The sequence below is a fragment of the Pseudomonas viciae genome, assembly GCF_004786035.1.
Classification (GTDB): domain Bacteria; phylum Pseudomonadota; class Gammaproteobacteria; order Pseudomonadales; family Pseudomonadaceae; genus Aquipseudomonas; species Aquipseudomonas viciae.
The window spans coordinates 1,289,329-1,513,018 of sequence record NZ_CP035088.1; the positions used below are offsets into that span (position 1 = coordinate 1,289,329).

General features: G+C 60.6%; 226 protein-coding genes and 2 tRNA genes (2 of these 228 running past the window's edge). 143 read left to right on the plus strand and 85 right to left on the minus strand.

Annotation, left to right across the window (positions count from 1 at the left end; all coding sequences use genetic code 11):
• From rseP to ispD, 16 genes are all read left to right on the plus strand, one after another.
• Positions 1-678: the 3' portion of an RIP metalloprotease RseP gene (gene rseP, locus EPZ47_RS05795; RefSeq protein WP_135843922.1), read on the plus strand. Its footprint begins 675 nt before the window's first position; only the last 678 of its 1,353 coding nucleotides appear in the window; its start codon lies beyond the left edge, outside the window; its stop codon occupies positions 676-678.
• A 74-nt stretch (positions 679-752) separates the two neighbouring features.
• On the plus strand, positions 753-3,128 hold the full coding sequence (gene bamA, locus EPZ47_RS05800; protein ID WP_135843923.1) for an outer membrane protein assembly factor BamA: 2,376 nt from the start codon (positions 753-755) through the stop codon (positions 3,126-3,128).
• Positions 3,129-3,173: 45 nt separating this feature from the next.
• Positions 3,174-3,677: an OmpH/Skp family outer membrane protein gene (locus EPZ47_RS05805; RefSeq protein ID WP_003184901.1), complete on the plus strand. Its 504-nt coding sequence runs from the start codon at positions 3,174-3,176 to the stop codon at positions 3,675-3,677.
• A 3-nt stretch (positions 3,678-3,680) separates the two neighbouring features.
• On the plus strand, positions 3,681-4,736 hold the full coding sequence (gene lpxD / locus EPZ47_RS05810) for a UDP-3-O-(3-hydroxymyristoyl)glucosamine N-acyltransferase (RefSeq protein ID WP_135843924.1): 1,056 nt from the start codon (positions 3,681-3,683) through the stop codon (positions 4,734-4,736).
• Positions 4,737-4,841: 105 nt separating this feature from the next.
• The gene (gene fabZ / locus EPZ47_RS05815; RefSeq protein WP_135843925.1) at positions 4,842-5,282 is read left to right on the plus strand and encodes a 3-hydroxyacyl-ACP dehydratase FabZ; all 441 of its coding nucleotides are present in this window, start codon (positions 4,842-4,844) and stop codon (positions 5,280-5,282) included.
• The gene (gene lpxA / locus EPZ47_RS05820) at positions 5,279-6,055 is read left to right on the plus strand and encodes an acyl-ACP--UDP-N-acetylglucosamine O-acyltransferase (protein ID WP_135843926.1); all 777 of its coding nucleotides are present in this window, start codon (positions 5,279-5,281) and stop codon (positions 6,053-6,055) included. The genes fabZ and lpxA overlap by 4 nt, the downstream gene beginning before the upstream one ends.
• 2 nt (positions 6,056-6,057) lie before the next feature.
• Complete coding sequence (gene lpxB, locus EPZ47_RS05825; protein WP_135843927.1) at positions 6,058-7,188, plus strand: lipid-A-disaccharide synthase; 1,131 nt, start codon at positions 6,058-6,060, stop codon at positions 7,186-7,188.
• Positions 7,185-7,826 (plus strand): ribonuclease HII, encoded by a 642-nt coding sequence (gene rnhB / locus EPZ47_RS05830; protein WP_135843928.1) that lies wholly within the window; start codon positions 7,185-7,187, stop codon positions 7,824-7,826. Before lpxB ends, rnhB begins: the two co-directional genes overlap by 4 nt.
• Before the next feature lie 77 nt (positions 7,827-7,903).
• Positions 7,904-11,425, plus strand: coding sequence for a DNA polymerase III subunit alpha (gene dnaE, locus EPZ47_RS05835; protein WP_135843929.1), 3,522 nt, complete (start codon positions 7,904-7,906; stop codon positions 11,423-11,425).
• Between the two features lie 149 nt (positions 11,426-11,574).
• Positions 11,575-12,522, plus strand: coding sequence for an acetyl-CoA carboxylase carboxyltransferase subunit alpha (locus tag EPZ47_RS05840; protein ID WP_135843930.1), 948 nt, complete (start codon positions 11,575-11,577; stop codon positions 12,520-12,522).
• A gap of 149 nt (positions 12,523-12,671) precedes the next feature.
• Complete coding sequence (gene tilS, locus EPZ47_RS05845) at positions 12,672-13,997, plus strand: tRNA lysidine(34) synthetase TilS (protein WP_135843931.1); 1,326 nt, start codon at positions 12,672-12,674, stop codon at positions 13,995-13,997.
• A gap of 274 nt (positions 13,998-14,271) precedes the next feature.
• A complete protein-coding gene (locus EPZ47_RS05850) occupies positions 14,272-15,903 on the plus strand; it encodes a CTP synthase (protein WP_135843932.1) in 1,632 nt (543 codons plus the stop codon).
• A 4-nt stretch (positions 15,904-15,907) separates the two neighbouring features.
• On the plus strand, positions 15,908-16,753 hold the full coding sequence (gene kdsA, locus EPZ47_RS05855) for a 3-deoxy-8-phosphooctulonate synthase (RefSeq protein WP_047227577.1): 846 nt from the start codon (positions 15,908-15,910) through the stop codon (positions 16,751-16,753).
• A gap of 155 nt (positions 16,754-16,908) precedes the next feature.
• Positions 16,909-18,198, plus strand: coding sequence for a phosphopyruvate hydratase (gene eno / locus EPZ47_RS05860; protein ID WP_028237207.1), 1,290 nt, complete (start codon positions 16,909-16,911; stop codon positions 18,196-18,198).
• A gap of 171 nt (positions 18,199-18,369) precedes the next feature.
• On the plus strand, positions 18,370-18,648 hold the full coding sequence (gene ftsB / locus EPZ47_RS05865) for a cell division protein FtsB (protein ID WP_025212129.1): 279 nt from the start codon (positions 18,370-18,372) through the stop codon (positions 18,646-18,648).
• Entirely contained in the window at positions 18,645-19,352 is a 708-nt protein-coding gene (gene ispD, locus EPZ47_RS05870; protein ID WP_135843933.1) for a 2-C-methyl-D-erythritol 4-phosphate cytidylyltransferase, read from the plus strand. The genes ftsB and ispD overlap by 4 nt, the downstream gene beginning before the upstream one ends.
• A gap of 172 nt (positions 19,353-19,524) precedes the next feature.
• Here the strand turns inward: ispD and EPZ47_RS05875 are convergent, their stop codons facing one another.
• On the minus strand, positions 19,525-20,421 hold the full coding sequence (locus EPZ47_RS05875) for a LysR substrate-binding domain-containing protein (protein WP_109756627.1): 897 nt from the start codon (positions 20,419-20,421) through the stop codon (positions 19,525-19,527).
• Positions 20,422-20,528: 107 nt separating this feature from the next.
• Between EPZ47_RS05875 and EPZ47_RS05880 the strand changes: the two genes are divergently transcribed.
• The 8 genes from EPZ47_RS05880 to rpoS all read left to right on the plus strand — a co-directional run bounded on the left by EPZ47_RS05880 (position 20,529) and on the right by rpoS (position 27,670).
• Positions 20,529-21,641, plus strand: a complete 1,113-nt coding sequence (locus EPZ47_RS05880; RefSeq protein WP_135843934.1) for an S-(hydroxymethyl)glutathione dehydrogenase/class III alcohol dehydrogenase — start codon at positions 20,529-20,531, stop codon at positions 21,639-21,641.
• Positions 21,642-21,649: 8 nt separating this feature from the next.
• Positions 21,650-22,495 carry an S-formylglutathione hydrolase gene (gene fghA / locus EPZ47_RS05885; RefSeq protein ID WP_135843935.1) on the plus strand — a complete coding sequence of 282 codons (846 nt, stop codon included), beginning with the start codon at positions 21,650-21,652 and terminating at the stop codon, positions 22,493-22,495.
• 43 nt (positions 22,496-22,538) lie between these two features.
• Complete coding sequence (gene ispF / locus EPZ47_RS05890) at positions 22,539-23,012, plus strand: 2-C-methyl-D-erythritol 2,4-cyclodiphosphate synthase (RefSeq protein WP_003184863.1); 474 nt, start codon at positions 22,539-22,541, stop codon at positions 23,010-23,012.
• Positions 23,009-24,067, plus strand: a complete 1,059-nt coding sequence (gene truD, locus EPZ47_RS05895) for a tRNA pseudouridine(13) synthase TruD (protein ID WP_135843936.1) — start codon at positions 23,009-23,011, stop codon at positions 24,065-24,067. Before ispF ends, truD begins: the two co-directional genes overlap by 4 nt.
• Complete coding sequence (gene surE, locus EPZ47_RS05900; RefSeq protein WP_135843937.1) at positions 24,055-24,804, plus strand: 5'/3'-nucleotidase SurE; 750 nt, start codon at positions 24,055-24,057, stop codon at positions 24,802-24,804. Before truD ends, surE begins: the two co-directional genes overlap by 13 nt.
• Before the next feature lie 41 nt (positions 24,805-24,845).
• Complete coding sequence (locus tag EPZ47_RS05905) at positions 24,846-25,481, plus strand: protein-L-isoaspartate(D-aspartate) O-methyltransferase (RefSeq protein WP_170862085.1); 636 nt, start codon at positions 24,846-24,848, stop codon at positions 25,479-25,481.
• 226 nt (positions 25,482-25,707) lie between these two features.
• Positions 25,708-26,556, plus strand: a complete 849-nt coding sequence (locus tag EPZ47_RS05910; protein WP_135843938.1) for a peptidoglycan DD-metalloendopeptidase family protein — start codon at positions 25,708-25,710, stop codon at positions 26,554-26,556.
• Between the two features lie 106 nt (positions 26,557-26,662).
• Positions 26,663-27,670 carry an RNA polymerase sigma factor RpoS gene (gene rpoS / locus EPZ47_RS05915; RefSeq protein WP_003198289.1) on the plus strand — a complete coding sequence of 336 codons (1,008 nt, stop codon included), beginning with the start codon at positions 26,663-26,665 and terminating at the stop codon, positions 27,668-27,670.
• Positions 27,671-28,163: 493 nt separating this feature from the next.
• On the opposite strand, the gene fdxA is transcribed toward rpoS, so the two are convergent.
• The 5 genes from fdxA to EPZ47_RS05935 form a co-directional block, all read right to left on the minus strand.
• Complete coding sequence (gene fdxA, locus EPZ47_RS05920) at positions 28,164-28,487, minus strand: ferredoxin FdxA (RefSeq protein ID WP_014336809.1); 324 nt, start codon at positions 28,485-28,487, stop codon at positions 28,164-28,166.
• A gap of 141 nt (positions 28,488-28,628) precedes the next feature.
• Positions 28,629-31,196, minus strand: coding sequence for a DNA mismatch repair protein MutS (gene mutS / locus EPZ47_RS05925; RefSeq protein WP_167310214.1), 2,568 nt, complete (start codon positions 31,194-31,196; stop codon positions 28,629-28,631).
• 266 nt (positions 31,197-31,462) lie between these two features.
• Entirely contained in the window at positions 31,463-31,630 is a 168-nt protein-coding gene (locus tag EPZ47_RS30180) for a hypothetical protein (protein WP_178084238.1), read from the minus strand.
• Positions 31,627-32,352 carry a zeta toxin family protein gene (locus EPZ47_RS05930; RefSeq protein WP_135847954.1) on the minus strand — a complete coding sequence of 242 codons (726 nt, stop codon included), beginning with the start codon at positions 32,350-32,352 and terminating at the stop codon, positions 31,627-31,629. Before EPZ47_RS05930 ends, EPZ47_RS30180 begins: the two co-directional genes overlap by 4 nt.
• Before the next feature lie 322 nt (positions 32,353-32,674).
• Positions 32,675-33,031, minus strand: coding sequence for a DUF6124 family protein (locus tag EPZ47_RS05935; RefSeq protein ID WP_135843939.1), 357 nt, complete (start codon positions 33,029-33,031; stop codon positions 32,675-32,677).
• Positions 33,032-33,784: 753 nt separating this feature from the next.
• On the opposite strand from EPZ47_RS05935, the gene EPZ47_RS05945 reads away from it, so the two are divergent.
• From EPZ47_RS05945 to recX, 44 genes are all read left to right on the plus strand, one after another.
• Positions 33,785-34,519 carry a LexA family transcriptional regulator gene (locus EPZ47_RS05945; RefSeq protein WP_135847955.1) on the plus strand — a complete coding sequence of 245 codons (735 nt, stop codon included), beginning with the start codon at positions 33,785-33,787 and terminating at the stop codon, positions 34,517-34,519.
• Positions 34,520-34,979: 460 nt separating this feature from the next.
• Positions 34,980-35,408 (plus strand): DUF2147 domain-containing protein, encoded by a 429-nt coding sequence (locus tag EPZ47_RS05950; RefSeq protein ID WP_135843941.1) that lies wholly within the window; start codon positions 34,980-34,982, stop codon positions 35,406-35,408.
• Between the two features lie 128 nt (positions 35,409-35,536).
• Positions 35,537-35,695, plus strand: a complete 159-nt coding sequence (locus tag EPZ47_RS05955) for a Com family DNA-binding transcriptional regulator (RefSeq protein WP_135843942.1) — start codon at positions 35,537-35,539, stop codon at positions 35,693-35,695.
• A gap of 38 nt (positions 35,696-35,733) precedes the next feature.
• On the plus strand, positions 35,734-36,315 hold the full coding sequence (locus EPZ47_RS05960) for a DUF642 domain-containing protein (RefSeq protein ID WP_135843943.1): 582 nt from the start codon (positions 35,734-35,736) through the stop codon (positions 36,313-36,315).
• A 68-nt stretch (positions 36,316-36,383) separates the two neighbouring features.
• Positions 36,384-36,734, plus strand: a complete 351-nt coding sequence (locus tag EPZ47_RS05965) for a phage holin family protein (RefSeq protein WP_135843944.1) — start codon at positions 36,384-36,386, stop codon at positions 36,732-36,734.
• A 36-nt stretch (positions 36,735-36,770) separates the two neighbouring features.
• The gene (locus tag EPZ47_RS05970) at positions 36,771-37,283 is read left to right on the plus strand and encodes a hypothetical protein (protein ID WP_135843945.1); all 513 of its coding nucleotides are present in this window, start codon (positions 36,771-36,773) and stop codon (positions 37,281-37,283) included.
• 3 nt (positions 37,284-37,286) lie between these two features.
• Entirely contained in the window at positions 37,287-37,898 is a 612-nt protein-coding gene (locus tag EPZ47_RS05975) for a phage baseplate assembly protein V (protein ID WP_135843946.1), read from the plus strand.
• Positions 37,899-37,909: 11 nt separating this feature from the next.
• Positions 37,910-38,242, plus strand: coding sequence for a phage baseplate protein (locus EPZ47_RS05980; RefSeq protein ID WP_134923008.1), 333 nt, complete (start codon positions 37,910-37,912; stop codon positions 38,240-38,242).
• Positions 38,239-39,234, plus strand: a complete 996-nt coding sequence (locus EPZ47_RS05985) for a baseplate J/gp47 family protein (protein ID WP_135843947.1) — start codon at positions 38,239-38,241, stop codon at positions 39,232-39,234. Before EPZ47_RS05980 ends, EPZ47_RS05985 begins: the two co-directional genes overlap by 4 nt.
• Positions 39,231-39,875, plus strand: a complete 645-nt coding sequence (locus EPZ47_RS05990; RefSeq protein WP_135843948.1) for a phage tail protein I — start codon at positions 39,231-39,233, stop codon at positions 39,873-39,875. Before EPZ47_RS05985 ends, EPZ47_RS05990 begins: the two co-directional genes overlap by 4 nt.
• Positions 39,872-40,402 carry a hypothetical protein gene (locus EPZ47_RS05995; RefSeq protein WP_135843949.1) on the plus strand — a complete coding sequence of 177 codons (531 nt, stop codon included), beginning with the start codon at positions 39,872-39,874 and terminating at the stop codon, positions 40,400-40,402. Before EPZ47_RS05990 ends, EPZ47_RS05995 begins: the two co-directional genes overlap by 4 nt.
• A 25-nt stretch (positions 40,403-40,427) precedes the next feature.
• Complete coding sequence (locus EPZ47_RS06000) at positions 40,428-41,048, plus strand: hypothetical protein (protein WP_135843950.1); 621 nt, start codon at positions 40,428-40,430, stop codon at positions 41,046-41,048.
• A 9-nt stretch (positions 41,049-41,057) separates the two neighbouring features.
• Positions 41,058-41,315, plus strand: coding sequence for a tail fiber assembly protein (locus tag EPZ47_RS06005; protein ID WP_135843951.1), 258 nt, complete (start codon positions 41,058-41,060; stop codon positions 41,313-41,315).
• A gap of 85 nt (positions 41,316-41,400) precedes the next feature.
• The gene (locus tag EPZ47_RS06010) at positions 41,401-41,628 is read left to right on the plus strand and encodes a hypothetical protein (RefSeq protein ID WP_135843952.1); all 228 of its coding nucleotides are present in this window, start codon (positions 41,401-41,403) and stop codon (positions 41,626-41,628) included.
• Between the two features lie 2 nt (positions 41,629-41,630).
• Positions 41,631-42,797 carry a phage tail sheath protein gene (locus tag EPZ47_RS06015; protein ID WP_135843953.1) on the plus strand — a complete coding sequence of 389 codons (1,167 nt, stop codon included), beginning with the start codon at positions 41,631-41,633 and terminating at the stop codon, positions 42,795-42,797.
• Positions 42,797-43,303 carry a phage major tail tube protein gene (locus EPZ47_RS06020; protein ID WP_135843954.1) on the plus strand — a complete coding sequence of 169 codons (507 nt, stop codon included), beginning with the start codon at positions 42,797-42,799 and terminating at the stop codon, positions 43,301-43,303. Before EPZ47_RS06015 ends, EPZ47_RS06020 begins: the two co-directional genes overlap by 1 nt.
• Positions 43,304-43,463: 160 nt before the next feature.
• Positions 43,464-44,030, plus strand: a complete 567-nt coding sequence (locus tag EPZ47_RS06025; protein ID WP_135843955.1) for a phage tail assembly protein — start codon at positions 43,464-43,466, stop codon at positions 44,028-44,030.
• 128 nt (positions 44,031-44,158) lie between these two features.
• Positions 44,159-46,213 (plus strand): phage tail tape measure protein, encoded by a 2,055-nt coding sequence (locus EPZ47_RS06030; protein ID WP_135843956.1) that lies wholly within the window; start codon positions 44,159-44,161, stop codon positions 46,211-46,213.
• Positions 46,213-46,596 (plus strand): phage tail protein, encoded by a 384-nt coding sequence (locus EPZ47_RS06035; protein WP_135843957.1) that lies wholly within the window; start codon positions 46,213-46,215, stop codon positions 46,594-46,596. The genes EPZ47_RS06030 and EPZ47_RS06035 overlap by 1 nt, the downstream gene beginning before the upstream one ends.
• Positions 46,589-46,801 carry a tail protein X gene (locus EPZ47_RS06040; RefSeq protein ID WP_135843958.1) on the plus strand — a complete coding sequence of 71 codons (213 nt, stop codon included), beginning with the start codon at positions 46,589-46,591 and terminating at the stop codon, positions 46,799-46,801. Before EPZ47_RS06035 ends, EPZ47_RS06040 begins: the two co-directional genes overlap by 8 nt.
• Positions 46,802-46,810: 9 nt before the next feature.
• A complete protein-coding gene (locus EPZ47_RS06045; protein ID WP_135843959.1) occupies positions 46,811-47,827 on the plus strand; it encodes a contractile injection system protein, VgrG/Pvc8 family in 1,017 nt (338 codons plus the stop codon).
• A 159-nt stretch (positions 47,828-47,986) separates the two neighbouring features.
• Complete coding sequence (locus tag EPZ47_RS06050; RefSeq protein ID WP_135843960.1) at positions 47,987-48,553, plus strand: phage tail terminator protein; 567 nt, start codon at positions 47,987-47,989, stop codon at positions 48,551-48,553.
• A complete protein-coding gene (locus EPZ47_RS06055) occupies positions 48,550-48,732 on the plus strand; it encodes a DUF2635 domain-containing protein (RefSeq protein WP_039594435.1) in 183 nt (60 codons plus the stop codon). The genes EPZ47_RS06050 and EPZ47_RS06055 overlap by 4 nt, the downstream gene beginning before the upstream one ends.
• On the plus strand, positions 48,732-50,228 hold the full coding sequence (locus EPZ47_RS06060; RefSeq protein WP_135843961.1) for a phage tail sheath subtilisin-like domain-containing protein: 1,497 nt from the start codon (positions 48,732-48,734) through the stop codon (positions 50,226-50,228). The genes EPZ47_RS06055 and EPZ47_RS06060 overlap by 1 nt, the downstream gene beginning before the upstream one ends.
• Before the next feature lie 65 nt (positions 50,229-50,293).
• Positions 50,294-50,641, plus strand: a complete 348-nt coding sequence (locus EPZ47_RS06065; RefSeq protein WP_024618254.1) for a phage tail tube protein — start codon at positions 50,294-50,296, stop codon at positions 50,639-50,641.
• Positions 50,638-50,934 carry a phage tail assembly protein gene (locus EPZ47_RS06070; protein ID WP_003198316.1) on the plus strand — a complete coding sequence of 99 codons (297 nt, stop codon included), beginning with the start codon at positions 50,638-50,640 and terminating at the stop codon, positions 50,932-50,934. The genes EPZ47_RS06065 and EPZ47_RS06070 overlap by 4 nt, the downstream gene beginning before the upstream one ends.
• Before the next feature lie 130 nt (positions 50,935-51,064).
• On the plus strand, positions 51,065-52,639 hold the full coding sequence (locus EPZ47_RS06075; RefSeq protein WP_135843962.1) for a phage tail tape measure protein: 1,575 nt from the start codon (positions 51,065-51,067) through the stop codon (positions 52,637-52,639).
• A complete protein-coding gene (locus EPZ47_RS06080) occupies positions 52,626-53,864 on the plus strand; it encodes a DNA circularization protein (RefSeq protein ID WP_135843963.1) in 1,239 nt (412 codons plus the stop codon). The genes EPZ47_RS06075 and EPZ47_RS06080 overlap by 14 nt, the downstream gene beginning before the upstream one ends.
• 3 nt (positions 53,865-53,867) lie before the next feature.
• Positions 53,868-54,908, plus strand: a complete 1,041-nt coding sequence (locus tag EPZ47_RS06085) for a phage baseplate assembly protein (protein WP_135843964.1) — start codon at positions 53,868-53,870, stop codon at positions 54,906-54,908.
• A gap of 117 nt (positions 54,909-55,025) precedes the next feature.
• The gene (locus EPZ47_RS06090) at positions 55,026-55,535 is read left to right on the plus strand and encodes a phage baseplate assembly protein V (RefSeq protein ID WP_135843965.1); all 510 of its coding nucleotides are present in this window, start codon (positions 55,026-55,028) and stop codon (positions 55,533-55,535) included.
• On the plus strand, positions 55,535-55,933 hold the full coding sequence (locus EPZ47_RS06095) for a phage GP46 family protein (protein WP_135843966.1): 399 nt from the start codon (positions 55,535-55,537) through the stop codon (positions 55,931-55,933). The genes EPZ47_RS06090 and EPZ47_RS06095 overlap by 1 nt, the downstream gene beginning before the upstream one ends.
• Complete coding sequence (locus EPZ47_RS06100; RefSeq protein WP_135843967.1) at positions 55,923-56,963, plus strand: baseplate J/gp47 family protein; 1,041 nt, start codon at positions 55,923-55,925, stop codon at positions 56,961-56,963. Before EPZ47_RS06095 ends, EPZ47_RS06100 begins: the two co-directional genes overlap by 11 nt.
• Entirely contained in the window at positions 56,951-57,550 is a 600-nt protein-coding gene (locus EPZ47_RS06105; RefSeq protein WP_135843968.1) for a YmfQ family protein, read from the plus strand. The genes EPZ47_RS06100 and EPZ47_RS06105 overlap by 13 nt, the downstream gene beginning before the upstream one ends.
• 11 nt (positions 57,551-57,561) lie before the next feature.
• Complete coding sequence (locus EPZ47_RS06110) at positions 57,562-58,725, plus strand: phage tail protein (protein ID WP_135843969.1); 1,164 nt, start codon at positions 57,562-57,564, stop codon at positions 58,723-58,725.
• Positions 58,722-59,231, plus strand: coding sequence for a phage tail protein (locus EPZ47_RS06115; protein ID WP_135843970.1), 510 nt, complete (start codon positions 58,722-58,724; stop codon positions 59,229-59,231). Before EPZ47_RS06110 ends, EPZ47_RS06115 begins: the two co-directional genes overlap by 4 nt.
• A gap of 33 nt (positions 59,232-59,264) precedes the next feature.
• Positions 59,265-60,365, plus strand: coding sequence for a phage tail protein (locus EPZ47_RS06120; RefSeq protein ID WP_135843971.1), 1,101 nt, complete (start codon positions 59,265-59,267; stop codon positions 60,363-60,365).
• A 7-nt stretch (positions 60,366-60,372) separates the two neighbouring features.
• On the plus strand, positions 60,373-60,933 hold the full coding sequence (locus tag EPZ47_RS06125; protein ID WP_135843972.1) for a tail fiber assembly protein: 561 nt from the start codon (positions 60,373-60,375) through the stop codon (positions 60,931-60,933).
• Positions 60,934-61,050: 117 nt separating this feature from the next.
• A complete protein-coding gene (locus EPZ47_RS06130) occupies positions 61,051-61,962 on the plus strand; it encodes a gp53-like domain-containing protein (protein ID WP_135843973.1) in 912 nt (303 codons plus the stop codon).
• A gap of 13 nt (positions 61,963-61,975) precedes the next feature.
• The gene (locus EPZ47_RS06135) at positions 61,976-62,410 is read left to right on the plus strand and encodes a phage tail assembly chaperone (RefSeq protein WP_135843974.1); all 435 of its coding nucleotides are present in this window, start codon (positions 61,976-61,978) and stop codon (positions 62,408-62,410) included.
• Between the two features lie 22 nt (positions 62,411-62,432).
• Positions 62,433-62,996 (plus strand): glycoside hydrolase family 19 protein, encoded by a 564-nt coding sequence (locus EPZ47_RS06140; protein ID WP_135847956.1) that lies wholly within the window; start codon positions 62,433-62,435, stop codon positions 62,994-62,996.
• Complete coding sequence (locus EPZ47_RS06145; protein ID WP_135843975.1) at positions 62,978-63,514, plus strand: lysis system i-spanin subunit Rz; 537 nt, start codon at positions 62,978-62,980, stop codon at positions 63,512-63,514. Before EPZ47_RS06140 ends, EPZ47_RS06145 begins: the two co-directional genes overlap by 19 nt.
• 70 nt (positions 63,515-63,584) lie before the next feature.
• Positions 63,585-64,085: a CinA family protein gene (locus EPZ47_RS06150; RefSeq protein WP_135843976.1), complete on the plus strand. Its 501-nt coding sequence runs from the start codon at positions 63,585-63,587 to the stop codon at positions 64,083-64,085.
• An 83-nt stretch (positions 64,086-64,168) separates the two neighbouring features.
• The gene (gene recA / locus EPZ47_RS06155; RefSeq protein WP_079303629.1) at positions 64,169-65,221 is read left to right on the plus strand and encodes a recombinase RecA; all 1,053 of its coding nucleotides are present in this window, start codon (positions 64,169-64,171) and stop codon (positions 65,219-65,221) included.
• Positions 65,222-65,229: 8 nt separating this feature from the next.
• Entirely contained in the window at positions 65,230-65,697 is a 468-nt protein-coding gene (gene recX, locus EPZ47_RS06160) for a recombination regulator RecX (protein ID WP_135843977.1), read from the plus strand.
• A 46-nt stretch (positions 65,698-65,743) separates the two neighbouring features.
• On the opposite strand, the gene EPZ47_RS06165 is transcribed toward recX, so the two are convergent.
• On the minus strand, positions 65,744-66,862 hold the full coding sequence (locus EPZ47_RS06165) for an LOG family protein (protein WP_135843978.1): 1,119 nt from the start codon (positions 66,860-66,862) through the stop codon (positions 65,744-65,746).
• A gap of 441 nt (positions 66,863-67,303) precedes the next feature.
• Between EPZ47_RS06165 and EPZ47_RS06170 the strand changes: the two genes are divergently transcribed.
• Positions 67,304-67,498: a hypothetical protein gene (locus tag EPZ47_RS06170; RefSeq protein WP_135843979.1), complete on the plus strand. Its 195-nt coding sequence runs from the start codon at positions 67,304-67,306 to the stop codon at positions 67,496-67,498.
• On the opposite strand, the gene EPZ47_RS06175 is transcribed toward EPZ47_RS06170, so the two are convergent.
• Positions 67,499-67,921 (minus strand): PA3611 family quorum-sensing-regulated virulence factor, encoded by a 423-nt coding sequence (locus EPZ47_RS06175; protein ID WP_135843980.1) that lies wholly within the window; start codon positions 67,919-67,921, stop codon positions 67,499-67,501.
• 184 nt (positions 67,922-68,105) lie between these two features.
• Here EPZ47_RS06175 and EPZ47_RS06180 point away from each other — a divergent pair, with 184 nt between their 5' ends.
• From EPZ47_RS06180 to EPZ47_RS06190, 3 genes are all read left to right on the plus strand, one after another.
• A complete protein-coding gene (locus tag EPZ47_RS06180; RefSeq protein WP_135843981.1) occupies positions 68,106-68,852 on the plus strand; it encodes a tRNA-uridine aminocarboxypropyltransferase in 747 nt (248 codons plus the stop codon).
• 212 nt (positions 68,853-69,064) lie between these two features.
• Positions 69,065-69,718, plus strand: a complete 654-nt coding sequence (gene erdR / locus EPZ47_RS06185; protein ID WP_135843982.1) for a response regulator transcription factor ErdR — start codon at positions 69,065-69,067, stop codon at positions 69,716-69,718.
• A gap of 72 nt (positions 69,719-69,790) precedes the next feature.
• Positions 69,791-70,153, plus strand: a complete 363-nt coding sequence (locus EPZ47_RS06190; RefSeq protein ID WP_135843983.1) for a diacylglycerol kinase — start codon at positions 69,791-69,793, stop codon at positions 70,151-70,153.
• Positions 70,154-70,157: 4 nt separating this feature from the next.
• On the opposite strand, the gene EPZ47_RS06195 is transcribed toward EPZ47_RS06190, so the two are convergent.
• Entirely contained in the window at positions 70,158-71,084 is a 927-nt protein-coding gene (locus EPZ47_RS06195) for a LysR family transcriptional regulator (protein ID WP_053214485.1), read from the minus strand.
• Between the two features lie 122 nt (positions 71,085-71,206).
• On the opposite strand from EPZ47_RS06195, the gene fpr reads away from it, so the two are divergent.
• Positions 71,207-71,986 (plus strand): ferredoxin-NADP reductase, encoded by a 780-nt coding sequence (gene fpr, locus EPZ47_RS06200; protein WP_003184787.1) that lies wholly within the window; start codon positions 71,207-71,209, stop codon positions 71,984-71,986.
• 123 nt (positions 71,987-72,109) lie between these two features.
• Here the strand turns inward: fpr and tsaA are convergent, their stop codons facing one another.
• From tsaA to rimO, 5 genes are all read right to left on the minus strand, one after another.
• Positions 72,110-72,808: a tRNA (N6-threonylcarbamoyladenosine(37)-N6)-methyltransferase TrmO gene (gene tsaA, locus EPZ47_RS06205; RefSeq protein ID WP_135843984.1), complete on the minus strand. Its 699-nt coding sequence runs from the start codon at positions 72,806-72,808 to the stop codon at positions 72,110-72,112.
• A 9-nt stretch (positions 72,809-72,817) separates the two neighbouring features.
• Positions 72,818-73,279 (minus strand): YehS family protein, encoded by a 462-nt coding sequence (locus EPZ47_RS06210; RefSeq protein WP_135843985.1) that lies wholly within the window; start codon positions 73,277-73,279, stop codon positions 72,818-72,820.
• 57 nt (positions 73,280-73,336) lie between these two features.
• Positions 73,337-74,047 (minus strand): rRNA pseudouridine synthase, encoded by a 711-nt coding sequence (locus EPZ47_RS06215; RefSeq protein WP_135843986.1) that lies wholly within the window; start codon positions 74,045-74,047, stop codon positions 73,337-73,339.
• Positions 74,048-74,129: 82 nt separating this feature from the next.
• Complete coding sequence (locus tag EPZ47_RS06220) at positions 74,130-74,603, minus strand: GNAT family N-acetyltransferase (RefSeq protein WP_135843987.1); 474 nt, start codon at positions 74,601-74,603, stop codon at positions 74,130-74,132.
• Between the two features lie 140 nt (positions 74,604-74,743).
• A complete protein-coding gene (gene rimO, locus EPZ47_RS06225) occupies positions 74,744-76,084 on the minus strand; it encodes a 30S ribosomal protein S12 methylthiotransferase RimO (RefSeq protein ID WP_135843988.1) in 1,341 nt (446 codons plus the stop codon).
• 333 nt (positions 76,085-76,417) lie between these two features.
• Here rimO and EPZ47_RS06235 point away from each other — a divergent pair, with 333 nt between their 5' ends.
• Complete coding sequence (locus tag EPZ47_RS06235; RefSeq protein WP_406550157.1) at positions 76,418-78,259, plus strand: potassium transporter Kup; 1,842 nt, start codon at positions 76,418-76,420, stop codon at positions 78,257-78,259.
• 197 nt (positions 78,260-78,456) lie between these two features.
• On the opposite strand, the gene EPZ47_RS06240 is transcribed toward EPZ47_RS06235, so the two are convergent.
• From EPZ47_RS06240 to EPZ47_RS06255, 4 genes are all read right to left on the minus strand, one after another.
• Positions 78,457-79,746: a virulence factor family protein gene (locus EPZ47_RS06240; RefSeq protein ID WP_135843991.1), complete on the minus strand. Its 1,290-nt coding sequence runs from the start codon at positions 79,744-79,746 to the stop codon at positions 78,457-78,459.
• Entirely contained in the window at positions 79,746-82,388 is a 2,643-nt protein-coding gene (mprF, locus tag EPZ47_RS06245) for a bifunctional lysylphosphatidylglycerol flippase/synthetase MprF (protein ID WP_135843992.1), read from the minus strand. The genes EPZ47_RS06240 and mprF overlap by 1 nt, the downstream gene beginning before the upstream one ends.
• 152 nt (positions 82,389-82,540) lie before the next feature.
• Positions 82,541-82,617 (minus strand) — tRNA-Met (locus EPZ47_RS06250).
• Positions 82,618-82,825: 208 nt separating this feature from the next.
• Positions 82,826-82,902, minus strand: a tRNA-Met gene (locus EPZ47_RS06255).
• 283 nt (positions 82,903-83,185) lie between these two features.
• Between EPZ47_RS06255 and dinB the strand changes: the two genes are divergently transcribed.
• Positions 83,186-84,247 (plus strand): DNA polymerase IV, encoded by a 1,062-nt coding sequence (gene dinB / locus EPZ47_RS06260; protein ID WP_135843993.1) that lies wholly within the window; start codon positions 83,186-83,188, stop codon positions 84,245-84,247.
• Between the two features lie 152 nt (positions 84,248-84,399).
• Here dinB and EPZ47_RS06265 read toward each other — a convergent pair whose 3' ends face one another.
• From EPZ47_RS06265 to EPZ47_RS06280, 4 genes are all read right to left on the minus strand, one after another.
• On the minus strand, positions 84,400-85,353 hold the full coding sequence (locus tag EPZ47_RS06265) for a hypothetical protein (RefSeq protein WP_135843994.1): 954 nt from the start codon (positions 85,351-85,353) through the stop codon (positions 84,400-84,402).
• Between the two features lie 17 nt (positions 85,354-85,370).
• Positions 85,371-87,086 carry a proline--tRNA ligase gene (locus EPZ47_RS06270; RefSeq protein ID WP_135843995.1) on the minus strand — a complete coding sequence of 572 codons (1,716 nt, stop codon included), beginning with the start codon at positions 87,084-87,086 and terminating at the stop codon, positions 85,371-85,373.
• Between the two features lie 129 nt (positions 87,087-87,215).
• The gene (locus EPZ47_RS06275) at positions 87,216-88,775 is read right to left on the minus strand and encodes an AmpG family muropeptide MFS transporter (RefSeq protein ID WP_135843996.1); all 1,560 of its coding nucleotides are present in this window, start codon (positions 88,773-88,775) and stop codon (positions 87,216-87,218) included.
• A 44-nt stretch (positions 88,776-88,819) separates the two neighbouring features.
• Positions 88,820-89,173 carry an MGMT family protein gene (locus EPZ47_RS06280; RefSeq protein ID WP_135843997.1) on the minus strand — a complete coding sequence of 118 codons (354 nt, stop codon included), beginning with the start codon at positions 89,171-89,173 and terminating at the stop codon, positions 88,820-88,822.
• Positions 89,174-89,328: 155 nt separating this feature from the next.
• On the opposite strand from EPZ47_RS06280, the gene EPZ47_RS06285 reads away from it, so the two are divergent.
• Positions 89,329-90,336, plus strand: coding sequence for a DUF481 domain-containing protein (locus EPZ47_RS06285; RefSeq protein WP_135843998.1), 1,008 nt, complete (start codon positions 89,329-89,331; stop codon positions 90,334-90,336).
• Between the two features lie 196 nt (positions 90,337-90,532).
• Here the strand turns inward: EPZ47_RS06285 and EPZ47_RS06290 are convergent, their stop codons facing one another.
• On the minus strand, positions 90,533-90,742 hold the full coding sequence (locus EPZ47_RS06290) for a cold-shock protein (RefSeq protein WP_002554837.1): 210 nt from the start codon (positions 90,740-90,742) through the stop codon (positions 90,533-90,535).
• Positions 90,743-91,096: 354 nt separating this feature from the next.
• Between EPZ47_RS06290 and dcd the strand changes: the two genes are divergently transcribed.
• Together dcd and EPZ47_RS06300 are read left to right on the plus strand one after the other, a co-directional pair.
• On the plus strand, positions 91,097-91,663 hold the full coding sequence (gene dcd / locus EPZ47_RS06295) for a dCTP deaminase (protein ID WP_135843999.1): 567 nt from the start codon (positions 91,097-91,099) through the stop codon (positions 91,661-91,663).
• A 100-nt stretch (positions 91,664-91,763) separates the two neighbouring features.
• On the plus strand, positions 91,764-91,970 hold the full coding sequence (locus EPZ47_RS06300; RefSeq protein WP_135844000.1) for a hypothetical protein: 207 nt from the start codon (positions 91,764-91,766) through the stop codon (positions 91,968-91,970).
• 63 nt (positions 91,971-92,033) lie between these two features.
• Here EPZ47_RS06300 and EPZ47_RS06305 read toward each other — a convergent pair whose 3' ends face one another.
• From EPZ47_RS06305 to EPZ47_RS06330, 6 genes are all read right to left on the minus strand, one after another.
• Entirely contained in the window at positions 92,034-92,798 is a 765-nt protein-coding gene (locus EPZ47_RS06305) for an ABC transporter ATP-binding protein (RefSeq protein ID WP_135844001.1), read from the minus strand.
• Positions 92,799-92,811: 13 nt separating this feature from the next.
• Entirely contained in the window at positions 92,812-93,930 is a 1,119-nt protein-coding gene (locus tag EPZ47_RS06310; protein WP_135844002.1) for a succinylglutamate desuccinylase/aspartoacylase family protein, read from the minus strand.
• Positions 93,931-93,957: 27 nt separating this feature from the next.
• Complete coding sequence (locus EPZ47_RS06315) at positions 93,958-94,668, minus strand: ABC transporter permease (protein WP_135844003.1); 711 nt, start codon at positions 94,666-94,668, stop codon at positions 93,958-93,960.
• On the minus strand, positions 94,665-95,393 hold the full coding sequence (locus EPZ47_RS06320) for an ABC transporter permease (protein WP_135844004.1): 729 nt from the start codon (positions 95,391-95,393) through the stop codon (positions 94,665-94,667). Before EPZ47_RS06320 ends, EPZ47_RS06315 begins: the two co-directional genes overlap by 4 nt.
• Before the next feature lie 57 nt (positions 95,394-95,450).
• Positions 95,451-96,233: a transporter substrate-binding domain-containing protein gene (locus EPZ47_RS06325; protein WP_135844005.1), complete on the minus strand. Its 783-nt coding sequence runs from the start codon at positions 96,231-96,233 to the stop codon at positions 95,451-95,453.
• A gap of 364 nt (positions 96,234-96,597) precedes the next feature.
• Positions 96,598-99,048: a penicillin acylase family protein gene (locus tag EPZ47_RS06330; RefSeq protein ID WP_135844006.1), complete on the minus strand. Its 2,451-nt coding sequence runs from the start codon at positions 99,046-99,048 to the stop codon at positions 96,598-96,600.
• A gap of 212 nt (positions 99,049-99,260) precedes the next feature.
• Here EPZ47_RS06330 and EPZ47_RS06335 point away from each other — a divergent pair, with 212 nt between their 5' ends.
• Positions 99,261-99,818 carry a cysteine hydrolase family protein gene (locus EPZ47_RS06335; RefSeq protein WP_135844007.1) on the plus strand — a complete coding sequence of 186 codons (558 nt, stop codon included), beginning with the start codon at positions 99,261-99,263 and terminating at the stop codon, positions 99,816-99,818.
• A gap of 174 nt (positions 99,819-99,992) precedes the next feature.
• Here the strand turns inward: EPZ47_RS06335 and EPZ47_RS06340 are convergent, their stop codons facing one another.
• The 4 genes from EPZ47_RS06340 to EPZ47_RS06355 form a co-directional block, all read right to left on the minus strand.
• Positions 99,993-100,196 (minus strand): SEC-C metal-binding domain-containing protein, encoded by a 204-nt coding sequence (locus tag EPZ47_RS06340; RefSeq protein WP_034154967.1) that lies wholly within the window; start codon positions 100,194-100,196, stop codon positions 99,993-99,995.
• A 5-nt stretch (positions 100,197-100,201) separates the two neighbouring features.
• Positions 100,202-100,687, minus strand: a complete 486-nt coding sequence (locus EPZ47_RS06345; RefSeq protein ID WP_135844008.1) for an LEA/WHy family protein — start codon at positions 100,685-100,687, stop codon at positions 100,202-100,204.
• A 67-nt stretch (positions 100,688-100,754) separates the two neighbouring features.
• On the minus strand, positions 100,755-101,231 hold the full coding sequence (locus EPZ47_RS06350; RefSeq protein ID WP_135844009.1) for a YchJ family protein: 477 nt from the start codon (positions 101,229-101,231) through the stop codon (positions 100,755-100,757).
• A gap of 14 nt (positions 101,232-101,245) precedes the next feature.
• The gene (locus EPZ47_RS06355) at positions 101,246-101,743 is read right to left on the minus strand and encodes a DUF6231 family protein (RefSeq protein WP_135844010.1); all 498 of its coding nucleotides are present in this window, start codon (positions 101,741-101,743) and stop codon (positions 101,246-101,248) included.
• 192 nt (positions 101,744-101,935) lie between these two features.
• Between EPZ47_RS06355 and EPZ47_RS06360 the strand changes: the two genes are divergently transcribed.
• The 4 genes from EPZ47_RS06360 to EPZ47_RS06375 all read left to right on the plus strand — a co-directional run bounded on the left by EPZ47_RS06360 (position 101,936) and on the right by EPZ47_RS06375 (position 104,615).
• Entirely contained in the window at positions 101,936-102,631 is a 696-nt protein-coding gene (locus EPZ47_RS06360; RefSeq protein ID WP_135844011.1) for a PA1041 family peptidoglycan-binding anchor lipoprotein, read from the plus strand.
• 90 nt (positions 102,632-102,721) lie between these two features.
• On the plus strand, positions 102,722-103,447 hold the full coding sequence (locus tag EPZ47_RS06365) for a PA1041 family peptidoglycan-binding anchor lipoprotein (RefSeq protein WP_135844012.1): 726 nt from the start codon (positions 102,722-102,724) through the stop codon (positions 103,445-103,447).
• A 144-nt stretch (positions 103,448-103,591) separates the two neighbouring features.
• The gene (locus tag EPZ47_RS06370; protein WP_135844013.1) at positions 103,592-103,864 is read left to right on the plus strand and encodes a DUF1145 domain-containing protein; all 273 of its coding nucleotides are present in this window, start codon (positions 103,592-103,594) and stop codon (positions 103,862-103,864) included.
• A complete protein-coding gene (locus tag EPZ47_RS06375) occupies positions 103,857-104,615 on the plus strand; it encodes a collagen-like protein (RefSeq protein ID WP_135844014.1) in 759 nt (252 codons plus the stop codon). Before EPZ47_RS06370 ends, EPZ47_RS06375 begins: the two co-directional genes overlap by 8 nt.
• A gap of 134 nt (positions 104,616-104,749) precedes the next feature.
• Here EPZ47_RS06375 and EPZ47_RS06380 read toward each other — a convergent pair whose 3' ends face one another.
• Positions 104,750-105,214 carry a CopD family protein gene (locus tag EPZ47_RS06380; RefSeq protein ID WP_135844015.1) on the minus strand — a complete coding sequence of 155 codons (465 nt, stop codon included), beginning with the start codon at positions 105,212-105,214 and terminating at the stop codon, positions 104,750-104,752.
• A 99-nt stretch (positions 105,215-105,313) separates the two neighbouring features.
• Here EPZ47_RS06380 and dinG point away from each other — a divergent pair, with 99 nt between their 5' ends.
• From dinG to pdxH, 4 genes are all read left to right on the plus strand, one after another.
• The gene (dinG, locus tag EPZ47_RS06385; RefSeq protein ID WP_135844016.1) at positions 105,314-107,458 is read left to right on the plus strand and encodes an ATP-dependent DNA helicase DinG; all 2,145 of its coding nucleotides are present in this window, start codon (positions 105,314-105,316) and stop codon (positions 107,456-107,458) included.
• 157 nt (positions 107,459-107,615) lie between these two features.
• The gene (locus tag EPZ47_RS06390; RefSeq protein ID WP_135844017.1) at positions 107,616-108,761 is read left to right on the plus strand and encodes a serine hydrolase domain-containing protein; all 1,146 of its coding nucleotides are present in this window, start codon (positions 107,616-107,618) and stop codon (positions 108,759-108,761) included.
• A 119-nt stretch (positions 108,762-108,880) separates the two neighbouring features.
• The gene (locus tag EPZ47_RS06395) at positions 108,881-109,990 is read left to right on the plus strand and encodes an OmpA family protein (RefSeq protein WP_135844018.1); all 1,110 of its coding nucleotides are present in this window, start codon (positions 108,881-108,883) and stop codon (positions 109,988-109,990) included.
• Between the two features lie 24 nt (positions 109,991-110,014).
• Complete coding sequence (gene pdxH / locus EPZ47_RS06400) at positions 110,015-110,662, plus strand: pyridoxamine 5'-phosphate oxidase (protein WP_135844019.1); 648 nt, start codon at positions 110,015-110,017, stop codon at positions 110,660-110,662.
• Here pdxH and EPZ47_RS06405 read toward each other — a convergent pair.
• A complete protein-coding gene (locus EPZ47_RS06405; RefSeq protein WP_135844020.1) occupies positions 110,610-110,894 on the minus strand; it encodes a hypothetical protein in 285 nt (94 codons plus the stop codon). The two genes, pdxH and EPZ47_RS06405, sit on opposite strands and share 53 nt — an antisense overlap.
• A 169-nt stretch (positions 110,895-111,063) precedes the next feature.
• Between EPZ47_RS06405 and EPZ47_RS06410 the strand changes: the two genes are divergently transcribed.
• Together EPZ47_RS06410 and EPZ47_RS06415 are read left to right on the plus strand one after the other, a co-directional pair.
• Positions 111,064-111,528 carry an outer membrane lipoprotein gene (locus tag EPZ47_RS06410; protein ID WP_024776354.1) on the plus strand — a complete coding sequence of 155 codons (465 nt, stop codon included), beginning with the start codon at positions 111,064-111,066 and terminating at the stop codon, positions 111,526-111,528.
• 742 nt (positions 111,529-112,270) lie between these two features.
• On the plus strand, positions 112,271-113,572 hold the full coding sequence (locus EPZ47_RS06415) for an IS4 family transposase (RefSeq protein WP_135847938.1): 1,302 nt from the start codon (positions 112,271-112,273) through the stop codon (positions 113,570-113,572).
• 79 nt (positions 113,573-113,651) lie between these two features.
• Here EPZ47_RS06415 and nhaA read toward each other — a convergent pair whose 3' ends face one another.
• Positions 113,652-114,839, minus strand: a complete 1,188-nt coding sequence (nhaA, locus tag EPZ47_RS06420; RefSeq protein WP_135844021.1) for a Na+/H+ antiporter NhaA — start codon at positions 114,837-114,839, stop codon at positions 113,652-113,654.
• Positions 114,840-115,108: 269 nt separating this feature from the next.
• Here nhaA and EPZ47_RS06425 point away from each other — a divergent pair, with 269 nt between their 5' ends.
• Positions 115,109-116,203, plus strand: coding sequence for a PLP-dependent cysteine synthase family protein (locus EPZ47_RS06425; RefSeq protein ID WP_135844022.1), 1,095 nt, complete (start codon positions 115,109-115,111; stop codon positions 116,201-116,203).
• 115 nt (positions 116,204-116,318) lie between these two features.
• Here the strand turns inward: EPZ47_RS06425 and EPZ47_RS06430 are convergent, their stop codons facing one another.
• The 3 genes from EPZ47_RS06430 to EPZ47_RS06440 form a co-directional block, all read right to left on the minus strand.
• A complete protein-coding gene (locus EPZ47_RS06430; protein WP_135844023.1) occupies positions 116,319-117,932 on the minus strand; it encodes an NAD(P)/FAD-dependent oxidoreductase in 1,614 nt (537 codons plus the stop codon).
• Between the two features lie 73 nt (positions 117,933-118,005).
• The gene (locus EPZ47_RS06435) at positions 118,006-118,680 is read right to left on the minus strand and encodes a COG3650 family protein (RefSeq protein WP_135847957.1); all 675 of its coding nucleotides are present in this window, start codon (positions 118,678-118,680) and stop codon (positions 118,006-118,008) included.
• A gap of 61 nt (positions 118,681-118,741) precedes the next feature.
• Positions 118,742-119,341: a short chain dehydrogenase gene (locus EPZ47_RS06440; protein WP_135844024.1), complete on the minus strand. Its 600-nt coding sequence runs from the start codon at positions 119,339-119,341 to the stop codon at positions 118,742-118,744.
• Positions 119,342-119,445: 104 nt separating this feature from the next.
• Here EPZ47_RS06440 and EPZ47_RS06445 point away from each other — a divergent pair, with 104 nt between their 5' ends.
• Complete coding sequence (locus EPZ47_RS06445; RefSeq protein ID WP_135844025.1) at positions 119,446-120,360, plus strand: LysR family transcriptional regulator; 915 nt, start codon at positions 119,446-119,448, stop codon at positions 120,358-120,360.
• Positions 120,361-120,396: 36 nt separating this feature from the next.
• On the opposite strand, the gene EPZ47_RS06450 is transcribed toward EPZ47_RS06445, so the two are convergent.
• From EPZ47_RS06450 to EPZ47_RS06490, 9 genes are all read right to left on the minus strand, one after another.
• Complete coding sequence (locus tag EPZ47_RS06450; protein ID WP_135844026.1) at positions 120,397-120,873, minus strand: DoxX family protein; 477 nt, start codon at positions 120,871-120,873, stop codon at positions 120,397-120,399.
• A complete protein-coding gene (locus EPZ47_RS06455; protein WP_135844027.1) occupies positions 120,870-121,640 on the minus strand; it encodes an HvfC/BufC N-terminal domain-containing protein in 771 nt (256 codons plus the stop codon). Before EPZ47_RS06455 ends, EPZ47_RS06450 begins: the two co-directional genes overlap by 4 nt.
• A complete protein-coding gene (bufB, locus tag EPZ47_RS06460; RefSeq protein WP_135844028.1) occupies positions 121,637-122,506 on the minus strand; it encodes an MNIO family bufferin maturase in 870 nt (289 codons plus the stop codon). Before bufB ends, EPZ47_RS06455 begins: the two co-directional genes overlap by 4 nt.
• A gap of 25 nt (positions 122,507-122,531) precedes the next feature.
• Complete coding sequence (locus EPZ47_RS06465; protein WP_135844029.1) at positions 122,532-122,837, minus strand: BufA1 family periplasmic bufferin-type metallophore; 306 nt, start codon at positions 122,835-122,837, stop codon at positions 122,532-122,534.
• Between the two features lie 237 nt (positions 122,838-123,074).
• Positions 123,075-123,776 carry an ABC transporter ATP-binding protein gene (locus tag EPZ47_RS06470; RefSeq protein ID WP_014336889.1) on the minus strand — a complete coding sequence of 234 codons (702 nt, stop codon included), beginning with the start codon at positions 123,774-123,776 and terminating at the stop codon, positions 123,075-123,077.
• A complete protein-coding gene (gene livG / locus EPZ47_RS06475; RefSeq protein WP_135844030.1) occupies positions 123,777-124,544 on the minus strand; it encodes a high-affinity branched-chain amino acid ABC transporter ATP-binding protein LivG in 768 nt (255 codons plus the stop codon). It lies immediately after the preceding gene.
• The gene (locus EPZ47_RS06480; protein ID WP_135844031.1) at positions 124,541-125,797 is read right to left on the minus strand and encodes a high-affinity branched-chain amino acid ABC transporter permease LivM; all 1,257 of its coding nucleotides are present in this window, start codon (positions 125,795-125,797) and stop codon (positions 124,541-124,543) included. Before EPZ47_RS06480 ends, livG begins: the two co-directional genes overlap by 4 nt.
• On the minus strand, positions 125,794-126,717 hold the full coding sequence (gene livH / locus EPZ47_RS06485; protein WP_135844032.1) for a high-affinity branched-chain amino acid ABC transporter permease LivH: 924 nt from the start codon (positions 126,715-126,717) through the stop codon (positions 125,794-125,796). Before livH ends, EPZ47_RS06480 begins: the two co-directional genes overlap by 4 nt.
• 230 nt (positions 126,718-126,947) lie before the next feature.
• A complete protein-coding gene (locus EPZ47_RS06490) occupies positions 126,948-128,075 on the minus strand; it encodes a branched-chain amino acid ABC transporter substrate-binding protein (RefSeq protein WP_135844033.1) in 1,128 nt (375 codons plus the stop codon).
• Positions 128,076-128,414: 339 nt separating this feature from the next.
• Here EPZ47_RS06490 and EPZ47_RS06500 point away from each other — a divergent pair, with 339 nt between their 5' ends.
• A complete protein-coding gene (locus EPZ47_RS06500) occupies positions 128,415-128,720 on the plus strand; it encodes a DUF2288 domain-containing protein (protein WP_135844035.1) in 306 nt (101 codons plus the stop codon).
• 279 nt (positions 128,721-128,999) lie between these two features.
• Here EPZ47_RS06500 and EPZ47_RS06505 read toward each other — a convergent pair whose 3' ends face one another.
• Positions 129,000-131,177 (minus strand): hypothetical protein, encoded by a 2,178-nt coding sequence (locus EPZ47_RS06505; protein ID WP_135844036.1) that lies wholly within the window; start codon positions 131,175-131,177, stop codon positions 129,000-129,002.
• 361 nt (positions 131,178-131,538) lie between these two features.
• Between EPZ47_RS06505 and EPZ47_RS06510 the strand changes: the two genes are divergently transcribed.
• A complete protein-coding gene (locus tag EPZ47_RS06510; RefSeq protein ID WP_135844037.1) occupies positions 131,539-132,888 on the plus strand; it encodes a spinster family MFS transporter in 1,350 nt (449 codons plus the stop codon).
• A 189-nt stretch (positions 132,889-133,077) separates the two neighbouring features.
• On the opposite strand, the gene EPZ47_RS06515 is transcribed toward EPZ47_RS06510, so the two are convergent.
• Together EPZ47_RS06515 and pobA are read right to left on the minus strand one after the other, a co-directional pair.
• Positions 133,078-134,595, minus strand: a complete 1,518-nt coding sequence (locus tag EPZ47_RS06515; RefSeq protein ID WP_135844038.1) for an MDR family MFS transporter — start codon at positions 134,593-134,595, stop codon at positions 133,078-133,080.
• A 63-nt stretch (positions 134,596-134,658) separates the two neighbouring features.
• The gene (pobA, locus tag EPZ47_RS06520; protein WP_135847958.1) at positions 134,659-135,849 is read right to left on the minus strand and encodes a 4-hydroxybenzoate 3-monooxygenase; all 1,191 of its coding nucleotides are present in this window, start codon (positions 135,847-135,849) and stop codon (positions 134,659-134,661) included.
• Between the two features lie 164 nt (positions 135,850-136,013).
• Here pobA and EPZ47_RS06525 point away from each other — a divergent pair, with 164 nt between their 5' ends.
• Complete coding sequence (locus EPZ47_RS06525) at positions 136,014-136,907, plus strand: helix-turn-helix domain-containing protein (RefSeq protein WP_135844039.1); 894 nt, start codon at positions 136,014-136,016, stop codon at positions 136,905-136,907.
• A 7-nt stretch (positions 136,908-136,914) separates the two neighbouring features.
• On the opposite strand, the gene EPZ47_RS30185 is transcribed toward EPZ47_RS06525, so the two are convergent.
• From EPZ47_RS30185 to arcD (EPZ47_RS06550), 6 genes are all read right to left on the minus strand, one after another.
• Positions 136,915-137,091 carry a hypothetical protein gene (locus EPZ47_RS30185; RefSeq protein WP_178084239.1) on the minus strand — a complete coding sequence of 59 codons (177 nt, stop codon included), beginning with the start codon at positions 137,089-137,091 and terminating at the stop codon, positions 136,915-136,917.
• A 233-nt stretch (positions 137,092-137,324) separates the two neighbouring features.
• Positions 137,325-137,684: a DUF5064 family protein gene (locus tag EPZ47_RS06530; protein WP_135844040.1), complete on the minus strand. Its 360-nt coding sequence runs from the start codon at positions 137,682-137,684 to the stop codon at positions 137,325-137,327.
• Between the two features lie 64 nt (positions 137,685-137,748).
• Positions 137,749-138,678, minus strand: coding sequence for a carbamate kinase (arcC, locus tag EPZ47_RS06535; protein ID WP_135844041.1), 930 nt, complete (start codon positions 138,676-138,678; stop codon positions 137,749-137,751).
• 167 nt (positions 138,679-138,845) lie between these two features.
• Positions 138,846-139,856 carry an ornithine carbamoyltransferase gene (locus EPZ47_RS06540; protein WP_072409646.1) on the minus strand — a complete coding sequence of 337 codons (1,011 nt, stop codon included), beginning with the start codon at positions 139,854-139,856 and terminating at the stop codon, positions 138,846-138,848.
• A gap of 71 nt (positions 139,857-139,927) precedes the next feature.
• Positions 139,928-141,184, minus strand: a complete 1,257-nt coding sequence (gene arcA, locus EPZ47_RS06545; RefSeq protein ID WP_135844042.1) for an arginine deiminase — start codon at positions 141,182-141,184, stop codon at positions 139,928-139,930.
• Positions 141,185-141,215: 31 nt separating this feature from the next.
• Complete coding sequence (gene arcD / locus EPZ47_RS06550) at positions 141,216-142,643, minus strand: arginine-ornithine antiporter (RefSeq protein ID WP_135844043.1); 1,428 nt, start codon at positions 142,641-142,643, stop codon at positions 141,216-141,218.
• Between the two features lie 380 nt (positions 142,644-143,023).
• Here arcD (EPZ47_RS06550) and arcD (EPZ47_RS06555) point away from each other — a divergent pair, with 380 nt between their 5' ends.
• Entirely contained in the window at positions 143,024-144,451 is a 1,428-nt protein-coding gene (arcD, locus tag EPZ47_RS06555) for an arginine-ornithine antiporter (RefSeq protein WP_135844044.1), read from the plus strand.
• A 162-nt stretch (positions 144,452-144,613) separates the two neighbouring features.
• Here arcD (EPZ47_RS06555) and EPZ47_RS06560 read toward each other — a convergent pair whose 3' ends face one another.
• The 7 genes from EPZ47_RS06560 to gap all read right to left on the minus strand — a co-directional run bounded on the left by EPZ47_RS06560 (position 144,614) and on the right by gap (position 152,631).
• A complete protein-coding gene (locus EPZ47_RS06560) occupies positions 144,614-145,960 on the minus strand; it encodes a CoA transferase (RefSeq protein ID WP_135844045.1) in 1,347 nt (448 codons plus the stop codon).
• A 34-nt stretch (positions 145,961-145,994) separates the two neighbouring features.
• Entirely contained in the window at positions 145,995-146,420 is a 426-nt protein-coding gene (locus EPZ47_RS06565) for a YbaN family protein (protein WP_135844046.1), read from the minus strand.
• A 49-nt stretch (positions 146,421-146,469) separates the two neighbouring features.
• Positions 146,470-147,060 (minus strand): biliverdin-producing heme oxygenase, encoded by a 591-nt coding sequence (locus EPZ47_RS06570; RefSeq protein WP_135844047.1) that lies wholly within the window; start codon positions 147,058-147,060, stop codon positions 146,470-146,472.
• 188 nt (positions 147,061-147,248) lie between these two features.
• Complete coding sequence (locus EPZ47_RS06580; RefSeq protein ID WP_135844049.1) at positions 147,249-149,840, minus strand: TonB-dependent receptor; 2,592 nt, start codon at positions 149,838-149,840, stop codon at positions 147,249-147,251.
• Between the two features lie 119 nt (positions 149,841-149,959).
• Positions 149,960-150,922: a FecR family protein gene (locus tag EPZ47_RS06585; protein ID WP_135844050.1), complete on the minus strand. Its 963-nt coding sequence runs from the start codon at positions 150,920-150,922 to the stop codon at positions 149,960-149,962.
• 50 nt (positions 150,923-150,972) lie between these two features.
• On the minus strand, positions 150,973-151,497 hold the full coding sequence (locus tag EPZ47_RS06590) for an RNA polymerase sigma factor (protein ID WP_135844051.1): 525 nt from the start codon (positions 151,495-151,497) through the stop codon (positions 150,973-150,975).
• A gap of 132 nt (positions 151,498-151,629) precedes the next feature.
• Positions 151,630-152,631, minus strand: a complete 1,002-nt coding sequence (gene gap, locus EPZ47_RS06595) for a type I glyceraldehyde-3-phosphate dehydrogenase (RefSeq protein ID WP_135844052.1) — start codon at positions 152,629-152,631, stop codon at positions 151,630-151,632.
• A gap of 219 nt (positions 152,632-152,850) precedes the next feature.
• Here gap and edd point away from each other — a divergent pair, with 219 nt between their 5' ends.
• From edd to EPZ47_RS06655, 11 genes are all read left to right on the plus strand, one after another.
• Entirely contained in the window at positions 152,851-154,677 is a 1,827-nt protein-coding gene (gene edd / locus EPZ47_RS06600) for a phosphogluconate dehydratase (protein ID WP_135844053.1), read from the plus strand.
• Positions 154,674-155,633: a glucokinase gene (locus EPZ47_RS06605; RefSeq protein WP_135844054.1), complete on the plus strand. Its 960-nt coding sequence runs from the start codon at positions 154,674-154,676 to the stop codon at positions 155,631-155,633. Before edd ends, EPZ47_RS06605 begins: the two co-directional genes overlap by 4 nt.
• A gap of 177 nt (positions 155,634-155,810) precedes the next feature.
• Entirely contained in the window at positions 155,811-156,542 is a 732-nt protein-coding gene (locus EPZ47_RS06615; protein ID WP_135844055.1) for a response regulator, read from the plus strand.
• A complete protein-coding gene (locus EPZ47_RS06620) occupies positions 156,532-158,001 on the plus strand; it encodes an ATP-binding protein (protein WP_135844056.1) in 1,470 nt (489 codons plus the stop codon). The genes EPZ47_RS06615 and EPZ47_RS06620 overlap by 11 nt, the downstream gene beginning before the upstream one ends.
• A 245-nt stretch (positions 158,002-158,246) precedes the next feature.
• Positions 158,247-159,506 carry a D-mannose isomerase gene (locus tag EPZ47_RS06625; protein WP_135844057.1) on the plus strand — a complete coding sequence of 420 codons (1,260 nt, stop codon included), beginning with the start codon at positions 158,247-158,249 and terminating at the stop codon, positions 159,504-159,506.
• A 116-nt stretch (positions 159,507-159,622) separates the two neighbouring features.
• Positions 159,623-160,924 carry an ABC transporter substrate-binding protein gene (locus EPZ47_RS06630; protein ID WP_135844058.1) on the plus strand — a complete coding sequence of 434 codons (1,302 nt, stop codon included), beginning with the start codon at positions 159,623-159,625 and terminating at the stop codon, positions 160,922-160,924.
• Positions 160,925-161,108: 184 nt separating this feature from the next.
• Complete coding sequence (locus EPZ47_RS06635) at positions 161,109-162,017, plus strand: carbohydrate ABC transporter permease (protein ID WP_135844059.1); 909 nt, start codon at positions 161,109-161,111, stop codon at positions 162,015-162,017.
• Positions 162,010-162,855, plus strand: coding sequence for a carbohydrate ABC transporter permease (locus tag EPZ47_RS06640; protein WP_053214453.1), 846 nt, complete (start codon positions 162,010-162,012; stop codon positions 162,853-162,855). Before EPZ47_RS06635 ends, EPZ47_RS06640 begins: the two co-directional genes overlap by 8 nt.
• Positions 162,856-162,857: 2 nt before the next feature.
• Positions 162,858-164,018, plus strand: coding sequence for an ABC transporter ATP-binding protein (locus tag EPZ47_RS06645; RefSeq protein WP_135844060.1), 1,161 nt, complete (start codon positions 162,858-162,860; stop codon positions 164,016-164,018).
• Between the two features lie 129 nt (positions 164,019-164,147).
• Positions 164,148-165,494 carry a carbohydrate porin gene (locus EPZ47_RS06650; protein WP_135844061.1) on the plus strand — a complete coding sequence of 449 codons (1,347 nt, stop codon included), beginning with the start codon at positions 164,148-164,150 and terminating at the stop codon, positions 165,492-165,494.
• Positions 165,495-165,732: 238 nt separating this feature from the next.
• The gene (locus EPZ47_RS06655) at positions 165,733-166,587 is read left to right on the plus strand and encodes a D-hexose-6-phosphate mutarotase (RefSeq protein WP_135844062.1); all 855 of its coding nucleotides are present in this window, start codon (positions 165,733-165,735) and stop codon (positions 166,585-166,587) included.
• 156 nt (positions 166,588-166,743) lie between these two features.
• On the opposite strand, the gene EPZ47_RS06660 is transcribed toward EPZ47_RS06655, so the two are convergent.
• Positions 166,744-167,604 carry a MurR/RpiR family transcriptional regulator gene (locus EPZ47_RS06660; protein ID WP_171061416.1) on the minus strand — a complete coding sequence of 287 codons (861 nt, stop codon included), beginning with the start codon at positions 167,602-167,604 and terminating at the stop codon, positions 166,744-166,746.
• Positions 167,605-167,800: 196 nt separating this feature from the next.
• Here EPZ47_RS06660 and zwf point away from each other — a divergent pair, with 196 nt between their 5' ends.
• From zwf to EPZ47_RS06675, 3 genes are read left to right on the plus strand one after another with little or no spacing between them, the layout of a single operon-like run.
• Positions 167,801-169,270 (plus strand): glucose-6-phosphate dehydrogenase, encoded by a 1,470-nt coding sequence (gene zwf / locus EPZ47_RS06665; RefSeq protein ID WP_135844063.1) that lies wholly within the window; start codon positions 167,801-167,803, stop codon positions 169,268-169,270.
• Positions 169,257-169,970, plus strand: coding sequence for a 6-phosphogluconolactonase (gene pgl / locus EPZ47_RS06670; protein ID WP_135844064.1), 714 nt, complete (start codon positions 169,257-169,259; stop codon positions 169,968-169,970). The genes zwf and pgl overlap by 14 nt, the downstream gene beginning before the upstream one ends.
• Positions 169,971-169,987: 17 nt before the next feature.
• Positions 169,988-170,653, plus strand: a complete 666-nt coding sequence (locus tag EPZ47_RS06675) for a bifunctional 4-hydroxy-2-oxoglutarate aldolase/2-dehydro-3-deoxy-phosphogluconate aldolase (protein ID WP_135844065.1) — start codon at positions 169,988-169,990, stop codon at positions 170,651-170,653.
• A gap of 235 nt (positions 170,654-170,888) precedes the next feature.
• Here the strand turns inward: EPZ47_RS06675 and EPZ47_RS06680 are convergent, their stop codons facing one another.
• Both EPZ47_RS06680 and EPZ47_RS06685 read right to left on the minus strand, forming a co-directional pair.
• Entirely contained in the window at positions 170,889-172,076 is a 1,188-nt protein-coding gene (locus tag EPZ47_RS06680; RefSeq protein WP_135844066.1) for an aminotransferase class V-fold PLP-dependent enzyme, read from the minus strand.
• Between the two features lie 19 nt (positions 172,077-172,095).
• Complete coding sequence (locus EPZ47_RS06685) at positions 172,096-172,332, minus strand: DUF3820 family protein (protein WP_025212254.1); 237 nt, start codon at positions 172,330-172,332, stop codon at positions 172,096-172,098.
• 206 nt (positions 172,333-172,538) lie between these two features.
• Here EPZ47_RS06685 and EPZ47_RS06690 point away from each other — a divergent pair, with 206 nt between their 5' ends.
• The 4 genes from EPZ47_RS06690 to EPZ47_RS06705 all read left to right on the plus strand — a co-directional run bounded on the left by EPZ47_RS06690 (position 172,539) and on the right by EPZ47_RS06705 (position 176,291).
• Positions 172,539-173,006 carry a PA2169 family four-helix-bundle protein gene (locus EPZ47_RS06690; RefSeq protein ID WP_135844067.1) on the plus strand — a complete coding sequence of 156 codons (468 nt, stop codon included), beginning with the start codon at positions 172,539-172,541 and terminating at the stop codon, positions 173,004-173,006.
• A gap of 218 nt (positions 173,007-173,224) precedes the next feature.
• The gene (locus tag EPZ47_RS06695; RefSeq protein WP_135844068.1) at positions 173,225-175,225 is read left to right on the plus strand and encodes an FUSC family protein; all 2,001 of its coding nucleotides are present in this window, start codon (positions 173,225-173,227) and stop codon (positions 175,223-175,225) included.
• Positions 175,212-175,418: a DUF1656 domain-containing protein gene (locus EPZ47_RS06700; protein WP_135844069.1), complete on the plus strand. Its 207-nt coding sequence runs from the start codon at positions 175,212-175,214 to the stop codon at positions 175,416-175,418. Before EPZ47_RS06695 ends, EPZ47_RS06700 begins: the two co-directional genes overlap by 14 nt.
• Before the next feature lie 9 nt (positions 175,419-175,427).
• Positions 175,428-176,291, plus strand: a complete 864-nt coding sequence (locus tag EPZ47_RS06705; protein WP_135844070.1) for an efflux RND transporter periplasmic adaptor subunit — start codon at positions 175,428-175,430, stop codon at positions 176,289-176,291.
• Between the two features lie 102 nt (positions 176,292-176,393).
• Here the strand turns inward: EPZ47_RS06705 and EPZ47_RS06710 are convergent, their stop codons facing one another.
• Together EPZ47_RS06710 and EPZ47_RS06715 are read right to left on the minus strand one after the other, a co-directional pair.
• Positions 176,394-176,864: a MaoC family dehydratase gene (locus EPZ47_RS06710; protein ID WP_003198569.1), complete on the minus strand. Its 471-nt coding sequence runs from the start codon at positions 176,862-176,864 to the stop codon at positions 176,394-176,396.
• A gap of 41 nt (positions 176,865-176,905) precedes the next feature.
• Positions 176,906-177,850 (minus strand): alpha/beta hydrolase, encoded by a 945-nt coding sequence (locus EPZ47_RS06715; protein WP_135844071.1) that lies wholly within the window; start codon positions 177,848-177,850, stop codon positions 176,906-176,908.
• 235 nt (positions 177,851-178,085) lie between these two features.
• Between EPZ47_RS06715 and fadD2 the strand changes: the two genes are divergently transcribed.
• Positions 178,086-179,774 (plus strand): long-chain-fatty-acid--CoA ligase FadD2, encoded by a 1,689-nt coding sequence (fadD2, locus tag EPZ47_RS06720; RefSeq protein ID WP_135844072.1) that lies wholly within the window; start codon positions 178,086-178,088, stop codon positions 179,772-179,774.
• A 362-nt stretch (positions 179,775-180,136) separates the two neighbouring features.
• Positions 180,137-181,828 carry a long-chain-fatty-acid--CoA ligase FadD1 gene (gene fadD1, locus EPZ47_RS06725; protein WP_135844073.1) on the plus strand — a complete coding sequence of 564 codons (1,692 nt, stop codon included), beginning with the start codon at positions 180,137-180,139 and terminating at the stop codon, positions 181,826-181,828.
• A 99-nt stretch (positions 181,829-181,927) separates the two neighbouring features.
• Here the strand turns inward: fadD1 and EPZ47_RS06730 are convergent, their stop codons facing one another.
• Positions 181,928-182,305, minus strand: coding sequence for a hypothetical protein (locus EPZ47_RS06730; RefSeq protein ID WP_030139341.1), 378 nt, complete (start codon positions 182,303-182,305; stop codon positions 181,928-181,930).
• A 195-nt stretch (positions 182,306-182,500) separates the two neighbouring features.
• On the opposite strand from EPZ47_RS06730, the gene EPZ47_RS06735 reads away from it, so the two are divergent.
• The 3 genes from EPZ47_RS06735 to def all read left to right on the plus strand — a co-directional run bounded on the left by EPZ47_RS06735 (position 182,501) and on the right by def (position 184,353).
• A complete protein-coding gene (locus EPZ47_RS06735; RefSeq protein WP_135844074.1) occupies positions 182,501-182,692 on the plus strand; it encodes a CsbD family protein in 192 nt (63 codons plus the stop codon).
• Positions 182,693-182,866: 174 nt separating this feature from the next.
• Positions 182,867-183,817, plus strand: coding sequence for a YihY/virulence factor BrkB family protein (locus EPZ47_RS06740; RefSeq protein WP_135844075.1), 951 nt, complete (start codon positions 182,867-182,869; stop codon positions 183,815-183,817).
• Positions 183,814-184,353 (plus strand): peptide deformylase, encoded by a 540-nt coding sequence (def, locus tag EPZ47_RS06745; protein ID WP_135844076.1) that lies wholly within the window; start codon positions 183,814-183,816, stop codon positions 184,351-184,353. The genes EPZ47_RS06740 and def overlap by 4 nt, the downstream gene beginning before the upstream one ends.
• Positions 184,354-184,478: 125 nt before the next feature.
• Here the strand turns inward: def and EPZ47_RS06750 are convergent, their stop codons facing one another.
• The 3 genes from EPZ47_RS06750 to gntR all read right to left on the minus strand — a co-directional run bounded on the left by EPZ47_RS06750 (position 184,479) and on the right by gntR (position 186,938).
• Entirely contained in the window at positions 184,479-184,901 is a 423-nt protein-coding gene (locus tag EPZ47_RS06750) for a GNAT family N-acetyltransferase (RefSeq protein ID WP_135844077.1), read from the minus strand.
• 291 nt (positions 184,902-185,192) lie between these two features.
• Complete coding sequence (locus tag EPZ47_RS06755) at positions 185,193-185,747, minus strand: hypothetical protein (RefSeq protein ID WP_135844078.1); 555 nt, start codon at positions 185,745-185,747, stop codon at positions 185,193-185,195.
• Between the two features lie 159 nt (positions 185,748-185,906).
• The gene (gene gntR, locus EPZ47_RS06760) at positions 185,907-186,938 is read right to left on the minus strand and encodes an HTH-type transcriptional regulator GntR (protein WP_135844079.1); all 1,032 of its coding nucleotides are present in this window, start codon (positions 186,936-186,938) and stop codon (positions 185,907-185,909) included.
• Between the two features lie 215 nt (positions 186,939-187,153).
• Between gntR and EPZ47_RS06765 the strand changes: the two genes are divergently transcribed.
• Positions 187,154-187,687: a gluconokinase gene (locus EPZ47_RS06765; RefSeq protein WP_135844080.1), complete on the plus strand. Its 534-nt coding sequence runs from the start codon at positions 187,154-187,156 to the stop codon at positions 187,685-187,687.
• A gap of 92 nt (positions 187,688-187,779) precedes the next feature.
• Positions 187,780-189,132 (plus strand): GntP family permease, encoded by a 1,353-nt coding sequence (locus EPZ47_RS06770; protein WP_135844081.1) that lies wholly within the window; start codon positions 187,780-187,782, stop codon positions 189,130-189,132.
• Between the two features lie 119 nt (positions 189,133-189,251).
• On the opposite strand, the gene alaC is transcribed toward EPZ47_RS06770, so the two are convergent.
• The gene (alaC, locus tag EPZ47_RS06775; RefSeq protein WP_135844082.1) at positions 189,252-190,469 is read right to left on the minus strand and encodes an alanine transaminase; all 1,218 of its coding nucleotides are present in this window, start codon (positions 190,467-190,469) and stop codon (positions 189,252-189,254) included.
• Between the two features lie 209 nt (positions 190,470-190,678).
• On the opposite strand from alaC, the gene EPZ47_RS06780 reads away from it, so the two are divergent.
• Together EPZ47_RS06780 and EPZ47_RS06785 are read left to right on the plus strand one after the other, a co-directional pair.
• A complete protein-coding gene (locus EPZ47_RS06780) occupies positions 190,679-191,344 on the plus strand; it encodes a LysE family translocator (RefSeq protein ID WP_135844083.1) in 666 nt (221 codons plus the stop codon).
• Positions 191,345-191,420: 76 nt separating this feature from the next.
• Positions 191,421-191,909, plus strand: a complete 489-nt coding sequence (locus tag EPZ47_RS06785; protein ID WP_135844084.1) for a GyrI-like domain-containing protein — start codon at positions 191,421-191,423, stop codon at positions 191,907-191,909.
• 48 nt (positions 191,910-191,957) lie between these two features.
• Here EPZ47_RS06785 and EPZ47_RS06790 read toward each other — a convergent pair whose 3' ends face one another.
• On the minus strand, positions 191,958-192,563 hold the full coding sequence (locus EPZ47_RS06790; RefSeq protein ID WP_135844085.1) for a pyridoxamine 5'-phosphate oxidase family protein: 606 nt from the start codon (positions 192,561-192,563) through the stop codon (positions 191,958-191,960).
• Positions 192,564-192,600: 37 nt separating this feature from the next.
• Entirely contained in the window at positions 192,601-193,086 is a 486-nt protein-coding gene (locus tag EPZ47_RS06795) for a GNAT family N-acetyltransferase (protein ID WP_135844086.1), read from the minus strand.
• A 141-nt stretch (positions 193,087-193,227) separates the two neighbouring features.
• Here EPZ47_RS06795 and EPZ47_RS06800 point away from each other — a divergent pair, with 141 nt between their 5' ends.
• The 3 genes from EPZ47_RS06800 (at position 193,228) to EPZ47_RS06810 (ending at position 195,309) form a co-directional block, all read left to right on the plus strand.
• Complete coding sequence (locus EPZ47_RS06800; protein WP_135844087.1) at positions 193,228-193,653, plus strand: YybH family protein; 426 nt, start codon at positions 193,228-193,230, stop codon at positions 193,651-193,653.
• A gap of 67 nt (positions 193,654-193,720) precedes the next feature.
• A complete protein-coding gene (locus tag EPZ47_RS06805) occupies positions 193,721-194,074 on the plus strand; it encodes a YciI family protein (RefSeq protein ID WP_135844088.1) in 354 nt (117 codons plus the stop codon).
• Positions 194,074-195,309, plus strand: coding sequence for an RNA polymerase sigma factor (locus EPZ47_RS06810; RefSeq protein WP_135844089.1), 1,236 nt, complete (start codon positions 194,074-194,076; stop codon positions 195,307-195,309). Before EPZ47_RS06805 ends, EPZ47_RS06810 begins: the two co-directional genes overlap by 1 nt.
• A gap of 181 nt (positions 195,310-195,490) precedes the next feature.
• Here the strand turns inward: EPZ47_RS06810 and EPZ47_RS06820 are convergent, their stop codons facing one another.
• The 4 genes from EPZ47_RS06820 to EPZ47_RS06835 all read right to left on the minus strand — a co-directional run bounded on the left by EPZ47_RS06820 (position 195,491) and on the right by EPZ47_RS06835 (position 200,842).
• On the minus strand, positions 195,491-196,834 hold the full coding sequence (locus tag EPZ47_RS06820) for an imelysin family protein (protein ID WP_135844090.1): 1,344 nt from the start codon (positions 196,832-196,834) through the stop codon (positions 195,491-195,493).
• 277 nt (positions 196,835-197,111) lie between these two features.
• The gene (locus tag EPZ47_RS06825) at positions 197,112-199,163 is read right to left on the minus strand and encodes a putative bifunctional diguanylate cyclase/phosphodiesterase (protein ID WP_135844091.1); all 2,052 of its coding nucleotides are present in this window, start codon (positions 199,161-199,163) and stop codon (positions 197,112-197,114) included.
• A 304-nt stretch (positions 199,164-199,467) separates the two neighbouring features.
• The gene (locus EPZ47_RS06830; protein WP_135844092.1) at positions 199,468-200,064 is read right to left on the minus strand and encodes a superoxide dismutase; all 597 of its coding nucleotides are present in this window, start codon (positions 200,062-200,064) and stop codon (positions 199,468-199,470) included.
• A gap of 175 nt (positions 200,065-200,239) precedes the next feature.
• Complete coding sequence (locus tag EPZ47_RS06835) at positions 200,240-200,842, minus strand: LysE/ArgO family amino acid transporter (RefSeq protein ID WP_135844093.1); 603 nt, start codon at positions 200,840-200,842, stop codon at positions 200,240-200,242.
• A 97-nt stretch (positions 200,843-200,939) separates the two neighbouring features.
• On the opposite strand from EPZ47_RS06835, the gene EPZ47_RS06840 reads away from it, so the two are divergent.
• The 4 genes from EPZ47_RS06840 (at position 200,940) to EPZ47_RS06855 (ending at position 205,060) form a co-directional block, all read left to right on the plus strand.
• Positions 200,940-201,839 carry a LysR family transcriptional regulator ArgP gene (locus EPZ47_RS06840; RefSeq protein WP_135844094.1) on the plus strand — a complete coding sequence of 300 codons (900 nt, stop codon included), beginning with the start codon at positions 200,940-200,942 and terminating at the stop codon, positions 201,837-201,839.
• An 86-nt stretch (positions 201,840-201,925) separates the two neighbouring features.
• The gene (locus tag EPZ47_RS06845; RefSeq protein ID WP_135844095.1) at positions 201,926-202,918 is read left to right on the plus strand and encodes an NAD-dependent epimerase/dehydratase family protein; all 993 of its coding nucleotides are present in this window, start codon (positions 201,926-201,928) and stop codon (positions 202,916-202,918) included.
• A 107-nt stretch (positions 202,919-203,025) separates the two neighbouring features.
• Complete coding sequence (locus EPZ47_RS06850) at positions 203,026-203,934, plus strand: ATPase (RefSeq protein WP_135844096.1); 909 nt, start codon at positions 203,026-203,028, stop codon at positions 203,932-203,934.
• 283 nt (positions 203,935-204,217) lie between these two features.
• Positions 204,218-205,060 (plus strand): cache domain-containing protein, encoded by an 843-nt coding sequence (locus tag EPZ47_RS06855; protein ID WP_135844097.1) that lies wholly within the window; start codon positions 204,218-204,220, stop codon positions 205,058-205,060.
• Positions 205,061-205,212: 152 nt separating this feature from the next.
• Here EPZ47_RS06855 and rapA read toward each other — a convergent pair whose 3' ends face one another.
• Complete coding sequence (rapA, locus tag EPZ47_RS06860; RefSeq protein ID WP_135844098.1) at positions 205,213-208,059, minus strand: RNA polymerase-associated protein RapA; 2,847 nt, start codon at positions 208,057-208,059, stop codon at positions 205,213-205,215.
• Between the two features lie 248 nt (positions 208,060-208,307).
• Here rapA and EPZ47_RS06865 point away from each other — a divergent pair, with 248 nt between their 5' ends.
• From EPZ47_RS06865 to ccoM, 3 genes are all read left to right on the plus strand, one after another.
• On the plus strand, positions 208,308-208,649 hold the full coding sequence (locus EPZ47_RS06865) for an aspartate-semialdehyde dehydrogenase (RefSeq protein ID WP_135844099.1): 342 nt from the start codon (positions 208,308-208,310) through the stop codon (positions 208,647-208,649).
• 95 nt (positions 208,650-208,744) lie between these two features.
• Entirely contained in the window at positions 208,745-208,906 is a 162-nt protein-coding gene (locus EPZ47_RS30190; RefSeq protein WP_163006773.1) for a hypothetical protein, read from the plus strand.
• Positions 208,907-209,051: 145 nt separating this feature from the next.
• Positions 209,052-209,168, plus strand: a complete 117-nt coding sequence (gene ccoM / locus EPZ47_RS30655; RefSeq protein ID WP_025212288.1) for a cytochrome c oxidase subunit CcoM — start codon at positions 209,052-209,054, stop codon at positions 209,166-209,168.
• Between the two features lie 155 nt (positions 209,169-209,323).
• Here ccoM and EPZ47_RS06870 read toward each other — a convergent pair whose 3' ends face one another.
• From EPZ47_RS06870 to EPZ47_RS06875, 3 genes are all read right to left on the minus strand, one after another.
• On the minus strand, positions 209,324-210,799 hold the full coding sequence (locus tag EPZ47_RS06870; RefSeq protein ID WP_135844100.1) for an inorganic phosphate transporter: 1,476 nt from the start codon (positions 210,797-210,799) through the stop codon (positions 209,324-209,326).
• A 72-nt stretch (positions 210,800-210,871) separates the two neighbouring features.
• Entirely contained in the window at positions 210,872-211,042 is a 171-nt protein-coding gene (locus EPZ47_RS30075; protein ID WP_158296348.1) for a hypothetical protein, read from the minus strand.
• A gap of 118 nt (positions 211,043-211,160) precedes the next feature.
• A complete protein-coding gene (locus EPZ47_RS06875; protein ID WP_135844101.1) occupies positions 211,161-211,361 on the minus strand; it encodes a hypothetical protein in 201 nt (66 codons plus the stop codon).
• A 590-nt stretch (positions 211,362-211,951) separates the two neighbouring features.
• Here EPZ47_RS06875 and pcaR point away from each other — a divergent pair.
• The 11 genes from pcaR (at position 211,952) to pcaC (ending at position 222,684) form a co-directional block, all read left to right on the plus strand.
• Positions 211,952-212,794, plus strand: coding sequence for a pca regulon transcriptional regulator PcaR (pcaR, locus tag EPZ47_RS06880; RefSeq protein WP_135844102.1), 843 nt, complete (start codon positions 211,952-211,954; stop codon positions 212,792-212,794).
• Between the two features lie 154 nt (positions 212,795-212,948).
• Positions 212,949-214,295: a 4-hydroxybenzoate transporter PcaK gene (pcaK, locus tag EPZ47_RS06885; RefSeq protein WP_135844103.1), complete on the plus strand. Its 1,347-nt coding sequence runs from the start codon at positions 212,949-212,951 to the stop codon at positions 214,293-214,295.
• A gap of 203 nt (positions 214,296-214,498) precedes the next feature.
• Positions 214,499-215,359 carry a CoA transferase subunit A gene (locus EPZ47_RS06890; protein WP_135844104.1) on the plus strand — a complete coding sequence of 287 codons (861 nt, stop codon included), beginning with the start codon at positions 214,499-214,501 and terminating at the stop codon, positions 215,357-215,359.
• On the plus strand, positions 215,353-216,135 hold the full coding sequence (locus EPZ47_RS06895) for a CoA-transferase subunit beta (protein ID WP_178084297.1): 783 nt from the start codon (positions 215,353-215,355) through the stop codon (positions 216,133-216,135). Before EPZ47_RS06890 ends, EPZ47_RS06895 begins: the two co-directional genes overlap by 7 nt.
• The gene (gene pcaF, locus EPZ47_RS06900) at positions 216,132-217,337 is read left to right on the plus strand and encodes a 3-oxoadipyl-CoA thiolase (protein WP_178084298.1); all 1,206 of its coding nucleotides are present in this window, start codon (positions 216,132-216,134) and stop codon (positions 217,335-217,337) included. The genes EPZ47_RS06895 and pcaF overlap by 4 nt, the downstream gene beginning before the upstream one ends.
• Before the next feature lie 37 nt (positions 217,338-217,374).
• Positions 217,375-218,079 (plus strand): protocatechuate 3,4-dioxygenase subunit beta, encoded by a 705-nt coding sequence (gene pcaH, locus EPZ47_RS06905; RefSeq protein ID WP_135844107.1) that lies wholly within the window; start codon positions 217,375-217,377, stop codon positions 218,077-218,079.
• A 1-nt stretch (position 218,080) separates the two neighbouring features.
• Entirely contained in the window at positions 218,081-218,647 is a 567-nt protein-coding gene (gene pcaG / locus EPZ47_RS06910) for a protocatechuate 3,4-dioxygenase subunit alpha (RefSeq protein WP_135844108.1), read from the plus strand.
• A gap of 115 nt (positions 218,648-218,762) precedes the next feature.
• Positions 218,763-220,058, plus strand: a complete 1,296-nt coding sequence (locus tag EPZ47_RS06915) for an MFS family transporter (RefSeq protein ID WP_135844109.1) — start codon at positions 218,763-218,765, stop codon at positions 220,056-220,058.
• Positions 220,059-220,103: 45 nt separating this feature from the next.
• Positions 220,104-221,468: a 3-carboxy-cis,cis-muconate cycloisomerase gene (locus EPZ47_RS06920; RefSeq protein WP_135844110.1), complete on the plus strand. Its 1,365-nt coding sequence runs from the start codon at positions 220,104-220,106 to the stop codon at positions 221,466-221,468.
• 12 nt (positions 221,469-221,480) lie between these two features.
• Entirely contained in the window at positions 221,481-222,281 is an 801-nt protein-coding gene (gene pcaD / locus EPZ47_RS06925) for a 3-oxoadipate enol-lactonase (protein WP_135844111.1), read from the plus strand.
• 10 nt (positions 222,282-222,291) lie between these two features.
• Positions 222,292-222,684 (plus strand): 4-carboxymuconolactone decarboxylase, encoded by a 393-nt coding sequence (gene pcaC, locus EPZ47_RS06930; protein WP_122566795.1) that lies wholly within the window; start codon positions 222,292-222,294, stop codon positions 222,682-222,684.
• 209 nt (positions 222,685-222,893) lie between these two features.
• On the opposite strand, the gene EPZ47_RS06940 is transcribed toward pcaC, so the two are convergent.
• On the minus strand, positions 222,894-223,690 hold the 3' portion of the coding sequence (locus tag EPZ47_RS06940; protein ID WP_135844112.1) for an OprD family porin. Its footprint extends 457 nt past the window's final position; the window shows 797 of its 1,254 coding nt (coding positions 458-1,254); its start codon lies beyond the right edge, outside the window — the gene reads right to left on this strand; its stop codon occupies positions 222,894-222,896.

Below are 223,690 nucleotides of genomic sequence, written 5' to 3' on the forward strand. Positions count from 1 at the left end.
CTCGCTGAACTTGACCCGAAAGGCCCGGCCCAGGCCGCAGGTCTGAAGACGGGTGACCGGTTGCTGGCACTCGATGGCCAGCCGGTCAGCGACTGGCAGCAGGTGGTCGATTCGGTCCGCGTACGTCCTGACGCCAAGATTGTCCTGCGCGTTGAGCGCGATGGTGCGCCGATCGACGTCCCGGTAGCCCTGGCGGCCCGTGGCGAGAGAAAGGCACCGACCGGTTATCTGGGGGCAGGCGTCAAGGCTGTCGACTGGCCTCCGGAGATGATTCGAGAGGTCAGTTTCGGCCCGGTGGCAGCGATTGGCGAGGGTGCGCGACGTACTTGGACCATGAGTGTCCTGACCCTCGACTCGCTCAAGAAAATGTTGTTCGGCGAGCTCTCGGTAAAAAACTTGAGTGGACCGATAACCATTGCTAAAGTGGCGGGCGCTTCTGCCCAGTCGGGCGTTGCTGATTTCCTGAATTTCCTTGCTTATCTGAGCATTAGCCTGGGGGTTCTGAATTTGCTGCCCATTCCGGTACTGGATGGGGGGCATTTGTTGTTTTATCTGATCGAGTGGGCGCGTGGTCGTCCCTTGTCGGATCGGGTGCAAGGTTGGGGGATACAGATCGGTATCAGCTTGGTGGTCGGGGTCATGTTGCTTGCCCTGGTCAACGATTTGGGTCGTCTGTAACGCTTCGCTGAATTGCGAATCTGCCGCATTTTGCGGCAGTTTGTTTATTGCCAGTTGGAATAAGAAAGGACTTCATGAAACGTCTGCTGCTAACTGCGGTTCTCACCGTATTGATGATCGCCGAAGTTCACGCCGAGTCCTTCACTATCTCTGATATTCGCGTCAATGGCCTCCAGCGGGTCTCCGCGGGTAGCGTCTTTGGTGCCTTGCCGTTGAACGTCGGCGAGCAGGCGGATGATCGGCGCCTGGTGGAATCCACTCGTGCGCTGTTCAAAACCGGTTTCTTTCAAGATATCCAACTGGGCCGTGACGGCAATGTCCTGGTCATCACGGTAGTGGAGCGCCCGTCGGTCGCCAGTATCGAGATCGAAGGCAACAAGGCGATCTCCACTGAAGACCTGATGAAAGGCCTCAAGCAATCCGGCCTGGCCGAAGGCGAGATCTTCCAGCGCGCCACCCTCGAAGGTGTGCGTAACGAGCTGCAGCGCCAATACGTCGCCCAGGGTCGCTACTCGGCCACCGTCGACACCGAAGTGGTGCCGCAGCCGCGCAACCGTGTCGGCCTCAAGGTCAACATCAACGAAGGCACCGTGGCGGCCATCCAGCACATCAACGTGGTGGGTAACACGGTTTTCCCTGATGAAGACCTGATCGACCTCTTCGAACTCAAGACCACCAACTGGCTGTCGTTCTTCAAGAACGATGACAAGTACGCCCGTGAAAAACTCTCCGGTGACCTGGAGCGCCTGCGTTCCTACTACCTGGACCGTGGCTACATCAACATGGACATCGCTTCGACCCAGGTGTCCATCACCCCGGACAAGAAGCACGTCTACATCACCGTCAACGTCAACGAAGGCGAGAAGTACACCGTTCGTGACGTCAAGCTCAGCGGTGACCTGAAAGTACCTGAAGACCAGGTCAAGTCGCTGTTGCTGGTGCAGAAGGGCCAGGTGTTCTCGCGCAAGCTGATGACCACCACGTCCGAACTGATCACCCGTCGCCTGGGTAACGAGGGCTACACCTTCGCCAACGTCAACGGCGTGCCGCAGCCGCACGATGAAGACCATACCGTCGACATCACTTTCGCCGTCGACCCGGGCAAGCGTGCCTACGTCAACCGCATCAACTTCCGTGGCAACACCAAGTCCGAGGACGAAGTGCTGCGCCGTGAAATGCGCCAGATGGAAGGGGGCTGGGCGTCGACCTACCTGATCGACCAGTCCAAGACCCGTCTGGAGCGGCTGGGCTTCTTCAAGGAAGTCAACGTCGAGACCCCGGCCGTACCGGGCGTCGATGACCAGGTGGATGTGAACTACAGCGTCGAAGAGCAGGCCTCCGGCTCGATCACCGCCAGTGTCGGTTTCGCCCAGAGCGCCGGTCTGATCCTCGGTGGCTCCATTACCCAGAACAACTTCCTGGGTACCGGTAACAAGGTCAGCATCGGCTTGACCCGTAGCGAATACCAGACCCGCTACAACTTCGGTTACGTGGACCCCTACTGGACCGCCGACGGTGTGAGCCTGGGCTATAACGCCTTCTATCGCACCACCGACTATGACGAGCTCGACTCCGACATCTCCAGCTATGCCGTGGACAGCCTGGGTGCAGGCGTCAACGTGGGTTATCCAATCAGCGAGACTTCGCGTCTGACCTTCGGTCTCACCGCCCAGCAGGACGAGATCAGCACCGGTCGTTATACCGTTGACGAGATTTTCGACTTCGTTGACAAGGAAGGCGACAAGTACCTGAACTTCAAGGCTTCGGCCGGTTGGTCCGAGTCGACTCTGAACAAGGGTGTGCTGGCAACTCGTGGCCACTCCCAGAGCCTGGTGCTCGAGACCACCACTCCTGGCAGCGACCTGTCGTTCTTCAAGCTCGACTACCGAGGCCAGCTGTTCCAGCCGCTGTCTGACAACTACACCATGCGCCTGCACACTGAACTGGGTTATGGCGACGGTTACGGTTCGACCGATGGCCTGCCGTTCTACGAGAACTACTATGCCGGTGGTTTCAACTCGGTTCGTGGCTTCAAGGACAGTACCCTGGGCCCACGCAGCACTCCGAGTTCGGGCAACAACCCGGGTACTATTCGTGATCCGGACCAGGATCCGCTTCCATTCGGTGGCAACGTGCTCATCCAGGGCGGCGCCGAAATCCTGTTCCCGATGCCGTTCGTCAAGGATCAGCGTTCCCTGCGTACCTCGGTATTCTGGGACGTGGGTAACGTCTTCGACTCCTCGTGCAGTGACACCACCAACGCCAACGGTACTAGCTCCAATACCAAGTGCAACGACATCAGCCTGAGCAACATGGCCAGTTCCGTGGGCGTGGGTGTGACCTGGGTCACCGCGCTGGGGCCTTTGAGCTTTGCGTTGGCGATGCCGATCAAGAAACCGGATGACGCTGAAACTCAAGTGTTCCAATTCTCCCTCGGCCAGACGTTCTAAGCGTCTGACCCAAGATAACGACAATGGATTTTGTAGGAGTACATCGTGCGTAAGTTGACTCAATTGGTTCTCCTGGCGACCGTACTGGTCGCAGGTCCGGCTTTTGCCGACATGAAGATCGCCGTGCTGAACTATCAGATGGCCTTGCTGGAATCCGATGCGGCGAAGAAATACGCCGTGGATGCCGAGAAAAAATTCGGTCCGCAACTGACCAAGCTCAAGGGCCTGGAAAGCAGCGCCAAGGGTATTCAGGATCGTCTGGTAGCCGGTGGCGACAAGATGGCCCAAGGCGAGCGCGAGCGTCTGGAGCTTGAGTTCAAGCAAAAGGCCCGTGATTTCCAGTTCCAATCCAAGGAGCTGAACGAAGCCAAAGCCGTTGCCGACCGTGAAATGCTCAAGCAGCTCAAGCCGAAACTCGACAGTGCTGTGGAAGAAGTCATCAAGAAAGGTGGTTTTGACCTGGTGTTCGAGCGTGGCGCAGTGATTGATGTCAAGCCTCAGTACGACATCACGCGTCAGGTTATCGAGCGCATGAATCAGCTGAAGTAATCCATGACAGCGACTATCAAGCTCGGCCAGTTGGCCGAGTTCCTCGGCGCCACCCTGCGTGGCGACCCGCAGAGGCCAATTACTGGGCTAGCCACTTTGCAAGAGGCTGGCCCAGCTCAGTTGAGCTTTCTGGCAAATCCTCAATACCGCAAGTACCTGGCCGACAGCCGGGCTGGTGCGCTGTTGCTCAAGGCTGCTGATGCCGAAGGATTTGCCGGCGATGCGCTGATCGTGCCCGATCCGTACCTGGCGTATGCGCGGATTTCCCATCTGTTTGATCCCAAGCCCAAATCGACCCCTGGTATCCATGCCAGCGCGGTCATTGCGGCGGATGCCGTGGTTGACCCAACGGCCAGCATCGGTCCTTTTGTGGTCATCGAAAGCGCGGCCCGGATCGGCGCCGGTGTCACGCTGGGCGCCCATTGCTTCATCGGCGCGCGCAGCGAGATCGGTGACGGTGGTTGGCTGGCTCCGCGGGTCACCCTGTACCACGACGTGCGCATCGGCAAGCGGGTGGTGATTCAGTCTGGCGCGGTGCTGGGCGGTGAAGGGTTCGGTTTCGCCAACGAGAAAGGCATTTGGCAAAAGATCGCCCAGATCGGCGGCGTCACCGTTGGCGATGACGTGGAAATCGGCGTCAACACGGCGATCGACCGTGGTGCACTGGCCGATACGATCATTGGCAATGGCGTCAAGCTCGACAACCAGATCCAGATCGCCCACAACGTCCAGGTCGGTGACCACACCGCCATGGCCGCCTGCGTGGGTATTTCCGGCAGCACCAAAATCGGCAAGCACTGCATGCTTGCCGGTGGCGTTGGGTTGGTCGGCCATATCGATATCTGTGACAACGTATTCCTGACCGGGATGACCATGGTGACCCACTCGATTACCGAGCCGGGTGCCTATTCTTCCGGTACAGCGATGCAGCCGGCGGCCGAATGGCGCAAGAGTGCGGCCCGTATCCGTCAGCTCGATGACATCGCGCGACGTCTGCGACAGGTGGAAAAGCGTGTAGGGGACGTGACCCCTGACGGTATTGCTTCATCAGATGGCTGATACCATTTCCATATCAAGTGTGCACAGCCGTTAGGGCTCCTTGATTTGCTAGCGGAGTGCGCGTCACTCGTGCGCTCCCAATCTTTACATAGGCTTCCTCCCGAAATGATGGACATCAACGAGATTCGCGAATACCTGCCTCACCGTTACCCGTTCCTGCTGGTGGATCGGGTTGTGGAACTGGACGTTGAAGGCAAGCGAATTCGCGCCTACAAGAATGTCAGCATCAACGAGCCGTTCTTCAATGGTCACTTCCCCGCGCATCCAATCATGCCGGGCGTGTTGATCATCGAAGCAATGGCTCAGGCTGCCGGGATCCTTGGTTTCAAAATGCTCGACGTAAAGCCTGCCGACGGCACGCTGTATTACTTCGTCGGCTCCGACAAGCTGCGTTTCCGCCAGCCGGTCACCCCGGGCGATCAATTGATCCTCGAGGCCAAGTTCATCAGTTGCAAGCGCCAGATCTGGAAGTTCGAATGCCAGGCTTCGGTCGACGGCAAGCCGGTCTGCTCCGCTGAAATCATCTGTGCGGAACGCAAGCTATGAGTTTGATTGACCCTCGCGCAATCATCGATCCGACGGCCGTCCTGGCCGCCGATGTCGAGGTCGGCCCGTGGTCGATCATCGGCGCAGGTGTGGAAATCGGCGAGGGTACGGTGATCGGCCCCCACGTAATTCTCAAGGGACCGACCCGGATTGGCCGTCACAATCGCATCTACCAGTTTTCTTCGGTAGGCGAGGACACGCCCGATCTCAAGTACAAAGGTGAAGAAACTCGCCTGGTCATTGGCGATCACAACGTGATCCGCGAAGGCGTGACGATTCACCGTGGTACCGTTCAAGATCGCTGCGAAACGACCCTGGGCGACCACAACCTGATCATGGCTTATGCCCATATCGGTCATGACAGCGTTATCGGCAACCATTGCATCCTGGTCAACAACACCGCGCTGGCCGGCCATGTGCACGTGGATGACTGGGCGATCCTGTCGGGCTTCACCCTGGTGCATCAGTATTGCCATATCGGCGCCCATAGCTTCTCGGGCATGGGCACCGCCATTGGCAAGGATGTCCCGGCCTATGTCACCGTGTTCGGCAACCCGGCTGAAGCCCGCAGCATGAACTTCGAAGGCATGCGCCGTCGTGGCTTCAGCGAAGAGGCCATTACTGCGTTGCGACGCGCCTACAAGGTTGTGTATCGCCAGGGCCTGACGGTCGAACAGGCGCTCGCCGAGTTGGCCGAGGCTTCGGCGCAGTTCCCGGAAGTCGCAATTTTCCGCGACTCCATCCAGTCTTCGACCCGCGGCATCACTCGTTAATCATGGCTAACTTGCGTATCGCACTGGTAGCGGGAGAGGCTTCCGGTGACATTCTGGGTGCCGGTCTGATGCGGGCGCTCAAGGCGCAGCATCCTGCCGTCGAGTTCATCGGTGTCGGCGGGCCGTTGATGCAAGCCGAGGGGCTGACGTCCTATTTTCCGATGGAGCGTCTGTCGGTGATGGGGTTGGTGGAAGTGCTCGGTCGCCTGCGCGAGTTGCTGGCCCGGCGCAAGAAGCTGATCCGGACCCTGATCGATGAAAAACCGGATGTGTTCATCGGTATCGATGCACCGGATTTCACCCTCAATATCGAACTCAAATTGCGCCAGGCCGGTATCAAGACCGTGCATTACGTCAGCCCGTCGGTCTGGGCCTGGCGGCAGAAGCGGGTGCTGAAGATTCGCGAAGGCTGCGACCTGATGCTGACGCTGCTGCCGTTCGAAGCCCGGTTCTACGAAGAGAAGGGCGTGCCGGTGCGGTTTGTCGGGCATACCCTGGCCGATACGATTCCCCTGGAGGCTGATCGCGAAGCAGCGCGCCAGGCGTTGGGCCTGCCCGAAGGGCCACTGGTGGCCTTGATGCCTGGCAGCCGTGGTGGCGAAGTGAGTCGCCTGGGTGGCTTGTTTTTCGACGCCGCGCAGCGCCTGCGGTCGATTCGTCCCGGCGTGCGTTTTGTTCTGCCATGTGCCAGTGCGCAGCGTCGGGCCCAGCTTGAAGAGCTTTTGATCGGTCGCGATTTGCCGATTACGCTGCTTGACGGTCGCTCCCATGAAGCCCTGGCCGCGTGTGACGCCGTGTTGATCGCGTCCGGCACGGCTACCCTTGAGGCATTGTTGTTCAAGCGCCCGATGGTGGTCGCCTATCGCCTGGCGCCGCTGACGTTCTGGATTCTCAAGCGTATGGTCAAGAGCCCTTACATCTCCTTGCCGAACCTGTTGGCCCAGCGCTTGCTGGTGCCTGAGTTGTTGCAGGACGAGGCCACCGCCGATGCATTGGCCAATACGCTTGCGCCGTTGATTGACGGCGGCCAGGAACAGACCCGGGGCTTTGACGAAATCCACCGCACCTTGCGCCGCGATGCCTCCAACCAGGCTGCGGACGCAGTGCTGACTCTGATCGGCGCAAAACAATGAGTAACGTGAAGCTACAGATGGGCCTGGACTTCAATCTGGTCGCCGAAGTCGAAGAACTGGTGGCCGGTGTCGATGAGGTGGGTCGCGGCCCGTTGTGCGGCGCGGTGGTGACCGCGGCGGTGATTCTCGATCCGAAGCGGCCGATCCTGGGGCTCAACGATTCCAAGAAGCTCACCGAGGCCCGGCGCGAAAAGCTCTACGACGAAATCTGCGAGAAGGCCCTGAGTTGGTGCATTGCCCGGGCCGAAGTCGAAGAAATCGACGAACTGAATATTCTGCACGCCACCATGCTCGCCATGCAGCGTGCCGTGGAGGGGCTGCACATCACGCCGAAACTGGCGATGATCGATGGCAATCGCTGTCCGAAACTGTCGATGCGCGCCGAAGCGGTCATCCAGGGCGACGGCAAGGTGCCGGCCATCGCGGCGGCCTCGATCCTGGCGAAGGTCAGTCGTGACCGGGAAATGGCCGCCTTCGAATTGATTTACCCAGGCTATGGCATCGGCGGTCACAAAGGCTACCCGACCCCCGTTCATCTGGAAGCCCTGGCGCGCCTTGGGCCAACACCGATCCACCGGCGCTCGTTCGCACCGGTGCGGTTGGCTTATGAGGCGCGTGAGGGGTTGATCGAGAGCTAGCTCTCATGGCTGATGTTTTACCCAAGGCCCGGTACAATCCGGGCCTTGTTGTTTTCATGACTTAACGCAGGATCACTATGCCGGCTTCATTCGTTCATCTACGCCTGCACACTGAATACTCCCTGGTCGATGGCCTGGTGCGGATCAAGCCACTGGTCAAGACCCTGGTGGGCATGAACATGCCTGCCGTGGCGGTCACTGACCAAAACAATATGTGTTCGTTGGTCAAGTTCTACAAGGCCGCCATGGGCGCCGGGATCAAGCCGATCTGCGGTGCCGACCTGTGGCTGTCGAACAAGGACCCGGACGCGCCACTGAGTCGTATCAGCCTGTTGGCGATGAACGCCCAGGGTTATCGCAACCTTACCGAGCTGATCTCCCGCGGCTTTATCGATGGCCAGCGCAATGGCTCGATCATCATCGAGCGTGAGTGGGTGGCCGAGGCCAGCGCAGGCCTGATCATGCTGTCGGCGGCCAAGGAGGGTGAAATCGGCCTGGCCCTGCTCAGTGGCGACACCGAACAAGCCGAGGCCCTGGCCCGTGACTGGATGGCGGTGTTCCCGGACCGCTTCTACATCGAAGTGCAGCGTACCAACCGCCCCAACGATGAAGAGCACCTGCACGCCGCCGTGGCCCTGGCCGACAAGATTGGCGCGCCGCTGGTGGCGACCAACGACGTGCGCTTCATCAAGCAGGAAGACTTCGAAGCCCACGAAACCCGTGTCTGCATCGGTGAGGGCCGGGCCCTCGACGATCCACGGCGGTCGAAAAACTACAGCGACCAGCAATACCTCAAGAGCGCCGAGGAAATGGCCGAGTTGTTCAGCGACCTGCCCGAGGCGCTGGAAAACACCGTCGAGATCGCCAAGCGCTGCAACATCGAAGTGAAACTGGGCAAGCACTTCCTGCCCAACTTCCCGATCCCCGATGGCATGACCATCGACGAATACTTCCGCAAGGTGTCTTTTGACGGCCTGGAGGATCGCCTCAGCGTCCTGCTGCCCAAGGACACCACCGAAGATTACGAAGCCAAGCGCCAGGTCTACGTCGACCGGTTGAATTTCGAACTGGATATCATCATCCAGATGGGCTTTCCCGGTTACTTCCTGATCGTGATGGACTTTATCCAGTGGGCCAAGAACAACGGCGTGCCGGTAGGCCCTGGCCGTGGATCGGGCGCCGGGTCGCTGGTGGCCTACGTGCAGAAGATCACCGACCTCGACCCGTTGGAATATGACCTGCTGTTCGAACGTTTCCTCAACCCGGAACGGGTATCCATGCCCGACTTCGACGTCGACTTCTGCATGGACGGTCGCGACCGGGTGATCGACTACGTGGCCGAGAAGTACGGTCGCAACGCGGTGAGCCAGATCATCACCTTCGGTTCCATGGCCGCCAAGGCTGTGGTGCGTGACGTGGCGCGGGTGCAGGGCAAGTCCTACGGCCTGGCGGATCGTCTGTCGAAGATGATTCCGTTCGAAGTCGGCATGACCCTGGAAAAAGCCTACGAGCAAGAAGAAATCCTGCGGGACTTCATCAAGGTCGATGAAGAAGCCGCGGAAATCTGGGAAATGGCCCGCAAACTCGAAGGCGTGGTGCGTAACGTCGGCAAGCACGCCGGTGGCGTGGTCATTGCGCCGACCAAGCTGACTGACTTCTCGCCGATCTATTGCGATGAAGAGGGCGACGGCCTGGTCACCCAGTTCGACAAGGATGACGTCGAGGCGGCGGGCCTGGTGAAGTTCGACTTCCTCGGTCTGCGGACCCTGACGATCATCGACTGGGCACTGAAAACCATCAACCGTGATCGGGCCAAGGTCGGCGAAGAGCCGCTGGACATCGCCTTCATCCCGCTGGATGACAAGCCGACCTACAGCCTGCTGCAAAAAGCCGAAACCACGGCGGTGTTCCAGCTTGAATCCCGGGGCATGAAAGAGCTGATCAAAAAGCTCAAGCCCGACTGCCTGGAAGACCTGATCGCACTGGTGGCCCTGTTTCGTCCGGGCCCGCTGCAATCAGGCATGGTGGACGACTTCATCAACCGTAAGCACGGCCGCGCAGAGCTGGCGTACCCGCACTCGGACTATCAGTACGAAGGCTTGAAACCGGTGCTGGCGCCGACCTATGGCATCATCCTGTACCAGGAACAGGTGATGCAGATTGCCCAGGTGATGGCCGGCTACACCCTTGGCGGCGCGGACATGCTGCGTCGAGCCATGGGTAAGAAAAAACCCGAGGAGATGGCCAAGCAGCGCGGCGGTTTCATTGACGGTTGCGCCACCAACGGCATTGACCCTGACCTGGCCGGTAACATCTTCGACCTGGTGGAAAAATTCGCCGGCTACGGCTTCAACAAATCCCACTCCGCCGCCTATGGCCTGGTGTCGTACCAGACCGCGTGGCTGAAGGCCCATTACCCGGCGCCGTTCATGGCCGCGGTACTGTCGGCCGATATGCACAACACCGACAAGGTCGTGACCTTGATCGAAGAAGTGCGGACCATGAAGCTGCGCCTCGACGCACCGGACGTGAACGCTTCGGAGTTCAAGTTCACGGTGAACGACGAGGGCCGCATCATCTATGGCCTGGGCGCCATCAAGGGCGTGGGCGAAGGGCCGGTGGAGGCCATCACCGAAGCGCGCCAGGACGGGCCGTTCAAGGACCTGTTCGATTTCTGCGCGCGGGTCGACCTCAAGCGTATCAACAAGCGCACCCTCGACGGTTTGATCCGCAGTGGCGCGCTGGACCGTCTGGGGCCGTACTTCCAGGATGAGCCCAAGGCCTATCAGGCCAACATCGACCGCAACCGCGCGGTGTTGCTGGCGGCCATGGAAGAAGCGATCAAGGCTGCCGAGCAGACCGCCCGCACCCACGACAGCGGCCACGCCGACCTGTTTGGCGGGCTGTTCGTCGAGGAAGACGCTGATGTCTATGGCAATCATCGCAAGGCCAAGGAGCTGACCCTCAAGGAACGCCTCAAAGGTGAGAAAGACACCTTGGGCCTGTACCTGACCGGGCACCCGATCGACGAATACGAAGGCGAGATCCGCCGCTTCGCCCGCCAGCGCATCATTGATCTCAAGCCGGCGCGTGACACGCAAACCGTCGCCGGTATGATCATTGCCCTGCGGGTGATGAAAAATAAAAAGGGCGACAAGATGGGTTTCATTACCCTCGACGATCGCTCCGGGCGCATTGAGGCTTCGTTGTTTGCCGATGCGTTCCACTCGGCGCAGTCGCTGTTGCAGACCGACGCGATGGTGGTGGTGGAAGGCGAGGTCAGCAACGATGATTTTTCCGGTGGCCTGCGGCTGCGGGTCAAGCGGGTGATGAGTATGGAAGATGCCCGCACCAACCTGGCCGAGAGCCTGCGCCTGAAGTTGCAGACCCAGGACCTCAAGGGCGATCAGCTGCGTTGGCTGGGCGAGTTGTTCAAGCGCCATCGCGGCGCTTGCCCGATCACCATGGAGTACGTGCGCCCCGACGCCAAGGCCGTGCTGCAGTTCGGCGAAGGCTGGCGAATTGACCCGGCGGATGCGTTGATTCAAGCCTTGCGTGACCAGTTCGGCAAAGACAACGTCTTCCTCCAATACCGTTGACGGCCAGGGGCCACTCTTGAAACCGGAACGCCCCTGATCTCGACCCGAATTTTTAATCTCGACCTGAACGCGCCTCTCCCTTAAGGTAGGCGCGAATAGACAACCGGCCGGCCCAAGCTCTCTTGGACGTCGACCCAAGACGGACGCCTATGAACCCGAATTTTCTAGATTTCGAACAGCCGATCGCCGACCTGCAAGCCAAGATCGAAGAGTTGCGCTTGGTCGGTAATGACAATTCGCTGAATATCGGCGATGAAATCTCTCGTCTGCAGGACAAAAGCCGGACGCTGACCGAAGACATCTTCGGCAAGCTGACCAGCTGGCAGATCGCCCGCCTGGCGCGTCACCCGCGTCGTCCCTACACCCTGGACTACATCGAGCACATCTTTACCGAGTTCGATGAGTTGCACGGTGACCGCCACTTCTCCGACGACGCTGCCATCGTAGGCGGCGTTGCTCGCCTGGATGACCAGCCGGTGATGGTTATCGGCCATCAGAAAGGCCGCGAAGTGCGCGAGAAGGTGCGTCGCAACTTCGGCATGCCGCGCCCTGAAGGCTACCGCAAGGCCTGCCGTCTGATGGAAATGGCCGAGCGCTTCAAGATGCCGATCCTGACCTTCATCGACACGCCGGGCGCCTACCCGGGCATCGACGCCGAAGAGCGCAACCAGAGCGAAGCGATTGCCTGGAACCTGCGCGTCATGGCGCGCCTGAAAACCCCAATCATCGCCACCGTGATCGGTGAGGGTGGTTCCGGCGGTGCGCTGGCCATCGGCGTGTGCGATCAATTGAACATGCTGCAATATTCCACTTATGCGGTGATCTCGCCGGAAGGTTGTGCCTCGATCCTGTGGAAAACCGCCGAGAAGGCGCCGGATGCCGCTGAAGCCATGGGCATCACTGCCGAGCGCCTCAAAGGCCTGGGCATTGTCGATAAAGTGATCAGCGAGCCAGTGGGCGGCGCCCACCGCGACCCGGCTGCCGCTGCGGCGATGATTCGCGCCGAGCTGACATCGCAACTGTCGATGCTGAAGAAATTCGACAACGATGCGCTGCTGGCTCGTCGCTATGAGCGGTTGATGAGTTACGGTCTCTGATCTGACCAAGCTTCCAGCAGTTGTGGGGGCCAGTGTGGGAGCGGGCTTGCTCGCGAAAGCGGTTTAACATTCAACCCATGTGTTGACTGATTCACCGCCTTCGCGAGCAAGCCCGCTCCCACATTTGATTTGTGCCAAGGCTGATACCCATGAACACAAGCATCGACCTGCCCACCCGGCTCATCACGCAGCTATCCCCCTGGCGCAACGCCGCCACCTGGCGCATCGCCTTCTCCGGCGGCCTCGATTCCACCGTCCTGTTGCACCTGCTCGCGTCCCTCGCAAAAAACCAACCCCTGCCGCCTCTGAGCGCTATCCACGTCCATCATGGCCTGCAGGCTGTGGCCGATGCATGGCCGGACCATTGTCGCTCGGTCTGCAAGGCCCTTGGGGTGCCGCTTGAGGTGGTGAGCGTGCAAGTCCAGCCCGGCGCCAGCGTCGAGCGCGCCGCCCGGGAGGCGCGTTATGGCGCTTTCGTGGCGGTGCTCCAGGGCAATGAAGTGCTGCTCACTGGCCAGCACCGCGACGATCAGGCTGAAACCCTGTTGTTTCGTTTGTTGCGTGGGGCAGGGGTGAGGGGTTTGTCGGCGATGCCCAGGCAGCGTCCTCTGGGGGCGGGGTACTTGCTGCGCCCCTTGCTCGATGTGTCCCGGGTGGAGCTGGAAGCCTATGCGAGGCAACAGGGCTTGAGTTGGATCGAGGACCCTTCCAACGACGATCACCGGTACGCGCGCAATTTCCTGCGCCAGCGAGCTTTCCCGGTATTGACCGAGCAGTGGCCCCAGGCTGCGCAGGCCCTGGCGCGCAGCGCGGCGCACATGGGTGAAGCCCAGGGCTTGCTGGATGACCTGGCGCGGATCGATCTGGCTGGCGCCACGACCCCAGGTGCGTTTGACTGGCTTGGCTTGCCATCCCTGGAACTGGCGCCGTTGCAGGTCTTGGCGCCGGCCCGCCAGCGCAATGCATTGAGCCATTGGCTCAGCTCGCTGACGATGTTGCCTGACAGCGACCACTGGTGCGGCTGGGACGCGCTGCGGGAGGCGAGGGGCGATGCGCGACCGATCTGGCGACTGGCCGGTGGTGAGCTGCACCGGGCTGGCGGACGGATCTGGTGGTTATCCGACCACTGGTTGCGACCGGTCGCAGGCCCCGTCGAATGGCCGCTGGCGGATGAGCCCTTGAGCCTGCCGGACAATGGCCGGGTGATGCTCGGCGGCAGGATCCCGGCGGGGCCACTTTGTGTGCGCTATCGTCAGGGTGGCGAAGTAATGGAACTACCCGGTCGCGGTCACCGTGATCTCAAGCGTTTGCTCAACGAAAACGCCGTGCCGGCCTTTGTGCGCGGCCGATTGCCGCTGCTGTATCGAGGCGAGCAATTGCTGGCGGTGGCCAACCTGGCAGGCCTGGACGCTGGGGTTGATGGCAGTTGGCAATTGAACTGGCAGCCAGGAAGCCAAGATCGGGGTTTGAGCTGAAAGGGGCTTTCCGGTAGACTACGCTCCCTTCTTGATACAACTTCTGTGGATTCGCCTGAATTGCAGGAGTTGCCGATTACCAAGCAGTCTTTGCTGGGCGATTCCAAAAAATGTGTAGCGAGCAACGTACCGGTGATCTCACTTCCGGTCTGTCCCAACGCGGCGGTTTTTTTGAAAGGTGCACTGTGATTAATGCAGGTGATCGGGGGCTTCGGCCTTCCTTCGCTTTCCCCGGCGGCTCGGACCGCTTTAACGCAGACTTCTAGGGTTTTTCATGACGCGCTACATATTCGTCACGGGCGGTGTTGTTTCTTCATTGGGGAAAGGCATTGCCTCGGCTTCATTGGCGGCCATCCTGGAGGCGCGGGGACTTAAGGTCACCATGCTCAAGCTGGACCCGTACATCAACGTTGACCCGGGCACCATGAGCCCGTTCCAGCACGGTGAAGTGTTCGTCACCCACGACGGCGCCGAGACCGACCTGGACCTGGGCCACTACGAGCGGTTCATCCGCACGACCATGACCCAGAACAACAACTTCACCACTGGCCGTGTCTATGAACACGTGCTGCGCAAAGAGCGCCGTGGTGACTACCTGGGCGCGACCATCCAGGTCATCCCGCACATCACCGATGAAATCAAGCGCCGCATCATCAAGGGTGCTGGCGATGCCGACGTGGCAATGGTCGAGATCGGCGGTACTGTGGGCGACATCGAGTCCCAGCCGTTCCTTGAAGCCATCCGCCAGTTGCGTTTCGAAATCGGCGCCAAGCGCGCGATGCTGATGCACCTGACACTGGTCCCGTACATCGCCACCGCTGGCGAAACCAAGACCAAGCCAACCCAGCACTCGGTCAAGGAACTGCGCTCCATCGGCCTGCAGCCAGACGTGCTGATCTGCCGCTCCGATCATCCGATCGACATTTCTTCGCGTCGCAAGATTGCCCAGTTCACCAACGTTGAAGAGCGTGCGGTGATCGGCCTGGAAGACGCCGACACCATCTACAAGATCCCGGGCATCCTGCACTCCCAGGGCCTGGACGATTTCGTCGTCGAACGTTTCGGCCTGCAATGTGCTGGCGCCGATCTGTCCGAGTGGGAAGCGGTGGTCGATGCCAAGCTCAACCCGGAACACGAAGTCACCATCGCCATGGTCGGCAAGTACATGGAGCTGCTGGACGCCTACAAGTCGCTGATCGAGGCGATGAGTCACGCCGGCATCAGCAACCGTACCAAGGTCAACCTGCGCTACATCGATTCCGAAGACATCGAGAACCAGGGCACCGGTCTGCTCGAAGGTGCCGATGCGATCCTCGTGCCGGGCGGTTTCGGCCTGCGGGGCGTGGAAGGCAAGATCACTGCTGTGCAGTACGCTCGCGAAAACAAGGTGCCGTACCTGGGTATCTGCCTGGGCATGCAAGTGGCGGTCATCGAGTTCGCCCGTAACGTGCTGGGCTGGAAAGACGCCAACTCCACCGAGTTCGATCGCGCCAGCGGCCATCCGGTCGTGGGGCTGATCACCGAGTGGGAAGATGCCACCGGCGCCGTGGAAGTTCGCACCGAAGCCTCCGACCTGGGCGGCACCATGCGTCTTGGCGCCCAGGATTGCCTGCTCGAAGCCGGCTCCAAGGTGCACGATTGCTATGCCAAGGACGTGATCGTCGAGCGTCACCGCCATCGCTACGAAGTGAACAACAACCTGCTGCCGCAACTGATCGAGGCCGGCCTGAAAATCTCCGGTCGTTCCGGTGACGGCGCGCTGGTGGAAGTGGTCGAGGCTCCGGATCACCCGTGGTTCGTCGCCTGCCAGTTCCACCCCGAGTTCACCTCGACGCCACGGGACGGCCATCCGCTGTTCAGCGGTTTCGTGAAAGCCGCTTTGGCTCAACACCAGAAAAAGGCATAAGACGATGGCCCAGAAGATTATCCGCGTTGGCGACATCGAGATTGCCAACGACAAACCCATGGTGCTGTTCGGCGGCATGAATGTGCTGGAAAGCCGCGACATGGCGATGCAGGTCTGCGAGGAATACGTGAAGGTCACCCAGAAACTGGGTATCCCTTACGTGTTCAAGGCCAGTTTCGACAAGGCCAACCGCTCGTCCGTGACCTCTTACCGTGGCCCAGGCCTGGAAGAGGGCATGCGGATCTTCCAAGACATCAAGCAAGCCTTTGGCGTGCCGATCATCACCGACGTCCACGAGCCAGCCCAGGCTGCGGTCGTCGCCGAGGTCTGCGACATCATCCAGTTGCCGGCCTTCCTGTCGCGCCAGACCGACCTGGTGGTCGCGATGGCCAAGACTGGTGCGGTGATCAACATCAAGAAGGCCCAGTTCCTCGCGCCCCAGGAAATGAAACACATCCTGAGCAAGTGCGAAGAGGCCGGCAATGACCAGTTGATCCTCTGCGAGCGTGGTTCGAGCTTCGGCTACAACAACCTGGTAGTGGACATGCTCGGCTTCGGCATCATGAAGCAGTTCGAATACCCGGTGTTCTTCGACGTGACGCACGCCCTGCAGATGCCGGGTGGTCGTTCCGACTCCGCCGGTGGTCGTCGGGCCCAGGTGACTGACCTGGCCAAGGCTGGCATGAGCCAATCCCTGGCCGGCCTGTTCCTCGAGGCCCACCCGGACCCGGACAACGCCAAGTGCGACGGCCCTTGTGCCTTGCGCTTGAACAAGCTGGAACCTTTCCTGTCTCAGCTCAAGGCATTGGACGAACTGGTCAAGAGTTTTCCGACGATAGAAACCGCGTAACGCGATTTTCTCCGGTAAAGTACCGCTCGATAAACGCTCTGGCCTGCGGGCCGGGCGTTATTGTCGGCGAGCCTGCCCGCTGCTCTATACCCGCCGACGGTAAAAAGATTTCCTCTCGCTGCGTCGTTTTCGTCAACTTTGGAGTGTTTACAACAATGGCAAAAATCGTCGACATCAAAGGTCGTGAAGTTCTCGACTCCCGTGGCAACCCCACTGTTGAAGCGGACGTGCTTCTCGACAACGGCATCATCGGCAGCGCCTGTGCGCCGTCCGGTGCTTCCACTGGCTCGCGCGAAGCGCTCGAGCTGCGTGATGGCGACAAGAGCCGTTACCTGGGCAAGGGCGTGCTCAAAGCCGTCGCCAACATCAACGGTCCGATCCGTGACCTGTTGCTGGGCAAGGATCCTGCCGACCAGAAAGCCCTCGATCACGCGATGATCAAGCTCGACGGTACCGAAAACAAAGCCACCCTGGGCGCCAACGCGATCCTCGCCGTGTCCCTGGCCGCTGCCAAGGCCGCTGCCCAGGACCAGGACCTGCCGCTGTACGCACACATCGCCAATCTCAACGGTACCCCGGGTGTCTACTCGATGCCGGTGCCGATGATGAACATCATCAACGGTGGCGAGCACGCCGATAACAACGTCGACATCCAGGAATTCATGGTGCAGCCGGTTGGCGCCAAGACCTTCTCCGAAGGCCTGCGCATGGGCACCGAGATTTTCCATCACCTCAAAGCCGTGCTGAAGGCCCGTGGCCTGAGCACCGCCGTTGGCGACGAAGGCGGTTTCGCACCGAACCTGGCGTCTAACGAAGACGCGTTGAAAGTGATCTCCGAAGCCGTGGCCAACGCTGGCTACAAACTGGGCACCGACGTGACCCTGGCCCTGGACTGCGCCGCCAGTGAGTTCTACGAAGACGGCAAGTACAACCTGTCCGGCGAAGGCCAGGTGTTCACCGCCGAAGGTTTCGCCGACTACCTCAAGGGCTTGACCGAGCGTTACCCGATTATCTCCATCGAAGATGGCCTGGACGAGTCCGACTGGGCCGGCTGGAAAATCCTCACCGACAAGATCGGCGAGAAAACCCAGCTGGTGGGTGACGACCTGTTCGTGACCAACACCAAGATCCTGAAAGAAGGCATCGACAAGAAGATCGCCAACTCGATCCTGATCAAGTTCAACCAGATCGGCACCTTGACCGAAACCCTGGAAGCCATCCAGATGGCCAAGGCCGCTGGCTACACCGCCGTGATCTCCCATCGCTCCGGCGAAACCGAAGACTCGACCATCGCCGACCTGGCCGTGGGCACTGCGGCGGGCCAGATCAAGACCGGTTCGCTGTGCCGTTCCGACCGCGTTTCCAAGTACAACCAACTGCTGCGTATCGAAGAGCAATTGAACGGCAAGGCCAAGTACAACGGTCGCGCCGAGTTTCGCGGCTAAGCAGTAAATGGTAAAAAGACAGCGGATAGTGTCGGAAAAGTCGCAATAGCGGCGGTTTTGCCTCTAATCTGATGCCTTATCAAGCACAAGCCTGGTTTTTCCAGGCTTCGTGCTATCAGACGCTTCAAAGTTTGGCATGGCTGTCTTTTTTCACTGGATACCTGAGATTCGATGCGCAGTCCCAATTGGTTGTTTCTTGTCTTGCTCCTGTTGCTGGCTGGCCTGCAGTACCGCCTGTGGGTGGGTAATGGCAGTCTGGCGCAAGTGGCCGACCTGACTCAGCAAATAGCCGATCAGCACGCGGAAAACGAAGCGTTGCTGGAGCGTAATCGGGTGATGGACGCCGAGGTCAGTGAGTTGAAAAAGGGCATGGAGACCGTTGAAGAGCGGGCTCGCCATGAACTGGGCATGGTGAAAGAGGGCGAAACCCTCTACCAGCTGGCCCAATGAGTATCCGTTTGCCGGCCTTTTGGGCCGTGATTCCTGCCGCGGGCGTTGGTGCCCGTATGGCCGCCGACCGTCCCAAGCAATATTTGCAACTGGGTGGGCGCACCATTCTTGAACACAGCCTTGGCTGTTTCCTCGATCATCCGACCGTCAAAGGCGTGGTGGTCAGCGTTGCACACGATGATCCTTATTGGCCGACCCTGGCCTGCGCCAGCGACACTCGCATCCAGCGCGTGGACGGTGGCGAACAGCGTTCGGCTTCAGTGCTCAATGCCTTGCTGCATCTGCACGAGCAGGGCGCCGATGATCACGATTGGGTACTGGTGCACGACGCCGCGCGACCCAACCTGGCCCGGGACGATCTGGACACACTGCTCAGCGAGTTGGCGACCGATCCGGTCGGCGGCCTGCTGGCCGTCCCGGCGCGGGACACCCTCAAGCGTGCCGACAAGCAGGGTCGCGTGTTGGAAACCGTCGATCGCAGCGTGATCTGGCAAGCCTATACACCGCAGATGTTCCGCCTCGGCGCCTTGCACCGGGCCCTGGCCGACAGCCTGGTGGCCGAAGCGCTGATTACCGACGAAGCCTCCGCCATGGAATGGGCCGGGCAGGCGCCGCGGTTGATCGAAGGGCGGGCTGATAACATCAAGGTCACTCGGCCGGAAGACCTGGAGTGGTTGCGCCAGCGCTGGGCGAATCGTCGCTAATTAATCGCGTATCTGTGCGAATACCGCGTCGCGGCCTTCGCGAGCAAGCCCGCTCCCACAGTGGCCCTGCATCTGGCCACATATTTGTGATCAACATAGATCTACTGTGGGAGCGGGTTTGCTCGCGAAGGCGATCATTCCGGCGCCGAATAAACCACGGACAGAAAACGACCTAACCCCGATACTCCGGCCGCTGCGCCAACCCCTCTTTCAAATAGTCCACCAACTTGCGCACCTTCGGCGACAGATGCCGCTGCTGCGGATACAGCGCCCACACCGCCGTATTCGGCGGTTGATGAGCCTCCAGCAGCGATATCAACGCACCACTGTGCAAATGCTCCAGCACGTAATAATCCGGCAACTGACATAACCCGACGCCTTGCAGGGCCGCGTCGAGTACCGCTTGCCCACTGTTGCAGCGCCAGTTTCCTTGCACGCGCTGGGAAAATTCCCGCCCGTTCTGCTCCAGTTGCCAGATATCGGAACTGCCGATCAGGCAGTTGTGGCGGCTCAATTCCGACAAACTATGGGGCCGACCGTAGCGTTCCAGATAGGACGGTGAGGCGCACAGGTACATGCGCCGCGGTGCGAGGCGGGTGGCGACCAGGCGTGAGTCCTGCAAGCGGCCCAGGCGTATGGCCAGGTCCAACCCTTCATGAACCAGGTCCAGTGGGCGGTTGCTCAGTTCAATGTCCACCCGCAACTGTGGATAAAGCCCCATGAACCGCGTCACCAGCGGCACGATGAAGCGCTCACCATAGGCCACGGCACAGGTCATGCGCAGCATGCCCTTGGGTTCGCTGGTGAGATCGCCTACCGCCCGCAGCGCTTCCTCGCGTCCATCCTGCAGGCGCTGGCAATGCTGCAAAAAGGTTTGGCCGGCTTCGGTCAGGGTGACCCGGCGGGTGCTGCGATAGAGCAATCGCGTCTGTAGACGCTCTTCCAGTCGTACGATTTGTCGACTGATATGAGAGGACGAAACCCCGAGCCGTTCGGCAGCCGCGGTGAATTGGCTGCATTCGGCCACCGCGACGAACTCGTCGATCCCTTCCCAGCGGTTGTCGGACATAGGCGATTATCCCTGTACAGCAATAATGTTTTGCTTTTGACTGGATTATTCATCGTCCGACGGAGGATTACACTCCCGGTCTTGTTTTTATTTGCTGGAGAATCCGGATGATCAAGTCGCGCGCTGCCGTTGCCTTCGAGGCCAAGAAACCCCTGGAAATCGTTGAAGTCGACGTCGCCATGCCCAAGGCGGGCGAAGTGCTGTTGCGCGTGGTGGCTTCCGGCGTCTGCCATACCGACGCCTATACCTTGTCGGGCGCCGACCCGGAAGGGATCTTCCCGTCGATCCTCGGCCATGAAGGCGGTGCCATTGTCGAAGCCATCGGCGAAGGCGTGACGTCGGTCGCGGTGGGTGACCATGTGATTCCGCTGTACACGCCGGAATGCGGTCAGTGCAAATTCTGTAAGTCGGGCAAGACCAACCTGTGCCAGGCGATTCGCGCCACCCAAGGCAAAGGCCTGATGCCGGACGGCACTTCGCGCTTTTCCTACAAGGGCGAAACGATTTTTCACTACATGGGCACCTCGACGTTCTCCGAATACACCGTGTTGCCGGAAATCTCCGTCGCGAAGATCCCGAAAGAAGCCCCGCTGGAAAAAGTCTGCCTGTTGGGTTGTGGCGTCACCACCGGTATCGGTGCGGTGATCAACACGGCCAAGGTCAAGCCCGGTGACACCGTGGCCATCTTCGGCCTGGGCGGCATCGGCCTGTCGGCAGTGATTGGTGCGGTGAAGGCCAAGGCCTCGCGCATCATCGCCATCGACATCAACCCGGCCAAGTTCGAAATCGCCAAGCAACTGGGCGCCACCGATTGCGTCAACCCGAAAGACTTCGACCGGCCGATCCAGGAAGTCATCGTCGACATGACTGACGGCGGCGTGGACTTTTCCTTCGAGTGCATCGGCAATGTCCAGTTGATGCGTGCCGCGCTGGAGTGCTGCCACAAGGGTTGGGGCGAGTCGGTGATCATCGGCGTCGCCGGTGCCGGCCAGGAAATCTCCACTCGTCCATTCCAATTGGTAACCGGACGCGTCTGGCGCGGTTCGGCGTTTGGCGGCGTGCGCGGTCGCAGCGAATTGCCGAGCTACGTGGAGATGGCCGAGAAAGGCGAGATCCCGCTGGATACCTTCATCACCCACACCATGGGCCTGGAAGATATCAACAAGGCGTTCGACCTGATGCATGAAGGCAAGAGCATCCGCACCGTCATTCATTTCTGAGGTCGGTCATGAGCCTTGAAAATATCTCCTGCCAGAAAAGCTTCGGCGGCTGGCACAAGCGTTACCGGCACCGTTCCGAAGTGCTCGGTTGCGACATGGTGTTTGCCGTGTACCTGCCGCCGCAAGCCGAGCAGGGCGGCAAGTTGCCGGTGCTGTACTGGTTGTCCGGGTTGACTTGTACCGACGAAAATTTCATGCAGAAAGCCGGTGCCCAGCGCATGGCCGCCGAGTTGGGGCTGATTATTGTCGCCCCGGACACCAGCCCCCGTGGTGCCGACGTGCCGGGCGATCCGGACGGTGCCTGGGACTTCGGCCTGGGTGCAGGGTTTTATCTGAATGCCACGCAGGATCCATGGGCGCGGCACTATCGGATGCATGACTATGTGGTGCAGGAATTGCCGGCGCTCGTCGAGGCGCATTTCCCTGCCTCGGATAAACGCGGCATCAGTGGCCACTCCATGGGCGGTCATGGCGCGTTGGTCTGCGCCTTGCGCAACCCGGGACGTTATCGTTCGGTGTCGGCCTTTTCGCCAATCAACAATCCGATGGATTGCCCGTGGGGCCAGAAAGCCTTCTCCCGTTACCTGGGAGAAGACCGTTCGAAATGGCGGGAATGGGATGCCTGCGCACTGATTGCCGAGGCTGATGAGCAGTTGCCGCTGCTGGTGGACCAGGGCGATCGCGATGATTTCCTGGCCAACCAGCTCAAGCCTGAAGCCCTGCAGCAGGCAGCCAAGGCTGCCGGCCATCCGCTGGAATTGCGCCTGCAACCCGGCTATGACCACAGCTACTTCTTCATCGCCAGCTTCATTGGCGACCACTTGCAACATCATGCACGCGCTCTAAACGCCTAATGCAGGTAGAATCACGCCCTGACAAAAATCGGGGCGTTTTTTTATGCGTATTGGCCACGGCTACGATGTTCACCGTTTCGCTGAAGGCGACTTCATTACTCTGGGCGGCGTGCGTATCGCACACGGCTTCGGGCTGCTTGCGCATTCTGACGGTGACGTTCTGCTGCACGCCTTGAGCGATGCATTGCTCGGCGCGGCCGCCCTGGGTGATATCGGCAAACACTTCCCCGACACCGACCCGCAATTCAAGGGCGCCGACAGCCGCGTGCTGCTGCGTCATGTGGTTTCGCTGATCCACGCCAAGGGCTGGAAAGTCGGCAATGTCGATAACACCATTGTTGCCCAGGCGCCGAAAATGGCGCCGCACATCGAAGCGATGCGCCAGTTGATAGCCGAGGATCTTCAAGTTGAGTTGGACCAAGTGAACGTGAAAGCCACCACCACCGAGAAGCTGGGTTTCGTCGGTCGCGAAGAAGGCATTGCCGTCCACTCCGTCGCCTTGTTGCTGCGCCCATGACTGAATTGGAACTACTGGGCCCGCGTGCCTACGGTGAACCGCTGGGCAGTGCGGTACTCAAGGCTACCGCTGAAGATTTTCAGGTCGATGAAGTGCTCGATATTCCGTTGACCGGCGATGGCGAGCATTTGTGGATCTGGGTTGAAAAACGCGGCTTGAACACCGAAGAGGCGGCTCGGCGAATTGCCAAGGCTGCTGGCGTGCCGTTGCGCACCGTCAGCTACGCCGGCCTCAAGGACCGACAGGCCCTGACCCGCCAATGGTTCAGCGTCCAGTTGCCCGGCAAGGCCGATCCGGATTTGTCGGCGGCAGAGAACGAAACACTGAAGATCCTCAAGACCGGTCGGCATAAACGCAAACTGCAACGCGGCGCGCACTCGGCCAATGGCTTCACCCTGCGCCTGACCCAGTTCAAGGGCGACACCGCGGCTATCGATGCGCGGTTGCAACAGATTGCGCGCCAGGGCATCCCCAACTATTTCGGCGCCCAACGGTTTGGGCACGACGGTGGCAACGTCGTTGATGCCCGTGCCTGGGCGGCGCGCAAGGCCTTGCCGGAACAGCGCAATGTGCGTTCACGGCTGTTGTCCACGGCCCGCAGCTTTCTGTTCAACCGGGTGCTGGCGGCACGAGTGGCCGACGGTACCTGGCAACAAGCGCAGGTGGGTGACTTGCTGGCCTTCACCGACAGCCGCAGTTTTTTTCCGGCCGGCGAAGCTGAATGCAGCGATCCACGGCTGGCCATTCTCGATCTGCACCCGACCGGGCCGCAGTGGGGCGAAGGGCCTTCGCCTGCCGCCGGCGCGACCTTTGCGCTGGAACAGGCCATCGCCGAGGGCGAAGCCGATTTGCGCGACTGGTTGATAAACGCGGGAATGAGTCACGAACGTCGCATCCTGCGACTGCCCATTGGCGGGCTGTCGTGGCATTATCCCTCGCCTGACATTCTGCAACTGGAATTCGTCCTGCCGGCCGGATGTTTCGCCACTGTCTTGGTGCGCGAACTCGTCGATCTGGTGCCGGTGGGGCAGACGGACAGCCCATGCGTATTCTGATTTCTAACGACGACGGGGTGACTGCACCCGGTCTTGCCGCGCTTTATGCTGCGTTGGCGGATTTTGCCGAGTGCGTGGTCATCGCCCCGGACCAGGACAAAAGCGGCGCCAGCAGCTCGCTGACGCTCGACCGTCCTTTGCACCCCTGCTACCTGGATAACGGTTTCATCAGTATCAACGGGACGCCGACCGATTGCGTGCACCTGGGTATCAACGGGTTGCTGGAGCGCGCGCCGGACATGGTGGTGTCAGGCATCAACCTGGGCGCCAACCTGGGTGATGACGTGCTGTATTCCGGTACTGTCGCCGCAGCCCTGGAAGGTCGCTTCCTGGAGCAACCGTCGTTTGCCTTTTCGTTTGTTTCACGCCAGGTTGATAACTTGGCTACCGCCGCCTACTTCGCCCGTAAATTGGTCGAAGCCCATGGCGAGCTGGAGCTGCCACCGCGCACGGTGCTGAACGTGAATATCCCGAACCTTCCGCTCGATCATATCCGTGGCATCCAATTGACGCGCCTGGGCCATCGCGCCCGCGCCGCCAAGCCCATGCACGTGGTCGATCCGCGAGGCAAGGCCGGTTACTGGATCGCCGCTGCCGGAGATGCCGAGGATGGCGGGCCGGGCACTGACTTCCATGCGGTGATGCAAGGGTATGTCTCGATCACGCCGTTGCAGCTCGATCGCACCTTCAACGATGCCTTTCGAAACCTCGATGGCTGGCTGGAGGGGCTGCGCTGATGGCTCGTGAGCAAGACGATATGCTACGCCGCGGGATTGGCATGACCTCCCAACGCACCCGTGAGCGACTGATCCAGCGGCTTTACGAGGAAGGCCTGTCCAACGCCCAGGTGTTGGAAGTGATTCGCCGCACGCCGCGACATTTGTTCGTCGATGAAGCCCTGGCCCATCGCGCCTACGAAGACACGGCGCTGCCGATCGGCCACAACCAGACCATTTCCCAGCCTTATATGGTGGCCCGCATGAGCGAGTTGCTACTGGAGGCGGGGCCGCTGGACAAGGTCATGGAGATCGGCACGGGGTCGGGTTACCAGACGGCAGTATTGTCGCAACTGGTGGAGCGGGTGTTCTCCGTAGAACGAATCAAGGTGCTGCAAGACCGCGCCAAGGAGCGTCTGGTCGAACTGAACCTGCGCAACGTGGTGTTTCGCTGGGGCGATGGTTGGGAAGGCTGGCCGGCCTTGGCGCCTTATAACGGCATCATTGTGACCGCCGTGGCCACCGATGTCCCCCAGGCCTTGCTGGATCAGCTCGCTCCCGGTGGGCGACTGGTGATTCCGGTGGGCGCGGGCGAAGTCCAGCAGTTGATGCTCATCGTGCGCGAAGAACACGGTTTTTCGCGACATGTTCTCGGGGCCGTGCGGTTTGTGCCATTGCTCAACGGGCCATTGGCCTGAGCATTTATAAACAAGCGCTGAATTCCGTGGCATTGGCTGTGTCTTACAGCGGCGCTGATTCGTTAAATGCAGGTTTGTTAAACGGCGTTCAACGGCGTCGAGCAAACGTGTGCGGTGCCCCTTCACGCTTCATTAATAGAAGCGCGGTCGCGGCCAGCTATTGTTGTATGACTTCTGCCTGGACAGGCAGTTTCCAATTTTTCAGCCACCACAAAGGGAGCGGCGGGTGAGTCTCACAGTCATTGCGCAGCGTATGGGTATCACGAGCTTTCAGCGCCTGGTGACTGGCCTTGTCTTGAGTACCTTGCTGGTCGGTTGTTCCAGTACACCGTCGGGTAATGTCCGGGTGGTCGATCGCAATAACAATGCGGCGCCGCAACGTCCTACAGTAACGACCGGTCAGTATGTAGTCCGTCGCGGCGATACGTTGTTTTCCATCGCTTTTCGCTACGGCTGGGACTACAAGGCCCTCGCGGCGCGCAACAACATTCCTGCGCCCTACACGATTCATCCGGGTCAGACGATTCGCTTTGATGGTCGCAGCGGTTCAACGCCGACTGCGGTTGTCACGCAGTCGGGCTCGTCGGCTTCGTCGTCGAGTAAAACCACGGTCATTCGCCGGCCGGCGGGGGCTGCAACGTCGACAGTACCGTCCGTCGCGAGCAAACCGACCCCCGCTCCGATGCCTCCAGCGGGCCCCGCCCCGACAGGCTGGGGATGGCCTTCTAGTGGCGTTCTTATTGGAAAATTCTCTTCAAACGGTAGTTTGAATAAAGGAATTGATATCGCCGGGGATTTGGGACAGCCTGTTTTGGCCGCGTCTGATGGCACGGTTGTGTACGCCGGGAGTGGTTTGAGGGGCTACGGCGAACTCGTGATCATCAAACACAGCGATACCTACGTCAGTGCCTACGGTCACAACCGCAGGCTGTTGGTTCGGGAGGGGCAGCAGGTCAAGGTCGGACAGACAATTGCCGAAATGGGATCAACGGGAACAGACCGGGTGAAACTGCATTTTGAGATTCGCCGACAGGGTAAGCCAGTAGATCCGCTGCAATTCCTGCCACGTCGTTGATTTGATTGTCAGCCTGTTCCGTCACGTAGAGGGAACAGGCTCCAGCGTTGCCAAGGATAAAGGCGTCGCTTGAGCTTGAGGTCGAACTCACCAAAGGACTATAACAATGGCTCTCAGTAAAGAAGTGCCGGAGTTTGACATCGACGATGAGGTTCTCCTTATGGAGACCGGCATCGCTATGGATTCGATGTCGAATGATGAAGGGGCGACTCCACCTTCCGTTCGTGCCAAATCCAAACACTCCGCTTCACTTAAACAACATAAGTACATCGATTACACCCGGGCGCTCGACGCCACTCAGCTGTACCTTAACGAAATCGGTTTCTCGCCGTTGCTCTCCCCCGAGGAAGAGGTTCATTTTGCGCGTCTGTCGCAAAGTGGCGACCCGGCCGGTCGAAAACGCATGATTGAAAGTAACCTGCGCCTGGTGGTGAAAATCGCCCGACGCTACGTCAATCGTGGGCTTTCGCTGCTGGATCTGATCGAAGAGGGCAACCTGGGCTTGATTCGCGCGGTCGAGAAGTTCGACCCTGAGCGAGGCTTCCGATTCTCGACCTATGCCACTTGGTGGATCCGCCAGACCATCGAACGGGCGATCATGAATCAGACCCGGACCATCCGGTTGCCGATTCATGTGGTCAAGGAGCTGAACGTCTATCTGCGGGCCGCCCGTGAGTTGACCCAAAAACTCGACCATGAACCCTCACCCGAAGAAATCGCCAACCTGCTGGAAAAACCGGTAGGTGAGGTCAAGCGAATGCTTGGGCTCAACGAACGGGTTTCTTCAGTAGACGTCTCGCTGGGGCCGGACTCGGACAAAACCCTGCTGGACACCCTGACCGATGATCGACCCACGGACCCATGCGAGCTGCTCCAGGACGATGATTTGTCCCAGAGTATCGACCAGTGGCTTTCGGAACTTACGGACAAGCAACGGGAAGTGGTCATTCGCCGCTTCGGCTTGCGCGGTCATGAAAGCAGCACCCTTGAAGATGTAGGCCTGGAGATTGGTTTGACCCGTGAGCGGGTGAGACAGATCCAGGTTGAAGGTCTCAAGCGTCTCCGGGAGATCCTGGAGAAAAATGGCCTGTCGAGCGAGTCGCTGTTCCAGTAACTCGAACGCAGGCGCAGCAGAAAAGGCCCCGACTGGTTCGGGGCTTTTTCGTTTCTGCGGTGACTGTTTTCCAGTCCGGCTCTATTTGTAGTTTCAGCTTGTAAGCCTTTGCCTAGTGTTGCGTAAGCGATCGGTTTTCCAACGAAGGGATGGACGGCTATTAAAGTTGTCCTGTTTTTGTAGTGCATTGATTAATAAAGAATTTTTCTTTGATGAACGTAGCGTGACAGGGTAAGGCAACGCTGGCAGGCGAATTGCGCTCGTTCGGGAAGATATTAATATCAGTCCTGTGTCGACGGACAGACACACCTGTCATGGACGATGGGGAGGAAGGACATCGCAGGACGCGATTCATCAGGACGATGAAAAGGACCAAAGGGATTAGGGAAAAAATGTGGGCGGGTCAAACCGCCCCTTTTTTTTGCCTGCGATTTCTTGAGCCTGGAAAAGCAAAAAGGCCCGCAAGGGGCCTTTTCGAGGAACGCCGAGAGGATCAGCGTTCGAGGTCGGCGATCTTGCCTTCCTTGCCATCCCACTCTTCGGCGTCCGGCAGCGCGTCTTTCTTCTCGGTGATGTTCGGCCAGATGTCCGCCAATTCGGCGTTCAGCTCGATGAAGTTCTCCATGCCGGCTGGCACTTCGTCTTCCGAGAAAATGGCGTTCGCCGGGCATTCCGGTTCACACAGGGCGCAGTCGATGCACTCGTCCGGGTGAATGACCAGGAAGTTCGGGCCTTCGTAGAAGCAGTCCACCGGACAGACTTCTACGCAATCGGTGTACTTGCACTTGATGCAGTTGTCGGTGACGACGAAGGTCATTTCTAATTCTCTCCTCAGGCGGCGGCAGCGGAGCCCCTTCACGGTGGGGTCGCCAGGTTCGGGAGGATAGTCTGCGAACCAGGCTAATAGCCCGCAGCATCCCAAACCGCGCGAGATTCTAACAGCTTGAAAGCTTGTGCGTTAGATCCGTGTCTTCAATGTATAGAGTAAATCCAGTGCCCGACGTGGGGTCAGGTCGTCCAGATCAAGTTTGGCCAGTTCATCGAGCACCGGATGGGGCAGGCTGGCGAACAGGTCGCTTTGCTGCGGTGCAGCCGGTTTGCCTTTGGTTGGGCGCGGCGCTTCGTGGGGCAGGCTGGTGGTTTCCAGGCGGCTCAAGTGCTCGCGGGCCCGGCTGATCACTTCGCTGGGGACACCGGCCAGTTGCGCGACCGCCAGGCCATAGCTCTGGCTGGCCGGGCCGGGCAGCACATGGTGCAGGAACACGATGCGTTCGTTGTGCTCAGTGGCGTTGAGATGCACGTTGGCCACCAGCGGCTGGCTTTCCGGCAGCACGGTCAGTTCGAAATAATGGGTGGCGAACAGCGTGTAGGCACGCAGGTGCGCCAGCCGTTCGGCCGCCGCCCAGGCCAGGGACAGGCCGTCGAAGGTGCTGGTGCCGCGCCCGACTTCGTCCATCAACACCAGGCTGCGTTCGGTGGCGTTGTGCAGGATGTTCGCGGTTTCGCTCATTTCCACCATGAAGGTCGAACGCCCGCCGGCCAAGTCATCGCTGGAGCCGATCCGGGTGAAGATCCGGTCCACCAGGGACAATTCGCAGCTCGCCGCCGGCACGAAACTGCCGATGTGGGCCAGCAGCACGATCAATGCGGTCTGGCGCATGTAGGTGGATTTACCGCCCATGTTCGGACCGGTGATCACCAGCATGCGGGTGTTGTCGTCCAGGCTCAGGTCGTTGGCCACGAACGGCGTGGTCAGTACCTGCTCGACCACCGGGTGACGACCCTGGCTGATGCGCATGCACGGCTCGCTGACAAAGCGCGGGCAGTTGAGGTCCAGGTTCAGCGCCCGCTCGGCCAGGTTGCTCAGCACGTCCAGTTCCGCCAGGGCGCCGGCGGTGTCCTGCAATGGCGGCAGTTGGCTGATCAGGTCTTCGAGCAGCGCTTCATAGAGCATCTTTTCCCGGGCCAGGGCGCGGCTCTTGGCCGACAGCGCCTTGTCTTCGAACGCCTTGAGCTCCGGGGTGATGAAACGCTCGGCGCCCTTGAGGGTCTGGCGACGAACGTAGTCGGCCGGGGCCTGTTCGGCCTGCTTGCTCGGCAACTCGATGAAATAGCCGTGGATGCGGTTGTAGCCGACCTTGAGGTTGGCCAGGCCGGTGCGGGCTTTTTCCCGGGCTTCGAGGTCGATCAGGAACTGACCGGCGTTTTCGCTCAGCGATTGCAACTCGTCGAGTTCGGCGTCGTAGCCGGTTTTCAGCACGCCGCCGTCGCGGATCACCGCCGGCGGGTTATCGATAATGGCTTTTTCCAGCAGCGCGGCCAGTTCCGGGTAAGTGCTGGTGGTGCGCGCCAGTTGCTGCAGGTGTGGCGCTTCGAGGTCGGTCATCGCCACCTGAAGCTCGGGCAGGGCGCCGAGGGCATCGCGCAGGCGCGCCAGGTCGCGGGGACGGGCGTTGCGCAGGCCGATACGGGCCAGGATCCGCTCGATGTCACCGATTTCCTTGAGCTGTGGTTGCAGTTGCTCGAAGCGATAACGGTCCAGCAGGCAGGTGATGGAAGTCTGGCGCGCCAGCAGCACCGTCAGGTCACGCAGCGGACGGTTCAGCCAGCGGGTGAGCAGGCGGCTGCCCATGGCGGTCTGGCAGCGGTCGACCACCGATTGCAGGGTATTGTCGCGGCCGCCGGCCAGGTTGGTGTCCAGCTCCAGGTTGCGGCGGCTCGCGCCGTCCAGCACCACCGTGTCATCCAGGCGCTCGTGACGCAGGCTGCGCAAGTGGGGCAGGGCGGTGCGCTGGGTTTCCTTGGCGTAGGCCAAGAGGCAGCCGGCGGCACCGATGGCCAGGGTCAGGTTTTCGCAGCCGAAGCCCTTGAGGTCTTGGGTGGAAAACTGCTGGCAGAGACTTTTCAGCGCCGAGTCGCGCTCAAAATCCCACGGCGCCCGACGTCGCACGCCACGGCGTTTTTCTGCCGGCAGGTCTTTGGGCCAGTCATCCGGGATCAACAGTTCCACCGGATTGACCCGCTCCAGCTCTGCCAGCAGGTTTTCCCAGCCCTTGATTTCCAGCACCGAGAAGTTGCCGCTGGTGATGTCCAGCACGGCCAGGCCGAACAGGCGCTCATCGCCCAAGACTGCGGCGATCAGGTTGTCCCGGCGTTCATCCAGCAGGGCTTCATCACTGACCGTGCCCGGCGTAATGATCCGTACGACTTGGCGTTCCACTGGCCCTTTACTGGTGGCCGGGTCGCCGACTTGCTCGCAAATCACTACGGACTCACCGAGCTTGACCAGCTTCGCCAGGTAACCTTCCGCCGCGTGGTAAGGAATCCCACACATCGGAATCGCCATGCCCGCCGATTGCCCACGCGCCGTCAGGGTAATGTCCAACAACTTGGCGGCCTTCTTCGCATCCTCGTAGAAGATCTCGTAGAAGTCGCCCATGCGGTAGAACATCAGCTGATCGGGGTGCTGGTTCTTCAGGCGCCAGTATTGCTGCATCATCGGCGTATGGGAGGACAGGTCGTTCACGGCTGTATTCATGGGTGTCAGGGAAGCTCGTTGAAAGGTGTGGGGCAAAAGGAGGGGCATTGGCCCGGCTTTTCCGCGATGGGCGCAAGGTTAACATGGGCGGTCGAGGGGGACCCAGGGATGAGTGTCTTCGATTGTTTTTGATCAGACTGGATTTCTGGCCCCAGGTCTTTTCCTTTCGGCATGTGGTGAACAATCTTTTACGAGGCATGAGCCAGGCAACAAAAAAGCCCGACACGTGGTCGGGCTTTCCTTAAATCTTGATGTCAGGCTCGTTTAGCCTCGGCCTGCATCATCACCAAGTTCTGCTGCTTGGTAGCCTCTGTCAAAACCTCGCCATAAACACGCTTCTTTTGGTCCGACTTTGCATTACGGATAAAATCGGCAAAGGTGCTTTTGGCTCCTTTGGACAAGCCTAGCTTGATCGAAATCATAGGTGCCCTCCTGATGATGGCTCGAGCGTGGCTTCTAGGTCGGCCCGCGTGTGTTGCTCAGGGATATGGTAGTCAATTTTATCGACACCAGCTTTGTAAAGTCGTCCCGAATTATCGATATGCTTGAGCAATAGATCCACATGGACGTCACCTCGATACTCTAGCTTAAGGGCGTTCACTACGTCACGTGCGGCGAAGTATTGCTTGATGAAATGTTCTTTGCGGATCCTCCTACCCTCGGCCGCCTCGCGAGCGTTGACGAATTCCCAAGCAAGCACAGGCGATTGATATACATACAAAATCTGTACGAATCGCCCTTTTTTCAAGGAGCGGTCTACGTTCCGTCTTGCTACGTCTATGTTAGAAAACGTTCCATCAAGGATGAAGGACTGCTGTTGATCCAACGCAAAATCCAACATTTTATCGACCAGAATCGATACACCGCCCTGAAAAAGCCAGGAATTTGCCCCCGCGTAAGTAGGAAATTCGCTTCGCAGTTCATCAGCGTCTATGCGTAGGATGGCGGTATCTGTAAATAGATTCACCAAAGCTATTGATGCCTCGGTTTTACCCGCGCCTGGAGAGCCCGCCATGAAAACTGATACCGGCGCCTCTTCTGGCGGATAAAGCACCTTATCTGTGAGTCGCTTTGCGATTGCTTTTTTATTGGATCTAGCGAAGCGCAATGCGTCTTCACAAACGGCTTGGTCTGCTGAGGTCATTACCTGGTTGCGTGTATCGGCGTCCTCCGTCATCAATCCAACTCCTTTTCGACGATACCTATTGTTTGAACCGAGCTATGCCAGACCACGTTATGCCTAGTGCTGCCCATTTATGGAAGTCGGTAAAGCCGTAGCGAGGGGGCTTACTTCCGCTTGAGTGCGAAGCGCTCATAAAAAAGGGCTGCTGCGCAGCCCCGCGAGAGCAAGCTTTCTCGCCACAGGTTCATCGTTTTGCTCAAGTGAACAGTATGGCTACACACATGGTCGTTTTTTGTTTCTGTTTAAGTCGGGCCTGTTTTACCTCGGCCCACATCATGAATGCCTACCTCGGCTCAACTACATCCAACGCCCGATTCGCCAGCAACTGCCCCAGCTCAATCATCTGCTGGACCCCTAGCGCGATATGCCGTCGCGAGCCCTCCATATCGAACGCCAGATCACTGACCATGGCGTTGGCCGAGGCCAGGGTTTCGCTGAGGTTGGCGAGTAGGCATTCGGCGTCGATGTTAGGGGCGATGACGAAAAGGGTGTCGGGTGTGTAGCCAGTTTCTTTGTCGGCTTTGGGTTTGAGGTAATAGTCCAGGGCACGAGTGGCCGCGTCGTCGAGTTTCTTGGCGTTGGCCGATTGGCTGCGGGATGTATGGTCTTTTTCAGGGGGATTCGGAGTTGGTTTGGTCATAGTCTTGGATCCTTAAGTTGGAGCCACTACCAATCCGCTACTAAACGAGATGGGCGGCAGCTGTACGCAGGTTAGTAGACCGGGGATCCAAGAAACCGGCGCGCCCGAGGGCGCCCTGCGCACAGCTACCATTGAGCGTAGGTAAGAAATACCTGGCTGAATAGAGCAATGTTCGTCTTGGAATGCCGGGCTACTAAACCCGATCACTGATGGGCAGTGACAGGATCAAAAGTACCGATGGGATCCAAGGTGGACAAGCCGGCGGATTCTGGCGTAGTTGTAGGCAGAGGCGCAAGGCGACGTAGCCTCGTGTCGCACATTTGAAGGATGCTGGGTTGGGCCGTTTCCCACGAGGTTGTAGGGGGAATTTCCCAAGTGTCGGAAGACATGACGCTTGGTCGCAACACCGTTCATTTGAGCGTTGGATTGAGTCCGTGGCGAGGGAGCTTGCTCCCGCTTGAGCGCGAAGCGCTCACACAAGTTGGCCGCCCTACGTAGCCAGCGAGAGTGCTGAGGACAGCGTGCATCGGCGTTGAATGTGCCGCCGTCTTCGCGAGCAAGCCCGCTCCCACAGTTTTACCGAGGTGTTCACAGACATCGCATGCACCCCAAATCCCCTGTGGGAGCGAGCTTGCTCGCGATAGCGGTGGTTCAGCTTGCGTTGATGTAGGAGGGAAGCAGTTCGTCGTCGATATGCACGCTTATGCAAAACAGCATTTGTCTTCTGCAAAAAGAACAAGCATCATGCGCGTTATGCAAAAACGCAACGTTTCTACCGTATTAAGAGCATTGCTCGATCAGCACGGGATCTCCCCTACGGAGCTTCACCGTCGTACCGGCGTGCCTCAGTCCACCCTCTCCCGGATCCTCAGCGGCAAGATCGTCGATCCTTCGGATAAACACATCTCGAAGATCGCCGAATACTTCGCGGTGAGCACCGACCAGTTGCGCGGGCGCGCGGACGTTGTGCCTATTGGCAGCGCCCGCCGCGACGAGCCGCATTCCGAACTCAAGGACATAAGCCTGTGGGATGACGATACCCCCGTCGAGGAAGACGAGGTGTCGGTCCCTTTTCTGCGTGAGGTTGAATTGGCTGCTGGATCAGGAAGATTCGTCATCGAGGAAAGCGAGCGTTCTAGCCTGCGCTTCGGCAAGCGTAGCCTGCGCCATAACGGCGTGCAGTTCGACCAGGCAAAATGTGTGACGGTGCGCGGCAACAGCATGTTGCCAGTGCTGCGCGACGGGGCCACGGTCGGGGTGAACGCGGGCAAGTGCGGGATCGGCGACATCGTCGACGGCGACCTCTATGCCATCAACCACAACGGCCAACTGCGGGTGAAGCAGCTTTACCGCCTGCCCACTGGCATCCGCCTGCGCAGTTTCAATCGCGACGAGCATCCGGATGAGGACTACACCTTCCAGGAAATGCAGGATGAGCAAATCGTCATCCTCGGCCACGTCTTCTGGTGGGGCATGTACGCCCGCTAACCCCTCCGCTGTCAGATAAAACCCGCCGCCGTGCGGGTTTTTTTTCGCCTCTGAAAATCCTCTGCCCCCTGTGTTCACTGGCTGTCGATGCGTCAGTGCATCCGTTATGCATAAATTAATGCATTTACGCATTGACTGTATATGCATTGATGCATATTCTGTGTCCAAGCCGCTCGACAAAGCGGCTGGCAACAAAGCTCTTTAGTTCCACCAACAGGCAGCGATGAACCGGCCTTAACGGTTCAGAGGGTTGGCAACTGACCCGGGTGTGCAGCGTAAAGCACCAGAAACAGTTATCTGGCGGGCAGGGACCGCGGCCGGAGGAACAATTTGAATGGATCCGTACCGCGCCAGTCGCGCCGAAAGATCAAGCGCATTACTGAAAAGCCTGGGCAACCGGGCTTTTTGGAATGCCTCTGTATCAACGCCCCAAAAACCATTACCTGAAGGAAGTAGATCAATGAAAAAACTATTCAGTGTTCTGATCGCAGCCGTCCTGGCGGCCCAGGTCGCCCATGCGCTGGCTGAAACGTCCCCTGTCGGTTCGTGGCAATTTGCGTCCTACCATGTTCCGGGCGGTAGTTTTTATGCCAACCAGACGATCTGTTTCAAAGCGGACAATACCTGGTATTCGAGCTCGCAGGCTGGCTGGAAGGGCGCATGGTTCCAGAACGGGGACGATCTCCAATGGAATGGGAGTGTGCCAATGCCAGGCGCAGGGAGTGCCAATAATCTCGCCACCATTGCCATGGGTAAATTGGTGGTTGCTGGCTCAATGTCGGGTAACTACGCGGAATGGTCGGCACCCAGCGCGCTGCCGCTGTCGTGGGACAGGCACTACACCTACACCATGACTTACAAAGGCGCGACCTGCGCTGCTCCAAAGTGACGCCAACCCAGTTCCATTAAAGGCACGTCGAAAGATCAGACGTATTACTGAAAAGCCTGGGCAACCGGGCTTTTTGGAATGCCTGTGCCATGAGGCACTTCAAACCGCCGCCAATGGGAGGGCTTTCAATGCTGAAGGATTTCAGATGCGGTAGCTGCAAAAGGCTTCTGGCCCGCATGGGCGAGAACACCGAACTCCAGATCAAATGTTCCCGATGTGGAACGTTGAATCATGTGAAGGCCCTTGAGCCTCGAGTGATCGCCAGAGAGCGAGATGAGCGCTGTTGATCAACCGCGCGATCAATCAATAACTCAAGAGGTGAATCATGAGTCGTTTCAAGAAATACGTTGCCCCGCTGTTGCTATCCATTGCGCTGCTCGGTGTTGGGAGCAACGCGAGCGCCGCCAACCTTCTGGTCAACGGTAGCTTCGAACAGCCAGGCTGCAGTGGCAGTTGCATCCTCGATACCCCGGCGAAAGCCAATTTCATCACCGGTTGGACGACGTTTCTGTCCGGCGCCGAGTACTTCAATATGCCCGCTTCGATCGGGGGTTCCGTGGCTGCGGATGGCGTTGTGATTATCGACCTGGCCAATTATGTCTACGGCAACGGCGGTGGTATCCAGCAGAACTTCGCCACCGCAGTCGGCGCCAAGTATCGATTGACCTTCAGCGCGGGTAATTCGCGCTACGCCAGCCGCTCCGGCGACGGCACCATCCAGGTCAAGGTGGCGGGGCAAAGTGTCACCTTCAACACGCCGTCGGCCAAAGGTACCGCCGTGGAGTGGAGCACCGTCACGTATGACTTCACGGCCACTTCGACCCAAACGACTTTGGCGTTCTCCAATGAGCAGAACCCTTACGCCCACTTCGCCTTCATCGACAACGTCAGCGTTGAGCCACTGTAAACCAACGATTGTCCTGCGAAGCCCCGTCGACTCCAAGCATTCATCCATCACCCCCCAGGAGGCGTGACATGACAAACGAGCAACAAGCGTTGCTGGACATGCCGATCTGGCTGGTCATCGTGCTCGCCCTGGTGGGTGGGGTGTCCGGCGAGATGTGGCGTGCTGACAAGGAGGGCGCCCGTGGCTGGTCGCTGCTGCGTCGCCTGGCCCTGCGCTCCGGTGCCTGCGTGGTCTGCGGGGTTTCGGCAACCATGTTGTTGTATGCCCTCGGCATGTCGATCTGGAGTGCTTGCGCCCTGGGTTGCCTGACCGCCATGGCCGGTGCCGATGTGGCTATCGGTCTTTACGAGCGCTGGGTCGCCAAGCGGATTGGCGTTTGCGAAGTGCCACCGCGGGACGTTCCTCCCGACCAGCCATGAATCGACATCGTTGATCCATACACAAGGAGGCGATCAATGCCCGTCCTTATCGAAAAACCGTCGCAGCTGTTCGCCGCCATTGCCCAGACGCTGCGCGCCACTTACCCCACTTTGAAAATCGGCAGCCCTCAGGATTTCGATGGCACCGACGACCAGCCCTGGGTGCTGATTGCCATTGAACGTGATGCATCAGGCAACCGCGCCAACGACGGGCGTATCGCCCATGTCCTGACGGTTTCCCTGCAAGTGGTCATGGCCGTTGCGGGATGGGAGGCGTGCGATCTGGCCGGTGAGCTGAAACACCTGGTCGTGGATAACCGCTGGGGGCTGTCGGGTGATCAATGCGATCTGCCCACGGAGATCGATGGTATCGCATCCGCGTTCACCCACGAAGCTCGGGCGTACACCGCCTGGACCCTTTCATTTATCCAAACACTCTATCTCGGCCCGATGCTGCTGGAGGACCCGCTGGGCATCCCGAAATTTGCCCGTACCTGGGAAGTCTCGAACATCGACGACCCGGATCAATACACCACACTCGAGGCCTGACCCATGTTCGATGCGCTGTTACGGATGCATCTGGGGCCGATCATCGAGCGTCTGGCCGAGATGGAAACCGAGCTGGAAGACTTGCATCGACGTGCGGAGAGCTTCTGTCGCATCGGCGTCTGCCAGGAAGTCGATGCGGCCAGCAACACCTGCAAGGTCAGTCATGGCGGGCTGCTCACCCCGGCGATCCGTTTTTTCAACCCGAGCGCCGGCGCCCAGAGCGAGTCGCGGATTCCCTCCGTCGGTGAGCAGTGCCTGTTGTTGAACCATGGCGGCGGAGAGGGCGGTGGGCAGTCGGTGGCGTTGTTCGGCCTCAACGGTGGACAGTTCCCGCCCGTTTCGACCCAGGCCTCGCTGACCCGTCGCCGGTATCAGGACGGCACGGAAAACGGCTACGACCACGCCAGCCATGTCCTGCACTGGCAAAACGGTCCGGCGGCATTCACCGGTTCCCGTGAATCCCTTGAGTTGAGCATTGGCCCGTCGAGATTGGCGATGACGCCCGAGGCCATTGAATTGCAGGTCGGCGCCGTCGGCATTCGGCTCGACGCCTCCGGTGTGCACCTGAGCGGCCCGGTGGTGGATCACCAGGGACGCGTCATCAGTACCGCATAAGAGATTTCCCCATGATTGGAATCGATCGAAATTCCGGCGCCACGGTCGACGACTGGCTGCAATTTGTCCAGCGCGCCACTCGGGCGTTGACCACGCCGTTGGGCACTCGCCAGAAGCGCCCTTTGTATGGCTGCGCACTCACGCAATTGCTTGGGCAGAACCTCGGCGATGACTTGCTGATTCTCGCCCAGAGCCATGCGGCCCAAGCGTTCTACAACCAGGAAAACGGCATCGCTGATTTCGAGCCGCAGGTCATTGTCGCCAGCCGACACGGCGCCGGCTTGTTGTTGCGCTTCGCCGGCACCTGGAAAAACCGCAAGCAGACTTTCGAGGTGGTGACATGAGCATGTTAATACCCGGCCAGAACCAGTTGGCCGAACCGGCCATCGTCACCGTCGAAGCGTTCGAGGATCTGCTCGCCGAATTCAAGACCTTCGTGGTCGAGTACGTCGGCGCACGCTCTCCCGAGAGCGCGGCCAAGCTGGTGGACAGCCTGGAAAACGAAAGCGAATTGCTGACCCTGGCCCTTGAGGCGTTCTGTGTCCGGCTGCAAACCCACGAACGCAAATACAACGCTCGCATCAAGCAGATGCTGGCGTGGTGGGCCACCGGCACCAACCTCGATGCCCGTCTCGCGGACATGGGCCTTGAGCGTCAACTGCTCGACCCGGGCGATCCGGCGGCTTTCCCGCCCATCCTACCGGTCTACGAGAGCGATGATGACGCCCGCTTGCGCTACTACCTGGCGCCGCATGCCCCGGCGGCTGGCTCGCGCATGCAGTATCGGCGGGAGATCTTCACCCTGGGCGAACGGCCTGCCGTGAAGGTGGAAAACGCGGCAGCGGGCGTGGTGACGGTCACCTATACCTTCGACCCGGATGGATACGCGGCGCAGATCAAGGACGGCAACGGACGCCGCACCGCGCCGGGCGAAGTCACGGTCACGGTGCTGTCCCGAGAGGGCAATGGCACACCGTCCGAGGCGCTGCTTGACGGCGTTCGCGAGCATTTCGCCCGGCCGGATGTGCGACCGGAAACCGACCTGGTCATCGTTCAGGCCGCGCAAATCAAACCCTACAAAATCCGTGTCGTGGCGAAGATCAATGCCGGTCCGGATTCGGGTTTGACCCAAGTTGCCGCAGAGCAGCAATTACAGGCGTACGCCGAGGCCTGTCACCGCCTGGAAGGTCGGGTGGACCCGAGCTGGATCGACTACACGTTGCACAGCGCGGGCGCAGTTCAACTGCAGATTCTCGAACCGCTGGCGCCGATTGTGACGACGGCTTTCCAAGCCCCGTACTGCACGGGTGTCGAGGTCGAGGTGGATACGTTATGAGTGACGACACACTTCGCCAAAGCCTGCTGCCGGCCAACAGTTCGGCGCTGGAAAGGGCGCTTGATCTGGGTTTTGGTCGGTTGCTCGATCGCATTGACCCGCCGTTTCCCGAGTTGATGAACGCGAGCCAGACCCCGTCCGCCTTCTTGCCATATCTGGCGGCGGACCGCGGCGTCAGCGAGTGGGATGCGGGAGCCAGCGATCTGGAAAAACGTCTGACGGTTTCACTGTCCTGGCAGATCCAGCGTCAGGCCGGCACTCGCCAGGCTTTGAACCACGCTGTCGAGTCTCTGGGATTCACGCCCCACGTCACCTCCTGGTATGAACAGCAACCCCATGCCCATCCCTACACCTTTGATGTGCAAGCCATCATCGGCCAAGGTTGGGCCAGTGGTGATCACAATCGCCTGATAAAGCGAATCAATGCAGCCAAGAGCGAGCGCGATCAAGCCACCATCACCCTCGTGCATCAAACGCGCGGTGGCTTGGCAGCGGCGGCAGTTTTGCACGGGCCGCTGATCGACGGTGAGCTGTTTTTGTGCGGGGCACTGCCGGTACTTGAACTCGGTACGCGGCTTATTGGCATTGGGATTTCCCAGCGCTACACCATTAACGATTACGACCTCAAGGCGCAGCCATGACAGAAGACATTACGCGCTTGGTTCGCTTCACTTCCGCCGGCCTGGCAGAAGTGTTGCAGGCAAAGAACCAAGGCTTGAAAGGTGAGATCACTCACATCGGTGCTGGCACCGCTCGCTACGATCCCAATGGATCGGAAACGGCGCTTCGCGATGAGCGGCAGCGTGTGGCGATCGTGGATTACGAAGACCTCGATCCAGGGCAACTGAGAATGGCTGCCCTGTTCGACGGGCCTGATGAATACGAGATCGGTGAATTCGGTTTTTATCTCTCCACCGGCACGCTGCTAGCGGTGTACTCAGTGGCTGGAAAGTTGCTGACTTACAAAGCCGCTGCAGCGCGCGTGTTGCAAAAGTTCACGCTGGATATCTCACCGCTGCCAGCGCAAAGCGTCACGGTGGTGGTTGGGTCTGACGATTTGAACATCCTGTTGAGCGAGGAAATCGCCACCCTGGCGACTGCCAATATCGACAATATGGCGCGACATGTCGGCCTGATGTTTCGGGTGATGACGCTTGAAGCCAAATAAATCAATAGCACAAGGAACTTGAAACGTGAGTCTGGAAACCACTATCGCGTCGCTGGTGACAGCGGCTAATAACTTGACCACAGTGGTCAATGGAAAGATCGGCAGTATCAATACGACCATGGCCACGGCGTTGACCCAGTTCAATGAGTGGCGAAGCCTGAAGGATGTGGAAGGGGATCCGAACGCTCTTGGCACAATCCGCCGCAACGTACTGCAAGGACATGTTTACGGGACTGGCGGCGTCTATGGCGCCACGGCACAGGGTGATTTTGTCTCCACCAACCTGGGCGCCAGCGCAAACGTGTACATGCATTTCAAAGTGCCTCTTAACATCAATGTCAATTCGGAGATGTTCTGGTTCAACATAAAGGGGTACAGCTACGGCACGGCAAAGATAATCGACGAGACGTTGGTGGGGTATTGCTATCAGCCTACGCGGGTCCTGCAAAATGTCTCGACCTTCGGGAATATGACCCCCACTGTCTATGTCGATGCAAACGGCAATATTGTCATGCGGATTCTGGTTCCCAATATTTACTACACCACCGTGCGCATCGACACGATGCGGGTGGGCAATGGTCGATTGTTCAATCTGGGCGACTTGAGCACCAAATTGTCCTTGGCCGAAACCGTTGTCTTCAGTTAAGGAACGAACATGTCTGATATATCCAACGCTGATACGCTTGAAATTCCACTCGCCGTACCGTCGCGTGAAATCGAATGGGCTGCCATTCGCAACCGTCGCAACCAGCTTCTGCGGGACACGGATTTCACTCAACTGCCGGACTACCCAGCGACAGACGCACAGCGCGCTGAGGTTAAGGCCTACCGCCAAGCCCTGCGGGATATCCCCGAGCAGATCGAGGATCCATCGAACCTGGTCTGGCCCGTGCTACCGACCTTCGTCAAGTAACCCCAACCGCGACAGCGGTTTTTTTTCGCCCGCAATAAGCCCCGTGATGGGGCTTTTGTGTTTTTCGCGTCTGGAGAACCCGTAGATGCCCATTCGTAAGCAATACACCGTGCTGTTGCCATTCCCTACCGGCGGCGGCCACTGGTCGAGCACCGGCCAGGAACTCGAACTGCTGGATGTCGAGGCCAATGCCTTGCGCAGTGCCGGTCGCCTGGAGCTGACCAGCGTCCTGGCGGTACACAAACAGGCTGTCGACATGCAAGCCACCCCAACTCAACCGGCCAAAAAGGCCGCTGCCAAGAAGGCTGAATAACCATGGCTGAGGTTTTGAACTTCGAGCATAACGGCATTACCGTCAATGCCACTGAATCTCCCGAGGCCATGGGTGGTCTGGGTGATAACGTCATCGGGCTGGTCGGCACCGCGCCGAATGCCAACCTGCTGATTCCGAAAAACACCCCGTTCCGCATCAACAGCTTCACCACCCAGGCCCAGCTGGACCCGACCGGTGCCGAGGCGGGGACGCTGTTCCAGGCGGTCTACCAGATCCTCAAAGTGGTCAAGGTGCCGGTCTACGTGGTTATCGTCGAGGAAGGCGCGACACTGGCCGACACGCAGAACAATGTGATCGGCGGCATCGAGGCGCAGACCGGTCGCAAGCTCGGCCTGGCGGCGTTGAGTGGAGTCGCGGAAGACCTGACCATCATCGGCGCACCGGGCTTCACCGGCACCAAGGCGGTGGCCAGTGAGTTCGCCTCGTTCGGCAAGCGTATCAAGGCGCGTGTGGTGCTCGACGGCAAGGACGCCTCGGTCGCTGATCAAGTGAGCTACAGCCAGGAACTGGGCGGCGCCGACCTCGGTTTTGACCGTTGCCTGGTGGTGCACAACATGCCGGCGGTGTACTCCAAAGCAGCGAAGAAAAACGTCTTCCTGGCGCCTTCCAGTCTGGCCATCGCCGCGCTGGCCAAGGTCAAGCAATGGGAGAGCCCGGGCAACCAGGTGACCTACGCCGAAGATGTCTCGCGCACCGTCGAATACAACATCCTCGACACGTCCACCGAAGGCGATCTGCTCAACCGCTACGGCGTCAGCTACTACGCCCGAACCATCCTCGGCGGCTTCTCGCTGCTGGGCAACCGCTCCATCACCGGCAAGTTCATCAGCTACGTCGGCCTGGAAGATGCCATCAGCCGCAAGCTGGTGAAAGCCGGCCAGAAGGCCATGGCCAAGAACCTGACCAAGTCGTTCATGGACCAGGAGGTCAAGCGCATCAACGACTGGCTGCAAACCCTGGTCGCCGACGAAACCATCCCCGGTGGCAGCGTGTACCTGCACCCGGAATTGAACAGCGTCGAGAAGTACAAGAACGGCACCTGGTACGTGGTCATCGACTACGGCCGCTATGCGCCGAACGAACACATGATTTATCAACTCAATGCCCGCGATGAAATCATCGAGCAGTTCCTGGAGGACGTTCTCTAATGTTTACCAACCGCGTAAGACAGGCCATCGCGGCCACCCTGCAAGGCCTGCCGTTGTCGGCGACGGTGGAAGATTTCACCCCGCCGAAGATCGAATTCGAGATGGAAGAGATGCGTGGCGGCCGTTTCATTGGCGAGGAAATGGCCAAGGGCGGCAAGGTGCTGACGGCCAAGCTGACGCTGCAAGGTCTCGGCCCGGAAATCATGCTGGCACTGGGCGTGAGCGTGGGCGACGACATTCTGCTGAACGTGCGTGAAGCCGGCCAGGATCAGGATGGCAACACTTGGTTCACCTACCACACGGTCGGCGGCAAGTTGAAATCCCTCGAGGAAACCCCGCTGAAAATGACCGAGAAGCCCAAGACCAACCTTGAGCTGTCCTGCCGCACCTACAACCGCCTGGAAAACGGCGTTCCGGTGATCGACATCGATGTGCGCACCCAGAAGTTCGTGCTCAACGGTGTCGACATCCTCGGTGATGCGCGTCGTGCGGTGTTGTTGCCTTAAACCAAGGCCTGCCAGCTGAACGCAGACCTCCTGTGGGAGCGGGCTTGCTCGCGAAGAGGCCATCAGCTTCAACATCGAAGTTGCCTGACCCACCGCTTTCGCGAGCAAGCCCGCTCCCACAAGGGGCTCGCCCTCCATGATCCACCAAGGAATTCACTTCATGTCCTGGACGCCTCCTGTTCACGTCCTGCTGTCGCCGATCACCGCTGACGACGAGTCGCAGATCGAGCAGCTCCCACTCAAACCCTTGTTCTACGCCGCGCAGAAAGACGCCCTGGCCCGTGCCGGCGATGATGAAGACGAGCAGTTTTTCGAACTGGCCAAACTGGCCACCGGCCTGTCGACCAAGGAGCTGGATCAGCTCAAACGCCCGGACTACGTCAGCATTGCCCAGTACGTGCACGACATGTCCACGCGCCCGGCGTCGTACTTTTTGGATGACCCACAGGCCGACCCCGACCAGGTGCAACTGCTGCAACCGCTGAGCGTGGCGGGTCGCAGCCTGACGTCGCTGACATTGGAAATGCCGGTGCTGCGCGCGACCAAGGCGATGAAGAAACTGAAGACGGCCAAGGAACGCGCCGAGTTCATCACCGCCCATTGCACCGGCCTGATGATTCCCGATCTCGGCCTGCTGAGCGTGCCCGACTGGACGCAACTTCAGGTGCGCATCGACGATTTTTTAAACAAACCGGCGGACTACTTTCGGAGCGCGACATCGAAGTAATCCTCGATGTGGTGCCGCTCATTTACCCGGTAAGTGAGGCGGAAATTCTGGAGTGGGACGCCGGCAAGGCCTTGCGCCGTTACGACATCGCGATCACTCGCCTTGGCGTGAAACAGGAGTAGAGCGGGATGGCGGACGATAGATATTCGCTCAAATACGCAGCCTTCAATGAGAGTGGGCTGGCGTTCGGTAATACCAGCCTCACGAGTGGTGTGTCAGCACAAGGCTCGGGCACGTCCGCCAGGGATCAGCTGTCTGGCCTCAACTTGGCGCTGGAAAACGTCGGGCTCAAGCTCGGTCTGCTGACCACCGCTATTGAGTCGTTGACCGTGAAACTTTCGGCACAACGAGCAGTAGGAACCGCTGCCAAGGCTGAGTCGGCCAATGAGCCAAAGGGTAAATCAGGTGGTATCGAACCGCCGGAGCTGCTTAAACCGGCGATAGCGATGGACTCGGCCATGGCCGATTTGAAGCAGGCGGGTCAATTTTCACCTCGTCAAATCGCAGAGATGGCGGAGCCCACTCAGCGCATCGCCAGCGCTCCGCTGGTGGCGGCCGGGGGGACCAAAGCGGTTGATCTGGTGAGAATCGAAAGCTTGGCAGCCAGTGCTGGCATCGGTCGCGATCTCCCCAATGCATCGGACCGACAGTTCGAACTGTTGCGCTTTGCCAGTGATGTTGGCGTCACTGCATCGGCGTTCAGAAAACCGGCCATGGAAGTCGCCGAGATGATGGTCGGCTGGCGCACCTCCATGAAGCTCAGCGGCGCTCAAGCCTTTGACCTGGCGGATGCCATCAACCAGTTGAGCAAGATCCCCGGTGGAGCGAAACCGGGAGACATAGGCGCCGTCTTGCAGCGTGACGGTGCGGCTGCGACGACGGCGGGCCTGGCTCCTGCGCAAGCGGCAGCGTTGACGGCGGCATTGCTCAATACCGGCACGCAACAGGCTGAAGCCGGCGTGGCGCTTGATAACTTCACGACTGCCCTGGGCAAGGGGGATCAGGCCTCTGCCACCGAGCAAGCGGCCTGGAAGCAACTGGGCCTGGAACCGAACGCGGTGGCGAGCGGCTTGCGTGACAAGGACACGACGTCTGGCACGGTGATGACGGTGCTCGCGGCCTTGAACGCGCAGCCGGCCGAAAAACGCTCGGCCCTTGCCGCCACGCTATTTAGCAATGGCGATGGAGCGGTGCTGCGCATGGCGCAGAAACTGGCCGATGTGAATGAAGCCTTCGGACAAGTGAAAGACCCGGCCCAATACGCCACGTCGCAGTTGGGTGATAAGGGCTCGGTCAGGCAGGACGCGTTGGCGCTGTCGAATACCCAGCAAGGCCAGTGGAATGTCTTGGGTGCACGTGCTGATCGTCTATCGGTGGCCACGGGCAATGCCTTGGCGCCTGTGGCGGATAGCTCGCTTCAGGCGTTGGGTTCGCTGGCCGATGGCATGAGTGAATTGGCTGAGTCCTCACCTAAAGCCACCGCTGCAATTGTGCTGGTTGCCGCAGCGATCAAACCGCTGGTGAGTGCGTTGCTCAAGGCGGTCACGGATGAGCTGAGCAACCAAGCGGCCAAACGAGTGTTGGGGACAGCGAGCGTTGCGACAGTTGAAGCAGGGGCGAGCTCCAGCGGTGTCTTGCGCGGCATGAGTGCTTCGTTGCGCTCGTTTACCCGCTTTATACCTGGAGCATTCGCACTGAGTGCCGCCCCCGAGGTGGTCGAAGGCGCGATGAACGGCGATGCCCGGATGATCGGCGCTGGCCTCGGAACCGCTGGCGGCGGCTGGGCAGGGGCGTCGGCAGGCGCTACCGCCGGAGCCACTGTCGGTACTTTTTTCGGTCCCCTCGGCACCGCCATTGGCGGAGCACTTGGCGCGGTCGTTGGCGGGCTGGCCGGCAGCTGGATCGGTGGAGAGTCGGGCTCCTGGCTGGGTGACCAACTCGCCACGCCCGCCGACAAGCTCCCCCCTCCGGACCAGGCCGCCAAAGCGCTGACCAATGCCCAGACCTCCACGGCACAGAACACCATGACCGCAAACATCTACATCAACGGTCAGGACCAGGCCAGCGCCAGTCAATTGGCCAACCTGGTGGTGCAGCAGCTCTCGGGCCAATTCGGCTTAACGACCATGCCCAACACACTCGCCATGCGCAGTGATGCGGCCCTGACCGACGGAGGTACGTGATGCGTCAACAAATGGCACTGGGCAGCTTCATTTTCGGCCTGTCCAGAAACTTCGCCTATCACTCCCTGGTACGCACCTCGGACGGTGGCTGGAAGAGCATCGACATCCTCACCAGCAAACCTAAGTCCAGCCAGGTCGGCCAAGGCCTGCAAGGGCTGACGATCACGGGCAAGTCGATGTACGCGACTGCCATGGATCGTCTCGATGAATTGCGTGCATTGCAGGCGCAACGCGTTCCTGTCCCGTTGGTTGACGGCATCGGCCGCAACTGGGGGTTGTGGCAGATCAACAAGGTGTCGGAAACCCAGACGGAGATCATTGATGACGGCACCGCGATGGTGGTCGGCTGGGTGATTGAATTAACGGAGTTCGCCAATGCGTAGGGTTCGAAGCATCGCCGGTGATTCGGTGAATCTGTTGCTGTACCGCGAGCTGGAGCGTTGTGACGATGCCGCCGAAGAGGCGCTCTGGCTGCTCAATCCGGGGCTGGCCGAGTGGGGCCCGGTATTGCCGGCAGGGGTGTGGGTGATCCTGCCGGAAGTGGATCTCAAACCTGTCGCACCCACACCGGTTTCGGCCTGGGATTAAGGAGGCAACATGTCACTGGGTTTCACACCTGCGGTGGAAATTTACGGTGCGAACGCTGCACTGCTCAACGAGCGCTTGCTCAAGTGGACGCACGTCGATGCGGCGGGGATCGAGTCCGATCAACTGACGCTGACGATCAGTCTGGACGGGCTTGAAGGGTTGCCCAGCCTGGGCGGAAAAATCGGTCTGCGGGTTGGTTACCTGGAGTCGGGGCTGGTGGATAAAGGCGAGTTCGTCATTACCCGACGCACGCCGATCCTGTTTCCCTTGCAGCTTGTCCTGGTGGCCATGGCGGCGCCGTTCAGTGCGGCGGACCAGACCGGGTTCAAACAACGCCGATCCGCCAGCCACGGCCCGACGACCCTGGGTGCGCTGTTTCGGCAATTGACCTCCAGGCACGGTTTTTCTCCTCGGGTAGCGCCGGACCTGTCGCTGATAAAAATCGAGCACATCGACCAGTCCAACGAGACCGACATGGGGTTCCTGACGCGCCTGGCCCACCGTTACGACGCCGTCGCCAAGCCGGTCAACGAGTTGTATGTGCTGGCTCGGCGTGGTCAGGCGAAGTCGTTGTCGGGCAAGGTGCTGCCAGAGATAAAGCTGTCGGTGACCAGCAATAATCGCCCGGGGGATAACGCCTTTATCTCGGCCAAGCTGGAGGAAACCGCCCGGGCGAAATACCAGGGCTGCAAGACCAGTTGGTGGGATGCGGCGGGCGGCAAAGTGCGCGTCGAGGAGAGCGGTCTCGCGCCGTTCAAGACCCTGCGCCAACGTTTCCAGAGCGCAGACGACGCCCGCGCCGCCGGTGAAGGCGAGGTACGGCGGATGATGCGCGAGGCCCTCAAGGTGAAGATCGGCTGCCCAGGCAACCCGGGCTTGTCCGCTGAAGGCATCGTGCTGCTGGACCCCTCCTGGCCGGACTTCATGCGCGGTCGCTGGTCGATCGACAAAGTCACCGCCAGCGGCGACCGGGAAAAAAGCTACCGCTGCGAGATTGACGCGACCTGCCTGGATGCCAGGGCCTGACGCCACTCCCTCAAACACCGCGAACTCTGTGGGAGCGAGCTTGCTCGCGATAGCGGTGTGTCAGTCGACTTCAATTTCGAATGTCAGACCGTTATCGCGAGCAAGCTCGCTCCCACAGTTTTCCGACTGCCTGCGCCTTTCATATCACTGGAGCCCTCCATGAAGATCACGCCGATCCTCACGCAGCTGCGTGAGCAATGCCCTGCGCTCGCCAATCGCGTGGCCGCGGGCACTGACCTCGCCACCTTGCAAACCCCCTGCGCCTACGTAGTGCCGATCAACGATCTGGCCAGTGCAAACGCTGCGCAAAACGCCACCCGGCAAGCGATCCGGGACCGCTTCGAAGTGACCCTGATACTCGACTCCACCGACGCGACAACAGCGCTGGATCAGTTGCACGACCTGCGGGCCGAGCTGTGGCGGGCGCTGGTGGGGTTTAAACCCGGTGGCGATTACACCGGCATCGAATACGACGGTGGAGAGCTGGTTTCCATCAACAGCAGCCGTGTGTTGTACCGGCTGCGCTTTTTCGCCGAGTACCAGCTGGGCCGCAACCTGGCGAGCCAGCCTGCCGAAAGCTGGCACGAACGTGAGCTGGACGGCTTGTCGTCCTTTACCGGGGCCACCGTGCGGGTCGATGCCATCGACCCGGCGGACCCCAACCTGAAACGTCCCGGCCCCGATGGGCGCGTGGAACTGACCTTCTCTGGAGACGTAACCCCATGAGCAAACGCATCACCGTGCTGCCGGCCCCGGGCCGTGCCGTACCGGACCCGGAAGCGGGCGATCTGTTGCCCCTCGAAGGCCGTGAAGTGCCGGACAACGCCTGGTGGCGTCGCCGTCTGGCCGATGGCGATATCACCACCAAAACCGTGAAAGCGGCAAAACCACAGGGAGCCAAATAATGGCGATCGGATTCAGCAACATTCCCGCGGACATTCGTGTTCCGCTGTTCTACGCCGAAATGGACAACTCGGCCGCCAATAGCGCGTCGTCGGCCATGCGCCGGTTGATCGTCGCCCAGGTCAACGACAACGTCGCCCCGGCCGAAGTCGGCAAACTGGTGCTGGTGTCCAGCGTCGCGCTGGCCAAGAGCATCGGCGGGCAGGGCTCGATGCTCGCCTCGATGTATGAAACCTGGCGCAAGACTGACCCGCTGGGTGAGATCTGGTGCCTGCCGCTGCACAACACCGCAGGGGCCATCGCACAAGGCGTGCTGACCCTCACCGGCGCCGCCACTCAAAGCGGTGTGCTCAACCTGTACGTGGGCGGCGTGCGCGTTCAGGCGGCCATCGTCAATGGTGCGACGGCCGCTCAAGCCGCCACCGCGCTGGCCTTGAAAATCAACGCCGCCGCCGACCTGCCGGTGACCGCGGTGGCCGCCGAAGGCGTGGTGACCCTCAGCGCCAAGTGGACCGGCGACAGTGGTAACGACATCGGCCTGCAATTCAATCGCCTGGGCAAGAGCAACGGCGAAGACACCCCGGCAGGCCTGACCACGGCTGTCACCGCCATGACCGGTGGCGCCGGTGTGCCGGACCAGACCGCCGCCGTCGCGGCCCTGGGCGACGAACCGTTCGAGTTCATCGCCATGCCATGGTCTGATCTGGCGAGCCTCAACACCTGGCAAGCAGTCATGGACGACAGCACCGGTCGCTGGTCCTGGGCCAAGCAGTTGTTCGGCCATGTCTACAGCGCCAAGCGCGGTAGCATCGGCACCCTGGTGGCGGCCGGTCAGGCGCGTAACGACCAGCACATGACCATCCAGGCCCTGGAGTTGGGCGTACCGCAACCGTTCTGGGTCCAGGCCGCCGCACTGGCCGCCCGCACTGCGGTGTTCATCTCCGCCGACGCCAGCCGTCCGACCCAGAGCGGCAGCCTGCCGGGCCTGGATCCGGCCCCGGCCAGCGAACGTTTCACCCTGACCGAGCGTCAGTCGCTGCTCAACTACGGCATCGCCACGGCTTATTACGAAGGCGGTTATGTACGTATCCAGCGTTCCATCACCACCTATCAGAAAAACGCCTTTGGCCAGGCTGACAACTCCTACCTGGACAGCGAAACCATGCACCAGTCGGCGTTCATCGTGCGGCGTCTGCAAAGCGTGATCACCAGCAAGTACGGTCGCCACAAACTGGCCTCCGACGGCACCCGTTTTGGCGCCGGCCAACCCATCGTGACGCCGAGCACCATTCGCGGTGAGCTGATCGCCCAGTACGCCAAGCTCGAACTGGAAGGCCACGTGGAAAATGCCGAGCTGTTTGCCGAGCACTTGATCGTCGAGCGCGATAGCCAGGACCCGAGCCGGGTCAACGTGCTGTTCCCGCCGGATTACATCAACGGCCTGCGGGTGTTCGCGCTGCTCAATCAATTCCGCCTGCAATACGACGATGCCGCCTGAAGGTTGCGTCAATCGTATGAACTCAGCCCACCTCGCGTGGGCTTTTTATTGAAGGGAGAAACACCATGGGTCAACTGATTGCGGGCACCTGCTACGTCAAAGTGGACGGCGCTCAACTGACCATTAATGGCGGCTGCGAAGCGCCACTGATGTTCACCAAACGCGAAACCGTCGTACCAGGTTTCTACAAGGAAACCGACATCGCCCCGTCCTTCAAGGTGACGGCGCTGCACACCGCTGACTTCCCGCTCAAGCAACTGGTGGCCGGCACCGACATGACCGTCACCTGCGAATTCAACAACGGCAAAGTCTACGTGCTGGCCGGCGCCTATCTGGTGGAAGAGCCGGTTTCCAAAGGTGACGACGCCGCCATCGAACTGAAGTTCGAAGGCATCAAGGGGACCTGGCAATGAGCGATGTTGTGACACTGCGCGTGGCCATCGAGGCCCACGGCGAGCCTGTGAGCGAACTGACCCTGCGCCGTCCGACGGTGCAGGAAGTCCGGGCGATCAAGGCGCTGCCGTACAAGATCGACAAGAGCGAGGAGGTGAGCCTGGACATGGATGTCGCGGCCAAATACATCGCAGTCTGCGCGGGTATCCCACCGTCGTCGGTCAACCAGTTGGATCTGGCAGACCTCAACGCGCTGAGCTGGGCCGTCGCGAGTTTTTTCATGAGTGCGGCGTCGCAGCCATCGGCGACCTGATCGCCGCCGCCTATGACCTGGCCTGGTTCTGGAAGGTTGACCCCGAACAGATGATGGCCAGGCCACTGGATGTGCTCCGCGAATCCCTGGAGCACGCGCAACGGATCAATGCGATGCAGCAGGTGCAGTGATGGCAGACACACAAAAGGTAGAGAAAAAAGCGCTGCTGCTGACTGGCATCGACGAGCTGTCCCCCAAGCTCGCCAACCTTCGAGCGAAGGTCGCGAGCTTCAAGCAGAACCTCGATGCCACGGGCCTGGGCAGCCTGGATATTTCCGCGCTGCTCCCGGACGGCGGCCTGGTCAAGCCGTTCGTGGAAGGGCTCAAGTCAGCAGAGGCGTTCAAAGGTGAAGTGGGCGCGGCGAACGTGGCGGCCAGCAGCTTGGAGGCGCCTGAAGCGCCGCGTGTGGCGGCACAGAGCCTGGATGGATTGAAGACTTCCATCAGCAATGTATCGGTGCAGTTCGGCTCGGCGCTGGGGCCGGCGATCAACGCGGCAGCGGCCAGCTTGCAGCCGATGGTCACTGGTGTGGCTCAAGTGCTGCAGGACAACCCGCAACTGGTGCAGGGGCTGGCGACAGGTGTGGTGGCGTTCAATGCGATCCAGACGGCGGTCAGCGGTGCGAGTCAGGCCTTGGAAGTGGTCAACCTGGCCTTGAAGATGAACCCCATTGGCTTGATTGCCATGGGCATCGCCTTGGCGGCAGGCATGATCATCGCCCACTGGACGCCGATTTCGGCGTTCTTCGCCGGACTCTGGCAGAAGCTGGCGCCGATCGTTATGCCGATGGTCGAGTTCTTCAAGACGATGTTTGCCTTCACCCCGCTGGGGCAGGTGATCAGCAACTGGGGCCCGATCAGCAGCTTTTTTGGCGCACTCTGGAACGTGATCGTGGCGGCGGCAACCCCCATCATTGGCTTCATGCAAACATTGTTCGCCTGGTCACCCTTGGGTTTGATCATCGCCAACTGGGCGCCACTGAGCGGTCTGTTCGCGGCAATCTGGGACTTGCTCAAAGCCCTGACCGTGCCGGTGATGGACGCCTTGAAAGGCCTGTTCGACTGGACGCCGCTGGGGCTGATCATGGCCAACTGGGGCACGATCGGTGAAGTCTTCGCCGGGATCTGGGAAGGCATTCGCAATCAGGTGTCGATCATGCTGGCGGTGTTCAGCGGTTTGTTCGACTGGTCGCCCATCGAGGGTCTCATCAAACAGTGGGGACCGGTGGGTGAGTGGTTCACTCAATGGTGGGACGAGCTGCAGGGCGTGATCGCGCCGATCAAGGCGTTCTTCAACGGTGGCTTCGGCGAAATCATCACCACCTTCACCGGCAAGGTCGAAGGGCTGACCGAGGCGCAGCGAAAGACCAACGCCGAAGGCAAGGGTGAGCTGGCGCCGGCGTTTTTTGGCGGGGCCAGTGAACCGCCTGCGGGCCTGTCTTCCAACCTTGCGCCAACGCCGGGCAACCTGCCGGCGAAGACCGCATTGGCGCCGGGCGCATTGCCGCAAACCTCCAGTGCCCTGGTGCAACAAAGCGCCGCGAACAATCGCACGCAGCTCGAAGGCGGCCTGACCGTGCGCTTCGAAAATGCACCGGCCGGGTTGCGCGCCGATCCACCACAGACCAATCAGCCGGCCCTGGCGGTGAGCTCGCGTATCGGCTATCGCTCACTGTCCACAGGAGGTTCCAATGAGCTGGCGTGATCGTTTATTGCCGGCGTCGTTTCGTGGCGTCGGGTTCTGGGTCGATCAGGCGAAAACCCCGGTCGGCCACAAGGGGCAGTTGCACGAGTACCCACAGCGCGACCAGCCGTTCTTCGAAGGGCTCGGCCAGCAAGCGAAGATTCATGAGCTGACTGCATTCATTGTCGGCCCCGATTGCCTGGAGCAGCGCGACAAGTTGCTCAAGGCGTTGGAGCAGGGCAGCGGCGAACTGGTGCATCCGTGGCTGGGGCGTCTGCAGGTCAAGGTCGGTGAATGCGACATGACCCACACCCGCCAGGACGGCGGGCTGGTGACCTTCGCCCTGAAGTTCTACCCCGACCGACCACTGCAATTCCCCTCGGCCGCGATCAACAGCCAGAAACTGTTGCTGGTCTCGGCTGACAGCTTCCTCGGTTCGGCGGTGCGGCGTTTCGAGGACGCCATGACCTTGATCAAGGCCGCGCGGATCGGCATCGCTGACCTGCGCAATAGTCTCAAGGAGGTCTACGGCGTGATCGAGCAAGAGCTCAAGCCGTTGATCGAGACCTATCGGCAACTCAGCGATCTGGTCAAGGCGGTGAAAGAGCTGCCCAAGGAAGTGGTCGCCGAGTTCAAGGGGTTGCTGGGTGACATCCGGGAGTTGAAAGACTTTGCCCGTGACGGCTATCGCGGCGTGATTGCCAGCGTGTCGCAACAGGTGGAAGCGATTCGTCAGGCCGACGCTCCCAAGCTCACCACCGGCAAGGACACCACGGCGGCGGCCCAGGCCGTGGCCGATCTGGTGCAGGACACGCTACTGGTGCAGGCCGCGCAATGGATTGCGGCGATGCCGGTGGCGGCACCGGCGGTCAAGTTGGGCGCTACACCCTCGGTGGCGCAACAGGCGGTGCAACCGGTCCAGCGTCGGGACGTGCCGGTGGCCGATGATGTCCTGGCCTTGCGCGATGCCCTCAACGAGGCCATCTGGCAAGCCTCGCTCAAGGCCGATCCGGATCACTACCAGGCGCTGAACAGCCTGCGTCAGCAAATGGCCGCGCACCTGACGGCGGTAGCGTCGTCGGGCGTAAGGCTGATCAACCTGTCGTTCAAGCAAAGCTTGCCGGCGTTGGTGGTGGCGTATCAGCAGTTTGCCGATGCCACCCGGGTGACTGAAGTGACCCAGCGCAACGGTGTAGCCCATCCGGGTTTCCTGCCGCCCAACGACCTGAAAGTCTCGGGGGAGTAAGCCATGAATGAGCACGACAACGCTGTCTCGCTTACTGTCGGCGGGCTGGATTACGGCGGCTGGAAAAGCGTGGAAATCAGTGCGGACCTGGAGCGCCAGTTCCGCACATTCAAGCTCGACATCACCTGGCAATGGCCGGGGCAGACGCAATCGGTGCCGATTCGGCCGGGCGATGAGTGCCAGGTGCGCATCGGTGCCGACCTAGTGCTCAGCGGCTATGTGTTCAAGGCGCCGGTCAGCTACGACGGACGCCAGATCAGCCTCAGCATTGAAGGTGGCTCCAAAACCCAGGACCTGGTGGATTGCGCGGCGATCAATCGCCCGAGCCAATGGCGCGGGCAAACGGTGCTGAGCATTGTCCAGGCCCTGGCTTCTCAATATGGCGTGGGGGTGATCAGCGAAATTCCGGAAACCGCGCGGTTGAGTGAGCACAGCATCGTCCCGGGGGAAACGGTCTTTCAATCCATCGACCGTTTGCTGACGTTGTTCCGGGTGTTTTCCACTGACGACGCACAAGGACGTGTGCTACTGGCCAAACCCGGCAGCGGCGGGAGGGCCAGTGATGTGTTGGAGTTGGGCAAGAACATTCTTTCCGGCAACGCAGCGATGGACTACAGCCAAGTGTTTTCCGAATACCGGGTCATCGGTCAGCACAAGGGCAATGACCAGCAAAGCGGGGCGGCGGTGAGCGAAGTCTGCGGCACCTCCACTGACTTGAGCTTCAAGCGCAAGCGGGTGACGGTGATCAGCGAGAGCGCGCAACTGACTTTCGAACTGGCCCAGCAACGGGCCGATTGGGAAAGCGCGATCCGCACCGGCAAGGCCCAGACCACCACCTACCGTGTGCAAGGCTGGCGCCAGGCCAATGGCGACTTGTGGCGACACAACACACTGGTGCGGGTGATCGACCCGGTGCTGGGTTTTGATGGCGACATGCTGATCTCCAAAGTGACCTGGTCGCTGTCCGCCCAAGGCTCCATCACCACCCTGCAAGTCGCCCCCCCCCACACCTTCGACGCGAACCCGACGCCACCCAAAACCTGAGCCCAACGCCAACCCCTCGGCCACTGCACAACCCCTGTGGGAGCGAGCAAGCTCGCTCCCACGCTGTTCCGGGGTAGCCGCCAAATTGCTGTTCTGCCCGATTCCGAAGGAAACCCAATGAGCCTACTGACCCGCCTCCTGGCGCGCGGCACTGTCGTGCTCGCCAATTCGGCCACCAAGTTGCAATCGCTGCAAATGCGCCTCACCGCCGGCGAAGTGAACGACGACATGGAGCACTTCGAACCCTACGGCTTCACCAGCAATCCACTGGCCGGCGCCGAGGGCATCGCCACGTTCCTGGGCGGTGATCGCTCCCATGCCGTGGTGCTGGTGGTCGCCGACCGTCGTTTCCGCCTCAAGGCCCTGGCCCCTGGCGAAGTGGCGATCTACACCGACGAGGGCGACAAGATCCACTTCAAGCGTGGCCGCGTGATCGACATCGACACCGTGACTCTGAACATCCGCGCCAGCAACGCGGTGAACATTGACAGCCCGGTCATCAACCACACCGGCAAACTCGTTTCCCAAGGCGACCAGATCGCCGCCGGTATCAGCCAGATCAAGCACGTGCATGTCGGCGTTCAGGCCGGCAACGGGCAGACCGGCGCGCCGGCGGGAGGCCAGTGATGTTCATCAGCCAGAACCTGCACGCCGCGCTGACTCGCTCGGTGCTGATCAGCCTGTTCAGCTGGCGCCGCGCCGCTGACGACGATGCCGTCGATGACGACGAACGTTTCGGCTGGTGGGGCGACACCTTTCCTACGGTCGCCGACGACCGCATCGGCTCGCGGCTGTGGCTCCTGCGCCGGGTCAAGCTGACCCGCCAGACCCAACTCGACGCCGAGTTCTATGCCCGTGAAGCCTTGCAATGGCTGATCGACGACGGCCACTGCCGGGCCATCGAGATCATCAGTGAACGCCTCGACGCCCAGCGCCTGAACCTGCGCACGGTCCTGACCCTGGCCGACGGCGAGCGCCTGGACATCAACCCCGATAACAGTTGGCAGGTGACCTATGCCGTTTGAAACCCCTTCGCTGCCGGTGCTGATCAAGCGCGCCCAAAGCGACCTGGCCAGCGATTCGCTGCGCCAGTCCGATGCCCAAGTGTTGGCCCGCACCCTTGGCGGCGCCGCCTATGGCCTGTATGGCTACCTGGACTGGATCGCCGAGCAGATCCTGCCGGACAAGGCCGACGAATCGACTCTGGAACGCATCGCCGCCCTGCGCCTGAACCAGGCGCGTAAAGCGGCCCAGGTGGCCAGCGGCAGCGTCAGCTTCACCGCCACCGCTGGCGCGGTGCTGGATGTCGACACGCTGCTGCAATCCAGCGATGGTCGCAGCTACAAAGTGACTAACGCCCGCACCACCAGCAACGGCCTGAACAGCACCACTATTGCCGCGCTGGACGCCGGCAGCCTGGGCAACGCCGACGCAGGCCTGGTGTTGACGCCAGTTCAACCGATTCTCGGCATCGGCAGCAGCTTCACTGTGCTGGCCCCAGGACTGACCGGCGGTGTCGCCCGGGAAAGCCTCGAATCCCTGCGGGCGCGGGTGATCCGCTCCTATCGCATCATCCCCCATGGCGGCTCGGCCCAGGACTATGAAACCTGGGCCTTGGAATGTCCCGGTATCACCCGCGCCTGGTGTCGCGGCAGCTATTTGGGCCCTGGCACCGTGGGCTTGTTCGTCATGCGTGACGACGACCCGCAGCCGATTCCCAATGCCGAGCAACTGGAGGAAGTCCGCGCCTATATCGAACCGCTGCGCCCGGTGACCGCCGAGGTGCATGTGCTGGCGCCGACCCAGGTCCCCGTGACCTACCGGTTGCGCATCACCCCGGACACCAGCGCCGTGCGCGCGGCCATCGAAGCCCAGCTGCGCGACTTGCATAACCGCGAAGCCGGTCTTGGCGAAACCCTGTTGCTGACCCACATCGCCGAAGCCATCAGCAGTGCTACCGGCGAAACCGACCACAAACTCACTGCGCCGAGTGCCGATGTAGTGGCGGCCAGCAATCAACTGCTGACCTTCGGAGGCTGCGTATGGCTGGAATAAGAACCGCCGAACAGTACCAGGCCCAGCTGCGCAGCCTGCTGCCCAGCGGCCCGGCGTGGGATCCGGAGCGCGTGCCGGAACTGGACGAAGTACTTGAAGGCATCGCCCAAGAGTTAGCCCGCCTCGACGCCCGCGCCGCCGACCTGCTCCACGAAATGGACCCGGCGGGAGTGAGTGAGCTGGTGCCGGACTGGGAGCGGGTGATGAACCTGCCTGATCCGTGTCTGGGCGCCACGCCGCTGTATGACGATCGCCGGTTGGCGGTACGTCGGCGCCTGTTGGCGGTGGGCGGCCAGGCCATCACCTATTACGTGGAGATTGCCAGGAGCCAGGGTTATCCCAACGCCACCATCACCGAGCTCAAGGCACCGCGCATGGGCCGCGCCCGTTTCGGCGAGGCCCACTTCGGCACCTGGCAGGCGCAATTCATGTGGACCCTCAACACCGGCGGCCGCCTGCTGCTGGGCCGACGCTTTGGCGCGAGCTATTGGGGGGAGCGGTTTGGCGTCAATCCGGGGTCGGCTCTGGAGTGCCTGATTCATCGCAGTGCACCGGCGCATACGAAGGTTCACATCAATTATGACTAGGGAGTAGAGAGATGGATTATCCGAAGAGTGTGCCCAGCGCCGGGCTGGTGAATGGGAAGTTCGTGGATGAAAACCCATTGACCGGGACGCCGGGGTCGTTGATTCCGGCGGCTTGGGGGAACGGGGTAACCCAGGAAATTGTGAATGTCATCAAGGCGGGGGCGTTGTCCCCGGATGAAACCCAACACGATCAGTTGCTCCAAGCGATCCAATCGGTAACTGCGAAGGGCTGGAGCCAGGACCTGGCTCTACCGCTTGCCGCCTTGCCTCTGCCCACTATCGCCACAGCCGATGCACGTCTGCCAATAACGCCAGCAGCTGTATCAGCCAGTGGCGGGCGAGTTTCGATTCCGGCAGGCGCGTACATCAGCATCGGTCAGGAGGTCGTGAGTGGGCGGTTGGGCCGATCACGTACTTATGTGACTTCGGCCTGGAGCAGCGCTGATTTATTGCCCAGCTCCGGCTATTTTTTAAGAGCGCAGGTGACGGGGGATGGGCTGACGTTTTACATGCAGCGTGGAAGCCTCTACGACGTCGCCCCGGAGTCGCTGAAGGGCACTGTAAATGGGGCTTCTGGCGGTGGATTCCAATCCACACCGTTGGATATGTGCCTGGCCTGGGTGTTGACCGGGGTGCCGGGGGCCTTGCCTACAATTCGCTCAATTTACAACCGTGCGCGGTTGAGCTGGACCCAGACGGTCAATGGCACTGGCGTGGTGTATTTGCCGCTTGATCCGCATGCGCGTGCCGCGCGGCTCGTTACAGGCAACCCCACGCCGTCCTCGAACACAGTGACCTCGTTGGCCTTTGCCCAGGCCGGTTGGGTTGGGGGCAACTACAGCTACCTGTCGCCTGTTTTACAAAGTATCAGCAACCAAGCGGGGGGCTGGACCAACCCTGCGAGTCCGTACATGTGTGTGCTGTCTTCCAACAACGTCATCAGCGACGTGACGGTCTCTACGATTACGGCCTGTTTTGATCATGCCGAGTTGCGTTCGCTGTGGCAGTGCTTTCAGGCCGAGCACACATTGGGCGCCACCAATGCCGATAGTGACGAGTTGCTATTGAGCATGGGGATCAAGGGGCACCAGGCGCTAACTGATTACAGCCTGGGTATCGCCGTCAATTTTACAAACGCAGTCAATGTCCATCTGTCTTGGGAACTGATCCGATGAAAGTCATTCAAGAACTGCACCACTACGATGATGAACTGCGTCCGGCTCCGCCATCCGCTGCTCATATTTGGGAGGACGGTAGATGGGTACTCAGCGAAGGAAATTCCGCTGAGTGGCTGCGTATCGAAGGCGAACGGCTGTGCGCCAAAGTTGATGCGGCTGCAGACGGCGCTCGTCGCGCCTTGGCCGGCGATTCGTTACGGGCCTTGGAGTACCAACAAGCCGCCCGCGAGGCTCAGGCGTTCAAGGATGAGGGCTACCCGAAAAAGGCAGTCCCCCTGGCTGTTTCCGCAGGGGTCGTAAAAGGCCGAACAGCCAGGCAGGCGGCAGAGCAGATTCTCGCCAAGGCCGCCGAGTTCGATTCGAACCTGCTGGCGCTTCGCGAGCTACGTCTAAAAGCCAAGGCGCAAATTCATGCGCATCTGGCGAAGGGGAAAGCGGATTTTGCCACCAAAGCCGCTGATGACGTGCTTGCGGTCATCCGTGAGCTACGCCTCCAGGCGTAATTGCGTTCCTTATCTCATGTAGAGAAATAAAACATGGACTATCCAAAAAGCGTTCCCAGCGTCGGGTTGGTGAACGGCCGATTCGTGGATGAAAATCCGCTGGCCGGCACGCCTGGATCGCTGATTCCGGCGGTCTGGGGCAACAGCGTCACCCAGGAAATCCTTAGCGTGATTTCGGCTGCCGGCATGACACCCTCCGAAGTGGACACCGGGCAGTTGATCAAGGCCTTGCAAACCATCCTTGGGCGCAGCAGCCCGATGCGTTCGGTGATTACGCGATTAACCGCTTCAAAGGTGCTGACAACCGATGAGCTGGGGCTTGTGTTGATCGATGCAAGTGCGGGCGTGAACACTGTGACCCTGCCAGCGGCTAACGCGGCGCTTGGTGTTCGCGATGTGATTGTGCGCCGTGTGGATAACAGCGGTAACCGTCTGACGGTGCGCGCCGCCGGAACTGACAAGATCCGATTCCATACTCACCTGTCAGCCAGTGGCTATCCATTTATGGTGCTGATGGGTAGCGGTGACTGGTGGCATTTGCGCAGCGATGAGGCGGGGGGCTGGTGGCCGGTGAGTCGCTTTGATTCGACGGCGCTGGGACGCATTTCTTTCGAAAGCACGCGCCAGGTTATCCCCGGCGGATATGCGGTGCTTAACGGTAATTTGCTGGTGCGTGGCGATTGGCCGTGGCTGTGGGACTTTGCGCAATCGTCCGGTGCGCTGGTGACCGAAGCTGCCAGAGCGGGGAACGAAGGTGCGTGGACCAGCGGTGACGGTGCGACGACCTTTCGACTTCCCGATATTCGTGGCGAGTTCTTGCGCGTATTGGATGAGGCCCGAGGGGTGGATGTTGATCGTTCGGCGGGCAGCAGACAAATGGATGCCCTTGAAAGCCACAACCACTTTTTGCCCACCAGTTCGGGTAGTGCTAATCGTCCGGGGCCTGGTATTGCTGATGGTTCTTGGGACGTGACTCGCGACGTTAATGCTGCTCCTGCAACGGGGATAGTCGGTACGACGTACCCCAATCCACTTTTCTTTTCCAGTGGAGAACTTGTAGGCAATATCGGGACGTTCAGCGCTGAAACCCGCCCCAGGAACATCGCCTATCCCGCCCGAATCAAGCTGATCTGAGGCCAATATGTTTATTTACCTGTTTGACGACTCCGGTGTTCTCTCTGGCCCGGTAGAACTTTTCGTAACCCCCGGCATGGGCATTCAAATCCCAAGTAACGGCATCCAGCTTTCCTTCCAGTTACCTGCTGCTCAAGAGCACCATTCATGGGTCATGGTGAACGGCGTTCCGCGAGAGATGGTGGACTGGCGTGGTTCGGTTTATCGCAAGGACAACGGTGCTCATCTGCAATGGACCGAGTTCGGCGAGTTGCCGGAGATGTACACCGCCGAGCCTTGGCCGGGTAACTATTACGTCTGGCGTGATAACGCCTGGATCTTTGATGAAACGCTGAAACTGGCCGATCTCAAGCGCGAAGCGTTATCCAAGCGCGACAAACTGCTGCGGGACGCGGTTCAGAAAATCGCTCCCTTCCAGTACGCCGAAGACATCGGCGATGCCAGTGACCTAGAACAACTGGCGTTGATGGAGTGGAAACTCTACAGCGTCGAATTGAACCGCATTCAGCATCAAATCGGTTTCCCAAGCGACATCACCTGGCCGGTCGTGCCTGAGTCAGCTGTTTAAACCGGCTACAGGTTGGACGGCTAAAAACGCTCATTTTTCCAGGCGCTGTTGGTACGAGTCAGCGGGCGAGGCTTCCTATTGCCGTTTCCGACCGTTTGAAATTTAAAGGAGAATAACTTGGACTATCCCAAAAGTGTGCCCAGTGCGGGCCTGATGAATGGCCGGTTCGTGGATGAAGATCCACTGACAGGTACGCCGGGATCATTGATTCCCGCCAGTTGGGGTAATGGTGTCACGCAAGAGCTGCTTAGTGTTATTCAAGCTGCCGGAACAACGCCGTCGGAAGACATTCACAATCAGTTGCTCACGGCTTTGAGGGGCAGTGAATTGTTCCTGACTGCCCCGCAATTCAATAATGATAAAACCGTTGCGACTACAGAGTTTGTGGTTCGCAGCGGAATGCAGTACGCCGGGTTCAATGTTTATAGCAACAGCGCCTCGCTGACGCTCTCGGATGTAGGAGGCATCGTAAGTTTTGCAAGCAATGCGCCGGTCACCGCCAAACTGCCGGTTACTACGGGAATCCTGCATGGCGCCACACTTAAGATTGTCAACGCGGGGACAGGAGTTGTAACCGTTTCGACGGTGTCCGCTGCTGACGCGCTAAACGCGTCGAATGGAGCGCAGGGGGCCATCAGTATCGGACTGGGGGAGACGGCGGAATTCATCAAAATCAATAGTCAATGGCGTTTGATAGGCGGAACCGTGGCGTTGAAGTATTCGGCCATGTCGTCGTCATCGTTGCAGCCCAATGGTTGGAAACGAATTCCCGATACTACGAGCCCGACGGGCTACGTCATCGAGCAATGGGGGGTTGCCTCCAGCGGCACGGATGCTAACGGGGTTCTGGTGACATACCCGATGTCATTCCCTAATGCAGTGAGGAATATTGTGGTGACGGATGGGGGACCCACCTGTGCTTCATTTGGAGTGTCCACCGGTTCGCTGAGCCAGTTCAGACTTTATGGGCGGGACTATAACGGTGCCTACTCAAATTGGACTGGTATATGGCGTGCGTTCGGCTATTGATAGGGGAACAAATATGTTGATTTTTTATGCTCCGTCCACGGGGGGCTTTTATAATTCCGTTGACCACTTTAAAAACCTTCCGGAGGATGCGATTGAAATCTCCGAGGAGGTATATCGAGAGTTATTTGCAGCGCCTTTTTTAAATAAATGTATCGAGTCGGACGGGAGGGGACGACCGGTGCTTTCGGACCTACCGGTTGATAGAACTACGCTACAAGGGGCCAGCGAAAAAAAATGGCGTGATGCGCAGCTCTCTATTACGGACCGCCTGGTTATCCGGGATCGCGACGAAATGGATGACGGAGGCGCTACCACTCTGGACCAGACGCAATACACAGAACTCCAGGCTTATCGCCGTGAGCTCAGGGACTGGCCGCAGGATGAGTTCTTCCCTGCTGCTGGACATCGTCCAGTCGCGCCACTCTGGCTCGCCGAGCACCTTCAATAACCCTGTTTTCGATGGTCTGAGCATGGATGTTACTCAACAGCAACTCATCAAAATCATGCCCAACGCCCGCAGCCTAGCGGGCGTTTTTGTTTCCGCGCTTAACAGCGCCATGTCCCGCTACCGTATCGAAACGCCTAAACGCATCGCCGCTTTTCTTGCGCAGGTCGGGCACGAATCCGGACAGTTGCGCTATGTACGCGAGCTCGGCGGTGATCAATATCTCAGCAAATACGATACGGGATCGCTGGCCGCTCGCCTGGGCAATACGCCCCAGGCCGACGGTGACGGTCAGAAGTATCGTGGCCGCGGACTGATTCAAATTACTGGCCACGACAACTATCTTCGTTGCAGCCTCGGGCTGTTTGGTGATGAACGCTTGCTGGCGTTACCTGAACTGCTTGAGCAACCGCAATGGGCGGCGCAATCCGCGGCGTGGTTCTGGGAGCAGAACGGCTTGAACGAGCTGGCCGATCGCGACCAGTTCAACAGCATCACCCGGCGTATTAATGGTGGCTTGAACGGTCTGGAGGAGCGCCTGAAATTGTGGGCGCGGGCGAAGGAGGTGTTATGCCAGCCTTCGATCTGATGCCTTTTTCTATACGCAGCCTTGGTGTCGTCGTGTTGCTGGCGCTGTTGGCCGGTGGCCCGGCGGTGCTGGCGTGGCGGCTTCAGGATTGGCGTTATGGCCGACAGTTGGCGCAGATGGCCCAGTCCCAGGCTGACACCCTGAATCAAATGACCCGGGCGACAGCCTTGCAACAAAAGGCCGAGCACGACAAACGCCTGGCCCTGGAACAACAACTCTCTGCCAGCGAACAAACCCATTACCGAGCCTTGAGCGATGCCCAACGTGACCAGGATCGCCTGCGCGATCGCCTTGCTACTGCCGATGTCCGGTTGTCAGTCCTCCTCGACGCCGACGATGTCGCCGCCGGTTGTGCAGTGCCTGCCACCACCCGCGCCAGCGACGTGGATCATGGTGCCCCACGTGCCCGACTTGACCCGGCGCATGCTCAACGAATTATCGCCATCACCGACGCCGGTGATCGCGGATTGATTGCCTTGCAGGCCTGTCAGGCCTATATCAGGGCGCTGGGTCGGTAATCCGGCGAGCCTTGCAAGCCTCGACTGCTCGTGTACGGTAGGCCTCATTGCGTCGAATCAGGAGAGCTTCATGGACGACATTACCGAACTGGCTGCTGAACTGGGCAGGCGCCTGCAGGTGCTCAATACCCATGTGACCACGGCTGAGTCCTGCACCGGCGGCGGGATTGCCGAGGCAATCACTCGGATTCCCGGGAGTTCGGCCTGGTTCGAGGCCGGTTATGTGACCTATTCCAATCGCCAGAAGACTCAGCAGTTGAATGTGCCGAGCGAGTTGTTCGAGACGGTGGGGGCGGTCAGCCGCGAGGTGGTCGAGGCCATGGTGCGGGGTGCCCAGCACAAGAGCCTGGCGCGTTTTGCCGTGGCGGTCAGCGGCGTGGCGGGGCCGGACGGTGGTTCGCCGAACAAGCCGGTGGGCACCGTGTGGCTCGCCTGGGGCGTTGGCGAGACGGTCACCAGTGAGCTGCGATTCTTTTCGGGCAACCGCGATGAGGTCCGCCGACAAACGGTGAAGGCCGCGCTAGAGGGGCTGTTACAACATGCCGCTGTAGAAATCTCAAATCAGGGGTAGGCGATCTGTAATCGCTGTGGAATAATACTGGCTACTTATACAGGTGTTGGCCGTCAGGCCTTATTGATTACGTGAGGACTTTAATGGACGACAACAAGAAGAAAGCCTTGGCTGCGGCCTTGGGTCAGATCGAACGTCAATTCGGCAAGGGTGCCGTAATGCGTATGGGCGATCAGGACCGTCAGGCTATTCCTTCCATCTCCACCGGCTCCCTGGGCCTGGACATTGCGCTGGGCATCGGCGGCCTGCCAAAAGGCCGTATCGTTGAAATCTACGGTCCTGAGTCGTCCGGTAAAACCACACTGACCCTGTCCGTGATCGCCCAGGCTCAAAAAGCTGGTGCGACCTGCGCCTTCGTCGACGCCGAACACGCCCTGGACCCGGAATACGCCGGCAAACTGGGCGTCAACGTCGATGACCTGCTGGTTTCCCAGCCGGACACCGGTGAACAGGCCCTGGAAATCACCGACATGCTGGTGCGTTCCAATGCGGTTGACGTGATCATCGTCGACTCTGTGGCGGCGCTGGTGCCAAAGGCTGAAATCGAAGGTGAAATGGGCGACATGCACGTGGGCCTCCAGGCTCGCCTGATGTCCCAGGCCTTGCGCAAGATCACCGGTAACATCAAGAACGCCAACTGCCTGGTGATCTTCATCAACCAGATCCGTATGAAGATCGGCGTGATGTTCGGCAGCCCGGAAACCACCACGGGTGGTAACGCGCTGAAGTTCTACGCTTCGGTCCGTCTGGACATCCGCCGTACTGGCGCGGTGAAAGAAGGTGATGAGGTTGTCGGCAGCGAAACCCGCGTCAAGGTTGTGAAGAACAAGGTGGCTTCGCCGTTCCGTCAGGCCGAGTTCCAGATTCTCTACGGCAAGGGCATCTACCTCAATGGCGAGATGATCGACCTGGGTGTGCTGCACGGTTTCGTCGAAAAATCCGGCGCCTGGTATGCCTACAACGGCACCAAGATCGGTCAGGGCAAGGCCAACTCGGCCAAGTTCCTGGCGGACAACCCGGAAGTTGCCGCAGCCCTCGAGAAGCAATTGCGTGACAAACTGCTGAGCCCGGTGGCAGACGTCAAGGCAGTGGCCAACCGCGAGACTGCAGACGATCTGGCTGACGCTGACATCTGATCGATTCGATGACCGTCGTACTCGATACCCTCGTCGCGGTGCGACGAACCGCGATGGACCTGCTCGCCAGGCGCGAGCACGGTAGGGTCGAGCTGACGCGTAAACTGCGTCAGCGCGGTGCTCCCGATGAGTTGATCGATGCGGCTCTCGACCGTTTGACGGAAGAGGGCCTGTTATCGGAAGCCCGCTACCTTGAGAGTTTTGTCTCTTATCGCGCCCGCTCCGGTTATGGTCCGTTACGAATTCGTGAGGAGCTCGGCCAACGAGGCTTGCAACGCCCGGATATAGAACTGGCCCTGCGCGAAAGTGGTATCGATTGGCAGGAGCAATTGACGGACACCTGGCGTCGCAAGTTCTCAGGGCATTTGCCCATCGATGCACGAGAACGCGCCAAGCAAGGGCGTTTCCTGGCGTATCGAGGCTATTCCATGGAGATGATTAGCCGCTTGTTCAGCGGTCGAGGCATGGATGATTAAACAAGAACGGCCCGCTATTTCGATAGCGGGCCGTTTTTTTATGGGCTCAGGTTACCTTGATCGGCTCCCATGTAAGGGGGCGAGGTTCAGGGGTGGGCTGGGCCCAGTTTTCCGGCAGGTTGATGTAATCCACCAGTTCCCTTAAACGGCCGTGATCGCGGGCGTTGAAGGTAAATGCCAGTCGCGTCAAATGACTGAACTGGGCTTCGTCGTGTTCCTCGCCACTGTAGTCGTGCTGATGAAAACAATCGTTCAGGCACAGGTCGGCAAAGTCCACTTGCATCTGCTGCAGCGCCTGTTCGCTGAGCTTGTGATTCATGCGGACCACAAACTGATGCTTGAGCCAGCGACTGGAGTGGAAGTTGCGGTAAAACTGGTTGATCTCTTCCACGGCCTCTTCGGCGTTGTACACCAGCCGCATCAGTTTCAAGTCAGTGGGTAGGATGTAGCGGTTTTCCTCCAGTTGCTCACGGATGAAGTTCAGGGCGCCTTGCCAGAACTTGCCCCCAGGAACGTCCAGCAATACCACCGGTACCAGCGGGCTCTTACCCGTTTGCACCAGTGTCAGGACTTCCAGTGCTTCATCTAGGGTGCCAAAGCCGCCTGGACAGAGCACCAACGCGTCGGCCTCCTTGACGAAAAACAGTTTGCGGGTAAAGAAAAAGTGGAACGGCAACAGGTTCGGTGTGCCTTCGACGGTCGGGTTTGCGTGCTGCTCAAAAGGCAGGGTGATGTTGAATCCCAGGCTGTGGTCCCGACCCGCGCCTTCATGGGCGGCAGCCATGATGCCACCGCCGGCGCCCGTGATGACCATCATGTCCGAACGGGCCAGGGCCGCCCCCAGCTCTCGAGCCAGGCCATACAGGGGGTGCTCGATGGGCGTGCGAGCCGAGCCGAAAACGGTGACCTTGCGTCGCCCCTTGAATTGTTCGAGCGTGCGGAATGCATGTTCCAGTTCCCGCAGTGCCTGCAGGGTGATCTTGGCATTCCAGCGGTTGTGATCTTCCTGGGCCATGCGCAGCACGGTCAGGATCATGTCGCGGTAGATGGGGAGGTTGGGGCTGTTGGGGGATACCAGGTTGAGTTGCTCTTCGACCTTGCGGGTGAGGTCGTGGCCATGGTTCTCAAAATGACGACTGAGCAGGTCATTCGGTTTATAAGGCATTCAACTTCTCCTTCTTAACAGAACCCTGGCCCGAACGAGAGATTCGTCAGGGCCACGACACTCCGTGTGTCATTGTCGGCCCAGGCCCATGCCTGGGTGTTCGACCTGGCTTGACGCGGTCTGCAGCAAAGCGATCAAGCCATCCAACAGGTTCTGTTTATCCCTTGGATGAAAAACAATCACACGGCAAGGTGCTGGCAGGGCAGCCTCGTTCTGCCCGATGAAAAGAGGTACTTCTGAATCTAGCTGATCTTCGCAGCCTTGATCATGGCGCTCAAAAGCGACCGTTGGCAACCGCTGAAGGACCCCACCGCTCGTCAGATTGGCGACCGGGTTCGCGCCGCTCTGATTTACTGATAACAAGCGTGCCAATGTGATGCGGCGCTCAGGGCTGGGCGCCACGCGATGGATTGAAACGGATCGGGCATGGAGGCGGGAGAGATGACCAGGGTAACTCTGGAACTCGACAGTCAGTTGCACCTGATGCTGTTGGAAGCGGCTCAGGCCAATCGGGTAAGTCTTGAGGAGGAATGCTACCGCCGGCTGGAAGGCCGGGCATGGCGCTCGCGTTATTTGCAGGCGCTGGTGGCGGAACTGCGCGCCGACGATGAGCAGCGACGCGCACGCGCGGGTTGATTACTTCTTGGTCTTGGCCGGTTTCGGGCAGTCCGATTCCTGGAAGCGTTCAGTCGCGACCGGGCGGTTGGTTTTAACCTCGGTAAACTCGTAGCGCATGGTGGCACCCTTGGCCATCAGCTTGCGGAAGCCTGGGTTGGTGCATACCGTGGAACCCAACTGGAAATAAACAGCCTTGGGGTCAGCGCGCATTTTCTGGGCATGGCTGCTTTGCACGCTGAGGTGGTTGATCAGCTCGGTGCCTTCGACGGTGTAACCCTGGTCAAGAATATCTTCGCTGATCGCCCGCGGCGTGCCGACGCTGCTTTGCGTGGCCACGTTCTGCAGCATCTTGTTCAGTTCGAGTTCTTTCAGCGAAGCAGCCTGAGCGCTGAGGGACGTCGCCAGCAGAACGGCAACGGTAGGGACGATAAGGCGCAGCATGAAACTCTCCTGGTTCAGTGACTGGTGGTTCGACCGATCACATGACTGTGCGTTCAGTGGCGAGAAATTATAGGGGAGCCCGGGCGGACGGTACAGGCTTGCGCGCTCTGGTAGACTGCCGGCCTTTCTTGCCCTGCCGAGTGTTGTTCGTGTCGAGTTTTCCTGTCTGTCGGCGTTGCCCACGATGAACCATGCCCCTAACGCCGTCGCCCGCCTGCGCGACCAGCGCATCGATGAAGGTATCAAGCCGATTCAGGCCCGTGGCTGGCGCGCCCCCCGGTGCAGCGCCTGCCGGGTGATCGAGAGCCATTGCCTGTGCGCCTGGCGGCCGAGCGTCGAGACCCGTTCCGGGGTTTGCCTGATCATGACCAACAAGGAAGTGTTCAAGCCAAGCAACACCGGTTGGCTGATAGCTGACGTGGTGCGCGACAATCATGCGTTCATCTGGTCGCGCACTGAAGTCGACGAGCAACTGCTGGCGCTGCTCAATGACCCGCAATGGCAGCCCTACCTGGTATTTCCCGGTGAATATGTCGAGCCATCGCGAGTCACCCACACGGTTGATCTCGATCCTTGCAAGCGTCCGCTGTTCATTTTACTGGACGCGACCTGGACGGAGGCGCGTAAGATTTTCCGTAAAAGCCCGTATTTTGACCGCTTGCCGATCCTGAGCCTGCTGCCCGACAAGCTGTCGCGCTACCGCTTGCGCCGTTCGACCCGCAGCGAGCACCTGTGCACCGCCGAAGTAGCGGCGTTGTGCTTGGAACTGGCAGGGGACAGTGACGCCGCGTCGGCCCTGGATGCCTATTTCGACGTGTTCAGCCAGCACTACCTAGGCGCCAAACGCCAGCAGGAGGTCAATATATCGACCCCGGCCCACGCCGAATTGCAGCCCTTTATCCGTACCGCGCAAGCAGTATTGGCCCAATAGTGGCCCATACTGCACACAGGGCCGGCCGTGCTGCTTGACCACCCCGGCTTCGCTGGGCATGCTTGGCGCCGACCAGGGTGCGGCCGAAGTTTGAAACGCCGTGTTTGGCGTTGAACGTGCCCCTGTGGATATCGCTGCATGGCGGTGTCTTGAGTTGTTTGGCGAGGCGCGAATGTATCGGGCCTGCCATTAAAAACAGGATCATTTTAAAAATGGCCACATACGAAATCCTGATTGCCGATGACCACCCGCTTTTTCGCAGCGCGTTGCATCAGGCAGTGACCCTGGGCCTGGGCCCGGATGTCCGGCTGACGGAGGTGGCCAGTATCGCGGAACTGGAAGCCCGGTTGACTGAAAAGGCCGACTGGGACCTGGTGCTGCTGGACTTGAACATGCCGGGTGCCTATGGCTTTTCAGGATTGGTGCTGTTACGTGGCCAATACCCGCAGATCCCCGTGGTGATGGTGTCGGCCCAGGAAGAGGCCTCGGTGATGGTCAAGGCCCGTGAATTCGGCGCCAGCGGTTTCATCCCTAAATCCAGCTCCCTGGAAAATATCCAGCAGGCTGTGAAAGCCGTGCTCAATGGCGACGTATCCTGGCCACCCCAGGCGTTCGAGGCGGTCAGCGTATCCGCGGAAGCCAAGGCCGCCAGCGAAGGGCTGGCCAGCCTCACACCGCAGCAGTTCCGGGTGTTGACCATGGTCTGCGAAGGCTTGCTGAACAAGCAGATTGCCTATGAGCTGAGTGTGTCGGAGGCCACCATCAAGGCCCACGTGACGGCTATTTTTCGTAAACTGAACGTGCGCACCCGGACCCAGGCGGCTTTGTTGCTGCAACAACTTGAGTCAATTTCACCGCAGCCTTAGTGCGCTTGTTCACGCTTTTTTGACCGGGTTTGAATTAGCGTCTCCACTCCTTTTCGATCAGTTGCCCACTCTATGTCACCTTTTAAAGGCCAAACCGGCCTGAAACGCATCCTCAACGCCTCTGGCTATTCCTTGGACGGGTTGCGTGCAGCCTTTGTCGGCGAAGCGGCGTTCCGCCAGTTGGTCCTGCTCAACGTCGTTCTGATTCCGTTGTCGTTCTTTCTGGATGTCAGCCGTGTCGAGCAGGCGATGCTGATTGCGGTCTGCCTGCTGGCGCTGATCGTGGAGTTGCTCAACTCGGCGGTGGAGGCGGCCATCGACCGAATTTCCCTGGAACTTCATCCGTTGTCCAAAAACGCCAAGGACATGGGCAGCGCTGCCCAGTTGCTCGCCCTGACGATGATTGCGTTGGTGTGGGGCCTTATTCTGCTTTAACGCCTCAGGCAATGGCCGGCAGCACGATTTCGTCGCTGCGCTGGACCCCAGCGGTGAAGGCTCGGCACAGTTCGAGGAATTCGCGCATGGCCGATGTCTGATATTTCTGTTTGTGCCAGATGAAATAAAACTGCCGCGCCAGGTCCATGTCCGGAGTTTCCACCGCGACGAGGCTGCCGCGGCGGAAGGCATCGCGCAGGGCCAGGCGGGAGATGCAGCCAATCCCCAGGCCGGACTCCACGGCGCGCTTGATGGCTTCGGTGTGCTCGAGCTCCAGACGAATGTTCAGCGCGCTGCGATGGTGGCGCATGGCTTGGTCGAAGGTCAGGCGGGTGCCAGAACCTTGCTCACGCAGAATCCACGCTTCATGGGTCAGCTCCTCCATGGTCGCCTGGCCGCGCTTGGCCAACGGATGCTGAGGGGCGCAGAACACCACCAGTTCGTCCTCGACCCAGCTCTGCACCTCGATATCCGGATGGCTGCAGTCGCCTTCTATTAGACCCAGATCAATTTCATAGTGGGCAACCTGGTGCACGATGTTGGCAGTGTTCTGCACGTGCAGCTTCACCTGGCTTTCCGGGTGGCGCTGCATGAAACCGCCGATCAACAGGGTCGCCAGGTAATTGCCGATGGTCAACGTGGCCCCGACGGCCAGTGAGCCGAAACCGGACTTGCCATTGAGCAGGTCTTCGATCTCCTTGGCCTGGTCCAACAGCGCCACGGCCTGGGGCAGCAGCTGTTTGCCCAGGGCATTGAGGCTCAGACGTTTGCCGGCGCGGTCGAACAATTGGCAGCTGGATTGGCGCTCCAGTTCGGTGATGGAGGTGCTGGCGGCCGACTGCGACAGATTGAGCAGGCCCGCAGCACGGGACACACTCTCTTGCTGAGCGACGGCGACGAAGACTTGAAGTTGACGGAGAGTAAATCGCATATCGATATAACCGATAACCCTTATCTTAATAATCCATTTAACAGATATTGTCGCCGCCATTAGAATGCGATGCAATTGCGCAAATTAACGACGCAGGCATCATTCCCCAGGAGTCACCGTACATGAGCAACATGAACCACGAGCGTGTCCTCAGTGTTCATCACTGGAACGACACTCTGTTCAGCTTCAAGTGCACCCGCGATCCGGGCCTGCGCTTCGAGAACGGCCAGTTCGTGATGATCGGCCTGCAACAGCCCAACGGCCGCCCGCTCATGCGCGCTTACTCGATTGCCAGCCCGAACTGGGAAGAGCATCTCGAGTTCTTCAGCATCAAGGTGCCTGATGGCCCGCTGACTTCCCAGTTGCAGCACCTGAAGGAAGGCGACGAGATCATCATCAGCAAGAAGCCTACCGGCACGCTGGTGCTGGACGACCTCAAGCCTGGCAAGCATTTGTACCTGCTCAGCACCGGTACCGGCCTGGCGCCGTTCATGAGCGTCATCCAGGATCCGGAAACCTACGAGCGTTTCGAAAAAGTGATCCTGTGCCACGGCGTGCGTTACGTCAATGAAGTCGCTTACCGCGAATTCATCACCGAGCATCTGCCGCAGAACGAGTTCTTCGGCGAAGCGCTGCGTGACAAGCTGATCTACTACCCGACCGTGACCCGCGAGCCGTTCGAGAACGAAGGTCGCCTGACCGACCTGATGCGCAGCGGCAAACTGTTCCGCGACATCGGTCTGCCGCCGATCAACCCGCAGGACGACCGCGCCATGTTGTGCGGTAGCCCGAGCATGCTCGATGAGACCAGCGAAGTGCTCAACAGCTTCGGCCTGACCGTTTCGCCGCGTATGCGTGAGCCGGGTGATTACCTGATCGAGCGGGCGTTTGTAGAGAAGTAAGCCTGTTTGGATAAGGGGGGAGCGGGCTTGCTCGCGAAGAAGGCGACTCGATCCCTACAGTAACCCCACAAAAAAGCCCGCGCTGCCTTAAGAAGGCTGCGCGGGCTTTTTCGTGTCTGGCGGTTACGATTTCGCCGGAATCACTTCCAGGACCCGGATCAACCTTGGCTGCGGGTAATGCCAGCGCACGTCCAGATCCCAGAACTGCGCGCCATATTCCCGCTCGGCTGTGGGAATCTGGTACGCAGGGCGTGGGTCTTGGGCCAGGCACTGTTCGATCAGCGCCACCAAGGGCTCTTCCAGGCGCGTGGCGTGATCTTGAGCTTGTAGCAGGGCGGTATCCGCCCATTGCACGGGGATCGGCTCAGGCGCTGCACTGGCGATGGTGTTGGACGCCGAGCCGATGATGTCGGCGTAGGGCACGTAGGGCTTGATGTCGAGCACTGGCGTGCCGTCCAGCAAATCAATACCGGAGATCCACAGGCGTCCGGCTTCGACCCGTTCCAGCTTCACCACCGACTGGCCGATGCCGTTGGGACGGTGGGTGGCGCGGGTGGCGAACACCCCCATGGACTTATTGCCGCCCAGGCGCGGTGGCCGCACCTTCAAGCGTGGCTTGTCTTCCAGGGCCTGATGGAACAGGAACAGCAGCCAGACATGACTGACCTGCTCCAGCCCCTGCACCGCATCACCCTGATCGAACGGCGCCACCAGCTCCAGCACACCGCGTGCGGCCGGGGCCAGTTGCGGTTGACGGGGGATGGCGAACTTCTCCTTGAAACAGGAGCGGACGAAGCCGATGGGGGAGACGGTATGGGTCATTGGCTGGGATCAGCCGCGAACGCGCAGCGTCAGGCCCTTGAGGAAGTTGCGCAGCAACTGGTCGCCACACGGGCGGTAGTTGGTGTGGCCGAATTTGCGGAACAGCGCGCTCAGTTCCGGCTTGGACACCGGGAACTCGGCAGCCTTGAGGATGGCGTGCATGTCGTCCTCTTTCAGCTCGAAGGCCACCCGCAGCTTTTTGAGGATGATGTTATTGGTCACCGGCACTTCGATCGGCTGCGGCGGACGGCTTTCGTCCTTGCCGCGCTTGAAGATCACCAGGCCGTCGAGAAAATGCGCCATGACGTCGTCAGGGCAGAACACGAAGCCTTCTTCCTCATCTTTCTTGAGGTAGCCTGTCAGGTCCGCCAGGGAGACTTCCAGGCCGCCCAGCTTGATGATCTCGATGACTTTCTTGTCGCTGATGTCGAGCATGTAGCGCACGCTGCGCAGTACGTCGTTGTGAATCATGTGTGCAATCCTGATCAATCGGCAATGGGCGCCCCGGCTCGGCGGGGCGCCGGAAAATTAGAATTTCTCTTTGGCGGACAGGTAGCGCCACTGGCCCAACGGCACCTTGCCGATGGACACGCCGCCGATGCGGATGCGGCGAATGGCGACCACCTTGAGGCCGACCGCCTGGCAGAACAGGGCGATCACGCCCGGTTGTGGGTTTTTCATGGCAAAGCGCAAGCGGTTCTCGTTTTGCCAACTGGCCTTGACCGCTGGCAGTTCCTTGCCTTTGTAGGTCAGCCCGTGGTTCAGGCGGTTGAGGCCGTGGGCGACCATCTCGCCCTCGACTTCCACCACGTATTCCTGCTCGATCTTGGCGGCATCGGCGGTGAGCTTGCGCAAAATCTTCCAGTCCTGGGTGAACACCAGCAGCCCGCTGGCGTTGGCCTGCAGGTCGGCGCTGGCGGTCAGGCGCAGGAAGTGGCCCTTGAGTGGCCGCTTGCTGAAGCGATGTTCTTCGCTCAGGGTCTGTGGCCCCAGGGAGGCCATCGCAGTGTCCACATCGGTGCCTGCCGGCACGTTCAGCAGGATCGTCACCGGCTCTGGCGCGGTGGCCTTGGCCTCGGGGTCGAGTTCGACTTTCTGGGTGGTGACCTTGAACTGCGGTTCATCGATCACTTCGCCATCCACGGTGACCCAGCCGCCCTCGATGAACAGCTCAGCCTCCCGACGGGAACAGCCGACGAGTTCGATGAGGCGTTTGGAGAGACGAATCGGGTCAGTCATGACAGGGCCGTAACAAAAAGAGGGTGGGCATTGTACCTGCCTGGCGCCGGTTAATCGCGGGTCCATTTGCGCCGTGTGGCTTTTAGCCGCGTTGGGCCTTCAAGTCGGGTTGCTTATAGCGCATGTGCAGCAGTGGGTAAGGCTGGTTCATGCCGTCCCGTGCCGAACGCCCAACCACTTCGAACCCTTGCTTGAGGTAAAAACCCAGGGCTTGCGGGTTCTGTTCGTTGACGTCCAGTTGATCGGCGTTCAGGTGTTCCATGGCGTAGTGCAGCAGTTGTTTGCCCAGGCCCTGGCCACGGTGTTGTGGGTCGATGAACAGCATCTCGATCTTGCCGGCCGCGACACCGGCGAAACCGGTAATCCGCTGGCGAGCGTCTCGTGTGCAGATGAGCATCACCGCATCCAGGTAACGGGTGAGCACCAGGTTTTTCAGCAGTTCGATGTAACTGTCCGGCAGAAAGTCATGGGTGGCCCGCACCGAAGCCTCCCAGACCTGGGTCAGTTCCTGGTAGTCGCTGGTTTTGGGTGTGTGGATGACCGAATGCTGACGCATGCCCGCCTGTTCCTTGTGCTGGATTCCTGGGTTTCTTCATACGATAGCCGTAAAAAAGCCCCGTATCTTGTGAGGATAGCGGGGCTTTTCAAATTTTTCGGCTGTGAAAGAACCTGTGGGAGCCTGTAGAGCGCGGCAGATCAACCGATCTGTTCAGCCCACAAGTCGTACTCGTCGGCGTCGGTCACCTTGCACCAGACCTTGTCGCCCGGCTTGAGGTTACTGCCGTTGTCGATGAACACGTTGCCGTCGATTTCCGGGGCGTCGAAGAAGCAGCGGCCCACGGCGCCTTGCTCGTCCACTTCATCGACCAGCACTTCGATTTCGCGGCCGATGCGCATTTGCAGGCGGGCCGAGCTGATGGCCTGCTGGTGCGCCATGAAGCGGTCCCAACGGTCCTGCTTGACGTCGTCCGGCACCACATCCAAATCCAAGTCGTTGGCCGGTGCGCCTTCGACAGGGGAGTACTGGAAGCAGCCGACGCGATCGAGTTGGGCTTCGGTCAGCCAGTCCAGCAGGTACTGGAAGTCTTCTTCGGTTTCACCCGGGAAGCCGACGATGAAGGTCGAGCGGATGATCAGGTCCGGGCAGATTTCCCGCCAGTTCTTGATGCGAGCCAGGGTCTTGTCTTCGAACGCCGGACGCTTCATGGCCTTGAGGACTTTTGGGCTGGCGTGCTGGAACGGAATGTCCAGGTACGGCAGGATTTTGCCAGCGGCCATCAGCGGGATCAGTTCGTCGACATGCGGGTACGGGTAGACGTAATGCAGGCGGACCCAGACGCCGAGGGTGCTGAGGGCTTCGCACAGTTCGGTCATGCGGGTTTTCACCGGCGCGCCGTTCCAGAAGCCGGTGCGGTATTTCACGTCGACACCGTAGGCGCTGGTGTCCTGGGAGATCACCAGCAGTTCCTTGACGCCGGCCTTGACCAGGCGTTGGGCTTCGTCGAGCACATCGCCCACTGGACGGCTCACCAGTTTGCCGCGCATCGACGGGATGATGCAGAAGCTGCAGCTGTGGTTGCAGCCCTCGGAAATCTTCAGGTACGCGTAGTGGCGCGGGGTCAGCTTGATGCCTTGCGGCGGCACCAGGTCGATCAGCGGGTTGTGGTCCTGGCGTGGAGGTACCACGTCATGCACGGCATTGACCACCTGCTCGTACTGCTGCGGACCGGTCACGGCCAGCACGCTCGGGTGCACGTTGCGGATGTTGCCTTCTTCCACGCCCATGCAACCGGTGACGATGACCTTGCCGTTTTCCTTGATGGCCTCGCCGATCACTTCCAGGGACTCGGCCTTGGCCGAATCGATGAAACCGCAGGTGTTGACCACCACCACATCGGCGTCCTGATACGTGGACACAACGTCATAGCCTTCCATGCGCAGCTGGGTCAGGATGCGCTCGGAGTCGACCAGAGCTTTCGGGCAACCCAGGGATACGAAGCCAACCTTCGGATTGGCTGGCGCGGTAGTGGTGGACATGTCTAACCTCGGTGTAGGGGGGATCGTCTCTTGCCGAGACAGGGCGCCTGACGCGCCTCTGATCAAAAAGTGCGCAATTCTATCCATGGTCGACGCACTTGACCAGCTTTATACCGGGAAATACGACGAGTGCTGCGCTATGCTTCGCGCCTTTGCGGCCACTGAAAATTTACAGTCAAACAATAATCTGTAACAGGAAGTTAGGTGGCGCAGGTGCAAGGTTAAGCGTAGTGCTTCTTTCCAGGAAGCCGGATCAGGTAACGGGAGTGTTGGATGGAGCAGGCAGAGAGTCGGTCGTCGGGTGCCGCGCATGGTGCGGCCAAGCCAATAAGCATGCTGGTGGCGGCGGCCGGGGTGGTTTATGGAGACATTGGCACCAGTCCCTTGTACACCATCAAGGAAGTGTTTTCCGGCCAATATGGCGTGCAAGTCAACCATGACGGCGTGTTCGGAATCCTGGCGCTGATCTTCTGGTCGCTGATCTGGGTGGTCTCGATCAAATACGTGCTGTTCATCCTGCGGGCCGACAACCAGGGCGAGGGCGGCATCATGTCGCTGACGGCGCTGGCCCGGCGGGCGTCAGCCGCCTATCCCAGGTTGCGCACTGTGCTGGTGATTCTCGGGCTGATCGGTGCCTCGCTGTTTTATGGCGACAGCATGATTACCCCGGCAATTTCCGTGTTGTCAGCGGTAGAGGGGTTGGAGGTGGCCTTCGATGGTCTGGAGCACTGGGTCGTGCCCATGTCGCTGGTGATCCTGGTGGGGCTTTTTCTGATTCAGAAGCACGGAACCGACCGGATCGGCAAATTGTTCGGGCCGGTGATGGTGTTGTGGTTCGTGGTTCTTGGGGGCCTGGGCGTCCACGGCATCGTTCAACATCCAGAAGTGCTCAATGCCTTGAATCCGGCCTGGGGCGTGCGCTTTTTTATTGTCCATCCGGGGGTAGGCGTCGCCATTCTGGGCGCTGTGGTATTGGCTTTGACCGGCGCTGAAGCCTTGTATGCGGACATGGGCCACTTCGGTCGTAAACCGATTGCGCGGGCCTGGTTCGCCCTTGTGCTGCCGGGGCTGGTGCTCAATTATTTCGGCCAGGGCGCCTTGCTGTTGGAAAATCCGGAGGCCGCGCGCAATCCGTTCTATCTGTTGGCGCCGGACTGGGCCCTGATACCCCTGGTGGTGCTCTCGACCCTCGCCACCGTGATCGCCTCGCAAGCAGTGATTTCCGGCGCGTTCTCGCTGACACGGCAGGCCATCCAGCTCGGGTACATTCCGCGCATGCATATCCAGCACACCTCCAGCGCCGAGCAGGGCCAGATCTACATTGGTGCGGTGAACTGGGCGTTGATGGTGGGTGTGATCCTGTTGGTGCTCGGCTTCGAGTCGTCCGGTGCCTTGGCGTCGGCCTATGGCGTGGCGGTGACCGGAACCATGTTGATTACCAGCATTCTGGTGTCGGCGGTGGCGTTGCTGCTGTGGAAATGGCCGCCTCTGCTGACGGTGCCGCTGCTGGTAGGTTTCCTATTGGTGGATGGTCTGTTCTTCGCCGCCAACGTCCCGAAAATTGTGCAGGGCGGTGCGTTTCCGGTGTTGGCGGGAATCGTGCTGTTCGTTCTGATGACCACCTGGAAGCGTGGCAAGGAATTGCTGGTGGATCGATTGGACGAAGGCGCGTTGCCGCTGCCGATCTTCATTAGCAGTATTCGCGTGCAACCGCCCCATCGCGTACAGGGCACCGCCGTGTTCCTGACCGCGCGCCCGGACGCCGTGCCCCATGCGCTGTTGCACAACCTGCTGCACAACCAGGTGCTGCACGAGCAGGTGGTGCTGCTGACGGTGGTGTACGAAGACATTCCCCGGGTCCCGCCGCAACGGCGCTTCGAGGTCGATGCCTATGGCGAAGGGTTCTTCCGGGTGATCCTGCATTTCGGCTTTACCGACGAGCCGGACGTCCCGCAGGCGCTCAAGCTTTGCCATCTGGATGACCTGGACTTCAGCCCGATGCGCACCACCTACTTCCTCAGCCGCGAGACCGTCATCGCCTCCAAGCTCGAGGGCATGGCCCGCTGGCGCGAGTTGCTGTTCGCCTTCATGCTGAAAAATGCCAATGGCAACTTGCGCTTCTTCAATCTGCCACTGAACCGGGTGATTGAGTTGGGAACGCAGGTCGAGATGTAAAAACTGGGCAAAAGCCCCCGTTGCCTGGCGGTAGCGGGGGCTTTTTTTGTGGGTGATACATATGCTGATACCAAACCAAAAACTTTATGGGAGCGAGCAAGCCCGCTCCCATAAAGAGGTGTGTGCAAGCCGAGCGGCCACAAAAAAGCCCCGGCAGCCATAAGGCTGCAGGGGCTTCTCGTTAAGCGTGTATCAGATCACTGCTCGGCAACCTTGGTCTGCCGCTTATTGATCTCGTCCACCAGGCGCTTGGCCAGGGCCGGGTAGTTTTCGTCAAAGTGGTGGCCGCCAGGCAGTTTGATGACTTCGCCCACGGCGGTCTTGTCGGTGCAACCGCTTTCGTCGGCCTCTTCGCCACCATAGATGCACACCACTTTCTCGGCAGGCAGCTTGGCCATTTCCGGGCCAGTGGCGGCTTCAGTGCCGGCGTTGCCGAGCCAGCCTTCAACCTCGATCTCGAAGCTGCCAGTGCGGGCAAAGGCCAACAGGATGATCGCATCGACCCGCTGTTGCTCGGTGGCCGGCAAGCGGTTGTAGATCGCCGGCAGCACGTCGGCACCGAAGGAGTAGCCGGTCAGGATAAAGCGCTTGGTGCCCCAGACCTGGCGGTAGTGCTGCATCAGTTCGGTGAGGTCCGCCGCACTCTGCTCCGGGCTCTTGTGCTGCCAGTAGTAACGCAGGGTATCGATGCCGACCACCGGGTAGCCGATCTTGGCCATTTCATCGGCCACGTCACGGTCCAGGTCACGCCAGCCGCCGTCTCCGGAGAGGAACAGGGTCACGGTATCCTTTGTCTGGCTGGCGGGGACTTCTACCACCGGAATGCTCAGGCCGCCCTTGGCCTTGTCGGTGCCCACCAGGATTTTGCGCAGTTCGTTGTTCAGCACTTGCGGCAGGTTGATGTCGTAGTCGCTGATGCTGGTTTCGGCATTTTTCTGATCCCGTACGAAACCGGCGCTGGTGTCGTCAGGGTTATCGTTCCAGGCCACCAGCCAGTGACCGTGGGCCGCGCTTTTAGGTAACAGGTGGGTACAGCCGGGTTTTTCCAGGGCCAGGTCCACCGATACGGCCTTGGCCTTGTCATCCTTCTGCTCGGCCAGCCAACGCCAGGCCAGCACGGCGCCAGGGCCGATGCCGCTGACCAGCGTGGCGGGGCCCTGAAGCTGCCGCAGACCCGTCTGCAAGGCGCGGCCTTGGAGCATGCAGTCCTTGGGCAGGATCACCTGGACGATCTGCGCCGAGCCGCTGCGGCTGAGGGTCGCCAGTTGCGTGTCGCTGAGCTTTTGCTCTTCATTGACCGCCACCAGCACCTGGGCGCGGGGCTTGGTGCCAGGGATGACCCGGGTCATCGCTGTGCCATCCACGGGGGCCAGTTGTTCCAGGGTCGGTTCCGGGGCCGGGCGGTTCCAGTACCAGTAACCGCCACCGAGAATCACCGCCAGCACCAGCAGGGCGGCCATTACGTATCGCCAGGAGCGTTGAATCATCAGCGTTTCACCAATCCAGTCAGGCCGCCTGCAATCAGGGCAGCGGTATCGGCCAGCGCCACCAGCGGATCGAGTCCGGCGGGGACGGCCATGTAACGAGGTTCCCAGTCAGGCTGGAATTTGTCTTTGAAGCGGCGCAGCCCTTGGAAATTGTAGAGCTGCTCGCCACGGCGGAACACCATTGAACCCAGGCGTTGGGTCAGCGGCGCGCCGCGACGCGGTTGCAGGCCCGACAGCGGGACCATGCCGAGGCTGAAGCGGGCGTAGTCATGGTTTTTATAGTGTTGGATGAGGCCGACCATCATGAATTCCATGGTCAGCTTCGGGGCTTCGGGGTGGGCGCGCATCAGATCGAGGCTGGCCAGATCGTGGCTGTGGGTCTCCAGCAGGTTGGCGAATGCAACCGGGCGGCCTTCGAAACGAATCACCGCGATGCGAAAATGCTTGAGGTAGTCGTCGCTGAAGCGGCCCAGGGAGAAACCTTTCTCGCGCACGTTCTTGCCGGTCAGCCAGGCATCGGAAATGACCTTGAGCTCCTCCATCGGCGCCTGGCCCGGCTCGTGGATCTCCAGCGATAGGCCATCACGGGTGCCGCGGTTCCAGGTATAGCGCAAGTCCTTCATCTCTTTGCCCTTGGCTTCGAGATCGAAGCGCTTGAGATCGACCCGTGCTTCCTCGCCCAGCTTGATCGCCGTCAGGCCAATGTCCATGTAGTAGGGCAGGTTCTCGGCACGCACCTGATAGAACACCGGGCGGGCATGGTGGATGTCACACAGGTCGCGGAACTGCCAGATCATTTCGGCTCGTTGCTGGGTCGGCCCGATCGGGTCGTACAGCGCCACCAGGCTGCGGCCACGGCGGGCGTACATCAGGAACGCCTCGTCATTGGGGTGAAACAGCAGTGCCTTGTCACCGGTCAGGGCCAGGCCACCGTCGGGTTGCGAAGACGTCATGAGAATCGTCTTGGCCCGCTCCAGTTCATCAGCCGTCGGTAAATGGATCACCGGACGAGCAGTGCGCAGCAGCCAGGTCAGGGATACCACCACCAGCAGTACCGCGGCGCCCAGCAGCGAGCGCAGGCCGCGAGGAGCGTCGGCATCGAGGGTGAACTGCCACCAGAGTTGATGGCTGTAGGGAACGTCCTGGTAGGCAAACAGCAGCAACCAGGTCGACGCACCGAGCACACAGAGGCTGGCGATCAGGAACAGCGGGGAAAATGGCAGCTCGGTCAGGCGGCTCGGACGATAAAAGGAACGTCGGAACACCGCCAGCAGGGCGGCTGTCAGCGTCAGCAGGGTGGCTTCTTCCCAGTCGAAGCCTTTGAGCAGCGAGAGCAGGGCGCCCACTAGAAGCAACACGGTGGTCAGCATCCAGGCGGCTGACAGGCGACGGCGCAGGCCTTGGGCGAGCAACAGGCAGAGCACGCCCACCAGGCTGGCGCCGAGGTGCGACGCGTCCACCAGCCGATGAGGGATCAGGAAACCGATGTGCTCCAGGCGGGTATCGATTTCCGGTGTCACGCCGGAAAACAGCAGTACCACACCCGAAAGGAACACCAGCACCGCCAGGATCGGCGCTGCGAAACCCGAGGCTGCCCGCAGGGTCTGGCGGGTCTGGAACAGTCGTTGTGCCTCGTTGATCAGCAACAGCACACAGGCCACCAGCATCGGCAGCAGGACGTAGATCAAGCGATACAGCAGCAGGGCGGCGGCCAGTGGCGCGGCCCCCAGCTTGTCGGCAAACGCGGCCAGCAGGATCGCTTCGAATACCCCGACCCCGCCAGGCACATGACTGAGCACCCCGGCGGCCAGCGCCAGCAAGTACACCAGCAGGAACGCGCCGAAGGGCGGTGCTTCAGGCAGCAACAAATACAGCACTGTAGCGGCAGCCGCGACATCCAGCGCGGTGATGACCAATTGCAGGAGCGTCAGGCGTCGGCCCGGCATGCGCAGCGTGCGGCGGCCGGCCTTGACCAGAAGGGCGTCGCGATAGGGCTGCTCTGGCAGGCGTCGACGATAAATGCCGATGGCCAGCACACAGGTGAGCAGCAGCACCGCCACGGAAATCGCCCCCAGCAAGGTGGCCGGCAAGTGCAGTGCGACAGACGCGGCGGGCAAGTTACTGAGCGTTGCCAGGGCGGCCAAGGGTGGCAGCGCGCAGCCCAGGGACAGGCTGGCGAACAAGGTCATGTGGGCGACATCCGATGCCCCCAGGCCGTGGCGGGCATACAGACGGTAGCGCACCGAGCCGCCCGACAGCAGTGACAGGCCGATGGCATTGCCAATGGCAAACGCAGTGAATCCACCCAGGATCATGGTTTGCGGCGGCAGCGTCACGCCAGCATAGCGGCTGGCGGACCACTCATAACCCAGCAGGATGATAAAGCCAGCCACTGTGGCGGCGAACGCACCGAGCAGCGCCGGTCGTGGCACTTCCAGAATCGAGTCGTGCAGGGCGTAGAGATCGAGCTCGCTCAGCAGGTGACGACAGGCAATCAGAGCAATCGCGAACAGCAGCAGCGTGACGGCTAGGCCGATAGGTTGGCGGTATTGACTGATCCGGTCCAGCCAGCGCAAACGCTCGGCCTTGATCGGTTGTATCGCAGAAACTGTATCTTGCGGGTCAGACGAGTGAGCGCGCATCAATCACCTCTTGAGCTATGCGCGACAGGATGGGGGTATCCAGCCAAGTTACCAATCCCTGCGGAGGAAAATAATTACAAAATCTTTGTAATGTAGTCTTTTTCGCCACACACAAAAAAAGGCCACTCTTTCGAGTAGCCTTTCTTGATATTTGGTTGCGGGAGCCGGATTTGAACCGACGACCTTCGGGTTATGAGCCCGACGAGCTACCAGACTGCTCCATCCCGCGTCTGTGTGGCGGCATTCTACAGGCGAACGCTTGAGTGTCAACCGTTAAAAGGTCGTGGGATCAAATAAACGGCCAATCGGTGTAAATGCTCGAAATCAAAAGGAAATTGTCCTACAGCTTTCGCCTTTGTGTGTAGTGATCCCATCCAGCGTGGCAAAACAGGCGCGCACAAAAAAGGCCACTCTTTCGAGTAGCCTTTTTTGATGTTTGGTTGCGGGAGCCGGATTTGAACCGACGACCTTCGGGTTATGAGCCCGACGAGCTACCAGACTGCTCCATCCCGCGTCTGTGTGTCGGCATTCTACAGAGAATCGAACAGCTGTCAACCCAGGTCCCATAAAAACCTGTTCCGCTTCAATCGCTTAGCCTCGCTCAAAGGCATTGTGACAGCGCTGTGACGCAGGCCTGGCAAGGGCTGGCGCTCTATCGGGTGGTTCGTTGCGATTGAGGAAATGAATTTATGTAGGTTCTTTCCGGCCTCGGTGAAGGATCTTTCAAACTACTGGTGCTATATACAGGTACCGATGCGATACTGATAACCCGATTCGTCGCACACTCCGCTTCCTTTATGACGCAACGTAAAATCATCCACGTCGACTGTGACTGTTTCTATGCCGCTATCGAGATGCGCGATGACCCGCGGCTGGCTGGCAAGCCCCTGGCAGTCGGCGGCTCGGCGGATCGGCGGGGAGTGATTGCCACGTGTAACTATGAAGCGCGGGCTTACGGTGTGCGTTCGGCCATGTCATCCGGTCATGCCTTGAAGCTCTGCCCGGACCTGACCATCGTCAAGCCGCGGATGGATGCCTATCGAGAAGCTTCGAAGGAAATTCATACGATTTTCAGCGATTACACCGACCTGATCGAGCCGTTGTCCCTGGACGAGGCTTACCTGGATGTCTCCGCCAGCGCCCATTTTGGTGGCAGCGCCACTCGCATCGCCCAGGACATTCGTCGACGGGTTTCCAATCAGTTGCACATCACTGTCTCCGCTGGCGTCGCGCCGAACAAGTTCCTGGCCAAGATCGCCAGCGATTGGAAAAAGCCCAATGGCCTGTTCGTCATCACCCCGGATCAGGTCGAGGACTTCGTCTCGGCCCTGCCGGTCAGCAAGCTCCACGGCGTGGGCAAGGTCACCGCCGACAAGCTGAACAGGCTCGGTATTGTTGACTGCCAGCAGCTGCGCCAATGGGACAAGCTGGCGCTGGTGCGCGAATTCGGCAGTTTTGGCGAACGGCTCTGGAGCCTGGCCCGCGGTATTGATGAGCGTCTGGTACACAACGACAGTCGACGGCAGTCCATCAGTGTTGAAAACACCTACGACGTCGACCTGCCCGATCTGGTGAGCTGCCTCGAAAAACTTCCGGAACTGATGCAAACCCTCAGCGGGCGCATGGCGCGGATCGACGACAGCTATCGCCCGGGCAAGCCGTTCGTCAAAGTGAAATTCCATGACTTCACCCAGACCACGCTGGAGCAGGCCGGGGCAGGGCGGGACCTGGGCAGCTACCAGCTGTTATTGACCCAGGCGTTCAACCGTGGCGGCAAGCCGGTGCGGTTGTTGGGGATTGGGGTACGGCTGGAAGATTTGCGCGGTGGGTTTGAGCAGTTGGAGTTGTTTGAGCGGTGAGGCTGCCGATGAATGCCCTGCTTGGCGCGGTCCTTGTGGTAAGGGAATTTTGTGGGAGCAAAGCTTGCTCGCGATCGCATCCCTGAGACCGCCATCGCGGGCAAGCCTTGCTCCCACAGATCTCCCACACAATCCCTTGCTACAGGGGCATTTCAGTTCGCGCCCGGGTCCGCCACCAACCGCCCGCCATCCTTGGTCAGTGCTTTCATGAACTCGCTCTGCAACTCCGGATCATTGCGGGTCAGTTCGATCAGGCTCTGTTCCAGTTCGCTGGCCTCTTCTTCAAGTCCCAGCTCCGACAGGCGCTTGACCCGGTGAACCCATTGGCTCACTTCGTCGTCTTCCAGGTCGTCGTAGATCAATGCGTGGGCTTCCACCAGTTTGCTGCGCAAAGTGCTGCTGATGCTCAGGGATGAGTCGGTGTGCACTTCGTCCTGGGCGTCCGTCACGCTGATCTGCAATTTGCCAAATTGGCTGAGGTCCTGCTCGGCGAACGGGCTTTCCAGCAGGTTCAAGCGCAGCACACCGTTGCGATCGGTGCTCAATTCGAAGGTCTGCCGGGCGGCCTTGACCTGCACCGGGCGTTCGCTCCAGGGCAGGCTCGAGTGTTCGGTGCGCTTGTCGCGCTGGACTTCGTCGATGCCTGCCAGGTTCTGCTGGGCCCGGCCATGGGATGGTACGTTCATGAACGGGTTGAGCCCGGCGAAACCGTAGCTGATCCAGTCACGGGTGACGGAGTCCGGCAGGTTGCCCAGGGCAAACACATTGACCACGTTCGCGCCGACGCCGGCCACCACGGCCACCGCTCCCAGGGGGATTTCGTAGACTTCCCGCCAAGGCTGATACGGCGTGTAGCGATCGTAACGGCGCGTGACCTCGAATTCGGTGACTTCGAAGGTCTTCTGCTCATTGATTCGTACACGGCGCTGCGGCAGGTCGAGCGCCTTGGGCTCGCCCACATCAATCTGCAGGCTATGGTCGAGCAGTTTGCGCTCGACCCGCTCTTCGTGCTCGCTGCGTTGCGACAGTTGGTTGGCGCAGCCGCTGACCAGCAGGGCGCCGCACAGGGCGGCGCCACAGAGGCCTAAGGTGTTTCGCTTGAACATGACGTCTCTATCTGGTGTCAGCGGCGGATACGGGCCTGGAGGAAAGACAGCACGTCGGCGACCGGCAGCGCTTGCGGCTCGGCCTCGGTGCGGCTCTTGTATTCCAGGTTGCCTTCGGCCAGGCCGCGGTCACTGACGACGATCCGATGCGGGATGCCGATCAGTTCCATGTCTGCGAACTTGATGCCGGGGCTGGTTTTCTTGTCGCGATCGTCCAGCAGGACTTCGAAACCGGCAGCTGTCAGCTCGGCGTAGAGTTTGTCGGTGGCTTCGCGAACCAGATCGGTCTCATAGCGCAGCGGCACCAGGGCAACCTGGAATGGCGCCAGTGTGTCGCTCCAAATGATGCCTTTCTCGTCGTTGTTCTGCTCGATGGCGGCCGCCACCACGCGGGATACACCAATACCGTAGCAACCCATTTCCAGGGTGACCGGCTTGCCGTTCTCGCCCAGCACTTCGCACTTCATCGCCTTGCTGTACTTGTTACCCAGCTGGAAGATGTGCCCGACTTCGATGCCGCGCTTGATTTCCAGGGTGCCCTTGCCGTCCGGGCTCGGATCGCCGGCCACGACGTTGCGCAGGTCGGCCACGGTTGGCACCGGCAGGTCGCGTTCCCAGTTCACGCCGAAATAGTGCTTGTCATCGATGTTGGCACCGATGGCGAAGTCGCTCATCAACGCCACCGAGCGGTCGATGATGATCGGCAGCGGCAGGTTTAACGGGCCGAGGGAGCCGGCTCCGGCGCCAATGGCGTCGCGCAGTTCGGCGTCGCTGGCCATGACCAGCGGGCTGGCGACGCCAGGTTGGTTGGCGGCCTTGATTTCGTTCAGCTCATGATCGCCACGGATGATCAGGGCTATCAGCTTGCCGGCTTCTTCCGCGCGCACGATCAGGGTCTTGATGGTCCGTTCGATCGGCAGGTTGTGGCCTTCCACCAGCTGGGCGATGGTCTTGGCGTTCGGCGTATCCACCAGGCGCAGTTCTTCGCTCGGTGCCGCGCGGGAAGTTTCCCGTGGCACGGCTTCGGCTTTCTCGATGTTCGCGGCGTAGTCGGAGCCGTTGCTGAAGACGATGTCGTCTTCGCCGGACTCGGCCAGCACGTGGAATTCGTGGGAGCCGGCGCCGCCGATGGAGCCGTTGTCGGCTTCAACCGGACGGAACTTCAGGCCCAGGCGGGTGAAAATGTTGCAGTACGCCTGGTGCATGCGGTCGTAGGTGATCTGTAGCGACGCCTGGTCGGCGTGGAAGGAGTAGGAGTCCTTCATGATGAATTCGCGACCGCGCATCAAGCCGAAGCGTGGACGGATCTCGTCACGGAATTTGGTCTGGATCTGGTACAGGTTGATCGGCAGTTGCTTATAGCTGCTCAACTCGTTGCGCATCAGGTCGGTGATCACTTCTTCGTGAGTCGGCCCGGCACAGAAGTCGCGACCGTGGCGGTCTTTGATGCGCAGCAGCTCGGGGCCGTATTCTTCCCAGCGTCCCGATTCCTGCCACAGTTCGGCCGGCTGGGTGCTCGGCATCAACACTTCCAGAGAGCCTGCGGCGTCCATCTCCTGGCGAACGATGGCTTCGACCTTGCGCATGACTCGCAGGCCCATCGGCAGCCAGGTGTACAGGCCCGACGCGAGTTTGCGGATCATGCCGGCACGCAGCATCAGCTGATGGCTGATCACGACGGCGTCGGAAGGCGTTTCTTTCTGTGTGGCGAGCAAAAATTGACTGGTGCGCATGGTTGGCCGTTGTCGGTTGCTGATGACGAGAAGTGACGGAGCATTGTACGGGCGAGATGCCCTGGCGTACAGGCGCGTGGCCGGTCGCCGGGAACAGACGCCGGTTTCATCGGCGTCTTCTGAAGTTTCCTACGACTCTTCCGCAGGCCGGGTTGGCGTCGGCTCCGTGGCCGCTTCCAAGCCTTGGCGGCGGTTTTCCTGGAACCAGTGCAAGGCAATCAGGAGCAGGGTCGGAACGCCTAGCAGGGCGGTGATCAGGAAGAAGTTGTGATAGCCGAATTTCTCCACCATCACCCCGGAATAGCCGCCGATCAGGCGCGGCAGCAACAGCATGATCGAGCTGAGCAGGGCGTATTGGGTGGCGGAGAACTTCAGGTTGGTCAGGCTCGACAGATAAGCGACGAATGCCGAGGTGGCCAGGCCCGAGCTGAAGTTGTCCAGGGAGATGGTGACAATCAGCATCTGCAGGTTGGCGCCCATGTCGGTGAGCATCAGGAAGAGGATGTTGGTGCCGGCCGAGGCCACGCCGCCGATGAACAGGATCGGCAGGATGCCGAAGCGTACGATCAGCAGGCCGCCCATGCCGGCGCCGACGAGGGTCATGATCAGCCCGAAAATCTTGCTGACGCTGGCGATCTGGTCCTTGGTGAAGCCTTGGTCGATGTAGAACACGTTGGCCATGACGCCCATGACGGTATCGGACATCCGGTAGGTCGCGATCAGCCCGAGTAGCAACAGCGCTTGCCAGCGGTAGCGCAGGATGAAGTCGTTGACCGGCGTCAGCACCGGGGCCAGCCCGCGGCGGCCCATGGCCGACAGGCACAGGGCTGTGAGGATGATATAGAGGATGGCCCGCAGGAACGCGCGGTCTTCGAGCAGCAGGTCAAGCAGGCTGGCGCCCTCGAACAGCACGCTGGCGAAGTCCGTGTTGTAGAGCTGGGTGAACATCGCCGGAACGGACACCAGCAGTACGATCAACACGAAGACCGACGCCAGTTGGTGGACGAACGTGTAGCGTCCAGCCTGTAATTGAGTGCGTAGCGGCACCGGCGGTTCGCGCATGAACAGCGAGGTGAGCAGTGCCGGGACCATCAGCACGCCGAACAGCAGGTAAGTGCCTGCCCAGGCCGAGTGTTTATAGTTGAAGCCGGTGGAGCCGAAACCTTCGGCGAAGAACAGGGCGCCGGCGGTGGCCAGCAATGCGGCGATGCGGTAGCCGGACATGTAGCTGGCGGCGAGCGCAGCCTGGCGGGTGTCGTCGGCGATCTCCAGACGATAGGCGTCGACGGCGATATCTTGGGTAGCGGAGGCGAACGCCACAATCACGGCGATGGCTATCAACCATGACAGGTGTTTTTGCGGATCGCAGAACCCCATGCCGATCAGGCCCAGGATCACCAGGGCCTGGGAGAGCACCAGCCAGGAACGGCGGCGGCCGAGTTTACCCAGCAGCGGCAGGCGCCATTGGTCGAGCAGTGGCGACCAGACCCATTTAAAGGCGTACGCCAAGCCAATCAGGCTTGCGTAACCAATGGTTTCGCGGGCCACGCCGGCCTCACGCAACCAAACCGAAAGCGTGGAAAACACCAGCATGTATGGCAAGCCGGCGGCGAAGCCGAGCAGCAACAGCACGAGCGTCGAGGGACTGGCATAGGCGGCGAGGGCGGCGCGCCAGGTTTTACGGGGCATGGGCTGGAGTCTGCCTCAAAAATTGCGAAAACAAAGCGCGCACTCTAACCGCTGTGCTCTACCGGGCGCCAGCCATGGCGCTGAATATCAACACGATTATTCAGGACACTGATCCCTTCCGTGCGCAGGCGTGCGCGTTGTTCGTCCCCTGAGGCGCTGCCGGCCGGCAGGCTGATCCGACCGCCGGCGCCCAATACCCGATGCCAGGGCAGCTTCGTGTCGTTCGGCAGTTGGCTGAGGGTGCGGCCCACCCAGCGTGCGGCGCGGCCCAGGCCGGCCATTTCGGCAAGCTGTCCATAGGTGACGACCTTGCCGGCCGGTACTTGTGCCAGGGTCAGATACAGGGTGGTGCGGCGGATTTGGGCGGCGTTTTCGCTGTCCGCGGGGGTATCAGTCACGGAAGGGTTCCTCAGGGATGTCCGTCTGTAGATTAATTCCTGGCAGGCCGATTGAGAAATGAACTCATCACGAATACTCGGGTCAGTCGTTGCTAAGGTGTCATCCTGGGGGATAATGCCGCCTTTTCACCGCAAACTTGAGCCCTTTATCGCTTATGTTGTCTAGAACCTTGCTATGCCTTGCTATCACCAGCGCCTCCATGCCTTTGCTTGCCGATACCGTCTGGTTGAAAAACGGCGACAAGCTTAGCGGTAAAATCACCGTTTTCGATGGCGGCAAATTGCTGATCCAGACCGATTACGCCGGCGCGATTCCCATCGACTGGAAACAGGTCAAGACCCTTGAGAGTGATCAGCAATTGCTGGTCAAGCAGGATGCCTACACGGGTGAGAAAGCCAAGGCGCTGCAGGCGGCCGAGGACGGCAAGGTGACCCTGGCCAATGGCGATACGCCGAAGACCGTTGAGCTGGCCAGCATCCAGCAAATCCTCAAGCCCAAGCCGGTGGTCGAGGATCTGGTGTGGAAGGGCAATATCGATGCGGCCCTGGATTATCAGCGTGCGGAAAATGACACCGATGATTACGACATCGACTTCAAGACCTCCGCACGCCACGGCAGATGGCGGCACACTGCCGAAGGTGAATACAACCGTGAATTCCAGGACGACGTGGTGTCAGCCGACAACTGGAGGCTGGAGTATTCCCTCGATCGGTTCCTCACGGAAAAATGGTTCTGGCAAGGTCGTCTGAATTACAAGCGCGACAAAGTCGAAGACCTGGCGCGCCAACGTGTGGTGGGTACCGGTCCGGGCTATCAATTCTGGGATGACGAGCTGGGTGCCTTCTCGCTGGGTTCGCTGCTCAACCGTACTGACTACGAGTACCGTGATGGCGGCAAGGACAACTTCTATTCCGTCGCCATGAAGTGGGACTACAACCGCTACCTCATTGGCAAGCGCGTCGAGTTCTTCACCAACGGCGAAGTGGGCAAGCCGCTGTCCGACGTGGCGGATTACGCCTACGACGCAGAGATAGGCTTGCGCTATAAGGTTACCGATTGGGCATCGCTCAACCTCAAGGCCGAGAAAGACGTCATCGAGGGTACCGAAGACAGCGACTTGAGCAAGACCCGTTACACGGCCGGGTTTGGCGTTACCTGGTAATTCAGGGCCAACACAGACCCTAATGTGGGAGCAGGCTTGCTCGCGAAAATGGTGTGTCAGCTAACGTTAATGTTGCTGATCCGCCGCTTTCGCGAGCAAGCCCGCTCCCACAGTTTTTTTGTGCGCTGGCAAAAACTGACAGGCACAAAAAAGCCCCGCTTTTAAGGGCGGGGCTTTTTACTAAAGCAAGGACAAGTTAGATAACTTGAACTTCTTCAGCTTGCATGCCTTTCTGACCGCGGGTAGCGATGAAAGAAACCTGTTGGCCTTCTTTCAGGCTTTTGAAGCCGTCGGATTGGATAGCTTTGAAGTGAACAAACAGGTCGTCACCGGATTGTGGGGTGATGAAGCCGAAGCCTTTTTCATCGTTGAACCACTTAACGGTACCAGTTTGGCGATTAGACATGGTGTAACTCCTTGAACAAAGATAACTGCGACTCAGGAAGAACCCTGGCCGAGACTGAGTGCAAAGAGCAGGAAAAATTCTTGTAGATGGTTGGATCGAAATTCAACATATCGTGTAGAGATTCTCAGTGACACAAGCAACACAGTGACGTCACCTTAACCCTTTTTCCCGAATGTGCCAATGGTCTTTGCGAAGGTTTCTCGGTTTTGGTGACTGACGGCCAGCGGTATTGCCGTCAGGACCAGGAAATCAAGGTGGATCGGCGAGATTTACGTCCCGCGCTTTGAACCCGGCCTCGCGCCCCGGTAAGATGCTGGACGTATTTTTTCCACCTCGCTATTTCAGGAAACCGCCATGAGCATCAAATCGGACAAGTGGATTCGCCGCATGGCGCAAGAGCACGGCATGATCGAGCCCTTCGTCGAGCGCCAGGTGCGTGGCGAAGGCGCCGACCGGCTGATTTCCTTCGGCGTCTCCAGCTACGGCTACGACGTGCGCTGTGCCGATGAATTCAAGGTGTTCACCAACATCAATTCGGCCACCGTCGACCCGAAGAACTTCGACGAGAAGAGCTTCGTCGACGTCAAGAGTGACGTTTGCATCATCCCGCCGAACTCCTTCGCCCTGGCCCGCACCGTCGAGTACTTCCGTATTCCGCGCAACGTGCTGACCATCTGCCTGGGCAAAAGCACCTACGCCCGTTGCGGCATCATCGTCAACGTCACGCCGCTGGAACCGGAGTGGGAAGGCCACGTGACCCTGGAGTTCTCCAACACCACGACCCTGCCGGCGAAAATCTATGCCAACGAGGGGGTAGCGCAGATGTTGTTCCTTGAGTCCGATGAAGAATGTGAAGTGTCCTACAAGGATCGGGGTGGTAAATACCAGGGCCAGCGCGGTGTGACGCTACCGCGTACCTGATTCAGACGAACTGTTGGAATTCCTGGGCGGGCAGACACTCTATTGCGTGTACTGCCCGTTTTTGCGTCAGCGCAACGGGCCTTCGCCCAGGAGTTGCTCTATGAAGATCGATCCGCGAATCAGTGCCGAACTGGCCAAGCTTGAGCCCAATCAGATTGGCGTCATGGCCTGGTCGTTGCTGGCCCATCCTGCCGAAGCGGCGGGTGGTATCCCCGGCCAGCCTGATCCCGACACCCCCAACGAAGAGCCCACCGAACCCGGCGAGCCAACCCTGCCGGACGAGCCGCCTCCTGCGCCTGTTGCCTGAACGAATAGTGACCTGTCAGCTGTGGGAGCAAAGTTTGCTCCCACACAACCGTCGCCACAGAGTTTATTTCAGGTTGCCACTGAGAAACTGCTTGAGCCGTTCGCTCCTGGGATTGCCCAGCACGTCTTCCGGCGCGCCTTCTTCTTCCACCAGGCCCTGGTGCAGGAACAGCACCTGGTTCGAGACTTTGCGGGCGAAGCTCATTTCGTGGGTCACCATGATCATGGTCCGGCCTTCTTCGGCCAGGCCCTGGATCACTTTCAAGACTTCACCCACCAGCTCCGGGTCCAGGGCCGAGGTGGGTTCGTCGAACAGCATCACCTCGGGCTCCATCGCCAGCGCGCGGGCGATGGCCACGCGTTGTTGCTGGCCGCCGGAAAGGAACGCCGGATATTGTTCGGCGACCCGCGCCGGCAGGCCGACCTTGTCGAGATAACGGCGAGCACGGTCGTCGGCTTCCTGCTTGCTGATCCCCAACACCCGGCGCGGAGCCATGGTGATGTTCTCCAGCACGGTCATGTGGCTCCACAGGTTGAAGTGTTGGAACACCATGGCCAGGCGCGTACGGATGCGTTGCAGTTCATCATCGTCGGCCACGCGCATGCCGTGGCGGTCCTTGATCATCTGGATCGCCTGGCCGTCCAGGCTCATGGCGCCGTCATTGGGTTGCTCGAGAAAGTTGATACAGCGCAAAAAGGTACTTTTGCCCGAGCCGCTGGCGCCGATCAGGCTGATGACGTCGCCGGTCTTGGCCTTGAGCGAAACGCCTTTGAGCACCTGATGTTCGCCATAGCTTTTATGCAGGCCTTCGATGGTCAGTTTGTACATGGAACAGGCATCCTCAAGGCGAAAGTAGGTAACCGCTGCGGTAGGCTTCGGCGCCGGCGACATGGGCGATCACCATGCCGGCGGTGGCCATGCGGCGCAGCGAGCGGGCGTAGAGCAGCCCGGCGTTACGGCAATGAACGGGGGTAACGGTGTCGTTGACCGGGTCGATGATTTCCGCGATCAGTTGCCCCGCCTCCAGGTATTCGCCGGGCAGGGCGCTGTAGACCAGCAGCCCACCCACGGGCGTCGCCACGGGTTCTACACCGGCCAACGGCGTGGCCGGGTAGGGCAGGTCGGGTAGGGGCATCGGTTCGCCGTCGATGGCGCCGAAGCGGATCAGGTATTCGATCAGCGCCTGGCAATCGAGGCTCGCCAGCCCGTGGTTGACGTCGCCCTGGCCGCGCAATTCCACGGTGACCGAAAAGCTGCCCAAGGGAATCTCGAACCGCTCGCCGAAGCGTTCCTTGAGTTGCCACCAGAGCAGCGTGAAGCATTCATCGAACGACTGGCCACCCGAATCGGTCGCCAGCAAGCTGGCCTCGGCACCGATGTAGCGCGCCAGCGGTTCGACCTGCGGCCAGGCTTGCGGTGTGGTGTAGAGGTGGGCCACGGCTTCGAAGTCGCAATGCAGGTCCAGCACCATGTCGGCGTCGCAGGCCAGCCGTTGCAGGACCAGGCGCTGGGATTGCAGTTGCGTGCTGGCGGTCTGTCGGGCGAGGGCATCGCGCAGGCTGGTGCGGATCAGCAGCAGGTTGTGCTGCGGGTCGTCGGTGAGCAGCTCTTCGATTTCATTGCCGACTTCTTCGCTCAGGTCGACGAAGCGGCGATTGAAATTCTGCCCGCTCTCCATTTCGTAGCGGCCCAGGGGCACGTCCATCAGCACTTGTTCAAGACCGATGGGGTTGGCGACGGGCACCAGCACGATCTCGTGCCGCAGGTGGCCGGACGCCTCAAGCTCGGCCAGGCGCTGCTTGAGGTGCCAGGCTACCAGCATGCCAGGCAGTTCATCGGCGTGCAGGGACGACTGGATGTAGATTTTGCCAACGGCGTTTTCCGGGCCGAAGTGGAAGCTGTGGATCTTGCGTGCGGTCCCCGGCAGCGGGGCCAGCAGGTCATGACTCTGGTGGCGCATTTGCTTGTGTGTCCTGGAACAAAAGCCCTAGTGGGTCGGCCCGAGAAAGGCCAGCCAGCGGCGTTCGGCGAGGCGGAAGAGGCCCACCAGTGCAAAGGTGACGGTCAGGTAGATCAACGCGGCGATGCCGAACGACTGGAACGTCAGGAATGTGGCCGAGTTGGCGTCCCGGGCGACTTTCAGCACATCAGGAACGGTAGCGGTGAACGCCACGGTCGTCGAGTGCAGCATCAGAATCACTTCGTTGCTGTAATACGGCAGCGAGCGGCGCAGCGCCGAAGGCATGATCACGTAGGTGTAGAGCTTCCAGCCAGTCAGGCCATAGGCCTTGGCCGCTTCGACTTCGCCATGGTTCATGCTGCGAATCGCCCCGGCGAAAATTTCCGTGGTGTAGGCGCAGGTGTTCAAGGCAAAGGCCAGGATCGTGCAGTTCATCGCGTCGCGAAAGAAGCTGTCGAGCAGTGGCTGGGCACGTACCGCCGCGATGCTGTAGATGCCGGTGTAGCAGATCAGCAACTGGATGTAGAGCGGCGTGCCGCGGAATAGATAGGTGTAGAACTGCACCGGCCAGCGTATGTAGAACGTGGGCGAAACCCGGGCGATGGACAGCGGGATCGACACCACAAAGCCGATCAGCAGTGAGGCGCTGAGCAGCCACAGGGTCATCGCCAGGCCAGTGATGTTGGCGCCGTCGCTGTAAAGAAACGGCCGCCAGTATTCCTGTAGAAGTTCGATCATCGCACCGCCTCCCGGGCTCCAGCGGCGTAGCGGCGTTCAAGCCGGCGCAGAATGAAATTGGACGCGCTGGTGATCAACAGGTAGATCAACGCCGCCAGCACCAGGAAGTAAAACAGCTGATATGTGCTCTTGCCCGCGTCCTGGGCCGCCTTGACCAGGTCGGCCAAACCAATGATCGACACCAGCGCGGTGGCCTTGAGCATCACCATCCAGTTGTTGCCGATACCCGGCAGGGCGAAGCGCATCATTTGCGGAAACACCACGAAGCGGAACCGCTGGCCACGCTTGAGACCATAGGCTGTGGCGGCTTCGACCTGGCCACGGGGCACCGATAGGATCGCGCCGCGGAAGGTTTCGGTGAAGTACGCGCCATAGATAAAGCCCAGGGTGATGACCCCGGCGCCGAACGGGTTGATCTCGATGTATTCCCATTCCATGAAATCGGTAAAAGAAGTCAGCCAGGTTTGCAGGCTGTAGAAAATCAGCAGCATCAGCACCAGGTCCGGCACGCCGCGAATCAGCGTGGTGTAGAGCTGGGCAGGGATTCGCAGCAGTTTGAGGCTGGACAGCTTGGCACTGGCACCCAGCAGGCCGAGCAGGACGCTCAGCAACAACGACAGGACCGCCAGTTTGATGGTCATCCAGGTGCCTTGCATCAGCAGCGGGCCGAAGCCCTGCAGGCTGAAGGCGGAGAGCCCCAGATTTTGTAGGAGTTGTTCGAACATGAAAGAGGCCTTTGGCAGGAAAAAAGCGCCCATCCGAGTCCGGATGGGCGCAGCGCATTATTTGCCGCTGTACAGATTCAGATCGCCAAAGTGTTTTTTCTGGATTTCGGCGTAGGTGCCGTCGTCGTGTAACGCTTTGATACCTTTATCCAAAAGTGCCTTCAGCTCTTTGTTACCTTTGCTGATACCGATGGCGGTCTTGGAAGGCAGCAGTTCGCTGTCCACTGGCTTGCTGACTTCATAGCCTTCGCCTTTTGGCGATTTCAGGAAGCCCAGCTCGGCCTGCAGCATGTCTTGGATCGCTGCGTCGAGGCGCCCGGAGGTCAGGTCGGCGTAGACCTGGTCCTGGTTCTGATAGGCCTGGGTCTTGACGCCAGCCTTGTCCAGCACGGCTTTGGCGTAGGCTTCCTGGATGGTGCCTTGCTCGTAGCCGACGGTTTTGCCTTTGAGCGAGGCAACGTCTTCGCTCAGGCCTGAGCCTTTCTTGAACACATACGCCGTCGGGCCGGAGAACAGCTCGCTGGAGAAGTCGATGACTTTCTCGCGGGCCGGGGTCACGGTCATGGAGGAGATCACACCGTCGAATTTCTTGGCTTTCAGGCCCGGGATCATGCCGTCGAAATCACTTTCGACCCATTTGCATTTGACCTTCAGTTCCGCGCAGATCGCATTGCCCAGGTCGATGTCGAAACCGACCAGGCTGCCGTCGGCGGCCTTGGATTCAAACGGAGCGTAGGAGGGGTCGACACCAAAACGCAGTTCCTTGTATTCCTTGGCCGTGGCGACGCCGGCGGCCATGCACAACGCCAGTGCAGAAAGGGTCAGCAGTGCTTTTTTCATTATTCAATCCCTAAAACCAATATGAGCGCTTGTGGCGCGTAAGTATTGTTACCGGTGAAGGCGAGAACGGTATGACGGCATAAAGGTAGCAATTTCCGAACCAGAGTGCCGAACAAGTGTTTTAAAAGCTTCGGCCAGAGGCAGTGGCGCGCGTTGGTGCGCGGGTACGAGCGTACCTCAAAAGATGCACCAGGATGGAGCGGGCTGTGCTTTTGTCATTGCTCTGGCAGGAGGGGATTTATCCCCGTTGGGCTGCGTAGCAGCCCTCAAATCGGGTATCACGGTACACCTGGCGGCGAGGTTCGACCTTTAGGGGCTGCTGCGCAGCCCCCGCGGGGATCATCCCCTCGCCACAGTGGACGGCCTATTTGCCCGGCACCAGGGTCAACCGTGTCTTGCCATACGCCCGATCAAAGTTCTGCGGCTGCAAGGGCAGGTTCTGATACTGCCCCTTGATCCACGGATCGAGGCCATTGACGTAGTTCGCACTGGCCGGGTTATCGGACTGCCCTGTACCCCCTTGAATCATCAACGGTTCAGGCTGGCCAAAGTCAACGATAAAGCGCATCGCAGGCGCCAGGGTGGTGTTGAAATCCTCGCCCCAGGCGAACGCCGCGGTGTTGAGCGTGGTGGCGTCGCCGCCGGCCGATACCGGTCCGCGCACGATCTGGCCACTGCTGTTTTTCCACGTGTATGGGTGCAGCTTGCCCCATTGCCAGGCCTTGTGATCACCGCCCAACAGGCTGTCGCCGGCGCTGATGGTCGCGGCCAGGCTTCGGGCCAGGATGAGCGCCTTGTCTTCTTTCTGCGGCGTACGCACGTCGTCCCAGAAAGGGCTGTCCTCGCGAGCCAGCAGATGATCGGCCTGGGCCGAGTAGGACAATTGGCCATTGGCAACCAGGGCTTTCCACGCCGGGCTGCTTTGCGGGCCCAACTCGTCGAGGAAAATCTGCTTCATGCTTTCCTGCAGGAACAACTCATAAGTCGCTGCGTCGGCCGAGGTCGGGCTGAGCCGGCCATCGAACGCCATCAGACGGGTATAGGCCTCGCGGGCCTTGGCCCGATCCGCTACCGGCAGGGCTTCGATCGCCAGTTTGAGCGGCTGGGCCATGCCCGGGGCTTCAAAGGCTTTCTTGAGCTTGGTCGCGAAGGTCGTGGTCTGGTCATATTGCATGGCGCTGAGGCTGCGGCTGTCGTGCTTGCCCGCGCCGGCCAGTTCGGCCATGCGCTCGCCACGCTCCGGTGCGGCCCAGGAGTTGGACAACTGCATGCCGTAGCCGTGGGGAATGACCCGCTGGTTGGCGGTGCCGAGCCAGCCTTGGGCCGGGTCCTGGTCGTAGGGGTGCAGCATCGGGTCGGCGTAACCGTCCCAGTCGTAGCGACCGTCCCAGCCTGGCGACGGCAACAGGCCTTCGCCTTCGCGGCGGTTGGGGTAGCGACCGGTGACTTGCCAGCCGATATGGCTGGCGTCGGCAAAGACCATGTTTACCGCCAGGGCGCGGACTTCCCGGCTGGCATCCGAGGCTTTCTCGACGTTCTGCGCGCGGGACAGGTCGAAGAGTGCGTCCAGGGTTTTGTCGTCGGCAAAGCTTGGCGTCTGCAACGCCAGACCAAAACCGTTGGCCATGGCCGGGCCTTGGGCGCTGTTGAGCAGCGGACCATGACGGGTTTCGAACACCGCTTCACGAATTGGTCGCTGACCTTTGATGAAGTAGGTTTCGTTACGCACCATCACTGGCTGCCATTTGCCGTTGACCTCGTAGGACAGGCCATTGCCCTGGCGACGGATTTTTTCCAGGAACAGGTCCTGGTTGTCGCCCAGTACGCTGGTCATGCTCCAGGCCACTTTGCCGTTGAAGCCCGCCAGAATCATCGGAATGCCCGCCACGGAAACCCCGGCCGCCTGGTACTTGGGGGCACGGATCTGCACAGGAACCCACAGCGACGAGGTGCTCAATGGCCCATGGCCGTCGCTGGCCAGCAGGCTCTTGCCGTTGCGGCTGCGTTGCGGCGCGATGGCCCAGTTGCTCGAAGATGCCCCGTTCAACAGGTTCAGTTCAGTCAACTGGCCGGTGGCCTTGCTGATTTCGTTCAGGCCCGGGACTTGACCGTTGAGCCGAATACCCTGGAGCTTGTCGGCCTCTGCCATGGGCAGTTGTTCATCCGGATAGGACGGGCTTAGCCAGGCGAGTTTGTCATGGGTGACCGTCTGGGCCAGCACCAGGTTGGCGATTTCTTCCGGCAGGTTGGCCGATTGGCTGAAATTCAGCAGGCAGAACATCAGCGCCGAATCTTCCGGTTTCCAGTATTCGGGTTTGTAGCCGGTAGCGGCCAGGTCCGATGGCAACTTGTCGCGGTATCGGAACAGATAGGCGTTGACGCCGCGGGCATAGACTTCGAAGAAGCGCTTGAGCCGTGGAGAAGAGGCCTTGTACAGCTCATCGGCGTTTTTCTTCAGGTTGACTGCACGCATGTAGCGGTCGACGTCCAGCCGTTCGGCACCGGACATTTCCGCCAATCGCCCCTGGGCCAGCAGGCGCAAGGTCACCATCTGGGTGATACGGTCGCTGGCATGGACGTAGCCAAGGGTGAACAGGGCGTCATGGAAGCTATTGCTCTCGATCAACGGCATGCCCATGGCATTGCGTCGAACCGAGACGTTCTGCGCCAACCCCTTGAGCGGTTGCACGCCGGAAGTGGGCGCAACAGTGTCCTGGGTGTTCCAGGCCTGACAACCGCTCAAACCGAGCACACTGGCCACTGCGGCGGCAACGCCGAGCCGGGGAATAAAAGAAATAGAGGCTGGCGAGGCCATGGCAAAGCTCCTGCGGGAGGGGGGTGGCAGCAATAAAGGCGCTACGTTAGTGAGCAGGAGGGGGCCGCGCAAGCGGGGGCGAGGGTTATTTGTGGATTTGGCGATGAAACCGACAAATTAAGTCTTGGCCCTGTTTTGTTCGAAGGCTTGCCTGTAGGAAGAGGGGATGCTCAAGTGTGGCAAATCCAATGAACGAGCATGAGAAAACTGGCATGGAGCTTCAGGAAAACGCAGCGTTGATCCTCATCGATCAACAAAAAGGCATCCTTCACCCCAGGCTTGGCCCCCGCAACAACCCCGAGGCGGAGCTGCGCATGCTGGAATTGCTGGCTTTTTGGCGACATACGGCGCGACCGGTGATTCATGTCCATCACCTGTCCCGCTCGCCGGACTCGGTGTTTTGGCCGGGGCAGTCGGGGGTGGAAGTTCAGCCGCGGTTCGAACCGGTGGCTGGGGAGTGGTTGGTTCAAAAGCAGGTGCCGGATGCGTTCAGTGGCACCCGTCTGGAGGAAGACCTGCGCAAGGCCGGGATCGGGCAAGTGGTGATCGTCGGCGTGGCGACGCACAACTCGGTGGAGTCCACGGCGCGTACGGCCGGCAACCTGGGATTCGACACCTGGGTGGCCGAGGACGCCTGCTTTACCTTCGACAAGGCCGATTATTTCGGCAATGCCCGTTCGGCCAGCGAGGTGCATGCCATGTCCCTGGGCAACTTGCACGGCGAGTATGCGACGGTGGTCAGTGTGAAGCGGATTCTGGAGGCGGGCTGATAGATAGGTACTAACAGCGCCGGCCTCATCGTCGGATCGCCGCCTGGAGCAAGCTCGCTACCACATTTTGATTCTGCGACGATCATTAGAGATCGCTTTACCGCAATTCCCCTGTGGGAGCGAGCTTGCTCGCAATGACGCTCTAGCAGGCGAAAAAAATTTCCACCCGAACCCTCAAGCCCCGTGGCACTTCTTGAATTTCTTGCCATTGCCGCATGGGCAAGGGTCGTTGCGGCCGACATCCTTCAGGGCGTTGCGCACTGGTTCCTGGTGGGCGTGGCCGCAGTTCGGACCGTGGACGTGGCCGTGGTCATGTTCGTGGTGATGGTCATGATCGTGGTTGCAATCAGGGCCGTGAACGTGGGGTTGCTGGGTCATCGGGGTTACTCCGCAATAAAATCGGCGGCGATTATCACGCCATTGCGCTTCAGGTGCACGTAGTGAGCGATGAATATCCCGGTTTCCAGCTCACCTTCCAGACGATAGGGGATCTGCTCCCGGGGTTTTTCGAGCAATTTCACCACGTCCCGCACCTGCGGCCACAGGTTGGTACGGATCGGCACCTTGAAATAGCCGCTGTGTCGTGGGGCCACGGTGAACCAATGTTCATGTTCGCCTTCGGTGAGCAGCAAATCACCCAGATGGATGCGGTACGTCAGGCCGCGCACGGTCAGGTCGCTGTCGGCGGGGTTGTCGACACGAAAGTGCAGCATGAATTTCTGTTCCAGCAGCCGGGCCCGCACCACCTCGACCTTGACCAGGTGCACCTGCGGCTCGGGAGCCTCGTCACCTCGCCAGGACGCGCAACTGCCAAGCCCGACGAACAGCAGCAGGCACGTGATGCGTAGCAAGTGTGATGAGTAGGTCATATCCACGCCTCTGGTTCATTCCAGTCTAGCCCCTAGAGGAGGGAGCAAGCGTCGGACGTTTCCGAAATCAACGAGCGAAGTAGCCTGCACAGCACTTCTTGAATTTTTGCCCGCTGCCGCACGGGCAACTGTCGTTGCGGCCCGTCTTGACGGGCACGGTGGGGTCGATGAAGTACCAGCGGCCGTCATTCTGTACGAACGAGGACTGTTCGCGGTGACTGTGTTCGCCCTGACCGTCGTGCCAGCGCGCCGTGAAGGTGACGAAGGCATGTTCTGGTTGGCCTCCGAACACTTCGCTGCTTTCCACCTCCAGCCCCAGCCAGGTGCTGTTGGCGCTCCACTCGCTGATGGACGGGCGGTCAAGGCCATCCTGCTGGGCGGGGAGGGTAGTGGCCACCAGGTAATCCACCAGCCCCAGCACGTAGGCGCTATAGCGTGAGCGCATCAAGGCTTCGGCGCAAGGCGCCGGGTGACCGTCGTGGTAATGGCCACAGCAGGCGTCCAATGGGTTGCCACTGCCGCAGGGGCAAATGGTTGTGTTCATGCTTGTGTTCACGGCTACCACCAGTATTTTCCAAAATTTTCCGGGTTAGCCCAAAAACGTGAGTTGAGCCAGTCGGGGACTTGTTTGTATTCAAGCAGATCGTAGGTAAACAGGGTCAGCACCTGCTCCTCGCGCTGGAATCGCTCGCTGGCTTGCAGGGCCAGGGAGAAAAAGTCCGTCTCTTGCCAGCCGCAGGCGTTGAGGTCCGCCAACACGGCGATACGGCTGGCGTTGAGATTGCGGATACCACCCAACAGATTCAGACCGTCGCGCTTGGGCAAATGCTCCAGGCAATCGAGCGCCAGGGCCAGGTCAAAACGCCGCGCCGCCACGTCCGTTGGCAAGGCGCCGGGGGCGGCATGGACCACTTCGGTGTCGGGATGCGCCTGCTGGAACGCCTCGAGTGCGGGAAAGCTGCTCGCACCGATCAACAGCAGTTTTTGCGGGGCGTAACGATCAAGCACGGCGGCCAGCGCTTGCTGGGGCGTACGCGTAGAAATGGCAACGGTCATCGAAGTTCCTCAGTCAGAACCACCACGATAGCCTGCCCGGACATCATGGCCTAGAGCGGTTTGCGCCTAAACGTGCCGAACTGCCGTAAACACGGGGCGAAACCCGGGATTGCTTGAGGCTGGCGCAGATCCGAACTCGGGTCTTTACTCCCCTGAATCGGCGCAACGCCGATCCCTCAAGGAGAAACCCCGATGAGCATAGTTCGGACAGCGTTACCCCTGGTTCTGCTAACCAGTGTGTTGACTGGTTGCGCAGGTTTGCAGAAAACCGACTGGCCGACCTGTGCGGCCGTCGGCGGCGTAATCGGCGCGGGCTTGGGCGCCACCGAAAGTACTGCCTGGGCCGGCGGCGGTGCGTTGTTCGTTGGCGGCATGGCGGCGGCCTATTGCTGGGTGCACGGTGACGGCGATGAAGATGGCGATGGTGTGCCAGACAGCCGCGACAAGTGCCCGGGCACACCGAAGGGCGTGCAGGTCGATGCTGACGGCTGCCCGCCGCCCGCCCCGGTGCCGATGGCTGCAGAGGCCGTGGTGGTCCAGGAGGAAACCATCGTGATCCGCGATGTGCACTTCGAGTTCAACAAAGCCACGTTGACTCCCGCCGATAAAGATGTGCTGAGCACCGTTGCGACCCGGCTGAAACAGGAAACATCCACCACGCAGTTGCGGGTCACCGGCCACACCGACAGTGTCGGCAGCGATGCCTACAACCAACGGTTGTCCGAGAAACGGGCCAATTCGGTGGTGCACTACCTGGTCGAGCAAGGTGTACCTCGCGCCAGCTTTGTCTCGGTGTCCGGTGCCGGTGAGAGCCAGCCGGTGGCCGACAACAAAACCGCCGATGGTCGCGCGCTGAACCGCCGCACGGAAATCCGGATAAATCGCTGAAACCCTTGTCATCCGCGGCTTGTACAGTCGCGGATGCGGGTCTTTACTCCTGTGTGACCGGTATGGGCCGGTGACACAGGAGCATTCACTATGAACGTTCTAATCAGGGCTGCCTTACCGGTGTTGCTGGCGAGCAGTCTGTTGTCCGGTTGTGCCACCCACAGCGATGGCAGCGCACCGCTTAATCAACGCACCTGGCCTATCTGCAGCCTGATTGGTGGCCTTGTCGGTGGCGGCCTGGGAGCCATTGAAAGCAGTGGTTGGGCCGCTGGCGGCGCCGCTTTGGGGCTGCTGGGCGGTGGCTTGATCTGCTACGCCCAGGATGGTGATGAAGACGACGATGGCGTATTCGACCGCCGCGACCGTTGTCCCGACACGCCGGCCAATACCCCCGTCGAACATCATGGTTGCCCGCTGCCCCAATACCCGGCCAGCGCCCCACCGGTCGAACCTCAAGCCCCCGCGAGCGAAGTCATCACCCTCAACGATGCCGGCAAGGTGCTGTTCGATTTCGACAAGTCCGATCTCACCGCCGCGGCTCGAAGCCAGCTCGATGGGCTGCTGGGCAAATTGAGTCATGCCAATGTCGCCAGTATCCGCGTGGTCGGCCATACCGACAGCGTGGGTACCGATGCCTACAATCAGGCGTTGTCCGAGCGGCGCGCCAGCAGCGTCGTGGAGTATCTGCTGACCCAGGGGCTGGCCCCGGACAAACTCACCAGCGAAGGCAAGGGTGAAAGCGAGCCGGTGGCCGACAACGAGACCGATGACGGGCGGGCGCAGAACCGTCGGGTCGAACTGCATATTCAGCGTTGAGGCCCGAGCCAGAGCCGTCGGATCGCGAGGCGTGCGGTTCGGCGGTCACTGGCCGGCGGTAAATTAAATTTGCCTTTGCCTCTGGCTTATCCTGCGCGCAAGCCGTTACTGTGCGGCCAAAGAATAATACTCATCGGGGGGCGTATGAAGGTGTTTTGGGGGCTGGGGCGCTTGTTGACCCTGCTGTTCTGGCTGGTGGTGCTGGTCAACCTGATCATACCGTTCGTCCATCCGCTGCATCTGCTGGTCAACTTCGCCGGGGCGCTGCTGCTGGCGGTGCATTTGCTGGAGCTTTTATTATTCAGGGCCAGCTTCCGTGGCCGACCCTCGCCTGGCCGCGATCGCCTCAGGGTACTGCTGTTTGGCATCTTCCACCTGCAAACCCTCCCGACCGCGTCCGAGGCTTCCCATGCGTAAATTGTGTCTGCTCGTCGCATTCGTCTGCCCGTGGGCTTCGGCTCAAGTGCTCCAGGTAGAAAGCCATTCGCTCATGCGCCTGCCCAATACCACCAGCAGCCTGACCCTGGAGCGGCTGGATGTGGCCGATTACGGCACCTTGCTGGTGCCTTCCAACGTCACTGAATTGTCCATCGGCCAGTTGCACCTGGGGCGCGAGGCGCGGATCGCCATCGTGCCTGCGCAACAGGTTTTGGAGATGAAGGTTGTCCAGGCTGAATTGGCCGACGGCAGCCAGATCACTGCCCGTGGTGCACCGGGTACCTATACCAGGGCGGCCCGGCCGGGGCGCAATCTGAACTTGCGTTTCAATGCCTTGAAGGCGCCGCTGTTTTCAGTGGATGCCCGTGGTGGTGCTGGCGCCCCAGGGTTTGTGGGCCTCGACGGGGCCAACGGCCAGGCTCCGGGTTGCACCTGGGGCTCAGCCGGTCGCGGTGCTGACGGCAGTAATGGCGGCGACGGGCAACCGGGTGCGGCCGGGGCGCTGGTGCGCCTCGAACTGCCCCGCGAGTATCCCGCCGAACAGATCAAGGTGGCGGTGGACGGCGGGGCCGGTGGCGCGGCGGGTCCGGGTGGCAAGCCTGGGGTCGGGGGCAAGGCCAAGGGTTGCCTGGTCTATACCGCTGACGGTGGCAAAAGCGGTCGCCCTGGTGCCGATGGCCAGCCAGGGCCTGCCGGCGCGGCGGGAGCGGTGACGGTGCAGCGGTTCTAAGCGTAGACGGACCCTAGTGTGGGAGCGGAGTTGCTCGCGAAGAGGGTGTGTCAGGTTAATCAATGTTGACTGACCCACCGCTTTCGCGAGCAAGCCCGCTCCCACAGGTTCTGTGTGATACCTGAAGAGTTTCTTCAGAGCATCGGTCGCGCCGCACCAATCGCTACCACCAGCAGCCCGATCAGCAAATTGATCCCCACCAGTTTGCGAATCTTCCCCAGCACCGCCGCACCCGCCGGCCAATCCTGCGAAGCCACAGCGCTACGCAACGAAGGCAGTTGCAAGCCTTGGATACGGATAAACAGCGCGGTCATCACCACATACAAGCCCATCATCACCTGCACATAGCGCGGTGCGGTTTCGAAGCCGGCGAAGCGCATGTGGATCAGGCCCACACCGCTGATCGGCAAAAGTATCACCGCCACCCAGACCCAAATGAAAAAACGCTGAAACACTTCTACCCACAACTTGAGCCGGGCAGGGCCTTCAAGGGCCGTCATTGCGGCGGGACGCAGGATCATCCAGGCGAAGAACATGCCGCCGACCCAGACCAGGGCCGCCAGTAAATGCAGGGTGTAGACAAGGGCAAAGGGTGTCATTGGGTTACTCCGTTCTGCGCAGGATTCATTAGCGGGGTATGATAGCCGCCGATCCGAACCACTGAAAATTTATCCAGCGTTTTTAGCGCCCGAACATTCATGATCAGCACCGAACTCAAAACCACGATCCAGGGCGCCTATTCGCGTTTTCTCGAAGCCAAGAGCCTCAAGCCGCGATATGGCCAGCGCCTGATGATTGCCGAAGTGGCAAAAGTCCTGGGCGACATCGACACCGACGACGAAGGCCGGCGCAGTGGCGAGCCCGCCGTGGTGGCGGTGGAGGCCGGCACCGGTACCGGCAAGACCGTGGCCTACAGCCTGGCGGCGATCCCTACTGCCAAGGCCGCCGGCAAGCGCCTGGTGATCGCCACGGCCACGATCGCCCTGCAGGAGCAGATCGTGTTCAAGGACTTGCCTGACCTGATGCGCAACAGCGGGCTGAATTTCACTTTCTCCCTGGCCAAGGGCCGTGGGCGCTACATGTGCCTGTCCAAGCTCGACATGTTGCTGCAGGAAGGCCAGGCGCAGACCGCCACCGCCCAGCTGTTCGAGGAAGAAGGCTTCAAGATCGAAGTCGATGAGGCCAGCCAGAAGCTGTTCACCAGCATGATCGAGAAGCTGGCCGGCAATAAGTGGGACGGCGACCGCGACAGCTGGTCCACGGCCCTGGAAGACGCCGACTGGTCGCGCTTGACCACCGATCACAGCCAGTGCACCAACCGTCATTGCCCGAACTTCGGCCAGTGCGCCTTCTACAAGGCTCGCGAAGGCATGGGCAAGGTTGACGTGATCGTCACCAACCACGATATGGTGCTGGCCGACCTGGCTTTGGGCGGTGGCGCAGTGCTGCCGGACCCGCGTGACACGATCTACGTGTTTGATGAAGGCCATCACCTGCCGGACAAGGCCATCGGCCATTTCGCCCATTACACCCGCCTGCGGTCCACCGCCGACTGGCTGGAAACCACCGCCAAGAACCTCACCAAGCTGCTGGCCCAGCATCCGTTGCCGGGTGACCTGGGCAAGTTCATCGAGCAAGTGCCGGAGCTGGCGCGGGAAATCAAGACGAACCAGCAGTTCATGTTCACCGCTTGCGAGCAAGTGGCCGATTTCAAGCCTGGCGAAGACGTCGAGGGCCGCGAGCGGCCGCGCCATCGTTTTGTTGGCGGGGTGATTCCTGAGCACATGCGCGAAATGGGCATCGAGCTCAAGAAGGGTTTTGCCCGCTTGACCGATCTGTTCACCCGCCTGACCGACCTGCTCAAGGAAGGCATGGATGGCGAGGTCAATATCGGTATCGCCAGCAACCAGGCCGAGGAATGGTATCCGCTGTTTGGCAGTTTGTTGTCCCGCTCCCAGGGCAATTGGGAGTTGTGGACGGCCTTCACCGCCGAGGACCCGGAAGACAATCCGCCAATGGCGCGTTGGTTGACCCTGGCCGAGAGCGGTTCGTTGTTCGACATCGAGGTCAATGCCAGCCCGATCCTGGCCGCGGAAATGCTGCGCCGCAACTTGTGGAACGTAGCCTACGGTGCCTTGGTGACGTCCGCGACGTTGACCGCCCTGGGCACGTTCGACCGTTTTCGCATGCGCGCCGGCTTGCCGAAGAAAGCCGTGACCGCCGTGGTCCCGAGCCCGTTCCATCACGCCGATGCCGGGGTGCTGCGGGTGCCGGACCTCAAGGCCGACCCACGGGACGCCGCCGCCCACACCGCCGCGATCATCCGCGATCTGCCGCAATTGGTGGAAGGTTCACGGGGTACCCTGGTGCTGTTTTCCTCGCGCAAACAGATGCAGGACGTGTTCGATGGCCTCGACCGTGACTGGCGCAAACAGGTGTTCATCCAGGGCAACCTGTCAAAACAGGAAACCCTGAACAAGCACAAGGCGCGAGTCGACGGCGGGGATTCCAGCGTGCTGTTCGGCCTGGCGAGTTTTGCCGAAGGCGTGGACTTGCCCGGTGCCTATTGTGAGCACGTGGTGATCGCCAAGATCCCGTTCTCGGTCCCGGACGACCCGGTGGAAGCTGCGCTGGCCGAGTGGATCGAAGCCCGTGGTGGCAACCCCTTCATGGAAATCTCCGTGCCGGACGCCTCGCTGAAACTGGTCCAGGCCTGCGGTCGGTTGCTGCGTACCGAAGAGGATCGCGGCACCATCACCTTGCTCGACCGGCGGCTGGTAACCCAACGCTACGGCAAGGCGATCCTCAACGCGTTGCCGCCGTTTCGGCGGGAGATTTCCTGAGGTCGCTGCGATTGTGTAGCGAAGCCATGTATTTGTGGGAGCAGGCTTGCCACAGGGGGCCAGGCTTAGCCAGCCGTCTCGCGGCGGTTCCCAAAAGCCTGAATGGCTGAAACAATGCCAGTCACTTTAAAAAGTGTTTGTTTCAAAGGAGTTGCGGGTGCAGATTCAAGGCCATTATGAGCTTCAGTTCGAGGCGGTGCGTGAAGCCTTCGCGGCGCTGTTCGATGATCCTCAAGAGCGCGGCGCGGCGTTGTGCATTCAAGTCGGTGGCCGAACCGTCATCGATCTGTGGGCCGGGACCGCCGACAAGGATGGCAGCGAGGCCTGGCACAGCGACACCATCGCCAATCTGTTTTCCTGCACCAAGACGTTCACCGCCGTCACCGCCCTGCAATTGGTGGCCGAGGGCAAGTTGCAACTGGATGCCCCGGTCGCCCGATATTGGCCTGAGTTTGCCGCAGCCGGCAAGCAATCCATCACCCTGCGCCAGTTGCTCTGTCATCAGGCCGGGTTACCGGCGCTGCATGAGCTGTTGGCGCCCGAAGCGCTCTATGACTGGCAGACCATGGTCAATGCCCTGGCCGCTGAAACACCCTGGTGGACACCGGGCGAGGGCCACGGCTACGCCGCGATCACCTACGGCTGGCTGGTCGGCGAGTTGCTGCGCAGGGCTGATGGTCGTGGCCCGGGAGAGTCCATCGTGGCCCGCATCGCCAAGCCGTTGGGCCTGGATTTTCACGTTGGCCTGGCCGATGAAGAGTTTCATCGCGTGGCCCACATCGCCCGTGGCAAAGGCAACGTCGGCGATGCGGCGGCCCAGCGCCTGCTGCAGGTGACGATGCGCGAACCCACGGCCATGACCACCCGGGCTTTCACCAACCCGCCGTCGATCATGACCAGCACCAACAAGCCGGAGTGGCGGCGCATGCAGCAGCCGGCGGCCAACGGCCACGGCAACGCCCGCAGCCTGGCGGGGTTCTACGCCGGTCTGTTGGACGGCAGCCTGCTGGAAGGCGAAATGCTCGACGAACTGACTCGTCAGCACAGCCTCGGCGAGGACAAGACACTGTTGACCCGGACCCGTTTCGGCCTGGGTTGCATGCTCGACCAGCCGGATGTACCGAACGCAACCTACGGCCTCGGCCCACGGGCATTCGGCCATCCGGGGGCGGGGGGCTCCATCGGGTTTGCCGATCCGGAACATGATGTGGCTTTCGGTTTCGTGACAAACACCCTCGGGCCTTACGTGTTGATGGACCCGCGCGCGCAGAACCTCGCGAGGGTGCTTGCCACTTGTCTGTAAAACGCCATTGAAGGCAGTGGGCACAGGAACCTCGTGTCCTTTTCAGTTTCCAAGCGTCTGTTTATGTGGCCCGAACATGGTCTTTTGTTTTTTCATTTACATCATTTTGTGGATATCCAATGTCATCGAATAAAACTCTCGCTCTGGCGCTGTGCTTCGCTATCACTGGTTGCGCACAAACACCACAAAATGATGCCGAGGGCGGCAGTAGCTGGTGGCCGTTCGGCTCTTCCGACAAGGTCGCGGCCAAGGAAACGACACCGGTAGCACCCCTGAAACCGGCCGCCGTCGCCCCGCAAGCCAAGGCCGAGAGCGCTACGCACTGGTGGTGGCCGTTCTCTTCCGATGACGCTGCTGACGTCGCGAAGAAAGATGCCCTCAAGCCTCAAGACAAGCCTGAAGCCAAGGCGCCAACCGTTGCCAAGGCCGAAGCCGAAAGCAACGGCAAGTGGTGGTGGCCGTTCGGCGGCAAGGATCAGGAAACCGCCAAGGCGGTGCCGATGCCCGACCCGAAAGTCACCCAGGCCTGGCTCGACGATTACGAGCCGAAATTGCGTACCGCTATCAAGGACAGCAAGCTTGAACTTGAGCGTCGCGACAATGTGCTGGTGGTAACCGCGCCGGTGGACGGCTCTTTCAACCCGGACCGTCCTGCGATGCTGCTGCCCGTGACCCTCGGCCCGTTCACCCGCGTGGCGAAGATCCTCGAAGCCGACCCGAAGACTGCGGTGCTGGTCCTGGGCCATGCCGACACCTCGGGCGCGGCGCCGGCCAACCTGAAACTCAGCCAGGAACGTGCCCAGTCCGTGGCGGCGATTTTCCGTCTCAGCGGCCTGCAACGTGATCGCCTGATGCTGCGCGGCATGGGCGCGGAAGCCCCCCGTGCGGCCAACGACAGCGTGGAAGGTCGTGCCTTGAACCGTCGCGTGGAATTGCTGGTCACGCCGGCCAACACCATGGTTGCGCTGCTGAGCAAATACAACATGCCTGCCCCTGCGCCGGTGAAAATGGTGGCCGTCCAGGACGTGAAGCCGGCAGTTCCGGCTCCAGCGCCTGTGGTCAAGAAAGCAACCGCTTCGACCACCAAAAAAGCCCCGGCCAAAAAAACCGCTGCCAAGACGCCTGCGAAAAAAGCCCCGGCCAAAGCAACTCCGGCGAAGAAACCCCAACCGGCCAAAGCCACCACCGATACCAAAAAAGTCGCGGCGGCCGATACCCCCAAACAGTGATGGGCTAACCACAAGGAACGCGCCATGACCCAATCGCTGGCTGATATGCGCCGCGACTACACCCGCGACGGCCTGACCGAGGCACAAGCCCCGGCCGAGCCGTTCGCGCTGTTCCACCAATGGTTCGCCGATGCGGTGAAAACCGAGCAGGCCCCGGTGGAGGCCAACGCCATGACCCTGGCGACAGTGGATGCCGACGGGCGCCCTCATTGCCGGATCCTGCTGCTCAAAGGGCTGGACGCCCAGGGCTTCACGTTCTTCACCAACTACGACAGTGCCAAGGGCCAGCAGCTGGCAGGCAATCCTTTTGCGGCCATGACGTTTTTCTGGCCGACCCTGGAGCGCCAGGTGCGCATCGAGGGCACAGTGGTGAAGGTCACGGCGCAGGAATCGGACGCCTATTACCAGGTGCGGCCGCTGGGCAGCCGTCTCGGCGCCTGGGCTTCACCCCAGAGTCGGGTGATTGCTGGGCGCGGTGAGCTGGAAGACTTGCTCAAGGCTACGCAACAGCGCTTCAACGACAACCAACCCCACTGCCCGGAGCACTGGGGCGGTTATCGCTTGCTGCCTGAGCGCATCGAATTCTGGCAGGGGCGCGCGAGCCGCCTGCACGATCGCCTCAACTACCGCCTGCAAGGGGCGAACTGGATTCGTGAGCGTCTGGCGCCTTAGTCTCGGGATAATTTGCCGCAGCGGTTTGAAGCCATTGCGGCAGGTCCCGACGTTTGATGCCTTGCTCCTTGGCGCGGGCCAGTTGCTGCAGCATGTAGGTTTTTTTCTGCTCATCCCGCCCCGCCAGCGACAGTGCCAGGTCGCGGTCTATCCAGCGTTTGATTCGCACGTACAGCCACCAGTGGAAGTACAGACCGGCCACGGTGGTCGCGACGATGATGAAATAATCCATGAAAAATCCCAGGGTGATGACGCAGGTTTCCGAAATTGGCGCTACTGTTTGGTGAATTTTTCGGGTGCGCCTGTATCCCACCTGAATGAAAGCAATTTTATCCCAGCGGGGCCGTGACAGGCGTCAAGCTGCGGAGTTTAATGAATCCCTGTCTTTTGGAGTTGATGCTATGCGTAAGTCTGTTTTGCTGGTTGCTTCCTTTTCCACGATGGCGATGTTGCTCACTGGCTGTCAGTCGAGCCTGACCGGTGACTCCTACTCCCGTGACGAAGCGCGTCGCGTGCAGACGATCCGCATGGGGACCATCGAATCCCTGCGTCCGGTCAAGATCGAAGGCACCAAGACCCCAATCGGCGGTGCGGCCGGTGCAGTGGTCGGTGGTGTAGGCGGCAGCGCGATCGGTGGTGGCCGTGGCAGCATCGTCGCCGCGGTGATTGGCGCGGTGGCCGGTGGCCTGATTGGTTCGGCAACCGAAGAAGGCCTGACCCGCACCCAGGGCGTGGAAATCACCGTTCGCGAAGATGACGGCAGCATGCGTGCCTATGTGCAGCAGGTGCAGGAGAACGAGGTGTTCCGTGTGGGTGAGCGGGTTCGTATCTCCACTGTGGGCGGCACGAGTCGCGTATCGCACTAAGCTGGAATTGCTTTGAAACGGCGCTTTTCCTGGACGGAAGGCGCCGTTTTTTATGGCTTCGTTTCGGGGGGCGGCGTACATATCCGTTTCTTCGGTAACGGCTGCTTATGGTTCCGCTCTTACAGCGGGTCACTTTTGAGAAGCGCAAAAGTAACCAAAACGCTTTTGCCCCACCACTCGGTGCCTCGCCTGGGCTCGGCATGCCTGAACGAAGGCATTGCTCCGTGGGGCCGCCGCGAAGGGCCATCCATGGCCCAGCGCGGCTAACCCGGCATCCATGCCGGGTTGCCCACTGCGCAATGCCTTCGTTCAGCCAGCGTGGTTAATGGGGCGCCCGAGATCAACGTCCACCGCGAGGCGGCCTGATAGCCGACCTGGTTCTGGGTGGGGTCGCGTTTCTCCTGTAGGAGCGAGCTTGCTCGCCATGGCGGTGGTTCAGTCGCATGGATGTTGGGTTTGCCGTGCTAAGGCAACGAAATCCTCTTTCAGGCTCATGGCGTCTCTCGTAGTCCAAGGCATGATGGCTTTCCGGCGAAATTGGCTCGCTGGAAAGTGTCCACCATGTCCCCGCACACCCGTCAACCATGTGTCCGGTCCGTACACACTCTTCAAAAATGAGCCGCCGTAAGGGCCACCCCTTTCAAGGTCTTAGGTAAAATCCCCTGAAGTTTCTATCAGGGATACCAGAACGATGTGGGCCGATGTTCTAGCGCGTTTCGAGAAAAAAGCACCTGCCAGCGTTATGGCCAAATTGGCGCTGGAGCACGCTATTGCCCCTGAGTGGGTCGATCAGGTCTTCGAAGAACATCGGCAACGGCAGTATTCTCGTGAGCTACTGTTCTCGACCATCATCAAGCTGATGTCCCTTGTTTCATTGGGTTTGAAGCCATCCCTGCACGCCGCGGCGCGGCAACTGGAAGATCTTCCTGTCAGCCTGGCGGCCCTCTACGACAAGATCAGTCGTACCGAGCCAGCTTTGTTGCGCGCCCTGGTCACGGGCTGTGCGCAGCGCCTGGCTCCAACCATCAAGGAGTTGGGTTGCACGACGATGTTGCCGGGTTGGCAGGTTCGGGTGGTGGACGGTAATCACTTGGCATCCACTGAGAAACGACTGGGGGCTTTACGCCACGAGCGCGGCGCCGCTCGGCCCGGGTTTTCGGTGGTTGTCTACGACCCCGACCTGGATCAAGTCATCGACCTGCAGGCATGTGAAGATGCCTACGCAAGCGAGCGTGTTTGTGTGCTGCCTCTCTTGGCCGATGCCGAGCCGGGCCAGGTGTGGCTGGCTGATCGACTCTATTGCACGCTCCCGGTCATGGAGGCTTGCGAACAGGTCAAAACCTCCTTTGTCATTCGTCAACAAGCCAAGCATCCGCGCTTGATTCAAGAGGGTCATTGGCAAGAACCCGTGCCTGTGGGCGCGGGCACTGTGCGTGAGCAGATCATTCAGGTCAGAGGCGGTTATCAGTGTCGGCGTGTCGAACTGACGCTTCATTCGCCAACAGACTCGGGTGACAGCAGCTTGATGTTCTGGAGCAACCTGCCTGAAAGCGTCAGCGCGCAGCAGATCGCGGAACTCTATCGCCGCCGCTGGAGCATTGAAGGCATGTTCCAGCGACTGGAAACAATCCTGGAAAGTGAAATCGAAACCCTTGGTAGCCCAAAGGCTGCATTGCTCGGGTTCACTACTGCGGTGTTGGCCTACAACGTCCTGGCCGTACTCAAACGAAGCGTCGAGCAAGCTCATCAGGCTTCCCAGCCTGCCGGCTGGGAAGCCTCAACCTATCACTTGGCGGTTCAGGTCCGGAGTGGTTATGAAGGCCTGCAAATTGCGCTGCCCTCGGAATGTTTTCCCGTCATACCTCTGGAAAAACTGGCCCAGCGCTTGTTGGAACTGGCCAGAAACATCCAACCAAAACAAGTTGCGAAAAATCCCCGGGGCCCCAAGGTGCCTAAACCCAAAACATGGGTGCAAGGCACTGCGGTGCATGCACATGTTTCAACGGACCGGGTAATCAAGGCCGCCAAAACGAAAAGACCTTGAAAGGGATGGCCGTAAGGGCGGAACCCTAAGTAGCCGTTACCGCAGCAATGGATATACACACCCCTCAGGCAGCCAGGAGTCAGCTTGGCAATGCAGGCTGCTTGCGACTGGCCGCCGCTGTCACCGCGTAACCCAACAAAGCCGCCAATATCGAACCCGTGAGAATCCCCATCCGGTCCATGCCGGCGTAGTCACTCACACCCGGCTCGAACGCCAGGGAGCCGACGAACAGGCTCATGGTGAACCCAATACCGCACAAGATTGCCACGCCCAATACCTGGCCCCAGTTGGCACCAAGGGGCAGGCTGGCGATGCCGATTTTCACCGCCAGCCAGGTCAGGCCGAAGACGCCAACGGTCTTGCCCAGCAACAGGCCGATGGCGATGCCCATTGGCACGTGATGGGTGAAGCTCTCGACGGTGACGCCGCTCAGGGACAGGCCGGCGTTGGCGAAGGCGAACAGCGGCAGGATGCCGTAGGCCACCCAGGGATGCAGGGCATGTTCCAGGGTCAGCAGTGGCGAAGTCTCGGCGTTTTTCGTGCGCAGCGGAATGCAGAATGCCAGGGTCACCCCGGCCAGGGTGGCATGGACACCGCTCTTGAGTACGCACACCCAAAGAATCAGGCCGACCACCATATAGGGCCCGAGCTTGACCACGCCCATTCGATTCAACGCCACCAGCGCGGCGATGCAGGCGGCTGCCAGTATGAGCGACAGGCTGGACAGGGCGCCGGAGTAAAAGATCGCGATGATGATAATGGCGCCCAGGTCATCGATGATCGCCAGGGTCATCAGGAACAGCTTGAGCGACACCGGCACCCGCTTGCCCAGCAAGGCCAGCACGCCAAGGGCAAATGCAATGTCGGTGGCCGTCGGAATCGCCCAGCCGGCGAGGGCGGCCGGATTGTCACGGTTGAGGAACCAGTAGATCAGTGCCGGCACCACCATGCCGCCAATCGCCGCCGCACCCGGCAAGACGATTTGCGACGGTTTCGACAACTGTCCGCCGAGGACCTCGCGCTTGACCTCTAGGCCGATGAGCAGGAAGAACATCGCCATCAGGCCGTCGTTGATCCACAGCAACAATGGTTTGGCGATTTTCAACGCCCCGACCTGGGCCACCACCGGCGTGTCCAGCAAGCCGTTGTAGAGCCAGGAAAGAGGTGAATTATTGATGGCCAAGGCCAGTACGGCGGCGGCGATCAGCAGCAGGCCGCTGGCTGCTTCCAGCTGGAAAAAGCGTGTCAGAGAATTACGTAGAGCCACGATCGCTCTCCATTCATCGAATCAAAAAGATGGCACACCCTAACCCGTACTGTTAGTTGTTAAAACAAAAGTTATATTCTTTTTTGTTATATGACGTTACAACGCCTGTACGGCGCGGTCTGGCAGTTACGGCGCATATTGGACCTTAGCTGTACCTGTGCGCGATGTCGGTTTTTTCCTAAGCTTGTGACTGGTTTTTCCGAGACCAAAGTCGCGCCTGTATGAGCATCAGGTTTCCCCGCGTCGAACCGATCCAGTGAGAACACACCATGAATGACCACCATCAGTGGGCGCGCGAAGCGATTCGCATCATTGAGGCTGACTTCCAGCGCAGTGCCGATACCCACCTGATCCCGCTGCCGCTGCCTGGGTTGCCGGGCATCGAGCTGTACTTCAAGGATGAATCCAGCCATCCCACCGGCAGCCTCAAGCATCGACTAGCCCGCTCGCTGTTCCTCTACGCCTTGTGTAACGGCTGGCTCAAGCCTGGTGCGCCGGTGATCGAAGCCTCCAGCGGCTCGACCGCGATTTCGGAGGCTTACTTTGCCAGGCTGCTGGGCCTGCCGTTCATTGCGGTGATGCCGGCGACCACCTCCAGGGAAAAAATCGCACAGATCGCCTTCTATGGCGGCCAGAGCCATCTGGTGGATGACCCTACGCAGATCTACGCCGAGTCCGAGCGCCTGGCCCGTGAACATGATGGGCATTTCATCGACCAGTTCACCTATGCCGAGCGCGCCACGGACTGGCGGGCCAATAACAACATTGCCGAATCGATCTTCCAGCAGATGCGCTTCGAGCAGCATCCGGAGCCAAGCTGGTTGATTTCCAGCCCCGGCACCGGCGGCACCACGGCCACCCTGGGGCGCTACGTGCGTTATCGCCAGCACGGCACCCGTGTGCTGTGTGCCGACGCCGAGCGTTCGGTGTTCTTTGACTACTACCGCAGCGGCGATGCCAGCCTGCGCCTGGATTGCGGCTCGCGGATCGAAGGCATTGGCCGGCCACGGGTCGAAGCGTCGTTTTTGCCCAAAGTCATCGATGCGATGGTCAAGGTCCCGGACGCCCTGTCACTGGCGGCCATGCACTACCTGGCCCAGCGTTTGGGACGACGGGTCGGTGGCTCCAGCGGCACCAACCTGATCGGTGCGTTGATCGCCGCGAGGCAGATGGTGGAAGCGGGGGAGTCGGGGTCGATCGTGGCGATTTTGTGTGACGGCGGCGAGCGCTATGCCACGACCTATTACGATCCTGCGTGGCTCAAGGCCCAGGGGTATGAGTTGAGTGGGTTGATGGAGGCCGTGGCGGCGAGTGTGGAGCGGGGTGAGGCGCTGCCAGAGAATGTGTTGCGAGCCAATATCTGAAAACACTGAGACCTTCCTGTGGGAGCGGGCTTGCTCGCGAAGACGGTGGATCAGTCAAATAAGGGCTGACTGACCCTCCGCCTTCGAGCAAGCCCGCTCCCACGGGAAGTTAGTGTCAGGCTTCGAGGCCGAGGATATCCCGCGCCACTGCCTCGGCAATCCGGATCCCGTCCACGCCCGCCGACAGGATTCCGCCCGCGTAACCGGCGCCTTCACCGGCCGGGAACAGACCCTTGACGTTCAGGCTCTGCAGCGTTTCGTTGCGGGTAATGCGCAGTGGCGACGAGGTGCGGGTTTCGATCCCGGTCAGCACGGCGTCATGCAGCGAATAGCCGCGAATCTGTTTCTCGAATGCGGGCAGGGCTTCGCGGATGGCTTCGATGGCAAAGTCCGGCAGGGCCAGGGCCAGGTCGCCCAGGGAAACGCCTGGCTTGTAGGACGGTTCGACGCTGCCCAGTGCCGTAGACGGCTTGCCGGCGATGAAATCGCCCACCAGTTGCGCCGGGGCTTCGTAGTTGCTGCCGCCAAGCACGAACGCATGGGACTCCAGGCGCTCCTGCAACTCGATCCCCGCCAGCGGGCCGCCCGGATAATCGACTTCCGGGGTGATGCCGACGACGATGCCGGAGTTGGCGTTGCGCTCGTTGCGCGAATACTGGCTCATGCCGTTGGTCACGACGCGGTTCGGCTCGGAAGTCGCGGCCACCACGGTGCCGCCCGGGCACATGCAGAAGCTGTACACCGAGCGTCCGTTTTTGGCGTGGTGCACCAGTTTGTAGTCGGCGGCGCCGAGTTTCGGGTGGCCGGCGTACTTGCCCAGGCGCGCACTGTCGATCAGCGATTGCGGGTGTTCGATACGGAAACCCACCGAGAACGGCTTGGCTTCCATGTATACGCCGCGGCTGTGGAGCATGCGGAAGGTGTCTCGGGCGCTGTGGCCCAGGGCCAGGATCACATGCCTGGAATGAATCTGTTCACCGCCGGCCAACTCGACGCCGACCAGTTGGCCATCCTCGATCAGCACGTCGGTGACTCGCTGCTGGAAGCGCACTTCACCGCCCAGGGCGCGAATCTGCTCACGCATGTTTTCCACTACGCCTGTCAGACGGAACGTACCGATATGCGGCTTGCTGACGTAGAGAATTTCTTCTGGCGCACCGGCCTTGACGAATTCGTGCAGGACCTTGCGGCCAAGGAATTTGGGATCCTTGATCTGGCTGTAGAGCTTGCCATCGGAGAACGTCCCCGCGCCGCCCTCGCCGAATTGCACGTTGGATTCGGGGTTGAGCACGCTTTTGCGCCACAGGCCCCAGGTGTCCTTGGTGCGCTGGCGGACTTCCGGACCGCGCTCAAGGACGATCGGCTTGAAACCCATCTGCGCCAGCAACATGGCGGCGAAGATCCCGCACGGGCCGAAGCCGACCACGATCGGCCGCTCGCTCAGGTCTGCCGGCGCCTGGCCGACCACTTTGTAGCTGACATCCGGTGCTTCGTTGACGTTACGGTCATCGGCGAACTTGCGCAGCAGGCTGGCTTCATCGCGCACCGTCAGGTCGATGGTGTAGATAAAGCACAGTTCGGAGGACTTTTTGCGAGCGTCGTAGCTGCGCTTGAACAAGGTGAAGTCGAGCAGGTCATCGCTGGCGATGCCCAGGCGCTGCACGATGGCAGGGCGCAAGTCTTCTTCGGGATGGTCGATCGGCAGCTTGAGTTCGGTGATTCGTAACATGACGGGGTCCGGTTCGCGGGGCGCACAACTGCGCCAGGGCGTGAACCGGCGATTATAAGCCAAAAGCGGCGAATCAGTCGTTGCGCGCACCACCGAAGTAGGCGCAGCCGCGCTGGACCTGACCGTTGACCCGCAGCTCGGCGCTCATGTGTTGCACGCTGCCAGTGACGCTGTCGACGCAGCGCTGGGGGGCGACCCAGAGCTCGACCTTCTGGCCGTTGGCCTCGGTGCTGAGGTTGACGCGGCCATCACCCAGTTGCTCCTCCATGTAAGGCACCGCCAGCGGTGGTTGACCCTCACGTTCGAGCACCAGGCCCTTGCCGCTGGCCTTGAGGCTCCACTCGGGGCCATGGCCGGCGGCGCGCAGGATCAACAATCTGAAATCTCCGTCATCGCAGGCAGTGCCCGAGCGCTCCAGGCGATACAGCTGCTCCAGGTCCAATTGGCTGTCGGTACCGGCCGCCGTGCTGGAGACGATACGGCCGCGCACATCGGCAAACAGCTTGCCCCGCTCGTCGGCCAGGCTGGCGGCCTGTTGCAGCACACTGGTGCCACCGCTGTCGTTGACGATGTAGCGGCGCTGTTCCTGGCACGGCTGGAACACCAGCTTGCCATCGGCCGCTGTGAGTTCGCCCTGCATGCGCGTCTGGTCGGCGTGGGAGGCACTCTGACGCGGGGCGTCGAGCAATTGGCAGCCGGCAAAGAGCGGCAGGAGGGCGACAAACAGCAGGGAGCGAGCGGCACGCATCATTGGGTCTCCAGACAAGTGCCGCCACGTTACTCAGACTGATCCTGCATCACAAGGGGTGTCAGCCCACGTGAAAGGTCTGACCGGTTTGTAGGCCTTCGACGCTCTTGGCGTAGGCCAATGCCACATCCGCTGCGGGAACGGGTTTGAAGCCGCGGAAATAAGGCGCGTACTTGTCCATGGCTTCCAGCAGCACGTTCGGGCTCACCGAGTTGACACGCAGGCCCCGGGGCAACTCGATTGCCGCCGCACGCACGAAACTGTCCAGGGCACCGTTGACCAGGGCCGCCGACGCGCCGCTCTTGATCGGGTCGTGGCTGAGCACGCCGGTGGTGAAGGTGAACGACGCGCCGTCGTTGGCGAATTCACGGCCGATCAGCAGCAGGTTGACCTGGCCCATCAACTTGTCTTGCAAGCCCAGGGCGAAGCTGTCTTCGGTCATCTCGCCCAGGGGCGCAAAGGTGACATTGCCCGCTGCGCAGACCAGGGCATCGAAACGCCCGGTCTTTTCGAACAGGGCGCGGATCGAGGCGCTGTCACTGATATCCACCTGCAATTCACCGCTGTGGCGGCCAATCCGCACGATTTCGTGGCGGGGCGACAGTTCGTTGGCAATGGCCGAACCGATGGTGCCGTTGGCGCCGATCAACAGGATTTTCATGGGCTGTTCCTCAATGGGTTGAATGAGTTTTCAGTCTAGAGAGGTTCTTTTCATTGATAATCGTGCTAATAGGCAACCTTTGGTTTTCATTTGGAAACAATCCGATGAGCGAGATGGATGATCTGGCGGCGTTTGCCGTGTTGATGGAGGCTGGCAGCTTCACCCTGGCGGCCCAGCAGTTGGGTTGCAGCAAGGGCCAGTTGTCCAAACGCATCAGCTTGTTGGAGAGTCGGTTTTGCGTGGTATTGCTGCAGCGCACCACACGACGCTTGAGCCTCACGGCGGCCGGCGCGGCGTTGTTGCCTCAGGCCCAGGCGCTGTTGGTACAGGTGGAAAGGGCGCGTCAGGCATTGGCTCGGTTGAAGGACGATATTTCCGGGCCGGTGCGGATGACGGTTCCGGTTTCGTTGGGCGAAACCTTCTTTGAAGGGCTGCTGACGGAGTTCGCGCGCACTTACCCCAACGTGCAGATCGAGCTGGAGCTTTACAACGGCTACCGCGACCTGACCCGCGATGGCTTCGACCTGGCGATTCGTTCCGATGCCGCCATCGATGAGCGATTGGTGGCTCGCCCTCTGCTGGCCTGGCACGAAATGACCTGCGCCAGCCCGGCCTACCTCGATCAATACGGTGAACCCCAGACCCCCCAGGCCCTGGCCGAACATCGCTGTCTGCTCAACAGCCACTACAGCGGGCGGGAAGAATGGCTTTATCACCAGCAACACGAACTGCTGCGGGTCCGTGTGTCGGGGCCGTTCGCCAGCAACCACTACAGCCTGTTGAAAAAGGCGGCCCTGGCCGACGCCGGAATCGCCCGGCTGCCGTCGTACCTGCTGCAGGAAGAATTGGCTGACGGCCGCCTGCGCTGGGTGCTGCGCGAGTACCAGACCCGGCGCATGCCGATGTACCTGGTGCATCCGTATCAGGGCGGGTTGCCCAAGCGCACCCAGGTGCTGGCCGACTATTTGATTGATTGGTTCAAGCGCAGTGGTGAGGCGTTGGATCGGCTTCAACGATAACCCGTCCACCGGATGCTCCCACAGGAATTTTTAGTCTCAATGGGCGTAGCGTTTGGCGATCAGATGATCGATGGACAACACCCCCGGCCCGCGCGCCATCAGGTAGAGCAATACCGCCGCCCAGGTGCCGTGGGTCGGATAGGCGTCCGGGTAGACAAACAACTGAATGGTCAAGGTCATGCCCAACAGGGCCATCGCCGAGAAACGTGTCGCCAGTCCCAGCAGAATCAGCACCGGGAACACATGTTCGGCAGCGGCCGCCAGATGCGCTGCCAGCTCGGGCGACAGCAGCGGCAGGGCGTATTCGCTTTTGAACAGGGGAATGGTTGAGTCCGCCAGATGTGGCAGGCCGATCTGGAAGGTGCCGTCGAACAGGTCGATGGCCAGGCCCTCGATTTTGGTCTGGCCGGATTTCCAGAACACCGCGGCGATGGAAAAACGCCCAACGAAGGCGATCAGGCTGTGGGGAATTTTCTCCAGCCATTGAATGAAAGCGGTAATCAGAGCGTTCATTGGGTGACCTGCTCAGGTAAGAGATAAGTGATGGCTTGGTAGCGGATGAGCCTCGCCAGGGTCTGTTCCACGTCGAGGTCGGTGTGGCGCTCCACCGCGGTCTCGATGGCAGCGGTCAGCGACAGGCCCTGTTGCAGGGCCGTGATGAAACCATGGGCAGCGTGACTGATCGCCAGCACTTCCACGTCGAAGCCATGGCGCAGTACCAGGGCGTTTTGCGCAGAGTACGGCTCGAACGGCACGGGAGGCTCTTGCTGATGGGCGGCCCAGACCGCGACCACGGCGAAGGGCGATTGCAGCAGGCGCAGGGACGGATGAAGGCCGATCTTCAGATGCGCGGCGAGTGTGGGGGATGACAGCACCTCCACGATTCGTTCCCCACTCATGGGCTGGGCGTCGGCGGCGTGGCAGGCCTCGACTTGCAGCCGCTCCAGGCGCGCAACGTCCGCCAGATAGGGGACGCTGGCGGCGGGTTCGAACTGTTCGATGAACCGGGCAAAATCGGCACCGTAGTCGCTCATGATCGGGCTGCACGGCGCCGCCGACTGCATGTAGACCCTGGCCATGGCCCGGAAAAACTCCTCGCCCACCAGTTGCGCCACCACTGGGTAGTTGTCGGCCAGGGCATTGATCAATGAGCTGAGCACGTTGTTGCGGTACACCGCGAAGCGGTTCCCGGGATCGGCGCCATTGGCGCTGATCAAACCCGGTGGACAGGCTTTGCCTGGGTCGAGCAGGGCGGCGGCGAACTCGCTGAAGCGGCTCATGACCGGGCTCCGGCGGCGCTTAACAGTCGGTCGGCCTGACGCGCTTCGGCCAGCAGCACTTGCAATGCAGGAACATGGTTGTCTCGTTCGATCAAAGTGGCCACGGGTCCGGTTCGCTCCAGGGCTTGGCGATACAGTTGCCAGACGTCGTTGTCGATCGGCGCGCCGTGGTCGTCGATCAGCAAGCGCTCACCGAGGCTGTCGGTGTCTTCGGCAAAGCCGGCCAGATGAATTTCGCCGGTGGCCTGCAGGGGCAAGGCGTCGAGGTAGGCCAGTGGATCGCGGCGATGGTTGACGCAGGAAACGTAAACGTTGTTCACATCCAGCAGCAGGCCACAGCCGGTGCGACGAATAACTTCACTGATGAAGCAGGCCTCGTCGAGGGTCGATTCCTCGAACGCCAGATAGGTGGCCGGGTTTTCCAGCAACATCGTGCGCTTGAGGCAAGACTGCACCTGATCGACGTGTTCGCAGACGCGGTTGAGCGTCGCGTCGTCGTAGGCCAGGGGCAGCAGGTCATTGAGGAACACCGGGCCATGGCTGGACCAGGCCAGGTGTTCGGAAAAGGACTGGGGTTGATAGCGCTCGATCAGTGCGGCCAGGCGCTGCAAATGTGCGACATCCAGCGGCCCCTCGCCACCAATCGACAGGCCGACGCCGTGCAGCGACAGCGGATACTGCTCGCGTATCCGCCCCAGGAAGTGATGAAACGGCCCGCCGGCCACCATGTAGTTTTCCGCGTGCACTTCGAAGAAGCCCAGCTCCGGTTGGGTCTGGAGTACTTCACGAAAATGCTCGGCCTTGAGCCCCAGCCCCGCCCTTGGCGGCAGCCGGGTATCGGTGGCGAGGAAAGGGGTATTCGACATGGTGGCAGGCCTCAGGCAGATGCGATCAGGACTTGGCTTTGAACGCTTCGAGCTGGCCGAAACCGGTGGGGGAGGTCTTGCTTTCGAGGGTGGTGCAAGTGCCTTTGGGGACCGATTTCCAAGCGTTGGCCTGATAGTCCATTTTCGCGGTACCGGCACAGGTGGTACCGGCACCGGCGGCGCAGTCGTTCTTGCCTTTGAGGGCGACGCCGAAGCATTTTTCCATGCTGTCGTCGGCTGCGTGGACGGTCGAGACGGCTGTCATGCTCAGGGCAGAACCGAGGGCCAGGACCAGGGCGGTGGCGGACAGGGTACGGGTCGAAGCAGTCATGATGATTCTCCAGTTTTTCAGGGAAGTGAACCGGCGTTTAGTGCCGGTCTGCTGAACTAGAGAGGGGGTGTGGGGAAGTGTTACAGCGGGTCCTCGATTTTTTTATTTTTCCTCCAGATTCATTGTGGCGAGGGGATAAATCCCCTCGCCACAAATGTGTTCTCTTGTCACCGTTGTGCTTGCTTGAAATCCAGGCAAAAAAAACGGCCCGAAGGCCGTTTTTTTACTGCCACAGACTCAACCGCCCAGGTACGCCTCGCGCACTTTCGGATCGGTCAGCAGAGCTTCACCGGTGCCTTGCATCACCACGCGACCGTTCTCCAGCACGTACGCCCGGTCGGCGATTTTCAGCGCCTGGTTGGCGTTCTGCTCCACCAGGAACACCGTCACGCCATCCTTGCGCAGTTGTTCGATGATGTCGAAGATCTGTTGGATGATGATCGGCGCCAGGCCCAGGGAAGGTTCGTCAAGCAACAGCAGCTTGGGCTTGCTCATCAGCGCACGGCCGATGGCGAGCATTTGCTGTTCGCCGCCGGACATGGTGCCGCCGCGTTGGGTAAAGCGTTCTTTCAGGCGTGGGAAAAGGTGCAGCACCTTGTCCATTTGTTCCTGAAAGTCGCCCTTGTCGGTGAAAAACCCGCCCATGGCGAGGTTTTCTTCCACGGTCAGTCGGGCAAATACCCGACGACCTTCCGGCACCACCGCGATGCTTTTGCGCATGATGTGCGACGAGTCCTGGCCCACCAGTTCCTCACCCATGTAGCGGATGCTGCCGCTGTGGGCCTGGGGCGAACCGCAGAGCGTCATCAGCAGGGTGGATTTGCCGGCACCGTTGGCACCGATCAGCGTGACGATTTCGCCCTGGCGGACTTCGACGTTGACGCTGTGCAGGGCCTGGATCTTGCCGTAGAAGGTGGAAACGTTTTCGAACTGCAGCATTTACGCTTCCCCCAGGTAGGCTTTGATCACTTCAGGATTGTCGCGGATCTGTTCCGGCGAACCATCGGCCAGGGGCGTGCCCTGGTTGATCACGACGATGTGGTCGGAAATGCTCATGACCAGTTTCATGTCGTGCTCGATCAGCAGCACGGTGACGTTGTGCTCCTCACGCAGCACGCCGATCAGGGCCTTCAGGTCTTCGGTTTCCTTCGGGTTCAGGCCGGCGGCCGGTTCGTCGAGCATGAGGATCCGCGGACGGGTCATCATGCAGCGGGCGATTTCCAGGCGTCGTTGCTGACCGTAGGCCAGGGTTCCGGCGGTACGGTTGGCGAACTCCTTGAGGTTGACCTTCTCCAGCCAATACTCGGCGTACTCCATGGCCTCGCGTTCGCTCTTGCGGAACGAAGGGGTCTTGAACAGGCCGGCAAAGAAGTTGGTGTTCAGGTGACGATGCTGGGCGATCAACAGGTTCTCGACCGCCGTCATGTCCTTGAACAGCCGCACGTTCTGGAAGGTGCGCACCACGCCCTTGCGGGCGATCTGGTGGCCGGGCAGGCCCTGGATCGGCTCGCCGTCCAGCAGGATCGTGCCGCCGGTGGGCTGGTAGAAGCCGGTCAGGCAGTTGAACACGGTGGTCTTGCCCGCGCCGTTCGGCCCGATCAGTGCAACCACCTGTTTCTCTTTCACGGTCAGGGCCACGCCGTTGACCGCCAGCAAGCCGCCGAAGCGCATGCTCAAGTTTTCGACTTTCAGAATCTCGCGGCTCATTTGCGCAGCTCCATGTGCGGGCGTTGCATAGGCAGCAGACCTTGAGGACGCCAGATCATCATCAGCACCATCAAGGCGCCGAACATCAACATGCGGTATTCGCTGAATTCACGCATCATTTCCGGCAACAGGATCATCACGATCGCCGCCAGGATCACGCCCAACTGCGAGCCCATCCCGCCCAGCACCACGATGGCGAGGATGATCGCCGACTCGATGAAGGTGAAGGATTCCGGCGTCACCAGGCCCTGGCGGGCGGCGAAGAAACTACCGGCAAACCCGGCGAACGCGGCGCCGAGGGTGAAGGCCGACAGCTTGATCACGGTTGGGTTGAGACCCAGGGCACGGCAGGCGATTTCGTCTTCACGCAACGCTTCCCACGCACGGCCGATGGGCATGCGCAGCAGGCGATTGATGACGAACAGCGCAGCCAGGGCCAGCAACAGTGCAACCAGGTAGAGGAAAATCACCTTGTTGATCGAGTTGTACTCCAGGCCGAAGTACTCGTGGAAAGTCTGCAGGCCTTCGGCGGCTTTACGTTCGAAGGTCAGGCCGAAGAACGTCGGCTTCTCGATGTTGCTGATGCCGTTCGGGCCACCGGTGATGTCGGTCAGGTTACGCAGGAACAGACGGATGATCTCGCCAAACCCCAGGGTCACGATTGCCAGGTAGTCACCGCGCAAGCGCAGCACCGGGAAGCCCAGCAGGAAACCGAAGGTGGCGGCCATCATCCCGGCGATCGGCAGGCAGATCCAGAAGCTCAGGCCGAAGTAGTGGGACAGCAGCGCATAGCTGTAGGCGCCGACGGCGTAGAAACCGACGTAACCCAGGTCCAGCAGGCCGGCCAAGCCTACGACGATGTTCAGGCCAAGGCCGAGCATGACGTAGATCAGGATCAGCGTGGCGATATCCACCGCACCGCGAGAGCCGAAGAATGGCCACACCAGTGCCACGACGATCAGGGCCAGTATGATCCAGCGCTGGGTGGTCGGCAGGGTCAGGAAGTTGCTGGCCTTGGCCGGGATCACCGGCAGGCCGGGCGAAGACTTCCACATGGCGCTGACCTGCGTGCTGAACAGCACGCGCAGGAACATCAGCAGCGAACACACGGCGATGGTCGCCAGGATGGTCGGGCTGGTGCCATGCACTTCCAGGTTGATGCCGACGATGGTCAATTTCAGGCCGAGTACCGGATACGCGACCGCCCAGACCAACAGCGCGCTGAAGAGCGCCGATTTAAGATGTTTAGTCATACCTTCTCAACCTCCGGACGGCCCAGGATGCCGGTCGGCCGGAATAGCAGAACCAGGACCAGTAAGCCGAACGCGACGACGTCCTTGTACTGGTCGCCAAAAATGTCGGCGCCAAAGGCTTCCGCCACGCCCAGCACCAGCCCGCCGAGCATCGCGCCGGGGATGCTGCCGATGCCGCCCAGTACCGCGGCGGTGAAGGCTTTCAGGCCCACGAGGAAACCGGCATTGGGGTTGATCACACCGTATTGCATGCTCAACAGCACCGCGGCGATGGCCGCCAGGGCCGCACCGATGACGAAGGTCAGGGCGATGATGTTGTTGGTGTTGATGCCCAGCAGGTTGGCCATCTTGATGTCCTCGGCACAGGCGCGGCAGGCGCGACCCAGGCGGGAACGGGAGATGAACAGCGTCAGGCCGAGCATGGCGACCAGGGTCACCACGAACACCACGATTTGCATGTAGGAAATCAGCACTTCATGTGCCCCACCTGGCCCGATGGCAATGTTGCCCGGAATCAGGTTGGGAATGGATTTGTCCTTGGAGTCTTGCGAAAGCAGTACCGTGTTCTGCAGGAAGATCGACATGCCGATGGCGGAAATCAGCGGGATCAGACGGTTGCTGCCGCGCAGGGGGCGGTAAGCGATCCGTTCGATGCTGTAGCCATACGAACTGGTGACCACGATGCTCGCGATGAACGCCGCGGTCATCAACAGCGGGACACTGTCGAGTCCCATCATGGCCAGCCCGGCGATGGCGATGAACGCCACGTAGGAGCCGATCATGTACACCTCGCCGTGGGCGAAGTTGATCATTCCAATGATGCCGTAAACCATCGTATAGCCGATGGCGATCAGGGCATACGTGCTGCCAACGGTCAGGCCGTTAACCAGCTGTTGGAAAAAGTGATAGATGTCAGGCATTACAGCGCTCCTAAAAACCTGATACGCATTTCACTGGTGGAGTCATTTTCCCGCCCGGGCCCCATGGATCTGCATCCACTTCGAGCACGAGGTTTGCCAGCGAACCGCTGATGACGGTTTTGAGATTTTCAGGTGGGGAGACTGGCGGATCACGCCAGCGCGGCCCAATACATTTAAAACAAAGCCCACGGCACGCCGTGGGCTTTATTGGCAGTCAGTCAGGCCAGGCCTTACTGCGGCGAAGCTTCGGTTTTAGGTTTGCCGAAATGCCACTCGTAAACCACGAACTTGAAGTCCTTCAGGTCGCCCTTCGCGTCAAAGCTCAGGTCACCGGTAGGGGTCTTGAAGGTGCCGGCGTGGATGGCTTCAGCCACTTTGCCTGCGTCTTCGCTCTTGGCAGCCTTGATGGCGTCGGCGATCACGGTCACTGCGGAGTAGGACGGGAACACGAACGGACCGCTCGGGTCTTCTTTCTTGGCCTTGAAGGCGTCAGCCAGGGCGATGTTGGCAGGGTCCTGGTCGAAAGATTTCGGCAGGGTTACCAGCAAGCCTTCGGAAGATTCCTTGGCGATCTGCGAGATGGAGTCGTTACCCACGCCTTCCGGACCCATGAACTTGGCTTTCAAGCCTTTTTCCTGGGATTGACGCAGGATCAGGCCCAGTTCCGGGTGGTAGCCGCCGTAGTAGACGAAGTCGACGTTGGCTTGCTTGAGCTTGGCGATCATCGAGGAGAAGTCTTTGTCGCCGGCGTTCACGCCTTCGAAGACGGCCACTTTCACGCCTTTGTCTTCGAGGGTTTTCTTCACGGCGCTGGCGATGCCTTCACCGTATTGCTGCTTGTCGTGCAGGACCGCAACGATTTTCGGCTTGACGTGGTCGGCGATGTAGTTGCCGGCCGCAGGGCCCTGGGCACTGTCCAGGCCGATGGTGCGGAAGATCATCTTGTAGCCGCGAGCGGTGATGTCCGGGCTGGTGGCGGCCGGGGTGATCATGATCACGCCTTCGTCTTCATAGATGTCCGAAGCCGGCTGGGTGGAGCTGGAGCACAGGTGGCCGACCACGAACTTGATGCCGTCGTTGACGACTTTGTTCGCGACCGCGACCGCTTGTTTTGGATCACAGGCGTCATCGTATTCAACGGCTTCAAGTTTCTTGCCGTCGACGCCGCCCTTGGCGTTGATCTGTTCGATGGCCATTTTGGCGCCACTGAACTGCATGTCGCCGTATTGGGCTACAGGGCCGGTTTTTGGGCCGGCGATGCCGATCTTGATGGTGTCGGCGGCGAACGAATGGCTGGCAACCCCGGCCAGAACCATAGCGGCAAACAGTTTGGAAATCTGCTTAGTAGCCTTAGTCATAGTGCTCCACTCATGCTGTTGTAGTTTTTATAGTCCTGGCGCCGTAGCAGCAGAACCGGGTCAGATATCTTGGATACCCTCGCGGAAAATGCCCCCGGCAACTGTACCGGTACAGTGTAGAGCGCCGATTGTTGGCAAGGGAAGCTGGCGCTTGGGGGCAAAACCTGAGGCTGTCGCTTTATTGAAAGAAAAAGACAGAATAGCGGCGGGGGTTGTCCGGTCAAATCGGCAATCCTTGGCGTTCCTGCGCTTTTCAATCGGTGCTGCAATTGCTACCGGGTTTTTCTGCCAGACCACCGACGTTATTATTCGCGCCGATTTCTTTTCCGGACAGGTCCCATGAATCAAGAACCTAGCACCCTCTATGCCAAACTGCTTGGTGAAACCGCATCCATCACTTGGAAAGAGCTGGAGCCGTTCTTCGCCAAGGGTGCCCTATTGTGGGTCGATCCGGCACTGGATTTGATCGCCGCCGCCGAAGCCGTGGCCCAGGACGAAGGTACCAAAGTCGCCGCCTGGCTGGCCGCTGACCAGGTCGCCAAGCTGTCTGAAACGCGGGCGCTGGATCTTCTTGAGCGTGATCCGCAGCTTTGGGCGGTGGTGATTTCGCCGTGGATTATGATCCAGGAAAGGGCGTCGAACTGATCGATGCACCAACTTGGTTCGAGTTTTTTCTCGGGTGAAAGTGTGTAGGTGAGTAGCGTGATGGCGTCCTGCCGTGGCGAAACGCCACAGGGCAGGGTGACGTATACGTAACGGGAACAGTTCATGGGGCGGCCTTGGGGCTGCTCAATTGTTTCTGGATGTTATCTCGGTGGTGTATTCAAGGCCGCCTTCGCGAGCAAGCCCGCTCCCACAGTGGACCTCGGTTCCATGTGGGAGCGGGCTTGCTCGCGAAGGGGGCGATGCGGTGCTGCGGCTACCTCAATACGTCCTGCCAGTATGGTTATTCAAGGAAATAACCTTGGTCTTGCCAATGCGATGACGGTAGATCTCGCGCAGGTACTTGATCGCCTTTTTCACGCAGTCCCGGGACAGGCGGATGTCGTTGATCGAGACAAACTTATCCTTATCGTTGATCAGCTCGCGGTATTTTTTCTCGTACATCGGCTTGATCGCGTACCAGTTGGTGTCGAGGATTTTCGCCGGGTTTTCGAACTCGTTGAGCAGGTCGTCGATGCGCTCCTCGTCGAAGTCTTCATTGATGATGAAGTCCAGGATCGAGTTGTCCAGGGTGTCGTCGAAGCGGTATGGCGTGCGAGCGAAGCAACGTTTGATGAAGGCCACGATCAGGGTCAGGAAGTCATCCGACAGGCACGGGCTCTTGGCGATCAGGGTGGTCAGCGACAGGTTGGCCGAGGCGCCGATCACCAGCGCGTAACGCTTGAGGGTGGTGTTGGGGAACAGGCTGTTGAGGTGGGTCTTGAGCCGGTTCAGGTCCATGTAGGACAGCTTGTAGTCCTTGGGCAGCGAGACGATCGACACCACCGACGAGCAATTCTTGAAGAAGTGCAGGTCATGCAAGGCCGCCGCGTCGTAGCCGGAGTTCTTGTATTGCTCCAGCGAGGCCCGGTAGCGCTTGGATTCGATCGGCAACAGGCTGATGCCTTCGATGGCCTGGGTGACTTTGTTGAAGTGCGGCAGGTCGATGGAACGGAAGAACAGGTCGTCGATGTTCAGGCGCGGCGGTTCTTTCTCGAACACCTTGAACTTGTCGCCGCTGGGCGCCGGGGTTTCCGGGACAACGGACTCTGCATAGGCAATCGCCACCGGGCCGGCCAGGCTCATGAACAAGTCGTTGGCGTCCAGGCGAATGGTCTCGCCGATGTCGATGCCGGCACGGCGGAAATAGTTCTGGTCGTAGTCGGTGGTGACGGCCTGGGCTGTCAGGATGTTGAAGATCTGCTGGGAGATGTACTGGTTGGCGTGCTTCTCCATGGCATTGACATCAATGTTCTGGATGTTGCCGTCGTCGCTCTCTTCGGCGTAGCGCATGATGTCGTTGGAGATCAGCATCATCGCGTTCCACGGACGGATACGCCCCATGACACTGGCTTCGCTGCTGTCTTCGTTGGCGAAGTTGTACGAGAAATCCCATTCTTCCGACAGATATTTGCACAGCAGGCGTCCGGCGTTGATGTGCAACGCTTCGGACATTTCGCTGCGATGATCGGAAATGTTCGGCAGCACGCAGATGCCGCTGGTGAAGATCGGCTCGAAGACGAAGGAATGACCGCTCTTGCTGTCATGTTCGTCCATCGGTTTGGTGTCGAACGTCTTGTTCATGTACGAGTACTGCTGGGCCAGGCCGAACTCCGAGGCCATGCCCGAACCGGTACCGCCGCCGGCACTGAAGATCGAGAAGTACAGGCGCGACTGGTTGGCCTTGATGCCGCAGCTGTCGATCAGGTACGAGTGGATCATTTTCCAGTCGGGGCTGGAGAAGCGCTGGGTGTCCTTGTTCAGGATGATCTTGGCCAGGTACTGGCCCAGGATCGGCGCGTTACCGGCGCCACCGGCGTGGACTTCCGACAGGTCCATGATTTTCATTTTGCTGTAGTCGCGCAGGAAACCGCTTTTTTCGCCCTTGCGCGAGAAACGGATGCGCCCGGCGATGTCCTTGTCCAGGTCGCCGAGCATCACCAGCGGTTCCACCAGGAACACCGGTTTACTGGCCTTGCTGGTGCCCAGGCGCAAATTGTTGCGGATCCACTGTGCGGGGCTGTAGCCCTTGTCGCTGTAGGCCTTGTCTTCAGCATTGAATTCGTTGAGGTAGAACTTGCGGGCGTTGTACACCAGCTCCGCCACGTCGAGGGCGATGTTGGAGCCGCAGCGACCCAGGCCGATCAGGCAGACCGAGGGGAATTCCTGCTGAGTGCGGTCGCTCTCGTCCTCTACCAGATGGGGCGGTCGTGGAAACACCGCGTCGCGCAGGCCGTCGAGGTTGTCGAGGATGCGGTCGGTGTTGGTTTCGGTGAAATACAGATACTGCTGAGTCGACAGGGAACGTGAGCGCCTCGGCGGCTTCGGGGTTTCAGGACCGTTGGCGGCCGGGCTCAGGGTCAGATCGGATACTGCAGTGGCTGTTTTTTTGGAAGTCATTATGCGCCATATGCCTGAACTGGTTGGTTCGACGAGCGCTGTCATCGAACCATCGCGGATGGGAGCTCGCGTCCTTGGTTGGCGCGAAGGTCGGCCCCAAGCGTTCAGGGCTGTAGCCTGAGCGCCGCTCGGGAGATTCTTTCCTGATAAGTTGAATCGGCCACCCAAAGACGATCTTTAATCAAGAATGGGCGAAATGATGGCAATTGTTACAGAAAATTGACCGCTATCAATAAACACGCCGCTCGCCATGGTCGGGTATCAGCCTTGCGAATGATTGGAGACAGTCCACGTGCCGCTGTCTAGATTGCAGATTCCGGGCGCGGTCACGAATGCCCCATAACAATAAAGAGACGGACCCATGCAGAACTCGACCCAAGCGGCGAATGCCTGGCGCATTCTGTTCCTGCTGTTCCTGGCCAACCTGTTCAACTTCTTCGACCGCACCATCCCGGCGATCATCATCGAACCGATCCGTATGGAATGGAGCCTCAGCGACTTCCAGATCGGCATCATCGGCACCGCCTTCACCATCGTCTACGCCATCGCCGGCTTGCCCCTGGGCCGCCTGGCCGATACCGGTTCGCGCAGCAAGTTGATGGGCTGGGGGCTGGCGAGCTGGAGCGCGCTGACGGCGGTCAACGGCCTGGTGGGCAGTTTCTGGGCGTTCCTGCTGGTGCGCATGGGCGTGGGGATCGGCGAAGCCAGTTACGCGCCGGCCGCCAATTCACTGATCGGCGATTTGTTCCCGGCCCATCGGCGGGCGCGGGCCATGGGTATCTTCATGCTGGGCCTGCCGATTGGGTTGCTGCTGGCGTTCTTCACCATCGGGGCGATGGTCAAGGCGTTCGACAGTTGGCGTGCGCCGTTCTTTATCGCGGCGGTGCCCGGTTTGGTGCTGGCGTTGTTCATGTTCTTCATCAAGGAACCCAAGCGCGGCGCGGCGGAAACCGTGCAGGTGTCCCAGGAAAAGGTCGACCGGCCGATCCGTCGGGTGCTGGTGATTCCCACCTTCCTGTGGCTGGTGCTGGCCGGGTTGTGTTTCAACTTTGCCACCTATGCGTGCAACTCATTCCTGGTGCCCATGCTGCAGCGTTACTTCCTGATGCCGTTGCATGAGGCGGCCGTGGCCACCGGGATTATGGTGGGTGTAACGGGGTTGTTCGGGCTCACCCTTGGCGGCTGGGTCGCGGACAAAATCCACCAGCGCGTACCCAACGGCCGCCTGCTGTTCGCAGCGTTCAGCCTGGCGATTTCGACGGTCACCACGGCGTGGGCCCTGCATGCCGGGCGCATTGAAATCGGCGTGTTCGTGGCGGTGTTCAGCGTCGGTTGGCTGTTTGCCTATAACTTTTACACCTGCGTCTACACCGCGATCCAGGACGTGGTGGAGCCGCGCCTGCGCGCCACGGCGATGGCGTTGTACTTTGCCGGGCTGTATTTGCTCGGTGGCGGCCTGGGGCCGGTGGTGGTGGGCGGCTTGTCCGACTACTTCGCCCGCACGGCCATGGCAGCCGCAGGTGTCGACCAGATGAGCGAAGCGTTCAAGGCCATCGGCCTGCACGACGCGATGTACCTGATCCCGGTGGCGCTGTTCCTGACCATGGTGTTCCTGTTCCTGGCCTCGCGCTGTTTCGTGCGTGATGCCAAGCGGATGAAGGATGGGATGAGCGCGGTGGTGGAGCCGGTGGGTGCGGCGGCGACGGCTTGATCGCGTAGGAGCTGTCGAGCGAAGCGAGGCTGCGATCTTTCCACAACCCATTAAGTTGAGGGCGAAAGATCAAGATCAAAAGATCGCAGGCTTCGCCAGCTCCTACGGAGCCCAACGGGGCGGTGCGACGTTTCGCTAAATTCCCTCGTCACAGGGTTTGTGTTTCAACCGTGCTTTGTGTGATCGCGGCTACCCAGCGTTTTCATCCCGCCCACGCAGCAGGCGATTGGGCATCGCCACCGCCGCCGCCAATCCCAGCAGCGACACCGCCGCGCTGATCAGCAGCAAATCCCGGAACGTCGTCTGCAACGCCTGGCGCAAGGCATCCTGTGCTTCCCCCGGGGCAGCGTTCAGGCCGTCCAGCAGAATGTTGCCGGAATGTCCTTCGCCGATCAGTGCCGAGCCGGTGAACTGGACGAAGCTTGAGTCCTTAAGCAGGGTCAGCAGCAACGCCGACATCAGTGCCACGCCCACCGCGCCGCCGAGGGAGCGGAACAGGTTGGTGGTGCTGGTGGCGACGCCGATGTCTCGTTGCTGCACCGAGTTCTGCGCACCCACCAGTGAAGTGGGGAACTGCATGCCGGAGGCGATGCCGCAGAGCAGCATGAACAGGCTGCTGAGCCAGAACGCGCCGGGCGGGGTGAGGGCCATGCCGAGGATGGCGAGCGGAAAGAGCAGGGCGCCGCTGAGGATCATCGGTTTGTAGCGGCCTGTGACCGAGGTGCGGCGTCCGGCGAAATACGCCCCCATGGGCAACCCCATCGCCAGCGGCAGCAAGTGCAACGCCGCGCTGTCGGCGCCAGCGCCGGTCACGCTCTGAAAGCGCAACGGCACCAGCACCGTCAGGGAGATCGCCTGGAAACTGGTGAAGAACACCGTGCACCAACACAACACCGCGCTGCGGTTGACGAACAGGTGCATCGGCAGCAACGGCTCCGGGGCCCGGCGCTCCTGCCAGACGAACAGCCCCAACGCCACCCCCGCGCCACCCAGCAACCCCAGCACTTCGCGGCTGTGCCAGGCGTGGCCCTGGCCGATTTGGGTAATGCCCAGCAGCAATGCAGTCAAGCCTATGATCAGCAACACGGTGCCCAGGTAATCGATGATCGGCGTGCGTTGCGGCACCGGCAGCCCGACCAGGGCGCGGCGGGCCACCCACCAGGCCGTCAGGCCCAGCGGCAGGTTGATCAGAAACACCCAGCGCCACGACAGGTATTCGGTCATGTAGCCGCCCAGCACCGGCCCGGCCACGCTGGCCAACGCGTACATACCGCTGAAATACCCCTGATAGCGGCCGCGCTCGCGGGGCGCGATGATGTCACCAATGATCGCCTGGCTCACGGAAATCATCCCACCGGCGCCGATGCCCTGGAGAATCCGTGCCAGGACCAACTGCTCCATGTTTTGTGCCAGGCCACAAAACAGCGAGGCCAGGGTGAACAGGCCCATGCCCAGCAGCATCAGCGGGCGTCGGCCGTACAGGTCGCCGAGCTTGCCGTAGATCGGCACCGCCACGGTCATGGCGACCATGTAGCCGGAAATCACCCAGGCCAGCAGGCTGACGTCCTTGAACTGTGCGGAAATGGCCGGCATTGAGACGGCAACGATGGTTTGGTCCAGGGCGCCGAGAAAAATCGCCAGCATCAGGGCCACCAGCACGCTGCGGATGGCTGGCGTCGGCGCTTGAGGGGTATTGAGCTGAGTCACGGCAGATCCTGCGGGCGCCGAAAAGGCAAATGGGACAAGCCCGCAGTTTAAGTCGATAGGCGGCTATTCGATAGCCTCATAAGGAAGTCCGACGTAGTTTTCCGCGATGGTTTTGCGCCCGGCCTCGGAGTCGACGAAATACTCCAGTTCCGCTTCGCTGATGCGCTGGTTGAAGGCGTCGTCGTCGAAGCGGTGCAGCATTGAGGTCATCCACCAGGAGAACCGCTCGGCTTTCCACACGCGCCGCAGACAGATGGCCGAATACTTCTCCAGCAAATCCACGCGGCCGTCGCGATAGACCTTGAGCAAAATGTTGAACAGCGTGCTGACGTCGCTGGCCGCTAGGTTCAGGCCCTTGGCGCCGGTCGGGGGGACGATGTGGGCCGCGTCGCCCACCAGGAACATCCGGCCGTATTGCATGGGCTCGACCACGAAGCTGCGCAGCGGCGCGATGCTTTTCTCGATGGATGGGCCGGTCACCAGCGCTTCGGCCAGATCGGCGGGCAGGCGGTTTTTCAGTTCGCCCCAGAAGCGCTCATCCGGCCAGTCGGCCACTTGCTCCTCGGCGGGCACTTGCAGGTAATAACGGGTGCGGGTCTTGGAGCGCATGCTGCACAGGGCAAAACCGCGTTCGTGACGGGCGTAGACCAGTTCGTCGTGAACCGGCGGGGTATCGGCCAGGACGCCGAGCCAGCCAAACGGATAGACCCGCTCGAAGATTTTCAGTTTTTCCGCCGGAATCGACTGCCGCGCAACGCCATGGAAGCCGTCACACCCGGCGATGTAATCGCAGTCCAGGCGCCAGGAGTCCCCTTGGTGTTCGAAGGTCACGAAAGGCCGGTCGGTTTGCATGTCGTGGGGCTGGGCGTTGTTGACCTGATACAGCGTGCGGGCGCCGGCGGCTTCACGGGCGGCCATCAAGTCTCGGGTGACCTCGGTCTGGCCATAGACCATGACGTTTTTGCCGCCCGTCAGCCCCTTGAGGTCGATGTGCACTCGACGATCGTTGAGTGCCAGCTCAAAACCGTCATGGGGCAAACCTTCGGCGTCCATGCGCTGGCCGACGCCGGCCTGGCGCAGCAGTTCGACCATGCCTTGCTCCAGCACACCGGCGCGGATGCGGCTCAGTACATAGTCCGGGGCTTGGCGCTCGAGGATGACGGTGTCGATGCCAGCGTTGTGCAGCAACTGGCCAAGCAGCAGGCCAGAAGGGCCGGCGCCGATGATAGCGACTTGGGTCTTGAGGATTTTCATTGTTGTTATGACTCGCACGAAGCACGCGACCAGGGTCGGTGTTGATTGGGGTGCTTGCATTTTTCGCTTGCGGGCCTGTCAATTGAAGGGGAAAACTGAGCCGATACCTGTACTTTTTGCCAATCGGTGCGATTATCGCCCGCAACCCCAGGCCGATCCTCGTGATGAAAAAAACTGACCTGCCTTCGATTCCGGTGTTCAAGCTCTACGGCGAAAGCCAGGACTGGCCGACGCCGGATCTGCTGCACTGCGAAACCATTTCCAAGCGCAGCCGCGAGCACCAGTGGGAAATCAAACCCCATCGGCATGCCGACCTCTGCCAGTTGTTGTTTGTGTTCAAGGGCCAGGCAGAACTGGAGATCGAAGGCCAGCGCACGCAACTCACCGAGCCAGCGGTGCAGATCCTGCCGCCGCTGTCGGTCCATGGCTTTCGTTTTTCCGAAGATGTGGAAGGTTACGTGGTGACCCTGGCGGCACCGCTGGTGACGCACTTGCAAGCGCAGTTGGGCCATTCGGTCAACGTCCTGGCCCAGGCCGAAAGCTATCCGGCCGGGGAGAACGCCACCTACCTCAACAGCCTGTTCAGTGCCTTGCAGGCCGAATACGTCGGTCATCAGCCGGCCCGGGAAATGCTGATGCATGCCTTGGTTAGCGTGATCATGGTCTGGGTCAGCCGCCAGGTGATGCAGCGACGTACCTCCACCCAGCGCCCGCAACGGGCCCGGGAATACCTCAACGGGTTCATTCAGTTGGTGGAAGAAACCTACCGCCAGCACGTCAAGGTCGAAGACTTGGCCCATCGCCTGGGCATCTCCGTGTCGCACCTCAATGGCACCTGCCGCGAGCTGGCAGGGCAACCGGCGTTGCAGATCATGCATGAGCGCCAGTTGTTGGAAGCCAAGCGGCTGCTGACCTACACCGGCCTGACCATTTACGAGATTTCCGAAATGCTCGGGTTTTCCGACCCGACCAATTTCACCCGGCTGTTTCGCCGACGCGTCGGAATCTCGCCCAAAGCCTTCCGCGACCGGCTCAAGACCGATCAGCCGGACGACTGAACACGCTTCAGCGCAGAGCGTTCAGGCTCGCGCTGTGGGGGATGCAACGTTCGAAGTTGCAGCTGGCGTATTCACGGGGCAATTGTCTGGCCTGCTCGACCCGATAGGCCGCGGTGCCATACAGCGCAAGGGTGGCGGCGCAGGTGAGGAAAATGGCGAGGCGTCTTTTTATTTTAATGTTCATGGCGGTGACCTCTGAACGAATACCCTGGGGTACTACATTGAGCATAGGTCAGCGCAGATGAGTTGCCAGTCAAACAGGTACGGGATGTACCCGATATTCAGGACGCTGATAACCCCTGTGGGAGCGAGCTTGCTCGCGATGGGGGCGGGTCAGTCACCGTGCGTGTCGACTGATCTACCGCTATCGCGAGCAAGCTCGCTCCCACAGGGGATTGGGTTGTTCTTTTAAGCGGGTTACGCCAGGTGCTCAGGCTTCATCGGGTCCCCAGGCTTGACGTCCAGTTGATGACGCACGTCTTCAAACATTTCGTCGTAGTACTTGTGCATCGAGCCAATGCTGGCGTTTTTGGGCAGGCCGTATTTCTGGGCGATGCGTGTGGCGTGGCGGGCGAAGTCGAAGGCCAGGTCCTTGGCCAGGAAAAAGCTCTCGTCCAAGGTGTTGTCCTCGACCGTACCATGCACCCGGAATGACATGCCGATGCCTTCCTTGGGGTCCTGCGCAACCTCGTAGTCGATGCACAGGTTGTAGCTGAAATCTTCCTTGTTCAGCGCGTGGCGCTCCATGTGCAGGTGACCGGGTTCGAACATGGCCATAATCGACTCTCCTTCGAAGGCATGGGAGTAGGGCAGACCCTGAGTCCGCCCGGTAAGTTTCCTGTTACCGATAAGTGATGCCGGGTGTTGCCGTGCTGATGCGAGTGCCGGCGGTGCCTTGGACGATAGCATTGATGTCTGAAAGCGACCCGATCACCGCGACCTTGCCAGTGTTGCGCGCGAATTCGCAGGCGGCCTGCACCTTTGGGCCCATGGAACCGGCGGCAAAACCGAGTTTTTCCATGGCGTCGGGGTGGGCCTGGGCGATGGCTTTCTGGGTCGGCTTGCCGAAATCGATGAAGGCCGCGTTGACGTCGGTGGCGATCACCAGCAGATCGCTCTCCAGTTGTTCGGCCAGCAGCGCCGAGCACAGGTCCTTGTCAATCACCGCTTCCACGCCTTGCAGTTTGCCGTTGGTGTCGTACATCGTCGGGATGCCGCCGCCACCGGCGCAGATCACGATGCTGCCCTTTTCCAGCAGCCACTTGATCGGGCGGATTTCAAAGATGCGCTTGGGCCGTGGGCTGGCGACCACGCGGCGGAACTTGTCACCGTCCGGAGCGATGGTCCAGCCTTTCTCGGTGGCGAGTTTCTGCGCCTCCGCTTTGCTGTAGACCGGGCCGATGGGTTTGCTGGGATGTTGGAAGGCCGGGTCGTTGCCGTCCACTTCGACCTGGGTCAGCAGTGTGGCAAACGGCACGTCGACGTCCAGCAGGTTGCCCAGTTCCTGTTCGATGATGTAGCCGATCATGCCTTCGGTTTCGGCGCCGAGCACGTCCAGCGGATACGGCGTGACCGAGGTATAGGCCGCCGCCTGCAGCGACAACAGGCCAACCTGCGGGCCGTTGCCGTGGGCGATGACCAGTTGGTTGCCTGGGTGGATTTTCGCGATCTGTTCGGTCGCGGTACGGATGTTGCTGCGTTGGTTGTCTGCGGTCATGGGTTCACCCCGACGCAGGAGGGCGTTACCGCCCAGGGCAACGACGATGCGCATGGTGTTGTCCTCTGACAGAGAAATAATGGACGACTCGGTCTCCTTGTGGGAGCGGGCTTGCTCGCGAAAGCGGTGTGTCAGTCGAAATGACTGTGCCTGTTACTCCGCCTTCGCGAGCAAGCCCGCTCCCACACTGGATCGCATTCCAGCATGGGAGCGGGCGGTGTTCAGATATCCGCCAGCGCCGACACCAGGATCGCCTTGATGGTGTGCATGCGATTTTCCGCTTGCTCGAAGGCGATGTTGGCCGGGGATTCGAAGACCTCTTCGGTCACTTCCACGCCGTTGGCCAGGTTCGGATAGCGCGCGGCGATGTCCTGGCCGACCTTGGTTTCGCTGTTATGGAACGCTGGCAGGCAGTGCATGAACTTCACCCGGGGGTTGCCCGAGGCTTTCATCATTTGCGCGTTGACCTGGTACGGCAGCAGTTGCTCGATGCGCTCGTCCCAGGCTTCCACCGGCTCGCCCATGGACACCCAAATGTCGGTGTGGATGAAGTCCACGCCCTTGACCGCTTCCTTGGGGTCTTCGGTGATGGTGATGCGCGCACCACTTTCGGCGGCGAAGGCCTGGCACTGGTCGATGAAATCCTGGTGCGGCCACAGGGCTTTCGGCGCGCCGATGCGCACGTCCATGCCGAGCTTGGCGCCGATCATCAGCAGTGAATTGCCCATGTTGTAGCGGGCATCGCCCAGGTAGGCGTAGCTGATGTCATGCAGCGGCTTGTCGCTGTGTTCGCGCATGGTCAGGGTGTCGGCGATCATTTGGGTAGGGTGGAATTCGGCGGTCAGGCCGTTGAACACGGGCACCCCGGCGAACTTGGCCAGCTCCTCGACGATCTCCTGTTCGAAGCCCCGGTATTCGATGGCGTCGAACATCCGCCCCAGGACCCGGGCGGTGTCTTTCATGCTTTCCTTGTGGCCGATCTGCGACGACACCGGGTCGATGTAGGTGACGTGGGCGCCCTGGTCATGGGCCGCGACTTCGAAGGCGCAGCGGGTGCGGGTCGAGGTTTTCTCGAAGATCAGCGCAATGTTCTTGCCCTTGAGGTGTGGCTGTTCGGTGCCGGTGTATTTGGCACGCTTGAGGTCACGGGACAGGTCCAGCAGATAGTGCAGCTCGCGGTTGGTGTGGTGCATCAAGCTCAGCAGGCTGCGGTTGCGCATGTTGAAAGCCATGATATGGATCTCCTTGGGTGTCGGTTATCCCCAGGGCCGGAATCGGGTAAACGCCGGCCCTGGCTCAAAGATCAGTAATCGATAGGGTCGCGAACGATCGGGCAGGTCATGCAATGGCCGCCGCCACGGCCTCGGCCCAGTTCGGCGGCGCTGATGGTGATGACTTCCACCCCGGCCTTGCGCAGCAGGGTATTGGTGTAGGTGTTGCGGTCGTAGCCGATTACCACGCCCGGTTCCAGGGCCACCACGTTGTTGCCGTCGTCCCACTGTTCGCGTTCGGCGGCGAAGCTGTTGCCGCCGGTTTCCACCACCCGCAGTGCCGGCAGCTTGAGGGCGGCGGCCACGGTGTCGAGGAAGCTGCCTTCCTCGCGGCGCACGTCGATGCCGCCGGGCTTGCTCTCGTCGGGGCGCAGGGAGAACGCGACGATCTGGCTCACCACTTCCGGGAAAATCGTCACCAGGTCGCGATCGCAGAAGCTGAACACGGTGTCCAAATGCATGGCTGCCCGGGATTTCGGCAGGCCAGCGACGATCACCCGCTCCACGGCGTTGTGCTTGAACAGGTTCAGCGCCAGTTGGCCAATGGCCTGGCGGGACGAGCGCTCACCCATGCCGATCAGTACCACGCCGTTGCCGATGGGCATCACGTCGCCGCCTTCGAGGGTGGCGTTGCCGTGGTCCTGGTCCGGGTCGCCGTACCAGATCTGGAAGTCGGCCTGGGTGAACTCGGGATGGAACTTGTAGATAGCGCTGGTCAGCAGGGTTTCCTGGCGGCGCGCCGGCCAATACATCGGGTTCAGCGTCACGCCGCCGTAGATCCAGCAGGTGGTGTCGCGGGTGAACTGGGTGTTGGGCAGCGGCGGCAGGATGAAACTGGAGTGCCCGAGAAAGTCGCGGAACATCTGGATGGTCTTGCCGCCGAAACTGTCCGGCAGGTCATCGGCCGAGACGCCGCCGATCAGGAACTCGGCGATGTGGCGTGGCTCCAGGCTGCGTAGCCAAGAGTCGACTTCATGCACCAGGCCCAGGCCGACCGAGTTGGGGGTGATCTTGCGTTGCAGGATCCAGTCCAAGGCCTCGGGGATGGCAACGATGTCGGTCAACAGGTTGTGCATTTCCAGCACGTCGACGCCACGCTCGCGCATCTTGGTGACGAAATCAAAATGGTCGCGCTTGGCCTGGTTGACCCACAGCACGTCGTCGAACAGCAGTTCATCGCAGTTGTTCGGCGTTAACCGCTGATGGGCCAGGCCTGGGGAACACACCAGGACTTTACGTAATTTACCGGCTTCGGAATGAACGCCGTATTTCACTTTTTCCGTGGTCATTACAAATCCTCCAGTTAAAACAATCAGCCATTTACAAGGTCAGGAAGCCGTCGTAGAGCCCGTAGGCAGCCACCAGGGCGCCTGCGACTACTGCGGCGAAAATCAGCTTCTCGACAGCGGTGAAAATCGGTTTGCCCAACTCGTGCTTGGCTTTGGCGAACAGGATCGCGCCGGGGGCGTAGAGCAGGGCGGACAGCAGCAGGTATTTGATCCCGCCGGCATACAACAACCACATCGCGTAGATCAGGGCGATGGCGCCGATGATCAGGTCCTTGCGGCGGTCGGCCAGGGCGTTTTCATAGGTTTCACCGCGCACCGCCAGTAGCAGCGCGTAGGCCGCCGACCACAGGTACGGCACCAGGATCATTGAGGTGGCTAGGTAGATCAGTGACAGGTACGTGCTGGCCGAGAACAGGGTGATGACCAGGAACAGCTGAACCATCGCATTGGTCAGCCACAGGGCATTGGTCGGTACGTGGTTGACGTTTTCGCGGCGCAGGAGCGCCGGCATGGTGTGGTCCTTGGCGGCGGCGAACATGATCTCGGCGCACAACAGCACCCAGGACAGCAGGGCGCCGAGCAGCGAGATGATCAAGCCGACGCTGATCAGCACCGCGCCCCAGTGGCCCACCACATGTTCCAGCACAGCGGCCATGGACGGGTTCTGCAGTTTCGCCAGTTCCGGCTGGGTCATGATCCCCAGGGACAGCACATTCACCAGCACCAGGAACAACAGCACGGTGATGAAACCGATCACGGTGGCCTTGCCCACGTCCGAGCGTTTTTCGGCGCGGGCCGAGAAAATACTCGCGCCCTCGATGCCAATGAATACCCACACGGTGACCAGCATCATGTGGCGCACCTGGTTCATCACGCTGCCCAGGTCCGGGTTTTTCAGGCCCCAGATGTCGGCGGTGAAAATATCCAGCTTGAAGGCGAACACCGCGATCAGCACAAACAGCGCCAGTGGTACGACTTTGGCGACCGTGGTGACCAGGTTGATGAACGCTGCCTCCTTGATGCCGCGCAGTACCAGGAAATGCACGGCCCACAGCAGCACCGACGCACCGATCACCGCCGCGACGGTGTTACCCTCACCAAAAACCGGGAAGAAGTAGCCCAGGGTGCTGAAGAGCAGGACAAAGTAACCGACGTTGCCCAGCCAGGCGCTGATCCAGTAGCCCCAGGCCGATGAGAAGCCCATGTAGTCGCCGAACCCGGCCTTGGCGTAGGCATACACACCGCCGTCCAGATCGGGCTTACGGTTGGCCAGGGTCTGGAACACAAAAGCGAGGGTCAGCATGCCGACGGCGGTAATCGCCCAACCGATCAGCACCGCGCCGACATCGGCACTGGCGGCCATGTTTTGCGGCAAGGAAAAGATTCCCCCGCCGATCATCGACCCGACCACCAACGCGACCAGCGCACCCAATCGCAGTTTTCCGGGGGTATCAGACATTGTGTGACTCCAATGCAGGAGAAGAGAGTTGCCAGACTAAGTCCATTTGAAACTTAGGCATCTGATCTGGATCAGTGGCGAGCAACAATTCGTTGTTGATAAATGAGTTGTCGATCAACCTTCAAGTATTGAACGTTGTCGAACAGGACCGTCCCATAGACGGTTGTCCCCAGGAAGTGGCCGTTTTTCGGGGGGGAGAAGTTGACCCTAGTTGGTTTCCACCAATAGGCAAGTATTCAGAGAGGATTGGCCATCTGAAAAATAGCGGCCCTAACATAACGATATTTCATATAAATGTCGGACAATAATCCGGGCATTGATTAATGGCGTTATTCAATAAAATTATGACGCTTCCTCTACTTAATTCTTAGCGAGCACACATGGCGCAGCCGCTGCTTAAACTACGACTCGGCGCATTGATTGCGTTGGTGGTGGGTTCGATGATTGGCGGCGGGATCTTTTCCCTGCCGCAAAACATGGCGGCCCGGGCCGATGTCGGTGCCGTGTTGATCGGTTGGACAATCACGGCGGTGGGCATGCTGGCCCTGGCCTTCGTGTTCCAGACCCTGGCCAACCGCAAACCGGAACTGGACTCGGGCGTATACGCCTACGCCAAGGCCGGGTTCGGCGACTACATGGGGTTTTCATCGGCCTGGGGCTACTGGATCAGCGCCTGGATGGGCAACGTGGGTTACTTTGTCCTGTTGTTCAGCACCTTGGGTTACTTCTTTCCGGTGTTCGGCCAGGGCAACACGCCAGTGGCCATCGCGTGTGCGTCGTTGCTGTTGTGGGCCGTGCATTTTCTGGTGCTGCGGGGGATCAAGGAGGCGGCGTTCATCAATCTGGTGACCACCATCGCCAAGGTCGTGCCGCTGGTGATGTTCATCGTCATCGCCGCCGTGGCGTTCAAGGCCGAGGTATTTACCCGGGATATCTGGGGGGCGATGAACCCGGACCTGGGCAGTGTGATGAACCAGGTGCGGCACATGATGCTGGTGACGGTGTTTGTGTTCATCGGTATCGAAGGCGCCAGCGTGTATTCGGCGCGGGCGGAAAAACGTGCGGATGTAGGGCGGGCGACGGTTATCGGGTTCCTCGGGGTGCTGGCGCTGTTGGTGCTGGTGAGCGTGCTGTCACTGGGTATCATGGGCCAACCGGAATTGGCGCAGTTGCAGAACCCATCCCTGGCCGGGGTACTGGAACACATTGTCGGGCCGTGGGGCGCATTGCTGATCAGCTTGGGGTTGGCGGTGTCGCTGCTGGGGGCACTGCTGTCCTGGGCGCTGCTGTGCGCGGAAATCCTCTACGCCACCGCCCGGGACAAGACCATGCCGGCATTTCTCTCCAAGGAAAATGCCAACCATGCGCCGGTCAATGCGCTGTGGCTGACCAATGGAATGATCCAGCTGTTTTTGCTGATCACTTTGTTTTCCGCGGGCACCTATACCAGCCTGATTTATCTCGCTTCGTCGATGATCCTGGTGCCTTATCTGTGGTCAGCGGCTTTTGCGGTATTACTTTGCGCGCGGGGTGAAACCTACGAACGGGCCTCGGCCCGGCGCTTGAAAGACCTGTGCATTGGCGCCATCGCGCTGGTTTATGCGGTGTGGCTGTTGTACGCCGGTGGGATGAAATACCTGCTGTTGTCAGCGTTGTTGTATGCGCCGGGGGTGATCCTGTTTGCCCAGGCCAAGCGGGAGCAGGGGCTGCCGTTGTTCACCCATGTGGAAAAGGGAATTTTTGCTTGTGTGATGGCGGGGGCGGGGTTGGCGGCTTATGGGTTGTACAGTGGGGTTTTGGCGTTGTGAGGGCGTTGAGCGCTCATGCTGTGGCGAGGGAGCTTGCTCCCGCTGGGCTGCGCAGCAGACCCAAAAACAGGGCCGCTGCGCGCCCCAGCGGGAGCAAGCTCCCTCGCCACAGGGGCCGGCTTGTCCGGTATTTGAGCCTGGCTTGTGAAAACGATTGAACAGTCACCACTGTGGGCGATGAGCGCCCAGTTCAGCCGCCGGCAAGGTCCATTGCAGCGGCGTCCCGGTGATTTTCAAGGGCACCTGAAGTCGATGGGCTGGTCCCCATGGGGTCTGCTCGACCACCAGTCCCTGATCCTCGTGGGCCTCGGCCCGCAATGGGGTTGAGTCTCCCGCGCCACGCTCGATCAACAGCTTCGCCGTGCGCGCCAGTGACAAACGCGCCGAGCCGCCTCGACCACTTTCCAGGCGCCGGGACAACAACACAATGGCGCTGGCCGCCATCAAATAGCCGGTGCCATGGTCCAGCGCCTGCACCGGCAGCGGGGTCGGTTTGGCGGCCTGTTGCCATGCCATGCCGGCCTCGGCGATGCCGCTGCTCATTTGCACCAGGCTGTCGAATCCGCGGCGGTTCTGCCATGGGCCGCTCCAGCCGTAGGCATTGAGGCTGACATCAATCAGGCCCGGGGCCATTTGCCGACGCTGCTCAACTCCGTAGCCCAGGCGCTCCAAGGCATCGGCGCGATAGCCGTGCAAGAGGATGTCGGCATTGTTGAGCAAGGCCTCGAACGCGGCACGGTCGTTGGATTGATGCAAGTCGAGGCGGGCGCAGCGTTTGCCCAGGGTGACTTCCGGCACCACACCGGGTTCGTTCCAAGTCGGTGGGTCAATGCGCAAGACATCGGCCCCCAGGCCCGCCAGGAAGCGACTGGCAATGGGCCCGGCCAGTACGCGGGTCAAGTCCAGCACCTTGAGGCCGGCCAGCGGCTGGGCCACGGACCCGAGCCAGGGCTTGTGCTGTTCATCGGCGCTTTCACTGAACTGCACCAGCGGCTCGGCATTCACCGCCAGGCCTTGGGGATGTGCCTGCCAAGCCTGCCACGAACGCATCTGGGCGGCGCAACCGCCAGCGTCGACCACCGCTTGTTCCAGCTCGGCCTTGTTCCAGAGCACCACTTTGCTCGCCATGTCGGCGCGGTCGATGCATGTGCCGAGGACTTTCTCTGCGGCAATGCGATGATGAGGCGCGTTGGTGTGCAGGCGAATCCAGCCATCGGCGGTGGCGTAGTCGCCGGCCACCGGGTCCCACATGGGTGGCACGCTCCAGCCGATGGGGCGCAGGGACGTGGAGAACCAGAACGAGGCCAGGCGCCGGTCGACTTCGAGGGGGGGCCGGCGGCCGGTTTGTTGGTGGATGAGCTCGGTGCTCGCCTGGCCGGCCGCGGCGATGCTGGCGCAGGCCAGCTCGGTAACGGCGAACGCCGAGGGCAGGGCGCCGTCGCCGATGAAGGGGATCGGGGTTGTAGGCAAGCCGAGCGCGGCTTGCATGGACGTGAGCAGATCGGTCATCGCAGGCCCTCCAAAGCGAGAGAGCGAGCATAGATCAAAAATCCGTTGGAGACCGCTTGGCAGTCCATCGATAGCAAGTGTCAGGCACCTGTTCCGGTCGGGACCAGATCCACAGGTTGCCCAGAGCCATGCCGACCAGCGCCAGGTAAACCGGCCAGCGAGGGTCGAGCATCGCCAGCATCAGCCCGGCACAGAGCAGCATGCTGGCGGTGGCGCTGACCTTGGCCCGACGTGGGATGACCTTGCCGTTGCGCCAGTTGTGCAACATCGGCCCGAACAGCCGATGGTTTTCCAACCAGGCGCTCAGGCGCGGCGAACTACGGGTCGCGGCCCAGGCGGCCAGCAGGATGAACTCGGTTGTCGGCAGGCCGGGCACGACAATGGCGATCAGGCCGACGGCCAGGCTGGTGTAGGCGAGCAGGGCGAAGAGCAGTCGGGCGGTTTTTGAAGAGCGGTTCATAGTATTGGTTCAGGCATACACATTTCCCTGTGGGAGTGGTGGTGAATTTTCAGGCCAATTCAGCTGCATAGGCGTGCTCTAGCAACACCGTAAACCGGTTGAATGCATCCAGCGCGCCTTTATCTGCTTCGGCTTCCTGCTGTTCGCTGAAGGCCAGGCCGTCGAGGGTGCGGGTGAAGGTTTTCCAGCCTTCGGCGCGACCGCCCGCCGGTTCTGCCAGGTGGCGGGCGCCAAAGGTCTCGCTCAGCCCGAGGCCCACGGCTCGCTTGATCAGGAATGCGGCGCCGAGCTTGGAACCTTCGGAGACGAACAGCCAGCCCAGGGCTTCGGCCTGGCTCGGGTTCTTCACCGCGCCGGGCACCGGGGCCGGTACTTCGGTGCCCAGGTCCGCGAGGTCGGCCTTGGCCGCTTCGGCACGGCAGCGGGTGGGCAGGTCGGGGATCAGGGTGGTCAGTTGCGCGTCGTTGTACAGCGCCACCAGTTCCGATTGGAACAGGTACTGGGCGACGACGAAGCGAGCGAAGCTGGCCGGGGTTTCAAACGGGGCGTGGGCCTTGACCAGTGCGTCGAGCTTGCTGTGGGGCTCGTGGGTGATCTGGTTCAGGCGTTGGGCGCGTGAAACGGGACGTTGGGTGTTCATGAAAAATTCCTTCTTATGAAAACATTGTGCTGCGAAGAGATCTGCGCTGGGCTGTGGGGGCCAAGCTTGCTCGCGAAACAGGCGCCTCGAATTCTGAAAGACCGCATCGCCTTCATCGCGGGCAAGCCTTGCTCCCACATGACTCCCTCGCCACAGGACATTTTTTGGCTTGCCAACAAAAACCTTTGTCAGATATCCCAAATCAGGTTGACCGCGAAGTTGCGGCCCGGCGCCGTCAGGCGGTCGAGGTTGGCGGGGCTCAGCACTGCTGCTTCGCCGACGCTGTCGTAGCCGCGCACGTCATCCCACAGCCAGTACTTCTTGTCAGTGAGGTTGTAGAGGCCGCCGCTGACGGTGACGTCGGCGGTCAACTTGTAGAACCCGGTCAGGTCGAGAATGCCGAAGCCCGGGGTCTTGAACTGGCTGCTGACGCCGTCTGGCGAGTTGAAGTTGCTGTCGTCGACACGATCTTTTCTCTTCACCAGCGTCCAGCTGAGCAAAGTGCCGTAGTGGTCCTGGTCGTATCCCAGGCCGAACACGCCGGTCAGCGGGTTGACGCTGTTGAGCGGCTCGCCGGTGTCGGCGTTGCGGCCGTAGGCGTAGGCCACCGAACCTTGGGTATACAAGCCCTGAGGCGCGCCAAACAGGTCCAGGTTCAGGCGGCCCCGGACCTCGGCACCCTTGATGGTCGCGTGCTTGATGTTATTGCTCTGGAAGGTCAACTGGTCGGCGCCGGGGGTGATGGCGTCCTCGTTGATGAAATCGCGGTACTTGTTGTAGAACACCGCCACATCGAACGAACCAGAATCGAAACGGCCCTTCAGGCCGGTCTCGTAGCTTTTGCTTTTTTCCGGTTCCAGATCCGGGTTGGGCTCCACGCTATAGCCGGCGCTGGGGTTGTCGAAACGACCGTATAAAGCTTTGGCGGTTGGCGTGCGGAAGCCTTCGGCGTACTGGCCGTACCAGGTGTATTCATCGCTCAGGGCATAGGTCAGGCCGAACTTGGGCGAGATGCGATGCCAGGTCTTGTTCTTGCCGCTGACTTCACCGCCGCCGGTAGGGTCCACGGCGTTGAGGAACTCCTCGGTCAGGTGCGGCTTGAGCCGGGTGTAGTCGTAGCGCAGGCCCGGCGTGAAGGTCCAGCGGTCCCAACTGATCTGGTCCTGGGCGAACAGGCTGTAGGTGTTGATGGTCGGGTCCGGGAAATCACTGACTTTTGCCAGGACGTCCCGGGTACTGATGGCGCCAACCGCGGAGCAACCCACGCCCACCGCCAGGCACACGCCGTTGCCGCTGCGCGAACCGGTGACTTTCTGCTGCTTGATCGTGGTGCCATAAGTCAGCGTGTGATCGGTGTCGGCGAGGCTGAAGGCCTTGTCCAACTGCGCGTCGAAGACCCACTGTTTTTCTTCGTAGAGGGTGTCCCGGGTACGCAGCACCTGGCGGGTGATCGGGAAATAGAACTCAGCGGTGCTCTCGGTTGTCTTGGCGATCTGGTGGTTCAGGCTCCACTTCATGTGATCGGCCAGCAGGCTGTCGAGGGCGAAGCTGTGCTCCAGGCCGAAACGCTCGCGGCTGATGGTGTCGTTGCCGGTGCGCCACTGGTACATGCCGCCGGGCAGCACCGAGGTGGGAATGGCCGGCTGGCCGTTGGAGTAGGGGCCGCCATAGGCGCTTTTCAGGTCGGTGTCGCGATCATCCTTGTATTTCTCGTAGACCAGGCCCAGGCGCGCGTCATCGTTGTAGTTCCAGCCGAGCTTGGCCAGCACGTTGTTGGCACGCACGTCTTCCGGGTTGGCGGCGGTGCGGTCCAGGCCGGTGCCGTTGTGGCTGCCGTAGGATTCGGTTTCATGGCCGTCGCGCTGGCTGTAGTGCAACAGGCCGTCGAACGACCCGCTGCGACCGGCGACCGTGGCGGACTTGAGCCAGCTCTCGTCGGCGGAGCTGTAACCGGTCTTCAGGCGCGCGCCGACGTCTTGGCCCGGCTTGATGATGTCGTCCGGATCCAGGGTGAAATAGCTGACGGCGCCACCGATGGCGTTGCTGCCATAGAGCACCGAGGCCGGGCCGCGCAGGACTTCCACGCGCTTGATGATTTCCGGGTCGACGTAGTTGCGCTGGGTCTTGGCGTAGGGGCCGTTGAAGAAACTGCCGGGGATTTCCACGCCGTCGACCTGGGTCAGGATCCGGTTACCGTCGATGCCGCGGATGTTATAGCCGCTGATGCCGCCGCGCTGGCCCGCACCGCCCACCGAAACGCCGGGCTCGTAGCGCACCAGGTCCTTGATGGTGTTGACGTTATTGCGGTCCAGTTCCTGGCGGTCATGGACGGTGACGGTGCTCGGCACGCTGGTGATGTCCTGTTCCAGGCGGGTGGCGCTGATGGTCACCTGCTGCAGGTTCAACACGCCGGCGGTGTTGCGCTTCTCCAGGACGATGCTGTTGTCGCCGAGCTTGCGAAAACTCAGCTGGGTCCCCAGCAACAGGCGCTCCAGGGCTTTCTCCGCGGGCAGTGAGCCGTTCACGCCTGGCGAAGTGGCGCCTTCACCCAGTTCTGCTGGCAGGCCGACCTGCCAACCCGTGACCGCAGTGAATGCATTCAGGGCTGAAACCAGCGACTGCTGGGGAATAGCAAAGGTGTAGTCGCCGATGTTGCGTGCAGGTGATTGCTCGGCGGCGGCGAGGACAGTGGGCACGGTGCCCGCCATCAGGATGGCGGCGGTCAGCAATGACAGGGTGCAAGAAGGGGCAAGGAACCGGCAAGTAGGGCGAGAGGACATCGTTAGCGCTCCGTGTCGCATCTGTTATAGGTGCAGATTCACATTCATGGATGAGAATCAATTGCATTGGCTATAACGAGACGAACCAGCGGAGGCTATCGAGTAAAAATAATTCTCATTTAGTTCAAAATCACCAGCGCCGGAAATTCCTGCAGGCGCGCGGAGGTGATGTGGGCCAGGGAGCGGACCACATCCAACGGCTGATCGAGGCGATAATTACCGGTCACTGCGACATTGGCCAGTTGTTCATTGTTGTTGATGATCCAGCCGGGGTAGTAGCGCCGCAGCTCGGCCAGTACCTGGCTCAGTGGCCGATTCTCGAACACCAGCCGACCCTGGACCCAGGCCAGGTCTGTATTGACATCGAGCCGGGCCGGACGGTCGAAGCCGTTGGGGCCGATGCGGATGCTTTCCCCGGCCGACAGCCGCACATGGGTGTCGTTGCGGTTGGCGCGCAGGTCGACGTCGCCGCGCTGCACCTGGACCTGGGCCACGCCGTCGAGGTAGCGCACCGCAAATGTGGTGTCGCTGACGCTGGCGGTGACCGGGCCGGCGTCAATTTCCAGCGGCAAGTTGCTATTGCCTGGCACGTCAAAGAGCGCCTCGCCCTTGTACAGCCGAGCCACGTGCCGCTGTTCGTTGAACGTACTGGAAAACGCCGAATCGGTGTTGAGCAGGACCTTGGAGCCGTCCTCCAATTGCAGGCGCTGGCGTTCACCGACCACGGTCAAGTGGTCGGCCTGGAAATGCAGGGGCAGGTCGCTGAAGTTGAACAGGCTCAGCAACAGCACGGCGGCGGTGGCCAGGGGTTTCCAGTGGGCGCGCAGGCGTGAGAGTGCCGTGATTTTCGGTTGAGCCTGGAGCTGCCGGGCGCTTTCAATCACTTGCGGGCCGTTCCAGATCGCCTGGGCCCGAGCGAACGCTTCGCCATGACGCGGATCGGCCGCCAGCCAGGCCTGGAACTGTCGGGTCTGCTCCTCGCTGGGGCTGTCGAGCAGAATCAGCCAGTCCAGCGCCTGCTCCATGGCATGGGCGGTATCCTGCGCCGAAGCGAGCTCAGGGGAGCGGCGGTTGTCCGTCACAGTGGGTCCTCGGATTGAGCAAAATGGTAAACGTGTGCGCGGCTTGAAGTTTATAGCTTACCGCGGCCATTGCGTTCAGCCACTTCCACACAGATCGCCATGATCAACCTCAGTTCCTTTTGCACGGTGCTCAGTGACACGCCCAAGCGTTCGGCGATGTCCTGGTAACTGTGACCGTGCAGGCGGTTGAGAATGAAGATCTGTTGCTGACGCGGGCTCAGCGCTTGCAGGCTGACGTTGAGGCGCTCGAGCATCTGCTCGGCATGGGCGGCGTCCTCGGCACTGCTCTGGGGAGCGGCCACATTCTCGACGACCTCCAGCGGCACGTTGTCCAGCAGGGTCCGGGATTGGATACGCCGCGCACGCAAATGATCCAGCGCCAGGTTGCGGGCGGTCTGGAAGACGAAAGGTTCGAGATGCTCGACGGTGCGCTCACCCAGTGCGCGGGTGACACGCAGGTAGGTTTCCTGAAGCAGGTCTTCGGCGGTGCTGGGGTTTTTGACCATTCGCTCGAGGGTGCGCAGCAGTGGCGTGCGCTGTGCGAGGAAGAGGTGATGAAAGTGCGATTGACTCACGGTAGGGCTCGATCCGGTTCGAGTAGATGATAATGCTTATCATCTACTCTGATGGTCAAGCCCTGATTTCCTGCCGGCCCCCTGTGGGAGCGAGCTTGCTCCCACATTAGAGTCCGGCCAACCCCACGAGGATTATTCGGCGTTACACAGCGCCAGACAGTTATCGAGCATGCGGTTGGAGAAGCCCCATTCGTTGTCATACCAGGCCAGGACCTTGAGCAGCTTGCCGCTGGCCTTGGTGTGGTTGGCGTCGAAGATCGACGACAGCGGGTTGTGGTTGAAATCACTGGAGACCAGCGGCAGGGTGTTGTAGCCGAGGATCTTCGAATGCTGGCTGGCATGGCGCAGCAGTTCGTTGACTTCTTCGGCTGACGCTTCGCGCTTGAGCTGCACGGTGAGGTCCACCAGGGAGACGTTGATCACCGGTACACGCACGGCCATGCCGGTCAGTTTGCCCGCCAGTTCCGGCAGCACCAGGCCCACCGCTTCAGCGGCGCCGGTCTTGCTCGGGATCATGTTCTGGGTGGCCGAACGGGCGCGATACGGGTCGCTGTGGTAGACGTCGGTCAGGTTCTGGTCATTGGTGTAGGCGTGGATGGTGGTCATCAGGCCACTTTCGATCCCCAGCTCGCGGTGCAGCACCTGGGCCACTGGGGCCAGGCAGTTGGTGGTGCACGAGGCGTTGGAAATGATCTGGTGGGACTGGCGCAGAATGTCGTGGTTCACGCCATACACCACGGTGGCATCGGCACCCTTGGCCGGGGCCGAAATAATCACCTTGCGCGCGCCGGCGCTGATATGGGCCGCGGCCTTGGAGCGGTCGGTGAACAGGCCGGTGCATTCGAACACGACGTCGATTTTTTCAGCGGCCCAAGGCAGTTCGGCCGGGTTGCGGATGGCACTGACCGAGATGCGGTCGCCATTGACCGTCAGGCTTTCGTGGTCATGCTGTACCTCGGCATCGAAGGTGCCGTGGACGGTGTCGAACTTGAGCAGATGAGCATTGATCGCACTGTCGCCCAGGTCGTTGATGGCGACGATCTGCAAGTCGCGACGATAGCCTTGGGTATACAGTGCTCGGAGGACGTTGCGGCCGATGCGGCCAAAACCATTGATTGCGATTCGAAGAGTCATTAACTGCGCCGCCGTCGATTTGTTGTTGGAATTACAAGATTATTCGCATAAAAATAGAAAACAAGCCTTTTTAGTGGCAATATTTTGTTTTATCTACAACGAGTGACCTGGATCAACTGGTCCGAGTGGTCAAAAAACCGTCTGTCGCCCAACGCACATCGGGCTTTTGACCAGCATAGACAATCAGGTCGCCACACCCGTTAGCCTGGAGTTCTACACATGCATCCCCGCGTTCTTGAGGTCACCGAACGGCTTATCGCCCGCAGCCGCGCCACGCGTCAGGCTTACCTTGCATTGATCCGCGGTGCAGCCAGCGACGGTCCGACGCGCGGCAAGCTGCAATGCGCCAACTTCGCCCACGGCGTAGCCGGTTGCGGCACCGAAGACAAGCATCACCTGCGGATGATGAACGCCGCCAACATCGCCATCGTGTCGTCCTATAACGACATGCTCTCGGCCCACCAGCCCTACGAAACCTTCCCGGAACAGATCAAGAAAGCCTTGCGCGAGATCGGCTCGGTCGGCCAGTTTGCCGGCGGTACGCCAGCGATGTGCGACGGCGTGACCCAGGGCGAGGCGGGGATGGAACTGAGCCTGCCGAGCCGCGAAGTGATCGCGTTGTCCACGGCAGTGGCGTTGTCCCACAACATGTTCGACGGCGCGCTGATGCTCGGTATCTGCGACAAGATCGTGCCGGGCCTGATGATGGGCGCGCTGCGCTTCGGTCACTTGCCCACGATCTTCGTACCCGGCGGGCCGATGGTCTCGGGCATTTCCAACAAGGAAAAGGCCGACGTGCGCCAGCGCTACGCCGAAGGCAAGGCGACCCGCGAGCAGCTGCTGGAATCGGAAATGAAGTCCTATCACAGCCCGGGCACTTGCACGTTCTACGGCACCGCCAACACCAACCAGTTGCTGATGGAAGTGATGGGCCTGCACTTGCCGGGCGCCTCGTTCGTCAACCCGAACACGCCACTGCGCGATGCGCTGACCCGTGAGGCGGCGTTCCAGGTCACGCGCCTGACCAAGCAGAGCGGCAACTTCATGCCGATCGGTGAGATCGTCGATGAGCGCTCGCTGGTCAACTCCATCGTCGCACTGCACGCCACCGGTGGCTCGACCAACCACACCCTGCACATGCCGGCCATCGCCATGGCGGCAGGCATCCAACTGACCTGGCAGGACATGGCCGACCTCTCCGAGGTGGTGCCAACCCTGAGCCACGTCTACCCGAACGGCAAGGCTGACATCAACCACTTCCAGGCGGCGGGCGGCATGTCGTTCCTGATCCGTGAACTGCTGGAAGCCGGTTTGCTTCACGAAAACGTCAACACCGTGCTCGGTCACGGCTTGAGCCGCTACACCCAGGAACCGTTCCTGGAGGATGGCGAGTTGGTATGGCGCGACGGCCCGATCGAAAGCCTCGACGAAAACATCCTGCGTCCGGTGGCCCGCGCGTTCTCGCCTGAAGGCGGCTTGCGGGTGATGGAAGGCAACCTGGGCCGCGGGGTGATGAAGGTCTCCGCCGTGGCCCTGGAAAACCAGGTCGTCGAAGCGCCTGCGATGGTGTTCCAGGATCAGCAGGATCTGGCCGATGCATTCAAGGCCGGCCTGCTGGAGAAGGATTTCGTCGCGGTGATGCGCTTCCAGGGGCCACGCTCCAACGGCATGCCGGAGCTGCACAAGATGACGCCGTTCCTCGGTGTATTGCAGGACCGTGGCTTCAAAGTGGCGTTGGTGACCGACGGACGCATGTCCGGCGCATCGGGGAAAATCCCGGCGGCGATTCACGTCAGCCCCGAAGCTTATGTCGGCGGCGCGTTGGCCCGAGTGCAGGAGGGCGATATCATCCGCGTCGATGGCGTCAAAGGCACCTTGGAGTTGAAGGTGGACGCCGAGGAATTCGCCGCGCGCACACCGGCCAAAGGCCTGTTGGGCAACAACATCGGCACCGGTCGCGAGCTGTTCGGTTTCATGCGCATGGCCTTCAGCTCGGCAGAGCAGGGCGCCAGCGCCTTCACTTCTGCCCTGGAGACGCTTAATTGAAACTGGCTTTGGTCGGTGACATCGGTGGGACCAACGCGCGTTTCGCGTTGTGGAAGAACCACAACCTGGAAAACATCCAGGTGCTGGCGACCGCGGATTACGCCTGCCCGGAAGATGCCATCAAGGTTTACCTCAGTGGCATGGGCATGGCGCCGGGCGCGATCGGTTCGGTGTGCCTGTCGGTGGCAGGGCCGGTGAGCGGCGATGAATTTCGTTTCACCAACAATCACTGGCGTCTGAGCAATCTGGCGTTTTGCAAGACCCTGGAGGTGGAGAAGCTGCTGCTGGTCAATGACTTCTCGGCCATGGCCCTGGGCATGACCCGTTTGCGCCCTGATGAATACCGGGTTGTCTGCGAAGGCACCCCGGAGCCAAGGCGTCCGGCGGTGGTGATCGGCCCGGGCACCGGGTTGGGCGTCGGTACGCTGCTGGATTTGGGTGACGGGCGTTTCGCGGCGTTGCCGGGGGAGGGCGGTCATGTCGACCTGCCGATGAGCAGCCCACGGGAAACCCAGCTCTGGCAACACATTTACAACGAGATCGGTCACGTCAGCGCCGAAACGGCCCTGAGCGGCAGCGGCTTGCCTCGGGTGTACCGGGCCATCTGCGCGGTGGACGGCCATACGCCGGTGCTCGACACTCCTGAGTCCATCACCGCTGCGGGCCTGGCCGGCGACCCCATTGCCCTGGAAGTGCTTGAGCAGTTCTGCTGTTGGCTGGGGCGCGTGGCCGGTAACAATGTGTTGACGCTCGGTGGCCGCGGCGGTGTCTACATCGTCGGCGGAGTGGTCCCGCGTTTCGCCGACTTCTTCCTGGAAAGCGGTTTCGCCCGTTGTTTCGCCGACAAGGGCTGCATGAGCGATTACTTCAAGGGCATCCCGGTCTGGCTGGTGACCGCGCCGTACTCCGGGCTGATGGGCGCGGGTGTGGCGTTGGAGCAATCGACTCCAGTTTGAAATGTGATCCCCTGTGGGAGCGAGCTTGCTCGCGATGAAGGAGTGTCAGTCGCCATTGATGTTGACTGATACACCGCTATCGCGAGCAAGCTCGCTCCCACAGGTGTTTGTAGTGTGTTTGCAGTCCTCATCCATCAGGCATAATCCGCCCCAATCCAAACAACAAGGACGAGGCTCGTGAGTTCAGTGAACAAATCGATTTTGTTGGTCGACGACGACCAGGAGATTCGCGAACTGCTGGACACTTACCTCAGTCGCGCGGGTTTTCAGGTGCGCACCACGCCCGATGGCGCCGGCTTTCGCCAGGCGTTGAACGAGGCACCGAGCGACCTGGTGATCCTCGACGTGATGCTGCCGGATGAAGATGGCTTCAGCCTTTGTCGCTGGGTTCGCCAGCACCCGCGCCAGGCCCATGTCCCGATCATCATGCTCACCGCCAGTTCCGACGAGGCCGACCGGGTTATCGGCCTTGAGCTGGGCGCCGATGATTACCTGGGCAAACCCTTCAGTCCCCGCGAGTTGCAGGCGCGTATCAAGGCCCTGCTGCGGCGGGCGCAGTTCGGCCAGGAACGCTCCGGCGGCGAGGTGTTGGCCTTCGACGAGTGGCGGCTGGACATGGTCAGCCATCGGCTGTTCCATACCGACGGTGAGGAGGTGATTCTCTCCGGTGCCGATTTCGCCTTGCTCAAGCTGTTTCTCGACCATCCCCAGGAAATCCTCGACCGCGACACCATCGGCAATGCGACCCGTGGTCGTGATCTGATGCCCCTGGACCGGATCGTCGACATGGCGGTCAGTCGCCTGCGCCAGCGCTTGCGTGACACCGATAAACCGCCACGGCTGATCCGCACAGTGCGCGGCAGCGGTTATCAACTGGCGGCCAGTGTGGTTGCCAGCAATGGTCATTGATTGGGTCAAGAAAGTCGCCCGACGGGTGCCGGTGCCGCGCTCGTTACTGGGACGGATGTTGTTACTGACCTTGCTGGTGGTGTTGTTCGCCCAGACCCTGTCCAGCGTCATCTGGGTCTCGCAATTGCGCGCCACCCAGCTCGAGGGGTTGGTCACCAGTGCCCGTAGCCTGGCCCATTCGATGACTGCCAGCGTCAGCTATTTGCGTTCGTTGCCGGTGGCTTACCGGCCGTTGGTGCTGGATCAACTGCGCAGCATGGGCGGTACGCGGTTTGTCGTGACCCTCAACGATAAGCCCCTGGACATGGACGTGCTGCCGGTCACACCGCGCAAACTGGCGGTGCTCAAGGCGGTGGACGATGTACTGCGCCGGTCCCTGGGCAATAGCGCCGACATCGCGGTCAATTTTGTCAGCCCCGACGACCTGCGGATATTCAACGCCGGGCTCAAGCTCGACGAGCTGCCCCGCTCATGGGCCCACTACGCGCTGACCCTTGAACCGGTGAACCCGCCGGTGCTGGTCACGCAAATCCAGATGGCACCGGGCGAATGGCTGTACATCGCCTCACTGCTTCCCGAGCCCTATACCAGCCTCGAAGAACAGGACCTGCCCAAGCAACAGGTCGGCTTCATCTTGCTCACCAGTAGCTTGTTGTTGCTGTTCATCGGCTTGCTGGTGCACTGGCAGAGCCGGCCCCTCAAGCGTTTGGCCCGGGCGGCGCGGGACATGTCCCTGGGCGCCGAAGTGGAACCGGTGGCCGAGGGCGGCGGCAGCGAAGTGGTGGAGGTGGGCCGTGCATTCAACGCCATGCGCGAACGCATCAGCCGTTACCTGACCGAACGTAGCCAATTGTTCAGCGCGATTTCCCACGACTTGCGCACACCGATCACTCGGCTGCGCTTGCGCGTCGAGCTGTTGGAAGACGAAAACCTGCAAGCCAAGTTCGGCCGCGACCTGGACGAGCTGGAGTTGCTGGTCAAAGGCGCGTTGCAATGCGTCAAGGACACCGATATCCACGAAAACATCGAGCCGGTGGACCTCAATCATGTGCTCGATTGTCTCGTCGAACCCTACCTGGCGCCCAACGGCAACGGCCGGGTGACCCAGGATGGCCGGGCGCTGGCGCCGTATTCCGGCAAGCCGCTGGCCCTCAAGCGCTGCATCGGCAACCTGATCGACAACGCCTTGAAGTACGGGCAGAACGCCCACCTGCACATCGACGACGATGAAACCGCGTTCATCCTGCACGTCGACGATGAAGGCCCGGGCGTGCCGGAACAACGCCTGGAGCAAGTTTTCGAGCCGCACTTTCGCCTGGCCGGGCAACAGCAGGGCTATGGCCTGGGCCTGGGCATCGCCCGCAACATCGCCCATAGCCATGGGGGCGAAGTGAGCCTGCAGAACCTGCGCGAGGGTGGGTTGCGGGTGACGTTGCAGTTGCCTCGCAGTGTGGATTGATTAGACCGCGTTATCGTTCTTCGCGAGCAAGCTCGCTCCCACAGGGGGCGGTGGTGGACACAATAGTTGTGTACGCCCTGGCGCTCAATGTGGGAGCGAGCTTACTCGCGACAGTGGCAGTGGCTTCAACATCTCGCTCAGCGTTATGTCACAACTCGGTGACATAACTCGCCCCTTTCGTTACCTGCCCTCCGTCATCCCTTGTTTAGACTCCCTGCGTCAAAACAACAAAAAAGGTACCGCCGATGGACACCTTTCAACCGGCCTTCAGCAGTTGGCTGAATGCCCCTGCCCACCAGCAATGGCTCGCCGCCGAAGGCTTGCGACTGCTGGCGTTCGCCAAGGCCTCGAAGCTGCCGGACGGCTTTGGCAACCTGGACGACCAAGGCCGCCTGCCGCTCGATGCCCGGGCCGAAACCATGAACACCGCGCGCATGACCCACAGCTTCGCCATGGCCCACATCCAGGGCCTGCCGGGTTTCGCCGAACTGGTGGACCACGGTGTCCAGGCCCTCAGCGGCCCTTTGCGCGACGCCGAACACGGTGGCTGGTTTGCCTCGGCGCAACCCGAGGAAGACGCCACTGGCAAAGCCGCCTACCTGCATGCATTCGTAGCCCTGGCCGCGAGTTCCGCAGTGGTGGCCCAGCGTCCCGGCGCCCAGGCGTTGCTGGACGAAGCGGTGCGGATCATCGACACACATTTCTGGAGCGAAGAGGAGGGCGCCCTGCGCGAGTCCTTCAACCGTGACTGGAGCGTCGAGGAGGCCTATCGCGGCGCCAACAGCAATATGCACGCCACCGAAGCCTTCCTGGCCCTGGCCGATGCCACCGACGATCCTCGCTGGCTGGCCCGTGCCCTGCACATCGTCGAACGGGTCATCCATGGCCATGCCGCCGCCAACGACTACCTGGTGGTGGAGCATTTCGATCGCCAGTGGCAGCCGTTGCGTGAGTACAACCAGGACAATCCCGCCGATGGTTTCCGCCCCTACGGCACCACCCCCGGGCATGGTTTCGAGTGGGCGCGCCTGCTGCTGCATCTCGAAGCGGCACGGGTGCAGATCGGCATGCTGACCCCCGGCTGGCTGGCCCAGGATGCGCAAAAGCTCTTCGACCAGAACTGCCGCCATGGCTGGGACGTCGATGGCGCGCCGGGCATCGTCTACACCCTGGACTGGGACAACCGCGCCGTGGTTCGCCATCGCCTGCATTGGGTTCACGCTGAAGCGGCGGCGGCTGCCAGTGCCTTGCTCAAGCGCACCGACGAGGCAAAATACGAAGCCTGGTATCGGCGCTTCTGGGAGTTCTGTGACAAACACTTCATCGACCGCTGCAACGGCAGCTGGCATCACGAACTCGACCCGCAAAACCGCCCCAGCGCCGACATCTGGCCGGGCAAGCCGGACCTCTATCACGCCTGGCAAGCGGTGTTGATTCCGCGCCTGCCCCTGGCACCCAGCATGGCTACGGCCCTGGCGAAAATGTCCAGTCCTGCGCCTGTGTAACCATGTCGTGACATTTACGCGTCCCTTCGTTACCTGCGAAGGGATTTCCCCTGTTTAGAATCCATGCAGCGCAAGCACCAGACTTGCATGCATAACAACAAGAAAGGTACTTCTAGATGAATGCGATTTCTCGCCTCGCTACTGTCATTTCTCTTGCTTCCCTGCTTCCCGTCGCAGCATTCCCTGTCAGCGCTCTTGCCGCCGAATCCAAAGGTTCCGTGGAAGTCGTCCACTGGTGGACGTCGGGTGGCGAAAAAGCCGCAGTCGATGTGCTCAAGGCCCAGGTAGAGAAAGACGGCTTTACCTGGAAGGACGGCGCTGTCGCCGGTGGTGGTGGTTCCACCGCCATGACCGTGCTCAAGAGCCGTGCCGTGGCCGGCAACCCACCGGGTGTGGCCCAGATCAAGGGGCCGGACATCCAGGAATGGGCGTCCACCGGGCTGCTCGACACCGACGTCTTGAAAGATGTTGCCAAAGCTGAGAAGTGGGACAGCCTGCTCGATAAGAAAGTCTCCGATACCGTGAAGTACGAAGGTGACTACGTTGCCGTGCCGGTGAACATTCACCGCGTCAACTGGCTGTGGATCAACCCGGAAGTCTTCAAGAAAGCCGGCATCGAAAAAGCCCCGACCACCCTCGAAGAATTCTACGCCGCCGGCGACAAACTCAAGGCTGCGGGCTTCATTGCGCTCGCCCACGGTGGCCAGCCTTGGCAGGACAGCACGGTGTTCGAAGCCGTGGTGCTCTCGGTCATGGGCGCTGATGGCTACAAAAAGGCTCTGGTCGATCTCGACAACAAGGCCCTGACCGGTCCGGACATGGTCAAGGCGCTGACCGAGCTGAAGAAAGTGGCGACCTACATGGACGCCGACGGCAAGGGCCAGGACTGGAACCTGGAAGCGGCCAAGGTCATCAACGGCAAGGCCGGCATGCAGATCATGGGTGACTGGGCCAAGAGCGAGTGGACCGCCGCGAAGAAAGTCGCCGGCAAGGACTACCAGTGCGTAGCTTTCCCGGGCACCGAAAAGGCCTTCACCTACAACATCGACTCCCTGGCGGTGTTCAAGCAGAAAGACAAAGGCACTGCGGCCGGTCAGCAGGATATCGCCAAGGTCGTGCTGGGTGAGAACTTCCAGAAAGTCTTCAGCATCAACAAGGGTTCGATCCCGGTGCGCAACGACATGCTGGCCGACATGGCCAAGTACGGCTTCGACTCCTGCGCCCAGACCGCCGCCAAGGATTTCCTGACGGACGCCAAGACCGGCGGCCTGCAGCCGAGCATGGCGCACAACATGGCGACCACGCTGGCGGTACAGGGTGCCTTCTTTGACGTGGTGACCAACTACATCAACGACCCGAAAGCCGACCCTGCCGATGCCGCCAAGAAGCTTGGCGCAGCGGTGCAGTCTGCCAAGTAACCGTTAGCAGCGCAGGTCCTCCTGTGGGAGCGAGCCTGTGGGAGTAAAGCTTGCTTGCGATGAATGATAACGCGGTCATTTGAAAGACCGAGGCGCCTTCATCGCGAGCAAGCTCAGCTCCCACACAAGCCTGCTCCCACAGGGAATGCCTTTGTAATCATTACCCTTTGTGCGGGATCTTCCCATGAGTTCTGTTGCTGTGTTCAGCAAGGCCTCGCCGTTCGATGCATTGCAACGCTGGCTACCAAAACTGGTGCTGGCGCCGAGCATGTTCATCGTTCTGGTGGGCTTCTATGGCTATATCTTGTGGACGTTCGTTCTGTCGTTCACCACCTCGACCTTCTTGCCGAACTACAAATGGGCCGGGCTGGCGCAATACGCGCGGTTGATGGACAACGACCGCTGGTGGGTGGCGAGCAAGAACCTGGCGCTCTTTGGCGGCATGTTCATCGGCATCACCCTGGTGATCGGGGTGCTGCTGGCAGTGTTTCTTGACCAGCGCATTCGTCGTGAAGGTTTCATCCGTACCATTTACCTGTACCCGATGGCGCTGTCGATGATCGTCACCGGTACGGCCTGGAAATGGTTGCTCAACCCAGGCATGGGCCTGGACAAATTGTTGCGTGACTGGGGCTGGGAAGGTTTCCGCCTGGACTGGCTGATCGACCCGGACCGTGTGGTGTATTGCCTGGTGATCGCGGCGGTATGGCAGGCCTCGGGCTTCATCATGGCGATGTTCCTGGCCGGCCTGCGCGGGGTTGATCAATCGATCATCCGCGCCGCGCAGATCGATGGTGCGAGCATGCCGCGCATCTACTGGAAAGTGGTGCTGCCAAGCCTGCGTCCAGTGTTCTTCAGCGCAGTGATGATCCTGGCGCACATCGCGATCAAGAGTTTCGACCTGGTGGCGGCGATGACGGCTGGCGGGCCGGGTTATTCCTCCGACCTGCCTGCGATGTTCATGTATTCCTTCACCTTCAGTCGTGGCCAGATGGGCATGGGCTCGGCCAGTGCGATTCTGATGCTCGGTGCGATTCTCGCAATCATCGTGCCTTACCTGTACTCCGAGCTGAGGACCAAGCGTCATGACTAGTCTTGCTGCCAAACCTTCCATCAGCTTGAGTCGCATCGCGATCTACGCGGTGTTGATCCTCGCTGTATTGCTGTACCTGGTGCCGCTGGTGGTCATGCTGTTGACCAGCTTCAAGACCCCGGAAGACATCAACACCGGTAACCTGCTGAGCTGGCCGACCGTGGTCACCGGCATCGGTTGGGTCAAGGCCTGGGCCACGGTCGACGGCTACTTCTGGAACTCGATCAAGATCACCGTCCCGGCGGTGCTGATCTCTACCGCTATCGGTGCGTTGAACGGCTACGTGTTGTCGATGTGGCGCTTTCGCGGTTCGCAGTTGTTCTTCGGCCTGTTGCTGTTCGGTTGCTTCCTGCCGTTCCAGACCGTCCTGCTGCCGGCCTCGTTTACCCTCGGCAAGATGGGCCTGGCCAGTACCACCACCGGCCTGGTGTTTGTGCACGTGGTCTACGGCCTGGCGTTCACCACGCTGTTCTTCCGTAACTACTACGTCAGCATTCCCGATGCGCTGGTGAAGGCTGCGCGGCTGGACGGTGCGGGTTTCTTCACCATCTTCCGGCGGATCATCCTGCCGATGTCCACCCCGATCATCATGGTTTGCCTGATCTGGCAGTTCACGCAGATCTGGAACGACTTCCTGTTCGGCGTGGTGTTCTCCAGCGGCGATTCACAGCCCATCACGGTGGCGCTGAACAACTTGGTCAACACCAGTACCGGGGCCAAGGAATACAACGTTGATATGGCGGCGGCGATGATCGCCGGGCTGCCGACCCTGCTGGTCTATGTGGTAGCAGGCAAGTATTTCGTGCGCGGTCTCACGGCCGGCGCAGTCAAGGGGTAATCATGGCAACGCTCGAACTTCGCAATGTAAACAAGACCTATGGTGCCGGCCTGCCGGACACCCTGAAGAACATCGAGTTGTCGATCAAGGACGGTGAGTTCCTGATCCTCGTCGGCCCTTCGGGCTGCGGCAAGTCGACGCTGATGAACTGCATCGCCGGCCTTGAGACCATCACCGGCGGCGCGATCATGATCGGTGACCAGGATGTCAGCGGCATGAGCCCGAAGGATCGCGACATCGCCATGGTGTTCCAGTCCTACGCGCTGTACCCGACCATGAGCGTGCGGGAGAACATCGAGTTCGGTCTGAAAATTCGCAAGATGAGCCAGTCCGCCATCGACGAAGAAGTCAACCGCGTGGCCAAGCTGTTGCAGATCGAGCACCTGCTCAATCGCAAGCCGGGCCAACTCTCCGGTGGTCAGCAACAGCGCGTGGCCATGGGCCGGGCACTGGCGCGGCGGCCGAAGATCTATCTGTTCGACGAACCGCTGTCCAACCTCGACGCCAAGCTGCGGGTCGAGATGCGCACCGAAATGAAACTGATGCACCAGCGCCTCAAGACCACCACGGTCTACGTGACCCACGACCAGATCGAAGCCATGACCCTGGGCGACAAAGTGGCGGTGATGAAGGACGGGATCATCCAGCAGTTCGGTACGCCGAAGGACATCTACACCAACCCGGCCAACCTGTTCGTGGCGAGCTTCATCGGTTCGCCACCGATGAACTTTATTCCGCTGCGCCTGCAACGCAAGGACGGTCGCCTGCTGGCCTTGCTCGACAGCGGCCAGGCCCGTTGTGAGCTGCCAATGGGCATGCAGGACGCGGGCCTGGAAGACCGCGAAGTGATCCTCGGCCTGCGTCCGGAACAGATCGTGCTGGGGGGGAACGAACCCAACGGCTTGCCAACCATTCGCGCTGAAGTGCAGGTCACCGAGCCCACCGGCCCGGACACTCTGGTGTTCGTCAACCTCAACGACACCAAGGTCTGCTGCCGCCTGGCGCCGGACGTGGCACCGCAGCCGGGTGAAACCCTGACGCTGCAATTCGATCCGTCGAAAGTGCTGCTGTTCGACGCCAAGTCCGGTGAGCGCCTGGGTGTGGCAGGCCAGCCGCAAGCCGACGCCCGGAGCGCCAACGTGGCGCAGTTCAAGGGCCGGTGAAGAACAAAATGTGGGAGTGAGCTTGCTCCCACAAAAAAGGAGTATGCGGTGGATGGGGACATCCGCCGCAATCGCTGTAAACCACGTTAGATAAAAACAGTTAATAACAATAAAGACGAGGATGTAGGGATGAAGAAGAAAAACAACGCCCAGCTTATCTGCCAGTTGTCAGCCGTTGCGGCGATGATGCTGGCTGGTAGCGCACACGCGGCCGACGCATTCAGCGCCGACTCGAAGTGGATGACGGGTGACTGGGGCGGCGAACGGACCAAACTGATCGAGCAAGGTATCGATATCAAGGCTGACTTCGTCGGTGAGATGGGTGCCAACCTCCACGGCGGCTACAACGATGACAAGACAGCGCGTTGGTCCCAGCAGTTTGGCTTGGGCGTAGCCCTCGATCTGGAGAAGCTGGCGGGTTGGGGAGATACAGAGGCCAAGATCCAGTTCACCCGGCGTGATGGTCGCAACATTTCCAACGACCGTATCGGTGATCCACGTGCCGGTACCCTCAGTTCTTCCCAGGAAGTGTGGGGTCGTGGGCAAACCACCCGTCTGACCCAGTTGTGGATCAAGCAGAAGTATTTCGACAGTAAGTTGGATGTCAAAGCCGGTTATTTCGGTGAAGGCGAAGACTTCAACACCTTCCCGTGCGAGTTCCAGAACCTGGCGTTCTGCGGTTCGCAGGCGGGTAACTGGGCGACCGGCATCTGGTACAACTGGCCGATCATGCAGGCGGCGATTCGCGTTAAATACAACCTCACCCCTGAGCTCTATGCGCAAATCGGCGCGTACAACCAGAACCCTTCGCAGCTGGAAAACAAAAACCGCTACAAGCTCAGCGGCAGTGGCACCAAGGGCACCCTCATTCCGGTCGAGTTGGTCTGGTCGCCCAAGCTCAATAATCTGCCGGGCGAATACCGTGTGGGTTACTACAAAAGTACGGCCAAGGCCGATGACGTCCGTGAGGACGACGATGGCAACGACGCCGCGACCACCCGCAACGCCTATCGCAGCCACAGCAGCAAGGACGGCTACTGGTTTGTCGCGCAACAACAGCTCACCACCCACAACGGTGATGCTTCGCGCGGTCTGAATATCGCGGCCAACGCCACCTTCCACGACAAGGAAACCAACATCGTCGACAACTACCAGTCGCTGATGTTCGTGTACAAGGGGCCGTTCGATGCGCGTCCTAAAGATGATGTCGGGATCGGTTTCTCCCGCATCCATGTCAACGAAGATGTGAAGAAAAACGCCGAGCTGGTCAACGTCGCCAATGGTGTCTCCGACTACGATGATCCGCTGTTCACGCCGTTGCGCAGCACCGAATACAACTACGAGATCAACTACGGTTTCCACGTGACCAACTGGCTGACCGTACGTCCCAATCTGCAATACATCACTCACCCAGGTGGTGTGGATGAAGTCGACAACGCGCTGGTGGCCGGCCTGAAAATTCAGTCGGTGTTCTAACGCTGTTGCGATAAGCTCCTCTCTATGTGCGCATTTTTGCGGACGGCCAAGGCTGTCCGCTTTTTTTTGGAGTGTGGGAGCAAGGCTTGCCCGCGATGAAGATGACGCGGTCTTCCAGGGCACCGAGTCGCCTGCATCGCGAGCAAGCTTTGCTCCCACAGGCCTGTGGGGATAAATCCCCTCGCCACAAAAACTGTCGCATCAATTGAGCGTTCAATGATTTCCAGGATCGCGGCCCATGCATGAGCATCCGCTACAACGTTTTTTCAGATCCTTGCGCGAGCGCCCGGTGTTTGCGTGGGAGCGCTATCGGCAGCGTGATGTGCTGGTGATCGATCATCCACTGTGCCAGGCGGTGTTCAGTCGCCAGGGGGCTCAGTTGTTGCACTTTCAGCCGCGCGGCCAGAAACCCTGGTTGTGGTGCGCGGCCAAGTGGCCACAAGTCGGCGCGATACGCGGCGGGGTGCCGGTGTGCTGGCCGTGGTATGGCCGTCATCCGAGCGAAAATGCCTGGCCGTCCCATGGTTGGGCGCGGCTGATCGATTGGAAATTGCTCGACAGCCGCAGTGATGACGACGGTGTGCATTTGCACTGGCAACTGCAGCTGTGCGACTGGCAAGTGGACTTGCATGCAGATCTGGGTGAACGCATGGAACTGCGTTTGAGCACCGAGCACCAGGACAGTCTGCCATGCCAGTTGAGCCAGGCTTTACACGCTTATTGGCGTATCGGTGATGTTGGCGAGGTAGCGCTGTCTGGGCTCGAAGGCGCGCAGGGTTACGACCAGTTGAGCCGCGCTGTTTGCCAGCAGGAAGGCGAGTTGCGGGTCGAGGGCGGTTGCCAGCGGGTGTTCCAGCACGAGGGTGAATTGCAGCTCAAGGACCACGCCTGGCAGCGCGAGTTGTGCATCGACACCGGCGACAGTGCTGACACCGTGGTGTGGCATCCCGGCGCCCGGCCATTGCTGGGGGTGAGTTGGGATGAGGTGTCGGAGTTCGTCTGCGTCGAAGCGGCCAGCGGTGGCACTGACAGCCTGTGCCTGGCGCCGGGGGAGCGGGCGCATCTGAGTTTGCAGGCGTGGGTGGGGGCTTAGCTCAGGATCTCTGGTATGGCGGCTGGCCCCTTCGCGAGCAAGCCCGCTCCCACATGGGGTTCGGGTTGTTCACAGAACTTGTGATCAACATAGACCTTGTGGGAGCGGGCTTGCTCGCGAAGACGGACTATCAGGCACTGAAGGTTCTGGATCGAGTCAGTTGAACTCATCCCCTACCGGATACCGACTGGCATTCAAGCTTTCCTTGATCTTGCGCAGATGCGGTTGGAAGTCCACGCCCCGGCGCAGGGTCATGCCGGTGGCGAGCACATCCAGCACCGTGAGCTGGATGATTCGCGAGGTCATCGGCATATAGATGTCGGTGTCTTCGGGCAGCGGAATGTTCAGGCTCAGGGTGCTGGCCTTGGCGAGCGGCGAGCCTTCGGCGGTCAAGCCCAGCACCGAAGCGCCGTTTTCCCGGGCGATGCGCGCCACTTCCACCAGCTCGCGGGTACGCCCGGTATAGGAAATGATCACGAACAGCTCGCCGGTATGGGCCACCGACGCGATCATGCGTTGCATCAGCACGTCGGCGTGGGCGGTCACCGCCAGGTTGAAGCGGAAAAACTTGTGCTGGGCATCCAGCGCCACCGGGGCCGAGGCGCCAAGGCCAAAGAAGTGGATCTGTCGGGCCTGGATCAGCAAATCGACGGCTCGACTGATCAAATTGGGATCAAGGGCCTGGCAGGCACTGTCCAATGACGCAATGGCGCTGCCAAAGATTTTCCGGGTGTAAGCTTCTGGATTGTCATCGGCCTCTACCGCACGGCTGACATAAGCGGCGCCGCTGGCCAGGCTCTGGGCCAGTTGCAGCTTGAGTTCCGGGTAGCCGCTGACGCCGAACGAACGGCAGAAGCGGTTGACGGTAGGCTCGCTGACCGACGCAGCCTGGGCGAGGGCGGCGATGCTGAAGCGGGTGGCCTGCTGTGGGTTGAGCAGGATCACCTCGGCCACCTTGCGTTCGGCCTTGTTCAGGTCTTCAAGGCGACTCTGGATCTGCTCCAGTAAATTTCGCACGCGGTCCATACAAGATTCCTAGAAAGACGGGTCTTTGATACGACCCTTTGCGGTGGCCTATCCTACTGATGGCTCTGACGGACCACCACTCGGAATCGGAATTTTCGAAAAATGTTGTGGTTATTACTACATTTTTCCTTGAGTGATACCTTGAAAAAAGGTATTTGTAGCTTAACTTGATAAAAGAACAAACATCATGCATTCCATTACGGTTGAACCGTGCACCTTTGCCTTGTTTGGCGCGTTGGGCGATCTGGCCCTACGCAAGCTGTTTCCTGCCCTTTATCAGCTCGATGGTGCCGGCCTGCTGCACGAGGACACGCGGATCATCGCGCTGGCCCGGGAGCCCGGCAGCGAGCAGCAGCACCTGGCGTTCATCACCACTGAGCTGCGCCGTTACGTCGGCGACAAAGAGCTGGACGAAGCCGTGGTCGAGCGCTTCCTGGCGCGACTGACTTACCTGCATGTGGATTTCCTCAAGGCCGACGATTACGTCGCCCTGGCCGAACTGGCCGGTTCGGCCCAGCAGGTCATTGCCTATTTCGCCACCCCTGCAGCGGTCTACGGCGCGATCTGCGAGAACCTGGCGAAGGTTGGCCTGAGCGAAAACACCCGTGTCGTGCTGGAGAAACCCATCGGCTCGGACCTGGAATCGTCGCGCAAGGTCAACGATGCTGTGGCGCAGTTCTTCCCGGAAAACCGCACTTATCGCATCGACCACTACCTGGGCAAAGAGACGGTACAGAACCTGATCGCACTGCGGTTCGCCAACAGCCTCTTCGAAACCCAGTGGAACCAGAATTACATCTCCCACGTGGAAATCACCGTGGCCGAGAAGGTTGGCATCGAAGGCCGTTGGGGCTATTTCGACAAGGCCGGCCAACTGCGGGACATGATCCAGAACCACTTGCTGCAGTTGCTGTGCCTGATCGCCATGGATCCGCCGGCCGACCTGTCCGCCGACAGCATCCGTGATGAGAAGGTCAAGGTGCTCAAGGCCCTCGCACCGATCAGCCCGGAAGGCCTGACCACCCAGGTGGTGCGCGGCCAGTACATCGCCGGCCACAGCGAAGGCAAGGCGGTGCCGGGCTATCTCGAAGAGCCCAACTCCAACACCCAGAGCGACACTGAAACTTTCGTCGCCCTGCGCGCCGACATCCGCAACTGGCGTTGGGCCGGGGTGCCGTTTTACCTGCGCACCGGCAAGCGTATGCCGCAGAAGCTGTCGCAGATCGTCATTCACTTCAAGGAGCCGTCCCACTACATCTTCGCTCCCGAGCAGCGCCTGCAGATCAGCAACAAACTGATCATCCGCCTGCAACCGGACGAAGGGATTTCCTTGCGGGTGATGACCAAGGAGCAAGGCCTGGACAAGGGCATGCAATTGCGCAGCGGTCCGTTGCAACTCAACTTTTCCGACACCTGGCGCAGCGCACGGATTCCCGATGCCTACGAGCGGTTGTTGTTGGAAGTCATGAACGGCAATCAGAACCTGTTTGTCCGTAAAGATGAAATTGAAGCCGCGTGGACGTGGTGTGACCAGTTGATCGCCGGGTGGAAGAAATCCGGCGATGCGCCCAAGCCGTACGCGGCCGGGTCCTGGGGGCCGATGAGCTCCATTGCACTGATCACGCGGGATGGGAGGTCATGGTATGGCGATATCTGAAGTGAAACTGCCCGAAGGCGTCAGCGCCCTGGCGTTCAAGAGCCCGGTGCTGCTGGCTGAAGGCCTGGCGTTGAAAGTGGCCGAGCAGCTGCGCAATGCGATCGATGCGCGCGGCGCGGCGGTCCTGGTGGTGTCCGGCGGTCGCAGCCCGGTGGCATTCTTCCAGAGTTTGGCCAAACAGGCGCTGGACTGGTCGAAGGTGGTGGTGAGCCTGGCCGACGAGCGTTGGGTGCCGGTCGAGCATGCCGACAGCAATGCCGGCCTGCTCAAGCGTTACCTGCTGCAAGGTGCGGCGGCCAAGGCCCAGTTCCTCAGCCTTTACAATGCCAGCGCCAACCTGGAAGCGGCGGCCGAGCAGGCTGATCGTCTGCTGGGCGAGCTGCCGCCGATCGACGTGCTGATCCTGGGCATGGGCGATGACGGGCACACCGCCTCGCTGTTCCCCGACAGCCCGAACCTGGCCCAAGCCCTGGATGCCAAGGGCGCTCGTCGTTGCTGGCCAATGCTGGCGCCGACCGTACCGCACCAGCGCTTGACCATGAGCCGCGCCTTGCTGGCCTCGGCGCAACACAAAGTGCTGTCGATTTCCGGTCAGTCGAAATTGACCACCCTGAACGCCGCAGTGGCCGGTGACGACGTCGCCGAGATGCCGATCCGCGCGTTCCTGCAACCTACGTTAGAGATTTACTGGTGCCCATGAACCAAGGATCAGCCGCTATGACAAACCCATCCCCGACCGTTTCCATGGCGGACAAAGTTACCCTGATCGACAGCCTCTGTGCCAAGGCGCGGATCCTGCCGGTGATCACCATTGCCCGCGAACAGGACATCCTGCCGCTGGCCGATGCCCTGGCCGCCGGTGGCCTGACGGCGCTGGAAGTAACCTTGCGTTCCCAGTACGGCCTCAAGGCCATCCAGGTGCTGCGCGAGCAGCGTCCGGAACTGGTGACTGGCGCGGGCACCGTGCTCGACCGCCACATGCTGGCCGCCGCCGAGGCCGCCGGTTCGCAGTTCATCGTCACCCCGGGCATCACCCGTGATCTGCTCGAGGCCAGCGTCCATAGCTCGATCCCATTGTTGCCAGGTATCAGCAACGCCTCGGGCATCATGGAAGGCTACGGTCTGGGTTATCGCCGCTTCAAATTGTTCCCGGCGGAAGTCAGCGGCGGCGTCGCGGCCATCAAGGCCTTGGGTGGTCCGTTCGGCGAAGTGAAATTCTGCCCGACCGGCGGCGTGAGCCCGGCCAACATCAAGAGCTACATGGCGTTGAAAAACGTGATGTGCGTGGGCGGCAGCTGGATGCTTGATCCGGAGTGGGTCAAGAACGGTGATTGGGCCCGCATCCAGGAATGCACCGCCGAGGCGCTGGCGCTGCTGGACTGATTGATTTACCGAACCTCGTTGGGTGTTCTACGGCTTTACGGTGCGCTTGGTCGGCGCGCCGTTTTTTTTTGCCCCGGGTTTTTAGCCCTTGTGGCGAGGGAGCTTACCTCCGCTGGGCCTTGTAGGAGCTGTCGAGCGAAGCGAGGCTGCGATCGTTCCCCGGATATTTGAATCCTCAGTGAAAGATCAAAAGATCGCAGGCTCCGCCAGCGCCTACAGAGTCCAGCGCACCTCGTTATGTATGGCTCAGCTCAATCAGCGCTCGGATCAACCGCTTAATATCACTCGCCAACGTAATCAACCCTGGTGTAATTCGAATGCAGGGCCCAACACTCGTGTGGCGCACCACAGTGAAAATATCATAGTCATCGAGCAATCGATCGGCCATCGCCTGCTGGTCCGTATGGGCGGTGAAGCGCATCGAGGTGATGCCGCAATACAGGCTCGGATCGTCCGGGGTCATGACTTCGATACCCGGCACATCACGCACGGCGCTGACCCACATATCCCGCAGATAATTGAGCCGCGCACCCTTGGCCGAAGCGCCGCCCAGGGCCTGGTGTTCCTCGAACACCAGCGGCAGGGTCAGCAAGGCCGGGATGTTGGGTGTGCTGTGGGGCGTGCGCGAGCGGATATCGGTGGCGGGATAATGCCCTTCGTCCATGTCCGGGTCGATGTCGGCCAGCCGCTGCGGATCTATGTACAGGAACCCCAGGGCCAGAGGCCCGCCGATCCATTTCTGCAGGTTGAAGCCAGCGAAGTGGATGCCGAGTTTCTTCAGGTCGAAGTCGATCTGGCCCAGGGCGTGGGCGCCGTCGAGAATGATATCGACGTCAAACTCACCAGCGGTCTCGGCAATGGCCTGGACCGGCATCACCAGCCCGGTGAGGTGGTTGACGTAGGTCAGCGCCATCAGCTTCACGCGAGGGTGGCGAATGAACGCGTTGCGGTAGGTGCCCACCAGGCTTTCAAGGCTGGCGGGGTGCGAGTGGACCAGTTCGATCACCTCTGCACCACGCTGTCGGGCCAGCCAGCGTATCGCGCTTTTGACCGACGCGTATTCCAGGTCACAGATCAGCACCTGATCGCCCGGTTTGAGCTTGTTGTAGTTGCGAATCAACGATTGCAGGGCGTCCACCGCGCTGGTGGCCATCGCCACGGCTTCGGGAGGTACCTGGATCAACTGCGCCACCTGGCGGCGAATTGCGTCGCCGTGCTCCAGGTCGAAATGCTGGCGTACGTACACCGAATTGCTGCGATTGATGAAAGCGATATTGCGCTGGTATTCCTCGACCACGGTTCGCGACATGCGCCCGAAGTAGCCGTTTTCCAGATTGAGCGGACCCTCGCTATCGATCTCATAGCGACCGATGTAGGTCTGCCAGAAAGCTTCATCATGGGCGCGCAGGGTATTTTCGGGCATGGGTGGAAGGCTCGATCAGTTAGTGGCGAGGCTTGGGTTTGCCGTGTTTGGCGCGCAATGGGTCGAGCAGATCCGACAGACCGTTGTGGTCGATTTCCTGCATCAACGCCAGCAAACCACCCAGTTCTCCGTGGGGAAAGCCTTCGCGGGCGAACCAGTTCAGGTACTGGCCGGGCAGGTCGGCGAGGATTCGACCTTTGTATTTACCAAAGGGCATCTGGCGCGTGACCAGCAGTTCGAGCTTTTCCGGGTTCATGGCAATCGTCTTGATTCAAACAGCTTGGAAAATACAGGCATTCTGCATGCAGGCCAAATGACAGATCATGCAAATAACGCGGATACAGTTTTTTGCTGTTTATATAACTATTTGATTATTAACGATTTTATTTTTGGTTCGGGGCTGGCACGGCCGATGCAATATTCCTTGTAGATGTTTTATTCACCCAGCAAAGGAATTGAAAAATGACCGACATCAATAAAGAATCCATCTCCGTCCTGAACGACCTGATCGAGACCAGCAAAGATGGCCAGGAAGGTTTCAAGACTTGCGCTGAAGACGTCAAGCACCCTGAGCTCAAGACTCTGTTCGTCCAGCGCGCCGCCGATTGCGCCGCTGCCGCGGCTGAACTGCAAGCGGCCGTTCGCGCGTTGGGCGGTGATCCGGAAACCTCTACCAGCGTAGCCGGTGACATGCACCGCCGTTGGGTGGACGTGAAAGCCATGTTCACCGGCAAGGGCGAAGAAGCGGTGCTCAACGAAGCCGAGCGCGGTGAAGACCATGCCAAAAAGGCTTACGAGCAAGCCCTCGAGAAGATCAACAAGCACAACCTGGTGGGCATTCGTGACCTGGTTGAACGCCAGTACCATGGCGTGCAACGCAACCATGACCAGGTCAAGGCACTGCGTAACCAGGCGCGCAAGGCCGGCTAAATAACGCGTCCTGATCCAAAAAAAACGCCAGCTTGCCTGGCGTTTTTTTGTGGCGATGATTTGCCCGGGGCGAGGAGCTTGCTCCCTCGCCACAAAGGCTCAAGCTCATTTACCGCTAAACAGCTCTGGACTCAGTTAGGTAGCTAGCTAATAATTGCATCCGTCCATCCCCTTTCATTGCATCTATCGTTACTGCGTCTCCCATAAGAGTTTCTCGCGTGCCCATTACCTTCCAGGCCTTGTTCGCCCCCGACCGCCTTGCCGTGCAGTTCGCCATCAAAACCGTCCTCGGTGGCGGGCTGGCGCTGTGGTTGGCGTTGCGCTGGGGGCTGGAGCAGCCGTCATGGGCGCTGATGACGGCGTTCATCGTGGCCCAGCCGCTGTCCGGGATGGTGGTGCAGAAGGGGTTGGCCCGGCTGGTCGGTACGTTGGTGGGCACGGTCATGTCGGTGCTGTTCATGGGCCTGTTCGCCCAGGCGCCCTGGTTGTTCCTGCTGACATTGGCGCTGTGGCTGGGCCTGTGCACGGCCTGTTCCACGCTGTTGCGCAGCGCCTGGTCCTACTCCTTCGTGCTGGCTGGGTACACGGTGGCGATCATCGCGTTGCCGGCCATTTCACATCCGCTGGGGGTGTTCGATCAGGCCGTGGCGCGCTGCACTGAGATCAGCCTGGGGATTGTCTGTGCCACGGCCGCCAGCGCCTTGCTCTGGCCATTGCGGGTCGAACGGCAATTGTCCGGTCAGGCCCGTGCCGCCTGGCAGAGCGGTATGCAGGCCGCCCGTGCCACCCTGGCCGGCGATGCCCAGGCCCGTAAAGGGTTGCTGGAAATCCTTGGCAAGATCGTCGCGGTGGATGCCCAGCGCGAACATGCCTGGTTCGAAGGCAGCCTTGGCCGGCAGCGGGCCCGGGCCATCAGCGGCTTGAGCCAGAAATTGCTGATGCTGCTGCGCCTTTCCCGCTCGGTGCGTCGGCAGTGGATACAGCTCGACCCCGAAGAGGCCGAGGCGCTCCAGCCGTGGATGAGCGAGGTGCAACAAGCCCTCGACGCCGACAGTGCGACCTTGCAAGCCCTGCGCCCGCGGGTATGGGATGCGTCTCACGACCCCCGCATCAGCTCGGCGCAAAGTTATTGCCTGGCCCGTTTCGCCTTGTTGCTCGATACCGCCCTGGCCGCCTGCACCGCGCTGACCGCCGTGGAAGAGGGCAGAGAGGCGGCGGACCCTCCCCGAACCCTGGCGCCTCATCGTGATCTGGCCCTGGCCATGGTCTTCGGTGCCCGGAGCGCCTTGGCATTCCTGGCGGTTGCCTGTTTCTGGCTGGCGACCGCCTGGCCCGCCGCCTCGGGTGCGCTGATGCTCACCTGCGTGGTGTGCAGCCTGTTCGCCAGTCGTGAAAACGGCGCGCAGATTGGCATGAGCTTCCTGCGGGGCATCTTCTTGGCGGTGCCAACGGCGTTTGTGATCGGTCAGATCGTGCTGCCGCAGTGGAGCAGTTTCGCGATGCTCTGCATGGCCATGGGCGTGCCGTTGTTTTTCGGGGCACTGGGCATGGCCAAGCCGCAGATCTTCGCCACGGCCACGTCGTTCTGCCTGCATTTTGTGGTGCTGATATCGCCGCTCAATGCGATGAAGTATGACGTTGCGGCGTTCTTCAACAACGCCCAGGCGATGATGATCGGCGTAGGCGCTGCGGTGCTGGCGTTCAATCTGCTGATCTTGCGCAACCCGGCCTGGCACAGCCAGCGCTTGCTGGCGGCGACTCTCGACGACCTGGTGCGCCTGACCCACCGCAGCCTGCGTGGCGCCGAGAGTTGGTTCGGCGGGCGGATGGCCGACCGGCTGTTGCAACTGGCGCGGCATTACCCCGAGCTGCCGGTGCGGGTGCGCAGCCGTTGGGATGATGGTCTGCTTGGCCTGGACATGGGGGATGAGCTGCTGCACTTGCGCCTGAGCCTGGCCGTCGCCCAAGTGCCCGATAACCTGGCCCAGCGCGGTTATTTCGATGCGTTGGAGCAGGTGCTCGAGCGTGGTCCGGCCGGTGACCAGGCCGAGGCCCTGGCGCCAGCGAGTGCCGAGTTCCTCAAGGTGTTGTCGACACAGCCGCCCGGTGATGCGTTGAAGCTGGCCCAGGGCGCGGTGGTGCAATTGCAGAACAGCTGGCGCGCCTGGTGCCGCCAGCACGAACCGGAACGACAGGAGCACAGCCATGGGCTTGCGTGAGTGGTCGATTGGCGGGGTGTTGCTCAGCCCGTTCCTGATTTATGTGGTGCTGGCCTTGTTGGTGACCGGTGCGCTGCGCCTGTTGCTCAGCCTGGTGCCGGCCGGGCGCTGGATCTGGCATGAAAGCTTGTTCGACTGTGCCCTGTATGTCTGTGTCCTGACTGTTATTACCGTGGTCCTCGGGCCGCTATAGGAGTTGAACATGCGTACCTCCGTACGTGTCGCTATCACGCTGGGCGTGGTAGCTGTGGCGATTTTCGCCGGGTTTCATTTGTGGCAGTACTACATGCTCACGCCCTGGACCCGCGATGCGCGGATCCGCGCCGACGTGGTGGTGATCGCCCCCGACGTGTCGGGTTGGGTGCGTGAACTCAAGGCGGTGGATAACCAACAGGTCAAGGCCGGTGATGTATTGCTGAGCATCGACCGTGAGCGTTTCGAGGCCGCGGTGGAGAAAGCCCGGGCCGTGGTCCAGACCCGTCAGCAGCAATTGAGCTTGCGCGAACACGAAGCCAGTCGCCGCGCCGCCCTGGGGCCCCAGGCCATCAGTGCCGAGCTGCGGGAAAACGCCCAGATCAACGCCGGCATCGCCCGGGGCGAACTGCGCGAAGCCCAGGCCGAGGCCAAGGTCGCCGAACTCAACCTGGCCCGCAGCCAGGTCCTTGCCCCGCGCAGCGGCCACATCACCAACCTGCGCCTGGCCGAAGGCAACTACGTGAACGCCGGGCAGCCGGTCATGGCGCTGATCGACGATTCGACGTTTTATGTGCAGGCCTACTTCGAAGAAACCAAGCTACCGAGGATTCGTGTGGGCGACCCGGTCAAGGTCTGGCTGATGAGTGCCGGCCATGCGCTGGAGGGCCATGTCGAGAGCATCAGCCGTGGTATCACCGACCGCAACACCAACCCAGATGCGCAATTGCTGGCCGAGGTCGAGCCGACCTTTAACTGGGTGCGCCTGGCCCAGCGGATTCCGGTGCGAATCAAGCTCGACAAGGTGCCGGAGGGGGTGAACTTGAGTGCGGGGATGACGGCGAGTGTGCAGGTGCGCGAAGGCCAGCAATAGTCCGTCGCGCACCAGTCATTGTGGTGAAGGCCTGCTCTGTGGGAGCAAGCCTTGCTCCCGCACAGTGGCTCGCCACAGGTCACTCATTTTAGACGGTGGTAATCAACCGACAGTAATCGCCGGCAATGTCGGCAAGGTCACGGTCTGTTGCTTGCGCGGTGCGAGAATTTCGGCTTCGCCATCCACCACCAACTCATCGCGCTGGTTGAACACGCGCGTGGCGATGCGCACGCGAAACTTCGGCAGTTTCTCCAGGATTTCCAGGCGCACGGTCAGGGTGTCGCCAATTTTCACCGGTTTTTGGAAACTCATCTGCTGGCCGATATAAATGGTGCCCGGCCCAGGCAACTCGCAGGCCACCGCCGCGCTGATCAGTGCACCGCTGAACATGCCATGGGCGATACGCTCCTTGAACATGCTCGCCGCCGCGAATTCGGCGTCCAGGTGCACCGGGTTGTGGTCGCCCGACATCGCGGCGAACAGCTGGATGTCGCGCTCTTCGACGGTCTTGCTGTAGCTGGCGGTCTGGCCGACTTCGAGGGCTTCGTAAGGGGTGTTGGTAACCTGGGTCATCTGTCTCAAATCCTGTGAGGGTAAAGGAAAACGCTGGAAATCTACTCGCTGCGTGGCGGTCGCTTATGGTTCAGGGCCTGGGCAATCCAGGCGAGCACGTCGGCCGTCACTTCGTCGCGGTTGGTCTCATTGAACAGTTCGTGCCGGGCCTGCGGGTAAATCTTCAATTGCAGGTACCGGCTGCCGGCCTCGCGCAGGGCGTCGGCCAGATCCTTCAGACGCTTGCCTTCGCTCACCGGATCACATTCGCCGCCAATCACCAGCAGCGGCAGGCCCGGATCGATCTGGGCGAGATTGGACGCTTTGCTGATTTGCTGCAAGCCGCCGAGCAGATCGACCCACAGCTGATTGGTGCAGCGAAAGCCGCACAGTGGGTCGTGGATGTATTTATCGACCTCGGCCGGGTCGCGGCTGAGCCAGTCGAAGGGGGTACGGGTTGGCTTGAATTTCTTGTTGAAACTGCCAAATGACAGCCACTCGATCAACGCGCTGCGCCCCGTGGCACCCTGGCGCCGTCGTTCGAAGCGGGCGATCAGGCGAGCGCTGCGATAGAGCGCCACGGGCTGGAAATTGGAACCACTGAGAATCGCCCCGTGCAGGCTGGCACTGTGGTGCAGCAGGTAACCCTGGGCGATGTAGCTGCCCATGCTGTGGCCCAGCAGGACAACAGGTGTATCGGGGTGTTGCTGGCCGATGTGATGGTTGAGGCTGGCCAGGTCACCCACCACCTTGGCCCAGCCGTCCTCGTCTGCAAAGTGACCGAGAATCGCCTCTTCGCCGGTTTTGCCATGGCCGCGCAAGTCTGGGGCGTAGACACCGTAGCCTTTGTCGCACAGGGCCTGGGCCAAACGCGCGTAGCGGCCGCTGTGTTCGGCCATGCCATGGGCCAGCATGATCACCGCTTCAGGCGCGTTTTCGGGCAGCCACTGGTTGACGAACAGGCGGCTGTGGTCGGTCGCGGTCAGCATGAACGTTTGGTGGATCATGGCGATTCCTTTACCAGGGAGCATCACTGAGGCGTGCACAATGTTGCTGCATTGTATAGCGCATCTGTTGCGTCTCGCCTGATCAGGCTACGCCGGGGCAGGAAGATTCACACAATCTATGACGCAGGTCGCCATATTTGCCTGATTGGCCATAGCTGCTAGTGTCCCAAGAGTTCCGCCTCTGCACGCGACAGAGAGGCGGCCCGGATACGCTCAGGTAAAGAGGACAAAAACAATGCAGCCTGATTTCTGGAATGACAAACGCCCGGCCGGCGTGCCCTCGGAAATAGACTTGGGGGTTTATAAGTCGGTGATCGAGGTGTTCGAGCGTTCCTGCAAGAAATTTGCCGATCGTCCGGCGTTCAGCAACATGGGGGTGACTCTCACGTATGCCCAGATCGAGCGCTACAGCGCGGCCTTCGCCGGTTACCTGCAAGCCCACACCGACCTGGTCCCTGGCGATCGCATCGCGGTGCAGATGCCCAATGTCCTGCAATATCCGATTGCCGTATTCGGTGCCTTGCGTGCCGGGCTGATCGTGGTCAACACCAACCCGTTGTACACCCCGCGGGAAATGCGCCACCAGTTCAAGGATTCCGGCGCCCGGGCGCTGGTGTACATGAACCTGTTCGGACAGAAAGTCCAGGAAGTGCTGCCCGACACCGACCTGCAATACCTGATCGAAGCCAAAATGGGCGACCTGATGCCCACCGCCAAGGGTTGGCTGGTGAACACGGTGATCAGTAAGGTCAAGAAGATGGTCCCGGACTATTCACTGCCCCAGGCTGTCTCCTTCAAGAGCGCCTTGCGTCTGGGGCGGGGCCATGGCATCAAGCCGCTGCAGGTCAGCCTCGATGACATTGCGGTGCTGCAATACACCGGCGGCACCACCGGGTTGGCGAAGGGCGCGATGCTCACCCATGGCAACCTGGTGGCCAACATGCAACAGACCCGGGCATGCCTGGGCCAGCTCGGCGACGGCGGCCAGCCCTTGCTGCGCGAAGGTCAGGAGGTAATGATTGCGCCGCTGCCGCTGTACCACATCTATGCCTTCACGGCGAACTGCATGTGCATGATGGTCACCGGCAACCACAACGTGCTGATTACCAACCCGCGAGACATCGCTGGTTTCATCAAGGAGCTGAAGAACTGGCGTTTCTCGTTGCTGCTGGGGCTCAACACGCTGTTCGTGGCGTTGATGGACCATCCGGATTTCAAGACCCTGGATTTCTCGCACCTCAAGGTCACCAACTCCGGCGGTACCGCGCTGATCAAGGCCACGGCCGAGCGCTGGGAGCAAATCACCGGTTGTGGCATCACCGAAGGTTATGGCCTGACCGAAACCTCTCCGGTGGCCTGCGCCAACCCTTACGGCGGCAAGTCCCGGCTGGGCACGGTGGGGTTACCAGTGCCGGGCACGCTCATGAAAGTGATCAGCGATGACGGCGTCGAGCAACCCTTTGGCGAGCGCGGCGAGCTTTGCATCAAGGGCCCGCAGATCATGAAAGGCTACTGGAACAAGCCTGAAGCCACGGCCGAAGTCCTGGACAGCGAGGGCTGGTTCAAGTCCGGGGATATCGCGGTGATCGACCCGGACGGTTTTGTGCGCATCGTCGACCGCAAGAAAGACATGATCATCGTCTCGGGTTTCAACGTGTACCCCAACGAGATCGAAGACGTGGTGATGGCCCACCCGAAAGTCGCCAACTGCGCAGTGATCGGCGTGCCGGACGACCGTTCGGGAGAGGCGGTGAAACTGTTCGTGGTGGCGCGCGAGGCGGGCATTAGCCTTGAGGAGCTCAAGGCCTACTGCAAGGAGAATTTCACCGGCTACAAGATACCCAAGCACATCGTGTTGCGAGAATCGCTGCCGATGACCCCGGTGGGCAAGATCCTGCGGCGGGAGTTGCGCGATATCGCCTGATGGCCCACCGAAAACCTGATGTGGGAGCGGGCTTGCTCGCGAAGGCGGCCGATCAGACAAAATTTTTGTGACTGATAGGACGCCTTCGCGAGCAAGCCCGCTCCCACAGTTTTTTGCGTATTCAGAGGGATTCAGTAAGGAATAGTCTTTTTGCTCTAAAAGTGACCATTAAATATTCTTGAGTCATGTTTGTGACTGTGGGGGCTGTTTTTGGCTCTAGGCGGCCCTTGGCAAAGCTGCTACTCTCGGCGCGCTTTTGTGACTTCTCGGCCTTGATTCAAGCCAGATTCACCAATAAACACACACCAATAATAATCGCATCAAATGCGGTGAGAATTCGCGTTGCTGAGGAGTGGGCTTCCATGATTGAAGACTTTTGGAAGGATAAGTACCCAGCTGGGATTGCTGCCGACATCAATCCAGATGAGTATCCGAATATTCAGGCGGTGTTGAAGCAGTCCTGCCAACGCTTTGCCGACAAGCCGGCATTCAGCAACCTCGGCAAGACAATCACCTACGGTGAACTGTACGAATTGTCCGGTGCCTTTGCCGCGTATCTGCAACAGCATACCGATTTGCAGCCGGGCGATCGAATCGCCGTGCAATTGCCCAACGTTCTCCAGTACCCGGTGGCCGTGTTCGGGGCGATCCGCGCCGGTCTCATCGTGGTCAACACCAACCCGCTGTACACCGCGCGGGAAATGGAACACCAGTTCAACGACTCCGGCGCCAAGGCACTGGTGTGCCTGGCGAACATGGCGCACCTGGCCGAGGCCGTGGTGCCCAAGACGAGCGTCAAGCACGTCATCGTCACCGAAGTCGCCGACCTGCTGCCGCCACTCAAGCGTCTGTTGATCAACAGCGTGATCAAGTACGTCAAGAAGATGGTCCCGGCCTATCACTTGCCCAAGGCCATCAAGTTCAACGATGTGCTGAGCAAGGGCCATGGCCAGCCCGTGAGCGAAGCCAACCCCACCAGCGACGATGTCGCCGTGTTGCAATACACCGGCGGCACCACCGGCGTGGCCAAGGGCGCGATGCTCACCCACCGCAACCTGGTGGCGAACATGCTGCAGTGCAAGGCGCTGATGGGCTCCAACCTCAATGAAGGTTGCGAAGTGCTGATCACGCCGCTGCCGCTGTATCACATCTATGCCTTCACCTTTCATTGCATGGCGATGATGCTGATCGGCAACCACAACATCCTGATCAGCAACCCGCGTGATCTCTCGGCGATGGTCAAGGAACTGTCGAAGTGGAAGTTCAGCGGTTTTGTCGGCCTCAATACGCTGTTCGTGGCCCTGTGCAACAACGAAGCCTTCCGCAAGCTGGATTTCTCGGCACTGAAAGTCACCCTGTCCGGCGGCATGGCCCTGCAACTGGCAGCGGCTGAGCGCTGGAAAGCGGTGACCGGCTGCCCGATCTGCGAAGGTTATGGCATGACCGAGACCAGCCCGGTGGCCACCGTCAACCCGATCCAGCACATCCAGATCGGCACCATCGGCATTCCAGTGCCATCGACGCTGTGCAAGGTGATCAATGACGCGGGCGTCGAACAGCCGTTGGGCGAAATCGGTGAGCTGTGTGTGAAAGGGCCGCAGGTCATGAAGGGCTATTGGCAGCGCCAGGACGCCACCGACGAGATCCTCGACAGCGAAGGCTGGCTCAAGACCGGCGACATCGCGGTGATCCAGCCGGACGGCTACATGCGCATCGTCGATCGCAAGAAAGACATGATCCTGATCTCCGGTTTCAACGTGTACCCCAACGAGCTGGAAGACGTGTTGGCAACCCTGCCAGGGGTGCTGCAATGCGCGGCCATCGGCATACCGGACGAAAAATCCGGCGAGGCGATCAAGATCTTCATCGTTGCCCGGCCGGGTGTCACCTTGACCAAGGAGCAGGTGATGGAGCACATGCGTGCCAACGTCACCGGCTACAAAGTGCCCAAGGCCGTAGAGTTCCGCGACGCATTGCCGACCACCAACGTGGGCAAGATCCTGCGACGCGAGTTGCGTGACGAAGAACTCAGGAAGCTGGGTGTGAAGAAGTAAACCACGTTGCAAACAAAAGCCCCGCGAATGCGGGGCTTTTTATTAGGCGGCATATTTCTGTGGCGAGGTAGCTGTTGTGGCGAGGGAGAAAATTCAGGCCTACAACCGGAACTGCGCAAAATCCAGATTGGTGCCACCGGGCCGCATGTCCTGCAGGTACGAGTCTTTATCAGCACTCAGCTCCAGGCTCAGGGCTGCCTTGCGCTTGCCCTGGTTGCGCACTTCCAGGCCTTCCATTTTCTCGCGCAGGAACACCGTGGGCACTTTCAGGTGCAACAGCTCATCGGTGGCCGGCGTGTGCAGCAACAGATGAATCCATTCGTACTGACCGATGGCCAGGCGTGCTACCGGGATATCGAACCAGAAGATGTTGCGGTTGCGGTTCAATTCGCTGAAGTGGCAGTTATTGACGCCCAGTACGGCGCCGCCCAGTTCCTGGTTTCTGCGGGCGATAGCCTGCTTTTTATCGAGTTTCATAACGTTCCTACGGGATTGGAGCTTCAGGCCTCAGCCTGAATACGTGGGGCATTCTCGGGGGTGGATCGGCAAACATAAAGCGCAACCTGCATCTGACGATGAAATGCGCTGCTGAAAAAATGAAACTCCCCGCAAACGGCCTCGGTCAACCCTTATGTAATGACTTTTCGTACAGTTGTTCACAGGAGAGACATCATGGGTAGCACGAGCGATAAAGTGAAGGGCGTTGCCAACGAAGCCGTCGGTAACATCAAGCAAGGCGTCGGCAAGGCCACCGACAATGACCGCATGCGCGCCGAGGGCGTGGTCCAGGAGAAAAAAGGTGAGGCCCAGCAAACCTTGGGCAAGGCCAAGGATGCAGTCAAGAAAGGCGTTAACGAGGCATAACCGGCCTGTTGAAAAAGCGATTGGAACGGCCATCCGCGGGTGGCCGTTTTCATGTCGGCTCGAACTTGCACCGGGGAAATTGTTCCAAAGTCGCCAAACAGGTTACTTTTGTCTTGGATAGCAACCCGTGAGTCGCCAGACGACCTTCCTTTTTTGCGGCGAAAGGAGACGCACATGATGTTCCCGGCCATGAAAGGCTTGCCCTTGCATCGTGTGATGATGCGCACCGTGACCGAGTTTCTCGATGACGAGATGTCGACCTACGCCTCGGCGTTGGCTTACCAGATGCTGTTTTCGCTGTTCCCCTTCATCCTCTTCCTGATCGCGCTGATTGGCTTCCTGCACCTGCCGGACTTCTTCTCCTGGCTGCGCCTGCAATCGGAACTGGTGCTGCCGCCCCAGGCCCTGGAACAGGTCAACCCGGTGATCGACCAGCTCCAGCAATCCAAGGGAGGGTTATTGTCGGTGGGTATCGTCATTGCGTTGTGGACGGCTTCGGCCGGTGTGCGGTTGATGATGAGCGCGATGAACGCCGCCTACGATGTGGTCGAAGGCCGTCCGGCCTGGAAGCGCTTTCCGCTGTCGGTGTTCTACACCGTCGGCATTGCCGGCATGCTGCTGGCCGCCGCGGCGCTGATGGTGCTCGGGCCGCAGGTGATGGGCTGGATCGCAGCCCAGGTCGGGTTGGAGGAATTCATCGTCACGCTCTGGACGATCGTGCGTTGGCCGGTGATCGTGTTTTTGCTGATGGTGGCCGTGGCGTTGATCTATTACGTGATGCCCGACGTCAAGCAGGAGTTTCGCTTCATCACGCCGGGCTCGGTACTGGCGGTGGTGGTGTGGATCATCGCGTCCCTGGGCTTCGCGTTTTACGTCAAGACCTTCGCCAACTACAACGCCATGTATGGCAGTATCGGCGCGATCATTGTGCTGTTGCTGTACTTCTATATTTCTGCGGCGGTGCTGTTGCTCGGCGCGGAAATGAATGCGGTGATCGAGCACATGTCCGCCGAGGGCAAGAACCCCGGTGAAAAGAGCCCGGGCGAGCACGAGAAGCAACATGTGTCGGGCCTGGGGCGCGACCATTCCATCCCTCACACCCACACTGACGAAGCCCGACCATGATTCGTGAAATCCTGAAAATGGGCGACGAACGCCTGCTGCGCATCGCCGCGCCGGTGCCGCCGGAAATGTTCGACAGCCCGGAGTTGTGGCAACTGATCGACGACATGTTCCAGACCATGGAAAGCGTTGGCGGCGTTGGCCTGGCGGCGCCGCAGATCGGGGTTGACCTGCAATTGGTGATCTTCGGCTTCGAGCACAGCGAACGCTACCCCGACGCCGAGGCCGTGCCCCAGACGATCCTGATCAACCCGTTGATTACACCGCTAGGCCCACTGATGGAGGAGGGCTTCGAAGGCTGTCTGTCGGTGCCGGGCTTGCGAGGGGCGGTGGATCGCTACCAGCATATTCGCTACGAAGGGTTTGACCCGAAGGGCGAGCCGGTGGTGCGGGCGGCCTCAGGCTTCCATGCGCGGGTGGTGCAACATGAATGCGATCACCTGATCGGACGCTTGTACCCTTCGCGGATCACGGATTTCAGCAAGTTCGGGTTTACCGAGGTGATGTTTCCGGATCTGGATCCGGCTGCAGACGATTGATAGCCGGACACAAACCCTGTGGGAGCGGGCTTGCTCGCGAAAGCGGTGGGGCAGCTTGCATTGATGTTGAATGTGCCACCGTCTTCGCGAGCAAGCTCGCTCTCACACTGGATCTGTATGGCATTTCAGGACAGGGTATTTAGCTCCAACCCCATCGCAATCATCGGCTTGCTGCGCGCATATCGGCTCAAACGCTCAGCCATCGCATACGGCAGTTCGGGATCGAAGCTGAACCCGCGCCGTTCATAAAAATCGCGCAAATCCGGATGGCAGAACAGCCACACCGGCTCATTCACGTCTTTCACCGCTTCAGCGATCAACCGCGCCGCAATCCCTTGTGCACGGTACGCCGGGTCGACCAGCAACCCCGTCAACCAATGCCCGCCCGTCACCGGGCGCAGACACAGCGCCGCGACGATTTCATCCCGCCGTGCCACCCACAGTTGAGCTTCCCGAACCGCTTTCATCGAGGATTGGTGGGTGCGGTAAAACTTGTTCATCAGCGGCCACAGCGGCTCTTCGAGCTGTGTGTAATGGATTTCGGACATGGCAGGGTCGTGGGCGATAAGGGGAGGGCGATTATAAAAGAACGCGAGGGCGGCGATAGGTGTATACCTGACTCCACATCCCGTATGAGTGGAGTACGTATCATGGCCAAAGGCATGGATTCAAAAAAAGCGGCAAAGAAAAAACCGGCGAAGACCGCCGATGAAAAACGCGCCGACAAAAAGACCAAGAAGGTGAACCTGTTCGGTCATTGAGCCGGCACCGCCTCGGTTGGCCTCAGGTTTGAGTTGGGGCTGTAACCCCAGCTCAAACCCGCTGCAATGCATGGGGGCTCAAAGTGAGGCGAGGAACATGTCCGTGGCCGGGTCTTTGTCGCTCGTGCGGTTTTCCTGGGTCTTCTCCACCTGGGCCATCGCCGACTTGTCCTGCATGCGCTGGGCAATTTCCTGGCTGACGGCCATCTGTTTCTCGGGCGGCATCGCCTCGAGCTCTTCTTCAGATATGCCCATCTCTTCAAGAATGCTGTCGCGCAGGCGCTCTTCAGGCGTCTTGCTCATGTAGTCCTTGAACTCCGCCAGTGCAGTGCTGCCAATCTTCTTGGCCTCTTCGGACGCTGAGGAAGCCACGGCCTGCAATTGCACACGGGTCTTGGCGAAAGTCTCATCGACATTGTCGCTGATGGCAGCGGCCGCATTGACCTGTTGCGTGGCTCGCCGGGTGAAGGCGTCCTGGACGTGGGCGCTGCCTTGGCTGGCCTGGGCCTGGACGTTATCGCGCAACGCCTGCAATGCAGCACTTTGCAGGCCGCTGACGGCTTCGGCGGTAGGGTCCTCGCCGGGGCGTTTGAGCGGCAAGATCATCGCTTGCTGTTTGGCACTGACCAACATGATGAATACCTGTAGGTAATGGCTGAGCGATGGGCATGAGCAATTCCCATGCCGCCGGCACGAACCTCGGATTCCAAGGGCTGCGGGCACGAGGGCAAAGATTCGGGCGGCCAACCCTTGCCGTCGGACGGCATGGATCGACCGCCAGTGCGGGGCGGCTCAGGTGCTTTCGCGAACCTTGAGCTCAAAGCCCAGGTCCACCACCGGCTGCGCAATGCGGTTACCCGCCATCAACGTCAGCATCTGTTCGGCGGCGCGGCGACCAATGGCTTCCCGAGGGGTGCTGATGCTGCTCAGGCGCGGCACCATGTGGGCCGAGGCGGGCAGGTCGTTGAAGCCCAGGATCGAGACGCGCTCGGGGATCTTGATGCCACAGCGCAACGCCTCGAGCAGGGCGCCGTGGGCCAGGTCATCGTTGCCGAAGAAGATCGCATCGACGTCCGGGTGACTGGCCAGCAGTTGCAGGAACAACTCGCCACCCAGGCCCACCGATGATGGACGCGGTGTCAGCACTTCCAGGTCTGGATCGTACAGCCCGGCGTCTTGCAGGGCGCGACGAAAGCCTTCGCCGCGCAGCAGGGTGCGCTGATCCAGTTGCGCGCCGATGTAGGCCAGGCGCTTGCGCCCCTTGGAAATCAAGTGCTCGGCCGCCGTTTCGCCGGCCTTGAGCTGGGAAAAACCGACGCAATTGAGGCCGGCGCCGGGATCCAGCTCCATCATGTATACGCAGGGAATGTTGCTGGCCTCGATCATGCGTCGGGCGCTTTCGGTGCGGTCGAAACCGGTCAGCAACAAACCACGCGGCTGATAGGCCATGTAGTTGCGCAGCAGGTCTTCTTCTTCGTCGCGGGAGTAGTGGTAGTTACCGATCACCACTTCGAAGCCCTTGGGGCGCAGCACCCGATGAATGGCTTCCAGGGTGTCGATGAACAACAGGTTGGACAACGACGGCACCAGCACCACCACCGAATGGCTCTGGGCCGAAGCCAGGGCGCGGGCGGCGGGGTTGACGACGTAGTTAAGCTCTACGGCGGCCTGGCGGACTTTTTCCACCAGTTCGGTGGCGACGGTGCTGACGCCGCGCAGGGCACGGGAGGCGGTGATGGGACTGACACCGGCCAGGCGTGCGACTTCGTTGAGCGTAGGGCGACCGGTGGTGCGGGTATTCTTATCGTTTTTAGGGGCGGTCATCAGGGCGGCTTGCCAAACAAAAATCAAGGCACTAAGGTAGCGCTGTCTCGACGCGTCTGCAAATGCGTGAGTGGGGTTTGCCTGAGCCCCGTCCGTTGACGTCGTGAACGAACATGCTGCAACCACAAAAATGACAAGAAGGCGTCGGCAACTTCTGCTTTTGCTGCGGTGTCATAACTGGCAAAGGTAGCGCTGTCTGCGCGCTGAGGTGTTACATGAATAATCCCATCACCGCCCTGGTCATCATGGGCGTTGCCGGTTGCGGCAAAACGTGCGTCAGCCAGGCCCTGTGCCAGTTGAGCGGCGCCACCGCCATCGAAGGCGACACTTTCCACCCTGCGGCCAACATCCAGAAGATGAGCGCCGGTATCCCCTTGAACGACGACGACCGTGCCGGCTGGCTCGACAGCCTGTGCGACGAGTTGCGCCGCGTCGATGCCTTGGGCGAGCGGCCGGTGCTGACCTGCTCGGCCCTCAAGCACAGTTATCGCGAACGTCTGCGCAGTGCCTTGCCGGGCCTGGGCTTTGTATTTCTTGAATTGACCCCCGAAGTGGCCGCCGACCGTGTGTCTCATCGTCCCGGCCATTTCATGCCGTCGACGTTGATCGACAGCCAGTTTGCCACCCTTCAATCCCCTGTCGGCGAGCCCCTGACCCTGGCTCTGGACGCGTCCAGCCACAGCGTTGATGAACTGGCTCACCAGGCTTACGTCTGGTGGCTGGACCACGGTTTGAAGCTGGCCAGCTGAGTTTCAAAAAATTTGCGTCAGAAAGATAGCGCTGTCCCGACGGCTTACAAATAACTGCTTCAATAACAACAACAAATCAGGAGACACCCCCCATGTTTGGCATGTCCCACGAGACGTTCCTGCTGCTCGATGCAGTGGTCACGGTGATCGGACTTATCATCCTCATCACCAAGTTCAAGTTCCACCCGTTCATTGCACTGACCATCGCCGCCGCTTTCCTCGGCCTGACGTCGGGCATGCCGACCGGCACCATCATCAAGGCGTTCCAGGACGGCTTCGGTGGGGTGTTGGGCTTTGTCGGCATCATCCTGGCGCTGGGCACGATGCTCGGCAAAATGATGGCCGAGTCGGGCGGGGCCGATCAGATCGCCCAGACCCTGATCCGCGCCTTCGGCAAGGATAAGGTGCAGTGGGCCATGATGTTCGCTGCGTTTCTGGTGGGCATCCCGCTGTTCTTCGAAATTGGCTTCGTGCTGCTGATCCCGCTGGTGTTCATCGTCGCGCGCCGCACCGGCGTGTCGATCATCAAGATCGGTATCCCGTTGCTGGCCGGTCTTTCCGCGGTCCACGGCCTGGTGCCACCGCACCCGGGACCGCTGCTGGCGATTGGCGTGTTCGGTGCCGACATCGGTAAGACCATTCTCTACGGCCTGATCGTGGCGCTGCCAACGGCCATTATTGCCGGGCCGATCTTCGGTACGTTCATTGCCAAGCATATCCCCGGCCATCCGAATCAGGAGCTGGTGGACCAACTGGCGCGTGAGACGAACGCGGCCGAGCTGCCAAGCTTCAGCATCACCCTGATCACCGTGCTGTCGCCGGTGTTCCTGATGCTGCTCAAGACCTTCGCCGACGTGGCGCTGCCGGACGGCAACATCTTCCGTGCCTGGATGGACATGATCGGCCACCCGATCTCGGCGCTGTTGCTGGCGTTGTTGCTGTCGCTGTACACCTTCGGCTACAAGCAGGGCATTGGTTCCAGCCAGATGCTCAAATGGCTGGATGCGAGCCTTGCGCCGACCGCCGCGATCATCTTGATCATCGGTGCCGGTGGTGGCTTCAAGCAGATGCTGGTGACCAGCGGCGTGGGTGACGTGATCGGCCACATGGCGGTGAGTGCGCAGATTTCCCCTATCCTGCTGGCCTGGCTGGTGGCGGCGGTGATCCGCATTGCCACGGGTTCGGCGACGGTGGCGACCATTACCGGTGCCGGGATCGTGGTACCGGTGGTGGGGATGATGCCGGGTGTGAACCGTGAGTTGCTGGTGCTGGCGACCGGTGCCGGTTCGTTGATCCTGTCTCACGTCAACGATGCGGGCTTCTGGCTGGTCAAGCAGTACTTCAACATGACCGTGGCTGAAACCTTCAAGACCTGGACCGCGATGGAAACCATCCTGTCCGTGGTGGGGTTGATCTTTATCCTGCTGCTGTCGCTGGTGGTTTAACTAACAGCGCATAACAACTGTGGGAGCGGGCTTGCTCGCGAAAGCGCAGTATCAGTCAACAGAGATGTTGAATGTTACATCGCCTTCGCGAGCAAGCCCGCTCCCACATTGGTTTGGTGTCAGGCGCCAGGTTTGTGTATCAACCCATCCGCCCGAAACATCCCGCGGATCCCACGGACAGCCTGGCGGATCCGGTCCTGGTTTTCGATCAGCGCAAAGCGCACGTGATCATCCCCATACTCCCCGAATCCCACTCCTGGCGAGACGCAGACCTTGGCTTCGGCCAACAGCTTCTTGGCGAATTCCAATGAGCCCAGGTGTGCATAGGCCTCGGGGATCTTGGCCCAGACGTACATCGATGCCTTGGGGTTTTCCACCATCCAGCCCAGTTCATGCAGCCCCTTGACCAGCACATTGCGGCGCTGGCGGTACTGCTCGGCGATGTCGCGCACGCATTGTTGATCGCCTTCCAGGGCGGCGATGGCGGCCACCTGCAAGGGGGTAAAGGTACCGTAGTCGTGGTAGCTCTTGATCCGCGCCAGGGCGTTGACCAGTTCCGGGTTGCCCACCATGAAGCCGATGCGCCAGCCGGCCATGTTGTAGCTTTTGGACAGGGTGAAGAATTCCACTGCGATGTCTTTCGCGCCGGGCACCTGCATGATCGACGGGGCTTTCCAGCCGTCGTAGACGATGTCGGCGTAGGCCAGGTCGTGGATCACCAGCACGTCGTATTGCTTGGCGAGGGCGATGACCCGTTCGAAGAAATCCAGCTCCACGCACTGCGCGGTCGGGTTGGACGGGAAACCGAGGATCATCATTTTCGGCTTGGGGATCGAGCCGCGAATGGCCCGCTCCAGTTCGTCGAAGAAATCCACACCGGGCACCAGCGGTACCGAACGTACCTGGGCGCCGGCGATTACCGCGCCGTAGATGTGGATCGGATAGCTGGGGTTGGGCACCAGCACCGTGTCGCCCTGGTCCAGGGTCGCCAGCATCAGATGCGCCAGGCCTTCCTTGGAACCGATGGTGACGATGGCCTCGGTTTCCGGGTCGATGTCCACTTCGTAGCGGTCCTTGTACCAGCGCGAAATGGCGCGGCGCAGGCGCGGGATGCCTTTGGAGGTGGAATAGCCGTGGGTGTCTTCACGCTGGGCGACGGTGACCATTTTTTCCACGATGTGCGGGGGCGTGGCGCCGTCGGGGTTGCCCATGCTCAAGTCGATGATGTCTTCGCCGCGCCGACGCGCAGCCATCTTCAGCTCGGCAGTGATATTGAATACATACGGGGGGAGTCGATCGATGCGCGCAAAGCGGCGCGGCGAACCTTGTTCGGCCATTGTTGCCTCGAGATACGTGAGCGCCCGGAACCGTCCGAGCGACGTTGGCCACTGCGGTGGCCTGTGGCGGAAGATAAAGGCGCCGATGGCAAATTGTCCAGTAGCGGCGCAGAACTATTTTCGACGACACTGTCGACTTCGTCGCGCGGCCATCAACGACTGCCGCGGTCAGCTCAACCCGCCACACCCCCAATCGAACGGAATGAATGATGGAATTTTCCAGCGGTTTCCTGCTGAGCCTCTCCCTGTGCCTGGACATCGGCGTGGCCAATATCGCGATGATCACCCTGGCGATGCAGCGCGGCTATTTCCAAGGGTTTGCTCTGGGCCTGGGCACTTGCGTGGGGGATCTGATCTACGCCGTCCTGGCCTTGGCCGGCATGACCGTGCTGCTGCAGTACGAAGCGGTGCGCTGGGTGCTGTGGGTCGGCGGCTCGGTGCTGCTGCTGTATTTCGCGGCAAAAATGATCCACTCGGCGATCTATCACAGTGCGGTGCTGGCGCAGGCGGGTGAGGTTCAGGGCAATTCTTCGCGCCAGGAGTTCTTTCGCGGGATTTTCCTGGCGATGTCATCGCCCAGCGCCATCCTCTGGTTCGCGGCGGTGGGCGGCACACTCATCGCTCGTTCAGGCGGTGGAACCTTGCTCAGCTCGGCGCTGTTCCTCAGCGGTTTTCTCTGCGCCGGGTTACTGTGGTGCGCAGCCCTGTGCCTGGCGGCGACCCAGGGCGGCAAGCTGTTGGGGGATAAGCTGCTGCGCTATTCCTATTGGGCATCGGCGGCGATCTTCTGCTATTTCGCTGTCTATGTGATTGTTTCGGGGTACAACGAATTTGTCGGAAAAGCCGCTGCGACGGCGCTACCTGGACTCGGATAAAGCGAATCGGCCTGGCAATCACTGTTTGGCTTCTATACTGGCAAACCCGACTTCACGTTTTGCGGAGTGTTGACGCATGGAAAAGCACGAACGCGGTAACGCAGCCGAACCACGCTTTGAACACGGACGCTTTCAGCTCATCGCCGGTTTCGGTGCCAGTTTTACCCAGGAGACAGCCCAGGACATCCCGCTGCTCTGGGAAAAGTTTTTGCCCTGGCTCGGTAAGGTGCCAGGGCAAAAAGACGAGGTGACCTACGGCGTGTGTTGCAACGCGGACGAGAAGGGCGGGTTCCAATACATCGCCGGGGTTGAAATCAGCCGGCTCGACGATCTGCCTGAACAATACCGCTGGATCGAAATCCAGCCCGGGTACTACGCGGTGTTCGAACACAAAGGCCCGTTGAAAAGCCTGCCGGACACGTTCCAGTACATCCGGAACGTGTGGTTGCCGCAGTCCGGCCACACCGCTGCGGACGAACCGCAATTCGAGCGTTACAGCGAAGACTTCAACCCCAAGACGGGCGAAGGCACCCTGGAGATCTGGATACCCCTCAAGCCGAGCTGATCGAGGTGCCTCTAGCCGTCATGCTCTGGCGAAGGGGGCGTCGTAGCTTCAGTACAAACTGGCCTGCACCCGCGCTGGCGCTTCACGGTCGTACGCCTCGGCATCGAATTGCCCATCATTCAAGCGTTTGTGAATCGCCCCGGCGCTGGGCAGTGCCGAGCGTTCGAGGTGGCGATCCGGATTCCACAGGTCTGAGCGCACGATGGCTTTGGAACAATGGAAAAACGCCGCTTCGACCGTCACCAGCAACACTGTGCGCGCCGGTTTTGCGTTCACCGCAAAGCGCTCCAACAGGTCGGGTTCGGCGCTGATCCGGGCGGTGCCATTGACCCGCAAGGTTTCGCCAATGCCGGGAATGATGAACAGCAGCGAAACCCGTGGGTCGTGCAGGACATTGCGCAGGGTATCGATGCGGTTGTTGCCGGGGCGGTCGGGCAAGGCGAGTGTGTGTTCATCGAGGATTTGCACGAAACCCGGTGCGTCGCCCCGCGGTGAGCTATCGAGGCCATCGGGCCCTGCCGAACTGATGATCACCAGCGGCGAGGCCCGGACCAGCGCCTGATAATCTTCGTTGAGGAAGGGGATCTGTTTACGCACGGCCCGCTCATGAGGCAGGCCGTAGATCGCTTCCAGCTGTTCAATCGACGTCAACATCGTTCAACTCCTCCTTGGTCCATATATCCCGGGTCTATCAAAATGCCAGCCCCATTCGCCGCTCATAAGCGACGCGGCCCTTGTACGCCTCGCCACTGTCAACCCAGCCCAAGCGGGTGTACAGGCCAATGGCCGAGTCATTATCGGCATCGACCGAGAGTTCCAGCCCCCTGATTTCCGGCCAGGCCGCTCGGGCCATGTCGGGCAGCGCCTGCAGGCAGGCCTTGCCGTACCCCTTGCCCTGGGCTCGATAATCGACTTGCAGCGCGTGCAGGGTGGCGCTGTGCTCGTTGGCCCAGGCTGGCAGTACTGGCGGGCGCTTGAGTAGCAGGAACGCCACTGGCACGTTGTCAGCCAACAGCGCGAAGCCCTTGACCCCCGGGCCGGGCCTGGACAGCAGCATATGCAGCGCACCGTGGATATCCCCGGCGAACCTGACCTGTTCGGGAGTGATTTCGATGGCTTCGACCTGCTTGCGTTGAAGCGCGGTGAGCGCTTCGTAAGGTACGAGCTGAGCGGTCACGAAAACATCCGTTGTCTGTTGGCGGAATGGGCTTGGAATTCTAGCGAATTTTTTTCTTTGGATTATTTTTGTTTGGTTGTCGATTCGCTGTTTCTCCAAACGACAAAGGGTGTCTTCAACAAAAAACTGCGGAGAATCATCATGAACACTGAAAGCGAAATCCGGACCCTGATCGACACTTATCGCCAGGCGGTCATGGTCAAGGACATCGAAAAGGTCATGGCGCTTTACGATGAAGATATCGTTTCCTTCGATGCCATCCAGGCCCTGCAATTCAAGGGCAAGACCGCCTACCGCAAACACTGGCAGGACTGCATGGAAATGTGTCCCGGCCCGCACAAGTTCGACTTCCATGAACTCAAAATCACCCCCGCCGACAACATCGCCTTCGCCCACTGGCTGGCCTATTGCGGTGGCACCAACGACAAAGGCGAGGAGCAGGCCTGCTGGATGCGCGTGACGGCTTGCTACCAACGGGTGGCCGGGCAATGGAAGATCGTTCATGAGCACTGGTCCGCACCGTTCGACCCGATGGCCGGTACGACGCTGTTCGACCTGCAACCCTGATCGTCGGTTTTTTCGCCAAGCGTCTTCCAGCCGTCCATAGTTGATCAGCTCGATCACGGAGCTTTCCATGAAGTACTTATGCCTGGTCTATAGCAACGAAAACGTGCTGCACAGCTCGCCTGACAGCCCGGAAGATGCCGAGTGCATGGCCTATGCGGAATCGATCCAGAGCAGCGGGCGGATGCTCGCCGCCGAGGCCCTGGAGTCGGTGCAGACCGCTACCACGGTGCGCATGCGCGGCGGCAAGCTGTCGATCACCGACGGTCCGTTCGCCGAAACCAAGGAGCAACTGGCGGGCTTCTACCTGATCGACGCCAAGGACTTGAACGAAGCCATTCAGGTCGCGGGCAACATCCCGGCGGCTCGGGTCGGCTGTGTCGAAGTGCGCCCGGTACGCCAGCTCCAAGGCATGCCCGGCTGATGTCGGTCGAAGCGGTCACGGCGCGGGTCGAGCAGGTTTATCGGCAAGACTCGCGACGGATCCTGGCGACGCTGATTCGCCTGCTGGGGGACTTCGACCTCGCGGAAGAGGCCATGCACGAGGCCTTTTTCATTGCGGTCGAGCGCTGGCAACGCGACGGTGTGCCGGCCAACCCGCGGGCGTGGCTGGTGTCTGCCGGCCGCTTCAAGGCCATCGACAGTTTGCGTCGACGGGCGCGATTCAATGCGGCCCAGCCGCTGCTGATCGCCCAATTGGAAGCGCTGGAGCAGAGCGACTGGAGTGATGATGACGTGGAAGACGATCGTCTGCGGCTGATTTTCACCTGTTGCCACCCGGCCCTGGCCGCTGATGCTCAGGTGCCCCTGACGCTACGGGAAGTCTGCGACCTGACCACCGAGGAAATCGCCCGTGCTTTCCTGGCCGCCCCGGCGGCCATCGCCCAGCGCATTGTCCGGGCCAAGGCGAAAATTCGCGATGCGAAGATCCCTTATCAAGTGCCGTCCCGTGCGGAACTTCCCGACCGGCTGGACAGTGTCCTGCGGGTGATTTACCTGGTATTCAACGAAGGTTATTCGGCGTCCATGGGCACCGAGTTGACGCGTGAAGACCTGACCCGCGAAGCGATCCGTCTGGGGCGTTTACTCATGGAGTTGCTGCCTGAAGCCGAGGTCATGGGCTTGCTGGCGTTGATGCTGCTGCACGAGTCCCGGCGACTGGCGCGAACATCGTCAAGCGGTGAATTGGTCCTGTTGGATGAACAGGACCGATCCTTGTGGGACGCCGAGTTGATCGCCGAAGGCTGTGCCCTGGTGGAGGCCGCCCTGAGTACCCGGCGGTTCGGGCCTTATTGCCTGCAAGCGGCGATTGCGGCGGTGCATGCCGAAGCGCCGACGGCGCAGGAGACCGACTGGCCGCAGATCGTCGGGCTTTATGAGGTGTTGCTGCGTGCCATGCCATCGCCGGTGATCGAACTCAATCGCGCTGCTGCCCTGGCCAAACGCGACGGACCGCTGGAGGCATTACGTTTGATCGATGCGATCCTGGGGCGTGGAGAGTTGCTCGACTATCACCTGGCTTATTCGGCGCGGGCGGAATTCTGTCGGCAGTTGGGTCGCCTGGACGAGGCGAGGGCGGCGTATCAACGTGCGCTTGAATTGACGCAGCAATTGCCGGAACGGCGGTTTATCGAGGGGCGGCTGGCGGGGTTGGAGTGATGAACCACACGGATTAAACACTTGTGGCTGACATCACATTTGTGAACACCCTGAAATCAACTGTGGGAGCGAGCTTGCTCGCGATAGCGGTGGATCAGCCAACATCGATGTTGGCTGACATGCCCTTATCGCGAGCAGGCTCGCTCCCACAGGTTTTGTGGCTCACTGATGCCTGCGTGGATCAGAACTCGTGATCAGCACTGTCCGGGTTCAGATCGCTGATGCCCAGCTTGCCCGCCGCCTGTTCGATCGAACCGGTCTGCTTGACCAGTGCGGCGATGGCGTCACGGACGATCTGGTTACCCGCGGTGTTGCCGGCGGCGATCAACTGGTCGTAGTGCTCACCCTTGTTGGCGTGATCGACCATGACCTGGATCTTGGCTTCGGTATCGGCCAGATCGGCCTTGAGCGCGGTATCGGCGGCCGGGTCGGCCTTGGCCACCAGGGACGACAGGCTGGCGCCGGTCATTTTGGTCCCGTCGGCGCGGGTGTATTCGCCCAGGTACACGTTGCGCACGCCCTTGGCATCGTAGAAGTGCGAGTTGTGGGTGTTATCGCTGAAGCAATCCTGCTCGTCTTCTGGCGAATTGGCTTCCAGGGAGACCTTCATGCGCTCGCCCGCCAGTTCACCCAGGGACAGGCTGCCCATGCCGAACAGCATTTTGCGCAGGCCGCTTTCGGCCGGTTCGGCTTCCAGGGTGGCGCGGTAGTTGTCGGCCACGTTCGGCTTCCAATTGCCCACCATTTCCTGCAGGTCATTGACCAGCAGTTGGGTCACGGACTTGAGGTAGGCACGACGACGGTCGTTATGACCGCCAGTAGCGCCGGCGCCTTCCAGGTAGTCGGAAGCCGGGCGGTTGCCTGCACCAGGGCCGGTGCCGTTGAGGTCTTGGCCCCACAGCAGGAATTCGATGGCGTGGTAGCCGGTGGCGACGTTCGCCTCGGAACCGCCCAGCTCGTTGAGGCTGGCGAGTTTTTCCGGGGTGATGTCTTTCACATCGACCTTGTCTTCGCCAACCTGGACTTCGGTATTGGCGATGATGTTGGCGGTGGCGCCCGGGTTACCCAGGGCGTGCTCGTAGGATTTGTCGACGTAGTCGATCAAGCCTTCGTCCAGGGGCCAGGCGTTCACCTGGCCTTCCCAGTCGTCGATGATGGTGTTGCCGAAGCGGAACACTTCGCTCTGCAGGTAAGGCACGCGTGCGGCGATCCAGGCAGCCTTGGCGGCCTTCAGGGTCTCGGCGTTCGGCTTGGCCAGGAACGCGTCGACGGCGGTTTGCAGGGTTTTCGCAGTGGATTCGGCATCGCTGTAGACGGCATAGACGATGTCGGCATAGTGCGCGACAACGGCCTTGGCAGCGGCTTCGTCGATTTTGCCAGCGGCAGCCGGCGCGGCCGGAGCAGTGGTGCTGGCGGCAGGCGTTGGCGCTTGCGGCGCGGCGGCCTTGTCTTTGCCTTCGCCGCAACCGGCGAGGGAAATAGCGATGGCCAGCAGACTGGCGGTAGCCAGAGGCATACGAATCATGGCGAACATCCTGCTTCGGTAATTGGATGGGACAGGCGCGAGGTGCGCAAAACTGCGACATAATGCGAAAGATTTGCATTATGTGTAAAGGGTTGTAGCTGTAAATATTTCTTATTTAATACGGCGAGATCGCAGCCTTCGGCAGCGTCCGCAGGAGCTGTCGAGCGAAGCGAGGCTGCGATCTTGTCCCGGCCAATTGAATTTCAAGTGAAAGATCAAGATCAAAAGATCGCAGGCTTCGCCAGCTCCAACAGGGGGCCTGGCACCAGGGGGTGAATCAGATGATGGAGACCTTGCTGCGCTCCGCCTGCTTCAGGTAAACGCCCAACTCCCGTGCCGGCAGCGGTTTGCTGTAGTAATAGCCCTGACCTTCGTGACAGCCCTCGGCGATGATGTAGGCCTCTTGCTCGACCGTCTCGACCCCTTCGGCGATTACTTGCATTCCCAGGCTTTTGCCCAATTGGATGATGGCTCGGACGATGGTCGCGTCGTCCTCGTCATCGAGCAGGTCCTGAACAAAGCTCTTGTCGATCTTGATCTTGTCCAGCGGCAGGCTCTTGAGGTAACTCAGGGACGAATAACCGGTCCCGAAGTCATCGATGGCAATCAGCGCGCCCGAGCGGCGCAGGCTCAGCAGGTGCTGGGCTGCGGTGGTGATGTCTTCCATCAGGCCGGTTTCGGTGACTTCCAGCTCCAGGCTGCGCGGCGGCAAGCGGTACATCTGCAAGAGATTGTTCACCACCCGCGGCAGTTCGGCGTGGTGCAGTTGCACCGTCGACAGGTTGACCGCCATGCGCAGGTCGGCGAAGCCTTGGTCGTGCCATTCGCGCAACTGTTTGCAGGCCTGGTCCAGCACCCATTCGCCGATGGCAATGATGGTGCCGTTCTGCTCGGCCAGGGGAATGAACAGGTCCGGCGGTACGAGGCCGTGTTCGGGGTGATGCCAGCGGATCAGGGCTTCGATCCCCACCACCCGCAGGTCGCGGTAGCTGATTTGTGGCTGGTAGACCAACGTGAACTGCTCGCGGGCCAGGGCCTCGCGCAGGTCTTTCTCCAGTTCGCGACGGCGGCGCATTTCGCTGTCGACGCTGGCAATGTAGAACTGGTAGCGATTGCGTGAGCGGGCCTTGGCCAGCGTCATGGTCTGCTCGGCTTTCTGCAAGAGCTTCTCGGTACTGTCGCCGTCCTCGGGGAAGAGGGTGATGCCGATGGTGGCCCGCAGGCGGATTTTCTGATCGTCGAGGGCGAACTGCGCTTCCAGGTCGTCGAGGATGCTCTGGGCCAGCTCAGCGGCTTCGTAAGGCTGCTCGATGTCGGCCTGGACCAGGGCGAACTGGTCGCCACCCAGTCGCGCCAGGGCACCGAGACGCCCGCTGTGGGCCCGCAACCGATCCGCGAGGGCCAGCAGCAACTGGTCGCCCGTCTGATAGCTGAACTGTTCGTTGATGCCCTTGAAATCATCCAGCCCTACACACAGCACCGCCACCCGGCGTTGCAGGCGCCCGGCGTCCACCAGGATCTTGTCCAGTTGCTGTTGAAGCTGCTGGCGGTTGGGCAGGCCGGTGAGGAAGTCGTACTGGGCCATGCGCAGCAGGCTGTTTTCCGCTTCGTGGCGCAGGTGCGTGTTGCGCTCGATGGATTCGAGCAATTGATTGGCGGTATTGATCCACAGGCCCAGTTCGTTTCGCTCGTGGCCCTTGAGCTGTGGGATCTTGTGTTCGCTGGGGCGATCGGGATTGATTTCGGTCAGATGCTCGATGATCCGCGACAGCGGCTTGGTGAGCAGCCAGTGATAGACCAGGTACAACACCAGGCCCATGGCCAGGGCCCGCAGCATCCCGGAGATGAAGATGATCCCGGAGTTGACGATGAAGCTCTGGCCATAGGTGGCGGTGTCGAGGGTAATGCTCAGGTCGCCGTAATATTCACTGTAGGGCCCGCGTCCCACCAATTGCGTGGTGAAGGTGCGCTCCTTGCCGAGGATCAGGTCGGTCAGCCAGCGGCTGTCGGACTTCTGCAAGGGCCGGGTTTTTTCGGCCAGCATGGTTTCGCGGGGGTGGCCGATGGAAGCCATGCGTACGGCGTCGTCCTGGAATAGCCCCTCGATCACTTGCATGCCCATTTCCCGGTCCAGGCTGTAGACGGCCTGGGTCGAAGGGTCGCGGAACATATCGAGAATCCGCTGGGCGTCGCTGGCCACGGCCCGGTTGGTTTTATAGGCATCGAACACGATCTGGGCACAGCTCAAGACCATGCCAACGATCAATGCCGAGAGGAGCACGACCCGGAGCAACTTCACAGACAAGCTGTTCTTGAGTTCCAGCTTCAAAGAGGGGGTTCCTTGTTCCGTGCGGGTAGCGTCAAGTTGCCATGAGTATTGGCAATCCTGTGATGTCAGTCAAAGGGACAATCAAACACAAGGGTTTTCGTCTGATGCCTGGCCGACGCACAGTTTTTTCCGAGCTATTGCTCTACAGTCATTATGTCGGTTGGAAAGGGCCGCAACTTGAGGCCTGAAAGGATTTTTTGTTGGGTTTTGGATGTGGGTTCATGCGTCGGAGTCGATGGTCAATCACGGATCCAAGGTAAAAAAAACCCGGCAAGGTGCCGGGTTCTTTGTCTGGCATCAAGGCTTAAGCGGTGAAGGTCTTGCCTTCGAACTGCTCGGCCACGAATTTCCAGTTGACCAGGTTCCAGAACGCTTCGACGTATTTCGGACGAAGGTTACGGTAGTCGATGTAGTAAGCGTGTTCCCAGACGTCGCAGGTCAGCAGCGGGGTGTCGCCGCTGGTCAGCGGGTTGCCGGCGCCAATGGTGCTGGCCAGGGCCAGGGAACCATCAGCCTTTTTCACCAGCCAGCCCCAGCCGGAACCGAAGGTGCCGATGGAGGTTTTGCTGAACTCTTCCTTGAACTTGTCGAACGAACCGAAGGCTGCATTGATGGCTTCAGCCAGCGCGCCGGTTGGTTGACCGCCGGCGTTTGGCGCCAGGCAGTTCCAGTAGAAGGTGTGGTTCCAGACCTGAGCGGCGTTGTTGAAGATACCGCCCGAGGAAGTCTTGACGATTTCTTCCAGGGTCTTGCCTTCGAACTCGGTGCCAGGCACCAGGTTGTTCAGGTTCACGACGTAGGTGTTGTGGTGCTTGTCGTGGTGAAACTCCAGAGTTTCTTTGGAGATGTGCGGCGCCAGTGCGTCGTGTGGATAGGGCAGTGGCGGCAATTCGAAAGCCATGGTGATTCTCCTAATCAGGTCAGTTGCGGTGAGCGCAAGGCCGATCACGGGCGGCCAGACTAGCGCCGGGGAGTTTGTACTCTTTGCGGCGCAGGAGTCGGATCATAGCACCGGGGGTGCGGCATAACCACGCAACAACTGTGTGGAATAGAGGTTCCAGAGCGGTTTGGAATAATCAGCCGGAGACGATCAACTGCACTGCCACGGTAAACATCATCAGCGCCACCAGAACGTCCAGTATCCGCCAGGTACTTGGCCGGGCCAGCCACGGAGCCAGCCACGCGGCGCCAAGGGCCAGGGTGAAGAACCACAGCAGCGAGGCACTGGCCGCGCCCACGACATAGGCGCCGGGCACGCTTTGCTGGGCACCGAGGGAACCGATCAGCAGCACGGTGTCGAGGTACACGTGGGGATTGAGCAGCGTCACCGCCAGCGCGCTGAGCAGCACCGCCCGTAGCGAGCGCACCGCCTGTTTTTCCCCTTGTTGCAGGCTCTGTTTCGAGCAGGCCCGACGCAACGCCTGGCTGCCGTACCAGAGCAGGAATAGCGCCCCGCCCCAGCGGGCAATCGCCAGCAGTATCGGGCTCTGGGCCAGCAGCGTTGCCAGCCCGAACACGCCAGCGGCGACCAGCAATGCATCGCAGGTGATGCACAGTGCGGCCACCGGCAAGTGATGCTCGCGGCGCAGGCTCTGGGCCAGTACAAAGGCGTTCTGCGCGCCGATGGCCATGATCAGCCCGAGGGCCACCAGCAGTCCGTTCACATAACTTTGCCACATGATTTTTACTCCCCGTCGATGCCTGAATGCTGGCCATTCTCCGGTGGGACGCTGTATAAGAAAAACCAATCTTGCTGATTGCTCATTAGGAAAACTGATGTTCGATTACAAATTGCTTTCCGCCCTGGCTGCCGTGGTCGAGCAAGCGGGTTTCGAGCGGGCCGCCCAGGTGCTGGGGCTGTCGCAATCAGCCATTTCCCAGCGGATCAAACTGCTGGAGGCGCGGGTCGGTCAGCCGGTGTTGGTGCGCGCCACCCCGCCTGCGCCGACCGAGATCGGCCGCCGCTTGCTCAACCATGTGCAACAGGTGCGTCTGTTGGAGCGTGACCTGCAAAGCCTGGTGCCGGCGCTGGATGAAGAGGGCCTGCCCGAACGCCTGCGCATCGCCTTGAATGCCGACAGCCTGGCGACCTGGTGGGCGGCGGCCGTGGGCGATTTCTGCGCCGAGCAGCATCTATTGCTCGATTTGGTGGTGGAAGACCAGAACGTCGGCCTCAAGCGTATGCGCGCCGGCGAAGTGGCAGCGTGTGTCTGCGCCAGTGAACGCCCTGTGGCTGGCGCCCGCAGCGTATTGCTGGGGGCCATGCGCTATCGGGCCCTGGCCAGCCCGGCGTTCATAGCCAGGCATTTCCCCGATGGGGTGCGTGCCGATCAGTTGGCCCGCACGCCGGCACTGGTATTTGGCCCGGATGATTTCCTGCAGCACCGCTACCTTGCGTCCCTGGGGGTGGAGGGCGGTTTCGAACACCATCTGTGCCCGTCGTCCGAAGGATTCATCCGTCTTGCCGAGGTCGGGCTCGGCTGGGGGCTGGCGCCGGAGCTGCAAGTGCGTGGGCAACTGGCGCGAGGCGAGCTGGTGGAGCTGTTGGCAGATAAACCGATTGATGTGCCGCTGTACTGGCATTATTGGCGTAATGGCGGGCAGTTGCTCGGTTTATTGACCGAACAGTTGATCCACTCCTCCAGGCAATGGCTGGTGCCTTGGGAGCCGCAATAGACGTCAAGCTGCAGGTAATAAGCGGCGCACAGATTAATTTGCAGGTTGAAGCTTGAGGCTCGTAACTGCACTTCTTAGGAGCATTCATGAAAATTCTGGTCACCGGCGCGAGCGGCTTCATTGGCGGGCGCTTTGCGCGTTTCGCCCTGGAGCAGGGCCTGGATGTACGGGTCAACGGGCGCCGGGCCGAGAGTGTGGAGCACCTGGTGCGTCGCGGTGCGCAGTTCATCCAAGGGGACCTCAGCGACCCGTTGCTGGCTCGCGATCTATGCCTGGACGTCGACGCCGTAGTGCACTGCGCCGGTGCCGTGGGGCTTTGGGGGCGTTATCAGGATTTTCACCTGGGCAATGTCCAGGTCACGGAAAATGTCGTCGAGGCCTGTCTCAAGCAGAAGGTCCGGCGCCTGGTTCATCTGTCGTCACCCTCCATTTACTTTGACGGCCGTGACCACCTCGGGCTGACGGAAGAGCAAGTGCCCAAGCGCTTCAAGCATCCTTACGCCGCCACCAAGTACCTGGCCGAACAGAAAGTCTTCGGCGCCCAGGAGTTCGGTCTTGAAGTGCTGGCCCTGCGCCCGCGTTTCGTGACCGGCGCTGGCGACATGAGTATTTTTCCACGTTTGCTGAAAATGCAGCGCAAGGGCCGGCTGGCGATTGTCGGCAACGGCTTGAACAAAGTGGATTTCACCAGCGTGCAGAACCTTAACGAAGCGCTGCTCAGCAGTCTGCTGGCCACTGATTCGGCCCTGGGCAAGGCCTACAACATCAGCAACGGGGCGCCGGTTCCGTTGTGGGACGTGGTTAATTATGTGATGCGACAGATGGAAGTCCCACAGGTCCGGCGTTATCGTTCCTACGGGTTGGCCTACAGTGTCGCGGCCCTGAATGAAGGCTTCTGCGCGTTATGGCCAGGCCGCCCCGAGCCGACGCTGTCGCGCCTGGGCATGCAGGTCATGAACAAAAGCTTCACCCTGGACATCAGTCGCGCCCGGCATTATCTCGATTACGATCCACAGGTCAGCTTGTGGGCCGCCCTCGATGAATTCTGCGCTTGGTGGAGGGTCCAAGATGCCCGCTGATCGGCCCGTCATGAACCGAGTGTCATGTTCGGGGTCAATCGGTGCGGCGGGCGAGGGGGTTATACTCGCTGTATCACGCCATCACCGGTTTCTCAAAGGTTGAATCCATGCCCATGCGTAACGATGCCAACGACGACTTCGACGATGTACCGAGCCTGCGGATGCGAGCCGACATTCCCGATGACGATGACTTTCTGCCCAACCGCCAGCCCCATGCGCAAGCGCGCCCGGCGCCCGTTGCGGCGGCCAAGGTCAAGGGCCCCAGCACCGGGCCGTTGTGGGCATTGATCGGCGCGCTGTTGTGTGCGTTCGGTTTCCTGGCCTGGTGGAGTTTTCAGCAGATTTCCCTGATGGAACAGCAACTGGTGGCCACCCAGGAGAGCTTCGCGCGGATCAGTGAAGATGCGGCGGGACGCCTGCAGGACATTTCCGGCAAGGTCGTCGCTGGCCAGTCCAATGTGATGAGCGACAGTGAAGCCTTGAAACTGCAGATCAAGCAGTTGGACAACAAACTGCAGGACCAGAGCAAGCAGTTGGACAGCAAGCTGCAGGATCAGAGCAAGCAATTCGAAAACAAACTGCTGGAGCAGTACAAACTGCAGCAGGGCGCGTTTGGTCCGTCCGCCGACCTGGACAAGGAACTGGCTCAGCTCATTGCCCAGGCAGCTGAACAGCAGAACGCCAACACTCAGTTGCAAACTGCCAATAAGGAGCTCCAAGCCCAGCTCAAGGCGCTCGCGGCTGAAGTTACCGCCCTGAAAAACCAGGGCGAGGGTGGTGCCCTGGATGCCCAGCTCAAGAGCATCGGTGCCGACATCACCGCCTTGAAAAGAGCCACTTCCAACTCTGCCATCGACCGCCTGGAGCAGGATGTGATCGTGCTCAAGAGCCAGCAGGATAAGGGCGGCAACACTGCCGAGTTTGACGCCTTCCGCGGCCAGGTCACCCGCAACATCAATACCCTGCAATCGCAGATCCAGTATTTGCAGCAGCAACTGAGCAGTCGGGCTCAGTGACATACCTGTGGGGGCTAACAGCTACCGAAGGTGGTGGCTGTCAGGTCGCTTTCGCGAGCAAACCCGCTCCCACACTGGATCTTCAGCGAACATGGGCGTTATAGCTGTCAAAGATCAGATGTGGGAGCGGGCTTGCTCGCGAAGGCTGAGCCTCAGTCAATCCGCTACTGCCTGACCCTTCGCTATCTTGCGCATAAGTGCTCCCCAGCAATCCCCTGAATACTTCCACATCACCCCACGCCGTCTACGCTCTTGAAACATCAACAAGAACGAGGGCGCGCGTATGGGTTTTTTTCACAAGATTGCCTGGCTGGGCGCAATGCTTGTGCTGGGTTTGGCACCGGTTCACGCCGCGACGCCCGACGATGGCCAGGCGGCCCGGGCGCTGCTGGAAAAGGCCTTGGCCTATTACCACGACAACGGTGACAAAGCGTTTGCCGCCTTCAGCCGCCAAGGGGAGTTCGTCGACAAGGACCGCTACGTGTTCGTGGTGGATACCCAGGGCGTCATGCTCGCCAGTGGCGGACCCTCTTCGGCGTTGATCGGGCGAGACGTCTCCGAGGTGCTGGGGCCGGATTTGCGCAAGGCCTTCAAGGACGCCTTGAAAACCCCCGAGGCCAGCGGCATCCAGCAAGCCGAATACCGCTGGCAGAACTGGGCCGACGGCAAGGTCGAACGCAAGCACGTGTATTTCCAGCGGGTCGGCGAGCGGATCCTGGCCGTCGGCTACTACCTGCCACGCGCTTCCGCCGAACAGGCTCGGGCGCTGCTGGGCAAGGCTTCGAGCGACCTGATGAAGAACGAGAAGGCCACGCTCACGGCAGTCAACTCCCTCAAGGGCGGTTACTTGCAGGACGACCTGTATGTCTTTGTCGTTGATCTCAATACCCAGAGGTATGTCGGCCACGGCACCAACCTGCGGTTGATCAACACCGATTTCGCCAAGGTCAAGGACCCGGATGGCAAACCGGTGGGCGAGCCGATCCTGGCGCTGATCGGCAAGCAGGACGAGGGGGAGTACGAGTATCGCTGGAAGAACCCGGTGACCGGTAAGGTCGAGGACAAGCACGCGTACCTGAAGAAGGTCGGGCATTTCCTGGTGGCGGTGGGGTATTACAGCCCTTGAGCCTCAATAAAGGCTCATAGCGCTGGCCATTGTGACGAGGGAGCTTGCTCCCGCTGGAGTGCGCAGCTCTCCCCAAAAAGGGCCGCTTCGCAGCCCAGCGGGAGCAAGCTCCCTCGCCACGGATGAATCCGACAACCTTCAGGTAATGGCAATCAGCCCGCCACCAACACCCGAATCGCCTCCAGTCGCAGCGCCGCCTTCTCAAGCATCGCCAGGCCTTGCTCGCGCTGTTGGCGCAGGGCCACCAGTTCGCTGTCGCGTACGGTCGGGTTGACGGCTTGCAGGGCGGTCAGGCGCGCCAGTTCTTCGTCGGTATCGGCGGCCAGGCGTCGCTGGGCCTCGGCCACGCGTTCGGCGTGACGCGGGGCGATCTTCTCCTCACCGGCGTTGATCCGTGGCGTGAGCTGGTCACGTTGGGCCTGGATGAACTTGTTGGCGCTGGCACGGGGTACGCTTTCGAGTTGGTCGTTCAGGGTTTCGAACGAGACACGGGCGGCCAAGTCGTTGCCGTTGGTGTCCAGCAGGCAGCGCAGTGCGGCCGGCGGCAGGTAACGACCCAGTTGCAGCGAGCGTGGGGCGACCACTTCACTGACATAGAGCAGTTCCAGCAATACGGTGCCCGGCTTGAGGGCCTTGTTCTTGATCAGCGCCACGGCGGTGTTGCCCATGGAGCCGGACAGCACCAGGTCCATGCCGCCTTGCACCATCGGGTGTTCCCAAGTGATGAACTGCATGTCTTCGCGAGACAACGCCTGGTTGCGGTCGTAGGTGATGGTCACGCCTTCGTCGTCGCCCAGTGGGAAGCTGGCGTCGAGCATTTTTTCGCTCGGTTTGAGAATCAGCGCGTTTTCCGAATGGTCCTCGCTGTCGATACCGAATGCGTCGAACAGGGTTTCCATGTAGATCGGCAGGGCGAACTGGTCGTCCTGCTCGAGAATCGCCTCCACCAGTGCGTCGCCTTCACCCGCGCCGCCGGAATTGAGCTCCAGCAGACGGTCGCGACCGGTGTGCAGCTCGGCTTCCAGGCGTTCGCGTTCGGCGCGAGCTTCGTCGATCAGCGCTTGCCACTGGCCATCGTCGGCTTCTTCCAGCAGCGGCAGCAGGCGCGGGCCGAACTGATGCTGCAAGGCGTTGCCGGTCGGGCAGGTGTTGAGGAAGGCGTTCAGGGCTTCGTGATACCACTGGAACAGGCGCGCTTGCGGGCTGGTTTCCAGGTAAGGCACATGCAGCTCGATGGTGTGCTTCTGACCGATCCGGTCCAGACGGCCGATGCGCTGCTCCAGCAAGTCCGGGTGGGACGGCAGATCGAACAGCACCAGATGATGGGCGAACTGGAAGTTGCGACCTTCGCTGCCGATTTCCGAGCAAATCAGCACCTGGGCGCCAAACTCTTCATCGGCGAAGTAAGCTGCCGCGCGGTCACGCTCCAGGATGTTCATGCCTTCGTGGAACACCGTGGCCGGGATGCCGGAGCGCACGCGCAGGGCGTCTTCCAGGTCCATGGCGGTTTCGGCATGGGCGCAGATCACCAGCACTTTGGTGCGCTTGAGCATCTTCAGGGTGTCGATCAGCCATTCGACCCGCGGGTCGAAACGCCACCAGCGTTCTTCTTCGCTGGCGTCCAGCTGGGCCTGGAAGCTGACTTCCGGGTACAGCTCGGCGTGATCGCCCAGCGGCAGCTCGAGGTATTCATCCGGGCATGGCAGCGGGTAGGCGTGCAGCTTGCGCTCCGGGAAACCCTGCACGGCGGCGCGGGTGTTGCGAAACAGCACGCGGCCAGTGCCGTGGCGGTCCAGCAGTTCGCGCACCAGGCGGGCGCTGGCTTCGACATCGCCGTCGTTGACGGCGGTCAGCAACGCTTCGCCTTCGTTGCCCAGGAAACCGTGGATGGTCTTGTGGGCTTCGGGCGAGAGCCGGCCCTTGTCCAGCAGCTCCTGCACGGCTTCGGCCACCGGGCGATAATTTTCGCTCTCGGCGCGGAAGGCCTTGAGGTCATGGAAGCGGTTCGGATCCAGCAGGCGCAGGCGGGCGAAGTGGCTGTCCTGGCCCAGTTGTTCCGGGGTCGCGGTCAGCAGCAGCACGCCGGGGATCGTCTCGGCGAGCTGTTCGACCAAGGCGTATTGCGGGCTGACCTGATCCTCATGCCATACCAGGTGGTGAGCTTCGTCGACCACCATCAGGTCCCAGCCGGCGGCGAACAGCGCATCCTGGGCCTTTTCGTCGTCCACCAGCCATTCCAGCGCCACCAGGGCCAACTGGGTGTCTTCGAACGGGTTGCTGGCATCGCTTTCGATGAAGCGTTCTTCGTCGAACAGCGCGACCTGCAGGTTGAACCGCCGACGCATTTCCACCAGCCACTGGTGCTGCAGGTTCTCCGGAACCAGGATCAGCACGCGGCTGGCGCGACCGGAAAGCAGTTGGCGGTGGATCACCAGGCCGGCTTCGATGGTCTTGCCCAGGCCCACTTCGTCCGCCAGCAGCACCCGCGGCGCAATGCGGTCGGCCACTTCACGGGCAATGTGCAATTGGTGGGCGATCGGCTGGGCACGGACGCCGCCCAGGCCCCAGAGTGAAGACTGCAACTGGCGGCTGGTGTGTTCCAGGGTGTGGTAGCGCAGGGAAAACCAGGCCAGCGGGTCGATCTGGCCGGCGAACAGGCGGTCGCTGGCCAGGCGGAACTGGATAAAGTTCGACAGTTGGGTTTCCGGCAGGGTGACGACTTCGTTCTGCCCGTTGAGGCCGTGGTAGACCAGCAGTCCGTCGACATCATCGACTTCGCGCACGGTCATCTTCCAGCCTTCGAAGTGAGTGATCACATCACCCGGCGAAAACCGTACACGGGTGAGGGGCGCATTCCGTAGCGCGTACTGGCGAGTGTCGCCAGTGGCCGGATAGAGCACGGTCAACAAGCGGCCGTCCTGTGCCAGAACGGTGCCTAAACCCAGCTCGGCTTCGCTGTCACTGATCCAGCGTTGCCCCGGTTGATACTGCTGCGCCATGCTGCCTGACTCCCGCCTTGAAAAAGCCGGTTATCTTAACGGAATGATCCTTCAGACCAAAGGATTTACGTACGCATTACGCTGCCAGGGGGCTGATTCATTACCCGCAGGTATGGAACTTAAGCCCGCTCGACGATCAAACAAGCTCGGCCCCGCGGATTGCTGCAATGCCAACTGGGTCACAAGTTTCAGACCGGCGGTTCAAGCTGCCACCCCTGCAGCCGACAACCTGAAGACAGGAGACCTTTATGTTGCCACCCATGCTTCCTCTGAGCGCCGTGCCTATTACGGCTCAACAGGATCCGATCCGCCAGCGACCGGACATACCGCCCGTGGTCCCGGTGCAGCAAAGCTCCAACGAAAGCACCATCGACCTGAAAAATCGCGACCCTGAAGAGGCTGCGCTGTTGCTGCGCGAGGAGCAACAGCGCCAGCAGGAACGCAACAAGCGCCGCCGCGAAGCCGACGAAGATCCCGAGGTGCACCTGGCCGTACCAGGTACTGAACTGAACGCCGATAACACCGTGCCAGTGGTGCCGCTGGTGGAAGGGGAGGAGCGTCAGGGCTTATGGGTCGACATCCAGATCTGATTTAGGGTGTTTGCCGACGTACGCAGTCTGGTCAACGCCGCCAACAGCCCGCATCATGGACGTATCCGCAATTCACTGCACGATGCCGACACGCCATGAGCCAAGAAGACAAACTGATCGACCTCAGCGCTGAGCGCGCCAAGCGCGTTCACGACCTCAACGAAAAACGCCTCAATGAAGTCCGTCAGGCTTTCGAGCAAGCCATGCCGTTGGGCAAGCCCAAGAAAAAGCCGAAAAACAAACCGAAAAAGCGCTGACCTCCCCTCGATCCATTGATACAGATCAGTTATTTCCCCACCTTTGCGCCCCGTTGCGGGCGTTATTGACCCCGGTCAATTTTCATCCAGGCCTGATTGGTTAACTTGAACCCATCGCAACAGGGGCAAGATCAGGAGGCCAGTCATGTTTTTCGATAATGTGGTGTTTGCCGGAGTGTTGACGGTCGGCCTCATGTTCGTATTTTTCGCCGGCTTTGGATTATTCATCTGGAAAGACGCACATAAGCGCAAAAAGCCATAGGTCTTTCCGGCTACAACGAGCACGCAAGGCATTTTGGGCGACTTCGGTCGCCCTTTTTTTTGCGATTTTTCAGGCCTACACCAAACTCCTGTGGGAGCGGGCATAAAAAAAGGTGCGATCCACAAGGATCGCACCTTTTTTGTAACTGGCTGAAATCAGCTACCCAGGGCCTTGGATGCCAGCCAGAACAGCCCGGCCGACAGCGCTACGGTCGCCGGCAGGGTCAATACCCAGGCCAGCAGGATGGTTCGAACCGTGCCACCTTGCAGGCCGCTCTTATTGGCGACCATGGTGCCGGCCACGCCCGAGGACAGTACATGGGTGGTGGAAACCGGCAGGCTGAAAATGTTCGCCATGCCGATCATGCACGCGGTGGTGATCTGCGCCGACATGCCTTGGGCGTAGGTCATGCCTTGCTTGCCGATCTTCTCACCGATGGTCAGTACCACGCGCTTCCAGCCGACCATGGTGCCCAGGCCCAGCGCCAGGGCGACCGCCAGAATCACCCAGAACGGGGCGTACTCGGTGGTGCCGGTCAAGTCCTTGCGCAGCTTGTTCAGGTCGTCTTTCTCACGGGCTGCCAGGCCTGGCAACTTGCCGACCTTCTTCGCCGTGTCGTCCAGGCAGAGCAGGTAGCGACGCACCTCGATACGGCTTTCCGACGGCAGCGAATGGTAGTCAGCCACGCCTTTGAGCGTGTCGAGCAGTGCATTGATCGTCGGTTCAGTCTGCTGCGGGTTGCAGCGGAATTTCTCCGGCAGATCGCCCTTCACGCTTTTGCCCAGCGCCAGGAATTCACCCAGGGACTGGCTGTTGCGCTGGTAGAACTGGCTCAAGTGCAGGGTCGCGTCGCGGGTCCGCTCGATCTGGTAGGTGGTGCTGTTCAGGTCGAGCACGAACTGCGAAGGCACGATACCGATCAGCACCAGCATGATCAGGCCGATACCTTTCTGACCATCGTTGGAGCCGTGGACGAAGCTGACGGCCATGGCCGAGATCACCAGCACCAGGCGGTTCCAGAACGGTGGGTGCTTCTTGTCGTCGATCTTGCGGCGCTGTTCTGGCGTCTTGTGCATCTTTGACAGTGGACGCCACCATTTCAGGCTGATCAACACCAGGGCGGCAATCAGGAAGCCGGCCATGGGCGAGAACACCAGGGAGGCGCCGATATCGATCGCCTTCTGCCAGTTCACCCCGTCGGCCAACGGAATGTCATTGATCAGTGCGTTGGCCAGGCCCACGCCGAGGATCGAACCGATCAGCGTGTGGGAACTGGAAGCCGGAATACCGAAGTACCAGGTGCCCAGGTTCCAGGTGATGGCCGCTGCGAGCAGCGAAAACACCATGGCCAGCCCATGTCCGGTGTTCACATTGATCAGCAGTTCCACGGGCAACAGGTGGACGATGGCATACGCCACGCCCACGCCGCCCAGCAGTACGCCGAGGAAATTGAATACACCGGAAAAGAACACCGCCAGGTGAGGCGGCATGGCTTTGGTGTAGATAACAGTGGCAACCGCGTTAGCGGTGTCATGAAAGCCGTTGATGAACTCGAAGGCGAGGACAAAAGCCAGGGCGAGCAAGAGGCTCACAAGCACCCAAGCATCCAGTCCGCTGAATAAATCGATCATGAAGGTTTTCTGACCCGGTCGTAAGGGGGCGCGATTATGCCAGAAAACCGTGGCAATCGATGCATTGCCTGCTCATCGGTAACATTCTTCTACGAAATAATTTGTAGAAAGCCCGTCGCGCCGAGGTTTTTGGCGGGTCATGCAACCCATTGATTCTGGTGTGGAAAGCGCGAACGACAAGATCGCCACCCGGTTGGAGGGGGCGTCAGGGTGGTATGAAATACCTGAAAGAAGTTCGGTCATGGGCATTCCTCGACCGTTGGCGCAAGGAGATGCGGCCCGCTCATGACGGGCGCTCAACCTCGGTGTCCGGCCTGGGTGTCGGCCGGATACCGCTTCACAAGAACACAAGCCTTAAGTGTCAATGCTCTTCGGCTTTGAGTTCCTTTTCCATTTTCTGGAGTTCCTGGGTGAAGGCCTGGTCCTGAACGGTGGCGCGTTTACGCCAGGGTTTGCGTTCGGGTTCAGGCTGCGCGGCGTAGGTGGTGACTTCCCCGCCGTAAACTTCCTTGTAACGTTGTTCCTGGCGCTCAAGTTCCGCGCGCAGTTCGTCTTTCGTCACAGTGTTACCTAATAAATTGAAATTGAATCTGGTGATACGCACTGCATGTAGGCATGCAGACGGCCACGGCACCAGAGCTGACAGCTGACGTAGCATCAGGGCTTCGTGTTGTTACCAATACAGGAGAAGCGGCCATTAAGGTGCTTCGGGCACCTGTTGCCGGCACTACGGTATATCTGCAGTACCGGCGGACGGGAACGGTCGATTGGCCGTTGCGTCACTGAAGTGCATTATAGCGGTCCACTCGAAGAACACTATCGGGAAAAGTTAAAACGGTCTTTTGTTGTGTGAATCCATGTTTGGATGCACAACTTATGGCAATTAGGTTTCAGCTCGCGCCCGCAAGTGCCGGTAGGCTGACGCCATCGACGCTGACAAGTTCAATATCCCATGCCCCGAGTTGAAGTCGCCGTCCTTGGAGCTGGAACTTATATCGACTCTGCTCGCCAGATCAAGCGAATTACCGCGCAATCAGCCTTGTTGCGATTATCGATCGCTGGTTCGATAATCGAACGGTCTTGGCAGCTTGCCCTTGTCTGTTCATTGGGCAGCCGCTTGTAATAGCCGTCATTTGCCGGGAAGGACCAGACATGAACGACCAGTTGCGCAACGCCTTTACTTCAGTAGCGCCCCCGATCGTCGCCTCACCGGCCAAGCGGATCCAGGCCCTGACGGGCGACCCGGACTTCATGACGTCCCTGGCCCGCGGATTGGCCGTGGTCCAGGCTTTCCAGGAGCGCAAGCGACACCTGACCATTGCCCAGATCAGCCACCGCACGGAAATTCCCCGTGCCGCCGTCAGACGTTGCTTGCATACCTTGATCAAGCTTGGCTACGCCACGACGGACGGGCGCACCTATTCGTTGTTGCCCAAAGTGCTGACCCTCGGTCACGCCTATCTGTCCTCGACGCCCCTGGCTGTTTCCGCCCAGCCCTATCTGGACCGCATGAGCGAACAGTTGCACGAGGCCTGCAACATGGCGACGCTCGAAGGCGACGATATTCTCTATATTGCCCGGTCGGCCACCACTCAGCGGCTGATCTCCGTGGACCTCTCCGTTGGTGGGCGTCTGCCGGCTTATTGCACCTCCATGGGTAGGATTCTTCTGGCGGCCCTGGATGATGCGTCGCTGCGTGACTACCTCGACCACGCCGACCTGCAGGCCAAGACCAGCCGGACCCTGCACACACCCGAGGCGCTGCTCGAGTGCCTGCAACAGGTTCGACAGCAGGGCTGGTGCATCGTCGACCAGGAACTGGAGCAGGGCCTGCGTTCGATTGCCGTGCCGGTGTACGACGCTTCCGGTCAGGTGGTGGCGGCGCTGAATGTCAGTACCCATGCCGGGCGGGTCAGCCGCAGCGAGTTGGAGCAGCGCTTCCTGCCAGGCTTACTCGCGGCAAGCCGCGACTTGAGTGCGCAGCTGTTCACTTAAGTTGTTCGATAAACGCACAGAGTCGCCGCTGGTGAATTGACGGTATTTACCGTGCCTCATTAATGTCGCGGCAGCGTCATCCGGCGTGATCGAGTCTGGCTCGGTCGGTGGCGACTTCTGTTCGCCTGCGTTTCTCGCGTGGAATAAAAATAAAATGAATCAGCCCCAAACTTCCGTAGGCAATTGCCTCGATGTGCAGTCCTTCATCAACGCCCAACCCATTTCGCGCTACCAGTGGCGAGTGGTGATTCTCTGCTTTCTGATTGTCTTTCTCGATGGCCTCGACACGGCGGCCATGGGCTTCATCGCCCCGGCCCTGTCCCAGGACTGGGGCATCGATCGCGCCAGCCTTGGGCCGGTGATGAGTGCCGCATTGATCGGCATGGTGTTCGGCGCACTGGGTTCCGGCCCGCTGGCTGACCGTTTTGGGCGAAAAGTCGTACTGGTGGGCGCGGTCCTGCTGTTTGGCGCGTTCAGTCTGGCATCGGCCTACAGCACCAACGTCGATCAATTGCTGGTGCTGCGTTTCCTCACCGGCCTGGGGTTGGGCGCCGGGATGCCGAACGCCACCACTTTGCTGTCGGAATACACCCCGGAGCGCAAGAAATCCCTGCTGGTGACCAGCATGTTCTGCGGCTTCAACCTGGGCATGGCCGGTGGCGGGTTCATCTCTGCCAAGTTGATACCGGCGTTCGGCTGGCACAGCCTATTGCTGATCGGCGGAATCCTGCCATTGATCCTGGCGGTCGTGCTGTTGTTTTGGCTGCCGGAGTCGGCGCGTTACCTGGTGGTGCGCAATCGCGGCACCGATAAAGTACGCAGGACCCTGGCGCCAATCGATCCGCACACCGTTGCCCAGGCGGCGAGCTTCAGTGTGCCGGAACAGAAAACCGTGAAGGCTCGCAACGTACTGGCGGTGATCTTCTCCGGCACCTACAGCGCCGGCACCTTGCTGCTGTGGCTGACCTATTTCATGGGCCTGGTGATCGTTTACCTGCTGACCAGCTGGTTGCCGACGCTGATGCGCGACAGCGGCGCGAGCATGGAGCAGGCGGCGTTTATCGGCGCGTTGTTTCAATTCGGTGGGGTATTGAGCGCGGTCGGCGTGGGTTGGGCGATGGACCGGTTCAATCCACACAAGGTCATCGGCCTTTTCTATCTGATGGCCGGGATATTTGCCTACGCCGTGGGGCAGAGCCTGGGCAACATCACCTTGCTCGCCACCCTGGTGCTGGTGGCCGGCATGTGCGTCAACGGCGCGCAATCGGCCATGCCGTCCCTGGCGGCGCGGTTTTATCCGACCCAGGGCCGGGCCACGGGTGTGTCGTGGATGCTGGGCATCGGCCGTTTCGGCGCGATCCTCGGCGCCTGGATGGGCGCGACCTTGCTGGGCCTGGGCTGGAATTTCGAACAGGTCCTGACCGCTCTGGTGATTCCGGCGGCGCTGGCGACCACGGCGGTGGTGATCAAGGGCATGGTCAGTCATGCGGATGCGACTTGAGGCGGTGACATGGCCCGCTCCCACGGGGTTCTCTGTGTACTTGGATAAATCGATAGCCAAACAACAATCTGTTCGATAAACGAACACTCAGTCGATTATCGGATTGTTTGGCCTTTTCCCTCAGCTTAATCTTCAGTCACTCCGGCGCTTAACCTCGCGCCTTTTTCTTCATGTCGGTCTACTGGAAAACGGGAGCCTGCCCCATGGCTGAAATCCTTTCGCTGCACGACGCGGTGAAGCAATTCGTCAACGACGGCGATACCGTCGCGCTCGAAGGCTTCACTCACCTGATTCCGACGGCGGCGGGTCATGAAATCATTCGTCAGGGTAAGAAAGATCTGACCCTGGTGCGGATGACGCCTGACCTGATCTACGACCAGTTGATCGGCGCCGGCTGTGCTCGCAAGTTGATTTTTTCCTGGGGCGGCAACCCTGGCGTGGGGTCGTTGCACCGCCTGCGTGACGCCGTAGAGAAGCAATGGCCGCACCCGCTGGAGATCGAGGAACACAGCCATGCCGACCTGGCCAACGCTTACGTCGCCGGGGCCTCGGGCCTGCCGTTTGCGGTGCTGCGGGCCTACGCCGGTTCTGACCTGCCAAAGGTCAACCCGCTGATCAAAAGCGTGACCTGCCCCTTCACCGGTGAAGTGCTGGCCGCTGTGCCTTCGGTGCGTCCGGACATCACAGTGATCCACGCCCAGAAAGCCGACCGCAAAGGCAACGTGCTGCTGTGGGGCATTCTCGGTGTGCAGAAAGAGGCCGCGCTGGCCGCCAAGCGCTGCATCGTCACGGTGGAAGAGATCGTCGACGACCTGAAGGCGCCGATGAACGCCTGCGTGCTGCCGACCTGGGCCTTGAGCGCGGTCTGCCACGTCCCGGGCGGCGCGCATCCGTCCTATGCCCACGGCTACACCGAACGTGACAATCGTTTCTACCAAGCGTGGGACCCCATCGCTCGGGATCGTGAGACCTTTACCGCGTGGATCAACGAATACATCCACGGCACTAAAGACTTCAGTGAGTTCCAGGCCAGACTGGCAGCCGCTTCGCAGGTGAAATCATGACGTACTCCACCAATGAAATGATGACCGTTGCCGCAGCCCGTCGGTTGAAGAACAACGCCGTTTGCTTCGTGGGCATTGGCCTGCCGTCGAAAGCGGCCAACCTGGCGCGGCTGACTTCGGCGCCGGATGTGGTCCTGATCTACGAGTCCGGTCCGATCGGTGCCAAGCCCAGCGTACTGCCGTTGTCCATTGGCGATGGTGAGCTGGCGGAAACTGCGGACACCGTCGTACCCACCGGTGAGATTTTTCGCTACTGGCTGCAGGGCGGGCGCATCGACGTCGGTTTCCTCGGCGCGGCCCAGGTTGACCGCTTCGGCAACATCAACACCACGGTGGTGGGCGACTACCATCAGCCAAAAGTCCGTTTGCCGGGCGCCGGCGGTGCACCGGAAATCGCCGGTTCGGCCAAGAGTGTGCTGATCATTCTCAAGCAGTCGGCGCGTTCGTTTGTCGACAAACTGGACTTCATCACCTCGGTCGGCCACGGCGAGGGCGGCGATTCGCGTAAACGCCTGGGCCTGCCAGGCGCCGGCCCCGTGGGCATCATCACCGACCTGTGCATCATGGAACCGGAAGCCGACACCCATGAGTTTGTGGTCACTGCGCTGCATCCCGGCGTGACCCGCGAACAGGTCGTTGCCGCCACCGGATGGGCGGTCCGTTTCGCCGACCAGGTGCACACCACGGCCGAACCGAGCGAGCTGGAGCTGCGCGCGCTGCGCGATCTGGAAGCTCGCACCGCAGCGGCCCATGGCCAGGTACCGGGAGAAGCCTGATGCGCGACGTTTATATCTGTGATGCGATTCGAACCCCCATCGGCCGGTTCGGCGGCGGTTTGTCCGCCGTGCGCGCCGATGATCTGGCGGCCGTACCGATCAAGGCACTGATGGAGCGCAATCCGTCGGTGGACTGGACTGCCGTGGACGAGGTGTTCCTCGGTTGCGCCAACCAGGCCGGCGAAGACAACCGCAACGTGGCGCGCATGGCGCTGCTGCTGGCGGGTTTGCCGGAAAGTATTCCCGGGGTGACCCTCAACCGCCTCTGCGCCTCGGGCATGGACGCCATCGGTACGGCGTTCCGCGCCATCGCCAGCGGTGAAATGGAATTGGCTATCGCCGGCGGCGTGGAGTCGATGTCCCGCGCACCGTTCGTGATGGGCAAGGCTGACGCGGCGTTCTCGCGCAACATGAAACTGGAAGACACCACCATCGGCTGGCGCTTCATCAACCCATTGATGAAAGCCCAGTACGGTGTGGACGCGATGCCGCAGACGGCGGATAACGTGGCCGATGATTACGCGGTGTCCCGCGCCGACCAGGACGCTTTCGCCTTGCGCAGCCAACAGCGCACGGCGGCGGCCCAGGCGGCAGGTTTTTTCGCCGAAGAAATTGTTCCGGTGCGCATTGCCCACAAGAAAGGTGAGACCGTGGTCGAGCAGGACGAGCATCCTCGCGCCGACACCACGCTTGAAACCTTGAGCAAACTCAAACCGGTCAACGGCCCGGACAAGACCGTCACCGCCGGCAACGCCTCGGGGGTGAATGACGGGGCGGCGGCGCTGATCCTGGCGTCGGCCGACGCGGTGAAGAAACATGGCCTGACGCCTCGAGCCAAGGTGTTGGGCATGGCCAGTGCCGGTGTGGCGCCTCGGGTGATGGGCATCGGCCCGGTACCGGCGGTGCGCAAGCTCACCGAACGCCTGGGCCTGGCGGTGGCCGATTTCGATGTGATCGAGCTCAACGAAGCCTTTGCCAGCCAAGGCCTGGCGGTGCTGCGCGACCTGGGGGTGGCGGACGATGCGCCGCAGGTGAATCCGAACGGCGGCGCCATCGCCCTCGGCCATCCGCTGGGCATGAGTGGGGCGCGGTTGGTCCTGACAGCGTTGCATCATTTGGAAAAGACCGGCGGCAAGAAAGGCTTGGCGACCATGTGTGTCGGTGTCGGCCAGGGTCTGGCGCTGGCTATTGAGCGCGTCTGACCCGTCGTTCTACTAATAAGAAACCGAGGAATGCTTCATGACTGACAAGCCTGGTTATCGTCGCCCCCAAGCGGGCACCCAGCCGGAGTATTTGCACCCGCCGTACCAGTCCACCAACCTGCGCTCGCCGTCCAAGCCGTTGGTGTATCTGCCGCACTCGCTGTCGGAAATCACCGGTCCGACCGTCGGCGCTGACCGTGTGCAGGAGAAGGACTACGACCTGACCGCCCAGCATGCCGGCGAGCCGCTGGGGGAACGCATCATCATTCACGGGCGCGTACTGGATGAGCACGGTCAGCCCGTGCCGGGCATCCTGGTGGAAATCTGGCAGGCCAACGCCGCCGGTCGCTACAACCATGACCGCGACAATCACGACGCGCCGCTGGATCCGAATTTCACCGGCAGCGGTCGCACCATCACTGACGCTGACGGTTGGTATCAGTTCCAGACCATCAAGCCCGGCGCCTATCCATGGGGCAACCATCACAATGCCTGGCGCCCGGCGCATATCCATTTCTCACTGTTCGGGCCGAGCATTCTGACGCGCCTGGTGACGCAGATGTATTTCCCCGGCGACCCGCTGCTGGCCTACGACCCGATCTACAACTGCGTGCCGGACACCAGCGCCAAGGAACGCCTGATCGCCCGTTTCGACCTGGAAAAAACCGTCCCCAACTACGCCCTCGGTTATCGCTGGGACATCGTTTTGCGCGGCCGCGATGCCACGCCGATGGAGAAATAAGATGACGCTTACCGCCACCACGTCCCACACCGTTGGCCCGTACTACCACATCGGCCTGACCTGGTTGAACCGCGAAGACCTGACCGTCGCCCAAACCCTTGGCCAACGGGTGGCGATCACCGGGCAGGTGGTCGACGGCAACGGCGCGTTCGTCAACGACGCGATGCTGGAAGTCTGGCAGGCCAACGCTGCCGGTAAATACGCCCACCCTGAAGACGACCAGGACAAACCCCTGGACCCCCATTTCGAAGGCTTCGGCCGGGTGCCGGTGGATGCCGAAGGACGCTTTCGCTTCACCACCATCAAGCCGGGCACCGTGCCGGGACTGGGGGGCACGACTCAGGCACCGCATCTGGTGGTGCTGGTGTTCGCCCGTGGGCTGGTCAAGCATCTGCTGACGCGCATCTACTTCGATGGCGAACAGGCCAACGAGGCCGACCCGCTTTTGGCCTGCGTGCCTGAGGAGCGTCGCGCCACTCTCGTGAGCAAGCCCGATGCTTCGGGCGTGTATCAGTGGAACGTGATCCTGCAGGGGACGGATGCCGAGACGGTGTTTTTCGATTACTGAGTGACAATTTTCCCGTGGCGAGGGAGCAAGCTCCCTCGCCACGGGTGAAAGGACTGTGGAACGGGGCTGTTACAAAGTGTGTCTAGACACTGTCAGTCCCCATGAGTGAAAAAACATGACGATTCCAATGACCCACTACACCGGCGAAGAACGCAGCAAGCGCATCTTCGCCATCGTCGGTGCCTCATCCGGCAACCTGGTCGAATGGTTCGACTTCTACGTCTATGCGTTCTGCGCGATTTATTTTGCGCCAGCGTTCTTCCCGTCGGACAACCCCACGGTGCAACTGGTCAACACCGCGGGTGTGTTCGCCGCCGGGTTCTTGATGCGGCCCATCGGCGGCTGGATTTTCGGCCGGGTGGCGGACCGTCACGGGCGCAAGAACTCGATGATGATTTCGGTGCTGATGATGTGCTTCGGCTCGTTACTCATCGCCTGCCTGCCCACCTACAAGGACATCGGCGTCTGGGCGCCAGTGCTGCTGTTGCTCGCGCGCTTGCTGCAAGGCCTGTCGGTGGGCGGTGAATACGGCACCACGGCCACCTACATGAGCGAAGTCGCCCTCAAGGGCCAGCGCGGCTTTTTTGCCTCGTTCCAGTATGTGACGTTGATCGGCGGACAACTGCTGGCGGTGTCGCTGGTGGTGGTCCTGCAACAGTTCCTCAGCGAAGACGAATTGCGTGCCTACGGCTGGCGGATCCCGTTCGTGGTCGGCGCGGCGGCGGCGTTGATTTCTCTATTGCTGCGGCGCTCCTTGAAGGAAACCAGCAGCAAGGAAATGCGCGAGAACAAGGACGCCGGTAGCATCGCCGCGCTGTTTCGCGATCACAAGGCCGCGTTCATCACCGTGCTGGGTTACACCGCTGGCGGCTCGCTGATTTTCTACACGTTCACCACTTACATGCAGAAATACCTGGTGAACACCGCCGGCCTGCACGCCAAGACCGCCAGCTACATCATGACCGGCGCGTTGTTCCTCTATATGTGCATGCAGCCGCTGTTCGGCATGCTGGCGGACAAGATCGGTCGGCGTAACTCCATGCTCTGGTTCGGCGCCCTGGGTGCGTTGTGCACAGTGCCGATCCTGCTGACCCTCAAAAGTATCAGCAGCCCGTTCCTGGCGTTTGTGCTGATTACCCTGGCGCTGGCGATCGTCAGCTTCTACACCTCCATCAGCGGATTGGTAAAAGCTGAAATGTTTCCACCCGAAGTACGGGCGCTGGGGGTAGGGTTGGCCTATGCGGTGGCGAATGCGATTTTTGGTGGCTCGGCCGAGTACGTCGCCCTGAGCCTGAAGGCCCAAGGCATGGAAAACGCCTTTTATTGGTACGTCACGGTGATGATGGTGGTGGCGTTTCTGTTTAGCCTGCGCCTGCCCAAGCAACCGGCGTATTTGCATCACGACCTTTGACCCCACCGCGCTCGACCGAGAGGCGGGCGCATCCAAGGACTGTTTATGAGCGAACGACCGAGCAATCAGCTGTTCGATACCTACTTCACGGCTCGCGAGATGCGCGAGGTGTTCTGCGATGCGGGCCGGGTACAGGCCATGCTGGATGTCGAGGCCGCATTGGCTAGGGCTGAAGCGCGGGTAGGGTTGATTCCCCAGAGCGCGGTGGCGCCGATCGAGAACGCCTGTCACGCCCAGTTGTACGATTTTTCGGCGTTGAGCGAAGCAATTGCCAGTGCCGGCAATTCGGCGATCCCGTTGGTCAAGGCACTGGGCAAGCGTATCGCGAGCGAGGATGCCGAGGCTGAGCGCTATGTGCATCTGGGCGCTACCAGCCAGGACGTGATGGACAGTGGGCTGATCCTGCAACTGCGCCAAGCCTTGACGCTGATCGAAGACGAGCTGGCGCAATTGGCCGTTACCCTGGCCCGCCAAGCCGAACGTTACGCTGCCACACCGCTGGCCGGGCGCACTTGGCTGCAACACGCCACGCCGGTGACCCTGGGCATGAAAATCGCCGGTTGGCTGGGGGCGATCACTCGCAGTCGCCAACGCTTGAAAGACCTCAAGCCGCGCTTGCTGGTGCTGCAATTCGGCGGCGCTTCCGGGACGCTCGCCGCACTGGGTGAGCAGGCCCTGCCCATCGCCGAAGCCCTGGCTGCCGAGCTGCGATTGAACCTGCCGGAGCAGCCGTGGCACACCCAGCGGGATCGCCTGGTGGAATTCGGCTCGGTGCTCGGTTTGATCACTGGCAGCCTGGGCAAACTGGGCCGCGACATCAGCCTGTTGATGCAGACCGAGGCCGGCGAAGCGTTCGAACCGTCGGCACCGGGCAAGGGCGGATCGTCCACCATGCCGCACAAACGTAACCCGGTGGGCGCGGCGGTGCTGATCGGCGCGGCGACCCGGGTGCCTGGTTTGTTGTCGACGCTGTTCAGCGCCATGCCCCAGGAACATGAGCGCAGTCTTGGCTTGTGGCACGCCGAATGGGAGACCCTGCCGGAGATCTGCTGCCTGGTGTCCGGTGCCTTGCAACAAGCGCGGTTGTTGGCCGAAGGGCTGGAAGTGGACGCAGCGCGCATGGCCCGTAACCTGGAACTGACCCAGGGGTTGGTGCTGGCCGAGGCGGTCAGCACCGTCCTCGCCCAGCGGGTCGGGCGCGACACCGCGCATCATCTGCTGGAGCAATGCTGCAAGCGCGCCGTGGCCGAACAACGGCATTTGCGCGCGGTGCTGGGGGACGAACCCCAAGTCACGGCGCAACTCTCCGTCGCCGAGCTCGATCATTTGCTCAACCCCGCCCATTACCTCGGCCAGGCCCAGACCTGGGTTGCCCGGGCCGTGGCCGAACACCTTGCCTTGAACGCCTGAAAGGAGATTGTTGTGGGATTCGTCAAACTCGCCGAGGGCGAACTGAACTACCGTTTTGACGGGCCGCAAGACGCCCCGGTGCTGGTGCTTTCAAACTCCCTGGGCACTGATCTGCACATGTGGGACGAGCAGGTCGCGGCTTTCAGCGAACACTTTCGCGTGCTGCGCTTCGACACCCGTGGTCACGGTCAGTCGCTGGTCACCGAAGGGCCGTACAGCATCGAACAACTGGGTCGCGATGTACTGGCGATGCTTGATCAGTTGGGCATCGACAAGGTGCATTTCTGTGGCTTGTCCATGGGCGGGTTGATCGGCCAATGGTTGGGGATCAATGCCGGTCAGCGTCTGCATAAATTGGTGGTGTGTAATACAGCCGCCAAGATCGGCGATCCTTCGGTGTGGAACCCGCGCATCGAAACCGTGCTGCGTGACGGCCAGGCAGCGATGGTAGCGTTGCGTGATGCCTCGATTGCCCGTTGGTTTACCCCGGACTTCTCTGAGGCGCAGCCAGCGACGGCGAAAAAAATCACTGACATGCTCGCTGCCACTTCACCCCAGGGCTATGCGGCCAACTGCGCAGCGGTGCGCGATGCCGATTTCCGCGAGCAACTGTCGTCGATCCGCGTGCCGCTGTTGGTGATCGCCGGCACTGAAGATGCCGTGACGCCGCCGTCGGGTGGGCACTTTATCCAGGAGCGGGTCAGCGGTGCCGAGTACGCCGAGTTCTACGCCGCGCACCTGTCCAACGTCCAGGCCGGCGCCGCGTTCAGCGCGCGGGTGCTGGATTTCCTGCTTGATTCTGGCCGCGCCTGAGGAGTTTTTTGTGGACGAGAAACAACGTTACGACGAAGGCATGCAAGTACGCCGCGCGGTGCTGGGCGATGCCCACGTTGATCGCAGCCTCAATGCCTTGACCGAGTTCAACAGCGAATTCCAGGAGATGATCACCCGTCACGCCTGGGGCGATATCTGGACCCGCCCGGGCCTGCCGCGCCATACCCGCAGCCTGATCACCATCGCCATGCTGATCGGCATGAACCGCAACGAAGAACTCAAACTGCACCTGCGCGCCGCCGCCAACAACGGCGTGAGCCGCAGCGAGATCAAGGAAGTGATCATGCAGAGCGCCATCTACTGCGGCATCCCGGCAGCCAACGCCACCTTCCACCTGGCCGAGTCGGTGTGGGATGAGCTAGGCGTCGAGTCCCGGACTTAGGAACCGCCGCTAATCCCTGTGGGAGCGGGCTTGCTCGCGAAAGCGGTGGGTCAGTTTGCTTCGATGTTGAATGTGATGACGCCTTCGCGAGCAAGCCCGCTCCCACACTGGATCTTCAGTGAGCACAAAACTTTGTGTTCGACACTGATCCCCTGTGGGAGCGAGCTTGCTCGCGATGACGGTGGTACAGCCTCCATCCATGTTGGTTTTTACAGCAAGCTGATCGGATAGCTGACAATCAACCGGTTCTCATCGAACTCATTGTTGCTGTAGTCCCGGCGCATCGTCGAGTTGCGCCACTTCACATTAAGACTCTTCAGCGCACCGCTCTGTACGGTGTAAGCCAGCTCACTTTCCCGACCCCATTCCTTGCCGTCGTCAACCGTGGCGGTGTGCACGTTGTCACCGCTGATGTAGCGGTTCATCAGGGTCAAGCCCGGCACGCCGACGGCGGCGAAGTTGAAGTCATGGCGCAGTTGCCAGGATTTTTCCTTCGCGTTGTCGTAGCTGGAGTTGTAGCTGTCGTTGGCCAGGGTGCCGCCGCTGGTGCCGTTGACGCGCATCCAGGCATCGTCGCCGCTGACTTTTTGCAGGCCGACATAGAAGGTGTTGCCGCCGTATTTGGCCGAGAGCAGGGCGAACGCGGTTTTGTTGTCCAGGTCGCCGGCCAGGGCACTGCCATCTTCCTTGCCGATGAAGTAGCCGAGGTTGGCGCCCAGGGTCCAGTCGCCGATGGGCTGGCTGTGGGTCAGGTTGAAGTATTGTTGCTGGTAGATGTCGGACAGTTCCGAGTACCAGACGCCGACTTGGGTGCGTTTTTCGTTGAAGGCATATTCACCGCCGCCGAAGTTGAAACGGTCGGAAGTGAACGCGCCACGGCCGTTCATCGACATGTCTTCCATGCTTGCGTCGTTGCGCGGGCTGTTGGCGCGGAACTGGCCGCCGTACAGCGTCAGGCCGCTGATCTCGGTGGAGGTCACCTGGCCGCCACGGAAGGTTTGCGGCA

Bases quoted from the DNA above. Each gene is read 5' to 3' on its own strand.
- bamA (WP_135843923.1), top strand. From the start codon at position 753: ATGAAACGTCTGCTGCTAACTGCGGTTCTCACCGTATTGATGATCGCC.
- lpxD (WP_135843924.1), top strand. From the start codon at position 3,681: ATGACAGCGACTATCAAGCTCGGCCAGTTGGCCGAGTTCCTCGGCGCC.
- fabZ (WP_135843925.1), top strand. From the start codon at position 4,842: ATGATGGACATCAACGAGATTCGCGAATACCTGCCTCACCGTTACCCG.
- lpxA (WP_135843926.1), top strand. From the start codon at position 5,279: ATGAGTTTGATTGACCCTCGCGCAATCATCGATCCGACGGCCGTCCTG.
- lpxB (WP_135843927.1), top strand. From the start codon at position 6,058: ATGGCTAACTTGCGTATCGCACTGGTAGCGGGAGAGGCTTCCGGTGAC.
- rnhB (WP_135843928.1), top strand. From the start codon at position 7,185: ATGAGTAACGTGAAGCTACAGATGGGCCTGGACTTCAATCTGGTCGCC.
- dnaE (WP_135843929.1), top strand. From the start codon at position 7,904: ATGCCGGCTTCATTCGTTCATCTACGCCTGCACACTGAATACTCCCTG.
- EPZ47_RS05840 (WP_135843930.1), top strand. From the start codon at position 11,575: ATGAACCCGAATTTTCTAGATTTCGAACAGCCGATCGCCGACCTGCAA.
- tilS (WP_135843931.1), top strand. From the start codon at position 12,672: ATGAACACAAGCATCGACCTGCCCACCCGGCTCATCACGCAGCTATCC.
- EPZ47_RS05850 (WP_135843932.1), top strand. From the start codon at position 14,272: ATGACGCGCTACATATTCGTCACGGGCGGTGTTGTTTCTTCATTGGGG.
- kdsA (WP_047227577.1), top strand. From the start codon at position 15,908: ATGGCCCAGAAGATTATCCGCGTTGGCGACATCGAGATTGCCAACGAC.
- eno (WP_028237207.1), top strand. From the start codon at position 16,909: ATGGCAAAAATCGTCGACATCAAAGGTCGTGAAGTTCTCGACTCCCGT.
- ftsB (WP_025212129.1), top strand. From the start codon at position 18,370: ATGCGCAGTCCCAATTGGTTGTTTCTTGTCTTGCTCCTGTTGCTGGCT.
- ispD (WP_135843933.1), top strand. From the start codon at position 18,645: ATGAGTATCCGTTTGCCGGCCTTTTGGGCCGTGATTCCTGCCGCGGGC.
- EPZ47_RS05875 (WP_109756627.1), bottom strand. From the start codon at position 20,421: ATGTCCGACAACCGCTGGGAAGGGATCGACGAGTTCGTCGCGGTGGCC.
- EPZ47_RS05880 (WP_135843934.1), top strand. From the start codon at position 20,529: ATGATCAAGTCGCGCGCTGCCGTTGCCTTCGAGGCCAAGAAACCCCTG.
- fghA (WP_135843935.1), top strand. From the start codon at position 21,650: ATGAGCCTTGAAAATATCTCCTGCCAGAAAAGCTTCGGCGGCTGGCAC.
- ispF (WP_003184863.1), top strand. From the start codon at position 22,539: ATGCGTATTGGCCACGGCTACGATGTTCACCGTTTCGCTGAAGGCGAC.
- truD (WP_135843936.1), top strand. From the start codon at position 23,009: ATGACTGAATTGGAACTACTGGGCCCGCGTGCCTACGGTGAACCGCTG.
- surE (WP_135843937.1), top strand. From the start codon at position 24,055: ATGCGTATTCTGATTTCTAACGACGACGGGGTGACTGCACCCGGTCTT.
- EPZ47_RS05905 (WP_170862085.1), top strand. From the start codon at position 24,846: ATGACCTCCCAACGCACCCGTGAGCGACTGATCCAGCGGCTTTACGAG.
- rpoS (WP_003198289.1), top strand. From the start codon at position 26,663: ATGGCTCTCAGTAAAGAAGTGCCGGAGTTTGACATCGACGATGAGGTT.
- fdxA (WP_014336809.1), bottom strand. From the start codon at position 28,487: ATGACCTTCGTCGTCACCGACAACTGCATCAAGTGCAAGTACACCGAT.
- EPZ47_RS30180 (WP_178084238.1), bottom strand. From the start codon at position 31,630: ATGATTTCGATCAAGCTAGGCTTGTCCAAAGGAGCCAAAAGCACCTTT.
- EPZ47_RS05930 (WP_135847954.1), bottom strand. From the start codon at position 32,352: ATGACCTCAGCAGACCAAGCCGTTTGTGAAGACGCATTGCGCTTCGCT.
- EPZ47_RS05935 (WP_135843939.1), bottom strand. From the start codon at position 33,031: ATGACCAAACCAACTCCGAATCCCCCTGAAAAAGACCATACATCCCGC.
- EPZ47_RS05945 (WP_135847955.1), top strand. From the start codon at position 33,785: ATGCAAAAACGCAACGTTTCTACCGTATTAAGAGCATTGCTCGATCAG.
- EPZ47_RS05950 (WP_135843941.1), top strand. From the start codon at position 34,980: ATGAAAAAACTATTCAGTGTTCTGATCGCAGCCGTCCTGGCGGCCCAG.
- EPZ47_RS05955 (WP_135843942.1), top strand. From the start codon at position 35,537: ATGCTGAAGGATTTCAGATGCGGTAGCTGCAAAAGGCTTCTGGCCCGC.
- EPZ47_RS05960 (WP_135843943.1), top strand. From the start codon at position 35,734: ATGAGTCGTTTCAAGAAATACGTTGCCCCGCTGTTGCTATCCATTGCG.
- EPZ47_RS05965 (WP_135843944.1), top strand. From the start codon at position 36,384: ATGACAAACGAGCAACAAGCGTTGCTGGACATGCCGATCTGGCTGGTC.
- EPZ47_RS05970 (WP_135843945.1), top strand. From the start codon at position 36,771: ATGCCCGTCCTTATCGAAAAACCGTCGCAGCTGTTCGCCGCCATTGCC.
- EPZ47_RS05975 (WP_135843946.1), top strand. From the start codon at position 37,287: ATGTTCGATGCGCTGTTACGGATGCATCTGGGGCCGATCATCGAGCGT.
- EPZ47_RS05980 (WP_134923008.1), top strand. From the start codon at position 37,910: ATGATTGGAATCGATCGAAATTCCGGCGCCACGGTCGACGACTGGCTG.
- EPZ47_RS05985 (WP_135843947.1), top strand. From the start codon at position 38,239: ATGAGCATGTTAATACCCGGCCAGAACCAGTTGGCCGAACCGGCCATC.
- EPZ47_RS05990 (WP_135843948.1), top strand. From the start codon at position 39,231: ATGAGTGACGACACACTTCGCCAAAGCCTGCTGCCGGCCAACAGTTCG.
- EPZ47_RS05995 (WP_135843949.1), top strand. From the start codon at position 39,872: ATGACAGAAGACATTACGCGCTTGGTTCGCTTCACTTCCGCCGGCCTG.
- EPZ47_RS06005 (WP_135843951.1), top strand. From the start codon at position 41,058: ATGTCTGATATATCCAACGCTGATACGCTTGAAATTCCACTCGCCGTA.
- EPZ47_RS06010 (WP_135843952.1), top strand. From the start codon at position 41,401: ATGCCCATTCGTAAGCAATACACCGTGCTGTTGCCATTCCCTACCGGC.
- EPZ47_RS06015 (WP_135843953.1), top strand. From the start codon at position 41,631: ATGGCTGAGGTTTTGAACTTCGAGCATAACGGCATTACCGTCAATGCC.
- EPZ47_RS06020 (WP_135843954.1), top strand. From the start codon at position 42,797: ATGTTTACCAACCGCGTAAGACAGGCCATCGCGGCCACCCTGCAAGGC.
- EPZ47_RS06025 (WP_135843955.1), top strand. From the start codon at position 43,464: ATGTCCTGGACGCCTCCTGTTCACGTCCTGCTGTCGCCGATCACCGCT.
- EPZ47_RS06030 (WP_135843956.1), top strand. From the start codon at position 44,159: ATGGCGGACGATAGATATTCGCTCAAATACGCAGCCTTCAATGAGAGT.
- EPZ47_RS06035 (WP_135843957.1), top strand. From the start codon at position 46,213: ATGCGTCAACAAATGGCACTGGGCAGCTTCATTTTCGGCCTGTCCAGA.
- EPZ47_RS06040 (WP_135843958.1), top strand. From the start codon at position 46,589: ATGCGTAGGGTTCGAAGCATCGCCGGTGATTCGGTGAATCTGTTGCTG.
- EPZ47_RS06045 (WP_135843959.1), top strand. From the start codon at position 46,811: ATGTCACTGGGTTTCACACCTGCGGTGGAAATTTACGGTGCGAACGCT.
- EPZ47_RS06050 (WP_135843960.1), top strand. From the start codon at position 47,987: ATGAAGATCACGCCGATCCTCACGCAGCTGCGTGAGCAATGCCCTGCG.
- EPZ47_RS06055 (WP_039594435.1), top strand. From the start codon at position 48,550: ATGAGCAAACGCATCACCGTGCTGCCGGCCCCGGGCCGTGCCGTACCG.
- EPZ47_RS06060 (WP_135843961.1), top strand. From the start codon at position 48,732: ATGGCGATCGGATTCAGCAACATTCCCGCGGACATTCGTGTTCCGCTG.
- EPZ47_RS06065 (WP_024618254.1), top strand. From the start codon at position 50,294: ATGGGTCAACTGATTGCGGGCACCTGCTACGTCAAAGTGGACGGCGCT.
- EPZ47_RS06070 (WP_003198316.1), top strand. From the start codon at position 50,638: ATGAGCGATGTTGTGACACTGCGCGTGGCCATCGAGGCCCACGGCGAG.
- EPZ47_RS06075 (WP_135843962.1), top strand. From the start codon at position 51,065: ATGGCAGACACACAAAAGGTAGAGAAAAAAGCGCTGCTGCTGACTGGC.
- EPZ47_RS06080 (WP_135843963.1), top strand. From the start codon at position 52,626: ATGAGCTGGCGTGATCGTTTATTGCCGGCGTCGTTTCGTGGCGTCGGG.
- EPZ47_RS06085 (WP_135843964.1), top strand. From the start codon at position 53,868: ATGAATGAGCACGACAACGCTGTCTCGCTTACTGTCGGCGGGCTGGAT.
- EPZ47_RS06090 (WP_135843965.1), top strand. From the start codon at position 55,026: ATGAGCCTACTGACCCGCCTCCTGGCGCGCGGCACTGTCGTGCTCGCC.
- EPZ47_RS06095 (WP_135843966.1), top strand. From the start codon at position 55,535: ATGTTCATCAGCCAGAACCTGCACGCCGCGCTGACTCGCTCGGTGCTG.
- EPZ47_RS06100 (WP_135843967.1), top strand. From the start codon at position 55,923: ATGCCGTTTGAAACCCCTTCGCTGCCGGTGCTGATCAAGCGCGCCCAA.
- EPZ47_RS06105 (WP_135843968.1), top strand. From the start codon at position 56,951: ATGGCTGGAATAAGAACCGCCGAACAGTACCAGGCCCAGCTGCGCAGC.
- EPZ47_RS06110 (WP_135843969.1), top strand. From the start codon at position 57,562: ATGGATTATCCGAAGAGTGTGCCCAGCGCCGGGCTGGTGAATGGGAAG.
- EPZ47_RS06115 (WP_135843970.1), top strand. From the start codon at position 58,722: ATGAAAGTCATTCAAGAACTGCACCACTACGATGATGAACTGCGTCCG.
- EPZ47_RS06120 (WP_135843971.1), top strand. From the start codon at position 59,265: ATGGACTATCCAAAAAGCGTTCCCAGCGTCGGGTTGGTGAACGGCCGA.
- EPZ47_RS06125 (WP_135843972.1), top strand. From the start codon at position 60,373: ATGTTTATTTACCTGTTTGACGACTCCGGTGTTCTCTCTGGCCCGGTA.
- EPZ47_RS06135 (WP_135843974.1), top strand. From the start codon at position 61,976: ATGTTGATTTTTTATGCTCCGTCCACGGGGGGCTTTTATAATTCCGTT.
- EPZ47_RS06140 (WP_135847956.1), top strand. From the start codon at position 62,433: ATGGATGTTACTCAACAGCAACTCATCAAAATCATGCCCAACGCCCGC.
- EPZ47_RS06145 (WP_135843975.1), top strand. From the start codon at position 62,978: ATGCCAGCCTTCGATCTGATGCCTTTTTCTATACGCAGCCTTGGTGTC.
- EPZ47_RS06150 (WP_135843976.1), top strand. From the start codon at position 63,585: ATGGACGACATTACCGAACTGGCTGCTGAACTGGGCAGGCGCCTGCAG.
- recA (WP_079303629.1), top strand. From the start codon at position 64,169: ATGGACGACAACAAGAAGAAAGCCTTGGCTGCGGCCTTGGGTCAGATC.
- recX (WP_135843977.1), top strand. From the start codon at position 65,230: ATGACCGTCGTACTCGATACCCTCGTCGCGGTGCGACGAACCGCGATG.
- EPZ47_RS06165 (WP_135843978.1), bottom strand. From the start codon at position 66,862: ATGCCTTATAAACCGAATGACCTGCTCAGTCGTCATTTTGAGAACCAT.
- EPZ47_RS06170 (WP_135843979.1), top strand. From the start codon at position 67,304: ATGACCAGGGTAACTCTGGAACTCGACAGTCAGTTGCACCTGATGCTG.
- EPZ47_RS06175 (WP_135843980.1), bottom strand. From the start codon at position 67,921: ATGCTGCGCCTTATCGTCCCTACCGTTGCCGTTCTGCTGGCGACGTCC.
- EPZ47_RS06180 (WP_135843981.1), top strand. From the start codon at position 68,106: ATGAACCATGCCCCTAACGCCGTCGCCCGCCTGCGCGACCAGCGCATC.
- erdR (WP_135843982.1), top strand. From the start codon at position 69,065: ATGGCCACATACGAAATCCTGATTGCCGATGACCACCCGCTTTTTCGC.
- EPZ47_RS06190 (WP_135843983.1), top strand. From the start codon at position 69,791: ATGTCACCTTTTAAAGGCCAAACCGGCCTGAAACGCATCCTCAACGCC.
- EPZ47_RS06195 (WP_053214485.1), bottom strand. From the start codon at position 71,084: ATGCGATTTACTCTCCGTCAACTTCAAGTCTTCGTCGCCGTCGCTCAG.
- fpr (WP_003184787.1), top strand. From the start codon at position 71,207: ATGAGCAACATGAACCACGAGCGTGTCCTCAGTGTTCATCACTGGAAC.
- tsaA (WP_135843984.1), bottom strand. From the start codon at position 72,808: ATGACCCATACCGTCTCCCCCATCGGCTTCGTCCGCTCCTGTTTCAAG.
- EPZ47_RS06210 (WP_135843985.1), bottom strand. From the start codon at position 73,279: ATGATTCACAACGACGTACTGCGCAGCGTGCGCTACATGCTCGACATC.
- EPZ47_RS06215 (WP_135843986.1), bottom strand. From the start codon at position 74,047: ATGACTGACCCGATTCGTCTCTCCAAACGCCTCATCGAACTCGTCGGC.
- EPZ47_RS06220 (WP_135843987.1), bottom strand. From the start codon at position 74,603: ATGCGTCAGCATTCGGTCATCCACACACCCAAAACCAGCGACTACCAG.
- rimO (WP_135843988.1), bottom strand. From the start codon at position 76,084: ATGTCCACCACTACCGCGCCAGCCAATCCGAAGGTTGGCTTCGTATCC.
- EPZ47_RS06235 (WP_406550157.1), top strand. From the start codon at position 76,418: ATGCTGGTGGCGGCGGCCGGGGTGGTTTATGGAGACATTGGCACCAGT.
- EPZ47_RS06240 (WP_135843991.1), bottom strand. From the start codon at position 79,746: ATGATTCAACGCTCCTGGCGATACGTAATGGCCGCCCTGCTGGTGCTG.
- mprF (WP_135843992.1), bottom strand. From the start codon at position 82,388: ATGCGCGCTCACTCGTCTGACCCGCAAGATACAGTTTCTGCGATACAA.
- dinB (WP_135843993.1), top strand. From the start codon at position 83,186: ATGACGCAACGTAAAATCATCCACGTCGACTGTGACTGTTTCTATGCC.
- EPZ47_RS06265 (WP_135843994.1), bottom strand. From the start codon at position 85,353: ATGTTCAAGCGAAACACCTTAGGCCTCTGTGGCGCCGCCCTGTGCGGC.
- EPZ47_RS06270 (WP_135843995.1), bottom strand. From the start codon at position 87,086: ATGCGCACCAGTCAATTTTTGCTCGCCACACAGAAAGAAACGCCTTCC.
- EPZ47_RS06275 (WP_135843996.1), bottom strand. From the start codon at position 88,775: ATGCCCCGTAAAACCTGGCGCGCCGCCCTCGCCGCCTATGCCAGTCCC.
- EPZ47_RS06285 (WP_135843998.1), top strand. From the start codon at position 89,329: ATGTTGTCTAGAACCTTGCTATGCCTTGCTATCACCAGCGCCTCCATG.
- EPZ47_RS06290 (WP_002554837.1), bottom strand. From the start codon at position 90,742: ATGTCTAATCGCCAAACTGGTACCGTTAAGTGGTTCAACGATGAAAAA.
- dcd (WP_135843999.1), top strand. From the start codon at position 91,097: ATGAGCATCAAATCGGACAAGTGGATTCGCCGCATGGCGCAAGAGCAC.
- EPZ47_RS06300 (WP_135844000.1), top strand. From the start codon at position 91,764: ATGAAGATCGATCCGCGAATCAGTGCCGAACTGGCCAAGCTTGAGCCC.
- EPZ47_RS06305 (WP_135844001.1), bottom strand. From the start codon at position 92,798: ATGTACAAACTGACCATCGAAGGCCTGCATAAAAGCTATGGCGAACAT.
- EPZ47_RS06310 (WP_135844002.1), bottom strand. From the start codon at position 93,930: ATGCGCCACCAGAGTCATGACCTGCTGGCCCCGCTGCCGGGGACCGCA.
- EPZ47_RS06315 (WP_135844003.1), bottom strand. From the start codon at position 94,668: ATGATCGAACTTCTACAGGAATACTGGCGGCCGTTTCTTTACAGCGAC.
- EPZ47_RS06320 (WP_135844004.1), bottom strand. From the start codon at position 95,393: ATGTTCGAACAACTCCTACAAAATCTGGGGCTCTCCGCCTTCAGCCTG.
- EPZ47_RS06325 (WP_135844005.1), bottom strand. From the start codon at position 96,233: ATGAAAAAAGCACTGCTGACCCTTTCTGCACTGGCGTTGTGCATGGCC.
- EPZ47_RS06330 (WP_135844006.1), bottom strand. From the start codon at position 99,048: ATGGCCTCGCCAGCCTCTATTTCTTTTATTCCCCGGCTCGGCGTTGCC.
- EPZ47_RS06335 (WP_135844007.1), top strand. From the start codon at position 99,261: ATGGAGCTTCAGGAAAACGCAGCGTTGATCCTCATCGATCAACAAAAA.
- EPZ47_RS06340 (WP_034154967.1), bottom strand. From the start codon at position 100,196: ATGACCCAGCAACCCCACGTTCACGGCCCTGATTGCAACCACGATCAT.
- EPZ47_RS06345 (WP_135844008.1), bottom strand. From the start codon at position 100,687: ATGACCTACTCATCACACTTGCTACGCATCACGTGCCTGCTGCTGTTC.
- EPZ47_RS06350 (WP_135844009.1), bottom strand. From the start codon at position 101,231: ATGAACACAACCATTTGCCCCTGCGGCAGTGGCAACCCATTGGACGCC.
- EPZ47_RS06355 (WP_135844010.1), bottom strand. From the start codon at position 101,743: ATGACCGTTGCCATTTCTACGCGTACGCCCCAGCAAGCGCTGGCCGCC.
- EPZ47_RS06360 (WP_135844011.1), top strand. From the start codon at position 101,936: ATGAGCATAGTTCGGACAGCGTTACCCCTGGTTCTGCTAACCAGTGTG.
- EPZ47_RS06365 (WP_135844012.1), top strand. From the start codon at position 102,722: ATGAACGTTCTAATCAGGGCTGCCTTACCGGTGTTGCTGGCGAGCAGT.
- EPZ47_RS06370 (WP_135844013.1), top strand. From the start codon at position 103,592: ATGAAGGTGTTTTGGGGGCTGGGGCGCTTGTTGACCCTGCTGTTCTGG.
- EPZ47_RS06375 (WP_135844014.1), top strand. From the start codon at position 103,857: ATGCGTAAATTGTGTCTGCTCGTCGCATTCGTCTGCCCGTGGGCTTCG.
- EPZ47_RS06380 (WP_135844015.1), bottom strand. From the start codon at position 105,214: ATGACACCCTTTGCCCTTGTCTACACCCTGCATTTACTGGCGGCCCTG.
- dinG (WP_135844016.1), top strand. From the start codon at position 105,314: ATGATCAGCACCGAACTCAAAACCACGATCCAGGGCGCCTATTCGCGT.
- EPZ47_RS06395 (WP_135844018.1), top strand. From the start codon at position 108,881: ATGTCATCGAATAAAACTCTCGCTCTGGCGCTGTGCTTCGCTATCACT.
- pdxH (WP_135844019.1), top strand. From the start codon at position 110,015: ATGACCCAATCGCTGGCTGATATGCGCCGCGACTACACCCGCGACGGC.
- EPZ47_RS06405 (WP_135844020.1), bottom strand. From the start codon at position 110,894: ATGGATTATTTCATCATCGTCGCGACCACCGTGGCCGGTCTGTACTTC.
- EPZ47_RS06410 (WP_024776354.1), top strand. From the start codon at position 111,064: ATGCGTAAGTCTGTTTTGCTGGTTGCTTCCTTTTCCACGATGGCGATG.
- EPZ47_RS06415 (WP_135847938.1), top strand. From the start codon at position 112,271: ATGGCCAAATTGGCGCTGGAGCACGCTATTGCCCCTGAGTGGGTCGAT.
- EPZ47_RS06425 (WP_135844022.1), top strand. From the start codon at position 115,109: ATGAATGACCACCATCAGTGGGCGCGCGAAGCGATTCGCATCATTGAG.
- EPZ47_RS06430 (WP_135844023.1), bottom strand. From the start codon at position 117,932: ATGTTACGAATCACCGAACTCAAGCTGCCGATCGACCATCCCGAAGAA.
- EPZ47_RS06435 (WP_135847957.1), bottom strand. From the start codon at position 118,680: ATGCGTGCCGCTCGCTCCCTGCTGTTTGTCGCCCTCCTGCCGCTCTTT.
- EPZ47_RS06440 (WP_135844024.1), bottom strand. From the start codon at position 119,341: ATGAAAATCCTGTTGATCGGCGCCAACGGCACCATCGGTTCGGCCATT.
- EPZ47_RS06445 (WP_135844025.1), top strand. From the start codon at position 119,446: ATGAGCGAGATGGATGATCTGGCGGCGTTTGCCGTGTTGATGGAGGCT.
- EPZ47_RS06450 (WP_135844026.1), bottom strand. From the start codon at position 120,873: ATGAACGCTCTGATTACCGCTTTCATTCAATGGCTGGAGAAAATTCCC.
- EPZ47_RS06455 (WP_135844027.1), bottom strand. From the start codon at position 121,640: ATGAGCCGCTTCAGCGAGTTCGCCGCCGCCCTGCTCGACCCAGGCAAA.
- bufB (WP_135844028.1), bottom strand. From the start codon at position 122,506: ATGTCGAATACCCCTTTCCTCGCCACCGATACCCGGCTGCCGCCAAGG.
- EPZ47_RS06465 (WP_135844029.1), bottom strand. From the start codon at position 122,837: ATGACTGCTTCGACCCGTACCCTGTCCGCCACCGCCCTGGTCCTGGCC.
- EPZ47_RS06470 (WP_014336889.1), bottom strand. From the start codon at position 123,776: ATGCTGCAGTTCGAAAACGTTTCCACCTTCTACGGCAAGATCCAGGCC.
- livG (WP_135844030.1), bottom strand. From the start codon at position 124,544: ATGAGCCGCGAGATTCTGAAAGTCGAAAACTTGAGCATGCGCTTCGGC.
- EPZ47_RS06480 (WP_135844031.1), bottom strand. From the start codon at position 125,797: ATGACTAAACATCTTAAATCGGCGCTCTTCAGCGCGCTGTTGGTCTGG.
- livH (WP_135844032.1), bottom strand. From the start codon at position 126,717: ATGCCTGACATCTATCACTTTTTCCAACAGCTGGTTAACGGCCTGACC.
- EPZ47_RS06490 (WP_135844033.1), bottom strand. From the start codon at position 128,075: ATGACTAAGGCTACTAAGCAGATTTCCAAACTGTTTGCCGCTATGGTT.
- EPZ47_RS06500 (WP_135844035.1), top strand. From the start codon at position 128,415: ATGAATCAAGAACCTAGCACCCTCTATGCCAAACTGCTTGGTGAAACC.
- EPZ47_RS06505 (WP_135844036.1), bottom strand. From the start codon at position 131,177: ATGACTTCCAAAAAAACAGCCACTGCAGTATCCGATCTGACCCTGAGC.
- EPZ47_RS06510 (WP_135844037.1), top strand. From the start codon at position 131,539: ATGCAGAACTCGACCCAAGCGGCGAATGCCTGGCGCATTCTGTTCCTG.
- pobA (WP_135847958.1), bottom strand. From the start codon at position 135,849: ATGAAAATCCTCAAGACCCAAGTCGCTATCATCGGCGCCGGCCCTTCT.
- EPZ47_RS06525 (WP_135844039.1), top strand. From the start codon at position 136,014: ATGAAAAAAACTGACCTGCCTTCGATTCCGGTGTTCAAGCTCTACGGC.
- EPZ47_RS30185 (WP_178084239.1), bottom strand. From the start codon at position 137,091: ATGAACATTAAAATAAAAAGACGCCTCGCCATTTTCCTCACCTGCGCC.
- EPZ47_RS06530 (WP_135844040.1), bottom strand. From the start codon at position 137,684: ATGGCCATGTTCGAACCCGGTCACCTGCACATGGAGCGCCACGCGCTG.
- arcC (WP_135844041.1), bottom strand. From the start codon at position 138,678: ATGCGCATCGTCGTTGCCCTGGGCGGTAACGCCCTCCTGCGTCGGGGT.
- EPZ47_RS06540 (WP_072409646.1), bottom strand. From the start codon at position 139,856: ATGGCTTTCAACATGCGCAACCGCAGCCTGCTGAGCTTGATGCACCAC.
- arcA (WP_135844042.1), bottom strand. From the start codon at position 141,184: ATGACCACGGAAAAAGTGAAATACGGCGTTCATTCCGAAGCCGGTAAA.
- arcD (WP_135844043.1), bottom strand. From the start codon at position 142,643: ATGTCTGATACCCCCGGAAAACTGCGATTGGGTGCGCTGGTCGCGTTG.
- arcD (WP_135844044.1), top strand. From the start codon at position 143,024: ATGGCGCAGCCGCTGCTTAAACTACGACTCGGCGCATTGATTGCGTTG.
- EPZ47_RS06560 (WP_135844045.1), bottom strand. From the start codon at position 145,960: ATGACCGATCTGCTCACGTCCATGCAAGCCGCGCTCGGCTTGCCTACA.
- EPZ47_RS06565 (WP_135844046.1), bottom strand. From the start codon at position 146,420: ATGAACCGCTCTTCAAAAACCGCCCGACTGCTCTTCGCCCTGCTCGCC.
- EPZ47_RS06570 (WP_135844047.1), bottom strand. From the start codon at position 147,060: ATGAACACCCAACGTCCCGTTTCACGCGCCCAACGCCTGAACCAGATC.
- EPZ47_RS06580 (WP_135844049.1), bottom strand. From the start codon at position 149,840: ATGTCCTCTCGCCCTACTTGCCGGTTCCTTGCCCCTTCTTGCACCCTG.
- gap (WP_135844052.1), bottom strand. From the start codon at position 152,631: ATGACTCTTCGAATCGCAATCAATGGTTTTGGCCGCATCGGCCGCAAC.
- edd (WP_135844053.1), top strand. From the start codon at position 152,851: ATGCATCCCCGCGTTCTTGAGGTCACCGAACGGCTTATCGCCCGCAGC.
- EPZ47_RS06620 (WP_135844056.1), top strand. From the start codon at position 156,532: ATGGTCATTGATTGGGTCAAGAAAGTCGCCCGACGGGTGCCGGTGCCG.
- EPZ47_RS06625 (WP_135844057.1), top strand. From the start codon at position 158,247: ATGGACACCTTTCAACCGGCCTTCAGCAGTTGGCTGAATGCCCCTGCC.
- EPZ47_RS06630 (WP_135844058.1), top strand. From the start codon at position 159,623: ATGAATGCGATTTCTCGCCTCGCTACTGTCATTTCTCTTGCTTCCCTG.
- EPZ47_RS06635 (WP_135844059.1), top strand. From the start codon at position 161,109: ATGAGTTCTGTTGCTGTGTTCAGCAAGGCCTCGCCGTTCGATGCATTG.
- EPZ47_RS06640 (WP_053214453.1), top strand. From the start codon at position 162,010: ATGACTAGTCTTGCTGCCAAACCTTCCATCAGCTTGAGTCGCATCGCG.
- EPZ47_RS06645 (WP_135844060.1), top strand. From the start codon at position 162,858: ATGGCAACGCTCGAACTTCGCAATGTAAACAAGACCTATGGTGCCGGC.
- EPZ47_RS06650 (WP_135844061.1), top strand. From the start codon at position 164,148: ATGAAGAAGAAAAACAACGCCCAGCTTATCTGCCAGTTGTCAGCCGTT.
- EPZ47_RS06655 (WP_135844062.1), top strand. From the start codon at position 165,733: ATGCATGAGCATCCGCTACAACGTTTTTTCAGATCCTTGCGCGAGCGC.
- zwf (WP_135844063.1), top strand. From the start codon at position 167,801: ATGCATTCCATTACGGTTGAACCGTGCACCTTTGCCTTGTTTGGCGCG.
- pgl (WP_135844064.1), top strand. From the start codon at position 169,257: ATGGCGATATCTGAAGTGAAACTGCCCGAAGGCGTCAGCGCCCTGGCG.
- EPZ47_RS06675 (WP_135844065.1), top strand. From the start codon at position 169,988: ATGACAAACCCATCCCCGACCGTTTCCATGGCGGACAAAGTTACCCTG.
- EPZ47_RS06680 (WP_135844066.1), bottom strand. From the start codon at position 172,076: ATGCCCGAAAATACCCTGCGCGCCCATGATGAAGCTTTCTGGCAGACC.
- EPZ47_RS06685 (WP_025212254.1), bottom strand. From the start codon at position 172,332: ATGAACCCGGAAAAGCTCGAACTGCTGGTCACGCGCCAGATGCCCTTT.
- EPZ47_RS06690 (WP_135844067.1), top strand. From the start codon at position 172,539: ATGACCGACATCAATAAAGAATCCATCTCCGTCCTGAACGACCTGATC.
- EPZ47_RS06700 (WP_135844069.1), top strand. From the start codon at position 175,212: ATGGGCTTGCGTGAGTGGTCGATTGGCGGGGTGTTGCTCAGCCCGTTC.
- EPZ47_RS06705 (WP_135844070.1), top strand. From the start codon at position 175,428: ATGCGTACCTCCGTACGTGTCGCTATCACGCTGGGCGTGGTAGCTGTG.
- EPZ47_RS06710 (WP_003198569.1), bottom strand. From the start codon at position 176,864: ATGACCCAGGTTACCAACACCCCTTACGAAGCCCTCGAAGTCGGCCAG.
- EPZ47_RS06715 (WP_135844071.1), bottom strand. From the start codon at position 177,850: ATGATCCACCAAACGTTCATGCTGACCGCGACCGACCACAGCCGCCTG.
- fadD2 (WP_135844072.1), top strand. From the start codon at position 178,086: ATGCAGCCTGATTTCTGGAATGACAAACGCCCGGCCGGCGTGCCCTCG.
- fadD1 (WP_135844073.1), top strand. From the start codon at position 180,137: ATGATTGAAGACTTTTGGAAGGATAAGTACCCAGCTGGGATTGCTGCC.
- EPZ47_RS06730 (WP_030139341.1), bottom strand. From the start codon at position 182,305: ATGAAACTCGATAAAAAGCAGGCTATCGCCCGCAGAAACCAGGAACTG.
- EPZ47_RS06735 (WP_135844074.1), top strand. From the start codon at position 182,501: ATGGGTAGCACGAGCGATAAAGTGAAGGGCGTTGCCAACGAAGCCGTC.
- EPZ47_RS06740 (WP_135844075.1), top strand. From the start codon at position 182,867: ATGATGTTCCCGGCCATGAAAGGCTTGCCCTTGCATCGTGTGATGATG.
- def (WP_135844076.1), top strand. From the start codon at position 183,814: ATGATTCGTGAAATCCTGAAAATGGGCGACGAACGCCTGCTGCGCATC.
- EPZ47_RS06750 (WP_135844077.1), bottom strand. From the start codon at position 184,901: ATGTCCGAAATCCATTACACACAGCTCGAAGAGCCGCTGTGGCCGCTG.
- EPZ47_RS06755 (WP_135844078.1), bottom strand. From the start codon at position 185,747: ATGTTGGTCAGTGCCAAACAGCAAGCGATGATCTTGCCGCTCAAACGC.
- gntR (WP_135844079.1), bottom strand. From the start codon at position 186,938: ATGACCGCCCCTAAAAACGATAAGAATACCCGCACCACCGGTCGCCCT.
- EPZ47_RS06765 (WP_135844080.1), top strand. From the start codon at position 187,154: ATGAATAATCCCATCACCGCCCTGGTCATCATGGGCGTTGCCGGTTGC.
- EPZ47_RS06770 (WP_135844081.1), top strand. From the start codon at position 187,780: ATGTTTGGCATGTCCCACGAGACGTTCCTGCTGCTCGATGCAGTGGTC.
- alaC (WP_135844082.1), bottom strand. From the start codon at position 190,469: ATGGCCGAACAAGGTTCGCCGCGCCGCTTTGCGCGCATCGATCGACTC.
- EPZ47_RS06780 (WP_135844083.1), top strand. From the start codon at position 190,679: ATGGAATTTTCCAGCGGTTTCCTGCTGAGCCTCTCCCTGTGCCTGGAC.
- EPZ47_RS06785 (WP_135844084.1), top strand. From the start codon at position 191,421: ATGGAAAAGCACGAACGCGGTAACGCAGCCGAACCACGCTTTGAACAC.
- EPZ47_RS06790 (WP_135844085.1), bottom strand. From the start codon at position 192,563: ATGTTGACGTCGATTGAACAGCTGGAAGCGATCTACGGCCTGCCTCAT.
- EPZ47_RS06800 (WP_135844087.1), top strand. From the start codon at position 193,228: ATGAACACTGAAAGCGAAATCCGGACCCTGATCGACACTTATCGCCAG.
- EPZ47_RS06805 (WP_135844088.1), top strand. From the start codon at position 193,721: ATGAAGTACTTATGCCTGGTCTATAGCAACGAAAACGTGCTGCACAGC.
- EPZ47_RS06810 (WP_135844089.1), top strand. From the start codon at position 194,074: ATGTCGGTCGAAGCGGTCACGGCGCGGGTCGAGCAGGTTTATCGGCAA.
- EPZ47_RS06820 (WP_135844090.1), bottom strand. From the start codon at position 196,834: ATGATTCGTATGCCTCTGGCTACCGCCAGTCTGCTGGCCATCGCTATT.
- EPZ47_RS06830 (WP_135844092.1), bottom strand. From the start codon at position 200,064: ATGGCTTTCGAATTGCCGCCACTGCCCTATCCACACGACGCACTGGCG.
- EPZ47_RS06835 (WP_135844093.1), bottom strand. From the start codon at position 200,842: ATGTGGCAAAGTTATGTGAACGGACTGCTGGTGGCCCTCGGGCTGATC.
- EPZ47_RS06840 (WP_135844094.1), top strand. From the start codon at position 200,940: ATGTTCGATTACAAATTGCTTTCCGCCCTGGCTGCCGTGGTCGAGCAA.
- EPZ47_RS06845 (WP_135844095.1), top strand. From the start codon at position 201,926: ATGAAAATTCTGGTCACCGGCGCGAGCGGCTTCATTGGCGGGCGCTTT.
- EPZ47_RS06850 (WP_135844096.1), top strand. From the start codon at position 203,026: ATGCCCATGCGTAACGATGCCAACGACGACTTCGACGATGTACCGAGC.
- EPZ47_RS06855 (WP_135844097.1), top strand. From the start codon at position 204,218: ATGGGTTTTTTTCACAAGATTGCCTGGCTGGGCGCAATGCTTGTGCTG.
- rapA (WP_135844098.1), bottom strand. From the start codon at position 208,059: ATGGCGCAGCAGTATCAACCGGGGCAACGCTGGATCAGTGACAGCGAA.
- EPZ47_RS06865 (WP_135844099.1), top strand. From the start codon at position 208,308: ATGTTGCCACCCATGCTTCCTCTGAGCGCCGTGCCTATTACGGCTCAA.
- EPZ47_RS30190 (WP_163006773.1), top strand. From the start codon at position 208,745: ATGAGCCAAGAAGACAAACTGATCGACCTCAGCGCTGAGCGCGCCAAG.
- ccoM (WP_025212288.1), top strand. From the start codon at position 209,052: ATGTTTTTCGATAATGTGGTGTTTGCCGGAGTGTTGACGGTCGGCCTC.
- EPZ47_RS06870 (WP_135844100.1), bottom strand. From the start codon at position 210,799: ATGATCGATTTATTCAGCGGACTGGATGCTTGGGTGCTTGTGAGCCTC.
- EPZ47_RS30075 (WP_158296348.1), bottom strand. From the start codon at position 211,042: ATGACCGAACTTCTTTCAGGTATTTCATACCACCCTGACGCCCCCTCC.
- pcaR (WP_135844102.1), top strand. From the start codon at position 211,952: ATGAACGACCAGTTGCGCAACGCCTTTACTTCAGTAGCGCCCCCGATC.
- pcaK (WP_135844103.1), top strand. From the start codon at position 212,949: ATGAATCAGCCCCAAACTTCCGTAGGCAATTGCCTCGATGTGCAGTCC.
- EPZ47_RS06890 (WP_135844104.1), top strand. From the start codon at position 214,499: ATGGCTGAAATCCTTTCGCTGCACGACGCGGTGAAGCAATTCGTCAAC.
- pcaH (WP_135844107.1), top strand. From the start codon at position 217,375: ATGACTGACAAGCCTGGTTATCGTCGCCCCCAAGCGGGCACCCAGCCG.
- pcaG (WP_135844108.1), top strand. From the start codon at position 218,081: ATGACGCTTACCGCCACCACGTCCCACACCGTTGGCCCGTACTACCAC.
- EPZ47_RS06915 (WP_135844109.1), top strand. From the start codon at position 218,763: ATGACGATTCCAATGACCCACTACACCGGCGAAGAACGCAGCAAGCGC.
- EPZ47_RS06920 (WP_135844110.1), top strand. From the start codon at position 220,104: ATGAGCGAACGACCGAGCAATCAGCTGTTCGATACCTACTTCACGGCT.